Origin of the sequence: Thalassospira sp. (assembly GCF_040218635.1) — a bacterium.
In the GTDB taxonomy this organism is placed as follows: Bacteria; Pseudomonadota; Alphaproteobacteria; order Rhodospirillales; family Thalassospiraceae; genus Thalassospira.
Map to the genome: position 1 here is coordinate 692,060 of NZ_JAVJRB010000012.1, position 230,686 is coordinate 922,745.

The window sequence follows — 230,686 nt, forward strand, 5'->3', positions numbered from 1 at the left end:
AGAAACCGTTGATGCTGCGTTCGCAACGATCGAAGAAGAAGCAAACGGTCTTCTGAAACGTTTCAACGACACCTATTCGAACTAATTTGCTTTTCGCAAATGCGGGGCGGCCCTTGTTGGTCGCCCTGTTTTGCATTTTCCGGACTTGTTTTAAGGTGGCGTAGGCGATGAAACGCGTACAATTTGAACATAGCGCGGTGCCCTATCTTTTTATTGCACCCCAAATTTTGATTATTTCCATATTCTTCCTGTGGCCAGCCGCTCAGGCGCTTTACCAGTCCTTTTTGCTTGAAGATGCATTTGGCATGTCTTCGCAATTTGTCTGGTTCCGCAATTTCGAAGATGTCCTATCAAGCAGTTCCTGGTCGCGATCTGCCATTTTTACCGTTTTATTTTCTGTCCTGGTTTCAGTTCTTTCAATCACGATATCGCTGTTTTTGGCTGTGCGTGCTGATGAAGTGGTCCGGGGGGCAAAATCCTATAAAACGCTTTTGATGTGGGGCTATGCGATTGCACCGCCCGTCGCGGGCCTTTTGGGTAGTATGCTGTTCAATCCTCTGATGGGGGATCTATATTTTGCCTTCAACAGCTTTGGCTTTGAATTCAATCACATTGAAAACGCCAATGACGCATCCTTTGTCGTCATCCTTATTGCGGTTTGGAAACAGGTCAGTGTGAACTTCATCTTCTTCCTGTCCGGGCTTCAGGGTATTCCAAAATCAGTACAGGAAGCCGCAACACTTGATTGCAAAAGTGCTGAACGCCGTTTCTGGACAATTACTTTCCCGTTGTTGGCGCCTACGACCTTCTTCTTGCTGGTCATCAACCTGACATACGCCTTCTTTGAAACGTTTGGCATCATCGATGTCTCGACCAAAGGATCGCCAGGCGGTTCAACCGCGACGCTGGTTTATAAGGTCTATGTTGATGGTTTCCTCGGTGCGGATTTGGGCGGCAGTTCTGCCCAGTCGGTTTTGCTGATGATTATGGTCAGTGTTCTGACCGTGTTCCAGTTCCGTTTCATCGAACGCAAAGTTCATTACTAGGGGGCCGTTATGTATCAGTCGAACTGGCGTATCTTGACCAATCACGCAATTCTGATCCTTGGCGCGCTCTTTATGATCATGCCGGTATGGATTGCGTTCTCGTCTTCTTCTTATACCCCGGAACACATCTTCCAGAATGGCCTGCAATTTTGGCCTGGAGATCATTTCTTCGAGAACTATGGCGCAATTTTATTTGATCCAAGTGCGACCAAAGGCAGGGTCACGGCACTGGAAATGCTGTTTAACAGCATGGTGCTTGGACTTGGGTTTGCTATTGGCAAAGTCATCATTTCGATGATGGCGGCATACGCGATTGTCTATTTCCGCTTCAAACTGGCTGTGCCGCTATTTTGGGTGATTTTCTCGACCCTTTTGCTGCCGCTTGAAGTGCGCATTGTGCCATCCTACGAAGTCGTGGCCGGGCTCGGGTTGCTCAACACCTATACGGGTTTGATTTTGCCGTTAATTGCCTCGGCAACCGGCACTTTCTTCTTCCGGCAGTTTTATCGTTCGGTGCCAGATGAATTACTGGAAGCCGCGCGTCTGGACGGGGCAGGGCCCATTCGGTTCTTCATCGACATCTTGGTGCCGCTGTCCGTCACAATGATTGCTGCGATCTTTATCATCATGTTTGTCGTTGGCTGGAACCAGTATCTATGGCCGCTTTTGATGACCACAGATGATCAGCTTTACACCATCGTGATCGGGATCAAGCAGGTTTATAACTCGCTCTATGAAGGCGGGCAGATACCGCAATTCCCCAAGGCATTCGCATTAACAATCATGGCAACCATTCCGCCGGTTCTCGTCGTGGTCGTTTTCCAGCGCATGTTCGTCAAGGGACTGGTCGAGACAGAGAAATAATCTCGCCCCTTGATCTGTCGAATTGAAAATAACTTGTCCGCATACAGGATACTAAGATGGCAACTGTTACCATTCATCAGGCCGAAAAAACTTACCCGAACGGCTATAAGGCGATCCACGGGATTGACCTTGCAATTGACCACGGGGAATTCACCGTTCTTGTCGGCCCATCGGGCTGTGGAAAATCCACCTTGCTCCGCATGATCGCGGGTCTTGAAGGCATTTCAAGTGGCGAAATCAGCATTGATGACAGGGTCGTCAATAAGGTCGCGCCAGCTGATCGCGATATTGCCATGGTTTTCCAGAACTATGCGCTTTATCCGCATATGAACAACTATAACAATATGGCCTATGGCCTGCGAAACCGGGGGTATAGCAAGTCCGAAATTGACGGCAAGGTGCGTGAAGCTGCGCGTGTCTTACAGCTTGATGATCTGCTTGAACGCAAACCGGGACAACTTTCCGGTGGTCAACGCCAACGTGTCGCGATGGGGCGAGCAATTGTGCGTCAACCAAAGGTCTTCTTGTTTGACGAACCACTTTCAAATCTGGATGCCAAGCTGCGCGTTGATATGCGGCTGGAAATCAAGAACCTTCAGCAGCGCCTTGGCATTACATCAGTTTATGTAACGCACGATCAGGTCGAAGCCATGACATTGGCTGACCGTCTGATTGTCATGAATGGCGGTGTGGCCGAGCAGATCGGAAGTCCGATTGAAATTTACGAAAAACCAGCGACCAAGTTTGTTGCTGGTTTCATCGGATCCCCGGCAATGAACTTCCTGACCGGCAAAGTTGCCGATGATCGAAGCCACGTTACGGTGGGTGATGGCGTCAAGCTTGATCTTGACCATGATGTTGAAGCCGGTCGGACTGTCACGGTGGGTATCCGGCCAGAACATCTGACACTAGTTGACGCAGATGTGGGGCGCATAAAAGCCGGGGTTCGGATGGTGGAATCCTTGGGTGCGGAGACGTTGGCATATCTCGATTTCGGGGCGAATGCCGATAATGTGACGTTGCGCGTTCAGGGGACCCATCAGTTTGCCAAGGATGAAAAGCTGTGTCTTTCAGTTGCGGCCGATAAAATTCACTTATTCGATGTTGATAGCGGCAAACGTATCTAACTGCTTTAATCGAACAGATCACAACACCTCTGACGGGCATATTTCGTCAGAGGTGTTTTTTGTTTTGACGATAGGGTGAATTTACCCTTGTCTCCGACTGTACGAACGGGGTAGTTCGTATCTCACAGATCAAGGAGAATACCGTGCAGGCAGAACTGAAGAAATCCCTTTACGCCGATGCCATAAAAGAACTGGTTAGCATCACCGAAGGGGAAACCAACGTCACCGCTTTGATGGCAACAGTTGCCTGTATCTTGTCCGAAAAGTTTGATTACTACTTCTGGACCGGATTTTATGTTGTTGATCCTGCAAAAGAAAACGAATTGGTTGTCGGCCCGTATCAGGGTACGCTCGGATGCCTTCGTATTCCGTTTGGTCGTGGTGTCTGTGGTGCCGCGGCATCGACGCTTGAAACTCAGCTTGTTGCAGATGTTCATGCCTTTCCGGGGCATATTGCCTGCGACAGCCGCACAAATTCCGAGATCGTCGTTCCAGTGATCAATGGCGATGGACAATTGATTGCTGTGCTTGATATCGATAGTGTCGAGCATGGCTCGTTTGATGAAACGGATCGCGTTTCACTTGAAACTTTAATGCAGCGCATTTTTGCGTAATGATAATTCACAAGCCTTGGTCATTCAGGGCAGCGGACAACACAAACTTTGGAAGATAACCCATGGCTGGTAGTGTCAATAAAGTCATTCTCGTCGGGAACCTCGGGCGCGATCCTGAAATCCGGTTTACTCAGGCTGGCAAAAAGATCGCCAATTTCAGCATTGCGACCTCCGAACAATGGCGCGACCGTCAGTCTGGTGAACGCCGCGAGCGTACAGAATGGCATCGCATCGTCGTCTTTAACGAAGGCCTCGCAGATGTTGTCGAGCGCTTCGTTAAAAAAGGCAGCAAGCTTTATATCGAAGGTGTCCTTCGGACCCGCAAATGGCAGGGCCAGGACGGAAAAGATAACTACACCACCGAGATTGTTCTTGAAGGCTTCAATTCGAACCTGACCATGCTCGATAACCGTGGCGGCGAGGGCGGCGGTGCATCGTCCGGTGGCGGATATGGCGGCGGCAGCAGCGGTCCGGATAACTCTGGTGGCTATGGCGGCGGATCTGATGCCGGCTGGGGCAATGGTGGTTCTTCATCTGGTGGCGGATCGGCTCCGTCTGGTGCCCCCGACCTTGATGACGAGATCCCGTTCTAAGCTCAATAGTAGAACCGATTTTAAAACACCCCGAAACATGATCTGTTTTGGGGTGTTTTCGTTCCGATACTCTATATATGTTTCTATGACAGTACCTTGGCCTCTAACACGCAGTAAACGTTATGACGTCATCTCAGTTCCTGACACTTGAAATCATCACGGCCCGCGCCGAGGACGAGCAAATTGCGCCTGTGAATTTCAAACAGGTCAAGTTGACCAAAAAATATCTGCTTCCGCGCGTCAAAGAACTGCAGGCTGATATGATGCGCTTACGTACTGCGTTTGATCAGTCATATGATGTGGCAACGGTCAGATACGGGAAAACGTATCCAGAAGGTTTCTGTCAGGAAATCACGCTTGGCGTGAAAACAATCATGGAGAAGGAACTTTCTGCGCCAAAAACACCCGGCATGACGGCATTGCGCGACTTTGCCGTTCATGGCGGCTTAGCAAAACGGATCTGGGGGAATTTGCGTAACCAGTATTTCCAGAACGCCTTTCAATTTGGCAGTCTGTATGTCGATGTTGCAAATGACACGGTCAATATTGCCAAGCCGAAAGTCGAAATACTGCCTTTAGCCAAGGCACGCATGTTTCCAATTTCTGATTATGACGGTTATGCCGATCTCGCCGAAAAATATTGGAAAGGGCAGGTCTATCCAAACCGGATTATGCCGGATCTTGCCGTGATGTTTCCACTATTTCTAATCACACCGGATGGTAAAATCGGGTTGCATGCGAATTATCAGACAATCCTGTATCGCAATATGCAGTTTGACTTTACGTTGGCTGAAAAGTTTTTGTTCAAGAACAAACGCAAAGCTTTGGCCTTGCCTGAAACCTATCGCCAGAAACTTGTTACTGAGTATGGGGCAGTGCCCGAGCCAATCAGCGATGACGTACTCAGTCAATATTTTGACAGCGCACGGCAGAGCCAACTGCGCTTCGATGCGACACGCTGTCAAGCTATGCTTGATCGCGCTATCGCATTATAAAGAATAAAGAAAACACTATATAAATTGGATGCAAAATTCGAAAGTGGAAGGCAGGGGTGGCCAATTTGGTTGGTCCGATATTTGGAACCCCGCGCATGGGGCAAAGCTATCACGTACAGGACTGTGCCTATGCCGTTATCAAAAACGATAGCGGCGAAGTCGCCGTTGCGCGTACGCCAAAGGGCAATGTTCTTCTTGGTGGCGGTGTTGAAGCAGGTGAAAGTGAACAGGATGCGTTGCATCGCGAAGCATACGAAGAATCCGGTTATCAGATCCGCATAGTTTCACGGCTTGGTTTTGCCACCCAATATTTAAACAACACTGTAAAAGGTCGCTATCGACTGAAACGTGGAACGTTTTTTGAGTGCGAATTGACCAAACGATTGGGCCCGCCGCTTGAACATGATCATGAATTGATCTGGCTGCCATACGATGAAGCCCTCGAAACGCTGATCCGGCCATTTCATCGTTGGGCGCTGGAGCTTGTACGCTAGATCAACCACAACATTTTTTGAATTTTTTACCCGAACCACAAGGGCAGGGATCGTTTCGCCCTGTTTTGGCGAATTTATCGCTGCTTGGCTCGTTTCTTTTGTCGGTCTTTTCCGCTGTTTTGGCTGTTCCATCCGGAAACACACCATCAACATAGTACCATTTTCCACCGCGCCGCTCGAAGTTTGAGCACTCATGAAGCTGACCTTGCTGGCCGTCTTCGATAAAGCGGGCAATGAATTCAACTTTCCCGCTTTGATCAAGCAATCCGCCCGCAACGCATTCAACAATCTCAAGCCCGCTCCAGCGCGTTTGATCGTGCTCGATGCTTTCAGCGTCAAAGCTGTCATGCTTTTCCTTGGCAAGCGTTGCCAACAGATATGCACCATCACGAACAACAAATGCACTGTAACGAGACCGCATCAGTTTTTCGGCGGTTTCGGCCTTGGCTTTGCCAGTATGGTATTTTCCGCAGCATTCGCCGTAAGTCTGATTTCTGGCGCATGGGCAGGGGGTTGTTGCTTTTAGAACTGGCATTTCGGGTCCTGATTAAGGATGGCTCACGGTACGGGGGATATTAAAGAACGTGTTGCTGAGATACCAGCCTTGGGCATGCGATGGTTTACCTTTTGGTTACCCGTGCACCAGATATATGACCAGAAGTCACTGCTCAGGCGTAAATCGGTCAATTTGCCTTTGTTTAGCCTTATATCGATTTTACCGTGAATTGTTGGCGTTTTGAGTACCTGACTACGTTTGTCGGCTATGGTTTCCAAGATGCTGATGTTTGACGAATAATATAGCTAAAATACTGGTCAGAAGTTCTTGACGGATTTGGTCGGGTTTAGATATATTAATAAATGCGGGTGGGGGCCCATAAGGCACCGCCGGATCAAAGTCCGGCCAATTGGCGGACATGTAAATTGTCGATTTGCTTCATGTAAGGATGAGACACCATGAATGAACTTCTTATTAGCGTCTGCTGTCCTCTTCCATAGGACTCTATGGAATGAAATAGCGACCGGATCAAACAAGATCTCCAGTTATCTTTCCGGTCGTCCGTGTGAATAAATTCACAACCGACAGTGTTTGCGCGTCATCTAACTTCTGACGGAATCCGTATCCAATACAGGTGTCAACGCGTAAACCTCTCAGGAGGACATAAAAATGAGCGCCATTAAATTACCTGCTGTTTCCCAAGAAGAAGGTTTCTCGGGGTATCTCCGCGAAGTTTGGAAATTTCCAATGCTTACCGTGGATGAAGAATACATGCTTTCGCACCGGTATCTTGATCATGATGATACTGAGGCTGCGCATAAGCTTGTCACCAGCCACTTGCGTCTGGTTGCCAAAATTGCATTTGGCTATCGCGGCTATGGTCTGCCGATGGCTGACCTTGTTGCCGAGGGCAATACCGGCCTGATGCGCGCAGTGCAGAAATTTGATCCCGAACGCGGTTTCCGTTTGTCTACCTATGCAATGTGGTGGATCCGTGCTGCGGTAACCGAATACATCCTGCAAAGCTGGTCTATGGTCAAACTTGGCACGATGGCAGCCCAGAAAAAGCTGTTTTTTAGCCTGCGTAAAGCCAAACGCCAGCTTAACATCTATGACAATGGTGAATTGTCGCCAGAAGAAGCCGGTCAGGTTGCCGAAAAGCTTGGTGTAACCAATCGTGAAGCACTTGAAATGAACCGTCGTCTTGCGGCGCGCGATTTCTCGCTGAATACACCAATGCCAAAAGACGAAGGTATGGAATATCTCGATACCCTGTCTTCTGACGCTCCAAGCCCGGAAGCCATCGTTGCGGATGCCGAAGAACGCGTTTTGCATAATGGCATGTTGAAAAATGCTCTTGGCGAATTGCCGGAACGTGAACAGGAAATCATCAAAGCCCGTTTCCTGAGCGATGATCCGATCACGCTTGAGAAACTTGGCGAACGATTTGGTGTAAGCCGCGAACGTGTGCGGCAGCTTGAAGCCCGGGCGTTCAAGAAAATTCAGGAAAGCGTTCTGACGCAACATGCTGTTGCTTAAGTTCTGCGTGAATGATCAAAAATCAGGCGGCATCTTATGGGTGCCGCCTTTTTTGTGATTGTCCGATGGATGGGGCGGATATCTCAGAAAGGCAAAGCCTGTTGCCAAAATGAAGCAGCTTAATTTCCAGACAGGATTGATCGTGATTTCGCAATCACCTCAATTGTTTTGTTCCAAAGCTTGTAGTTCGTAACATCACTGATCTTTACCCACTTTGCATCGGCGGCATCGCCACCAAGGCGGACATCAGGGTTAAGGGCGACGGCAACAAAATCAATCAATGTGTAGTGATATTCGATTTTGCCATCTTTGGCGGGCGAAATTAAATCAACGATATCAACCAAAATCGGGCTGGAAATTTTAACGCCGGTTTCTTCCATAACTTCACGGCACACGGCATCACGAACCGTTTCCCCGATTTCCTGCGCACCGCCTGGAATGCTCCAACTGCCAATATTGGGCTCCTTGCCCCGCTTGATCAGCAAAATGCGATCTTGGTGCCAAACCACTGCACCGACACCAATAATCGGGCGTGGTAAGAAGCTGCGCTCATCAATTTCAGAAATCGTCATCGTCATCTTTCAAATCATCATCCGGATCAGGAAAATCGTGCACGACTTTCCCTGTCATTTCACGGGCACGGATACCAGGAGTTCCCAGAAACTGATCTTCGGATTCTGGATGAAGAGACATCACAAAATCTTTGGCAGGGGCGCTGCCAAGGGCATATTGGCGTGCGGTTTCGTAATCAGGTGCGCGCACCTTGGATGTTTTGACCCCGACTGAGCCATCATCGTCATAAATATATTCGACAATCCAGACCTGCAAAACATCTCCACAACAGTTCAGAAACCGGCATTTGCGGTTTGTTGGTTGCGCCGCAAACTTGAATACTGCTATCACTTCAAGGAACGGGAATTCCCCGGCCAGATGTCGCAGCATAGCCATATTCTTACTTACAAATACTAAATGCCAAAAGCTATTCTTGCGAGTTGGCCTTTGGATGCGGCACTTCAGCACAGGTGATCAATGAACGCCAAGCGCGACGACAAGAATAATACGGACAATCAGGGTTCCGGTCATGCGATACCAAGTCCGGGCTTTTTTGCCCGAATGAGAGCCTATTTCCTAACTGGTGTTCTTGTTAGTGCACCACTTGCGATTACGTTTGGTTTGGCTTGGTGGTTTATCGAGTTTGTCGATAGCAAAGTTATTCCACTGATCCCCGCGCACTACAATCCGGAAAACTATTTGCCTGTTGGGTATGAGGATTACGGTATTCCCGGCTTTGGCCTGTTGGTGATCCTTGTTTTCATTACCATTGTTGGCTGGTTCACCACGAACTTTGCTGGTCGGGCACTGATCAAGCTATATGAACGTATTCTGGGGCGCATTCCGGCCGTTCGCAGCATCTATAGCGCGATCAAGCAAATTCTTGAGACGGTACTGGCCAATCAGTCAAATGCGTTTCGTCAGGCCGTTTTATTGGAATATCCGCGTCGCGGCATGTGGGCGGTTGGTTTTATCACCGGCGAAACCAAGGGTGAAGTACAGCATCTGACAGAAGATACGGTCATCAATATCTTCCTGCCAACAACACCTAACCCGACATCCGGTTTCTTGTTGTTTGTGCCAAAGCGCGATCTTGTCATCCTTGATATGACCGTTGAAGAAGCAATCAAGATGGTCATGTCGGGCGGTATAGTGACCCCACCAGACCGTCGCCCCCTTGATGAGCAGCAAAAGCCAAGGGTGGCGGCAAAGACATATGAAGATGTCGACGTTTTGCGTGAAAAGGAAAACGTGCCCATTCTGGTATCGCGCGATATTCCCGTGCGTGTGGAACCCGGCGAAAAGCCACAGGATGAAAACGGCAAAACACGCGAAGATGCCTAAATAACCGCCTTCACACGGTTTACCGACATACCTTAATCACGAAGAAGGGCGCTTTGGATCAAGGCGCCCTTCTTTTATCTTTATCCGGAACGGAAATATCGAACGGCTTCATCGCGTTCAAACAGATACAGCAACAGACGCAATGCCTCGCCGCGGGTTTTTTGAAGCTCCGGGTCACGATTCACAATCAGGCGCGCATCATCACGAGCAATCGCCAGTAAATCGCCATGCATCTCAAGATTGGCCAAACGGTATTCCTGAAGCCCGCTTTGGCGCGTTCCCAGAACTTCACCAGCCCCGCGCAGTTTCAGGTCTTCTTCTGCAATGATAAAGCCATCCTCGGTCTCGCGCATGATTTTAAGCCGTGCTTTGGATACCTGACCCAGCGGGCTGCCATAAAGCAGCAAACAGGTTGATGCGGCCTCCCCACGGCCAATGCGCCCACGTAACTGATGAAGCTGGGCCAGCCCAAACCGTTCAGAATGTTCGATCACCATAATCGTGGCTTCGGGGACATTAACCCCAACCTCAATTACGGTGGTGGCCACAAGGATCGATGTATCACCATGGGCAAAGCGCTCCATGACTTCATCCTTTTCCTTGCCCTTCATTTTCCCATGGATAAGTCCGACACGACTTTCACCAAACAAATCGACCAGAACACGATAACGTTCTTCTGCGGCCTGAAGATCAAGAATTTCGGAATCTTCCACCAGCGGACAAACCCAATAAATCTTGGTTCCGGTCCGCATGGCGCGACCTATCCCGGAAATAACATCGTCAACTTTATCTATCGGTAGAACCCGCGTATCCACCGGCTTACGTCCCGGCGGTTTTTCATCAAGCCGTGAGACTTCCATGTCGCCAAATGCTGTCAGGGTCAGGGTGCGCGGGATTGGAGTTGCCGTCATAACCAACACATCAACAGCCTGACCTTTACCGGCCAGCATCAGGCGTTGATGCACGCCAAAGCGATGCTGTTCATCAACCACAGCAAAGGCGAGGTCCTTAAACACAACGTCATCCTGAAACAGCGCGTGTGTTCCAACTGCAATCTGGACGTCACCATTTGCGAAGCCTTCAAGAGTTGTTTTGCGCGATTTTCCTTTATCCCGACCAGTCAAGATCGCACAGGTAATGCCGATTTGTTCGAGTAACGGCGAGATCGTTTCAAAATGCTGACGTGCCAGAATTTCCGTTGGCGCCATTAAAGCAGCCTGACGACCGCATTCCACGGCATTGAGCATCGCCATTAAGGCTACAACGGTTTTGCCTGATCCCACGTCACCTTGCAGCAGGCGCAACATGCGGCCTTCGCTGGCCATATCGTCATAAATCTCGGTTAACGAACGTTGTTGCGCACCGGTCATCGCAAAGGGCAGGTGGCTGGCCAATCCTTCACGCAGCTTCCCATCGCCCTTGGTAACCCGACCGCCAAGTTTGCGCATCTTGGCGCGGATCAAGGCGAGTGCGAGCTGGTTCGCCAGCAATTCGTCATAGGCAAGCCGTTTGCGTGCCGGATGATCTGGTGACAGGTCTGCATCATCTTGCGGGTTATGGACAGTATGTAACGCGCTTAGCAGATCTGGCCATTTATGCCGGGCAACCAATGCCGGATCATGCCATTCTGGCAATTCTGGCATTGTTTCCAATGCTGCACGGGTCGCTTTGGTCAGCGTTTTGCCGGTGACACCGGCTGACATTGGGTATACAGGCTCGACCGTCTGGATTTCATCGCGTTCGGCTTCTGTCCCGATGCGGTCGGGATGGGTAATCTGATATTCACCGCGATAATGATCAATCTTGCCCGAAATGATGCGCTTTTCGCCAACAGGCAAAACTTCATTAAGGTACTTTGCCCGCGCATTAAAGAACGCCAGAACAAGCGATCCGCTTTGGGTTTTGCAAATCACACGATACGGTCGGCGGCGGTTGGGCGTGGGATCGTGACGCTCGACCCAGACATCCATGGTCACGACAGACCCATCGATGGTTTCTTCCAACGGCGGAGAAAACCGACGATCAATGATCCCTGATGGTAAATGCCACAGCAAATCAACGACATGCTCGCCAGCAATCAACCGCGCAACAAGCGGCTTTAACCGCGGCCCGATACCGGGAAGGGTGTCAATTTCAGCAAAAAGCGGGAATAGGATTTCCGGGCGCATGTCGGTTTTCGTTGCAACTTTTGATGAGAACGTTAATAGAACAATTGCGTTTACGTCACGGGTATACAACAAAATTATCCTGCTACAACCGTCAAGTCACCAATTGATGCAAAATCGCCTGATCACAGCATGGACCCAGACGGCGTTTTGCCGTACAAACCTTGCCACAGAATAATGTGCGGCAGCCCGGTAACAGGGCGCCCCAAAGAATAAGCCAGGAGATCGATCATGACTGAAAACATTTCGGAACTTGAAATGCGGCGCAAGAAGCTGCTGTTCCGTGGCAGCCATCGCGGGACCAAAGAAAACGATATCCTGATGGGGCGCTTTATGGACAAGCATCTCAACACTTTGACTGAAGACCAGCTTGATGCCTTTGAAGTGCTGATTAACGAAGTCCCGGATGCGGATTTCTTTAAATGGGCGACGGGCAAGGAAGCGGCACCCGCGCAGTACGATACCGACGTATTGCAGATGATTCAGGAATTGAGCAACGCCTGATAATCCATTGAATAAAATCAAAGAAATCATATCGACCAAAGGTCGCAAACGTGTTGGCGGGGTGCCCGAAGGTTCCGACGCCCTGATCCTGCGTGAGCTATTGGATGCGGCGGAAAAGAACGCAACCATTATGCATATTGCGCGCGATGACAAACGCATGTCGCAATTGGCAGAAGCATTGCGCTTTTTTGCCGGCGAAGTCGAAGTTTTGACTCTGCCTGCTTGGGATTGCCTTCCATATGATCGTGTTTCACCGATTTCAGAAGTCACCGCACGCCGTATTGAAACCCTGACTACACTGTCAGAAGGAACTAAACCGGCGGCTGGCTTTGGACGTATCGTGCTAACAACAGCGGCGGCTGCGATGCAGCGTGTTCCGCGTGTTGATGTCATGCGCAAAGGTAAGCTCGCCTTCAAAGCCGGTACAGAATATGACCGCACGGAACTGACCTCATATTTTGAACGCATGGGCTATAATCGGGCTGAACAGGTCATGGAGCCCGGTGACTATGCTGTTCGGGGCGATATCGTTGATATCTTTGCCCCTGGCATGAAAGACCCGGTACGTCTTGATTTCTTTGGTGATGAAATCGAAAGCATCCGCCGATTTGACGTTGAAAGCCAACGCACCGTCGGCAAGGTTAAAGAAATCGCACTTCTTCCGGTGGGCGAAGTGTTTCTTGATCCTGACAGTATTTCGCGTTTCCGCAGCGGATATCGTGAATTATTTGGCGCGGTATCCCAAACCGATCCGCTCTATGAATCGATCTCGAACGGCCTGAAATATGGTGGCATGGAACACTGGATGCCGCTGTTCCATGACGGGCTTGATACGATTTTTGCTTATTTGCCAGAAAGCATTGTCACCCTTGATTATCAGTACAGCGAAGTTATCGAAAATCGTCTTGAGATGATTGACGATTACTATCAGGCACGCCTGAACATCAAGGGCGGCGGGCTTGCCGGTGATAACGTTTATAAGCCGGTTCCTACGGAACGACTTTATCTTGATCATGCCGAATTTGACCGCATGTTGTCGGATCGGACTGTTTTGGAATATTCGCCGTACTACGACGATGAAAACCCCGAACGTGGGATTTTTGATCTTGGCGCACGGGCGGGGCGGGACTTTGGCGATGTACGTGCGCGTGCTGACACCAATCTTTATGACGAACTGCGTGATTTCATCACGGCCCAGCGCGGCAAAGAAAATCAGGTAGTTATCGCGACCTATTCCGATGGTTCACGTGACCGGATCGTGTCGTTGTTACGCGAGCATGGCGTTGGCAAAGTTGTTCCTTGTGGATGCTGGGAAGACGTCATTGATGATCTTAGCCATGAGCATGTTGGCGTAGTCATCCTTGATATCGAACGTGGTTTCCGTCGCAAAGGCCTATGGTTTGTAACCGAACAGGACATCCTTGGCGACCGTATGAGCCGTCCTGGTGGTCGCCGCCGCAAGGCGGATAACTTCCTGCGCGAAGCATCCGAAATTTCCGAAGGCGATCTTGTCGTCCATCTAGAACATGGTATAGGCCGTTATCTTGGCCTGAAAACCGTCACTGCCGGTGGCGCACCGCACGACTGCCTTGAGCTGGAATATGATGGCGGCGACAAACTGTTTGTGCCGGTTGAAAACATCGAAGTGCTGTCACGCTACGGCTCGGACGAGGGCTTATCGATCCTTGATAAGCTGGGCGGTGTTGCATGGCAGGCCCGTAAAGCCAAATTGCGCGAACGCATTCGCGATATGGCTGGCAAGCTGATCAAGGTTGCCGCAGAACGTCATCTGCGCAAAGGCGCTGTTTTGCAGGCACCAGAAGGCAACTATGACGAGTTCTGTGCCGGTTTCCCGTTTGCCGAGACCGAAGATCAGGCGCGTGCGATTAACGATACGCTAGATGACCTTTCCGCTGGCAAGCCAATGGACCGTCTTGTATGTGGTGATGTTGGCTTTGGCAAAACCGAAGTTGCGATGCGTGCGGCTTTTGCCGCGGTGATGTCAGGGAAACAGGTTGCCATCGTTGCACCGACAACTCTTTTGTGCCGACAGCATTATCTGAACTTCAAACAGCGATTTGATGGCCTGCCGGTTCGGGTTGAGCAACTTTCACGTTTGGTCACCGGCAAAAATGCAAAACTGGTGAAGGACAATATCGAAAGCGGGCATGTCGATATCGTTTGCGGCACGCATGCACTTTTGGGCAATGGTGTTCACTTTAAGGACCTTGGTCTTTTGGTCGTGGATGAAGAACAGCATTTCGGGGTTAAGCACAAAGAACGTTTAAAAGAACTGAAATCCGATGTTCACGTCCTGACCCTGACGGCAACACCGATCCCGAGGACCTTGCAGCTTGCGTTGACCGGGGTGAAGGAACTGTCGATCATTGCCACACCGCCGGTCGACCGGTTGGCCGTCCGAACCTATATCACGCCCTATGACCCGGTTGTCGTGCGCGAAGCAATTTTGCGCGAACGCCATCGTGGTGGTCAGATATTTTATGTTTGCCCGCGCGTTAATGAACTGGGCCGGGTGGCCAAGGAACTTGAAAGCCTTGTACCGGAAATCAAGTTTGACGTGGCCCATGGTCAAATGGGTGCCCGCGATCTTGAACAGGTCATGACCGATTTCACGGATCGTAAGTTTGACCTGCTGCTTGCGACAAATATCATTGAATCAGGGATCGACGTTCCAAACGCCAATACCATGATCATCCATCGTGCAGATATGTTTGGGTTGGCGCAGCTTTATCAGCTGCGCGGCCGTATCGGTCGATCCAAGCAGCGTGCCTATGCCTATCTGACATTGCCGAACGGTAAGAAGCTGACCGCAACAGCACTTAAGCGCCTTGAAGTCATGCAAACGCTTGATAACCTTGGTGCCGGGTTCAACCTTGCCAGTCATGATCTTGATATTCGTGGTGCAGGCAATTTGCTTGGCGAAGAACAGTCCGGTCACATCAAGGAAGTCGGGATCGAGCTTTATCAGAAAATGATCGAAGAGGCCGTGGCCGAGGCCAAAGGTGAGATTGACGCGTCTGAAGAAGCAAGCTTCATCCCACAGATCAATATTGGCATGCCGGTTCTGATCCCGGATCGTTATGTCCCTGATCTGGGTGTTCGCCTTGGACTTTATCGCCGAATTTCCGAACTGCGTTCACGCGAAGAAGTTGACCAGTTCGCAGCTGAAATGATCGATCGGTTCGGCAAGCTGCCCAAAGAGGTCGAAAACCTTCTGGATGTCGTCACCATCAAACAATGGTGCCGTGTTGCCAATATTGAAAAGCTTGATGCAGGGCCAAAAGGTGCTTTGATCACGCTGCATAATAACGAATTCCCAAATCCGGGTGGATTGATCGGGTTCATTCAGCAACAGGTCGGCGTCGCGCGCCTGCGACCGGATCACAAGATTGTCTATGCCGCAGGATGGGATGGCCCGACTGATCGTCTTGAAGGCCTTAAACGTCTGATGAAACGGCTGTCCGACATCGCAGTTAACACATAAAGAAAAGGCGGGTAACAAATTGTTATCCCGCCTTTTTTCTTGGTAGATTCAATAGTTAGACTGGCATTTCTTCCTGTCGGGCAAGCCGGATCATCCGTTGTAAAATATCAGGTTCCTGTGCGCCGGAAAGTGCGTGACGGCTGTTGAACAGGAAACATGGAACCCCGGTCACACCCATTTGATGGGCCACGCGGTTTTCTTGGCCGACAAATTCGCGGTCCATATCCCCCGCCAGATATTCCAAAGTTTCCGTACGGTCGCTACCATGGCGCACGGCAATTTCAGCCAATAGCTCATGGTCGCCAATGTCTTGCCCTTCAAGGAAATAGGCAACAAACAGGTCTTCAACCAACGCATTGCCAACAGCCGGACGTTCCGCACAAACCTTGTAGATCAGACGATGAGAATCCGTTGAATCCGGCGTGACTTTGATATCTTCAAATTTGAAATTAATACCAACAGCAGCACCTGCATCTTCAATCGCCTTGTAAACGCGGGTTGCACTGTCAGCCCCGCCAAATTTTGCCGATAGATACAGTTTGCGGTCTATGCCACCACTTGGCATATCCGGGTTCAACAGGAAAGGGCGCCAATTAATGATCAGATTGTCAAGTTTCTCACGCGACAGTGCTTTTTCCAGACGCTTTTTCCCGATATAGCACCATGGGCAAATCGTATCGACAATCGCTTCGATCCGGATGGGTGTCATTGATGTTTCGCTTTGTCCGACCTGCCAGTTCACGACGTTATCCATTCAAGAAAGAGGTGCCTGTTCCAAGCGGTCCGATCCCAAGGTGATCGGCAACCGTTTGTCCGATATCGGCAAAAGTTTCACGCATCCCCAACGGGCCGGGTGCGATTGCCGGACCGAATGCCAAGATCGGCACGAACTCGCGGGTGTGATCATTGCCCCGCCAAGATGGATCACAGCCATGGTCAGCAGTAATGATCACCAGATCACCGGGTTTCAGCACAGCACGAAGTTCCGGGATGCGTTTATCAAATTCTTCAAGTGCGTTTGCATAGCCCGGAACGTCACGACGGTGACCGAATTCCATATCGAAGTCCACCAGGTTGGTGAACACAATGCTGTTATCGGGCGCCTCGACAATTTCGGTCATCATTGCATCAAAAAGCGCCATATTGCCCGATGCCTTGACCTTTTTGGCAATGCCACGATGGGCATAGATGTCTGCGATCTTGCCAACCGAAATCACCTTGCCACCCGTATCACTAAACTGTTCAAGCAGGGTCGGTTTGTGCGGCGGCACTGCGATATCGCGACGATTGGACGTACGTTTGAAATCAGCCGGGCTTTCACCGATGAACGGGCGAGCAATCACACGGCCGATGTTATAGGGCTCGACCAATTTAAATGCGATCTCGCAGACCTCATAAAGACGGTCCAGACCAAAATGCTCTTCATGGGCGGCAATCTGAAACACACTATCGGCCGAGGTATAGCAAATCGGCATTCCGGACTTGATATGTTCCTGCCCGAGTTCAGCAATGATGTTGGTACCCGACGCGTGACAGTTGCCCAATATCCCCGGTAGTTTTGCCTGTTTAATCAGTTCATCTGTCAGTTCAGCCGGGAATGTCGGAACGGTCAGCGGAAAATAACCCCAGTCAAAGTCAACTGGCACACCGGCAATTTCCCAATGGCCACTTGGGGTATCCTTGCCGCGCGACAGTTCCTTGGCATGACCAAAGGCACCAATAATCGCACCACCATGGTCCAGTCCCGGCGGAACGCGGCCCGTCGCATCTTTGGCTGCTTCGCCCAGACCAAGTGCCACCATATTGGGAACATTCAACTCGCCGCTGCGCTGATCGCTGTCGGCAATGCCCTTGGCGCAATGTTCGGCAATATGACCAAGGGTATCTGAACCCTGATCACCGAATTTCGATGCGTCCGGTGCAGAGCCAATTCCAAAACTGTCTGCTACAATGATGATGGCACGTGCCATTGATGTCTTCCTTCAAGCCTGATCTGGCGAATATCTTATCTCGCAGATAGTCAGTTTTTCTAATAGTTGCCAGTCGCAGCAAGTGCATCACCCGGATTGACGCCACAAGTCGCAAGAAGGGCCGTCAAAACGCCACTTGCCCCAAAGCGGAATGTCTCGGGCTTGGCCCACCCATCGCCCATGATGCTATCGGCAATTGCAATATAAAGGGCTGCATCTTCGGTGGTTTTAACCCCGCCAGATGCCTTGAAACCTGCATTAACACCATCTTCATCACGGGCATCACGAATTGCACTTAACATGGCAACAGCCGTTTCCGGTGTCGCGCCGACCGGCACTTTCCCGGTAGATGTTTTCACAAAATTCGCACCATGCTTGATCGCAAGGCGGGCTGCTTCGTAAACCTTGGTCAGGTCATCAAACGCGCCACTTTCAAGAATGACTTTCATCGTCGTCATCGGACCGCAGGCCATCCGTGTGGCATCGACCACTTCAGCCGCAATTGCGCTGTCACCGTCAAGGAACGCTTTGTAAGGGAGAACCAGATCAATTTCGTCCGCACCCTTGGCAACGCAGTCAGCGGTTTCATCCCCGACACGCTGCGCATTGGTTCCGCCTTCGGGGAAATTCACCACCGTGGCGGTTTTAACACCGCATTGCCCCAACGTACGCCAAGATGTTTCGACAAACGGGGCATAGACGCAAACAGCAGCAGTATTTCCGGCAGGGGTTTGGGCACGCTTGCAAAGAGATTCGATGACCTCTGGCGTGTCATCGTCATTCAGACTGGTAAGGTCCAGAACGGAAATGGCACGACGCGCAGTATCAGCGTCGGCCACTGCCTTTTGTTTGGCAGCAGCAATTACGTCAGAAACAGTTTTCGGGTCGAACATCAAGGCATCCTAGCAACGCGCCGTGCGCGGTTATTTTGGTAAACGCCGCGATCTCATATCAATGCATAAGATCGCGGCGAAAGTCGGGTTTAAGACCACATCTGATCTCAAAAATAAAGACGGATCAATCAACAGCCAAGAAGGTACCCAACCTTGTCCCGGCAAGCAATCAATCCGTCCTAAAACACAGTTTCAATCAGAACAGGAAGAACCGGCTCTGAACGCTGGAAAGACAAGTTATTTCGACAACAACAGCTGTCCTTCACGTCCGGCTATCGGCTTGTCACCAGCAACAGAACACAAATATCCCCCCGGCACGATCAAGCGCGTTCCAATTCGGGAATACAGAACGCCATCAACACTGCTTGAAAACACAGTCTTTTCACCGGTTTCGCAATCAAGAACATATCCTAATTCTTGACCTGCTTTGACCTTGGCGCCAGCTTGGGCAGCAAACACAACCATACCGCCATGTGGCGCCATTACACGATCAACACCTGAAAGCGGGGTCGCATCACATTTGGCTTCGGGCAGGGGCCCCGGATCACCCGAAATCAACCCGCGACGTTGCAAAAACTTGAACATATTTGCCGCATCTGGAATGGCGTATTCATCATAAACATCACGGTCACCTCGCAACTCAATGGTGGTGGCAAGGGTCGCCATCGGGATCGGGAATTTGTCGCCATATGCACGGCGGAGTTCGACCCAAGGACGGCTAAACGCCTCGTCAAACGGGTTGTCGCCACTGATTTCGGCGATCAGACTGCATTCTGAGCCGATTTGTGCTGACAGATCAGCTGCATCTGGCCAGTTGTGATCGCTAATGTAAAGATGCATCGGTGCTTCCCAATCACAATGCAGATCCATCACATAATCGGCATCAATTGCAAGTTCCGCCAAGGTAAGGCGAAGGTCCTGCAGATCGGTCAACGGGCTTACGTCCTTGCGATGTTCCACAATGAGGCGACGCAATTCAGAACGGATCAACTTAACGTTTTCGTCCGGGTTCTGCCCAAGTTTTCCGTTAACAGCGTCGATCAACGCATCACTTAGATCGGGGTAGTGACGGTTGAAGTTCTGACCGCTGCGCATCTCAAACCTTCCAAGCGGTTTCATATCGACATATTGCGTAAAGCCAATCGGGTTGGCGAACGGTACAAGGACAATCTCGCCGGTGATTTCACCTTTTTCGTCAGCTTTTTTCAAAAGCGCTTCGAGATGATGCAAGGTGATGACACCGGGAAGCTCATCGGCGTGCAAGGCCGCCTGGAAATAGGCTTTTGGACCTGAACCGGCTTTGCCATAACGGCGGACCGTTAATGTGCGGGATGTGCCCATCTGGGGACGAAGGAGTTCGATGCGTTCTTCTTGCATGGTGGTATCCTGGAAAGTGGTGGCGTGGGGCAAAGAAGCCCGGCTGGATCAAAGCATGTCGCAACAGTTTTGCGGATGCCTATCACCAAGATACCGGGCTGCTTTCGTATTCTAACTCTTATGCGGAGGCGGGTTTGGCAGCCCCTGGCGCTTTGTCTTTACGGCGTTCATTCCGGCGCAAATAACGCTCAACACCCTTAAAGCCAAATGTCAGGGTATAGACGATGATCAAATAGATCACACCGGCCGAAATAAACGCTTCATAGGGCAGGGCCGTGCGTGCGACAATTTTGCGCGCCGCACCGGTCAATTCCATCATGGTGACGGTAGATGCAAGCGAGGTGGCCTTAAGCGTAAAGATCACATCATTGGTGTAAGCAGGCCAGATCATTTGCCACATGCGGGGGAAAACAATGCGGCGATATGTCGTCGATGATGACATGCCGCAAGCACGTGCAGCTTCCAATTCACCACTCGGCACATTCTGAATGCCACCGCGCATGATTTCGGCAACATAGGCAGCCGTGTTCAAAACAAAGGTCAGCAGACAATACCAGTAGGGATTGCGTAAATAGACCCAGCTCCAGTGGTCCTGAATGCCATCAATGTTTGAGACAAGCTGACCAACACCGTAATACATCATGAACAGCTGACCGATCAGCGGTGTTCCACGGAAAACATAGATGAATGCGAACGGGACCGCCTGTATCCAGACTTTTTTGGAAACACGTGCAACCGCAAGCGGGATCGCAAGCAAGGTGCCGAATGTTACGGAAATGACCAGTAATTCAGCCGTAAGCAAAAAACCCTGCCAAAGCCACCCGTCATATTTCCCAAGAACGTATATCAGATCTTCAAACATCTCTTACGCCCTCGCAATTCCGCGGGCAGCCCGCTTTTCAAGATGATTGAAGACAATCAGAGAAACCGTTGTAAATGCAAGGAACATCAACATCGCAACCAGATAGAAGGTAAAGGGTGCTTTTTCTGTTCCGGCACCAATGGCCGCTTTGCGCATGATTTCTTCGACACCAACCACAGAAATAAGGGCGGTGTCCTTGATCAGGACCTGAAACAGGTTGTTAAGCCCCGGAAGGGCAAACCGCCAGAGTTGCGGCAACTTGATACGGATGAAAATCTGGCGTGGGCTCATGCCACATGCGGTCGCAGCTTCGATCTGGCCAATTGGAATGGATTGCATGGCCGCACGGAATACTTCGGATGCGAAAGCACCTTGAACCAATGCCAGTGCGGCAACGCCGGACCAGAATGCCGGGATATCAACACGGGTTTCTTCACCCGATATCAATTCGGCAAGGTTCTGAACGGCGATTGTGCCACCAAAATAGATCAATAAAATAACAAGAAGCTCAGGAATGCCGCGAATAAGAACGGTGTAGCTTTCCCCGATAATGCGCAATGTACGATAACGGGAAAGTTTGGCAGATGCGCCCAACAATCCGATGATAATCATGAATGGCAAGACGGTTAGGCAAAGTTGAACTGTAACCAGTCCCCCTTCAAGCATTTGCCAGCCGCGGCCGTATAAATCGAGCATAATGTCTCCAGCTTTCCTTGATGCTGATCGTTCTTCACGCCCCTAACAAAAGACCGAACAACAATAAGGGTGGGGCGGCAATAATTTGCCGCCCCTGATATATTTCGCAGATCAATTCGGATGCAGATTGATCGCCGGGAAATACTTTTTGTTCAGCTCTGCATAGGAGCCGTTCTCAAGCATTTCGGCCAAAGCCTTGTTGAAGATTTCTTTCAGGTCTTGGTCTTCCTGACGGATACCAATGCCTGCGCCATCGCCAAACCATTCGCTCGGTGCGAACTGGTTGGAAACAAAGCCATAGCCTTTGGCTTCTTCGGACTTCAGCCAATCGTCAAGTGTACCGGAATCAGCAAGGGTTGCATCAACGCGACCAGCTGTCAGGTCAAGCAGTGCTTCGTCCTGCGTACCATACATGCGGATTTCGATGCCCGGGAAGTTATCTTCCAGGAAGTTCGCATGGGTGGTCGAACGCTGAACACCGATGACTTTACCATCAAGTGCACCGTCCATGACTTCGCCGTCTTTAAACGCTTCGATGCTCATGCCGTCTTTACCAACGAAAACAGCAGGGGTGCTGCTGTAATAGTCGGAAAAGTCGATGGAACGTTTGCGTTCTTCCGTGATCGACATCTGCGCAATGATCGCATCATATTTTTTGGCAAGAAGACCCGGGATCATACCATCCCAGTCTTGAGCAACGATTTCGCACTCAATTTTGGCGGTTTCACAAAGTTTGTTTGCAAAATCCACATCAAAACCGATGAGCTTGCCGTTTTCGTCCATCATGTTGAACGGAGGGTAGGCACCCTCGGTCGCGATAACGACTTTTTCCCAAGCAGCATTTGCTGCTGATGCGCTCAGTGCAATGCCAATAGCAGCTGCAGATGCAACCTTAATCCAGTTTTTCATTCAAACTCTCCCTTGTTAATTGGAATGGCGCACAATTCCTTGCTCCCATCCTTGCGACCGTGACCACACAAATCACAGCCTGCCCAAATCAGAAGTCCCGCTGAAGAAATTGCTTCATGCGTTCCGACTTTGGATTCTCAAATACATCAGCCGGATTGCCAAATTCCTCAACCCGTCCCTGATGCAAATACATTACGTGGCTCGATACGCCCTTTGCGAAGCCCATTTCATGTGTGACGACCAACATCGTGCGGCCTTCTTCGGCCAGATCAGTCATGACTTTCAGCACTTCACCCACCAGTTCCGGGTCAAGGGCAGAGGTCGGCTCGTCAAACAATAAAACTTCGGGTTCAATCGCAAGTGCACGCGCAATCGCAGCACGCTGTTGCTGGCCACCAGATACATGGCCCGGATAATAATCACGGCGCTCATACATTCCGACTTTATGAAGCAAGGCATCTGCACGCTCGATTGCTTCTTTTTTCGGAATGCCAAGAACATGAACCGGTGCTTCGATAACGTTTTCCAGAATGGTCAGGTGGCTCCAAAGATTGAAGCTTTGAAAAACCATTGCCAGTTTGGTTCGAATGCGTTGGAGCTGTTTTTTATCTGCGGCATCCTGCGATCCGTCCTTAAGCGTCTTCATGCGAATAAGTTCGCCATGAACGTGGACTTTCCCCGCATTCGGGGTTTCAAGCAGATTGATACACCGCAGAAAAGTACTTTTGCCTGATCCAGAGGAGCCAATAATCGAAATTACGTCGCCTGTATTGGCCGCAAGGTCTATTCCTTTGAGGACTTCATGATCCCCAAAACTTTTGAACATTCCTTCGACCTGAAGGGCGGGTATGTTTTTGCTCATATCGAGTTAAAAATTCCCCTGTTGAGAGTCTCAGTTTTTCGGTTGTCTTAGCACCTGTAATCAGATGCTCCCCCACAAGACACGCTAACGCGCCTCTCATTCCGTCAATAATTGCCCATCCGATGAGAGTATTTCCACTGATTTTTTGCAGTTTTATGAAGAAAACAGCGGTTTCAGACGGTTAATCGTCACAAGCAAGAACTGCATCGCACAAATCGTGCATGAGTAAGGGATTTTACGCAATAAAAAACCACAGTCGATATTCGGGCAATGGTATGACTGCGATCAAATGATCAGGACGATGTTCTATAGATTCCTCATAATCTCGTAGCTGACACCAGATTTTTTCCCAAACCCGATCACAAATAAGAACACCACCGACCCGTTTCATGAGGTCGATGGTGTTTGGTTCGAACCTGCATCCAGATCTGATTATTTGTTGTCACGAACAGATTTTAAGAACCCAAGAACTTCTTCGCGCAATCGTTGGGCCAGCTCACGCATCTCTCGTGATGATGTAAGAAGCGAATTGGCTTCTTCGCTCACCATGTTTGATGCATCCGACACTGCCGAAACGTTTTGGGAAACTTCTTGCGTGCCCGATGCTGCACGTTGAACGCTATCGGCGATCTCGCGTGTTGCAGCTCCTTGCTGTTCGACAGCAGCAGCAATCGCGTTACAAAACTCATTGATGCGTTCGATGGTTGTTGAGATTGATTCAATCTCTGAGACAGAGCGGGCAGAAGACCCCTGAATTCCGTCCACTTGGGTTTGGATGTCTCCGGTCGCTTTGTCGGTCTGGTTGGCAAGTGATTTCACTTCGCCGGCAACAACGGCGAAGCCCTTACCTGCATCGCCAGCACGGGCGGCTTCAATAGTGGCATTAAGTGCCAGCAGGTTTGTTTGACCCGCAATATCCTGAATAAGGCCGACAACTTTGCCAATCCGCTCGGCGGCTTCGGCCAGTTCAGTCACCGTTGCTGTCGTGTTGTTGACCCCATCCACGGCCTCTGTTGCTACGCTAATAGACTGGGTAACCTGTGCACCGATCTCGCGAATGGCTGCAGAAAGTTCCTCGGTCGCGGATGCAACGGCCTGAACGTTTTCCGTCGTAATGTTCGCCGCATTGGATACGGCGGCTGCACGGGCAGTGGACTCTTCAGCGTTTGCCGAAAGCTGGGTTGCGACCGTTTGAGTACGCTCTGCTGCTTCGGCAACTGTTTCGACAATCGAAAGCACGCTTTTTTCGAAATTGTCCGCCATTTGATCTAGCGCGCGTTTTCGTTCTTCTGCGGACCGTTTTGTAGCCTGTTCGTTCTCACGTGCTAGCCTGTCCACTTCTGCGGCATTGTTCTTGAATACCAGTACAGCTGCGGCCATTGCACCAATCTCGTCCTTAAGATCAGTTCCAGGCACTTCGACATTATTTTCGCCTTTGGCAAGGCGGGTCATTGCCGAGGTCATACTCAGTACAGGGCGTGAAACCCAGCTTCGTACCAATATTCCCATCAGGCCCATAATGGCCAACACCGCAACAATCGCAGTAATGATCGCGGTATAGCGGAATTCGCTAAGGGATGCATAAGCAGCGTCACGATCAAGCGCAAAGCCCAGATACCAGTTGACCGACGGCAATCCATCGACCCGGAAGAAAGTAAACAACTGATCGCCGGTACCGTTGACGACACTTTCCATGCCTTCTGCCACGGTTGGCGTGTTTTCCGAGAAGACCTCTGCGATTGGTTTTAGGGTGAAGTCTGCATTGGGGTGAATGATAACGGTGCCCTGATCATTGACCATGAAGGCATAACCGATCCCGCCCAAGTCAATGCTCCGGACCAGATCGCCCAGAATGGTGATGTCGATATCCCCACCGACAACACCAAGCAGCTTGGATCCGTCAAGCACGGGGGTGGTGGCCGTCACAATCAACTGACCGGTCGATGCATCTGTATAAGGTTCAGTCAATGTACTGTCACCGATGGCGACTGCGTCACCATACCATGGGCGTTTGCGTGGATCGTAATCAGGGGGCAGGTCATCTGGCGGATACATTGTCATGACGCCGTCTGCACTGCCGAAATAGGAAAAGATAAAGGACTCAACCAACGCTTCACCGCTGGCAACTTCGCTTACAGCCTCGGGGGAGCTATCGCGTGCAATATTGTTTGCAAGGCTTTCAACCAAAAGCCTGCGACCATCCAGCCAGTTCGATATGCCTGCCGTGGCAAGAGATCCGCTTTCTGTCAGTTTCGACTGAAGCGCACTTTGAATGGAAGTGCGTTGCTGGAAGTCAAAATACAGAATGAAGGCGACAAATGTGGCCACAACGATCAACGCTGCGGCAAGCAAAATACGACTGCCAATATTTAACGACATCCAGTCCCCCAAGCAAAGGTCTAACCAATCAGACAGATTGTAATGTTATTCCACGATTACAAGCGATTATATCATCAGACAAATGATTAGTTGAGTAAATTCGATTATACGTGCTCAGTGGGATACTGCTGAGGTCGTTCAACGAAAGTCGCATAGGGCAAGAGATCAACATCACTATGCAATGTAACGGATTTAGTTATTGATAATAGACCACATTGCCTTCAACCTTGAGGTTCCCCATATGTGTGAACTCCTTTGGGGGCAAAAGTCGTATAAACTACCGTTTAACGGAGGAAATAAAATGAAACGCGCTTTATTTGCAGGGATGGCGGTCGCGTTCGCTTTCGGGAGCACCGCTGCCGTTGCACAGGATCGTGCCGGATGGCCAGACAGTTTCACCGTAGGAACCGCATCGCAGGGCGGCACCTTTTTCGCATACGGTTCGGGCTGGGCAAACCTCGTAGCTGAAGAACTCGGCATTTCGGGCGGCGGTGAAGTCACCGGCGGCCCAATGCAGAACATGGCACTTGTTCACACTGGTGAAGCCGCATTCGGCATGACCACGATGGGTCCGGCGGCTGAATCGCTTGCGGGCACCAACCCGATTGCACCAGGCGTTAAGATGGACAAAGCCTGTGCAATGTTCCCTATGTACCAGACACCTTTCTCGATCACCGCTCTGTCATCTTCCGGGATCAAGTCAGTATCTGAAATTCCAGCAGGTGCAAAAATCGGCTTCGGCCCGGCGGGCTCCACCTCGGACACCTACTTCCCGCGTATGCTTGAAGAACTTGGTGTAAACTTCGAACGCCGCAATGGCGGCTGGTCCGACCTTGGTGGCCAACTTCAGGATGGCCTGCTTGACGTGATCGCGTTCGCCGCTGGCGTTCCGGTTCCTGCTGTCAGCCAGCTTGAAGTTCAGACTGATGTGAACATTATCGAGTTCACCGCTGACGAACAGACCAAGATCATGGATGCCTTCCCGGTATCTGGATTTGACATTGCTGCTGACACCTACACGACACTGACTGCACCGGCACGTTCGGTTTCCATGTGGAACTTTGCAATTGCCAATTGCGACCTTCCGGAAAGCTTCGTTTATGAAGCAACCAACGTTGTGATGTCTGACAATGACCGCATGGTTTCAATCCACCGTGCTGCGCGTTCTACTGTTCCAAGCAACTGGGACAAGAACAAAGTCATGAAATGGCACCCGGGTGCGGCCAAATGGTTCAATGAAAATGGCGGATCCATTCCGGCTGACATGATTTATTAAGTCAGCCTGATCTTTACGCCGAAAGGCGGGCCGCCAGTCGTTGGCGGCCCGCTTTGACTCAATCGCCGCAAAGAAGCTTGCCAAAAACAAACGAACAAGAGTGTGGGGAAACCTAATGACCGAACCGACTAAAATGGAAGACGAACATCTCATCGCCGATGGTGTTGATGATGAACCGGTTGAAAGCAACCGCCGTCTATTTCAGGGGCGGGGGCTGACATTTATTACAATCTCGGCTGCGATCTATGCCGCGTTCCATATGTTGGCCCTTAATGGTGTCTCGCTGTCAGGCATGACAGGTGGGTTTGTCAATTTGGGTTTCCTACCTGATTTCCCACTTGAGACGTGGAATTTCCGTATCGTCCACGTCGCGGGCGCATTAGCACTTGGTTTTCTCTGGTACTCGGCAAGCCAGTTTTCTGACGATACGGGTAATGAAACACCACTGCTTGGCTATCTGTCCTATGTGTTGCTTGTCCCGGCCTTTGTTGCCGTTGGTGCTGCGATCAGTTTCTACTTTGAAATTGATAATGGTGTCATGTGGAACGGGATGGATGCCCGGATTAAATTCAATGAAACGTGGGTATTTGGTGCACCTTTGATGGCTGCGACAGTTGGCGCCATTGTGCTCTCATGGTTCCATAAAACCACCCGTGACAAATATTCTCCACCTGACTTCGTCCTTACTGTGTGTGCACTTGCCGTTGCGATCTATTTGATCACGATCTATGGCACCTTGATGCGTAACTCGACAGGGACGCCGTTCGCTCCGATTGGCATTTCAATTGCTGCGATTTCAGGAACGTTGCTGATCATGGAGCTTACCCGCCGCGTGGCAGGTTTAGCTCTCGTGATCATTGCTTCGATCTTTTTGGTCTATGTCTTTGTTGGTCAATTCCTGCCAGGCTTCCTGCAATCGCCGGCAATCACCTGGCAGCGGTTCTTCAGCCAGGTTTATACCGATGCCGGTATTCTTGGCCCGACGACGGCGGTTTCCTCGACCTACATCATTCTATTCATTATCTTTGCTGCATTCCTGCAGGCATCCAAAGTCGGTGACTATTTCGTCAACTTTGCCTTTTCGGTTGCCGGACGTGCCCGTGGTGGTCCCGCCAAGGTTGCGATTTTTGCATCCGGTTTGATGGGGATGATTAATGGCACCTCGGCCGGGAACGTGGTGGCGACCGGATCGCTTACCATTCCGTTGATGAAAAAGGTTGGTTACCACAAGAAAACCGCAGGTGCGATCGAAGCCGCCGCCTCGACCGGTGGACAGATCATGCCGCCAATCATGGGAGCAGGTGCCTTCATCATGGCGGAAATCACCGGAATTCCTTATACCGATATTGCGATTGCTGCCGTTATTCCGGCCATCCTTTATTTCGTATCGATCTATTTCATGGTTGATTTCGAAGCCGCCAAACTCGGCATGCGCGGGATGAAAGAAGAAGAACTCCCGCGCTTTAATGTCATGGTAAAACAGGTCTATCTGTTCTTACCGATCATTATTCTGATCGTTGCTCTGTTCCTCGGCTATTCCGTTATTCGTGCGGGTACGCTGGCAACAGTGGCAGCTGTGGTGGTTAGTTGGCTGACGCCAAACCGGGTGGGCGTTAAATCGGTTTTGAAGGCCTTTGAACTCGCGGGTGGGATGTCGATCCAGATCATCGCGGTATGTGCCTGTGCGGGCATTATCGTTGGGGTGATTGCTCTTACCGGTGTTGGTGCGCGGTTCTCAAACCTGCTGCTCGGACTGGCTGAAGCATCGCAGCTTCTGGCTCTGGTCTTTGCAATGTTGATTGCCATCCTTCTTGGGATGGGAATGCCGACGACGGCAGCATATGCTGTTGCCGCATCTGTGGTTGCGCCAGGATTGATTGAGCTTGGAATTGAACCACTTACAGCACACTTCTTCGTGTTTTACTTTGCGGTTGTATCGGCGATTACGCCGCCGGTTGCCTTGGCTTCTTATGCTGCTGCGGGAATATCCGGGGCGAACCCGATGGAGACGTCTGTTGCGTCGTTCAAAATCGGGATCGCAGCCTTTATCGTGCCGTTCATGTTCTTCTACAATTCGGCCATTCTTATGGATGGAACCTACTTGCAGATCGGACAGGCCTTTGTGACCGCAGTTGTTGGCGTGTTCTTACTCTCGGCCGGGGTTCAAGGCTGGTTCCTTGGACGGAACGCTGTGTGGTTCCTGCGGATTGCGCTGATCATTGCTGCATTGTTCATGATCTCTGGCGGGTTGGTTACTGATTTGATCGGTGTTGCGATTGCGGTCGCAACGTTGCTTATCCAGCGTTTCATCAATCCGAAACCGGGCACAACATTCCGAACTGGTGGTGCTGACTAAAACCGTCTGAACGTAATTGATTTCAATACGAAAAAGCGCACCAGATATGGTGCGCTTTTTTACTAGTATTTCAAAGTGTTGGCTGATTATTCAGCAACCTTTTTCACAAATTCCGACTTCAACCCCATAGAACCAATCCCCGGAATTTTGCAATCAATGTCATGGTCACCTTCGACAAGCCGAATGCCTTTAACCTTCGTGCCCACCTTGACGACTGAAGACGATCCTTTGACCTTCAAATCCTTGATAACCGTTACCGTGTCACCATCAGAAAGCGGCGTTCCATTGGAATCGCGCACAACATTTTCCGAAGATGTATTAGCAGATAACGACCATTCATGCGCGCATTCAGGACAAATCAATAAGTCGCCGTCTTCGTAAGTGTAGGGAGATTGGCATTTGGGGCAGGCGGGTAATTCGCTCATATCATTGGCCTTTTAGACGGTGTTTCACACGTCAAAGCAGATACAGCATGCGTTTGCCGCAGTCTTTTACGGCTGCGCCAGATTCTTAAATTCTGCACTGTCTGAAGGGAATGGCGGAGAGGGTGGGATTCGAACCCACGGTACCCGTAAAGGCACGACGGTTTTCAAGACCGTTGCATTCAACCGCTCTGCCACCTCTCCGCAAATTGGTCCGAGCATTTCGCTCTGGGCGCTTCAATAAATTGGGTGCGCGGCGCTGTCAATAGGGCAATCGAATATTGCATCGAATGCTGGTTAAATAATGTGATTTCAGTATGGTACTAGCAACCATAAGGTGAGCAACATTCGGATTTATATTGCGTGTTCTATTTTCTTTCAAAAATTGTCGGATATTTGATCAATATCAGCTTGGTGCATGGCATCATCCTGTTTGCACTATTTTGTCTCCTGTTCCTGAAAAGAACACGACGATTTGCCTTGTGCGGATTGGTAGGGGTGACCGCACTTTCGTTACTGGTTACAGTCATTCCCCTAGGTGCGTTCCTGTCACAAACACTGGAAACTCGGTTTGAGCGACCTGATTTGGAGCAAACTGAGTTTGCCGGTGTTGTGACGCTATCGGGCAGCATTGATCCCACCAGCTATTTGAACCGCGGTGAAGTACAGTTTTTAAGTGCGCCTGATCGGGTGTTCACGATGTTACGTTTGGCAAACCAATATCCAACGAAACCGGTCATATTCACTGGTGGAGACGGCTCTTTGTCAGATCGCGGTTTTAGCGAAGGCGCTGTTTTAGAATCTTGGCTGGGCGATTCGAAAATGCGAACGCCCAATATGCATTTCGAGACAAAGGCGCGGAACACATATGAGAATGCCCTAAATAGCCGTGAGATGGTTTATGGAAAATGGCCCGAACTTGCACAAAAGCCTTGGGTTCTAGTGACTTCTGCGGATCATATGCCGCGCGCGGTCGGTGTTTTTCGCCAAGCAGGCTGGAAAGTTATTCCATATCCGGTTGGAAGATTCACATCAGACAGCATCCATTTAGCAAGTCTTAACGTCTCAGGCGGTATCAAATCCCTAGGCCGTGGTCTGCGTGAATGGGTTGGTTTGACCGCCTATTACTGGACTGGCCGATCGAATGAATGGTTTCCCGGACCACAATCCGAGGCGACTGAAAATTAAATATCCTGGATGGGGCTTTTGATGAAACTCTGGAAACTGATGACCGCTGCTTCGGTGCTTGCTGTCCTGACTGTGAACGCACCTGCCTTTGCTCAGACAGACGAAAAACTTCCAGAATTCACCACAGAAGGGTTCGATGAATGGCTGGTCGACTTCAAGAACGAAGCCGCCGCCAAAGGGATTTCGGCACCAACGCTTGAGATCGCCTTCGCCAAAACCCAACCAATCCCCAAAGTTATTGAATATGACCGCAGCCAGCCTGAATTCAAACTGACCTTCGAGCAGTATATTCAGCGCGTTGTGCCGCAATCGCGTATCGATGAGGGACGCAGGAAATATGCGGAAAATCGTGACGTGATTGACGCGGCAGCCAAAAAATACGGCGTTCCGGGACAATATCTGACGGCATTCTGGGGCATAGAGACTGGTTTTGGTCGGTTCACTGGCGGATACTCGGTTGTCGATTCTCTAGCCACATTGGCCTTTGAAGGCCGCCGTGCTGAATATTTCCGTAAAGAATTGATGAACGCCCTGACCATCATTGATGCCGGTCACATTGCTGCCGAAGACATGACCGGATCATGGGCCGGAGCAATGGGGCAGGCGCAGTTTATGCCGTCGACCTTCCTGAATTACGCCCGCGACGGGAACGCTGATGGCAAGATCGACCTTTGGGGTGCAAAGGAAGATGTCTTTGCATCTGCTGCGAACTATCTCTCGTCTGTCGGCTGGAAGACTGATGAGCGTTGGGGCCGCAAAGTTAGTATTCCGCAAGATTTTGATACCAAACTGGAAGGGCGAGACATTCGCAAGCCGATTTCAGAATGGCAGAGTCTTGGTGTTCGCATGCCCAATGGCACGGATCTTCCGAAGGCCGATATGGAAGCATCAATTGTAACCGTAAATGACGGTGAAGGCCCTGCATATATGGTTTATAATAACTTCCACACCATCATGCACTGGAACAGGTCGACATACTTTGCGATTGCTGTGGGCACTTTGGCAAATGCGATTGCTGGTCATAACTAGACTGGTTTCGGTGAAGGGCGTTTGCCCGCACCTCATATGACAGAGCATCTTTAAGCGGGGACACCTTGATGCCAAAACCAAGAAAAAGTGCTTTTGCACATATGCGTAAAAAGGGTCGCCTCGCCATGGGCGTGGTGGCTCTTGGTATGCTTTTGGCTGGTTGTGCTGAAACCCAGCTTGCTGTTCATGGCGTGAAACGCATGGGTGGACAAACCCAGCCAACGCAGATTGGCAATTACAAGATCGGTAATCCGTATGAGATTGCAGGCCAGTGGTATTATCCTGCAGTTGACTATGAATATAATGAAACGGGGATTGCATCTTGGTACGGCCCCAAATTTCATGGAAAGCCAACGGCAAATGGTGAAATTTTTGACCAGTACGAAGTCTCGGCTGCCCATCGTACCTTGCCACTGCCGAGCGTTGTGCGCGTAACGAACCTTGAAAACGGCCGTTCGCTTAAAGTTCGTATTAATGACCGTGGCCCGTTTGCCCACGGACGTATCATCGACATGTCGCGCCGTGCCGCCCAGTTGCTTGGGTTCGAGAAAAAGGGCACTGCAAAAGTCATGGTAGAAGTGGTCGAATCTGAAAGTCGTCAAATGGCTGCGATTGCACAGGGAAAAGCAGCCCCGGCCGTCACTGTCGCCGAACAAAATACAGTTACGGCGGCTCCGCGTGATGTCGTTGAGACCGTACGTCTTGACGATGGTCCAATCACCGATAGCGGTGCCCCAACGACGTCGAAGATTAAATTAACCCCGCCATCAGCACCAACTTCAAGCGTTTCGACAACACCGCTTGAAGGGACAGTCGAAGAAGTCTCCATTGTTGAAGTCGCCCCGGTGCCTCCATCATCGATCTTTGTTCAGGCGGGTGCGTTTTCGATCTATGACAATGCGTTGAACCTTCGCAACCGGCTGTATGATCTTGCCCCAAGCAAGATTGAGTCGATTGACGTAAAAGGAACCACATTTTACCGCGTTCGGCTTGGTCCGTTAAACACAGTCCCCGAAGCGGACATTCTTTTGGAACGTGTTATCGCCACCGGGCAGAACGGTGCAAAGGTTGTTGTTGAATGCGCAGATGGTGGTTCAGCCAAGTCAGGCTGTTGATTATCAAACGCTTGCTGTGCTAACGCTTTGGCGGTTCAGTTACAGCCATACCTTTCTCATGAAGAATTTTGTTTTGTGAGAAAAGTCGCTGAATGTTGCACAATTTTGCCGGATTTGCGACATAAGCAACACTGCAAATACATCGGGCAACCGATGGAAACAGATTCTCATATACAGGGTTTAGGACGCTATGACTTTGATGCCGCCAATTCCGTTCAAAAATAGTCTGAACCGGGTAGTGGCCGGGGCCGCGATACTGGGGTCCGTCATGGCGATGTCTATGACCAGCGCGCAGGCGATAGAAACCAATGCCCGCGAAGCTTATATCATGGATTTCGATACGGGCGCGGTTCTGCTCGACAAGGATGGCAACACGCTGACCGAACCAGCGTCCATGACGAAAATGATGACCGTCCATATGCTATTTAAGCATATCAAGGATGGTAGTGTTTCGATGGACGATACGTTCCACGTCAGTGAGAAAGCCTGGCGTAAGGGCGGATCGAAAATGTTTGTCGAGGTAAACTCCAACGTTTCGGTTTCTGACCTTTTGCATGGGATTATTGTGCAATCAGGTAATGATGCTGCCATTGTTGTAGCCGAGGGCCTTGCAGGTACCGAAGAAGCGTTCGCCGATGAAATGACCGCAGAAGCGCGCAGTATTGGTATGACCAAATCGGTCTTTAAAAACTCGACCGGCTGGCCAGCAGAAGGGCATCTGGTTACCGTTCATGATCTGGCGACACTTGCCCGTGACACCATTCGTAGTTTCCCGGAGCTGTATAAACTCTATTCCGTAAAGGAATTCACCTATAACGGTATTCGGCAGCCTAACCGCAACCCGCTCCTAGGGACGAGTGCCGGTGTTGATGGCCTGAAAACCGGTCACACAGAATCTGCAGGCTACGGACTGACAGCATCTGCCGAACGTGATGGTCGCCGGTTGATTATTGTTGTGAATGGTTTGGGTTCAGTGCGTGAACGTCGCACCGAATCCCAGAAACTTCTTGATTGGGGTTTCCGCGAATTTGATAACTATGACCTGTTTGCCAAGGGCGCGACGGTCAGTGCCGCCAATGTCTGGCTTGGTGCCGAAACCAAGGTTGATCTGGTCGCTGATCAGGATATCCTTCTGACCCTGCCACGCAGCGCCAGCCGCGATATGAAGGTTTCGGTTGTTTACGAAGGGCCAATTCCTGCGCCAATCAGTCAGGGCGATCAAATTGCTACACTAAAAGTCGAAGTTCCCGATCAGGAAGCAAAAGAATTCCCGCTTTATGCCGCACATGATGTCGGGCGCCTTGGCTTTGTAGGGCGCATTGGCGCTGCTATCAAATACCTGCTTTGGGGGGCAAACGGGTGACGGGTAAGCCCGGTTTGTTCATTAGCTTTGAAGGCGGTGAAGGCAGCGGAAAGTCCACCCAAATCCGATGCCTTGAGAAATGGTTTCGGGGTTCTGGACACGACGTCGTTGTGACCCGTGAGCCCGGCGGTTCCCCCGGTGCAGAAGAAATCCGCAACCTTTTACTCACCGGCGACCCCGGTCGCTGGGATGCAGTTACCGAAGCCTTTCTGATGTTTGCATCTCGCCGTGATCATGTTGAACGCACCATTCGTCCAGCACTTGCTGACGGAAAAGTTGTTCTGTGCGACCGGTTTGCGGATTCATCCGTTGCCTATCAGGGATATGGCCACGGCTTGGGTGCCGATTACATCCGCAATCTATGGACTTTGGCCATCGGTGATTTCAAACCGGATCTGACACTTGTTTTTGATCTTCCGGTCGAGACCGGGTTGGAACGGGCAGGGGAACGTTTTGCCAATGTCAGTGCAGCAGAAGACCGGTTTGAGCGTATGGGAACTGACTTCCATCAACGTTTACGGGATGGGTTCCGCGAAATCGCAGCGTCTGATCCAACGCGTTGCCGTGTGATAGACGCAGCGGGTGACATTGATGTCGTAAGCCAACGGGTGATCAAAGCGGTTGAAAACAATCTTGCCGGGCAGGGACGTTAATCCATGGCCCGCGACGAGATTACTGAAGAAGACACACCATTTGCACCACGAAAGAATGATGCTCTTCTTGGCCATGAAGAGGCCGAGAAAACCATTCTTGAAGCCTGGAACAGCAAGCGCATGCATCATGCTTGGCTGCTTTGCGGGCCACGTGGTGTTGGCAAAGCCACCCTTGCTTATCGTATGGCGCGGTTCATTTTATCTGGCGGCGGCGAAAATGGTGGTGCTGGTCTGTTTGGTGATCAATCAGATGGACTTTATGTCGATCCGGAAGATCCGGTTTCGCGCCGCATTGCCGGTGGCGGACATGGTGACCTTAAAGTCGTCGAACGCCTGTATGATGAAAAGAAAAAACGCCTGCAGGGTGAAATCACCGTTGCCAGCGTGCGAACGGTCGGCAATTTCATGTCCAAGACCTCGGCCGAGGGCGGGTGGCGTATTGTAATTGTTGATGCCGCGGACGAGCTTAACCGCAACGCTGCCAACGCCATTCTAAAAGTCCTTGAAGAACCGCCGTCGAACGCAATGATGATCCTTGTTGCTCATCATCCCGGGCGATTGCTTCCGACCATTCGATCACGTTGCCGTCGCCTGAATTTAGGGGCGCTTGAAGACTATCAGGTTGTTGATCTGTTAGGTCGGTATTGTCCTGAAATGGATCTTGGTGAACGAGATGCGCTTTCTGGTCTTGCGGAAGGCAGCATTGGACGCGCATTGCAGCTTCGCGAAGTTGGTGGGTTAGGTCTTTATACTGAACTTGTGAACATTATCGCGGCCTTGCCCGATGCCGACGTCGCCGCACAACACAAGTTCGCCGAACGATTTTCCCCCGCCGATAAAGACGCATCCTTTACCACCATCACCGAACTTCTTCATTGGTGGTTGGCGCGTATGATCCGTTTTGCTGCAACCGGTCAGCCCCCAAGAGAGGTCGTCGACGGTGAATTACCTGCCATGCAACGCATGGCCGCCGCGCAACCGCTTGATCAATGGCTAGAGGTATGGGAAAAGATCAACGAATTGATGGGCGCGACCCGTGGGTTGCATCTGGATCGCAAGCAGGCCTTGCTGAATGCCTTCTTCATGCTTGAAGACACCATGCGAAACTGATATCGCGGCCCAATAACCGAAATTTTGACCATTACGGCCCATTTCGGGCCGTTTTGTTTCACGACTTGCACGAAGGATTTGCCACTATGACCGGGCACAAACAGCCCTATTACATCACGACCCCGATCTATTATGTCAATGACAAGCCCCATATTGGCCATGCCTATACCACGCTTGCCAGCGATGTTCTGGCCCGCTTTAAGCGCCTGGACGGGTATGATGTGATGTTCCTGACGGGTACGGATGAACACGGTCAAAAGGTCGATAAGTCGGCTGCAGCCAAGGGCATCGATCCGCAGTTATTTACCGATCAGGTATCGCAGAATTTCCGCGATCTTGCCGGTCATATGAATTATTCGAATGACGATTTCATTCGGACGACCGAAGAACGTCACAAAAAAGCCTGTCAGGCACTATGGAATACGTTGCTTGAAAGGGGCGAGATTTATCTTGGCTCCTATGACGGCTGGTATTCTGTACGTGACGAAGCGTTCTACGCCGAAAAAGAACTGATCGAAAAAGACGGTGAGAAAATCGCACCAACCGGTGCCCCGGTCGAATGGGTTTCAGAGCCGAGCTATTTCTTCAAACTTTCGGCTTGGGGTGATCGTCTGCTGAAGTTCTATGACGACAATCCTGATTTCATCGCACCACAAGCCCGCCGTAACGAAGTTCTGAGCTTTGTCAAAGGTGGTATGCATGATCTGTCCGTCTCACGCACCAGCTTTAAGTGGGGCGTTCCGGTGCCGGGTGACGAAGATCATGTCATGTATGTCTGGCTTGATGCGTTGACCAATTATTTGACGGCAATTGGTTACCCGGATGCAGATCCTGCGAAACTTGAAAAGTTCTGGCCTGCCGACCTGCACATGGTTGGTAAGGATATTCTGCGATTCCACGCTGTTTATTGGCCTGCATTCCTGCTTGCTGCGGATATCACACCGCCGAAACGCGTATTTGCCCATGGCTGGTGGACCAATGAAGGTCAAAAAATTTCCAAGTCAATTGGCAATGTCATCGATCCTTATGATCTGACAGAAAAATACGGTCTGGATCAAACCCGTTACTTCCTGATGCGTGAAGTGCCGTTTGGCAATGATGGCGATTTTGGCCATCGGGCGATGGTCAATCGCATGAACAGCGAACTTGCCAATGATCTTGGCAATATGTGTCAGCGCGTTTTGTCCATGATCCACAAAAACTGCAACGCTGCAATCCCGACCCCCGGTGCCTTCATCGATGCGGATACGGAAATTCTTGGTAAAGCGCACGGCATGCTTGATACGGTTCGCCCGCTATTTGACGAACAAGCCTTCAACAAGGGGCTAGAAGCGATCTGGAGCCTTGTGGGCGATGCCAACCGCTATGTCGATGAAATGGCGCCTTGGGGACTTAAAAAGACCGATCCGGCCAGAATGGAAACTGTTCTGTATGTTTTGGCCGAAGTCATTCGTCATGTTGGCATCTTGGTTCAACCAATCATGCCTGAGTCAGCAGCCAAGATCCTTGACCTTATTGTCCTTGCTGATGACAAACGCGGGTTCGAATCCCTTGGTCCCGACCATGCATTGGCACCGGGTACTGAAATTCCAAAACCAGAAGGTGTCTTCCCGCGTTATGTAGAGACCGAAGACGAAGGAGATAAGGCATGAATGTCGCACTTGTCGACAGCCACTGCCATCTGGATTACCCGCAGTTCTCCGACGATTTCGCCGGAACCATCGCGCGCGCCCAAAATGCGGGCGTTGGCATGATGGTCAGCATTGGCGTGAAACTGACAACCTTTGATCAGGTACGCGCCATTGCTGAAAAGTCCGATCATATCTATTGCACGATTGGCGTTCATCCGCATGAAGCCGGCGAAGAGGGGCTTTCAAGCCCCGATGCTTTGCTGGCAAAGACATCGGACCCCAAAGTCATAGGCATCGGGGAAAGCGGGCTTGATTATTTCTATGACAATGCTCCGCGCGATGCGCAGCAACAAAGCTTCCGTGCACATATTGCAGCATGCCGCGAAACAGGACTGCCGTTGATTGTCCATACCCGCGATGCCGATGATGACACGATGGATATCCTTGAAGAAGAATATGAAAAGGGGCCCTTTACCGGTGTCATTCATTGCTTCTCAAGCTCTGCCGCGCTGGCGCAACGTGCGCTCAAGATCGGATTTTATATTTCCTGCTCGGGCATTATCACGTTCAATTCGGCCAAGGAAATTCGGGCCGCACTTGAAGATGTGCCACTTGATCGATTACTGGTTGAAACCGATGCGCCGTATTTGGCCCCGGTGCCAAAGCGCGGAAAACCCAATGAACCAAGCTACGTTGCGCACACGGCAGCCAAACTTGCCGAAATCAAGGGTGTCAGCATTGAAGACATCAGCCGCATAACCACGGATAACTTCTTTAATCTGTTTACCAAAGCCGATCGCAAACATCTTCTGGTGCCGGGGGCTGGCGCACAGTGACCAAAGTAACCATTCTTGGCTGCGGATCATCAAATGGCGTGCCATCTGTCGGTCTTGGATGGGGAAAGTGTGATCCGAACAATCCACGAAACCGGCGCACACGTAGCTCAATCCTGATCGAGGAGGCGGGTAAGAAAATACTCGTCGATGTGACGCCGGATTTCCGCGAACAAGCCCTGCGTCACGATATAGACCATCTCGATGCTATTTTGTTTACGCATTCGCATGCCGATCACGTGCACGGTATTGACGATGTGCGCTGGCTCAATGTCGCGATGAGCCAACCGATAGATATCTATGCGTCGGCTGAAACGATCTCGGACATTGATCATCGCTTCAATTATGTTTTCACACCGCTCCCTGACGGGGTTGAGTTCTATTTCAAACCGGTTTTGGTCCCGCACGTGATCACAGGACCGTTCGAGGCAGCAGGGGTTCCAATCACCGTATTCTCACAAGATCACGGTTACGGTGAAACACTCGGCTTCAAAATCGGCAAGTTTGCCTATTCCACAGATGTCGTTGATTTCCCCGAAGCATCCAAACAACATCTTTATGATCTTGATGTATGGGTGGTCGATTGTCTGCGTCACAGACCACACAATACCCATGCGCATTTGCAAAGGGTGTTGGAATGGGTGGAAGAATTCAAACCCAAACAAGTCTACATGACCCATATGAGCATCAAGTTTGATTACGCACAGGCGATGGCCGATACGCCAGATAATGTCGAACCGGCTTATGATGGGCTTATCATCAACGTGAACTAACAGAGACACACGGCTATAACGACGTTTAAACGCGGTGTTATCACAGCGAGGCGTGTCTGTAAGGCGGTTCGATTTAATATCTCAATTAGTTCTATAATATATATTATGACAAATAATAGATAGACGTGATTTCAGCGCGCCACAAACTCTCTATTAAATGTCACATATCAACCAACACCATCTAACGATTGATATCGTTATGTTTTCTCCTGTCGGAATCGATCAAACGCAACGGCAATGACAATGAATGCCCCAACGAATGTTCCTTGCCAGAATGTACTGATGCCCAACAGAATAAGGCTGTTGCGGATCACTTCAATTAGTAGTGCGCCGATCACCGCCCCAAATGCAGTCCCACCACCACCGGCTAAATTTGCTCCGCCAATCACAGCCGCCGCAATCACAGTCAACTCCATCGCTTGCCCCAGATTGGTCGTCACACCGCCAAGCCAACCGACTTCAAGAACGCCTGCGATACCGGCCATCAGGCCAGAAAACATATAGACACTGACTTTTATCCGCGCGACTGGAATACCGGTCAAAACAGCAGCATTTTCATTGCCTCCAATGGCGAACAAATGCTGACCCCAGCGCAGTTGACGGAACGCAAAAGCGGTTATAACCGCGAGGATAATCAAAATGATCAACGGATGCGGCAAACCAAATGTCGCGCCGCCACCAAGCCACAGCAAAAAGTCATGATCCGGCCCAAATTCATAAATCATCTTGTTGTCCGACAACACCATGGCCAGGCTACGCGCAATAGACAGCATGCCAAGCGTGACGACAAACGGTGGCATCTTGGCATATGCGATCAAAACGCCATTTATTGCGCCAACAAGCATTGAAACCGAAAGTGCTGCGAGACACCCTACCCAGAACGGCATTCCCGCAGACATGATGACGCTAACCGTCATCGCAGAAATCACCAAAGTCGAACCAACTGATAAATCAATTCCGCCCGAGGCAATAACAGCCGTCATGCCAAGCGCGATAATTCCGACAAAGGCGAAGTTGCGCGTGACGTTAAAAAGATTGCGTTCCGTGGCAAAGCTGTCCGTGAGGATGGTTAATGCCAGACAGGCAAAAACAGCGGCCATAAATACCCAGAAAATCTGCTGGCTTGTAATTCGCGCAATCAATCCGTGATGTTGTGACCGGTTAATGGCATCAGCAAGAGTTGGATCTGACATGCTCATTGTTCCTTTTTCATTTCCACTCATGCTGTTTCGATTGCCCCGGTAATCAGGCCTGTGATTTCTTCTGGTGAAGAGTCTGACGCCTTTTTGTCGGCCACAAGTTCCCCGCGCCGCAACACAACAACTTTGTGCGCAACTTCAAACACATCGGGCATGCGATGGCTGATTAAAACCACTGCGATGCCATGATCACTTAATTGCCGGATCAGATTAAGAACCTCTGCGACCTGACGAACGGAAATCGCGGCTGTCGGCTCGTCCATCAGAACGATCTTTGCATCGCTCAGAAGTGTCCGAGCAATTGCAACGGCCTGACGTTGCCCACCAGACATTCTATGCACAAGATCACGTGGCCGGGTTTCTGATTTCAGACGTGCAAACAATTCAGCAGACCGTTTGCGCATGAACGCATAATCGACGATTTTTATCGGCCCAATTTTACGCGTTGGTTCACGCCCCAAAAATACGTTCGAAGCGGCCGTCATATTGTTGCAAATCGCAAGGTCCTGATAAACGACCTCTATACCCGCGTTTTGTGCATCCAACGGCTTGTGAAATACCGTTTTTTGATCAGAGATAAAAATATCACCAGAACTTGGTGCGAAATTGCCCGCAATGACTTTGACCAATGTGGATTTCCCTGCCCCATTGTCGCCCATAAGACCGACAACTTCCCCGGGCTCGATCGCCAAAGAAACGTTCCTAAGCGCCTGAATGGCCCCATAGCTTTTGGAAATGTTTTTTAGTTCCAGGACGTTCATTAATCCCCCTCCTCTGCCGCCGCACCAATTTTATCAGGCGACGTGCAGAGTGTTTCCCCATTGTGATTTATGATTTTTGCAGCAAACCCAAAGCGCGTTCAGTGTTCTTTCTGTTGCGATATGCTGCAAATTGTTGATCTGCCAAAACGCCAAGCAGGATAACAGCGCCCATGACAGCAAAGTTCAGCGATGATGGAATGCCCAACAGATTGACAAGATTTTGCAGCTCCTGCAGCAGCACAGCACCAAGAACAATACCAATCACGGATCCTTCGCCGCCACGAAGCGAACATCCGCCCAGTACAGCCGCGGCAATAGCGTATAATTCATAAAAGTTGCCGTGTGATGATGGCTGAACCGACTTGGTGAACATTGCGAAATAGATTGCCGCGATAGACGCCAAAACCGCACATATTACATAAGCCGCGATGGTCACGAACCGGGTGTTTATGCCAGAGAACCTCGCCGCTTCCTCATTCTTGCCGACTGCGCAAAGATGTCTGCCAAAGACGGTATGGTGCAAAACAACCCACATGATTGCAGCAACGATCAGCATCGCAAGAAATGAATGCGGCACACCAAAGCTTCGCCCGATTGTGAGCCATTCCAGCTGTGGATAGCTTGATCCGAACGGGAAACCGGCAGTAGATTCCGCCGTATATCCCCGCGCAATGCCCCGATAAATCAGCAACCCGCATAGCGTCACCACAAAGGGCTGCAGTTTAAACCGGGTTATTAAAACGCCGTGCGCCAAACCGATCGCCACCCCCAACACAATCATTAGCGCGACGGCAAACGGCCATGGAACGCCAAACTTACCGACCATATCGACAAACAGGACGCCAAGCAGGGCAATGACCGATCCAACCGAAAGATCAATGCCGCCCGTCATGATAACAAAACCCTGCCCAATGGCAAAAAGTCCAAACAACCCGATCAGGTTTGCGGTATTTCCAAGGTTAATTGGCGAAAGGAAAAGCGGGTTTCGCATGTAAACGATGATACCCACAACGATAATCAGAACCGCCAAACCGATGTCTTTTTTTTGCATTTTTCAGGCCTCTTCCAGCACCCTGCCGACGGCAAGATTAAGGACGTTACTTTCGGAAAATTTCAGGCGTGGCAATTCCCCGGTGATCACCCCGTCTTTCATTACGACTATCCTGTCAGAGACACCGATTACCTCTTCCATATCACTCGATATCATCATCACCCCTACTCCACGATCCGCCAGAGATCGCATCAAACTGTAAATTTCGGCTTTCGCACCCACATCGATCCCGCGGGTTGGTTCATCGAAAATGATGACTTTCGGATCCATCGAAAGCCACTTTGCCAGAACGACTTTTTGTTGATTTCCGCCTGACATTTCATTGGCCGCGCGGCAAACATCATGTGTCTTGATCGCCAAAGAACTTCGCTGTGCTTCGGCCACCTCGATCTGACGTTTTTGCGAAACCAGCCCGTGCGACGCGAAGGCCGGAAGACTGGCCATCGTAATGTTCTCGACCGTTGGAAAATCCAGAATGAGGCCTGCACGTTTGCGATCTTCCGGAACAAGATAAAGCCCGGCTGCAATCGCATCGGTCGGCGATTTCGCGTTCAGATGCTCACCATCTATCAACACCTCGCCGCCAAGCTTTTGACCAACACCAAAGATGGCCTCGGCCAACTCCGTACGTCCGGCGCCAATCAGTCCGGCGACACCAAGGATTTCTCCCGCCATCAGATCGAAGCTTGCAGGACGATCAGGTTTGCTTTTGATGCAAAAATTTCTAACGGACAGGATTGGTTTGGACGACATTTGTGCAGGCGGTGTGTAAAGCGCCTTAAGATCACGTCCAATCATCATGTGGATCATGGCGTCATGGGTAACGTCTTCGCGCTCGAGCGTTCCGACATTATGGCCATCGCGCAAAACCACTGCGCGGTCGACACATTCCTCAACCTCGCTCAGGCGATGGGAAATATAGACAACTGCAATCCCTTCCGCCTTTAGATCCGCGATCACCTTTAACAGCATGTTGGTTTCAGACAGGGTAAGACTTGACGTCGGTTCGTCCATAATCACCAACCGCGCATTCATCGACAAAGCCTTGGCAATCTCAAGCAACTGGCATTCCGCCAGCGACAACGTCGAAACCGGTGTGTCTGAATGAAACTGTGCGCCCACACGATCAAGGAGCGGTTGCGCCAATTCATTCATGCGTTTTCGATCCGTAAGGCGCAGTGGCCCACGAACCTTTTCACGCCCCAAAAAGATGTTTGCCGCAACATCCATGTTATCGAAAACATTCAGTTCCTGATGAACGAAAGCGATACCTGCTTGTTGTGATTGTTGAACATCAAAGCTGCGATGCTCCTGACCATCCAGGATGATCCGTCCCGAAGTTGGCGCAATCAAGCCGCCTAGAATTTTCATGAGGGTTGATTTACCTGCCCCGTTTTCCCCAAGCAGGCCAACCACTTCACCAGCTTTGATCTGCAAAGACACGTCGTTCAATGCGACGACGCCCGGGTACACCTTGGTGACACCCTCAAGTCTCAGATCAAGCCTCTGCACTGCACTCATTACATTCGGCTCCCCAATGTCTTCGATATCAACAAAAGGTGCGAGTGGGCACGCCCGCAGTCTCATATCCGCACACACCCACTCGCTAGGCAGGGGGAAGAAATTACCCGCCTATTCTTTCCTTAACGATTGCTTCGAATGCATCGACATTGGATTTATCGATCACTTTGGTGGGCACAATAATAAGACCATCACTTGGAACCTGTGACGTATCACCCTCCAGATAATCCGCCATCAGGTGCATGCCTTGATACCCCCACTGATAGGGATCCTGAACGACCGTGCCTGCAAAACTGCCCTCACGCACAGCTCCAAGGGTTACAGGGTCTTCGTCAAAGGCAATAACAGTGACCTGCCCCAATTTTCCGGCTGCCTGCAATGCTTCATAAATTTTAGGCGGGTTGTAGGAATAGAACCCGACCATGCAGTTGATGTCCGGGCTGGCCGCAAGTACGTCATCGACGTTTGAACGCGCGCGGGCAAAGTCAACATCATCGCCGCGAACGTCAACAAGCTCGATCCCTGCCCCTTCGACGGCCTGACGGAAGCCTGCAATACGTTCGATGGCGTTATCCGCACCAAGGAAACCGACGAAACCCATGCATTTGCCGCCGTCCGGCATAGATTGCACCGCAATTTCACCAGCCTGAACACCAGCAGCAACATTCGATGAACCTAGGTATGAAATACGATCGCTTTGCGGCGCATCACTATCTGTGGTGAACAGCGGAACCTGGGCGGCAATGCGGTTGAACGCATCGATCGAGTTCTTCGGATCTGCTGATGAAATCATGATCGCATCGGTCCCGCCCGCAACCAGATCATCCATCAAAGCGTTTTGGAGCGCAGCGGTCCCCTGTGCAGGATAGCGGAACTGCAACTCATATTCCGGCAGTTCAGCCTGCGCAGCTTCAACCCCCGCTTCGGCAAGTTTCCAAAAGTCAGATGCAGCATTAACCACAAAAGCCAGTTGTTGTTTTTCTTGTGCGAATGCGCCGCCTGCCAAAACCATCGACAAACTGAACGCCGCAACTGTTGATGCAATTTTCATTGTTAATCCTCCCGATAAATTGCCAGCACATCTATGTTTATAAATTATCTTCGTGCTGATTAATTAATAATATAATTAATAATAGTGGATCAAGCTCTTTTCACCAAGAAACCCTAAGTTGATGGAACATTTTAGACATTGACCCATTTTTGCTGGGTTTCGCTTGCAAAAATCGCGTCAAGGACGCGCATGGATGCAATGGAATCCTCAATGCCGTATGGCAATGGCATTTGCGTCAGGATTGCTTGGGCAAATTGTTCGGCCTGCTCGGTGTACTGATCGCATGGCGGTATGACCTCGCACCCTGCCATGCTGCCATCGAAGCTTTCGCCGTGATCAACGATCAGGACGGTTTCCTCGCCTTCTGGCGCGTTATAGGGAATCATGACCTCGGCACGGGCTTTCGTTCCGAACACATTTAACGTCTGGTACGGACATAACTGCGTCGATACAACGAAGGACAATTGCCGACCGCTCCCAAAATCCGCAACCACACTCGCAGTGCGATCAGTCTTAAACTGTGGATCACGTTCAATCAGTGCGGTTACCCGCAAAGGTTCTGTTTCGAACAGGAAGCGGCCGGCTGTGATTGGATAACACCCGATATCCATCATCGCACCACCCCCGTTTTCCGGGCGATTGCGGATGTTATTCTTATCATCATTGAAATAACTAAAAGCCGCCTGAATGGCGCGCACCTGCCCTAGCTCACCGCTTCGGACCATTTCGCGAAGACGAAGCCATTGTGGATGGTAGCGAACCATAAAGGCCTCGGTGACCATTACATCTTTTGGGCAACTGCGAAGCCGTTCGGCATCTTGGGCGTTTAGCCCGATAGGTTTTTCACACAGCACATGCTTGCCGGCTTTCGCCGCGGCTATTGTCCAGTCCACGTGCATATCATTTGGTAGCGGGTTATAGATCGCGTCAATTTCCGGATCCGCAATCAACGCCTCATATGAGGCATATGTTTTTTGAATCCCAAGATCCCTAGCCGCCTGCACTGCACGCTCAGCGTTCCGCGATGCAATCCCCAAAACATTCGAAGAAGCCGAGTTCTGGATTGCGGGTATCACTTTCTCCAACCCAATATTTGCTGTCGAAAGAATACCCCAGTTGATTTTTCTTGTTGCCACGCCTGCTGCCTGCTTTGCCATAGGTTGATAAAAATTGAGCCGGATCTGAAAAACAGACCCGGCCCAGCTCTTGATTTCTCGATGTTAGTTGTCCGCGCAGAAACCCGGATCAGATTGATTGCAAACATCAAGACCAGTGAACAGCGGATCATCGACTGATTTGCCGTTGATCAATTCGATCATGACATCGGGGGCACGGTAGCCCATTTCAAACGGACGCTGCCCGACCTGCGCATGGCTGCGCCCATCACGGAAAGCCTGCGTCTGCGGAGGAAGCGTATCACCCGCAATCAAGATCATGTCTTTGGATTTCAGGCGATCCATCACCTGATCGGTGACTTGCGCATAGGCTTGTGGTGCAAACTGGGCCCAGCCGCCAATCAGAATAAAGGCGTCCAAATCTGGATTTGCGGTAAAGGTATCTGCCATCTGCTGATTAGCCAGATCGACCTGATCATTTGTAAATACCGGGCATCCCTCGATTTCCGTCCAACCATTGGTGCTATCAAGGCGCTCAATGCCTTTGGCCCCGGCAATTGTGTCCCGGAAACCGGCAGCACGCGCATTAATATTGTCTGCGGCAACATTCCCCAACTGCAGACACACAGACCCACCAGAAGGCTTTAATGTCATGGCTTCTTCGGCCATTTTGACACCCATCAGGTAGTTATCCGTTCCCAGATAGGTCGTCCGCAAATCACGATCTTTTTCAAGGAAATCAGCATCGATCGTCATCACTGGCACATCCGGATTGATCTGGCGAATGCGGTTTGCCATGGCCGGTGCATTTGAAGGTGAGATCGCAATCGCTGCAACACCACGGGTCAGTAGATCGTCGACGATCTGAACTTCACCGGCCTCGTCCGCACTTGATGCGGGCCCGGTGTACAGGCACTCATATTCCGAGTCCATATTCTCGGACATCCACTTCTGACATCCCAGATTAATCTGTTCGAAAAAAGGGTTATCCAAACCTTTAACCACAATGGCCAATGTCTTCTTATCATTGGCATTTGCAGCGCCAACACCTGTCGCAAGAATCAACGCAGATGTGAGAGTTAATAACATCTTATGTTTCACGTTTCGCTCTCCCTAGTTGGTCTGGCCCGGAGTTGATTACCCCGGATACCAGATTGTCCGAGGATCGTTCGGCTTCCTTTCATAAGACCAGGCGCGCTCGATCATCCCCTCGAAATCGACTTTCGGCCGCCAACCAAGCGCGTGACGCGCCTTTGTGTTGTCCAGCCAGTTGCTATGAAACGGCGTAGGCACTTCAACAATCTCCATCCCCCGCGTCCGCAGGAGATACCCTGCGACCGACGCGTAATCGACTGGCTCATCCATCGCGATATTAAAAAGTTCCTGCTTTGCGCGTGGGTTATCCAGTGCTGCCAACAAGGCCGCGACCAAATCGTCAATATGGACAAAGTTGCGTTTAAGCGACGCACCGGTGCTGTCGCGCATCAACGGAACAAATCCGCCTTGCCCAAGGCGGGCTGCCTTGTCCGCGCTCATCAAGTCACTCCAGATCGGCCCGCCAAATTGGTCCGCGCCAAATGAGAGCGCGTATTTAAAGTCATCTTTTTCCATGATCCAGGGCGCACGCAAAACAGTGCCGTTCAGGCCATACTGGATCTGATATTGCTCGATCATGACTTCCTCGAGCACCTTGGTCAGTGCATAGCACCCGCTGTAAGCTTTTCGCGGCGATCTTTCGGTAATTGGTGCCGGATAGTCCTTGAAAATATGCCCGACACTGCAATCCCCTCCGATCAGGATGAATTGCTCCAACGTCGGCGACTGCCGGGCTTCCTCAAGCAACAGAAACATCCCCTTGATCGCCACATCAATCACCAGATCGGGGCTTTCTTTCACTGCAGCCATGTGAAGTACGTGGGTCACACCGTCCATTGCCGACGCTACGGCTTGCGGATCTGCAAGGGATCCGGTCACGACCTCCACCCGCTCACCCGCCTCAATTCGACGGTTGTGACACAGCGCCACGACCTTGGCGGATGCAAATTGTGGCTTTTCAAGAAATGCCGGCAAGAACGCTTTGCCTACCTTTCCGGTTGTGCCCGTAATCAGAATCTTCATTAATTTTTCTCCCAGTTGAATTAATAATATTTATTAATAATAATGAGTCAAGTAACCTTGCGATAAATGAACCGGATAAATTCATGATTCGGACCAATTAATAATTATTACCTTTCTCCCGCCTGACGGGTTGTCTTGATACGAGCGAAAAGGTATTACCATTGGCGCTTTGGTGACCTACCCCGTGCCAAATCGATCAAGTCGCCGAATTAACGGCAGAATTTGTAAGTCCGTTTCGGGACACCTGATGCAACCGCTCAAGAATAGTGCTTGGCCAAAAGACCAGAGGCAGAACAAGTCAATGTCGGAAAAGAAACACTACGGTGGCAAAAACCGTCCTACGATGATGGATGTGGCGACAATGGCCGGCGTGTCACAAGCGACAGTATCGCTTGTGCTAAACGGTAGCCCTGCCAAACTAACCGAAGCCACCCGACAGCGCGTGATCGATTCTGCCAATGAAGTCGGTTACCAGCTTGTTCGCCGCGAAAGCCAAATGGCGCCAAGCAGTAAAGTGCGCTCTACGATTATCTTCATCGTAGATGAAATCAGCACCGACCCCTGGATGGCCCTCGCCTTCGAAGGCGCGCACAACAAGGCACTGGAATACGGGATTAATGTCTGTCTGGCTGTTAGCCACGGCAATGCCAACATCGAAGCCAGTATCGTTAATCAGATGGCAGATTCGAATGTCATCGGATTTCTCTACGGTACGATCCTGACCCGACTGGTAGAACTGCCACCTGCACTGTCAAAAAAACCAACAGTTCTGGTGAATTGCTATGACAGCACACGGACACTACCGTCGGTTCTGCCAGGTGACCTTGTTGGTGGACGTGCTGCAACAGAACGGCTGATAAGTGCCGGACGCAAACGCGTTGCCATCATTAACGGCCAAAAAGGTGTCGACGCGTCGCGCGACCGCCTTAAAGGATATAAACAAGCACTTGCCAGTAACGATATGCCATTCCACCCGGAACTCGTTCGTCCGGGAAATTGGGAGCCTTCAACAGGCTATTCAATGACGCACGAACTGATGGCACTGGATAATCCGCCGGATGCGATTTTTTGCGCCAATGACTTGATGGCGCTTGGCTGTTTTGATGCCTTGCGCGAACTGGGCCTAAGTGTTCCAGACGACGTCGCTGTGATTGGCTTCGATGACCGGGAAATTGCGCAGCACACCCACCCGTCTCTCACCACGCTGATTTTACCTCACTATGAAATGGGGGAAATTGGTGCGGAACTCCTGATTGACAGTGTGGGCGGACTGCTTGCGACCCAAAACCAGATCAAGGTCGAGTGCGTTTTGGTTGAACGTGATTCTGTTGAGAAATCATCGTAACACATTGAAATTAAGTCCGGCCCCACTCGGACCCAGCCCGGCTTCCTATCTTGTCTGGATTAGCGAACGAGTGCTTCGCTGTTGACATGAATTGCATAGACACTTGTCGTTGCCGTTATCAGCAACTCGTTTCCACGCGCACCACCGAACGTAAGGTTTGAGACCGTTTCCGGAACAAGAATCTTGCCAAGCAACATGCCCGACGGATCAAAACAATGCACCCCGTCCGCAGCAGAGCACCAAATATTGCCGTCGCAATCGACCCGAAACCCGTCTGGAATGCCGTTATCTATCCGTGCGAAATCACGACCGTTCTCAAGCGTGTTATCGTCACGCACGTTGTAAACACGAATAACGGCCGGGATGCTCTTGTCATGGCTGCTTCCTGATTCTGCGATATAAAGCAGCTTTTCATCGTTCGAGAATGCCAGACCGTTTGGTTGACTGAAATCACATGCAACGGAAACGACATTTCCGGTTTCCGGATCAAAGCGAAAAACGTTCCTGTCCACTTGCTCCGGCACGCTCTTGTTGCCTTCGTAGTTTGACAAAATTCCGTATGTCGGATCGGTAAACCAGATTGATCCGTCCGCCTTTACGACAACATCATTTGGCGAGTTCAAACGCTTGCCATCAAACGTATCCACCAATGTTGTAATCTTGCCGTTGTGTTCTGTGCGGGTAACCGATCTGGTGCCATGTTGACACGTGACCAGACGGCCATTCCCGTCAATGGTGTTACCGTTGGCAAACTCCGCATTTTCGCGAAACACATTGACGGTTCCGTCCTGCATCCACCGGAAAATTGTCTGGTTTGGAATATCTGAAAACAAAAGGCACTGGTGCGCAGGAACCCATACTGGTCCTTCCGCCCACAAATGCCCGCCAGAAATCTTGCGTAAGCTTACATTCGCCAACACAAGTTCACGAAATCGACTATCTAAAATCTGATATGGTTCAAACATATCGCGAATACTCTTTATTTTTGTCAGTGGCGCGATTGGTTAAGTGGTGTCTCTTTGCGGCTTGTTCGCTTGCATAATCAAGGCCGTACGACCCCCGCTATGGCAGACTATTTGTACGGGGGCCGTAACCGGCTTGATCAATCGTGATCAGAGCGAATGCAAACAGTGCGTTCAATTACCGCACCAATTGCTGTCTGCCGTAAATCAGCAACATGCCGATGATGACCACCCCAAACACAACCTGACGGAATGTGTCGGACGGGATATCAACACCAAGCTGGGCGAAGTAGCGTTGCGGCTGCACAACCGAAAGCATCGATTGCAAGATCGTGATCAGAATAACCCCGGCAACAGTGCCGACATATTTTCCGCGACCACCCAGAACGTTTGTCCCGCCCAGAATGATTGCTGCAATCGTTGGCAAAAGATACGGATCCCCCATCGCCTGATAGGATCGGTTTGCCCATCCAGCCAGAAGAACACCGGTCATTGCCGCACATGCGCCTGAGGCAATGAAACAGATCAGGATCACTTTGCGCGTATCCACACCACTTAAGAAAACGGCACGCTCCTGAATGCCGACGGCATAGATACGACGACCCAGGACTGACCGGTTGAGCATCAACATGATCAATCCCCCCAGGATGGCCCAAATCAAAAGCGGATTGGGAACACCCGGAATGAGCTGCCCTACGGCCAACTCCCGCATGAAGTCGGTCGCGCGGTCCTGTGGTGCAAAGCCGCCTGTATGATAAACCATCAAACCCTGTGCAACGGCATTCATGCCAAGGGTAAATATCATCGCTGGCGCACGGAGATATGCCACACCTAATCCATTGATCGCCCCGATCACAACACCACACAAAACACCAAATGGAACGGCAAGTGTTACACCCCATTCAGGTCCGAGAAACCCGGTAGCACCTGTCGCCATCATGCCGCCAACACCGATTGTCCAAGGAATGGACAAGTCAATATGGCCCAGAAGAATGACCAACATCACGCCGCTTGCAACAACACCAAGAAAGGACGCGGTGTGAAGTTGCTGCATCAAATATTTCGGTGACAGAAAGGCCGGTTCCGCCATTGCACCGATCAACAGAAGAATAACAATACATGCAAATGCGATGAGCGTTGCCTGATCGAATTGCCTTGCGATTACGCCTTTATTGCTCATTTTTCTGCCTTACCGATATATGTCTAGTCTGTTCTTGATTCTCAGCACGCGCAGCGAGCCAAGGCTTACCGCGACAAGCAATACAGTGCCGACAAAAAGCGGCTGCAAGACAGGGTTGATATCAAACACGATCAAAAGGTCACCGACGGTTCGCATGACGAAAGCACCGAAAATAGATCCGATGGCACTGCCCGCCCCGCCAAACAGAGACGTCCCGCCAATCACAACCGCCCCGATCGAGTTCAGCGTGTATTCATTGGCAATCGACATCTTTGCCGCCCCTGAATAAGTCAGGGCCGTCAGCAGAATGCCACCAATCGCTGCAAGCACGCCGCTCAGCGTATAGGCCAGAAGTTTTGCGCGATTGATGGGGATGCCAGACATATAGGCAGCCTGCTCAGACGATCCGATGGCAAACGAAGCGCGCCCCAGAACCGAACGGCGATAAGGGATCCAGATAAATACAACCACTGCCAACAACAGCAATACAGAATGTGGAACAGCATAAGTTGACCGTGTCATGAAGTCGGCGAACTCGAAATTAACCGATCCACCCGGTTGCGGACGAATGGCAAGAGCTATGCCGAAATAGACCGCACTCATCGCAAGGGTCGCGATAAGCGGCTGCAAGCGACCATAAACGATGATGATACCGTTTATTGAACCACAGATGGCGCCAACGATCAGAACGGCAATAATGCCAGCGGATGTTGTAACCGGCCCACCGACAACTAGCGTCGAGGCCAGACAATTAGAAAGAACAAATGTCGCACCAACGGAAAGATCAAGGCCGCGCGTGATTACGGGCAATGTCTGCGCCATGGCGACCAAAGCCAATAAGGCACCCTTGTTGGCGGCTGTATTGATCATATTTGGCGTCAGACCAGTTGCCTGCTTCCAGCCATATACAAGAAACATCACAGCGAAGATGAGCATTGCGATAAGAATGCCGCGCTGTGCAGATGAAAGCCGCCCAATCAAGGGAATGCGCTTTTTTTGCGAGACCAGATCAACCGGTCCAGATATCTCACTCATAGCGTCACCTCTTGCGGTTTTTCCGTTATTGGAATGGACGAAATTTGTTCAGGAAGATTGAGTGCCGCTGAAACGAGATTTTTCTCGTTGAGTTCGTCCCCCGCAAGAGTTCGGACGATCTTGCCGTCATACATGACGAGAACGCGGTCACAACACCCGATCAGTTCGTCGTAATCTGTTGAATACAAAAGGATTGCGCAGTTCTCACCAGCCAGCTTTTGCAGCAGTTGATAGATTTCCTGCTTGGTACCCACATCAATACCGCGTGTCGGGTCATTCAAAAGAATGATCCTGGGCTTTGTCATGAGCCACTTACCAATCACCACTTTTTGTTGATTGCCCCCCGACAAAGCCCCGACCGGCCCATCAATGCCATCAGCCTTGATCTTGAGAAGATCGATCATCTCATCAATGGCTTTTTCTTCGGCATCGATATCAATCATGCCCAGTTGGTTGACCTTCTCCAAGGCGGCGAAGGACAGATTCTCGCGTACTGTCATCGACAGCATCAGCCCTTCGTGCTTGCGGTCTTCAGGCACAAGTGCAATTCCGATATCATCGGATTTTGCCATCTTTGGGCTGTTTAATTTTACCGGCGCACCATCAATCTCAACCGAACCGGATGCACCAATCAGGGTGCCAAACAGGCCAAGCTGAAGTTGGCGTTGTCCTTGACCGTCCAGACCGCCAAGACCCACAATTTCACCCGGTCGCATATCAAGATTGATGCCATTCAGCTCGCCTCCCCACGAGAAATCTCTTACTTTCAGGATTGGTTCTGCTGTAACCGGCCCGGATTTCTTGGGTGGAAACACGCTGTCATATTCGCGGCCAATCATCATTTCGACAACGGCGCCATCGGATTTTGTACCGGCCTTGAAAGTCTCTACTTTCTTGCCGTTTCGATAAACCGTGCAAGTATCTGCAAGTTCCGCGATTTCGGGCATTCGATGCGAAATATAGATAATCGCCATGCCTTCGTCGCGAAGCCGATGCAGCATCGAAAATACTTTATCAACATCGGCTGCGGTCAACGCCGACGTTGCTTCATCCAAAATCAGAATTTTCGGGTTCCGCGCCAAGGCCTTGGCAATTTCGACCATTTGCCTGCGCGAAAGCGAAAGATTGCTGATGGTATCCATCGGATCAATGTTTTCGCCGCCTACCCGCTCAAGCGCCTCTTCGGCCATTCTGCGTTGGGCGCGATAGTCGATGAAGCCGAATTTGCGCGGTGGGCGCGTGATCCCGATATTATCGGCAACGGTAAGATCAGGCAGCAGCGACAGCTCCTGAAAAATACACGAAACACCAAGATCATTGGCTTCTTGTGGATTGGCAAAACTGACGGTCTTGCCATCAATTTGAATGATTCCAGCATCAGGTTGCACGACCCCGGAAAGTACCTTGATCAAGGTCGACTTGCCTGCGCCGTTTTCACCAAGGAGTGCGTGGATTGATCCACGTCGGGTTTCAAAGCTGACATCTTCAAGCGCCCGGACGCCGCCATAACGCTTGGTAATGCCTGACATCGACAATAAATTATGAGAACTGATCTCTGACACGACAGATTTCCTAACTAGAAAAAATACCGTCGGCTTGACTGGTGCCGACGGTATTTCGACGTTTCTTGCTCTTAGTTGTTTTCGCCTGTCTGAGACGCAATTTCTTCAGCGGTAAAGCCAATGTCACAAGCTTCGAAATTGTTGCCTGCAAAGAAGCTACCCGGCAGTTTTGGGAACATCTCAACGCCTTCTTTGAATGGCGCATAAGAAATTGAAGTTGGCAGTGCAATACCTGAAGGAATGACTTCCCCCTTAAGGGCTGCAATGGCGGTTTTGATCGTCACAGAAGACTGTGCAGGACCGGTGCCGCCAGACTGGCAGCTAAGACCTTCTTTGTTGCACAACTGACGAAACGCGTTTTCAGTTTCACCTGAAATTGGTGCTTTGAACGCACCAGAATCAAGCATTGCAGTCGCAACACCCTGCGAACCACCCTGAACGTAGATCCCGTCAAAAATGCCACCTGCCGCGATGGCATCTGCCGTTACTTTCTGGCCATCTCCCGGTGCCCAGTTCCCGACAACATCAACGACTTCAATGTCGCGTCCTGATGCCTTGATAACTTCCTGGAAGCCATTGTTACGGGCAATATCTACAGGTTGTCCTGCAGGTCCACGCACGTGCAAGAACTTGGCCGGGCCATCACCACTTTGCTCAAGCAGGAACTCGCCAGCTTTTGTGCCAAGTCCCTTTTGATCAACGTTGATGGCGATCTGGTTTGGATCGTCGATGACGTTGTCAAACGACAGTACGACAACATTGGCTTCGTTGGCTTTACGTACCACAGAACCGAATGCCGCAGTGTTATTGGCATTGACGATAATTGCATCAAAACCTTGGTCGATAAAGTTGTTGGCAGCAGCGATCTGCGCGGCGATATCTTCGCCTACAGACACAACCTTGAACTCTTCAATATCGGCGGCCACTTCGGGTTGTGCGGCATATGCTTTTGCGACCGCAATCATTTGGACCCGCCAGTCATTGGCAATAAATCCGTTCACAAGTGCGATCTTGTAGGGCCCTTCGCGTGCAGGCCACTGGAAATAGGCTGTATCATTCGACACAGGTGTGAAGCAGGATGGGTCTGCACCAGGACCGGAAACTGTATTTGGGCCCGCAAACGCAACCTGGGTAGTCATAAACAGTGCCACAGTGGCAGTCGTCATTTTAAGTAGTGTTTTCATGGTATTCCTCCCGTTGGATGCGCTGTTATTCAAATCTTCCTTCGCAGGTCAGCGCCCCTGCAGGCATGTTGCAAGTTCTCTCAGAAAACCAACCACCGGCTGGCTTTCTGAACGTCTCAGTCGATATCTCAAAAGCGCATTGAAAATGACAATGCGCCGATATCCGAGTTGAGTTTTCTTCATCAGGAGGTTTGGTCTTGGACTCCGCGCTCCCCTGACGTCAGCACGCCACGTCTTATTGTTTTTAATTTCCTCACCTTGAAACGGTGGATGTGTGTTCATGCTTGCACAGGCAATCACGAAACCATGACGCAATTTTCATTTGTTCACGTTAAATCGTAAAGAGCGGTTCACGCACAACGCGTACGGTGTTACGCATCCATGTTGCGGGTTCCCGCAAGACAGGAGAAATGCGGATGAATATGATTTAAAGGGTGGAGGAAACAACCATGTCGGATCTTGCTCACTACCTTCGCATATCCAATCTGCTTGCGGGTAACCTTGATATTCATTCAGCGTTAAGCTCGGTCAAAACCGAGATCGACAAGATTATCGAGTTTGACCATCTTGATGTTTGTCTCATCGACACAGACAAGACATGGGCAACGGCCTATGAGGTCGGCGTGCAAACAGCCTGGAGTAAGATGCGTTCTAACGTGTACAAGGCACCGATCCGCGACATCCTTCTGGGCAAAGCTGATCATCTTTTAACCGGCAACGCATTAAAGGACCCGCGTTTCATCTTTCCCGGCGCGGTAAGTGCGCCCATTGTCGATCACGAGTTACGCAGTCGCGTAAGTGTCGGCATGAAGGTCCTTGGCGAAGTCGTCGGGTCATTGAATTGTTCCTCAAAGAAAGAGGACTTTTATGACAACTCCCATGTTGAACAGGTTCGAATCCTCGCAGACATGCTGGCCCCATATTTTTATGCTTTACGGGCAAATGAAAAGGCCAACAAAGAAGCAATAATTCGTGCCGAAATTCTCGCACGCGAAGAAGGTCTGCGACTTGGCGCGCTGAGCCTTACAGATGCCCTTGAAGCTGAACGCCAGCGTATTGGCATGGACCTGCATGATCAAACTTTGGCCGATTTGACACGCATCGCCCGAGACATTCGACCCGGCCTAAGCGAGGCACAATATCTTCGATTGCAGCAGCAGGTCCAAAATATGATTCAGGGACTGCGCGATATCATTGATACCTCTATTCCCTCAATCCTTGATCTGTTCGGCTTTCACCATGCGGTTCAGACGCATCTGGAACGTGCTGTAAGCTATGACAGCACAATGCAGTTCAAGGTTGACGATCATACAGACGGGGCAATTGATTCCTTACCAGAGACAACACGGATCGCGGTTTTTCGTATTTGTCAGGAAGCAATCAATAACGCCGTCATGCATTCCAATGCGGCTCTGGTTTCGGTTTCAGTAACCGAAAGCCCGGATGGCTGTCTGAGTATCCAGATCTCAGACGACGGTCAGTTCCAGCCTCAATCAAGAAAACCTTCTAGTGGATTGGAACATATGAAAACCCGTGCGCGGCTCATCGGTGCGAAATACGACCTTTCGACCACAGACGGCACACAAATAACAATTCAGCTGCATCAAACAACCAGAAAAGAGGGAGACGTTTTCCATGAAAATATTGCTGGTTGAAGATGACAAAATGCACGCCGATTTTCTTATGGAGATCGTCGAAAGTGCCCTGCCAGAGTTCGATGAAATCCTGCTTGCCCAAAACGGCAAAGAAGGAGAAACCCTCGCCCATCGCTATCAGATTTCCGCAATCGTGATGGACCTTCGAATGAAGGAACATAACGGTATTGAAGCTGCCCGAACCATTTGGGCGGAACGTCCCGAAACCCGCATTCTTTTCTGGTCAAACTATTCCGATGAAGCATATTTGCGCGGAATTACGCGGATTGTTCCCGATCAGGCTGCTTATGGTTATGTCCTGAAAACGGCCACACAGGACAAGATGCGATTGGCTTTACGCGCCGTCCTCATTGAAGCGCAGATTGTTGTCGACCGCGAAGTTCACCAAATTCAAGCCCAGCAAATGCGCTCACGTAGTGCTTTGACGGAATTCGAATACGTTATCTTGCTTGATCTTGCACTGGGTCTTCCAGACAAGGCAATCGCGATACGACGGAAACTCTCGCTCCGGACAGTACAGAACCGATTATTGTCACTATATGACAAACTGGATGTGGAATCTCAGGACCAAAACGAAATGGGGATCGTCCTTAATAAACGTACCCGCGCCGTTTCCAGTGCCATTGCACGCAAGGTAATCAATCGCGAAGGTCTAATCACCGCAAATAAGGAACTTGGGGCATGGCTTGCACGCCCACCTGTTTCTCTAGATTGATATATTCTAGGGACCGTCTGGGCATTATGGGACAAATTCGCACTTAACGTTCACGGGGGCTGAAATGAAGACCAAACTGGTCCCTGCACCCGGTCTATTTGTCAGCACACACAATCAACCCGATAAAATCGTTGAGCAGCATAAGATCCTCAGACTGCAACAAAGGTTGGTGATCAACGTTATCAATCCCCGTGGCTTTAAACGTCGCTTCGTAACAACACCAACGCTGATAGAACGCGATGACGTCACAGTCATCAGGCCACCCCATTGACTGACTGATACCCGAAAAATCACGATCTTCGTTCAACTGTTCAACATCAATCCCGATTGAGATGGATGGAACTTTACTTATCGCGGCACATACCAATCCCTTGCTGTGGCTAAGGCTTGCACTGAATATTGTGCCGTTTACGCGAATGAAGGGTCTTCCGCTGCGTTCCCGTAAGACTTCGATCATTGCCGATGGCCCAAATATGTCCATCGACAACTTCTCAAGCAACATCCAGCCATGTAATGAGGATGAATGACGTTGCGATTTCCGGGATTGGTGTGATTGCCATTCCAGCAATGAGTATGTCCAGACAACATTCCCTCCAAACACAGCCTTCGCGGCAGTTTTGGGTGAAATAACATGGTTGGGACAAGTTTTGGTTGAATGGGGCATCATACTTTCATTACATCAATGGAGCGTTCCGTGAACGACGTACGCTGATCCTTATATGGATCCATCAAATAATATCAGTAAATGGTAGGTTGGATATGCGTAGTTTCAAATTTGCAGTTGTCGGGTGTTTGGTACTTCTTGTTGCCGCGTGCCGAACAGTGCCAATCGAAAATGTAACCAAACAGGCTTTTCCCGCTGATGCTGCCAAACTTAGTCTGACGCAGGTCGAAGAAGCCATCATCTCAGCCGCAACGAACCGTGAATGGATTGTCACCCGCCGTGCCGAAGGTCAGCTGTTTGCCACCTACTCACCGCGTAACCATATGGCAAAAGTAGAGATTGATTTCGATAACACCGAATTTTCAATCACCTATGCCGACAGCACGAACTTGAATCACAGTGGGGATTCCATTCACTATAACTATAATCGTTGGGTCAATAACCTGCGTGTCGATATCTTGCGCGATGTGTCGGCCAAAGCGGCCCTCGCCAACTAAGGCTATATGAACGTGTTTGATGCCCGTATTTCACGCTGGGCGTTCTGGGACTCACATAAGGATCACGCGGTTCTTGAGTGCGGAACGTCTGGCGAAAACTCTCAAACCATTCACGCTATGGATAGCGCTGTTCTGGCAAAGGGCATCAAACCCGCACTGCGAAGACGCCTTGATCTCTATGGGCGTGCTGCTGCTGAAATGCTTTCAAGAACCCTTCAAGGCGATGACAATCCACATATTGTATTTGCATCGCGCCATGGGAATTTGGACAGGACACTTAAACTCATACATCAAGTTGCGACCGACGAACTATTGTCTCCAGCCGATTTCGGTATGTCGGTTCATAATGCACTTGTCGGTATTGCCTCGATCAACTGGTCAATTACCGAAAGCCACACAGCGATTTCAGCTGGAAATGACACGCTCATAAGTGCTCTGACAGAAACATTGTGTCAGTTGGGCGATACGGGCGGCCCGGTGATTCTGGTTTATATTGATCTTGTTCTTCCAGAAATCTATCAGGATGTAGAGCTTGCGAACATTCATGGCGTGGCTCTTGGTTTACGGTTTGAGCCAATAACTGACGATGTCACGCGGTCAGATACCTTTTCGTTCAGCACAATGCCCGCACGAGACGCCGCCGTTTCGCCACGCGATCAAGCCCGGTCACTTGCACACTACTTACAGACTGAAAATGCGTATGAATTTAGTTTGATCGGAAAGTCTGGTGCATGGAATTTGATCCGGCATGACTAGAGCGAAACAAACGCAAAGCAATCCCCCCAAAGGGTTAAAGTGGTATTGGCGCCTGTTTGCCACCGGATTTGCATTTACCAGTTTTGGTTTGGGCGGCCTCTTCATGGCGGTAACTATTTTTCCTGTCATGATCGTGATACTGCGCGATCGACAAAAACGCCGCCATTCCGCACAATTTGTCATCTGTCGTGGCTTTAGATTATTTACTTGGCTGCTGGACATTACCGGCGTTGCAGCGGCCCAGACTGAAAACATCACAACGCTAAGGCAGGCAAAGGGTGCCATCATTATTGCCAACCACCCTACTCTGCTTGATGTTGTGATGATTCTGGCCCAGCTGGATCGCTGTCAGTGCGTGGTCAAACATGAACTGTTTCATAATCCGTTCCTTGCCGGTGTGGTCCGGGCTGCAGGCTTCATCCGCAATGATGACAACCCGGAAAACTTGCTAATTCAGGCGAGGGATCATTTGAATTCTGGCGCGTGTATCCTGATTTTCCCGGAAGGAACCCGAACGCCAAGCCGAAAAAAACTGGGAAGACTACAGCGCGGTGTTGCAAACATTGCGATAGAAACAGAAGTCGACTTGATTCCGGTGGTTGTGCACTGTAATCACGATACTCTGAAAAAAGGGGTGCCGTGGTATCGTATTCCGCCCTCAAAAATACTGTATCGGATTGTGGTTGATCAGCCACTTTCACTTGGGGACATATGTGAACCGGATTTGAGCCGTGCAAAACGTGCACGCGCCATCACCCGGCTCATCAAAGACTATTTTGTGGACAGACTAACGCATGACTTCGCTCGAAACCGAACTTAAATCCTTTATTATCGAGACACTTAATCTCGAAGACTTGAATGTTGAAGATATCGATAGTGACGAAGCCCTTTTTGTCGATGGACTGGGGCTCGACTCAATTGATGCGCTGGAACTTGGCGTCGCCATTCAGAAGAAATATGACGTGCGGATTGACGCGAAAAACGAGGAAGTAAAAACCCACTTCGCGTCGGTTCGCAATCTCGCAAAATTCATTCAAACCAATAAATCGGAGGGATAGTCATGCATAGCCGTGAAGACGTATATCAGCAGCTTCATGATTATCTGGTCGATTTGTTCGAGGTTCCAGCCGAAGACATCACGCCTGAGGCACGCCTGTTCGAAGACCTTGACCTTGACAGTATTGATGCCGTTGACCTGATCGTCAAATTCCAGGAAATCACGGGTAAGAAGATTCCGGCGATGGAGTTCCGGTCAGTTCGGACCGTTGATGACGTGGTAGAGAAAATCCATGACCTGGTCAGTTCCTAACCGGATTATCACCGTTGTTCTTGCCCTGCTGGGCATCGCCTACCCGGTTGTTGTATATTTCGGTCTGAGCGTGGTTTCACCGCGTGTCATTCTGAATGCTGCGATCACTGTCGTCTTACTGCGCGCGATCATGTTTTTCAGGGCCCACAAACATGGTGCTGGCGCCATTGCTTGTATCATAGCCCTCATTCTCATGCTCGCCGGATATGCCAGTGATATGCTGGCTTTGCGTTTTTACCCGGTCATCGTCAGCGCTACCTTGGCTTTGGTCTTCACACTATCACTGTTTTCGGCAATGCCGTTGATTGAACGGTTTGCTCGCATTCAAACCCCCGATCTTGACGATTATGGCGTTGCGTATACCCGCACCTTAACCAAGGTCTGGATTGTTTTTTTTGTCATCAATGGCCTGATAGCATTCTGGACCGCGCTTTATGCATCGATTGAAGCATGGACCCTTTATAATGGTCTGATTTCATACGTTTTGGTTGCAGTTTTATTCGTCGGGGAATGGCCGGTTCGGCGTATTCTCAAAGCCCGTCACCAACGTCAGATTAATGATCACGCATGACCGGATTTTTTTACGCCATCAACCACCCGGATCACCAAGATGCAGCGCAATGCATAGACGGTGACCGGTTGGTAACACGCAAAGAACTGTGCAGTGATGGCGCCCTTCTTGCGGCAAATCTGCCATCCCATAAACGGATCGCTGTTCATTGCCAGTCTGCACGCCTTTTTACCATTGCGCTTATGGCGATTTGGCAACGTGGATCTCAGTTCGTCCTGCCGGCAACACCCAAACCAGCCTATCTTGAAGATATCAAAGAACAGTTCGATTTATTCCTTGATGACGTAGAAATCGAAAAGCGCCTCCGAGAAAACAAGCCGTCCAATCTTGATATGCATATTGAATATCCTGCTGCAATCAATTGTATTGCTATGTTTTTCACATCAGGAAGCACAGGGACGCCCAAGCCAATCATCAAGACACTTTCCCAGATCGAGGCTGAGATATCCGTTCAGGACCCATTATGGTCACCCCATATCCCTGAAGGCGCACGGATCATTGGACTGGTTTCGCACCAGCACATCTATGGTTTGATCTTTCGCGTGATATGGCCCGTCATGACCGGGCGGGTATTTACGGCGGACCCGGCACCCTTTTGGGAAATGATGCAGGGCAATCTCAAGGCCGGCGACGTCTTGATAACAAGCCCCGCCCATCTCAAAAACCTGCATCCGAGTCTGATCGATGCACCACAACCATCCCTGATTTTCTCATCTGGCGGGCCGCTTGATTACGATGCTGCACACGCCACCCATCAGATGCTTGGTACCTATCCCATCGAAGTTTACGGCAGCACAGAGACCGGTGGTATTGCCTATCGCCAGCAAACATCCAATCAATCGGACTGGATCCCGCTTCCCGGCGTCGAAACGCATCTAGATGATCAAGGCTGCTTGGCAGTTAAAGCCCCGCATATTGCAGGAGTTGAATGGTATCAACTAGAAGACCGGGCATCTATTGATCAGCAGACTGGACAGTTTCGTTTATTGGGTCGCGCTGACCGGGTCGTGAAAGTTGAAGGAAAAAGGGTCTCGTTAAGTTCTGTAGAACGCCGTTTGGCAACCTCAGAACTGGTCGCGGACGCTATTGTTATGCTCCCCAACGAAGATGACCATCGGCTTGGTGCGATTGTTGTCCTTACCCAAGCTGGTAAAGAACAGCATCGCGAGATCGGTGCTTTTCGTTTGGGGCGCTTGTTGCGTCGGGAAATTGCCAAATTTGAGGATGACGCGGCCTTGCCACAACGCTGGCGCTTCGTTGATGACATCCCAACCGACAGTCAGGGCAAACGCCCGTTGCATCTGTTAAGCGCTGTTTTTGCTAAAAAATCGACAGAACCGGAAGTCCTTGAAACATTCAAGACAGACGATCACGCGCAGCTAAAATTAAAACTGAACGACGATCTGATCTATTTCGCCGGACATTTTCCCGGTATGCCGATATTACCCGGTGTCGCGCAACTGCATTGGGCCGTTTCGTATGCGTCGTCCGTTTTCGGCTTGTCCGAAACGACACGCGAAATTACGCAGCTTAAATTTCGCAAACCGATACACCCCGGAAACATCGTAACTCTGGACATTCGGCTTGATGCTTCCGGCCAACGGGTAAAATTCCAGTACAGCTCGGATCATGAGGGCAATCTAAGTTCTGGTGTTCTGAAATATGATGGTGATGCGGCATGAAATTATGTGCCGTCATCCCAACACACAATCATAGCACCATGCTCGAAAGCGTCGTGAAGCGCATCCGTGAGCATGATATTCCGGTTTTCATAGTCGATGATGGCTCAGACGCACAAACGCAAACGGTTGTGGCCGATCTACACGCACCGAATGATGGTATTTTTTGTCAGCGGCTTGATGACAATGCCGGCAAAGGTGTTGCCGTCATGACGGGTATGGCCGGTGCTGCGCGGCATGGTTTTACCCACGCATTTCAGATTGATGCAGATGGTCAGCATGATCTTGATCGCATCAGTGACATGATTGAAATTGCCACAAAATCACCTGCGGCATTAGTCACCGGACTGCCTGTTTATGATGACAGCATTCCCACCGGCCGCAAAATCGGTCGATGGATTACCCATGTGTGGGTATGGATTGAAACACTATCTCTTCATATCCGCGACAGCATGTGCGGATTTCGTGTCTATCCGATTGGTCCCAGTCTGGATGTTTGGCGACGCCACGGTATCGGTCATCGGATGGATTTCGATACCGAAATCATGGTCCGCCTTTTCTGGCAAGGGGTACCGGTCATTCATGTTCCCACCAATGTCACCTATCCACTGGGCAACACATCAAACTTCCGGATGTGGCGCGATAACGTCCGGATCAGTTGGATGCATACCAGACTGGTCTGTGGAATGCTGGCGCGACTTCCACGATACATCGCCCAAGGTGGACGCTTTGGGCCGCCGACGGACCGAAACAGCAACCATCACTGGTCGGAAATTGACGAGCGCGGCATCTATTGGGGGATGCGTTTCCTTGGGCAGGTCTATCGCTTTGGCGGACGCAAACTGTGCCTTGCCGCGATGTCCCCCATCATCGCCTATTTTTTCCTGACCGGACGTACGGCAAGGGCTGCATCCAAAGATTTCCTTGAACGTGTGGCAAAGCATAATGACAAACCCAGACCTACTTGGCGCGATAGCTTTGCCCACTTCATGCGATTTGGAGAATCCGCACTCGATAAAATAGCCGCCTGGTGTGGCGAGATGAAACTCGATGACCTCGACCTGCCGGATGATGCCGATAGCCTGTTTTCCTACATTCCACGTGATCAGGCAATAATCCTATTTGTATCGCACTTTGGTAACATTGAGCTGGTCCGCGCCATTGCCAGTCGCGACCGTAATTTTCGGGTGAATGTCCTGTTGCATCAAAAAAATGCCGCCCGGTTTGGCCGCGTTTTGCAACAACTTGCGCCCGAAAGCCAAGTTGATTTGATTGAGGTTAGCGAAATCGGCCCCGATACGGCGATTTTGCTGCGTGAAAAGGCCGAACGCGGCGAATGGATTGTGATTGCCGCAGATCGGGTGGCCATCGGTGCCCGGGATAAGTCGGTTTCAGTCCCGTTCATTGGCCAAAACGCGTCATTTCCGCAGGGACCATTCATTCTGGCACATCTTCTTCAGTGTCCGGTTTACATGGTTGCGGCATGGCGTGAAGGACGGCGTTTTAATATTTCGTGGGAAAAGCTGTCGGAACGCATAGACTTGCCGCGCAATGATCGCACTGCCAAGATCACGGAACATGCAAGAACATATGCGAGCTGGCTGGAAAAGCTTGTTGTTCAACAACCATTGCAGTGGTTCAATTTCTACGATTTCTGGGCGGATAAGAAGGATAACAATGAATAACAACCAGAAACATATCGTCTTTGGCGAGGCGCACCTGTCGATCGAGGACGTTGTGGCACTTGCCGAACGGCGTGCCCTGCCCCTGCTGAGCACATCCGATGTCTTTAATGACCGGATACAGGCCGGTGCCGATTTCCTGGATCGGGAGCTTCGCGAGCATGGCCATATCTATGGCGTCACCACGGGCTATGGTGATTCAGTATCCCGTCGTGTTCCGCCGGAGCTGGTTGACGAACTCCCACTGCATCTAAGCCGGTTTCACGGCTGTGGCCTTGGCAATATCCTTAAACCCGATCAAGCGCGCGCGGTTCTGGCCGTCCGGCTTGCATCGCTGTGCACCGGTTATTCCGGCGTTAGCACAGGCCTTCTTAAGCAGCTATCTGCCCTTCTTGAATTTGACATCACACCACGGATTCCCGAAGAAGGCTCTGTTGGTGCCAGTGGTGATCTGACCCCGCTTTCTTACGTTGCAGCAGCACTTATCGGGGAACGCGATGTTGTGTTTAGCAACACGGAAATGCCGGCAATAGATGCCTTGTCAGAAGTCGGTCTGCGCCCCTTACAGCTCCGCCCCAAGGAAGCTTTGGCGATCATGAATGGTACATCCGTCATGACCGCCCTGATGTGTAAGGCTTTTGTGCGCGCCCAATATTTGTGCCAGCTCAGCACACGTATCACATCACTGGCAACTATTGGTTTGCGTGGCAATCCTGCCCATTTTGATACAAGACTGTTCGCGGCCAAACCGCATCCAAAGCAAGCGATCGTAGCCAAACGCATTTCACATGATCTGGCAGCTCTTGGTCCGCATTACCAACCTGCCCGATTGCAGGATCGCTATTCGCTTCGTTGCGCCCCGCACGTTATCGGGGTGTTGGCTGATATGATGCCTACCTTCCGCACCACGCTTGAGATTGAACTCAACAGTGCCAATGACAATCCGCTGATTGATGTTGATGCCGAAGAAATCCTGCATGGCGGGCACTTTTATGGCGGACATGTCGCATTCGTTGCGGATGGTATGAAAACTCTGATCGCCAATCTTGCTGATTTGATGGATCGTCAAATGGCACTTCTGGTCGACACCAAATTCAATCACGGTTTGCCGTCAAACCTGTCGGGCGCGTCACAAGATCGCGCATCAATCAACCATGGCCTGAAAGCTGTGCAAATCGGCGTATCGGCCTGGACGGCCGAGGCGCTTAAAAACACCATGCCAGCAAGCGTATTCTCACGCTCGACCGAATGTCACAATCAGGACAAGGTCAGTATGGGCACCATTGCGGCACGTGATTGTTTGCGGATTTTGGAACTTACCGAACAAGTGGCAGCTGCGTTACTTATCACTGTGCGACAGGCAATTTCGCTGCGCCTGAAATCTGAGGAGCTTGAGGCCAGTCAGCTTGGTCAAGATGTATCATCATTTCTTTCGGCGCTGGAAGCTGACATTCCGTTCATTGACGAAGACCAACCACTTGATACCACCTTGCGCAAACTCGTCGCACGCATTCAGGACCGACATTGGGCGCTTTACGGCGATGAGGAGACATCATGATCAGTGCGTCTGTAAACGAAACTGTACAGTTTTATCATCTCGACCCGATGAATGTGGTCTGGCATGGCAATTATGTGCAGTTCTTTGAAAATGCCCGCTGTGCCTTGCTTGATGAGATTGGCTACAATTACCCACAAATGGATGAGTCCGGCTTTGTATGGCCGATTGTCGATATGCGGGTGAAATACGTTGCACCTTGCCGCTTTGGTCAGAAAATCAACATCGCAGCGACGCTGCGCGAGTTTGAAAACCGACTGAAAATTGACTATCTCGTCACGGATGCGCAAACGGGGCAGAAGCTAACCAAAGGTTTCACCATTCAGGTCGCCGTCGATAAAAGTACGGGCGAAATGCTTTATCGCAGCCCCGACTTTTTCATCGAGAAGATGGAAGCGCTGATATGAACCGCAAGTTACTTGTTCTGATCACAGTGTGTGTTGCCTTTACGTCCTTCCTTGCAGTGCCAAAAACGCTGCAGGCAGAGACTGCCAGACCCACACCGATTGCCAAGAACGAGTATCTGCGCGGTACATTTGAACTCAATCGTCATCTGGACGGCTTTGAAAATCCATTGCTCTCTCGTGGTGAGTTCGTTTTATCACCGCAGCATGGTCTGATCTGGAAAACGACCTTCCCGTTTCCGGGTGTAACTGTGTTCGAAGAAGGCGGGATTTTCACCATCGATCAAAATGGCAACCGCACTGCAATGGCAAAAGGTACGGAAACACGACAGTTCGTCACAATGATTTCGTCCGTATTATCCGGGAACTGGGACCCGTTAGAAAGCCAATTTGACATCACTAAAAAAGACTTAGAAACAACAGGGTGGAACATAACCCTAAGCCCCCACTCAAATAATTTTGTTGGCAATCAGATCGAATTGATTACGGCACAGGGCAACGCGTTTGTGCAAGAAGTGGTGATCACAAAACCATCTTCTGATCACGATATCATTACGTTCGATGGGCAAACTATTGAACCTGTTCCATTGCCCTCTGAGTTCAATGATCTTTTCACAAATGGAACAGCCGAATGATCCGATTAGCGTTCATTTGGACAGTATGCATTCTCATGATGGCAGGCTTTGCTGTCTGGCAACTCACGACCGAACGCACTGAAATGGATGCCGATTTCCTGTCATTGATTGGTCAGGAACAAAACCACCAACAAGATGAAATGAGCGATATCGACGCTGTGCGTACGCTATTGGCTGATAGTGGCAAACAAGCAATCATTATGCTTTCCCACCCTGATGATGAACGCCTCAGCGATATCGCAAGGCAACTTGCGGACACAATCAGTGCGATTGATGGTACCGCAAATGTGATGCTTCCCGGTGATAATGCAGACCGTCTTGATGACTTGCGTGCGCTCTATGGTCCATATGCGAACGGCCTTTTGTCTGATGGTGACCGTGCTGCTCTTAAGGACGGTCACGGAGAAGCACTTTATCAGCGCACCCTGCAAACCCTGTATTCACCGGCCTCTCCCTTTACCAGCGCAACTTTGAAACAGGACCCTTTCCTGTTATTGGCAGAATTTCTTTCGGGTCTGGCCGCGAAGTTGGGCGCCGGAAATGACGTTATCACAATCAACGACCGAAGCTATCTGCCCATGATTGTGTCGCTGAACGCCAACAAACACTCTGACACGGCTGCCAAAAGCTGGGTAGATGGCGTCAATAACGCACTTGCAGAAGCGCTAAAGAGCGATCCAACCCTCCAGACCGCCAAAACAGGCCAGATTTTCTTTGCGGTTAACGAGGCCGCGAATGCCAAAAAAGATGTCCAAACCATCGCCGTGATTGCCACACTTGGCATAGCCATCATGATCGGTTTGACGTTCTTTTCGCCTTTTCCGCTGATTGGCGCCGTTATCGTTGTCGGAAGTGGCCTGATTGCCGGTGCTGCGGCCCTGACCATATTTTTCGACACAATCCATGTGATTGCACTGGTGTTTGGCGCAACAATGATCGGTATTTCAATCGATTACGCCCTACACTATCTGGTGATACCAGCCAATGACACCCCGACTTCATCACGCTTTGGAAAAATACGCAAAGGCCTCGGTCTTGGGCTTTTGACATCTATCATTGGCTTTTCCGCCCTTGCGCTCAGTCCGACAAACTTGCTTGTGCAAATTGCCGTGTATTCAATCGCAGGGCTGATTGCAGCCTATTGTTCGGTCAAATTTTTACTACCTCTTATCCCGCCCACACCAGTTCGCGAAAACTCACCCATCCGAATTACCCACAATTGGCTTATGCGCCTGATGATGGTTCTTGTGCTGCCTCGCAAGATACAACTGTTTGTTGCCATTCTTTTGATTGTCGCTTTGCCAATTTCGGCCTTTCTTAGTCCCGGTCATGATGACGTGCGCACCTTGGGCCAAAGTGATGCGGAACTTCTATCCGATGCACGTATGATATCGGAGACACTTGGCCTTGGCGGAAGCCCTGTCTTCATTCGGGTTGATGGTAAAACAGCCCAACAGCGTCTTGAAACGTCTGAGTCTGTTCGTAAAGCAATTATGCCCTTAATCTCCGCAGGCAAAATTGGGGGCGTCGTTGCGCTATCGGATTTTGTACCGTCGATTGCCCTTCAGAAAGACAACCGACGCCTTATCGGAGACGAACTTTACAAACCCTTTTCAGCGTCCCTTTCTGATGCCTTGCAGACACCAATACAGTTCCCAGACTTGGACGCCCCTTACCTCCTCCCGGATCAAGCAATAAACAGTCTTCCTGAGATCGCGCGTTTTCAGACAACCACATCCAATATCATGCGGTTACGTGATGTTTCAGATGTTGATGCTCTTAATGCCGCCCTCGTCTCATTTGAAAATGCCAGACTAATTTCTCCGACGGCCATCATCAGCACCCAGTTCGCCGAGTACCGTTATTGGACGTATATAGCACTTGGCGTGGTGCTTGCGATTGCGCTGATCCTGGCAATCCTACGCTATGGTCCGGATCGGGGTGTTCGGGTGTTTTCAGCCCCCGCAGGCGCGATCTTGTTCGCGCTGAATGGTGGCTACATTCTGGGTGTACCAATCAGCTTCTTTACAACGATGGCACTGTTTTTAGTCTTTGCAATTGGCGCTGACTATGTCCTGTTTTTGAGCGAAGGCAACGACATAGAACATCTTGAACACACCCGTCTGGCGGTGTTTTTGTCGTTGATCAGCAGCGTTCTGGCATTTGGGTTACTCGCCACCAGTTCCGTCCCACTGGTAAGCGATATCGGAACGATCATTGCGATAGGCTTGGTTGGCGCATGGTTCCTTGCTTTTTGGATGACAGAAACAGTCACTAATACGACGGATACGGGAAACACGAATTGAAACAGGATTGCGACATCGCCGTTATCGGTGCGGGCCCTGCCGGAAGTACCGTGGCCAAGCTTCTGAACGATGCTGGCCTTCGTGTAACATTGCTCGAAGCACAGAAATTCCCGCGATTTGTTATTGGCGAAAGCCTGCTTCCGAACTGTATGAACGTACTTGAACGTGCTGGATTTCTGCCCGCACTGGAAAAAGCAGGTTTTCAGCATAAAAACGGCGCGGTCTTTGAATGTGGCGAACAGTATCGCTCCATCGATTTTCGCCAGAACTTTGAAACCACCGGTTGGGGAACAACCTATCAGGTCAAACGCGCCGAATTCGATCATATCCTTGCCAAGGAAGCCGAACGTTCCGGTGTCGACATCCGCTTTGAACACAAGGTAACGGCGGTACACGCCGCCGACAATGATTGCCAGATCATATATGAAGACGCTGCGGACGAAGAATCCACACTACGTGCCAGTTTCATTGTTGATGCCAGCGGATATGGCCGGGTATTGCCAAGGCTTTTGGGGCTTTCCCGACCGCCGCAAACTATTTCCCGACGCGCGGTCTTTACCCATGTTAAGGATCGCATTGATGATCCGGACTATGACCGCACCAAAATCCTGATCACGGTCCATCCCGATCGCCATGACATCTGGTATTGGTTGATCCCGTTTTCCGATGGCACAGCATCGGTTGGTGTGATTTACCCCGACGGTGACACGACTTTCACCGGCATGAGTGAACAGGATGTCTTTGATCGGCTGATTTCCGAAACACGTCTTGGCCATTTACTTGCCAATGCAGAACAAACCCGCCCACTGCAATCAATTGCCGGATACGGGGCTGAGTCAGAAAAGCTTTGCGGGGATGGCTATGTCTTGCTTGGAAATTCTGCAGGTTTTCTGGATCCCGTGTTCTCATCTGGCGTGACAATTGCGCTGCATTCGGCAGAACTGGCTGCAAATATGCTGATTGCGCGCCACCGGGGGGAAACGGATATTGATTGGGAAGCTGGGTTTTCCAAACCCCTATCTTGCGGGGTTGAAACCTTCCGCTCCTATGTTGATGCTTGGTATGCCGGACGCTTGCAAACAATCATTTTTGGGCAACCCAATGATGATTCCCAACTGAAACGTATGGTCGTTTCCATTCTGGCAGGGTATGCATGGAATATGGAAAACCCGCTGGTTGCCAAAACCGACCGTTATCTAGAGCTGTTGCACGACTTATGCGCTCCCTCATCCTGAAATCAGCTATTGTCATAGTCTGCGCTATCGGGCTCTCTGCGTGTGAGACGATGAACCTTCCGCAGCTGCCGTTATCTGGCGTGCTCGACAAAACCGGACACAAGATCGTTTTGGCTGACGGGATAGAATTCACTTTCCCAACAGAACCTTGGGATGAGAAGGAAACCATAGATGTTGTTCAACAGGTCAAAGCAAGTTGGAACACCGGCAACCAATCGGGTGATGTAAACTTTCAGGGGCGTTTGAACATCACCCCGGAACGGGCCCAAATCGTCCTCATTGACGATCTTGGTCGTCGGGCGGTTGAAATCGACTGGACCGAGCAGGAAATATCAATCCAGAAAGCGAATTGGCTCCCGCAAGACTTTGATGCCAAAAGGCTTCTTGCAGACATTGTCATGACCTACTGGCCGCTTGATATTGTCGAAGACGCCCTGCCCGATAACATGTCGATACATGATGGTTTTGGGGAACGGACAGTTCGCCTGAACGACAGTGGGCGGAAATACGTGACCATAGAACGCCCGATAAAGGACGTCTGGCACGGTCAGGCAACGCTTGTGAACTTGCAGTTCAACTATCGCATCAATATCAATTCGATACGAACCGGGTCCTAACGTATGGCCAAGCACCCACTTTACCTGTCATCGCTTGGCATCGTCTCGTCATTGGGAACCGGTATCACCGAAACCAAGGCAACACTTACCGGTAAGAAAAATGCCGACATGATCAAGTGCAGCGGTTTTCTCCCCGACCGGGAAACCGTTCTGGGTACGGTTACAGGTAACCTTGAAAAATTGCCCGATCTTTTGTCCGAATTTGACACCCGCAATAACCGCCTCCTTTGGGCTACGGCCAGCCAGATCGCAGACGACATTGACGAGCTGATTGCCAAGTTTGGTAAGGATCGGATCGGTGTCCTGATTGGAACCAGCACGGCAGGGATTGAGGAAGGTACAGCGCACTATCAGCAACGCGTTGAAAACGGCAAATTCCCTGAAAGTTTCCGTTATGGGCATCAGGAAATTGGCTCACCTTCAGAATTTCTGAAAACCGCTTTTGACTTGCGTGGCCCGGCCTACTCTATTTCCACGGCCTGCTCATCAAGTGCCAAGGCATTTGCATCTGGCTTACGCCTATTGAAGGCCGATATGTGTGATGCGGTTCTTGTCGGTGGTGTTGATAGTTTGTGTCGTCTTACGGTTGGCGGCTTTGACGCCTTGCAATCCTTGTCTGACGGTATTTGCAATCCCATGAGCAAGAACCGCAATGGTATCAATATCGGCGAAGGTGCAGCTCTTTTCATCCTACGCAAGGATGCGGGTGAAATCGAATTGCTCGGTGTTGGTGAAAGCTCCGATGCTCATCATCCCAATGCGCCACATCCCGAAGGCTTAGGTGCCGCGCGGGCCATGCAAGCCGCACTTGCACGTTCCGGGATCACGCCTGCTGACATTGACTATATAAATCTGCATGGCACGGCCACACCACTCAATGACATTATGGAAGCCAAAGCGGTGCACGCGGTTCTGGGGCCAGATGTTCCGGCAAGCTCAACCAAACCCCTAACCGGTCATAGTCTGGGTGCTGCGGGTGCGATCGAGGCCGCGATCCTCTGGTTGTCACTGTCTGACAGCGAAATCGGCGCACCACTTCCTGTTCATCACTGGGACGGCGAAAAGGATGACGAACTTCCCCCGATCAACCTGATCACGTCAAATCAGTCATTGGCGTCGCGTGGCCGTCTTGCCATGATGAGCAACTCGTTTGCATTTGGCGGCAGCAATGTCTCCGTCATCCTTGGCAAAGGATGGACAACTCCGTGACCAGTATGAACAAGCCTCAATCTAATCAAGTCCCGCCGGTCAAAGAACTTGTCATACATGGCGCTCCCATGTTGCTGATTGATCGCGCAGTATCTGCCGATGAAAGCACCATGACCGCGGAACTCGACATTACCGCAAACAGTATGTTCTGCGTTCCGGGCAAGGGCGTTCCGAGTTATGTCGGTATCGAATATATCGCACAGACCGTTGCGGCCTATAGCGGATGGCGCGCGAGGCAGGCCACCCAGGATACAAAGCCACGGATTGGCTACCTCTTGGGATCACGCAAGGTAACCATGTTGCGGGACTTCTTTCCGATTGGCAGCAGACTTACAATGCATATCACCAACGTCTTTGAAGATGGCGAAATGGGCGCCTTTGACGGAGAAGTCCGTTTGGGCGAGGAAATGCTTGTCGACGCACGTATCAATGTATATCAGCCCAAGGAGAATGAAACGGCTTCAACGCCGCCTGTGGGCAACAACCAAGAAACATCAGACCAATGAAGAAAACCATATTGATAACCGGTGCCAGCAAAGGCATTGGTGCCGCAACAGCACGACGTCTTGCCAAGGACGGTTTTGATATTGTTATTCATTACAATTCTGATCACACGGGCGCCCAGGAAGTTGCAAATGATGCAATAAAGCTTGGGGTTCAGGCCCGGCTGGTGCAATTCGATATTGCGGACCGGGAAGCGGCGCGTGAAGTTCTGACGCAAGACATCGTAGAACACGGTGCGCCCTATGGTGTCATTTTGAATGCCGGGATCACCCGTGACGGCCCCTTTCCGGCCCTTGAAGATGACGACTGGGACAGCGTTCTGCACACCAACCTTGACGGGTTCTATAACGTTATCAAACCGCTTCTGATGCCAATCATACAACGCCGCAAAGGCGGACGCATCATCGCCCTGACATCCATTGCGGGCATTGCGGGCAACCGTGGTCAGGTAAACTATGCCGCGTCCAAGGCCGGGATCATTGGTGCCGTAAAGTCACTTGCCCTTGAACTTGCCAAGCGCAAAATCACGGTTAATGCCGTCGCACCTGGGGTCATCGAAACCCAGATGACTGGTGACCTACCAGAAGACGAAGTAAAGTCCATGATCCCGATGCGCCGATATGGCACGCCTGAAGAAGTTGCAGGCACAATTTCCTTTTTGTGCAGCGATGATGCTTCTTACATCACCCGTCAGGTCATTAGTGTGAATGGGGGCATGCTATGACGCGACGTGTTGTCGTTACAGGCATGTCGGGCATCACAGCCCTTGGCAATGACTGGCAAACCATCAAGACACGCATGCAGGCCGGTGAAACCGGAATTGTCCGCATGTCTGAATGGGATGGTAAATATGATCTGCGCACCCGGCTTGCTGCCCCGGTACAGAATTTTTCCCTGAAAGGCCGGTTTAACCGCAAGCAATTGCGCAGCATGGGCCGTGTGGCCCAGATGGCGGTTGCGGCAACTGATGATGCGCTTGAGATGGCTGGCCTGCACGACGACACTGCGATGTTCGAAGGTGGCCGTCTTGGCATCGCATATGGATCGTCGTTTGGCAGCACGCCACCGGTTCTTGGCTTTACCCGCCTGATGGAACATGGTGACAGCAACGCAATTACCGCCACCAGTTATATTCAGATGATGAGCCACACCGCTGCCGTCAATATCGGTGTCCTCTATGGCATATCAGGGCGGATCATTCCAACGTCAACGGCCTGCACATCCGGCAGCATGGGCATCGGATATGCGTACGAGGCAATCAAATTTGGTAAACAGGATGTCATGATTGCCGGTGGTGCAGAAGAACTCTGTCCCACGATGGTTGCCGTGTTTGACACGCTTTTCGCCACCAGTGTCAGTAATGATACGCCGGACGCCACACCACGCCCGTATGACGCCAACCGCGATGGTCTGGTCATCGGTGAAGGTGCAGGTACTTTGATCCTTGAGGATTACGAACACGCGAAAGCCCGCGGTGCGAAAATGTATGGTGAAATTGTCGGCTTTGCGACCAATTCGGATGGCGCGCATGTGACACAACCCGCCGCCGATAAAATGGGCCGTGCCCTCCAACAATCCCTTGATGATGCAGGGCTTTCATCAAGTGACATCGACATTGTCAACGGACATGGCACAGCCACGGATCACGGCGACCTTGCCGAAAGCAAAGCAACCCGCACCGTATTCGACCGCGCAGTTCCAATCCACACGCTTAAAGGCCACTTTGGACATAGTCTTGGCGCATGCGGCGCCGTCGAAGCATGGCTTGGACTGGAAATGATGCAAGAGGGCCGCTTTGTCCCCACAGCAAACCTCAAGAACGTGGACCCTGAATGTGCCGATCTTGACTACATTATGGGATCAGAACGGGTCATGACTGCCGAACACATGATGAGCAATAATTTTGCCTTCGGCGGCATAAATACATCCCTGATATTTAAGCGCATATAAGTTCACAATATAGGGTTTTCTCCAAACGAAGCCCGCGAGTTAAGGAGCTTCGCTAAGCTAATTTAAAGCTTACAGAGAACACGCAGCCACTATGCTCTTTGGGGCGATCAAGCTTGATCTTGGTATCGTGACGCGCGGCGATTTCCTTGACGATGGAAAGACCAAGTCCGCAGCCCTCTTCCTGTCCTGTCTCTGCGATACGGTAGAACCGTTTAAAGACATCCTTGTGATGTTCAACGGGAATTCCAGGGCCGTTGTCTTCGACCGTTAACTTGACGCGATTACCGGATTTCTCCCGATCAAGGCGCACAGTCACCGAACTTCCATCCGGGCAATATGTCAACGCGTTGTGAACAAGGTTTTTAAGAAGCTCTTCAATCAGGGTCGCATCCCCCATGATCAAGGTCGGTTCTGTAATCCCTTCATAACCAAGGTCGATACCGCGCTCGATTGCCACCGGGACTTTTGATCCGGTGACCGCACGCGTGATTTCACACAGATCAATTGGGTCAAACGGCCGTCCTGCAAGGCCTTCAGGTGCTGCCCGTGCAGATGCCAGTAATTGATTGGCAAGATGGGATGTTTGCCGCGTCGAAGATGCAATTGTCTCCATAATACGATGGATTTTCTTGGGGTCTTCTTCGCGTTGGCCAAGTTCGGCTTGTGTTCTCAATGCTGCCAACGGCGTCCGCAATTGATGTGCGGCATCAGCTGTAAACCGTTGCATGGTCTTAAGGCTATTTTCCAGCCGCTGAAACAATTGATTGATCGCACCGACAAGATGGCGAACCTCAATCGGAACATCATGCAAAACTGGTCGAAGATCCGTCGGAGATCGGCGATTTAAGGCCTCTTCCAGTCGCGTAAGTGGTTTTAACCCCTGGCCGATCCCAAACCAGACAATCATCGCGGCAATCACAATCAGTACAATCTGACGTGCCGCCGCACTTGCCAGAATATCTTCGCTTAGACTGGTGCGGGTTCCCATGGTTTCGGCAACAAGCACTTGAAAACGGGTGGCCTTGCGAACACTTGCGACATACCGCGACAAAGCACCAATGCGCACCGTTTCGCCGTTATAAACAGCATCATAAAACACCGGATCCTCGCGTAGCGGAAGTAACCGGTCTGGAACCGGTGGCAGGTCTTCATACCCTGTGATGAATTCACCCTGTATCGTGCTGACCTGATAGAAAACCCGGTCTTCGGCAGAACTGGTCAGCATCTCAAGCGCGACATAGGGCACATCAACTTCGATCTTGCCACCAATCAGAACAACACGGTCGGCAATGGCGAGTGCAGAACTTAAAAGAGCACGGTCAAACGCCTGATTTGTCGAACGAATTGCGTTAGTTCTGACTTCAAGCAACATCAAGGAGCTGACCACCAAAAGCGGGATCAGCAACCAGATGACAAGCCTGCGCCTCAGGGATCCGTTACGCCATTTCATGTTTTTTTCAACAAATAACCAAGGCCACGGACAGTCTGAATTTTAACATCTGCCAACTCAACGCGTTTGCGCAGACGGCTGATGTAAAGCTCGACTGCATTGGCACTGATATCATCCTCAAACCCGGCAAGCTGATCTGAAATCTGTTCTTTGCTGAGAACGTGACCAAGCCTCAGAAGCAAAATTTCAAGGATGTTAAGTTCGCGGCGGGGAATTTCGACATCATCACCATCGATGGTCACCCGTCGCGCAACGGTATCGAATGTCAGTTTTCCGCATTTAATCTGGGTGTTGTGCGTTCCGGCATTGCGCCGCATCAGCGCCCTCACCCGTGCTTCCAGCTCCACCAGTTCAAACGGTTTGGCAAGATAATCATCCGCACCAAGATCAAGCCCCTTTACCCGATCTTCAATATCCCCGCGTGCGGTCAGGATCAGCACAGCACTTTCCGCCCCGCGATGGCGCAAACGGCGCAAAATCTCAAGCCCGTCAAGTTTCGGAAGGTTCAGATCAAGCACAACCAACCCATATTCCTGCGTGCGCAAAATATCATCGGCCTCTTCCCCATCGGCGATCACGTCGACAGCATAACCGGACTGCCGAAGAGATCTGGCAATCCCGTCAGCCAATGCGGCATGATCTTCAACGACAAGGACTCTCATTGTTTGTGCTTCTCTTCCCTGATAAACCGATGAAGGCTTTTTAGGTTTGGACTTTCCAGGCCACGACCATGTTTAGCAAATTATATCGACAACCGCCGTTCATGATAGCAAGTCATTGACGGGGTGCTTGTGAAACAGAGTATTCCACCATGATCTTGGGCCGCATCTGTATTCGTTTATGTGCCATCGTGCTTACGATGCAAGCAACTTCTGCCATCGCAGAAGTCTTTACCTATGCCCCATTGCGCACAACACAGGCAGCTGACCCGGAACAATCCCTGCTTTCAAGCACGACCCCAAAAGCTGTTATTTATGGCTCTGCCGATATTGGTGCCTTTACCACGGTGATAGAAGCCTTTCAGCAAGAAAACCCATTCATCGGTGTCGAGTATCATCAGCTCCAGACGCTTGAAATGTATGACATGACCTTGGTTCAGCGTCAAAATGGCGAACCCAATGCAGATCTGATTATCAGCTCGTCGATGGACCTGCAGATGAAACTTGCCAATGACGGCTATGCGATACCGCATGAAAGTGCAGAAACCCGAGCTCTTCCACATTGGGCCCGTTGGCGCAATGAAGCATTTGCCGTCACACAAGAACCGGCCGTGATTGCCTATAACCGCGAATTTTTCCGCGAGAATGATCTTGAACCGCCCCGGACCCGCGATGATTTCATCCGTCTTTTGAACGATCACGATGATCTTCTAAGCGAAAAGGTCACAACCTATGACATTGAACGAAGTGGCGTCGGCTTTCTGTTCCTTGCACGTGATGAACGCTTTTTTCCCGGCATTTGGGACTTTGTCCGAACCCTTGGTCAATCCAAGGTCAAACTTTATTCCAACACTTCCCCAATGCTTGAAAAGATCGCCGATGGTCAGGTCGTACTTGGGTACAATCTTCTAGGGTCTTATGCCGAAACCTTTAGCCAGCGGAACCAAAACCTTGGCGTGATCCTGCCAGACGACTTTATCGTGGTTTATTCGCGAATTGCCATCATCCCGCGTGATGCGAGAAACCCGAATTTAGGCGCGCGTTTTCTTGACTTCATCCTGTCCGTCAAAGGGCAAACCGTTCTGCAAAACGATGGCAACTTCAACCCGGTGCGAACTGACGTTCCACCAAGTTCGTTTTCGTCGCTGATCTTTGACCGTTACGGCGAACGTGTACGTTCATTCCCGGTTGGGCCCGGCTTGCTGGTTTACCTTGATCAGGCCAAACGCCAGCGGTTTATTCGCCGGTGGCAGGATGCCTTACTCAACCGTCGCTAAGCCACCCTGCCCTGATTTACCCAGCTTTATGAAGTCTTTGCGCTGTCGGGAACAGGGCGGCGTTCTGGCCCGGTATAGTTCCAGATCATTCGCCGTGGAATCGGCCCCTTGTTTCGACCACCTTGCTGTGTTTGTTCCCACGCATGGGCCAGGATCCCGACCGATCGCGACACACAAAACAATCCACGCGCCAATTCCGGGGCAAAACCAAGCTCGGCATAGATTACTGCCGTTGCACCATCAATATTCATAGGAATGCGTTTACCCTTGCGCGATAGAATCTCTTCTTCAACCGCACTGGCAATTACCCCGAATTGACCACTGACCTGACCATTTGCTGCCGCCTGTTTGACAAGCGCCAACAGTCTTGGGGCACGCGGGTCAATGGGATGAAATCTGTGACCAAATCCCGGGATATGTTTGCCATGTTCAGCAATCTGGTGATCCAGTCCGGATGCAACCGCTTCGCCAAGTGATGCGCCAGATTTCATACGAGACGCGATGTCATGATAAAGCCCGACCGCCTGTTCGCCTGCACCACCATGAACATCGCCCAACACATTCACCGCACTTGCCATGGCATTGTTTAATCCAACGCCACAGGTCGCTGCCATACGTGCAATTGCAATGCTTGGGGCCTGTGGTCCGTGATCAATCGCTGCCACAAGGGCTGCTTCAAGAAGCTTTGCCTGTTCAGGTGATGGCAGATCGCCGCGTGTCATCAACCAAATCATGGTTGGAAAACTAATGTTTCCAATCAGGTCTTCGATCGCATAGCCGCCATAGTGGATTTTACCCGGCTCCATATCGATGATGGCGGTTTGCCACCAGTCACTGACTTCGTTTTCAATATCGGTTGCGGTTTTGTCGCTCACAACACGCCCTCCTGCGAAAGAATTTCGATCTCGCTCTTTGAAAAACCAAGAGATGTAAGAATGTCGTTATTGTCCTGACCAAGTTCTGGCGGTGGTGCGTCCACCGATGGCGCCTTGCCATCCATCTTGATCCCGGTACGCAACACGCGGATATCGCAATCTGCACCCGGTACATTTTCAAAAGATGCCATCATCCCGCGATCGGCAATCTGCGGCAGTGCCAAGGCCTGTGGCACTGTCAAAACAGCCCCGGCAGGAACTCCGACGGCATTAAACTTTTCCACCCAATGATCCGTCATGTTGGTGCGCAAAACATCTTCGAGAAGGCCTGTCAGAACCGTACGGTTTTCCAGTCGTTCCTTGCGCGAAGTAAAACGGACATCAGAAATCAGATGGTCAAGATCCAGCACCAGACACAGGGCCTCGAACTGTTCTTGTTTGTTGGCCGCAATATTGATCTGCCCATCACCGGTTCGAAACGCCCCTGATGGGGACGAGGTAAAGTTGTCATTGCCATTAGCTGTTGGCTCTTTGCCTGCCACCAGATAATTCGAAACAACCCAACCCATTGTCGCAATCACGGATTCCAGCATGGAAATATCGATGAAGCTGCCTTTGCCGTCATTGTTGCCAACTGCACGCCCGGCCAAGGCGGAGCTAATGGCAAATGCGGCTGTCATCCCACCAATTGTATCCGCCATGGGATACCCGACACGGTACGTGCCGGTATCTTCTTCGCCGGTGATGGTCATGATCCCCGACAGGCCCTGAACAATCTGATCATAGGCAGGCAGCTTTTTCATCGGGCCGGTTTGACCGAAACCGGAAATCGCACAGTAAACAAGTCCCGGATTAACCTTGGAAAGAACGTCATATCCCAACTCAAGCCGGTCCATAACGCCGGGGCGGAAATTCTCGACCAGAACATCTGCGCGCTCGACAAGCTTTTTAAGGATTTTCTTGCCGCGCGGATCTTTCAGATTAAGCGTCACCGACCGCTTACCTGCATTCTGCGCCATAAATGAAATCCCCATCAGCTTTTCATTCAATTCCATATCCGCGCCAAGCTGACGGGCAAGGTCACCACGCCCCGGTGCTTCGACCTTGATGACCTCTGCCCCCAAATGCGCAAGCTGATGGCAACAAAATGGCCCGGCCAGAACATTTGTCAGGTCCAAAACTGTAATCCCGGAAAGTGATTGTGGTCCGTTCATGAAAAATCCTTAAATTCTGTCTAGTAGAATTATGTTCTATTATATAGAATATTGGATAATCACGAAACGCCAACCACACCCATACGGGGCATTACCCCAGCACCGGAAGTCCATTTTTCATGCCAGAACAAAATGTTAGCGCCGTTGAACGGGCCTTGAAAATTCTTGATGTTTTCACGGATCAGGACCCTGACCTGTCCCTAAAAGAACTGGCAGAACGCACCGGCATGTATAAAAGCACCATTTCAAGACTGGCGGGAACTCTGGAGTCTTGCGGTTTTCTGATGCTGTCCGGTCGTGGACGATATCGACTTGGTCCTGCCCTGTGGCGCTTGGGATCCATTTATCGGCGGTCTTATCGCATGGATGATATTGTCCGCCCCTATCTGTCCATACTGGTCAAGGAAAGCGGTGAAACAGCATCGTTTTACGTCCCCGAGGGGTCCAACCGTCTGTGCCTGTTTCGCGAAAATTCACCCAGCAGTCTTCGCCATCATCTCGAAGAAGGTGCCATATTGCCCTGTGATCGCGGTGCTGCGGGCCATGTCATTCGTGCCTGGGGGAATGGTGTCGATGACCGTGCAATAGAAGTCCTCGGTGACAGGTTTGCCCAAAGCGAAGGGGAACGCGATCCTGATATCTCTGCAGTTGCAGTCCCTGTCCTTGATCGCCAGAACCATCTTTTAGGCGTTTTAACTTTATCCGGGCCAAGCAGCCGGTTCACCAAAGATAAGCGCGACAACCTGTTGGTATCATTGCAAAGACATGCCACGGATTGCGGCAAACAACTATCCGCATAATCCGCCATATTCTGTCACCTGTGCCCACATTTCATATATCATGTGAACTTTTTTCACCCAATTGCGCGCAATGACAGGTTGATGACAGGTTCTGCTGCTAACGTCTTCGCACTGCCGATCCGGGAGTTCAAAAGAACCCCTTGGAATAAACAAAAAGAATATCGGCAAGGGAGGTCATCATCAAATCCGCAGACACAGAGCACAAATGCATCTGAAACGCGGGGATTGGGTTCTTCCTTGCTGAAGTTTTGTTCCTAACGATCGGCCGGCCACCAAACGGGTGGCTGGGGAAAATGCTTTAGTGTCTGGAGGAGACCCTGATGAACAAGCTGACGATGTTCTCACGTCGCGGATTTATTGCTGCAGCAACTGTTGTTGCTGTTTCGACTGCTGCATTTGGCGCAATGGATGCCAAAGCTGCAGAAATGGATGAACTTCACTTCGTCATTCCGGGCGGCGCTGGCGGCGGCTGGGACGGTACGGCACGTGGTACCGGCGAAGCCCTGACCAAATCCGGTCTGGTTGGCACTGCATCTTACGAAAACATGTCTGGCGGCGGCGGCGGTAAAGCCATTGCTTACATGATCGAAGCAGCTGACCGTCTTGATAAGACCCTTATGGTCAACTCGACCCCGATCATCGTTCGTTCGCTGACCGGTGTCTTCCCGCAGTCCTTCCGTGACCTGACCCCGATTGCAGCAGTTGTTGCTGAATATGCAGCTTTTGCCGTTGCAGCAGACAGCCCATACCAGTCCTTTACCGAAGTTGTTGATGCCGTCAAAGCAGACCCAAGCTCGGTTAAGTTCGGTGGTGGTTCTGTTCGCGGTGGTATGGACCATATCGTAGCTGCCTATGCAGTTCAGAAAGGCGGCGGCGACGCCAAACAGGTTAAATACATTCCGTATGATGCTGGCGGCAAAGCAATTGCTGGTCTTCTCTCGGGTGAAACCGAAGTTCTTTCCACGGGTCTTGGCGAACTTCTTGAATTGGCCAAAGCTGGTCAGATCCGCATCCTTGCAGTGACCTCGGTCGAACGCGTTGAAGCAGCACCGGATGTTCCGTCGCTTGGTGAACTTGGCATCGATGCCGAGTTTGTTAACTGGCGCGGTTACTTTGGCTCCCCGTCTCTGTCTGATGACAAAGCGGATGCCTATGCAGCTGTTCTCAAAGACGTTCAGGCAACTGAAGCATGGGAAACCGTTCGTAAGCGTAACGGCTGGGAAAAAATCTACAAAGGTCGCGCAGAATTTTCCTCCTTCATGGAAAATCAGGAAAAGGTCGTTGGCGATCTGATGCGTGATCTCGGCTTCCTGAAATAAGCCTTTAAAACACAAGTAAAAAAGATCTCCGAAGGAAACCACGCCATGTCCATCAATCGCGACAAATTCGGCGCACTGCTATTTCTATGTCTTGCGCTGATTTATGGCTTCTACGTAAGTGACATTCCGCTGCTGTTTGGTGACGAGGATGCCCCGTTTAACGCCAGAACCCTCCCTAATGCCCTTGCCTGGATACTGGGCGTGGTTTCCTTCATCCAATTGGTAATGCCGGCCAATCAAGAGGCCGGCAGCCTTTCCAACGCCTTTCGCGGACTGAAATGGGGACGCGTTGTCGTCCTTGCCATTCTGATGGTGTTTTACGGTCTGACGATCCGCCAACTTGGTTTTCCGATTTCAACATCGCTGTTCTTGATGGGCGGCTTTTATACCCTTGGCGAACGGCGTCCTCATGTTCTGATTTTGACGGCTATTCTGGTCACGCTCGCATTCTGGGGATTGCTTTATGCGATGGGCATTTACCTGACCCCGGGTGATTTCTTCTACTATCTTGGTTGGATCTCAAACGATGCTTGATGGAATTTTTGCAGGTCTTTCGACCGCTGTTATGCCGATCAACCTTTTGATGGTTGCCGTTGGCTGTTTCGCAGGCACCTTTATCGGGATGCTTCCCGGTCTTGGCCCAATCACCGCCATTGCCCTTATGATCCCGATCACCTACGGGTTTGATCCGTCAACCGGTCTGATCTTGATGGCCGGTGTGTATTACGGGGCAATCTTTGGTGGCTCCACCTCATCCATTCTGATTAATGCACCGGGTGTTGCCGGCACAGTGGCAACAGCTTTTGACGGCTATCCGATGGCGCAAAAAGGCCAAGCCGGTAAGGCATTGGCGATTGCTGCCTATTCGTCCTTTTCGGGCGGAACGATTGCCGCGATCTTCCTGTTGGTCGCAGCCCCGGTATTGGCATCTGTGTCGCTTTCGTTCCAGTCGGGTGATTATTTTGCCCTGATGGTTCTGGGTTTGACGGCGGTATCTGCGTTTGCAGGCAAAGGTCAGGTTCTCAAAGCAATCACCATGACCCTGTTTGGGATCATGCTTTCAACCATCGGGACCGATCCGGCTGCCGGTGTCGCACGCTTTACCTTTGGCAGTGTCGATCTTATTGACGGCATCAGTTTCCTGTTGCTTGCCATGTCGACCTTTGCCCTGTCCGAGGCACTTCTATCGATCCTGCGCCCAACCAAAGATACGCGCAGTGCTGAAGAAAAGGCGCTTAAAAGCCTTGGCTCGATGAAACTGACCAAGGAAGAAGTAAAGATTATGGTGCCTGTCATCGGTCGCTCGTCGATCCTTGGCTTCTTTACCGGTGTTCTTCCGGGTGCCGGTGCGACCATTGCGTCATTCCTTGCCTATGGCATGGAACGTAATCTGGCTTCGGCCAAAGAAAAACTGAAATTCGGCAAAGGATCAATCCGTGGTCTGTGCGCACCTGAAACCGCAAATAACGCGGCATGTTCTGGTTCGTTCGTACCGCTCCTAACCCTTGGTATTCCAGGGTCTGGAACGACGGCTGTGATGATGGGTGCGCTGATTTCTTATGGCGTTCAGCCCGGTCCGCGTCTGTTTGTTGAACAGCCTGCCGTTTTCTGGTCAGTGATTATTTCGATGTATATCGGCAATGTGGTGCTTCTGGTTCTGAACCTGCCGCTTATCCCGTATATCTCGCGTTTGCTCGCCCTGCCCCAGCAACTGCTGGTGCCGTTCGTTCTGTTCTTCTCGTTGGTTGGTGTTTATCTGGTGACCTTTAACACCATGGACATCCACATGATGGTGCTTGCTGCGGCGATCGCAATCGGCCTGCGACTTCTGAACTATCCGATGGCGCCGATGCTGCTTGGCTTCATTCTTGGCAAAATGATGGAAGAAAACCTGCGCCGTGCACTGGCGATTAGTGACGGGTCGCTGTCGTTCCTTTGGGAACGCCCGATTACGCTGGTTATTCTGATCATCAGTGCTGTTTTCCTTGCTGCACCGCTTATTGGCAATCTTCGTGAGTGGAAGCGCAGCCGGAAAACCGTTCCGAATGACGGCGAACTTTAAGACCACACGCTAAAAGGCGCGAAGGATACTGGTAGATGCGTTTTCTTGATAATCTGTCGATTGGTCCCAAAACACTTTTGGTTCCGGTCTTCCTTATGATCGTCATTATCGCGATGGGGATTGCAACAGTTGCAACCCTTCAAAGCGAGAAAGACACGCTCACCAGCCTTCGCGTCGAAGCATATGAACGGCGATCCGATGCGCTGACACTTAGCAACGCGCTGAACGAAGCGCACGGATCGTTGTTTCGAATTCTCACTTGGGATTCCAATGGCATTAATGCCGCTGTGGTTCCCGAGTTACGGGAAACCGTTAGCAAGCTCTCAGCCGAACTGGCACCAATGGCTGAACGGCTTTCGGCTGTTGGCGGTGATGCTTTCACGGAAAATTACGCAAAATACATGGAACAGGTTGACCAGTTCCTTGTTGAAAGCGAAATGAACATCTATGGCGCACTGGAAGTCATCGCAAAAGCAGATGAAACGTTCCAAGCCCTTCAGGTGCCGCTAAACGAAATCCTTGTCCAATCTCATGACGTTGCCACCACCTCATTTGCAGCCGCCTACTCACAGGCCGAGGCACTGCAACGTGTCTTCGTTATCGTCGCCATTCTGGTGGTTGTTATTGCGGGAATTTTTTCAATTTTCGTGTCACGCCGCATTTCACGACCGATGACCACGATCGCCAAACTGATCGAACAAATCTCCAATGGTGATCTTGATGTCAATATTGCGGGTGGACAGCGTGGCGATGAAATCGGAACTGTTGCCCGCTCGGTCACCGTGCTGCGCGATCAGTCCAAAGAAGCCGAATTGCTGCGTCAGGAACGTGAGCGTATCCGTGCTGTTGAAAGCCAACGTCAACAAAACCTGATCGAAGCAACCAATCATTTCCAGCGTTCCGTTCAGGAAGCCTTGTCCGGATTTGACCGTGAATTTGGATCACTCAATGGCTCGGCCAGCGACATGGAACAAATCGCCACCCATGCAAGTGCACGCTCTGCCGATGCCAACCAGCATTCCGAACAGGTTCTTCACCATATCGAAGCAGTGTCCCATACAACCGCAAGCCTGTCCGAAGCCATTGCCGAAATCGGTCAGCAGGCCCAGAACTCCGCCGAAGTTGCCGGTCGTGCGCGCTCTGAAAGTGAAAATTCCCGCGCGCTGTTTGAACAATTGACCAACGCCACCCAACGGATTGGCGACATTGTCGGCCTGATCGAAGAAATTGCCAGTCAAACCAATCTGCTTGCGCTCAACGCCACCATCGAAGCAGCCCGTGCAGGCGATGCAGGCAAAGGATTTGCAGTCGTCGCTGGCGAGGTTAAAAACCTTGCATCCCAAACCGCACGCGCGACCGAAGACATTGCAAACCAGGTCGAAGAAATTCGCGGCCTGACCGATAACGTGGTCTCAGCCCTTCATAGCGTTGCTGATGTCATTGGCGAGGTCGATCAATCCGCTGCGGCGATTGCAGCAGCCGTTGAAGAACAACAGGCATCAACAGCTGGTATTTCCGAAAGTATTCAGGATGCCAATGGCGGCATGCGCACAGTTGCCGAGGCCGTCGGTGCCCTTGATAATGAAACCGCACGCGTTCATAACGGGTCGGAAAACGTCACGCGCGCGACCAGCACGCTGAACACCGAAGCATCCCGCCTGCGCGACGCGATTGACGGTTTCCTCGAACAGATCAACAAAAACAAGGCTAGCGCGTAATGAGTGAAATACCGGACGGTCCATCCAAAGACAGTTGGATCAATCGGTTTTCCAGTGTTTTGACACCGCGCTTTTTCAAAAATCTGTCCATCGCCCTTGGGATTGGTCTTGTGGGTGGCCTGATCGCTCATTCTATCAATATGCCACTGGCTTGGATGATGGGGCCAATGTTGGCCACCTTCGTCGCAAGCTTGCTGCGTGTGCCGATGGGGGTTCCGATGCAGTTTCGGTCCGTCATTCTGGGCGTGATCGGTGTGTTCCTTGGCGCATCCTTTACCCCGGACACACTTGAACAGGCCGCGCGCTGGCCGATCAGCATGATTGCCGTTCTGCTATATGTCCCGATCATCACCCTGTTTATCACCTGGTTTTATACCAAGATCGCCCGCCTTGATCCGGCAACCGCCCTGTTTTCCGCTACCCCAGGTGGCCTAACGCCGATGGTGGTTCTTGGTGCGGCCGCAGGTGGCAATGAACAGGAAATCGCCCTGACACAAGGTTTGCGGGTTTTGTTGCTTGTGATGTCGGCTCCCTTGATCGTCCTTCTGATGACCGGGGTTGTCGCAAGTGGACATGGCGATAGCCAAGCCGTGCAAATGACGCTTAACGAAGGCCTGCTTACAGCCGTTTGTGCCGTCATTACCGTTTTGGTGTTTCGCAAGCTTCGCATTCCGGCCGCCTATATGACGGGTGCAATGGCCGCCAGCATGGTTTTGCATGTGACCGGAACCGTCGAAGGAAACCTGCCTGACTGGTTGCTTGCCGGAAGTCTCTTGATCCTTGGATCTGCAATTGGCAGCAGATTCTCCGGGTTGAAGCTTGCTGTCTTGGCGCGACTTGCCGGTTATTCGATTGTTGCCACGGTTGTTGTTCTTGCCTTTACCGGTGGCGTGGCATGGTTTGTTTCGCAGTGGCTTGATCTTGATTTTATTGCTGTGCTGCTGGCATTCGCACCGGGTGGCGTTGCGGAGATGTCTTTGATTGCGCTTGCCCTGAATGTCGAGCCAAGCTTTGTTGCATTCCACCATATTGTGCGCATTTTCGAAATCGTGCTGCTGGCGCCGATTATGGCCAAGTGGTTCCAGCGTCATATGCAACGCAAATCAGGCACAACAATCTAGGGTCCAGACGTCAGTTTAACGCCCTGCCGTGCCAGTATTTTCAGAAGAGCCAATTTCGATGGACTGCCCACAAGGGCGCTAAAGCGACCGACTGTTTTAGTCGCGCTTCTCAACGATGACGTCATGATCAAGAACCGGTGCAACATCGATATCGCTGGCATCCATCATGCCGGATACGCGCTGCAAGGCCGCAATCAGGAACGTTTGTTCCCATTCTTCCAGACCGTTGAAATTATCGGAAAAACGGTCATGTAGCGCCATTGGCGCACGGTCAAGAATGGTCCGTCCGTGATCCGTCAGGCGGACAAACACTTTACGCTTGTCGCTATCCCCTCGTTCACGGGTCACAATTTCCATCGCCTGAAGTTTATCAACCAACGAAGTTGTTGATGCTTGCGCAAGATTGACCTTGGCAGCAATCTGCCCGACCGTCATTTCACCGAATTCTTCCAGAGACTGCAAAACCAGAAGCTGCGAGGTTTTTAACCCGGTGATTTTACCAAGTTTTTTGGCGTGGATATCGCTCGCACGTAGAATACGGCGAATAGAAATCAACGCTTCATGCAATTTATCCATTATGACGTTCCGGGCATCAATTATTGTTCTGTTGCAACTGACCTTTTAGCTCCAGAACCGGTAATCCGCAACGGTTTAAGCACAATATCCTTCGATGTACGATATTTTATTTCATCGATTTTCGTTATTTTAATGAAAGAATATTTCCTGTGGTGGGGTATATTAGTATCGACGGTCGATAAATTATTCTTTCTATATATTTCAGTTACTTAGCAGCTTTTATAGGAAATTAATAGTCAGGGGGTTGATCAATTTACATCGTTATTCTATACATCTCTCGCGACATGAATGATCGCATATCGAAATAATAGAGCAGGCAGACCGATGAAAATTGCCAACACAAACGGCAATACCGGCCACAAAGCCAACCTGATTATCCGAAAACCCAAGGCCACTGATGGCGCGGCAGTCAACAATCTGATCGCCGAGTGCAAGCCTTTGGACGAAAATTCAATGTATTGCAACTTGCTGCAGTGCTCGCACTTTGCGGACACATGCGCGATTGCGGAACTGGATGGCGAAGCTGTTGGCTTTGTGTCCGGTTACATCGTACCAAACACGCCTGAACAGCTTTTCATCTGGCAGGTTGCCGTTTCCCCGAAAGCCCGTGGCCTTCGGCTTGCGAAACGCCTGATCCTTGACATTCTGGATCGCTCGGCATGCCATAACGTGAATCAGCTGAACACGACGATTACGTCGACGAATGCCCCGTCGCAGGGTGTATTCCGTTCCGTCGCACGTGAACTTGGCGCTGACGTTAAACGCAAAGTTCAGTTCGAACGTGAAACGCACTTCGAAGGTGCCGCTGCCAGTGAAATTCTATGGCAGATCGGTCCGTTCGAGCGCGAAGACGTCGAACGCGTCGCGGCCTGATCCGACCGAACCAATTTTCACCACCTTGATGCACAAAACGGCGTTGTCCGTCGATGGAACATCCGGTCCGCCGGAACGTTTGTCATGACAGGTGGACTTGACTTTTCCCAATCTGAAAGAGGGAACTATGACTGTATTTGATCGCCTTGAATCGGAAGTTCAGAGCTACGCACGCTCCTTCCCCGTCACCTTTGATAATGCCGAAGGTGCATGGCTCACCGACCTTGATGGCAACCGTTATCTTGATTTCCTTGCTGGTGCTGGCAGCCTTAACTATGGCCACAACCATCCGGTCTTGCAGGAAAAGCTGATTGATTACATCAAATCAAACGGCATTACCCATGGTCTGGACATGCATACCAAGGCCAAGGAAGCCTTCCTGACAGCGCTTGAAACCAAAATATTCAAGCCGCGTGACATGGAATATAAAGTGCAGTTCACCGGCCCGACCGGCACCAACGCTGTCGAAGCCGCCCTGAAACTTGCGCGCCGTGTCAAAGGCCGTGAAACCATCATTTCGTTCACCAACGGCTTCCATGGTTGCACGCTTGGTTCGCTTGCCATTACCGGTAACGAGCACCATCGTGGTGCCGCTGGCGTATCGCTTGATAATGCTGTTGCGGTTCCGTTTGATGGCTATATGGGCGATGGCGCAGATACCACCGAGTATCTTGATCGCGTTCTTTCGGACAACTCCAGCGGTATTGCTCTTCCGGCGGCGGTGATTGTTGAAACCCTTCAGGGTGAAGGTGGTCTGAACGCTGCTGATTTCGGCTGGTTAAAAAACCTTGAGAAAGTCTGCCGCAAACACGACATCCTGCTGATTGTCGATGACATTCAGGCTGGTTGTGGTCGTACCGGCACGTTCTTCAGCTTCGAACCCGCCGGCATTAAGCCGGACATGATCACGCTGTCGAAGTCGCTGTCGGCCTACGGTCTTCCGCTTGCAGTCGTTCTGATCAAGCCGGAATTCGATGTGTGGCATCCGGGTGAACATAACGGCACCTTCCGTGGCAACAACCACGCGTTCGTAACTGCCGCGACCGCCCTTGATCATTTCTGGTCAGATGACAAATTTGCAGCCGATGTGCGTGACAAGGCCGAATTCCTTGGCAACCGCCTCGAAGAAATCGCCGAACGTTATGGCGATGGTAAACTGTATCGCAAGGGCCGCGGCCTGATGCAGGGTATTTGCTTTGAAAGTGGCGAACTGGCATCGAAAGTCACCAAGGAATGCTTCAAGCATAACCTGGTCATTGAAACCAGTGGTCCGGAAGATGAAGTTGTCAAATGCCTTGTGCCTTTGATCATCTCCAAGCAGGATCTGGCACATGGTCTGGACATTCTTGAACTGGCAACGGCAAAAGCCATGGGCAAAGAAGTTGTTCCTGCCAAAGCCGCCGCAGAGTAAATGAGTTAGGGCGATGTCATTGGGCATCGCCCTGCCCCACAGCTTAAATAATTCAAAGAGTTAAAGATGATTGTTCGCACACTGAAAGAATGTGAAGCATCCGGTCGCCGTGTTGTTTCGGATAACTGGGAAAGCACGCGCCTGTCACTGGCTGATGATGGCATGGGGTTCTCGTTCCATGTCACGACCATCTATGCCGGGACCGAGACTGAAATTTGCTACGCAAACCATTTCGAGACGGTCTATTGCATTTCAGGCAATGGCGAAGTCGAAACCATTGCTGATGGCAAAAAATACAAGATCGTACCGGGTACGGTTTACATCCTTGATAAGCATGACCGCCATTATCTGCGCGGCGGCACCGAGGATATGGTTGTGGCCTGTGCCTTTAACCCGCCGCTTAATGGTCGCGAAGTCCATGATGAAAACGGGGTTTACCCGCTCGGCGGCGATGCACTCGCCAGCTAATGCTCTTATTTGGGGCGGCCGATCACGACCGCCCCAAAATTGAAAAAACAATGGTTTTCAAAGAATCGCCCCCCAAAGGAGGCAACATGCTTTCAGTCGAGAAAAAATCAGACGCTGGGCATAGCGTTCATAAGATCGGTGGTACGTCGATGACGCAGGTTAATGCGGTCATGGATAACATTCTGGTCGGCAATCGTAGCGAAGAAGAACTGTATAACCGGGTCTTTGTCGTTTCAGCGTATGGCGGTTTTACTGACGTTCTGCTGGAAAACAAGAAAACCGGTGAAGCAGGCGTCTATCAGCTTTATGCCGGATCGGAAACCGATTGGGCCTGGGGCGATGCTCTGACCAAGGTTTCCGAAAAAATGTGTGCAATCAACGAAGAAATCTTTGGGGATGCACCGGAACTTAAATTGGCCAACGCCTTTGTTCAGGAACGCATTGAAGGCACGCGCAGCTGCTTGATGGATCTCCATCGCCTGTGCAGCTTTGGGCATTTCAAACTTGAAAAGCACCTTCTGACGGTACGTGAAATGCTTTCGGCCATTGGCGAAGCGCATAGCGCACATAACACCATGTTGCTGCTGCGTGCCAAGGGCGTGAATGCCGTGTTTGCCGACCTTTCAGGTTGGCGCGAACCAGAAGCATCAACCCTTGATGGCCGTATTGAAAAGGTTTTTGAGGATATCGACCTTTCCAGTCAGCTTGCCATTGCCACGGGCTATGCCCAGTGCAGCGAAGGCTTGATGAGCATCTATGGCCGTGGCTACAGTGAAGTGACCTTCTCGCGCATTGCTTGCCTGACACAGGCGCGTGAAGCAATCATTCACAAGGAATTCCACCTTTCCAGTGCCGATCCGCGCATTGTCGGCGAAGATGCCGTGCGTCCGATTGGCCGGACCAGCTATGACGTGGCTGATCAGTTGTCAAACATGGGGATGGAAGCCATCCACCCGCGTGCAGCCAAAGGTCTTCGGCAGAACGACATTCCGCTGCGCATTGCCAATACTTTTGAGCCGGAACATCCCGGTACGGTTATTGACGATCATTGGGACCCTGAAAACAGCCGCGTTGAAATTGTGACCGGTGTTCCGACCGCGTTTGAGATTGAAGTTTTCAATCAGGACATGGTTGGCGTTCCGGGCAGCGAAGAATCAATTCTGAGCGTGCTTAAGCGGTATAAGGTTCCGACGGTTACCAAGAACCTGAATGCCAATACGATCACGCATTATGTGGTTGCACCGCTCAAGCAAATCCGTCGCTGCGTTGACGAGATCGAGGCCAAGCACCCCGAAGCAACCGTTCAGACCCGCAAGGTCGCAATTGTCTCGGTTATTGGTGCGAATATCGATCAGCCGGGCCTGTTTGCCCGTGCTGTCACGACGCTTGATGATGCTGGCGTTGAACTGGTGGCGTCGCACTATCCAAGCCGCCGTGTGGATCTGCAATTTGTTGTTGCCGAAGGTGACTTTGACAAAGCAATCATTGCCCTGCACCGCGGACTGGTTGAAGGCAAAAAAGAAGAAAGCGCAACATCGAAGAAAACCAGCGATGTTAGCGCTAACAAACAGGAAAAGCTTAAGGCGGCATAAGCCAAAGGCATCCGAACATCACAGCAAAACCCGCAAGTGCTTTAATAGCCTTGCGGGTTTTGTTTTGCCGTGATCAGGCCCTTGTCAGCGATGATGCACCGCGATAGGACTAAAAGAAGAACTTGAAACCCACAGAACAGGACCGCGCCCATGAGCACGCATAACAGCAAAGCCATCAACGACCTTCTTGACGTCATGGCAAAGCTGCGTGATCCGGATGGGGGATGCCCTTGGGATTTGGAACAGAACTTTTCCACCATAGCGCCTTACACCATTGAAGAAGCTTATGAAGTTGCCGATGCGATTGCCGATGGGGATATGCATGAACTTCAAGGTGAGTTAGGCGATCTGTTGCTGCAGGTTGTTTTTCACGCCCAGATGGCCAAAGAAGCCGGGCATTTCGAGTTTGAAGATGTCGCCAACAGCATCGTTTCAAAAATGATCAGCCGCCACCCCCATGTTTTTGGCGATGGGGATGCCACCACTACGGATGGCGTCAATCAGACATGGGAAAAGATCAAGGCCGCAGAACGTGCGCAAAAGGCCGAAACCAAAGGCCATGAACGCCACAGCGCACTTGATGGTGTTGCAAGTGCCCTGCCCGCATTGATGCGCGCAGAAAAACTGACCAAACGTGCCGCACGAGTTGGCTTTGATTGGCCGAGTACCGATGAAGTCTTTGACAAACTTCACGAAGAAATCGACGAACTAAAGGCTGAAATGACCGAAAATCCCGTTCCAGCGCGCCTTCAGGATGAATTGGGGGATATGTTGTTTGTGATGGCGAACCTTGCCCGCAAGATCGGTGTCGATCCTGAAGTCGCCCTGCGCGGTGCCAACCACAAATTCACCAAGCGGTTTCATTTCATCGAAGACGAACTGGCACGCGACAACCGCACAGCCGCACAATCCGATCTGAAAGAAATGGATGACCTGTGGAACTTGGCAAAAAAGGTGGAACGCGGCCAAGCTTGATCGCGGGGCCCTGTCGCCAGACAAATTCCAGTATCGATGAGGTTATTGCGCTTTAGGAAAACAACGGCAACAAGATTTCGTTGATCTCGGCCCAAAGTTCTTCCGAACTTGCACACAAAAGCCCCGGGGCCGTCGCATTTGCATTGTATTCGTTATTTTTATCCGTGGTGATATAGCGGGCATAGCCACCCGACTCACGGACAAGCAAAGTACCCGGCGCATGATCCCATGGTTTTAGCGTACGGTAAGCACAAAAATCATATGCCCCGCGTGCGAGTTCTTCATACTCCGCTCCACAGCAGGAATAATGCGTGACATCGGCAAAGAAATCGAGGTGGCCGTAATGCTTGCGGATACGGTCACGGGCATAGGAAATCAGGAACCCTTTGGCATCACTTGCCTTGGTGATGTTTGATCGAACGGAAACCTTCTTGTCCTGATAACGGGTACCTGCCCCTTTTTCGGCCACGGTAGCCGATCCTTCAATCGGATCAACAATCCACGCAGCAACAGTTTCACCGCCGGAATACAGACCGACCATGCAGCGAAATGGTTGGCGGTGATGGGCAAAATTCTTTGTCCCATCAACCGGATCAATAATCCAGAACGGGTCATCCCCGGCAAAGATACGATCCTGAAGCGCCGGATCAGCATGGGCTGCTTCTTCACCAAGCGCACGACTGCCGGGCAGAAGATCGGTCAATCGTTTGGTCAGAACACGTTCTGCTTCGGTATCGGCAATCGTTACCAGATCAAGCGCATGGGTTTTGATGTCGATATCTGCTTCATCAAGCTGACCGAAGCGCGGGGCGATTTCTTCAGCCGAGACCTCCCGGATAATTCCGGTAACCTTGTCTATATCGACTTTCATCGCCACGCTTCGTCTCCCATTGGGTATGTGTATTTACGATATCAGCTGTATCTCAAGCCCGGATTTAGCACACCAGTCTTCAAAACGTCCAAGCCGTGTGGTGTCGACACGGACCTGAATTGAAATGCCATCTGGTCCTTCGTTACGCTGTAAAACTTCGCCCTGCTCATACAAACGGGCCAAGGATTTACCATCCGAGTAAGGTACGCACAGCTCGAAAACCGGCATATCTACGGTCAGGCGATCTTCAATCAGCTCAAGCAATGCATCACAATTTCGGCCCTTCATGGCTGAAATTGCAATGGTATTGTCATGACGGGCTGACGACTCAAGCATGGCTTGCAGGTCTTCACCTTCAAGCAAATCAATCTTGTTCAGCGCCTCGACCAGTTCTTCACCGTCAATGGCCTTTTGCAATCCAAGCGCCTTAAGCACTTCAAGAACATCAAGCTTTTGCGCTTCGGTTTCGAGTGACGAAGCGTCGCGCACATGAACAATCAGATCGGCTTCAAGAACTTCTTCAAGGGTCGCCCGGAAGGCCGCGACAAGGTCATGTGGCAGATCCGAAACAAACCCCACCGTATCAGACAGGATAACTTTCCGCCCGCCGGGCAGGAGCAACCCACGCATTGTCGGATCAAGGGTGGCAAACAGCATGTCCTCGGCAAAGACGTCGGACAGGGTTAGCTGATTGAACAACGTTGATTTCCCGGCGTTGGTATAACCAACCAAAGCCACAATCGGATAAGGCACACGACGCCGTGCTTCGCGATGAAGCTCACGCGTTCGTTTGACTTCTTCAAGTTCACGACGCAGCTTTGCCAGCTTGTCGCCAATCAAACGTCGGTCAATCTCGATCTGACGTTCACCTGGCCCCGCAAGGAAGCCACGCCCGCCACGCTGACGTTCAAGGTGGGTCCATGTTCGGACAAGACGGGACCGCTGATAGCTCAGCAAGGCAAGCTGCACCTGCAAGCGACCTTCTCGGGTCCGCGCACGGTCTGCAAAAATCTCAAGAATCAAACCGGTACGGTCAATAACCTTGCACTTCCACTCTTTCTCCAGATTACGTTGCTGGATCGGGGTAAGTTGGCCATTGATCATGACGATATCGGCTTCTTCGGCCTTGATCTGCAGACCAAGCCGTTCCGTTACGCCTTTACCAAACAAGGTAGAAGGACGCACTTTTGCAATGGGCACGATATCCGCGCCCACCACTTCAAATTCTAACGCGCCAGTTAAACTGACGGCTTCATCCAAACGTGATGAAGCATCGCGCCAGGACGCCGTCTGGTCCGCACGTTTTAGTTCCGGATGGAAAACCAGGACCCGGGGGGCGTCAGGCGTATCGCCTCCCCCCGAAGTCAGAGACTCGTCAGCTATTTTCTTCTTCCGTCGCTGGCTGGCTCGGATCAAACAGTTTAATCGGTGTCGTCGGCATTACCGTCGAAATCGCGTGTTTGTACACGAGCTGGGTGTGAGCATCGCGCCGCAGCAAAACAGAGAAATTGTCAAACCAGGTGATGATGCCCTGCAATTTGACTCCGTTGACCAGAAACACGGTAACCGGCGTTTTGTTTTTACGGCAATAATTCAGGAATACGTCCTGAACATTTTGTGATTTTTCCGCCATTGGTTAGACCTAGCCTTCTTTTATGAGCGTTTTTTTAGTTTCGGGCGGCCAAGGAAAATGTGAAACCGTCGACCTTGGGTCTATTACAGTTCCGTCCCCATTTTTAGTGACCTGTTTGAACTATAAGACTTTCGAGAAGCTTTTTACAACCCCTACAAGCGCCTCGCAATCACCGAAATGCCAATCAGGGCTAAGAGTCGCAGAATTCTGCCCGTCACTATGACCGGTAATTTCATTGCCGATCAAAATTGCAGTCGCCCCGACATTGCGCGCACATTGAATATCAACCACGCTATCGCCGACAAACCACAGATTCTCATATTGCGGCGCCGAAGAGTCGCCCATAGCCATATGCACTGGATCGGGTGCCGGCTTGTCATTGGCAGCATCTGTTGCACCAATAATTTTGCCAAAAAATTCCGTCCAACCAAGATGTTCGGCTTCTTTCCGCAAGAAATCACCGTTTTTATTGCTGACCACCCCGATATAGGTCCCGTTGTCACGCAGTGCACATAAAAGATCATAGGCACCGGCAAGTGGTGTCAGTGTTTCCAGATGAATGGACTGGAAATGGGCATAGAAGCTGTCTTTGGCTGCGTGCCACTTATCTTCGCCAAACAAAACCGGGAAACTGTCGCGCAACGAACGCGCCACGCGCTGCTTGGTTTCATCAAGTGTCCAGGGTTCTTTGCCGAACTCGGCAAAGGTCATGTTCAAAGCAGCCTGAATGGTTCCCCAACTATCGACAAGGGTATTATCCCAATCGAAAATGACGGCCTTTGGCGGATGGGGCAATTGATCAGACATAAAATCTTCCGGTTGTTTTGGCGCTTTTTATTTGTATGAGGATATTTAACGTCCTCTGTTGATTAGAAATATTCCAACCGGACAGCAAACATTTTCTCGACCTTTTTGATCTGATTGGACCCGGCAAAGACGACAATACGGTCATTCGCCTCAATCACGGTGTTTGCACGTGGCATAACCACCTCGCCATCCCGCAAGATCGCGCCAAACACGACACTGGTTGGCATCGCGATATCTTTAATCGCCTTGCCAACAATCGGGGCTGTTTCAAGTGCCTCTGCCTCAAGTACCTCACCGAAACCTTCTGAAAGGCTGTGAACCGCACGGATACGCCCGCGGCGCACGTGGTGCAGAATGGTCGATACTGTCGTCATGCGCGGGCTGATGACAACGTCGATGCCAAGTTCCGACACCAACGAGTTATAGGTGCTTTTATTAATCAGGGTCAGTGCCCTTGGGCAGCCATATCGCTTGGCAAGCAAGGATGACAGAATATTGGTTTCATCATCATTGGTAAGCGCCACAACGGCTTCGGCATTGCCGACATTGGCTTCTTCGAGCAATTCCGGGTCCAGAACGTCGCCATGCAGAACCACACTTTTCTTCGGCAGTTTCTGGGCGACATAACGTGCGCGTTCTGCATCTGCCTCGACCAGTCGTGTCGTGACACCGGGGAAGTTCTTATTGATTTCTTCGGCAAGGAACAAGGCAATGTTCCCGCCACCAAAGATGACGATCCGGCGGGCTTCCGGGTCTTCGTGACCGAATGCCGACATTGCCCGGTCGACCTGATCACTTGATACGGCAAGATAGACCAGATCACCTGCCAACATCTGATCATCGCCCTTGGGATAGACCGGCTTGTCGTTACGGATCATGCCAAGGATCGAAATATTCAAATCCGGGAACAACTGATGAAGCTGACGCAGCGGGGTATTGATCACCGGGCAATCTTCGCTGCAGCGCAGGCCAAGGATTTTAACCTTGTCATCGGCAAACGGGATCATATCAAACGCACCGGGTGCCTGCAGACGGCGGGCAACCGCGCGGGCGACTTCCATTTCCGGGGAAATCACCACATCAATCGGAAGCTTTTCCCGACCAAACAGGCTTGCCCATTCCGGCTGCAGATAGGTCTGGCTCCGGATACGGGCAATCTTGGTCGGCACGTTAAACAGCGAATGAGCAACCTGACAGGCAGTCATGTTGACTTCATCGGCAAAGGTCACCGCAATCAGCATGTCGGCTTCTTCGGCACCGGCCTGTTGCAAAATGTCGGGGTGAGAGCCAAACCCGATGATGCCTTTGACTTCAAGCGTATCTGAAATCTTGCGCACCAGTTCTTCGGATTGGTCGATCACGGTAACATCATTGTTTTCCGCAGCCAGATATTTGGCAATGTGGAACCCCACCTGCCCTGCGCCGCAAATGATGACCTTCATCTTATCTACTCCCGTTCACAACAGTCCGTGATGGTTTTGGGTCTATTGACCGCTGACCCCAAGGCTTTTTAGCTTGCGATGCAATGCTGATCGTTCCATTCCGACGAAAGTCGCCGTCTTGGAAATATTCCCGCCAAACCGATCAATCTGGGTCTGCAGATATTCTTTTTCAAACAGCTCGCGCGCTTCGCGAAGCGGCAATGCCATGATTTCACTGGTTTTGTCAAAGCTTAGCGACGTTGGCACATCGGAAAACAGTTCTGACGGCAACATCTTGCCGCTGATCAGATCAACTTTCTCTTCATCCGGCGCCATGATCATCAGTCTTTCCATGACATTGCGCAACTGCCGGACATTGCCCGGCCAATCATAGGCATGCAATGTTGCCATGGCTTCTGGTGAAAGCTTTCGTTTTGGAAGGCCGGTTGCCTCAGCATAGCGTTCAAGAAACCGTTCGGCCAATTCAGGTATATCATCGCGGCGCTGCTGCAATGAGGGAACCTCAAGCGGGACAACATTTAGCCGGTAATACAAATCCTGCCGGAAGGTTTGTTCTGCGATACGTTGTTCAAGATCACGCGCCGTTGTTGCGATAACACGTACATCAACGCTAACCGGAATTGCCCCGCCAACCCGTTCAAAAGTTTGGTCTTGCAAGACGCGAACAATTTTACCCTGCGTTTCCAATGGCATATCGGCCACTTCATCAAGCAGAAGTGTACCACCATGAGCCAGCTCCAGCACACCTGTGCGTGCTTCACGATCAACATTAGCAACCGCGCCGAACAGCGATTCTTCCATGGTTTCTGGCGAAATATTCGCGCAATTCAGCACAACAAACGGTGCTTCTGATCGGGCTGATTTCCTGTGAATAAGCCGCGCGACCACTTCTTTTCCCGATCCAGCTGGTCCGTGGATCAAAACCCGGCTTCCGGTACGGGCAACACGTTCTGCGGACTGGCGAAGATTATTCACCAGCGATGACTTGCCGACAAGTTCGGTATCGCCCCCGGTAAGCAACGTCAGCTCACGGTTTTCACGGCGCAGTCGGGCATCGTCAATCGCACGTTCAACAACCATCAACAACCGGTCGGTATTGAACGGCTTTTCAATGAAGTCATAGGCACCGATCCGCGATGCTTCGAGTGCGGTTTCGATGTTACCGTGACCGGAAATCATGACCACAGGCACTTCGCTATGCTCGCGTTTGATCAGCTTAAGCGTTTCAATGCCGTCATGGTCGCTTTCATCCATCCAGATATCAAGAACCACAAGGCTTGGCCGACGTGCAGAAACCTCGGACAGAGCTTCCTGGCTCGATCCGGCCTGCCGGGTTGTGTAGCCTTCGTCTTCCAGAATACCGGAAATCAACGCTCGGATGTCTTTTTCGTCGTCGACAATCAGAATGTCGTGCGCCATGTCGTGACCAAATCAATCTTTGTTCTTGTTACGATTTCGACAATTGAACTAATTGCCTGAGGAATATACGTCCGGCGATTTGCCTTCAAGATCGGCTTCAACCACCTGCGGGAACGATAACGTAATCGTCGCCCCGCTTTCAACGCCGTCAGAGAGTATCAGCTCTCCTCCATGGTCTTCCATGATTTTCTTAACGATCGCCAGACCAAGACCGGTGCCCTTAGAACGTGTGGTGATATAAGGCTCTGTCAAGCGTTCGCGATGCTCGGCCGGAAGCCCTTTTCCGTTGTCAGACACCGCGACAAACAGATGTTGATTGTTTGGTGACACCGTAATTGAAACTTCGATCTTCCCGCGGGGCAATTCACCATCTTCTGGTTTATCGCGGGCCTCGATTGCTTCGGCAGCATTTTTAAGGGTGTTGATCAGACACTGGTTTACCTGATGGGCATCGCAGGAAATTTGCATTTCCTCAATTCCGGTCTGGTCAAAGTCATAGGTGATGTTGCTATGCGCCTGTTTTTGCAAGAAAACCGCACTTTTCACCAGATCACTGATGTTTTCCGACCGCATTTTCGGAGACGGCATGCGTGCAAAACTTGAAAACTCATCCACCATCCGACCGATATCGGATACCTGCCGGATAATGGTGTCGGTGCAGGTTTTGAAGACTTCCTCATCGTCGTCATTAATTTGTTTGAGGAAACGGCGCTTAAGGCGTTCGGCTGACAGTTGAATAGGTGTCAGCGGGTTTTTGATTTCATGGGCAATACGTCGCGCAACATCGGCCCATGCCGCCATGCGCTGCGCCGTTTGCAGTTCCGTCACATCATCAAATGTCACGACATAGCCAAACACAGTGCCATCATCAGCCCATTCTGCGGTCACGCGGGCCAATAGAGTCACATTCACACCTTCACGGCGAATTTCGACTTGTCGCGGCTTACTGCGGTCTCCATCCCGGCCAAAATCTTCGAACAGTGTGGCGAATTCGGGAATGACGTCCGTCAGTTTCTGGCCGATATGGTTTTCAAGATCAACCGCCAAAAGGTCAGACGCACTTCGGTTTGGCAGATCAATCTTACGATCAGGATCAAGACCAATCACGCCCGCTGTAACCCCGCCAAGAATAGCTTCGGTGAAGCGCCGCCGTTCATCATTCAGACGGTTGGCCGCAATCAATTCATTGTGCTGTGTTTCAAGCTGTGCGGTCATCCGGTTAAAGGCACGGCTCAGGGCTTCAAGCTCATCGCCCTGCCCGTCCAGCGGCACACGGAACGACAGATCACCGTCCCTGACACGTTCGGCACCCGTGATCAATTGCGACACGGGCTGTACCAAACGTGTTGCCACCATAAGACCCATCGTTACTGCTGCCAGCAACAACACCACAGAGATCAGAACAAAGATCATGACAAACGTAATCACGATCCCTGAACGTTCCCCTTCAAGGCTTTCATAGGCGTCAACAGCACGCCTGGCCTTATCAATACGGTCAAGAACGTTGGGGTCAACAAAGCGCCCCACCAGCAAAAATGCGTTGATGAAGGTCGGGATCTTGGCCAATGCGCGAATGCGGTTATCGGCAGAGCCGATCATGAGAACCACATCTTTTTCGCGCGCCTCGTCAAAGACTTCCGGCGGGATAGAAGACTGATCCGTCATATAGGAAAAACTGTATTCGGACTGCGCTATGACCTGCCCTGAACCGTCGATCATCATGACTTCCGGCAACCCGCGGGCAAGAGCCTGATCAGTCAGAAGATCTGAGATGCGATCCGTACTGGTCGAAAAATTGACCCCAAATCTTTGCAAGTCACTTGTGGTCGCAAGAACGTCTGCGCGGATCAGTTCCTGATGCTCTTTCAAATAAGCATCAGCAATGACCATACTTTCTTCAACTGCTGTTCTGATGCGGTCACTAAACCAGCCCTGAATACCAAAATGCAGGAACAACGCCGAGAATACTGCAACGAAGATGGCCGGCGTCACCGCAACCAGTGAAAACATCAAAACCATACGGGTGTGGAGCTTTGCCCCGGCAACCCCGCGTCGGCGTTCGACCCAGATTTGAACAAGCTTACGCGCAACCAGTGTGGCCAGCAGCAACACCAGCACAAGATCGGCATTCAGCAACAGCAAAATCAAGCGTGGATCAGGACGAAACGGTGCCGTCCCGGTCATCGCAAGATAGGTTGCCGTGACCGATATCAGGGCTGCTGCGACCAAGCCAAACGCGAAACGACGCGATTGACCCAACCTTGCCACAAACCGTACAAAGCCCGACCGCAAGAAACGGTTGGAGATCGAACGGTCGGTATTATTCATTTTGTGCCCCTGACGACTTCAAGCCCAAGATCACGGATTTTCTTGCGCAGGGTATTCCGGTTCAGGCCCAGAACTTCTGCTGCCTTGACCTGATTTCCCCGCGTTGCTTCAAGTGTCACATTCAAAAGCGGACGTTCCATTTCACGCAGGATACGGTCATACAGCCCATTGGACGGCAAATCTTCTTCATGGGCGTCAAAATACTCACGTACATGACGTTCAATCGATTCTGACAAGGATTGCGGCTCCGCACTTGGTGCTGCTTCGTTGATGTTGTTCTCGGAAAACTCGGTTTCGATCACATCAACGCCAATGACGTCATGCGAGTAAAGCGCTGTCAGACGGCGCACCATATTTTCAAGTTCACGGATATTGCCCGGCCAACGGTGCGCCTTAAGGCGTGCCATTGCTTCTGATGACAGGTTCTTACGCGGAAGCCCTTCCTGGCTGGCCAGCATCAGGAAATGGTTCACCAGTTCCGGAATATCTTCCAGACGTTCGCGCAGTGACGGCAAACGGATCGGAACAACATTCAGACGATAGAACAAATCTTCGCGGAACGTACCTTCGCGGATGAGTTTGCGTAAATCGCGGTGCGTTGCCGCCACAATGCGGACATTCACCCGGATGGGTGTGCGACCACCAACACGGGTATATTCACCTTCCTGCAAAACACGTAACAAACGGGTCTGCGCTTCAAGCGGCATATCGCCAATTTCATCAAGGAAAAGTGTTCCGCCTTCTGCCTGTTCAAACCGGCCGACTTTGCGTTCATTCGCACCGGTAAAGGCACCTTTTTCGTGGCCGAACAGCTCGCTTTCGATCAGTTCACGCGGGATTGCGGCCATATTGATCGCAACAAACGGCCCATGACGGCGCCCGCCATATTCGTGCAATGCGCGTGCGACCAGTTCTTTACCCGTTCCACTTTCACCTGTGACCATCACGGTAAGGTCCGTGTTCATCAGACGTGCCAGCGCGCGGTAGATTTCCTGCATCGCAGCCGAACGGCCTATCAAAGGCAGGCGATCATCACCCTCTTCATCGGCAGCTTTTCCGACCTGACTTTCCTGTGGTGTTTCAAGTGCACGATCAACAATACCCATTAACTCATTAAGGTCAAAAGGCTTTGGCAGATACTCGAACGCACCGCGCTGTGCGGCTTTAACCGCAGTCATCAGGGTGTTTTGCGCACTCATGACAATCACGCGAAGGTCGGGGCGCAATTTACGAATACGCGGCACCATATCAAGACCGTTCTCGTCCGGCATCATGACATCGGTAATAACCAGATCACCGTCCCCGTCGGCGATCCAGTCCCAAAGTGTACGACCATGGCCCGTACTACGGACCTCGTGTCCTTGGCGCGACAAAGCCTGCGTCAATACCGTGCGGATTGCACGGTCATCGTCGGCGACCAGAATTCTGGCAGGGCGCGTGCTCATGCGGTTTCTTCCCTGTTATTGATTATTATGGGTTCGCTCGCCCCCTCGGCCAGCGCACGATTGTAAATCGGCAGCATGATCTGAAATTCTGCACCGCCCCCCGGTACATCTTTCACTTCAATCACACCACCATGGTCATTAATGATCTTGGCCACCAGTGCCAGACCAAGGCCCGACCCGGTCGGCTTGGTCGTGACAAACGGATCAAACAGGCTTTCACGCATATCTTGTGAAATACCCGGACCATTGTCAGAAACAGAAACAACAAGCGGCAAATGCACACGCGCATCGCGCCCAGCAACTGCCAAACGGACACCATGTTGATACCGGGTGGAAATAATGATTTTTCCATCTTTCGGATCAACCGCCTCGCCCGCATTCTTCACCAGATTGAGGAAGACCTGAATAAGTTGATCCCGATTGCCAAAGACCGGCGGCAAAGATGGATCATAGATTTCTTCAAACACCAGGTTCTTACCAAAGCCGTTTTCAGCCAAACGCCGGACATGCTCAAGCACGGTGTGAATGTTCACCGCACCACGTTCCAACGGCTTGTCCGAGAAAATCTCCATCCGGTCAACAAGCTCGACAATCCGATCCGCTTCATCGCAAATCAGACGCGTGAGGACCCGGTCATCTTCGTTACTGGTTTGCTCAAGCAATTGCGCAGCACCACGGATACCCGACAGAGGGTTTTTGATCTCATGGGCAAGGATCGCGGCCATTGCACTTACAGAACGTGCAGAATTACGGCTCAGAAGCTGATTATCGATTTTCTGGGCGATCGAACGCGGCTCAAATGTCAGAACGGCACAATCGGTTTCATCTGGCATCGAACCAACTGTCAAATTGACCGTATGCTTGCCAATCTTGGGGCTTTCGATCAGCAGATTATGATCCGCAACAAGTGTTGCTTCATCAATTGCCTGCCTGATTAAGGAAAATACAGGGCTGTCAGCCGGAATAAAATCCGTCAGGTCGCTGCGACACAGAACGCTGGCACTCGTATTGAACAGCTGTTCGGTCGCCTGATTGACGAACCGGATTTTCCCATCCCGATTGGCAACGACGACTGCACTTGCAATCGCGTTAAGCACACCGGTTGGATCAACCCCGTTGCCTTTTCCAAATCCCAGTCTCATTCAATTCTTCCCCAACGATTTTTTCAATCGCCATTTTATTGTTATAAAACGATCAGGCAGCTTTCTGATCAAATTTGATTTCGTGTTCGACCAACGGTTCGTAGAAGGACCGAATTTGGTCTTTGACCGCTGACGGGTCATCCAAAACGTTGATAACACGTCGAAATTCTGTCGCGTTGCGTAAGCTGTTGCAATACCACGCAAGGTGTTTCCGCGCGATGCGCACACCCTGTCGGCCATGATGCTCAATCATTGCATCATAGTGGCGCAAGATCGTTTCCAACTGAATGGCAAGTGACGGTGCAGGCAGTTTTTCGCCTGTTTTAAGGAAGTGCGATACCTGCGTCAGAAACCAAGGTTTTCCATAAGCACCACGGCCAACCATGACACCGTCCGAGCCTGAACGTTGCAGCAAGTCCTGCGCATCTTCTTCGCTGGTGACATCACCATTGCCAATAACCGGGATTGAAACCGCGTTTTTAACCAAAGAAATGGCATCCCAGTCGGCATCGCCTTTGTAAAACTGGCAGCGCGTGCGGCCATGAATGGTCAGCATCGCGATACCCAGATCTTCTGCGATCTTGGCCAATGTCGGCGCATTGCGGTTATCATCGTCCCAGCCAAGACGCATTTTAAGGGTAACCGGTACCGATACCGCATCAACGGTGGCTTTGATGATATCCGCGGCAAGCTTTTCGTCGCGCATCAATGCCGAGCCAGCATAGCCTTTTGTAACCTTTTTGGCCGGGCAGCCCATATTGATATCAATGATCATGGCCCCACGGGCTTCGTTCATTTTTGCCGCTTCGGCCATTTCTTCTGGCTCAGTCCCGGCAAGCTGAACGGAAAGCGGGCTTTCGGCTGCGCAATCGCCATGCATCTTGCGCACTTCTTTACTATGCTGCTGGATGCGGGTCATGGCATCTGACGCAATCATTTCAGACACGACAAGATGCCCACCAAACTGGCGGACTTGTTGCCGAAATGGAAGGTCAGTCACACCTGACATAGGTGCCAGAATGACATTTTCTGGCACATGCACAGAACCAATCTGCAATGACATGAAGTATTTCCGATTGCCTAAAACTTGGGCAGATTAATAAAACTGGCAACGAGTTGCAACAACTCTAAGCGTATTGATGAAAATATCGTGGTACTCAACCCGGCGAAAGACCTTGAATATGCTGAAATTTGACTATGATGCGTGTGATCATTCTGCATATTGGCGGGATACCGCAGCGCACACTGACCATCAATTATGCATCATGTATTCCATCGATCAGGTGTTTGCGCACTTTTCTGGCAAAATGAACGCTGCCAATCCGCCGGTTACCCGATCAGATACCCGCTGACCAAACGAACGCCGGGAAAGGCCAAGGTCAGAAGCAACCAAGCCCCAAGGACAAATCGCACCGCCATGCGGCCACGTAGTGTTGATTTCTCATGAATGAAAATCAGGGTGCAGATGGTTGCAAAACCCAATAGGGTCAACAGCATCTTATGGTCAATTTCCCAAAGACTGCTGCCTTCGACATAACGAAGTGCAAATCCCGAAACAATGCCGATGGTCAGAACCCATGCGGACCATTTCAAAAAACCGACCAGCATGTATTCACTGTCGCGTAACGGCGGCAGACGGCGGCTCCAACGGGTCGGTTTGCGATGTTTAAGCGCATGTTCCTGCACGACATAGGCCATCGCCGCAATTGCCGCGAGCGTCACAAGCGCATAAGTGATCAATGAGCTGCCGATATGTGCCCACAGCCAACCTGAATACAGAGCTGGTCCTTCAACTGTCGGCGGTGTCTGGTTGCCAAACACGCGAAAAACGCCGGCCAGCACCGCAAACAGCAACAGATATCCGCCAATGTAACCGGCAAGTCGCCAAACCTGATGCGGCCCCTTGCAGATCACCAAGCCACCAAAGATCAGGATCACGGTAAGTTCTGACCAGTGAAGGGCGGCAGAAAATCCGCGCGACTGAACTTCTTCGCCCGTCAGGCCAAGCAACACCATCGTTCCGACTGCCGCCAGACAAATTGATCCATATAGCCACACATCACGCTTTGGCTCTTCGCGCATGATCTGCGCCGTAAGCGGCAACAACGCCAGTATGTGTATATATGCAGCAATCATGCGATGGTCCGTTTCCGTATTTCAGGCCACAAAGACCTGATATTCCAAATGCCGACTTGGCAAAGTCTTCGCAGAAAGATAGCCTGCGGCGCAATTCAGACAAGCCATGGCATCATGTTTATGACCAAAAAAATCGGGGTTGTCATCGTTGCTGCAGGCAGCGGTAGCAGATTTGGCGACCCAACACCAAAACAATATCACGTGCTTGGCGGTAAAAGCCTGCTTGCGCGTTGCATTGAATGCTTTGCCCGGCACACATCACCCGACCTTGTTCAGGTGGTCTATAATCCAGCACATCTGGATTTGTACGACAAAGCCATTTGCGACCTTTCCCAGGCGTCGGATCTGCCGGCCGCGATTGCCGGCGGTGAAACCCGACAGCAATCTGTGCTTAATGGTTTGCGTGGCCTTGCCCTGCACCATCCCGATATTGTCCTGATTCATGATGCCGCACGTCCCGGGATATCTGACGATGTCATTGAACGGGTTATCAGTGCACTTGAAACACATCGTGGCGCCATCCCGACTCTGCCCGTTGCCGACACCATAAAACAAACCGATCAGGGAAATGTCATTTCACGCACCATCCCGCGCGAAAGCCTGCACCGGGCCCAAACCCCACAGGGTTTTAATTTTACAACCATCCTTGAAGCTCATCAGAAGTTCGAAGGTCAGGAACTTACCGATGATGCCGCCTTGCTTGAAATGCTGGGCATTGACGTGGTGTGTGTCGAAGGCACGGTAAATAACGATAAAATCACCCGACGCGACGATTTCGACCGTGCGCAAGATTGGGTTAAAAGCACGAACAAGGAAGTTTACCAGATGCAGCAAGAAGAATACCGTGCCGGAACAGGCTTTGACGTTCACCGCTTTGCCCCCGGCGATCATTGTATTCTTTGTGGCATCAAGGTGCCCCACACTGCCCGACTTGACGGGCATTCCGATGCCGATGTCGGCCTTCACACCCTAACCGATGCCATTCTGGGCGCCATTGGCGCGGGTGACATTGGTCAGCATTTCCCGCCAAGTGACATGCAGTGGAAAGGTGCGTCCTCTGATATCTTCCTGAAGCATGCTGTTGATCTGGTGCGCAAACGTGGGGGCCGGATCGTGAATGCGGATATCACCCTGATTTGTGAATACCCCAAAATCGGCCCGCATACACAAGCGATGCGCACAAAAGTCGCCGAGATTCTTGAGATTGAAGTCGATCGGGTGAATGTCAAAGCCACCACTACCGAACGTTTGGGCTTTACCGGACGCGAAGAAGGCATTGCGGCGCAGGCTGCTGTCAGTGTGGCTTTGCCGATCAGCTAGTCAAGCTTTCTGGGCTTTCCAAGCGTGCGGTTAAAACAAAGGGCAGGATATCATCCTGCCCTTGTGCATTTCATCATGATCGATTGTGCCAAAATCTTAAGAAGCGGGTGATCCGCCCTCTTCTTCTGGCAATTGGTGCTTCATCAAGACGGGCACCTGCGCCATACCAAACACCATGGTAATGGGCATTATGCCCCATACCTTGAATGCGACCCATGTATCGGTCGGGAAGTTACGCCAGACAATCTCATTGACGATGGCAAGGAAGACAAAGAAGAACGCCCAGCGCCAGGTCAAAATGCGCCAACCTTCATCGGTCGCCTTAAAGGCGCTTTCCAGAACGAGCTTGAGAAACAGCTTTCGCGCCATCAAACCGCCAAACAGGATTGCTGCAAACAGCAAATTGACAATCGTCGGCTTGATTTTGATGAAAAGCTCATCATCAAGATAAAGCGTCAAACCGCCAAACACGATGACAAACACGCCACCAATCAACGGCATAACCGGAATGGTCCGCGCAATCATGTATGACGTAGTCAACGCAATGACCGTTGCCGCAACAAAGACGGCCGTTGCAGTCATAAGGTTGGTCGTAGCATTGGCCGCAAAGAACAGGATCAACGGCCCCATCTCCAAGGCCATTTTGGTAAGCTGGTTCATGAAATCTCTTTATCCACTGGATTAAATTTGCGCCATCCTAGGGGGCAAGCCGCGTTGATGCAATCACATCAGCCGTGATTTTGATCCCAATTGCTTTTGCAGCCATGAAACATAATCGTGATTGCCCCGTCCCAACGGGATTTCAAGGACACAGGGCACTTCATAAGGATGATGTTGCTCAACCCATTGGGCCAATGCCGGGGCGGTTGCCTGTGATGTTTTAAGAATGACGATCAACTCGTTTTCTTCTTCAACATCTCCGTCCCATTCATAAATCGCAGTCATCTGCGGCAAGACATTTGCGCATGCTGCAAGCTTTTCACGAATTGCACCAGCTGCGATCACACGTGCAGTTTCCATATCTGGAACAGTGACATACAAAAACGACATTTGGCTGGCGTGAAACGCATCGGGTGTCATTGCGATTGCTCCATGATTGATTATCCGTCACACTGTTCCCCATCCAGTGTTTATGATGCCAATCATACCATAACGGTGCGAGGAGTACCGATGACGGGGAAAAAACATTCGAAACCCACAGATGTCCAGCTTGAATGGCTACAACGTGGCCTAAGCCAGCCGGGTGGGAAATTGCCGCTATTTGACGGCAATGGCAAACAAATCAGCGAAAAAACGGTCAGAAGCTGTATTGATCACGGCTGGGCGGCCCCGTGGTTTGACAATCCGGTCAAACCCGACTGGCTGATTTGCAAGCTAACCGATGAAGGCCGTCTTGTTGTGACCGACCTTTCCAAAAAAGGCTCTTAACTTTTTGCGTTTACGCCAAAAGAACAAACGCATCATCCCAAATTGATCCAGTCGGCAGTTTCCCGGGTATCAAACATTGTGTCTGTTACCACGAACTGTGTTTGACCATGTTCAAATTGATGCGAAACACCATTGCTGCGATTGCCGTTGTTTGCATGGCGGCACCATCGGATACCTTGGCATCGGACGAAGATCCATGGGCTATTTGGAAGCAGATTGGCGTGCACGCCTTGATGCGCCATGCAACGGCTCCGGGAACCGGTGACCCGTCAAACTTCACCATCAATGATTGCAGCACACAGAGAAATCTAGATGATACAGGCCGACGTCAGGCACGCGAAACTGGCAAGCAAATACGTCAACACGGAATTCCGATTGATACAGTTCTTAGCAGCCAGTGGTGCCGGTGCATGGAAACAGCAACGCTGCTTGCACTTGGGCCCGTTACCGAAGAACCCGTACTGAATTCATTTTTCCGCGATCGCAGCACCGAAAACCAGCAAAACGAACAACTGATTGCACGTCTTAAGGGACTTCCCGAAGACAGCAAGGCGTTACTGATCACCCATCAGGTCAACATCACAAAGTTAACGGGTATCTATCCCAGATCCGGTGAAATCATCCTGATCCGACTTGATGAAAACGGAAACGTCGAAACGCTTGGCCGCATCATGCCAATGGCAAAATAACCGTTGAATTGAATTGGGAATTTTAAAAGGGAAATAATTGGTCGGAGCGAGAGGATTCGAACCTCCGACCCCCTGCACCCCATGCAGGTGCGCTACCAGGCTGCGCCACGCTCCGACCGTATAGATGCGCTCTTTGGCGCGGCTCGATAAATAGCGGCGCCACGCCAAAGACGCAAATGATTTTTACGGATTTTTTTTGACGTCCCGCAGGCTCGCCTGAAGGATACCTTGCAGCTCCTGCAATTCACCCAACACGCTCAGCAAAGCAGCTTTATCAACGGTTGAACCGTTAACGTCATCGGCAGAACTGGTGTTTGCGACCGATGCAGCGGCTCCCTGCTCACCCTCATGTGCTGTTACAGAGATTTCCGAGGGCAACTTGCCCTTGTTCTGATCAAGAAGCTTCTGAACCCCTTTGATCGTGAAACCCTGATCGTGCAGCAATGAACGGATATCGCCGAGAAAGTCGATGTCTTCGGGCCGGTAGTAGCGACGACCACCCGCCCGTTTCAATGGCTGGATCTGTGGAAACTTGGATTCCCAGAACCTTAGCACGTGCTGCTGAAGACCAAGCTCCTTTGCAGCCTCGCTAATTGTGCGAAAAGCAGAGTCAGACTTTGCTGTACGGCGAGAAGTTCCCGCCACAGCCCCCAAGTTCGTTTTCATGAGTTCTTTTCTTAAGCGTTAATGCGGGCTTTCAGAACCTGTGACGGTCGGAAGACGAGCACCTTACGCGGAAGTATAGGCACTTCTTCACCTGTTTTCGGGTTCCGTCCGATGCGCTGTCCTTTTTGACGCACGGAGAAGCTTCCAAACGAGGAAATCTTTACCACTTCGTCTTTGATCAGCGCAGTCGAAATTTCATCAAGAACAGTTTCCAGTAGCTGTGCGGATTCATTCCGCGACAAACCTACTTCTTGGTAAACGGCTTCAGCGAGATCCGCACGGGTAATCGTTGTTTCCGACATAACAGGCCGCCTCCTTATTTCGGGACTTTATACACAAGGCTATATCTGGTGGCTAAATCAGTCAATATCAACAGGATACACTGCTTTGAGGCGGAATGTTGTGATTTTTACGGATTAAGTGTGTTTTTCCGCACAATGGCGGCAACTCGACACACCCGAATTTACCAACGAACGAGCGAAGCACCCCAGGTAAATCCGCCGCCCATGGCTTCAAGAATCACAATATCTCCGCGCTTTACGCGCCCGTCATGAACGGCCTCGGCCAATGCCAGCGGAATAGACGCCGCCGATGTATTGGCGTGACGATCAACCGTCACAACAACTTTATCCGGCGAAATACCGAACTTCTTGGCCGTGCTATCAAGGATACGACGGTTGGCCTGATGCGGCACAAGCCAATCAATATCTTCTGGCTCAAGCCCGGTATCGGCAAGAACTTCGCGAATCACGCTTGCCAAATTGGTCACGGCATGTCGGAAGACTTCCTTGCCTTCCATACGCAGATGACCAACGGTCTGGGTAGTCGACGGGCCGCCATCAACATAGAGAAGTTCATATTTGCTGCCATCCGAATGCAGTCGGCTGGCAAGAATGCCTTGATCTTCGACAGTGCCGTTGCCTTCTGCAGCTTGGACAACAACTGCCCCTGCACCATCGCCAAACAGCACGCAGGTCCGACGATCTTCCCAATCTAGAATGCGCGAGAATGTTTCAGCCCCAATGACCAAGGCGGTTTTGGCCTGACCATTGCGGATATACATATCTGCAGTTGTCAAACCATAAATAAATCCAGAACACACAGCCTGCACATCAAAGGCAAAACCCTTAACGCCAAGACGGTTCTGAACCTTGGTCGCTGTTGCCGGGAAGGTATTATCCGGTGTCGCCGTTGCGACAATGATCAAGTCAATGTCGTCTGCGCTAACACCAGCATGTTCCATCGCCTTTTTCGCGGCTTCACATGCAAGGTCACTGGTGGTTTCACCTTCGGCAGCAATATGACGCTGACGAATGCCGGTACGCGCGACGATCCATTCATCAGACGTATCAACGCGCGCGGTCAGATCATCATTGGTTACAACATTTGCAGGAAGATATGAGCCGCAACCAATAATGCGAGAACGAACTGTCATGATTTGGGGACCGCCAGCTTTCTAATGTTTTGGTGAGTTTATCAGTTGGTTTGACCAACCGGAACCGCATCTTCCTGTATGGCGGCAACCTTGTTGGTTATCGCCTGTTCAAAAGCTGCAAGTTCGTTTTTGATGCTGTCATTCAGGTTATTCACGATCAAATCGTGGCAAACCCCGATGGCATTAGAAAAACCAAGCGCATCGGTACCGCCGTGGCTTTTCACCGCGATACCGTTAAGGCCCAGCAGCATCGCACCGTTATAGCGGCGCGGATCCATGCGATCACGGAAACGCTGCAGCGAACGACGGGCAAGAAGATAGCCAACCTTGGCAAAGAACGAACTTTTGAAAGTTTCGCGCAGGAAATGCACCAGAAGACGTGCTGTGCCCTCTGCGGTCTTAAGCGCAACGTTGCCTGTGAAACCATCGGTAACGATGACATCAACCGTACCCTTGGCAAGATCATCACCTTCGACAAAGCCCGCAAAGCGGATCGGAAGATCAATGTCGCGCAGGATCGCGCCAGCCTTCTTGACAGACTCGTTACCTTTAAGCTCTTCGATGCCGACATTGAGCAAACCAACAGACGGTTTTTCAAGGCCGAACAAAATACGGCTGAAAACTTCACCCATCAGCGCAAACTGAACCAGATTGTTTTCATCGCACTCGATATTCGCACCAAGATCGAGCATTACGGTCTCGCCGCGCTGAGTCGGCATATAGGTCGCGATTGCCGGACGGTCGATACCGCGCACGGTTTTCAGCACGAACTTGGCCATCGCCATCAATGCACCGGTATTACCCGCTGACACGACACCTTGCGCATCACCTTCCTTAACGGCGTTGATGGCAAGACGCATGCTGGAATCACGACGCTGACGCAAAGCAACGGAAGGTTTGTCTTCCATCGAGACTTCCTGCGTCGCGTGGCGAACCTCGCTAACTGTTTCCAATGCGGGATATTTAGCCAGCAACGGCTTAAGCCGTGCTTCATCACCAAACATCAGAAACTTGAGATGGGGGAGCCTTTTGAGCGCGATTTCAGCACCCGCTACGACCATCTCTGGCGCGTGGTCTCCTCCCATCGCGTCAAGTGATATGCAAACCTGTTCAGGCAACGTATTCTCTTATGGTTGTTCTAAAATTTCTGAACCGGATATCCGGCAGGTCAGCCATTGGGCTGATGACTGTCATCTATTCGCCGGAACGCCCGTAATTACCGGAAATCTCGCTCAGTTACAAGGTAAAGCCGAGGTCGGTAATCTTACCGCCCATCGGGAATACACTGTCATCTTACGTTGGAAAAGTGAAATGCCGGTAAAAACCGGCATATCCAAAGATCCTAATCGTCAAACCCAAGAAGCTTTTGGCGATTATTTTTTCTTTTCAAGTTGCTCTTTCAAACCGGCAAGCTGCGCGAAGGGATTAGGACGTTCTTCCTCAGCTTCCTCTTCGGCCATAACCAATTTCGGCAATTCTGCACCTTCTTGGCGCGGATACGGGTCCATCGCAACGGCCAGAAACTGCGCGACGACTTCGCCGACATCAATCTTGTTATCGACCAGCGGTTCTGGCTGATTCAGCAACGCCATCAGTTCTTCTTCCGACAGGTTTTCAAGATCATCCGGATTGGACGGAAGATCATCTTCTGACACATGCGGGGAAAACAGAACATCGACCGTGTCTTCGACGGCTTCCGGAACCGGCGCAAGTGTCGTTACGCAGTTTTGCGTGATCTGCGCACTCATTGGGCCATGAACGGTGACTTCGCCATTCGATGAGATCTTGATGGTCAGTTCTGCTTTAAGACTGTCGATGGATACCAGTTCAAAACGTTTGGCCAGTGCCGCACGTTCCTTTTCACTGGCTTCAATCGTGAGCCTTTCTTTCCGACTTACCTGTTCGTCGGTTTTGACAATACGGGAAAATTCGGGGGTAAATTTTTTAGACATCAGGTCGTTCTTTCTACTGCGGGGCTGTAACGGCAACTGCGGGAACATCGGGAAAATGCACCGCGCCGTTCTGCAATTCTAAAATAGCTTGTTTATCAAGGGATGCCAGTGCGTCATTCACATACCCGACCATCGCCATCAATTGTTCATCCGTAACGTCGGTATCTGCAAAAAGGTTCCGGTCCAATGCGGCGGCAAGTTCTAATGCGCCAGATTGAACGCCCTCTTCATATGCAACGATACGTCCGTGATAGGATTCTGACATTTTGCGGATCCGCTTAAGGATTCCGACATCGCCAATGCCCATTTCACGCATATTCTGGTCAAGATCGGCAAACATCACATCAAAGATATGTTGCGCCAGATCACGGTCCCCATCGTCGGTTTTAAGTCGACGGAACAAGACGAACGCATGGACCAGAATAAGGTCAAAACGCCCTTCTATTGTATCAGGAACACCAAGCTTTGCATAAAAGTCAGGTTGGCGTGCCTGCGTTACCATTGCAGTGTAAAGCTCGAACGCAGCGGTTTGCTTGCGGTCTTTTTTCTTAAGCCATCCAAACAACAGTAACACTCCTTCGTTGACATTCCCGCCATGGCAAGCAGAATGCCGTAAATCTTCTCGGGGCGGCTCTGCCCCAGACATTGCCCGGCAATATCATGCGCCTAGCGCAGAAACTCAAGGCAATTCCGGTTTGGTTTCAACAAGAGGGTCGCTCTGGTGAGCTTCATACACAATAAAATTACCCGCATTCCCCTGATCCTGCTCGCAGGATTGGCTGTTGCTTACGTCTCGGCATGCAGTCCCCGGATCGCCTCACGCGGCAACGCGCCGGAACCAGAAATGCTCGAACAGATCACAATCGGAGAATCGACCAAGGGCGATGTCACCGACATTCTTGGATCGCCTTCAACGGTTGCGGCCTTTGATGAGAATGTCTGGCTTTATATTTCCAAGACAACCGAAACAGTCGCATTCTTCGAACCGGAAACCGTCGAACAGAAAGTTGTTCTCATCAGTTTTGATGCGGCAAACCGGGTCGAAATCCTGAGCGAATATGACCTTGAAGATGGTAAGCCGGTTATTCCAACTGATCGCGTGACACCGACTGCGGGCCGCGAAATGACTATTTTACAACAGTTGTTTGGCAACCTTGGACGATTTAGCGAAGGCAAATAATCCTGCCAACAATCGCTGATCGCCAGATCAGAATTTTATCGAAAATGGTCGAACCCGCCCGGTGCGAGTTCGGCCTTTTTTCCATCCGCGCTAATCAGTTCAACCTGCCCTGCCCGATCTGTTACCGAACCAATGACCGTAACCTGATCACCCAGTGCCTTGATGTCATCAGGCGCACCGGCAATCAGCAATTCATAATCATCCCCGCCGCCAAGAATTTGGCCCCATCGGCTTTGATCGTTTTCTAGAACGGCTTTTGCTGCGGGGGACAAGGCAATTGCGTCCTGGTGGATTGTCATGCCGACATTTGACGCATCGCAGATTTTTCGACAATCCCCGGCCAAGCCATCCGACAGGTCCATGACAGCGAACCTGCATTCGAGGTCCATACATGCCTGACTGATTGCCATGCGCGGCTGTGGCACCCAATAGCGATCCTTCAAAAACGCCTGCGAGGCATCATCGATGTCGGGCAGTTCACCCATCAGCACGGACAAACCCAGCGCCGAATCGCCCAGCGTACCGGTGACGGCCAAAAGGTCCCCAGGGCGCGCCTGATCACGGCGAAGCGCCCTTCCCGCCGGAACATAGCCAAACGCCGTCAGACTAAAGAATGTCGGGCCTGGCGTACCAACCGTATCGCCCCCCAACAATGAAACCGAGAATGCAGCGCAATCATCACCAAAACTTTTGGCGAAACCGGCGATCCAGTCTTCGGTAAGATCCCGGTTAAAACCCACCGTCAAAACCACGCCGCCCGGGATCGCCCCCATGGCTGCAAGATCAGACATATTCACGCGCAGGACTTTTTGCGCGATCAGGCCCGGACCATCAATGCTGCGAAAATGGACGTCGGCCACCAATGCGTCTGTCGTTACAACGACTTCACATCCAGGTGGCGGAGAAAACACCGCCGCATCATCCTTAAGCGACAATGCGGCCGGGTCTCGCCGTGCGATGGGCGCAAAATGGCGCGCGATCAGATCGAATTCTCCTAATCGCGCTGCCATATCAGTTTTGTCCGGCTTCACCTGCACGCAGGTTTTTACCAATGCGATCAAGAACCGCATTCACCAGTTTTGGTTCTTTTTCATCAAAGAACGAATGCGCGGCGTCAACATATTCGGTGATAACAACGCGCATCGGGACATCTTCACGTGCCATAAGCTCGTAAGTACCCGCACGCAGGATGCTGCGCAGAACGGTTTCAAGACGCTTGGTGGTCCAACCTTTTTCAAGGGCACCATTAATCAAGGCGTCAATATCAACCATCCGTGCGGTGACACCCTGAACAAGATCGGCAAAGAAACCACGATCCGGATCAATCAGGTCTTCATTCGTCAGGTCAAGATCACGACCACCCTCGCCATCAAGGCGGAAGTCTGAATATTCGCGCACGATGTCACTTGCTGAAAGCTGGGACAGCTCAGCCTGATAAAGTGCCTGAATAGCGGCAAAACGCGCTGCGCTACGCTGCTGTGCGGCTGATGCCTTTGGTTTATCGGTCATTACTTGTGATGTATTCCAAAATGGTTTTGAACTTCTATCTGACGCAGAACAGCGTTGGCAGCTTCGCCACCTTTGTTCTTTTCATCCGCCTTGGCCCGTGCCAGTGCCTGTGCCTCGTTCTCGACAGTCAAAATGCCGTTGCCAATCGCAAGATTGTAATCAAGGCAAAGCTGCATCAGCGCACGGTTGGCTTCTTCGCAGATGTGATCATAGTGTGTCGTCTCGCCGCGGATAACGCAACCAAGCGCAAGATATCCATCATAGCGCGGCCCGGTCGCCAATTCTTCCATGGACTGTACCGCATAACGAATGGCAATCGGCACTTCAAAAGCACCAGACACCGAAATACGATCCCACGTTGCGCCACCGGCTTCTAGAGTCGAAGCAGCTCCTTTGACAAGGTCTTCGACGATATGCGTGTAATATGGCGCATCCACAATCAAAATGTGGGGGGCGTTACTCATGGTTTTATTCCTCCGAGACGACAAGCGGACGCTGATCAACCAGATTTAGGCCGAAGCCGTCAAGTCCTACAATGTGGCGTTTGGTATTTGAAAGCAGAATCATGTCGCGAATGCCAAGATCATGCAAGATTTGTGCACCAACACCATAATCACGCAAATCAGCATCGTCGGTTGCTTTGGCAATTTCCTGACGCAGGGATTCGCCATCGCCACCATTCAATTCAATCAGTTTGGCGATTGATGATGAAAGAGTATTGGGGCGTGGTTCGCGGATCAAAACCACAACACCACGTCCCTCTTCACCGATCTGGCGCATTGCTGCGGCCAATTGACCATGATGACCGGTCTGGGTATCGCCAAGAACATCTTCGAGCACATTAAGCGCGTGAACGCGTGTAAGCACCGGCGCATTATCGCTGATGTCACCTTTGACCAATGCGATATGTTCCGCATAGGTGATGTTGTTGACATAAAGATGCATGTCAAACTCGCCACCATTGATGCTTTTGATCTTGGTGGTTGCCTTCCGCTGCACGACTTTTTCGTGTTTGCGACGATAGCGGATCAAGTCAGCAATCTGGGCGATTTTCAGATTATGCTTTTGGGCGAACTCGACAAGTTCCGGCAATCGGGCCATTTCACCCGACTCACTCATGATTTCGCAAATCACACCAGATGCATTCAATCCGGCAAGACGGGCAATATCAACCGATGCTTCGGTATGGCCGGCACGGACAAGAACCCCGCCCGGACGGGCACGCAACGGGAATACATGCCCCGGCGTCACGATGTCATGGCGTCCGGCATTGGGATCAATTGCAACCGCAACCGTTCGTGCACGGTCCGGTGCAGAAATCCCCGTCGTCACGCCGGTTTTGGCTTCAATCGATACGGTGAAGGCCGTTTCATGGCGTGTGCCGTTATGGGCACTCATCATGGTCAGGCCAAGCTCATCACACCGTTCTGATTCAAGGGTCAGGCAGATCAGGCCTCGGCCATGGGTTGCCATGAAATTGATTGCATCGGGTGTCGCCATTTGTGCAGGGATCACCAGATCGCCTTCATTTTCACGATCCTCGTCATCGACCAGAATAAACATCCGGCCGTTGCGGGCTTCTTCAATGACTTCTTCAATCGGTGAAAGATAGCGGTGCGGCATCGTTGATCAATCCTTACCCAGCATACGCGCGACATAGCGTGCAAGCATGTCGATTTCGAAGTTAATCCGGTCTCCCGGCTGTTTCGAACCCAACGTGGTGTGTGTCTGTGTATGTGGTATCAGATTGATACCGAAAGTGTTTTCGTCAACCTCATTGACCGTCAAAGATACCCCTTCAAGGGTGACCGAGCCTTTTGAGGCGATATATTTTGCAAAATCGTGGGGCACCTCAAAGCTCAGGCGCAATGAATCGCCTTCGGGCACACGTTTGGTCAGGGTAGCAACCCCGTCAACATGGCCGGAAACAATATGTCCGCCAAGCTCATCCCCGACACGGGTTGCCTGTTCAAGATTGACTTTGGAACCGGCGGCAAGATCACCAAGTGTGGTTCGATCAAGGCTTTCGGCAGATGCTTCAATCGCAAACCAGTCATCACCGGTTTCAATTACGGTCATACACGCACCGTTACACGCAATTGACGCGCCCAAAACGATTTTGGATGTGTCAAAGGATGTTGTGAATTCAAACCGGGTATCGCCGGTTTTCTTGACGCTGCGTACCGTTGCAATGTCGGTGATGATGCCAGTAAACATGCACTTAATCCGTTTTATTATCGTATGTTACCGCGATATCTTCGTCCATCTCACGAACCGAGACACGGTCAAAGCGCGGCATATCTGAAAGTCGTCCAAGGCCCAGCGACGCGATCATTGCCTGTCCGTCGCCGCCAATCATTAACGGAGCAACAAAATGAACAATCCGCCCCACCAGCCCTGCCGAAACCAATGCAGCGGCCAACCTGCCACCACTTTCGACCAGAACCCGGGTCAATCCCGCATCGCTTAGCTTTCGCATGACGTCATGTAGGTCTAAATGGCCGTTCGCGCATCCAGCAGAGATCACTTTTATCGAAGTTTTTTCAAATTTTTCCGATAGTTCGGAGAAATTTTGCTCAGACGTCACAAGCCAGGTCGGAACAGTATCGGATGTTTGAACTAACTGAGCCGACAGTGGTACATCCCCTGCTCGATCAAGTATCACGCGCACGGGTGACTGATGCCCCCGTCCCGCCAACCGGCATGTAAGCGTCGGATCATCCGCAAGAACTGTCTTGGCCCCAACAAGAATTGCATCATGGATGGCACGTAAACGATGGCCCTCTTGCCGTGCAGCTTCCCCGGTGATCCATTGGCTTTCGCCAGATGCCGTTGCCGAGCGCGCGTCAAGGGTTGATGCCAGTTTCAGCGTTACAAACGGACGGCCCTGTTCGACCTTTGACAGGAACCCTTCATTCACCTTGCGGGCTATATCAGCGAACAAGCCAACATCCACCTGAATACCAGCGTCCATAAGCATCGTATGACCGCGACCAGACACACGTGGGTCCGGATCGGTCAGCGCACTGACAACGCGTTTTACACCGGCCTCAATCAAGCCAGATGCGCAAGGAGGCGATTTGCCAAAATGACTACAAGGTTCAAGCGTAACATAGGCGGTTGCACCACGGGCCAGATCACCGGCCATATCAAGGGCAACACGTTCGGCATGCGGGCGACCACCGGGTTGGGTATGGCCCCGCCCGACAATGGAACCATCAGAAGATACAAGGACGCAGCCAACCGACGGGTTCGGCCAAACATTTCCCAAACCGCGTTTTGACAGGCTCAATGCGACCCGCATGAAATGCCGGTCGTCTTCTGTAAACGCGGGGGCTGTCATTACTCTGCGTCCGCCTCTTCTTCCCCATCATTCATTTTTTCGACGAATTGTTCAAAATCGCGGGCTTCGCGGAAATTCTTGTACACCGAAGCGTAACGCACATAGGCAACCTGATCGAGGGCGTTAAGCGCCTCCATCACCATTTCACCAATGGTATCGGTTGTGATGTCGCTTTCACCGCTGCTTTCGAGACGGCGCTGAATGCCGTTCAAGGCCTTTTCAACCCGCTCATCTTCAATCGGGCGCTTACGGCAGGCAAGAAAGATCGACCGCGCCAACTTGTCACGGTCGAACAATTCGCGTTGCCCGTCTGTTTTGACAACCATCAACTCACGAAGCTGGACACGTTCAAACGTCGTGAAACGTGATCCGCAGGCAGGACAGAACCGACGCCGACGAATAGCATGATGCTCTTCGGTCGGACGGGAATCCTTTACCTGAGTGTCAGTATGTCCGCAAAACGGGCAACGCATTATGTTTACTCAGCTCTTGGCGATCAGGAATAGATCGGGAAGCGTTTGCACAGATCTTCGACCTTGGCGCGAACGGCAGCCTCAACCTCGGCATTGCCTTCCGGGCTGTCGACCATCGCATCAAGAACATCACTGATCAGCTCGCCGATCTGTTTGAATTCTTCAACGCCAAAGCCGCGGGTCGTGCCAGCTGGTGTGCCCAAACGAACGCCCGAGGTAACGGTCGGCTTTTCAGTATCAAACGGGATGCCGTTCTTGTTGCAGGTGATACCTGCACGCTCAAGAGCCACTTCTGCGGTGTTGCCTTTAAGTCCCTTCGGACGCAGATCAACCAGCATCAAGTGCGTATCGGTACCACCCGTAACAATATCAAAGCCGCGTTTAACCAGAACTTCGGCCAGCGCCTTGGCATTATCAACAACCTGCTGCGCATACCCTTTGAATTCCGGGCGGAGTGCTTCGCCAAAGGCAACAGCCTTGGCAGCGATCACATGCATCAACGGGCCGCCCTGGAGGCCAGGGAATACTGCGGAGTTGATCTTTTTGCCGATATCAAGATTGTTCGACAGGATCATACCGCCACGTGGACCACGAAGGGTCTTGTGCGTGGTGGTGGTGACAACGTCTGCATAAGGAAGCGGGCTCGGATGAACGCCACCGGCAACCAGACCGGCAAAGTGCGCCATATCAACCATCAAAAGTGCGCCGACTTTATCTGCAATTTCACGGAAACGCTTGAAATCGATCTGACGCGGGATGGCAGAACCACCTGCAATGATAAGGGCCGGTTTATGTTCAACGGCAAGCGCTTCAACCTGATCATAATCAAGGGTCAGATCGTCTTCGCGAACACCGTACTGAATGGCGTTGAACCATTTGCCTGACAGTGCCGGACGTGCACCATGGGTAAGGTGACCACCAGCATCAAGCGACATGCCCAAAATGGTATCGCCCGGCTTGCAAAGAGCAAGCATAACCGCGCCATTTGCCTGTGCACCGGAATGCGGCTGAACGTTAACAAACTCACATCCAAAGAGCTCCTTGGCGCGTTCGATCGCCAAGGCTTCCGCAACGTCAACAAACTCGCAACCACCATAATAACGACGCGAAGGATAGCCTTCGGCATATTTGTTGGTCAGAACAGTGCCCTGTGCTTCAATAACTGCTTTGGAAACAATGTTTTCCGATGCAATCATTTCGATCTGATTTTGCTGACGGTCCAGTTCATCGGTGACAGATTTGAACAGTACCGGATCGGCGTCGGACAAGCTGGTGGTGAAAAAGCCTTTGAACGACATGCGGGGCCTCTTTTGATGCAATGTGACGGGTCGGATATAACGAGGAAGACAAACCCGTACTGGTTAATGCCAGATGGCGATGAATTCAGTAAACTTTAGGACATTTTCGCAACACGACCTTCATGACGACCGCCTTCGAACTCGGTCGAAATGAATGCGTCAACGCAATCAAGTGCCGTCGCATCGCCAAGAAGGCGTGCGCCAAGGCACAGAACATTTGCATTATTATGCATACGGCAAAGCTCTGCAGAAAGACGGTCATGAACCAATGCTGCGCGGACTTCCGGAAAACGGTTTGCCGCAATGCTCATACCAATACCTGAACCGCACACCAGAATGCCGGCTTCTGCTTTGCCTTCGACAATCGTTTTGGCAACAGCTTGGGCATAGTCCGGATAATCAACTGATGCAGGCCCGTTGGTGCCAAGATCAAAGACCTCAATACCACGTTTTTCCAGTGCGGTGATAATGGCGGATTTCAGTTCCACGCCGCCATGGTCGGCAGCAATGGCAAGGGTCTTGACGGTCATGTGCGCGCCTTCATTCAAAATCTGATCAGAAAATTGAGCGCTTTGTAGCATATAGGAGCGCCCCTGCCAACGCGCTAGCGCGACCAAATTGCCAAGTTTTACGAAAGCCAGATATGCCGATTGTTGTATTAGGGAAAGATTCCAAAATGACGGACCTTTTACGAAACACGCACTGGTTTCAACGCAAAAACCCTACCAACACAAAGTAGTGATAAAAGCGAAATATCACACAATCAACGATTTAATCAGCAAGGAAATACTAACCACAGCATTTAGTGAATTCGATTGTTACGCTGTGGAATATGCGCAAATTATTATTTTGGTCGATCAAAACGACAAATTATACACTTGTATTGTTATTATTTTTGATCATTTGCCCTTGTTCTTTTCTGTTGTTTGACTATCTCGCAAGAGTAGTGCATTAAGTTTAATGTAAATTTTCACATAAAGGGTTACTTCAATCATGGCCGAAACCGATAACAGCGTTCTTGACCGCGACGAACTCTTGCAAATGACCGTCGATATTGTCTCTGCCTATGTCAGCAATAATGCTCTTGCTGCTGCGCAGATTCCTGAACTGATTTCTACTGTTTTCTCTTCGCTTGATGAAATTCGCGAAGACGACAAAGAACCGGAACAGGAACCGCTGAAACCGGCCGTGCCCATCCGCAAATCTGTTGGCGATGATTACATCATCTGCCTTGAAGACGGCAAAAAGCTTAAAATGCTTAAACGTCACCTGCGCACGACCTACAATCTTACACCTGAAGAATACCGTGCAAAATGGGGCCTGCCGTCCGATTATCCGATGGTTGCACCGAACTATGCGAAACAACGTTCACAGTTCGCCAAAAAAATTGGTCTTGGCCGCAAGGCAAAGTAACCACCCTACCCGCCGTCATTATGCCAGGTTCGAAATTAAAGCGTCGTTCTGTAGATCAGAACGACGCTTTTTTGTCGGGGTCGCATAAAAAAAGCCCGGCACATGGCCGGGCTTTCTCCAAATCAGATGATTTGATTAGTTTGCGTAATCGTAGGAACCGTTGTCCCACTCATAGAATACATAACCCGGTGCAGCAACGTCACCTTTGGCATCAAACGCGATTGAGCCAAGAACGGTATCGAATGAATCACCGCTGTGCAGTGCTTCGATAACCGCTTCTGAATCGGTGGTGCCAGCTTTGGCCGCAGCCTGCGCCCAAGCCTGGATCGCACCGTAGGTGTACAGGGTGTAACCTTCTGGCTTGTAGTTCTGAGCTTCGAAATACTTGACGAGTTCAGCGTTGCGCGGATCTTTTTCAAGAGCCGGACCAGCAGTAAAGAGCGTACCCTTACCTGCATCGCCAGTGATCGACCAATATTCGAGGGAGTTCAGCGCATCACCCGAAATCGCAAGGGTGTCCATGCCCTGAGCACGCATCTGACGAACAATCAGACCAAGTTCGGTATGGTAACCACCATAATACAGAACTTCGATGCCTTCAGATTTCAGCTTGGTCACCAGTGCCGAGTAATCTTTCTCAGCCGGGGTGATTGCTTCGTAAAGTGCTTCGGTAACGCCAGCAGCATTCAGGTTTTTCTTGGTCTCGTCAGCAAGACCTTTGGAATATGCCTGTTTGTCATGAACGATAGCAATTTTCTTGCTGCCGTAGTTTTCTGCCAGGTATTTACCAGCAACTTCACCCTGCTGATCATCACGACCGCAAACACGGAACACATTGTCCATGTCACGTTCGGTCAATTGCGGGTTGGTTGAAGCTGGGGAGATCTGAACGATGCCTTCTTCGAAGTAAACTTCAGAAGCCGGGATCGAAGAACCCGAGCAGAAGTGACCAGCTACGAGAGCAACATTTTTGCTAACCAGCTGGTTGGCAACTGCAACAGCCTGTTTCGGATCGCAAGCGTCATCACCGATCTCGAGAACAACTTTTTCGCCATTCACGCCGCCAGCTGCATTGAGGTCAGCAACCGCTTTCTCTGCACCCTTGGTCATCTGTTCACCGAACGCAGCATACGGACCAGTCATCGGACCAACGGTCGCGATAACGATGTCAGCTTTGGCTACACCCATTGAAAGAACAAGCGCGGAAGCAGTGGCAAGAAGGCCGAGCTTGGTTTTCGACATTAGAGAAGTCTCCCTGTTCCAAAGGTTGGATCCATCACCATGACAAATCCATCTTTTCGGACCTAAAACCGGCTCGTGTTATTCGCCGATTACCGATGTTAGATCCCACGTACTTTAACACCCCAGAATTAGTGTGCAATAGTACAAACCAGTATGTTGCCATGTATTTAGCAACGATGTGGTGACGCAGAACGTCACCACATAAATCAACGTGTGTCTGCACCTTCACGTGCGCGATACCCGAACGGTCCGACACGTTCATACAGCCACGGATATTGCGACAGCATCTTATTGACCTGCGTCAGACGAAACGCCGCAAAAGTGATGGCAAACAAAACAACCGTGTCAAAGACATAGCCAGAAAGCGAAAGAAGCTCACCTTCAAACAGGGCATAGACCATGAAGCGGTCAACGCAGCCCAACAGCAATGCATAAGGCACAATTTGATAGGTCGGCCGCCATGTATTGGCGATGGCCTGCCCGGTCATAAAACCACAGAAACCCATCAAAATGACGGTCATTCCGATCGTGACACCAACGCTGGTACCAGTAATCGCTTCCATGTCGGGTCTCCTAGTGGCCGCCTTCGAGGTAAGCTGCGCGCACTTCCGGATTTGCCAGAAGTTCCGCACCCGTACCCGAGAGCGTAATGTTGCCATTGACCATCACATAACCACGATGAGCAAGCTTGAGTGCATGGAATGCATTCTGCTCGACAAGGAACACAGTTACCTTGTTTTCATGGTTGATTTTTTTGACGGTCTCGAAAATCTGCTTCACCACAAGCGGTGCCAGGCCAAGTGACGGCTCATCAAGCAGAAGAAGACGTGGACGCCCCATCAGGGAACGGCCAATTGCCAACATCTGCTGTTCACCGCCCGACATTGTACCGGCACGCTGGTTGATGCGTTCCTTCAAGCGCGGGAACAATTCAAACACCATTTCAAGATCCGAACTAAAATGTTTCGGGTCCTGGGTGATTGCCCCCATCTGAAGGTTCTCAAAAACCGACATGCGCGGGAAAATGCGGCGGCCTTCAGGCGATTGCTGAATGCCAAGCTGACAGATCTCATGCATCGGCATGCGACTGATATCCTGACCTTCAAACAAAATACGCCCTTTGCTGGCCTGCGGCGATCCGCAACAGGTCATCAGCAGCGTGGTCTTCCCGGCACCATTGGCGCCGATCAGCGTTACAATTTCACCTTCATTGACTTCCATATCAATGCCCTTGAGGGCCTCGATATTGCCATAGAAGGTATGTACACCTTCGATCTTAAGCATGGACATATCGACGAACTCCCTCAGTGCGCATTCGGATCAAGATGAAGGTCGGCAGCAACTTCCGGCGGAAGCTCGTCATCCTCTTCTTCGCCAAGATAGGCGCGGATAACGGCCGGATCATTCTTGACGGCGTCGGGATTGCCATCGGCAATCTTTTTACCGTAATCAAGCACGATCACATGGTCGGAAATCTGCATGACAACACTCATGTCATGTTCGATCAGAAGGCAGCCAACGCCCTGATCATCACGGATGCTCTGCAACAGGATGTTCAGTTCCGCCGACTCACGCGGGTTAAGGCCCGCTGCCGGTTCATCCAGACACAGAAGTGACGGATCAGTACACATTGCACGCGCGATTTCCAGACGACGCTGGGAACCATATGGCAGGTTTCCGGCATTCCAGTCAGCCTGATCGTACAGACCAACCTTGTTCAGCCAGAATTTCGCCGTTTCGATCGCTTCCTTTTCCGCCTTGGCATAACGGCCAAGGTTAAACAGCCCCGCCAAAGAGAAGGCAGATGCTTCCATCAGGCGGTTATGCTGGGCAACGATCAGGTTTTCCAGAACAGTCATCCCGGTGAACAGGCGAATGTTCTGGAATGTACGTGCAACGCCCTTGTTGCGTGGAATGCGGAACCCTTCGGTTCGTTCCAGCAGACGCGGACCGTCATCGGCGTGAAGGGTCAAGCGCCCTTCGGTTGGGACATAAAACCCGGTCAGGCAGTTAAACACAGTGGTTTTCCCTGCCCCGTTCGGGCCGATGATTGCCGTGATTTCACGTTTATTGGCCATGAAGGACAAATCATCAATCGCAACCAGACCGCCAAAGCGCATGGTCAGGTGTTCGACTTCAAGCAGTTTGTTGTCGGTCATTTCAGTTCTCCGGCAACTTTTTCTTTCTGGCTCATATTGAGCAGAATGGTCGGGTCACGGAAGGACAGCAGACCGCGCGGACGCCATAGCATGATGGCAACAATACCTGCACCAAAGATCAACATGCGATATTCGGCAAGTTCACGGAACATTTCCGGGAAACCAATCATCACGATTGCGGCCAAAACCACACCGATCTGACTTCCCATGCCGCCCAGAACCACAATCGCAAGAATCACAGCTGATTCAAGGAAGGTGAAACTTTCCGGGCTGATAAAGCCCTGACGGGTGGCAAAGAACGCACCGGCAAAACCACCGAACATTGCACCGATTGCAAATGCAGACAGCTTGGTGTTGGTCGGGTTGATCCCCAGCGAACGGCAGGCGATTTCATCTTCACGCAGCGCTTCCCATGCACGACCGATCGGAAGTTTGCGCAGACGCATGGTGACAAAGTTGGTCACAAGTGCCAGCACAAGGATCAGATAATACAGGAAGATCAAACGGTGCATGGATGAGTAATCCATACCAAACAGCTCATTGAAACCAATTGAGCCATCCGGTACGCGACGCGAGAAGTCAGCCATGCCAAAGAAGCTTGGACGTTCAATCGATGAAATACCGTCCGGACCACCGGTCAAATCATACCAGTTGATCAAAACAACGCGGATGATCTCACCAAAGCCCAACGTCACAATGGCCAGATAATCGCCGCGCAATCGCAGAACAGGGAAGCCGAGAATAATGCCAAAGCTGGCTGCAAAGATACCGGCAAGCGGCAGGCACAGCCAGAAGCTCAGATCAAAGTTCTGCGACAACAGGGCATAGGAATAGGCCCCTACTGCGTAAAACGCGACATAGCCCAGATCAAGAAGACCCGCCAGACCGACAACGATGTTAAGCCCCCAGCCCAGCATGATGTAAATCATTACAAGGGTGGCAAGGTCGATCGCAGAGCGGTCTTCACCAAAGATGAACGGGAAGATGATGAAGAAGATGATCCCGATCAAACCAATTTTCTTGGTGTTTGAACGGTAAACCAGCTGAATCTTGGATGAAAGCTTGGCACTTTCATCAACTTCAACGGCTGTTCTGTCTTTCATCGAGAAATAAGCTGCGGCAAAGATGATCGCCAGAAACGCGATTGAGACGATCACGCTCACGACACTTGAAAACGCCATATCAAGAAAGACTGGCGATGCCCAGCGGTCATCCATGTCACGGAAACGCACGAACATTTCAAAGACCGAAACAGCAGCCAATGTGATCAGAGCAGCCTGCCCCAATCGGGAAATGTTTTCGCGGCGGAAAATCAGACCAAGACGCCCAACAACCGTAGAACCGATTGCCAGTAGAACAAGATCCCAACGTACAGCCAGTTCCAGACCAGTCGGACGGTCAACCGTCTCAACGCCCAGGATCATGACCGACATCATCAGTGCGATAACTGCAAAGAACGCGAGTTCTTTTACAACTTCCGAACCGTTGGTACGAGATGAAGCAAATGCTGATGCCATTAGACTTTCTCGACCTCCGGCTTACCAAGCAGACCCCATGGGCGGAAGATCAACACAAGAACCAGAATGCCGAAAGTGGCGACATCCTTATATTCAATCGTGAGATAGCCCGACCAGAATGCTTCGATCAAACCAATCAGCAAGCCACCAAGCATCGCACCTGGCAGCGAACCGATACCACCAAGAACGGCGGCGGTGAACGCCTTCACACCGGCAAGGAAGCCGATATAGAAGTCAATCACACCATAATACAGTGTGACCATCATACCTGCGACCGATGCAAGGGCAGCGCCCATGACAAAGGTGGTCGAAATTGTGCGGTCGACATTGACGCCCAGAAGGCCTGCCATTGTCCGATCCTGTTCACAAGCGCGCTGCGCACGACCAAGCGAGGTTTTGGCAATCAAAAGCGAGAACACAACCATCAGCACCAGCGTCAGAACGATAATCACGATCTGCATATAGCTGAGCTGTACGTCGAAATTCCCATCTTGCATAAGAGTAATACCGCCCTCAACAAGCGGCTGCATCGGCTTCACGCGTGCACCCTGCGAAATTTGCACAAAGTTCTGCAGGAAGATGGACATGCCGATGGCAGAAATCAGCGCTGCCAAACGGAATGATCCGCGCAGTGGCCGGTAAGCGACCCGTTCAACGCCCCAACCATAAATCGAGGTCAGAACCATTGAAACGAACAGCATTAAAAGAAGTGTAAGCGGAAGAATTCCGCTGATCCCGGCTGCCTGACAGATCAGGAAGGTGATCAGGGAATGGAACGCACCGAGCATATAAATCTCGCCATGCGCAAAGTTGATCATGCCGATAATGCCATACACCATCGTGTAACCGATGGCGATCAAACCATAGATGGCTCCCAGCGTCAGACCATTGATCAATTGTTGTAGGAAATAAGCCCAATCCATTGCACAACCTTAGATTTGGCACAGACAAACAAGGTCTTCGCCAGCTCGGCAGAAGGCATCAAGCTACATATATATGTATTGATTGGGTAAGTCATAGCCCCCCAATTGCCCCCTTGCAAACCCGCGAATCCTCCGTCTTTTTGTTATCGGGTAAAACCCGTTGTTAACCTTCGGAATCGACCATTCTCTTTGTGGTACTTACTTCCAAAAGCGCGATTAGAGCGTAAACCTTAGACACATGTATTCAAAGGCTGCAAGTGGCTTTAGATTTTTAGTGAAAATCACCAAATCATGTTTTGAAATTGGAATAAAACACTGATCGATGAAGTCACCCGCTCTTTATATTGTATACATTATCCTTTATTCAGAACGTATTCAAGTTTTTGTGCAGCGACCCGCTTTAGCTGTTCCGGATTCCGGCTTACCGGTCCTGCCACTGTCACTTCAACACCAGTCTTACCGTCAATTGCCGTGCACCTTAGATAAGTGCCAACTTGACGAAGTTCAAAGTAAATCTCGGTTGGTGTGATATGTCGCGTAGCCATTGCTGCACTATGTTCCCTGGAAAAATAAAGCACACCTATTTTGCGCCCATTTTCAAACAACGCAATACCTAACGAAAACGGGCCCGGCAAACCGGACCCGTCTGATTACTGTATCGACAAGATGATCTACTTCTCACCATCGAGCATTTTAACGATTGCCGAGAAGTCCATCCCGCCATTTCCACTGTTGGAATACAGCGCATAAAGGCTTTCGGCCAACGCCCCCATCGGGGTTGTCGCCCCGGATGCAGCCGATGCCTGCTGGGCCAATTTCAAATCCTTAAGCATCATATCCACCGCAAATCCCGGCTGATAATCGCGGTTGGCTGGCGATGTTGGCACGGGACCGGGGACCGGGCAATAACTGGTAAGAGACCAGCACTGCCCAGACGCCTTGGATGAAATCTCAAACAGCTTTTGCGCATCAAGACCAAGACGCTTGGCCAACATAAAGGCCTCGGAGACCGCAATCATGCTGACACCCAGCACCATGTTATTACAGATCTTGGCCGCCTGCCCTGCACCGCTATCACCAGCATGAATAATATTGCTGCCCATCGCATCAAGGATCGGCTCTGCGCTGGCGAAATCGGCTTCTGAACCACCAACCATAAAGGTAAGTGTTCCTGCTGCTGCCCCCGCAGTCCCACCAGAAATCGGCGCATCCACCGCACCAAGGCCAGCGGCCCGTGCCAAATCAGCTGCCTTGCGGGCCGCATCCACCTCGATGGTCGAGCTATCAATCAGAACCGTACCCGGTTTTGCATTGGCAATAATGCCCTCAGGCCCATCATAAACAGACAATACATGCTTACCGGCCGGAAGAACCGTTACGACGAACTCAACATTCGATGCTGCATCCGCAACCGATGATGCTTTGCTTGCACCGGCTTCCATCGCCTTTGCCACAGCATCGGCCGAAAGGTCAAACACCTTGACCGCATGCCCGGCCTTCACAATATTGGCCGCCATCGGCCCGCCCATATTGCCCAGACCGATAAAACCGATATTCGCCATTTGAAGTCTCCTCTGATATCCCGCTTAAGGGTTTCTATTTCTGTTTATTTTTAATTCGTTACAGCCCGTTTCTGGCCTGATGAATTCTAAAGACCAAGTTCTTTGTCCGCCGGAAGCAATTCGAAATATTCGGCGACTTCGCGCGGATCGACCTGCCCGATATCGCCATGCTGCCATTTCGGTGCGTGGTCCTTATCAATGATCACAGCCCGTACACCTTCAAATAGGTCAGGCTTGCACACCATGCGCTGGGACAGACGGAATTCCATATTCAGTACATCGGCAAGAGACATTTCACGCCCCTGCCGGATTTGTTCGAAACTGACACAAAGGGCATTGGGCGACTTGCCGATCAGAATATCGCGCGTTTGCGACCCAAAACCGTCATCACCTTCGCGCTCAAGTGCGTCAAATATTGCGACAACACTATCACCCGCAAATGCGCGATCGATCTCATCACGGATCGTTGCAAGCGGCGCGTCATCGAACGCCGTGGAATACTGATCAAGGATGGCTTTAACCACCGTTTCGGCATCCTGATCAAAAGACGCATCGGCCAAGGCCGCTTTAAAAGCATCGAGATCATCGCTTTTGACCCCATGGGTCGCAAGCCCGGCATAAAGACAATCTGCTGCCTTTATCCGCGCACCGGTCAAACCAAGATACATGCCGATTTTGCCGGGACAGCGTGGCAGGAAATAACCGCCACCGACATCGGGAAAGAACCCGATTCCGGTTTCAGGCATGGCAAACACGGTGCGTTCGGTCACAACCTTGAACCGGCCATGGATTGAAACACCCACACCACCGCCCATGGTAATCCCGTCCATCAACGCGATATAGGGTTTCGGATATTTGGCGATGTAATGATTAAGGTGATACTCGCGCCGGTAAAACGCATCGAGCATCTCATCATCATCGACCTTGCGCGCATCATAAAGCCCGCGGATATCCCCACCCGCACAAAATGCCTTTTCACCGGCACCTTCGACGGTGACGATCTTGATCGAAGGATCGGTTTCCCATGATGTGAGCTGCAACATCATCATATCGACCATATCCAGATCAAGTGCGTTTAAGGCGCGTGGCCGGTTTAAAACGATCCGCCCGACACCACCTTGCTGAGAAAACAAGACGGGTGTTTCGTTGCCGGCATCACTTGCGTTGGTTTGATCGCTGCTCATAACTTTAGTCTTTCAGCGCTGCACGCGCGATAATCAGGCGCATGATTTCGTTAGTACCCTCAAGAATCTGGTGAACACGCAGATCACGCAACAACCGTTCAATCGGATATTCCCGAATATAGCCATATCCACCATGAAGCTGCAGCGCCTCGTTACAGACATTAAAGCCAGTATCGGTCGCAAACCGTTTGGCCATGGCGCAAAACTGGGTGGCATCATCGGATTTATGATCCAGTTTCCATGCCCCTTTATGGAGCATCAATCGGGCAGCTTCGAGTTCGGTCACCATATCGGCGAATTTGAACTGCAATGCCTGAAACTGATCAAGGCTTTTGCCAAACTGTTTTCGCACCTTCATATGATCACGTGCATGTTCCATTGCCGCACGTGCGCCCCCGATGGAACAGGCCGCAATGTTCAGCCGTCCACCATCAAGGCCCATCATGGCGAATTTAAACCCTTCGCCTTCTGCACCCAATCTGTTGGCGACAGAAACCTTACAGTTGCTAAAGATAACGGCCGAAGTCGGCTGACTGTTCCAACCCATTTTTTCTTCAAGCTTGCCAAATGAAAGCCCCTCGGCGTCCTTCGGCACAATGAATGTCGAAATCCCACCGGGGCTGTCATCTCCGGTGCGGGCCATCACAACATAAATATCACTGCGCGACCCACCGGAAATAAAGGCCTTTTCACCATTCAGGACATAGTGATCGCCATCCAGCACAGCGCGGGTACGAAGGGAACCGGCATCAGACCCTGCCCCCGGCTCGGTCAGGCAATAGCTGGCGAAATGTTCCATGGTCACAAGCTTTGGCAGGAAGTTGGCACGCTGATCGTCTGATCCAAACGTATCAATCATCCAGCATGCCATATTATGGATCGAGATATAGGCAGCCGTGGATGGACAGGCGGCGGCAAGTTCTTCGAAAATCACCGCCGCATCAAGGCGCCCCAATCCGGTCCCGCCAAATTCTTCGCCTGTATAGATGGCTGCGAACCCCAGTTCAGCTGCCTTCCGCAAAGTTTCTTCGGGAAAGATGTGCTTTGCATCCCATTCCCCGGCATGCGGTGCCATTTCGTTCTGGGCAAAATCGCGCGCAGCTTGGGCAAATGCCTGCTGATCTTCAGACAGGTTAAATTCCATTGGATCGCCGCCTCTGATGTTTATCTATTTTCCCTTTACGTAAACGTGAAAACACCTCCTTGTCAATTCATTCGGTATAACAGTACCGAATTATGACAATATTCCAGAATCACACCATTTACGCGAGACGACATATCTATTTTCGCCAAATGTTTCTTGCTGTCCCCCCACGCCTGCGCTTACCTTTTCCGCGTCAGGAATAATCATAAATCAGGGAAACAGACATCATGTCGTCCACCAAACCGGAAACCATTGTCCTACATGCCGGTTACCGCGCCGATCCCACAACCGGATCCGTTGCCGTACCGCTTTATCAAACCACCAGTTATCAGTTCCGCGACACCCAGCACGCGGCCGATCTGTTTGCGCTTAAGGAACTTGGCAACATCTATACCCGCCTGATGAACCCGACCAATGATGTGCTTGAACAGCGCGTCGCTGCCCTTGATGGTGGTGCCGCAGCAGTTGCACTTGGTTCAGGACAAGCAGCATCGACCTTTGCAATCCTGAATATCGCGCAGGCAGGCGATAATATTGTCAGCTCGACCGACCTTTACGGCGGTACATGGAACCTGTTTGCCAATACCTTTAAACAAATGGGGATCGAGGTCCGCTTTGCCGATCCATCAGACCCGGAAAACTTCCGCCGTCTGAGCGATGACAAAACCCGGGCCTTTTATGCTGAAACGCTGCCCAATCCGAAATTGCAGGTTTTCCCGATCCGTGAAGTTGCCAATATTGGCGATGATCTTGGCATTCCATTGATCGTTGATAACACCGCAGCCCCTGTCATCTGCAAGCCGATCGAACACGGTGCCAGCATTGTCATGTATTCAACCACCAAGTTCATCGCCGGCCACGGAACCTCTGTCGGCGGGATCGTGATTGATTCCGGCAAATTTGACTGGGAAAAGCATGCCAAACGCTTCCCGCTTTTGAATGAACCGGACCCAAGCTATCACGGTGCTGTCTGGACGCAGGCTGTAAAACCAATCGGTCCTGTTGCCTATGCGATCAAGCTTCGTTGCACGATCCTGCGTGATATTGGTGCGGCCGCCTCGCCGTTTAATTCGTTCCAGACCATTCAAGGCATGGAAACCCTGCCGCTGCGGATGGAACGCCATTGCGAGAATGCCAATAAAGTTGCTGATTTCTTGGCCGCCCACCCCAAAGTCACCAAAGTCATCCACCCAAGCAAGCAAGATGGCGAAAGCCGCCGTCGTGCAGACACCTATCTTAAAGGTGGTTACGGATCACTGATGGGCTTTGAACTGGCAGGCGGCAAAGACGCGGGTGAAACATTCATCAATGCGCTGGAGCTGTTTTATCACGTTGCCAATATCGGTGATACGCGATCCCTTGCCATCCATCCGGCAACCACGACCCATAGTCAGCTTTCCGAAGCAGACCGTCTGTCATCGGGCGTCACCGATGGGTATGTCCGACTGTCAATCGGGATTGAACATATCGACGACATTCTGGCGGACCTGACACAGGCACTTGATAAAGCCTGATCACTCAGCGCCTTTCTGATTTTCATATAACCGGTGGGACCGATGTCCCGCCGGTTTTTTATTGACGGCAGTCCTCAAACCGACATAAAAATTTCCGGCAAAACATGCATAACATGCAAAACAGGCAATGTAATATGTCGAGCGTCACCACACGACAGGATGAAATCCTGAAACAATTGCGAAGCCACGGCACGGTTCACATCCACGACCTCGCCGCCCTTTTCCATGCATCGCTTGATACAATCCGGCGTGATCTGCGTCAGATGGAAGATGATGGTCATTTGCGCCGTATCCATGGGGGGGCTGTGCTGCCCAACAAGGCATCGGAAACATACGAAGAACGTGCTCGTGAACTTCAGCCTGAACGCATTTCAATTGCCCAAAAAACCGCGCGTGACCTTATCCCCGATGATGCCATCATGTTCTTTGACAGCGGCACCACCATTTGTGAAGTTGCCCGACAGCTTAAACCGTCCTTTCGTGGCACGGTCATTACAGTCAATCCAATGATTGCAGTCGTGCTTGCCAATCATCCCAATGCTAACGTCATCATGCTGGGCGGGTCGATACTCAAAAACGACATGGCGGTCTGTGGCCCAACCACAATTGATGAAATCCGCAAATATAATGCCGATATTCTTCTTTTAGGCACATGCGCGCTGCATCCCGAAACCGGCCTTTCAACCAGCAACCCGCAAGAACGCGCATCAAAGGCCGCGATGATCGTACAATCAGCTGAAATCATTGCGGTGACCACAGCGGATAAACTTGAAACCAGCCTGCCCTATCGGGTGTGTGACATTGACGCCATTTCACACCTTGTCACCGGACGGAAACTTTCGGCGGGCTATCTTGCCAATTATTCCGAACGCGGGATCAATATCATTCTGGCGTAGACCACACGCTGCGGAGCATCTTTTACATGCAAACCTATTCCATTGCCCACAACCGGGTCCGCGCCATCTTTTTCCTGCATGGCGCAGCCTTTTCAAGCTGGGTACCTCATATCCCGCTGGTGCAAGAACGGCTTGAGCTTGGTCATAATGATCTAGGCGGCATTTTACTGGCTGCGGCGATCGGTGTTCTGGCCGTCATGCCAATTGCCGGACGACTTTCTGATCGGTTTGGCAGCGAACGCGTGGTGCGCTATTCGGGGCTGGTCTATTTCATAGCGGTGGGCTTACCTGCCTTCATGCCGAGTTATCTCAGCATTTCGATTGCGATGTTTGCCCTTGGCTTTTCTGGCGCCTTCCTTGATGTCGCCATGAACGCCAATGGTCTGAATGTGGAACGCGCCAAGGGGCGCAGCATCATGTCAGGCCTTCACGGGTTCTGGAGTCTCGGTGGCTTTGCCGGGGCCGGGTTTGCCGCCCTGTGGTTTGCCCTGCCGATCGGCATTGAATATCACCTGCCCACTGTCTTGGCCTTGTTCCTTGTTTTGCACATCATCGCCCAGGCAGGTTTGTTGCCCGATGGCACCGCAAACAAAGCTGCAGCTGAAGGAAAACCTGATCCCCAATCACTGCACTCCCAGCCGAAAGCCAAAGAACGTTCGATGTTCCTTGTTCTCTTGCCGTTCGGTGTTTGCGCCTTTATCGGTCAATTCGGCGAAGGTGTTATCACTGATTGGGCCACGGTCTTTATGAATAGCGAACTATCATCAGGCGCAACCATGGCCGCAGTTGGGTTTGCCATCTATTCTTGTGCAATGGCGGTTACCCGGCTTTCGGGTGACGCGCTTGTTACCAAATTTGGTCGTGCGCCGGTCTTGCTGACAAGTTCCGTTTTGGCATCCGTCGGGACATTTATCATCGCCCTTGCCCCGCATTACATCATCGCATGGATTGGCTGTGGAATTGCCGGAATGGGGCTGGCTGTTATCTTGCCGTTATTGCTGTCTGCCGCCTCCAAAGCCACCGGCAAAGCTGGCGGAAGTGTTGTATCGATCATAGCAGCGACCGGGTATTCTGCCATCATGGCCGGGCCACCAATCATTGGTGCAATTGGTGAGATTACCGGCCTCGTCACGGCCTTTGCCCTGACGGCCAGTTTTCTTGGCATGATCATCCCGGTTTATCTGTTAACCATGCGTCAGCGCTTACAAATTGCTGGCAATGGTTGATCGCAGGCGCAAACTATCCCATAAATTGCTTTGCCCACCCTGCACGCGATGCAGCCTCACAAAACAGAGAACAGATCATGGCCAATAAATTCACCTATGGCACATTTCCCGATACCCGCCAGCGCCGCAACCGCATGTCCGATTGGTCACGACGCATGGTCGCGGAAACCCGTTTAACTGCCCATGATCTGATTTTGCCAGTCTTTGTCATTGATGGCACCAATCAGCGCACCCCGATCCCGTCCATGCCCGGTGTCGAACGCCAGTCGGTTGACGTTTTGGTCGAAACTGCCAAACATGCTGAAAAACTTGGCATCCCGGCCCTTGCGCTGTTTCCCTATATCGAGGCCAACCTCAAAACCAAGGATGCGCGCGAAGCATATAACCCAGACAACATTGTCTGCCGCGCGACCAAGGCGATCAAGGATGCTTGCCCAAATATTGGGGTCATTACCGATGTCGCGCTTGATCCGTTCAATTCAGATGGTCAGGACGGCATTGTTGTGGATGGTCAGATCCTTAATGATGAAACCACCGAAGCATTGGTGCGTCAGGCGCTGGTACAAGCCAAGGCTGGCTGTGACGTGGTTGCGCCATCAGACATGATGGATGGCCGCATCGGCGCGATCCGCAAAGCGCTGGAAGGTGAAAGCCTTAAGAACGTGCAGATCATGTCTTATTCGGCGAAATATGCATCATCCTTTTACGGTCCGTTCCGCGATGCGATTGGATCAGCCAGTGCGCTGGGCAAAGCGGATAAGAAAACCTATCAGCTTGACCCGGCCAACAGCGATGAAGCGATGCGTGAAGTCGCCTATGACCTTGAAGAAGGTGCCGATTCCGTCATTGTAAAACCGGGCTTGCCTTATCTTGACGTGCTGTATCGCGTCCGACAGGAATTCGGCGTTCCGGTCTTTGCCTATCAGGTGTCTGGTGAATACGCGATGCTACGCGCTGCGGGCGCGAATGGCTGGCTCGATTATCTTGGCTGCGCGATTGAAACCCTGTCTTGCTTCAAGCGTGCAGGCGCATCTGGTGTTTTGACCTATAGCGCCATTGAAGTTGCCGAAGCCATCGAAGGCTGATCTGCACTTTAACGACCAAAATCAACGCATGAAAAAGGGCCTCGAAATGAGGCCCTTTCGCTATTCTCGTGACGATGTTGAACCGACGAACGTTCAGGCACCACAGCTTGCGATTTGGCCTGCCCCGGCACGTTCGTCATCGGCAATGCCGTGACCAATCGCGCGCGCACAGAAATGTGGACGCAGACCTGAACGCGAAAACACATCTTCAATGTCCTGGCCATCAAGGAAACCACCCTGATGCACCAGAAGGGTCTTGATCCCCGACGCCAGCCCGCCAAGCACATCGGTGTGAACCGTATCGCCAACCATCAACACCCGGTTGCGATCCACATCCGGGTGGCGACGCAGGACTTCTTCAAACACGTGATGGTACGGTTTACCGACACATTGCGGCATCACCCCGCAGGCATCCGCAGCCAAATGCGCAAAATATCCTGATTCAACAGACAGGAATTCACCCATCGGCGCACAGATATCGGGATTACCGACAAGAATCGGGCGTGGGTTATCGATCAGACTTTGTTGCAGCATTTCCTGCTGCTGATCTGACCAGTTTTCCGAATCAATCAGAAGAAAACCACCAACCGCGTCATATAATCCGCGATCAGCCACCAATGGCTCCACACGATCAGGCAGAACATGGAACGGCCAATCAGCTGGCGCCATTGCCCCCCAATGTGTGATGTCGGCATGCTCCTTCATCAAAGGTGCGACAAATTGCTGACTGCTGATCAGGTTGTCATTGTCGAAATCAAACCCGCGCTTGCGATGCCGGGCAAGGATTGCATCGGCTGAACTTGATGCATCGTTGGTAACGACCGCAATCTTTTTCCCAATGCTCTGCAGTGTTGCAATGGTCTTGACCGCACCGGGAATTGCGGTCGGGCCACTATTAAGCACACCAAATGCATCAAACACGATCAGATCAAACTGATCGGCAATCGCCAGAAGATTATCGACATAGTCCGTTTTCGTCGGAACAGCATCCGCGGCAACACTGGGCAGGCGCGGTGCATAGTGCAGATATGCTTCAATTGCCTGCGTAAAACTAAGTCGCGGCCGATTGATGCTCATGGTCGATTCTCCTGATTATGCTCTTTGCATCGCAAATTACGGCGTATTCAAACCGATAATGGTGCGAATTACACCCCAATTTATTCCCCGAACAAGAATTGCGGAAAATCAACCGAAAGGTGTCACGCAATTTCATTAGCCATGCATCATTCGCATAGCAATAAAAGATGCAAAATCTATATCCCATGACAGAATTAAAGCCAATTCATTGCAATTTGGTGACTTTCTGCGCTTTCCAAGCCGCTGCCATGCAAAAAATGCATTGGAACAATACAGTAATCATCCGTAGATTGCCCTCACGAAATGAATGGGACGTATCGACTGGCAAATGCGCTGAGAAGCAGGCGATCATTCGATACATTGAAAACGAACCGACACGTCAAACCAGTTAACTATTCCGTTTGCGGAATACCTTCGGTGAGAACATGCCGGTTATCTGAATAGACGCCGATGAATCGGCCGGTTTGAAATAGGTGATGAAATGATCGTAACTAAAATCTTTGCTTTCCTTCGTGCTCTTCGCGTTCAGTACCAGACCCAGGTTGCGCTGCGTAAACTTGATCCGCGCGAACTTGCAGACATTGGTCTGAACTACGACATGATCGACGATGTAGCACACCGTGTTGCTTTCGGTCGCTAAGCCAAGGCCATAGCGTCTTAAGAAAAACCCCGGCAGTTCTGCCGGGGTTTTTCTTTGTCTGCATTTTCGAGTTTGCTGGCGACATCCCTTCGCCCGTACCAGCTGGCGATTATTTGGTGAAAAGCGCCTTATAGTCTTTACGCAGAATATTCTTTTGCACCTTGCCCATGGCATTGCGCGGCAGTTCATTCAAAAAGAACACCCGCTTTGGCACTTTGAAATTTGCCAACTGGGATTTGATCGATCCGATCACTTCATCTTCTGACAGCGCGTCTTTCTGTTCCGGCACAATCACGGCAACGACCGCCTCGCCAAAATCCGGGTGCTGGACGCCGATCACGGCACTTTCCACAACGCCATCCATCTTATCGATCAGTGTTTCGATTTCTTTCGGGTAGATGTTAAACCCGCCAGAAATCACCAAATCTTTGGCACGTCCAACGATATGGACATATCCCTTGGCATCGATCTTGGCGATATCGCCGGTAATGAAGAAACCATCGCTACGGAATTCTTCTGCGGTTTTTTCCGGCATTTGCCAATATCCGGCAAAAACGTTCGGTCCGCGCGCTTCCAGCACACCGATCTCGTCCGCGCCAAGAACATTGCCCTCTTCGTCACATACCCGCACATCAACATCTGGCAAGGCCGGACCAACGGTATGAACAATGCGCTCATCATCAAGCGGATTGGATGTCGCCATGCCCATTTCGGTCATGCCATAGCGTTCCAGCAATGTCTTGCCGGTCCGTTGCACAAACGCGGTAAATGTTTCGGGCAACAAAGGGGCCGAGCCTGAGATAAACAACCGCATGTTAGCGCTAACATCGGCAGTAAAGTCATCGCCTGACAGCAAGCGGACATAAAAGGTCGGAACCCCCATCATGACCGTGCTCCGCGGCAATAACGCCATCACCTGATCACGATCAAATTTCGGCAGGAAGAACATCTTTGAACCCGACAGCATCACACAATGACAGGCAATGAACAGGCCATGCGTATGGAAAATCGGCAAGGCATGCAGCAATGTGTCATTGCGCTCAAACCCCCACAGCTTTTCAAGAGTTGATGCGTTAGACCACAGGTTCATCTGGGTCATCATCGCCCCCTTGGGCTTACCTGTTGTCCCTGACGTGTAAAGGATTGCGGCAAGATCATCATCAGCACAGGCAATAGCTGGAAAGTCTTCGGCCTGTGACGCCATTTCATCCATCAGGCTACCATCGGCTTCCATGCCAAGAGTCAAAACGTGTTTGACACCCTGCGCATCGGCAATGGCTTTCACTTCTTCTGCACGATGGGGCTGGCAGACAAATATGATCGGTGACGCATTGCCCATGAAATAGGCCAGCTCACCCGCCTGATATGCGGTGTTAAGCGGCAAATAGACAAGGCCGGCACGGATACAGCCAAGATAAAGGAATAATGCTTCGGGAGATTTATCGACCTGAACAGCAACCCGGTCGCCTTTTTTCGCACCAAGTGCGCTCAGAAGCCCGGCGATTTTGGCCGAACAAGTATCTGCATCGCCGTAACTGTATGTTTTGCCGGTTGGCGTTTCGATCAGAACAGAAGACAGGTCTGCTGGAAACCGGCTGCGGATACGCATGAAAAGGCTGTTGGTCACTGTGCTGTTTCCCCGATGAATTGTCTTTTGACCGGCAGCTCTCCCCACCGGTCTGTGTTGCGGGCAACATAGTGCAATCAACCCTTATCGGTAAACAAGTACCTTTTTACCGGGATCATTAATTTTGGGGAAGATTGGCGGGCACATCCGCACCCGCCAAAGAATATTACCCTAGGCAACGTATGGGAATTCCCCATCAACGAACGGGAATGCTTCGCCAACCGTTACCTGAACATCCGGGTGGAACCCGTTGAAATGGGTTGCAAGCGCGTTGCTATAAGCACCGATATGACCAAATTCGATCCAGTCGCCTTCGCGAATGTCGGCCGGCAGATTAACCGTTGCTGGCAGCACATCCATATTGTCACAAGTCGGGCCATAGATTGTGAATTCAAGCGTTTCATGCTGATCAAATTCACCACCAATTCGCATCGGACGTACGGGATAGCGCAACTGACCGGTGACTGTTTCCGACAGACTGCCATAGACACCATCATTGATAAACAAGGTGTCTTCTTTGCGCAGATGAACCTGGGTGATCAACGACACACCGCTTGATACCAATGCCCTGCCCGGTTCGCACATAAAGGTGGTTTCAGGCATATCAAGCCAACGGATGCAGTCCTTGATCTCGTCCATGATTTCTTCAAGTGCGGGACCACGCTGGTTCATATATTGGCCGGGAAAACCGCCGCCAACATCGATGTGTTTGACCTTCACACCAGAGAAATCGACAACTTGGCGGATCAATTCAATTGCGATGCGATAACCGTTTGCCGTCGTACATTGCGAACCGACATGGAAGCACAGCCCGGCCTCATAGCCGAACGCCTCAACCTTTTTCAGCAACTCTGCCGCCACCATCGGCCGCGCACCGAACTTGGCCGACAGGTTATAGGTTGCCCCTGCTGGCGGGGTTGCTAGGCGGACATGAATAACGAGTTTCTTGTCGCCTTCGGTTTCTTCGCGAATTTTATCAAGTTCTTCTTCGGTATCAATTACATAGTGATCAATACCAAACACCCGGTGGGCGTTACGAATGGCATCGCGGCTTTTGACCGGATGCATGTAATAGGCCTTCATGCCCGGGAACTGACGACGCACCAACGATATTTCTTCTGGTGATGCGGTATCAAAGTGCCTGACACCGCCTTCATGAAGGTATCGCATGATTTCCGGATGCGGATTACATTTCACCGCATACAGGACGTCACCGGGGAACATTTCGACAAAGCGCTGCGCTGTTTCTCGAAGAATATTTGGTCTGAGGCAATAGACCGGATAGGAAGGTTTGAGTTCCTTCACAACATCGAACGTCGTATCGAAATGACGTGGCATAAATACTCCATCGTTTTCAAACATCAGGCGCCCAGACACGTACCGCCGCCGGGCTGGCCTTTCAGCTTTCTCAGGGTATCAGCCCTTTACCAACCTGTCATGCCCCTTGACGCCAATTGATCTTGATATTGTGGACTCCTCCCGATAAATTGGTAAACCAATACCAAATAACCAATATCATGTGCTCCACGCTCATTTGCGCACCCGCACACCAACATACAGGGAGCCTAAAATGCCCATCGATCCGATCCTTGATCCGACCACCTTGGCCGCAGAACTTTCCGGCTTTCATCTGATCAATGGAAAACTTGTCGCCCCGAAAAACGGCAAAACCTTTGACGTTCTTAATCCCGCCACCGGAAAAGTCATTGGCCAGGCCGCAGATGGCGATGCCGAGGATGTTGGAATTGCGGTTGCGGCGGCAAAGGCCGCGCAAAAGGATTGGGCCGAACGCCCTGCCCGCGAACGCGGTAAACTTGTTGCCGAATGTGGTCGTGTGTTAACCGCCCATACCGAAGAACTTGGTCGGTTGGTTGCCCTTGAATCGGGTAAAGCCCTTCGCACCGAAAGCCGGGTCGAGGCATCCGTTCTGGCAGATATGTTTGTCTTCTTTGGCGGTCTTGCATCCGAGCTTAAAGGCGAAACCGTTCCGTTCAATCCGAACATGATGACATTAACCACCCGCGAAGCCGTGGGTGTTGTCGGCGCGATCATTCCATGGAACGTGCCAATGATGTTGATGGCGATCAAGGTCGCCCCGGCACTGGTCGCCGGCAACGCGGTGGTTGTGAAATCGGCCGAAGACACCCCGCTTGCAGTCTTGCGCGTGTGTCAGATCATGCAGGAAATCCTTCCGGCCGGTGTATTTAACATCATTTCCGGATTTGGCCCCACCTGTGGTGGTCCGTTGGTCGAACATAAAGATGTTAAAAAGGTTTCCTTCACCGGATCCGTCGAAACCGGTCGCACCGTTTACCGTGCCGCGGCAGAAAAGCTTATTCCGGTTACCCTCGAACTTGGTGGCAAGTCACCAATGATCGTTATGGATGATGCCGATCTGGACAAGGCAATTGCCGGTGCCGTTGGTGGCATGCGCTTTACCCGCCAAGGACAAAGCTGCACGGCGTCATCGCGTATTCTGGTTCACGAAAAGCTTCATGATGCCTTCGTTACCCGCCTGATTGACAAGGTGAATGCCCTTAAGATGGGGGATCCGCTTGATGAAAAAACCGACATCGGCACCATCATCAACCGCAAACAGTTCGACAAGGTTTGTGGCTATATCGATATCGGTGAAAAAGAAGGTGCGACCAAGAACGAACTTAGCGCCCTTCCAACTGACAGCAATCTGGCCGATGGTCTGTTTGTCCGCCCGGTGGTCTTCACCAATGTTAATCCTGATGCCCGGATTGCGCGTGAAGAAATCTTTGGCCCGGTGGCCTGTGTCTTCAAGTTCAAAACCTTTGAAGAGGCACTTGAACTTGCCAATGACAGCGACTTTGGCTTGGCTGCGACGGTTTGGACGACAGACCTTAAAACCGCACTGCAGGCGACCAAACGTCTTGAAGCAGGCTTTGTTCAGGTCAACCAGAACCTTGTCGTTCAGCCTAACCTGTCCTATGGCGGGATCAAGCTTTCCGGCCTTGGCAAAGAAGCATCGCTTGAAAGCATGTTAGAGCATTACACCTACAAGAAGACCGTTATCCTGAATATGGAATAACGCCAAGCATCCCCACGCCAGGCGTTACTTGAACCGGGTTGCGCGAAACGCAACCCGGTTTTTCTTTTCCGGACCTTGACCTTCGCGCCTTAATCCGCAAAGCTGCCTTTCGAAATCCTATCCGTAATCCAGAAAGTACATGGCTATGTCTGCATATACTGACATCCTCGCATCGCATTCCCGACCGACGCTTCGTGCCGGTGCGATGGCCATGATTATGGGGATTTCCGCCCTGCGAATGTGATCCCTGTCATCCGAGGATGACAGGTCCGGTTAAATACCGTTTCTCACCAACACATGATATTATTGCCATCACATCACACAGATGATGGCCGCAGGAGCATGGAAATTATGGCTGTTTCCTATCACGACATTGTACGCGCATCCGGTTTGTTAGAAGGCATCGTCGCCAAGACACCTTTGGTAAAATCGCTAACACTTTCAAATATTTGTCAGGCTGAAGTTTATCTTAAACTTGAGAACCAGCAATATACGGCATCCTTTAAGGAACGCGGCGCTTACGTCAAACTGGCAAGTCTGACGCCGCAAGAACGCGAAAAAGGTGTGATTGCCGTTTCGGCAGGCAACCATGCGCAAGGTGTTGCATATAATGCCAAGCGCCTTGGCATTCCGGCCACCATCGTCATGCCGAAAAACACCCCCTACACCAAGGTCCATCACACGCGCTCACACGGTGCCGAAGTCGTTCTGACAGGAAATGTTTTTGCCGAAAGCCTTGAGGCTGCCGGACGTATTCAGCAAGAACGCGGTCTTACCTTTGTTCATCCATTTGATGACCCGCATATCATTGCCGGCCAAGGGACCGTCGGGCTCGAAATCCTTAATGAAAATGTCGATATCGATACCATTGTTGTGCCGATTGGCGGTGGTGGTCTGGCCTCTGGTGTGGCCACTGCAATCAAGTCACGCCGCCCCGACATTGAAATCATCGGCGTTGAAACCAAGCTTTACCCCAGTATGTATGAAGGCATTCGCGGCGATGAATTCACCGGTGGCGGCGTAACCATCGCCGAAGGCATTGCGGTTAAACAGCCCGGCGGGTTGACGCTTGAGATTTGCAAGGAAAAGCTTGATGACGTTCTTCTGGTTGAAGAAAGTTCAATCGAACGATCCATCCAGATGCTGATTGAAATCGAAAAAAGCGTTGTTGAAGGTGCCGGTGCCGCCCCACTTGCCGCCCTGCTTGATCACCCCGAACGTTTCAAGGGCAAGAAAGTTTGTCTGATTGTCAGTGGTGGCAATATTGATACACGTCTTTTGGCACAGGTCCTGATGCGTGGCATGGCCCGTCAGGGTCGGCTGGTGCGTGTCCGTATTGAGATCCCCGATGTGCCAGGCGCATTGGCCACCATCAGTACATTGATCGGTGAAGAAGAAGCCAACATCATCGAAGTTTATCATCAACGCCATTTCTATGACGTTCCGGCCAAACAGACCGATGTTGATATGGTTCTTGAGGTGCGCGACACCGTTCATGGGCAAGAGGTTATCGCCCGCCTGATCAAAGAAGGATTCGGCGGCCGCCTACTGGGCAACACATCGCTCGATTGACCCTGGCCTACAAACAAAAAAACGGGCCGCTGGCATGACCGCCGCGGCCCGTTTTGTATTTATTGCTGATTTACCGTGTCGCGAAAGCGGTTTAGCCTTCAAGCGCGCGGTAACGACCACCGTAGTATAGAAGCGGCGCCCCCGTTTGCCCCATCAGCAGTTCCTGTACGTGACCGACAATGATGCTGTGGTCACCGCCTTCATGAACGGCATGACGCTTACAGGTAAAGGCCGCCAGACAGCCCTTTAGGCGCGGCATGCCCAAACTGTCATTTTCATACCCGATATCATCCCATTCGGTTTGCCCGGGTGCAGAAAACAGCTCCGATATGTTTTTTTGATCCTGATGCAAAATATTAATGCAGAACACCGTGCATTCACCGGCAAATAGAGCATGCGTTGCCGCGCGCGCATCAACCGAGAACAAAACCAGAGCCGGATCAAGCGATACCGAGGCAAAACTATTGATGGTGATACCCGCTTTAGAACCGTCTTTTGCACGTGTCGTCACAACAGCAACACCAGTTGTAAACTGACCAAGACAGTCCCGAAAATCGCGCGGAGAGAATGACATATTGAAGAATGCTCTTACTAACTAAACATATTTAAGTGTGCCCCCGTATAAAGGCATGGGGAAAATGGCGTCTAAACCACGCGCTGTCAAACCTATCTCGCAGCAGATTTAAACGTGATGTTAATAAGATTAAAAGTTAATAGAGCAATGTGGACGGGGCATGCGTGTCATTTGAGTACAAAAATGGCTCGACATAATAGAACGTATCGTGACTTGATCCGGTATCGATATCGGCGTAGCGGGGAAAAATAGTGTTTCTGATTATCGGTTATATCATTGTACTCGGCTCGGTGCTGGGCGGCTATTTACCCCACGGGGCATTTAGCATCCTCGTTCAGCCGTATGAAATACTTATTATTTTCGGCGCTGCGTTTGGTGCGTTTTTGACAGCCAATCCGCTCAGCGTTGTCAAACGGTCGTTCTCCTACACCTTGCGTGCTATGAAAGGCCCTAAGAAAAAAGCAGCCTATCTTGAGCTTCTGCTTTGCCTTTACGCGATTTTCCGCCTGGCAAAATCAAAGGGTGATCTCGCCCTTGAAAGCCACGTTGAAAACCCAGAGGGATCGAGCCTTTTTAACAACTTCCCGGTCTTGATGAAGGATCACCATGCGGTTGAGTTCATGTGTGATTATCTTCGCCTTCTGACACTTGGCACCACCAATCCATATGAACTTGAAGCCGTGATTGATCAGGAACTAGAAGCCCATCACGAGGACGAGCACGCTGTTTCCGATGCGGTTCAGACCGTCGGCGACGGACTTCCGGCACTTGGCATTGTTGCTGCTGTTCTGGGTGTGATTGTGACCATGAGCTCCGTGACAGAACCGCCGGAAATTCTCGGTGGCCTGATCGCGGCCGCACTGGTCGGGACATTCCTTGGTATTCTCGGCGCGTATGGGTTTGTCGCACCGACCGCATCCATCATCAAGAAGACCGTTGATGCAGATGCCAAATATTATAGCTGCATCAAGGCTGCGCTCATCGGGCATATGCAAGGATATGCGCCGCAAGTTTCCGTTGAATTTGCGCGTAAAACCCTTCCACATGACCTGCGACCGAGCTTCAAGGAACTCGATGAAGCCTTACAAGATGCGCCAACAGCTTGATTTCTGACTGAAATACTTCCGGCTTAGGGAAAAGCACGACGTATGCCTGATATCGTCATAAAGAAAATCAAAAAAGGTGGGCATGGCCACCACGGAGGCGCATGGAAAGTTGCCTATGCTGACTTCGTGACGGCAATGATGGCGTTTTTCCTGCTGCTATGGCTGCTTTCAAGCGCGACAGAGGAACAGCTTCAAGGGGTATCGATGTATTTCACCCCTGAAACCATTTCACAAAACGATTCAGGATCCGGTGGATTGCTTGGCGGCACAAGCCTTGCCGAAGAAGGCTCACTGCGTTCTGAATTCGGCTCGCCGACGGTTAGCATGGACATCCCGCCCGTCCAGTCACCCGATGAACGCGAAGCCATTCGTGTTGCCCAGATGGAAGAACAGGAATTCAACGAAGCCAAAGAACAGCTTCTTAAGGCCATCGAAAGCAGCGAAGAACTTCAGGGCCTGGAAAAGAACATCCGGGTCGAAGAAAACGACGACGGTCTTCGTATTCAGATTCTGGACGAAGATGGTACGGCAATGTTCCCGAGTGGTAGTTCAGGCATGGCCGAACACACCAGATTGTTGCTTGAAAAAGTCGCCAGTGTTGTTGAAAAAATGCCGCAAGATATTTCAATCGAAGGCCATACCGATGCGGTACCGTTTAGCCGCAATGATGGCTATTCAAACTGGGAATTGTCCGCAGACCGCGCTCTTGCGACCCGTCGCGTGCTCGAAGAACTGGGGCTTAACACCGGACGGTTTGCCAAGGTCGCTGGGCTTTCCGATACAGACCCCCTTCTGCCAGAAGCCCCTGAAAATGAAAGCAACCGACGCATCAGCATTACACTGCTGCGCGGCACCGGTGAGCGATCTGAACTTGGGACTGCACCACAAAATGGCGAAGCCGGGCCCGCAAACGCATCGCCTGCCGCTGCGCCAGAGCAACCTGCTGCACCAAGCAATACGCAGCGTCGTCCATCCTTCTCTGTCCCTTCACAGCCCTAAGCGCATTCGCATTTGACAAAATTGAGTGCCCTTTTATGCCAATGGCCTTTAAACTGTCATGAATAACACCTAATCTCATAGAATAGAGATGGTCGGATGTGATCAGGACTGAGAATACCAGATGACAGTTAATCAGCGGCGCCTAACGCAGCATTATTTTATGACCGCACCAATGCCGTGCCCCTATTTGCCCGGCCGGTTTGAACGCAAGCTGGTGACAGAGCTTCGTGGTCCCGAAGCCAATAACGTCCATGACCTTTTGTCACGTTCAGGTTTTCGCCGCAGTCATTCCATCGCCTATTTGCCCGCCTGCAGTGATTGCAATGCCTGCATTCCTGTACGTGTTCGCTGCAACGAATTTGAAAGCAGTCGTTCCTTTCGCCGCATTCAAGGCAAAAACAACGACCTTACCCGCACAGTTCTGCCGCCCGTAGCCACACAGGAACAATACCAACTGTTTAGCGTCTATCAGGATGCCCGACATGGTAGTGGCGATATGGCGCGTATGGATGCACGTGATTACCGCGCCATGATCGAAGACAGCACGATTGATACGTCGATCTTTGAATATCGTCGTTCTGACGGCAGCCTGATCGCGGTTGCGCTGGTTGATAACCTGGCAGACGGGCTTTCAGCGGTTTACAGCTTCTTCGACCCTGCCGAACACCGACGCGGCCTTGGCACTTATGTCATCCTTGATCTGATTGATGAGGCAAATCTGCTTGATCTGCCGCATATCTATCTTGGCTACTGGATCGGTGATTGCCGTAAAATGTCTTATAAAATGCGGTTTCAGCCTCTTGAAGGTTTCCGCAACGGGCAGTGGATATCGATGAAAGACGTCAAAACCGACGCGACATCAAGCAACGTCAGCGACTAGCGTTCCACACTTTTCGCCCAAACCAATCATATTAGACTAAAGTCCAAGCAAACAACTCGATCCCCGGTTGCCTGCTTTCAAAGACGCATATAAGCTGCGGTACAAAGTCGATTAACCGGCTTTGACATATAAATCATGAGCTTGCATCTTTGGGAGGCTGTAACTAATGAAACGTCGCCAATTTCTTTCTGGCGCTGCCGTAGCAGGTGCGACTGCTGCTGCCGTATCCACCTTCGCCAAACCGGCGATTGCACAGGACGTCCGTGAATGGCGTCTGGTCACGACCTGGCCGAAAAACTTCCCGGGTCTTGGTACCGGTGCGAACCTTCTTGCCGAATATATCACCAAGGCATCTGATGGCCGTTTGAAAGTCACCGTGTTTGGTGCTGGCGAAATCGTTCCGGCATTCGAAGCCATTGACGCTGTCGGTAACGGCACTGTCGAGATGGGCCACGGCGCGCCTTACTACTGGAAAGGCAAAGTTGACGCGACCCAGTATATCGCAGCAATGCCGTTTGGTCTGAATGCTCAGGAACAGAATGCCTGGTTCCAGTGGGGCGGCGGTCAGGAACTGGCAGACAAAGTTTATGCCGAACTGAACTGTAAATTCTTCCCGTCAGGCAACACCGGCACCCAGATGGGCGGTTGGTTCAACAAGGAAATGAACACCCTTGCTGATTATCAGGGCCTGAAAATGCGTATTCCGGGCCTTGGCGGCGAAGTCGTCAAAGCTGCTGGCGCAAACGTTGTGAACCTTCCGGGCGGCGAAATCCCGCCGGCACTGCAGTCGGGCGCAATTGATGCGACCGAGTGGGTTGGCCCTTACAACGATCTGGCATTTGGCCTCTATAAATCGGCTAAATACTACTACTATCCGGGTTGGCACGAGCCAGCGACCGTTCTCGATAACTTCATCAACCTTGATGCATGGAATGCACTTCCGGATGATCTGAAGGCAATCGTTGAACAGGCTAACCGCGCTGTTAACCAGATGGTACTGTCTGAATTCACCGCACGTAACAACCAGGCGCTTGATACCCTGCGTAACAAGCACAATGTCGATGTTCGTCCGTTCTCTGACGACATTCTGACCGGTCTTGGTAAACTCTCAGGTGAAGTTCTGCGTGATCTGGTTGCTTCCAACCCGCTGTCGCAAGAAGTCTTTGAGAGCCTTATCGCATTCCGTACCCAGTCGATCGCTTGGTCGAAATTCTCGGAATCCGCTTTCGCTCAGGCACGTATCCTGCCGTTCAAATACTAAGTTCTCCGTCTTATCGGAAAACGACAAAGGGCTGGCATTTGTTTGCCAGCCCTTTTTATTTGCGCCAAACGCAACAAAGCCCCCCATAGGGGAACCCCCAACCCACCCTGCCCGATGCGTGCCTCGTAAGCCTCATATCTATCCGGCACCGAATGAAAAAGGCACCCAATCGGGTGCCTTTTTCATTGAAGTTTGTGTTGTGGCGTTTGCCTAGAACAGAACACTCGGCAACCAGGTGGCCAACCATGGGAAGGCTGCCACAAGGCAAAGCCCCAGCATCTGGATCGCAACGAACGGAATGATACCGCGATAGATATCAAACGTTCTGATCGAAGGCGGTGCTACACCACGCAGATAAAACAGCGCAAAGCCAAAGGGCGGTGTCAAGAAGCTGGTCTGCAGGTTGATCGCAATCATGATGCCAAGCCAAACCGGATCAATGTCCATCTTGAGCAAGATCGGACCGACAATCGGCACCACGACAAACACGATCTCGATAAAGTCGAGGAAGAAGCCCATGAAGAACATCAAAAGCATCACAACCAGCATCGCGCTGAACACGCCACCCGGAAGGTTGTGCAGCAGGTCTTCAACCAGCTGATCGCCACCAAGACCGCGGAACACCAGCGAGAATACCGAAGCCCCCAGCAGAATGACAAACACCATCGCACTGACCTGAACGGTCTGACGGACGACATGGCGCAGAACCGCCATATCAAGGCGTTTGTAGAACGCTGCGAGAACAATCGCGCCAACCGACCCGAAGGCCGCAGATTCCGTCGGTGTTGCAATCCCGGTCAGGATCGACCCCAGAACCGCAACAATCAAAAGAGCCGGTGGCAAAAGTGCACGCAGCACCTCACCCCAAAGCCCTTTGGGGCGCTTGCCTACGACAAGGGCCGGCGCAGAAGTCGGGTCAATGAGCGACTTGATGATGATCCAGCCGATATACAAACACACCAGCATGATGCCCGGAATGAAGGCCCCTGCGAACAGGTCCATCACCGAGATCGGCTCTGGTGCCCAGTTGCCGATCGAACGCTGTGCTTCGGCATAGGCACCCTGCAGGATATCCCCCAACAGAACCAGAACGATCGATGGCGGAATGATTTGCCCCAACGTCCCCGACGCACAGATGATGCCCGTGGACAGTTTCGGATCATAACCGGCTTTCTGCATCGCAGGCAGGCTAAGCAGGCCCATGGTCACAACCGTCGCACCAACAATCCCGGTGGATGCTGCCAGCAACATACCGACAATCACCACGGAAATACCAAGGCCACCCCGCATGGTGCCAAACAGCATGCCCATGGTGGTCAGAAGCTTTTCCGCGATGCGGGCACGTTCGAGCATCACGCCCATAAAGACAAACAGCGGAATGGCAACATACAGCTCATTGGTCATCACACCGAAATAGCGCGATGGCAAAGAGCCCAGAAGCGGCATATCGAACGAACCCATCGCATTGCCGATAAGCGCAAAAGCAAGACCGGTGCCCGCAAGCGAGAAGGCAACCGGAAAACCAAGAATAAGCACGCCGCAAGCTACGGCGAACATTACCAGGCTAAGAACTTCACCCGTCATTAAACGCCCTCGTGCTCTTCTTCATGGATTTCAAATTCTTTATGACCGGCAAGCACCAGAACGCTGCGCGCTGCCAGGGACATCCCTTGCAGCAGCATCAAAACGCAAAACACCAAAATCACAGATTTATACAGGAACAAACCCGGAAGACCGCCCGTCTCGTGCGACCCTTCAAGACGGTGCCAGCTGGTCACAACATACGGGTAGCTATACATCAAGATCATGATCACCACCGGCATCAGCAAAAACAGCGACCCGAACAGATCAACCCATGCCTTGTAGCGTGCAGATGCCGGACGGTAGATCACGTCAACGCGCACATGCCCCCCATGTAAAAGCGTATAACCTGCCCCGACCATGAACATGATGCCGTAAAGCCACATATAGCTTTCCTGCATCGAAACCCAGCCGACCGCAAAGCCGTAACGCAATGTGGCAACCAAAAACGTGATCACCACCATCGGGATCACAAGCCAGGCTACCCCGCGACCTATCCAGTCATTCAGACTGTCTATCGCGTGGACGAAATTTCCCAGAAATCTCACGATTCACTCCCAAGCCCTTATTAATCTCACAGGAATATTGCAAGCTTCCTGCTAATCAGGTTGCGAAGTTACATTTTAACCACCCAAAACGCTATATCTTTTGGCACGCAATTCGCCCATTTCTGCGGAAATTTGCAGCATATGATGTGGCAAGCGACAAATTTGACCAAACATGCTGATAAAAAAGCCGGATGGTGAAATACCATCCGGCTTTTTGACTTTGAATAATGCATAACGCCGTTATTCGAACTTGTTTGACCTCGGGAAGCCATTTGGTGGCATCCGCCCTGCTCCGGCACGCTTGCCAATCCATTCCGTAAGATCGGTAACGGTGCGGGTCCGGCCTTCGCTGCCACCCATCGCCCAACTTAGGCCCTCTTCGGCACTAAACAGGATCAGGTCCGAAAGACCACCTTGACGGTATTTCTGCAATATCACACCACGGCCACGGGTCATTTCAGGAACTTCGGCCACCGGATAGATCAGAAGTTTTCGATTGTCCCCAAGCACAGCCACATGATCGTTTTCAACCGGCATGAAGATTTTGGCAACCTCGCCCGTGCCAAGGTTAAGAACCTGTTTGCCGTTCTTTGTCTGGGCAATCACGTCTTTTTCAGCAACCTGGAAGCCACGGCCACCGGAACTTGCAACCAACAGGTTCCGGCCATCCTTGTGAATGACCATCGAAACAATGTCATGTTCCTGGGGCAGATCAATCGACAGACGGATTGGTTCCCCATTGCCACGACCACCGGGCAATTTATCGCATGACATGGTGTAGCAGCGCCCTGCCGTCGACAGGATCAGAAGTTTGTCGGTGGTGAAGGCCTTCAAGGCAAAGCGATGTTCATCACCGTCTTTGAATTTCAGATCACTGACATCGGCAACATGGCCCTTAAGTGCACGGATCCAGCCCATTTTCGAACAGACAACCGTAATCGGTTCGCGTTCAATCAGGGCTTCAAGCGGCACTTCGATTTCTTCGGGCTCATCGCCGATTTCAGTCCGGCGCTTGCCAAGTGCGGTTTTCTTGCCAAAGTTTTGACGCATAACCTCGACTTCGTTGCGAATTCTTTCCCAACGCATCGTTTCGCTGCCAAGAAGGGCTTCAAGGCCTTCTTTTTCTGCGGTCAGTTTGGCGTGCTCGTTCTTGATTTCCATCTCTTCGAGCTTACGCAAAGAGCGCAAACGCATATTGAGGATCGCATCGGCCTGCACTTCGGTCAGGTCAAACGCCTTCATCAGGGCGTTTTTCGGCTCATCCTCAAACCGGATGATGCGGATCACTTCATCAAGGTTAAGATAGGCAACAAGATAACCTTCCAACACTTCAAGACGGTGATTGATCTTGGCCAGTCGATGGTTGGAACGACGGATCAAAACTTCCTGACGATGCGCCAGAAACGCACGCAGAACTTCGCGCAAATTCATCACGCGTGGCGTGTTATCGCCATCAAGAACGTTCATGTTCAAACCGAACCTGATTTCAAGTTCGGTGTTTTTGAACAGCATTTCCATCAGATGTTCAGGTTCAACCGCCCGGGTGCGCGGTTCAAGAACAAGGCGAATGATATCAGTTGATTCATCGCGCACATCGTTCAGAAGCGGCAATTTCTTGAGCATCATCAGATCGGCGATACGCTCAACCAGCTTGGCCTTTTGCACCTGATAGGGAACCTCTGTAACCACAATCTGATACAGACCATGGCTCAGTTTTTCGACTTCCCACTTTGCCCGCAGGCGGAAAGATCCACGCCCCGTCGCATAAGCTTCAAGAATGTTTTCAGGTGGCTCGACCAAAACCCCGCCGGTCGGAAAATCTGGTCCCGGCACACAGCGCACAAGTTCGGCAATTGATGTATCTGGCTTATCAATCAGCTTGATCAAGCCTGCACAAAGTTCACCTGCATTATGGGGCGGGATATTGGTCGCCATACCAACCGCGATACCGGAAGCGCCATTGGCCAGAAGGTTCGGGAAGGCCGCCGGCATGACAACCGGTTCCTGTTCCTCGCCATCATAGGTCGAGCGGAAATCAACAGCATCTTCGTCCAGACCATCCATCAACGCCGCGGCAACCGCGGTCATGCGGGCTTCGGTGTAACGCATGGCTGCTGCATTATCGCCATCAATGTTACCGAAATTGCCCTGCCCGTCGACAAGTGGATAACGCACGGCAAAATCCTGCGCCAAACGCACAAGCGCGTCATAGACCGACTGATCACCATGCGGGTGATATTTACCAATCACGTCACCGACAACACGCGCGCATTTCTTAAACCCGTGTTCCGGGTTCAGTTTAAGCTGGCGCATGGCATAGAGAAGACGACGATGCACTGGCTTTAAGCCATCGCGCACATCAGGCAGAGAACGCGACATAATTGTCGACATCGCATAGGCGAGATACCGTTCGCTTAGCGCGTCTGCAAGGCGGGTTTCCCTGATTTGACCGGCACTGGCCGGATCGGAAGTCTTTGTGCTCATGAACGATTTTTCTTGTTGCTTGGCAGAATGGACAGGTGCAAGTCCATTCGTGTTCCGAATGTCTTACGTTATTGGCAACATACTACGCTGGGCATGGGCGCGGTCAACATATGCCGATCAATTTGATCAATTTATTTTTCATCATCGGCGTTTAAACGCCAGACATGACTGACAAGACGGTCGCGGGCGGCAACCGGCTTGATGCCTTTTGCCTCAAAAATATCGCGGTGAATGAAAAACCCGGTCAATTTCAACCCATCACGTAACTGCTCGCCAAAACCGACACTTTTACGCAACTGTGATGCCCGACCCGATGCCAGCAACGCCGGCAAAGTCAAAAGACGGTCGCGATAGGCATTGCCCGCAGCCTCACTAACGGCACGACCGCTTTTGGGCGAGACATAAGCCAGATCAGTCACTTCATTCGTCGCGGCACACCGATCAAGTGCCAATCCATACCCCAATTCTTCAAGAAGACCGACTTCCCAACGGATATAGGATGGCAACCATTGCTCAGCTTTAAGGGCGCCAAGTAATGCAATTGTACCGTGATACAAATCAGGGTGGGCTTCACGTTCAGGAAGGGTTGCATCCAACATGGCACAAGCCGAACTCATCGCCATCAAGGGGCCGGGTTGCAGCAAAATATCCGCGGCATGCGCCCCGGTCAGTTCGCAGCGGAATTGTCCAAGATGTTCGGCAAGCCTTGCAGACCACCCTACCCGCACTTCGTTGCCCGGTTCCAATGTGCCACGCATGGATTTGCTGGTGGCACCGCGCACCATGCCCGAATGTCGGCCGTAATCGCGGGTCAGAACAGACAGGCGGACCGAATTTTCACCCAGCTTGCGTGTCGAAAGAACAATGCCATCATCACGCCAGTCCATACATGCCCCTTAGAAAAATCCGCTGGGCACAATCAGACGGGTAACAAGGAAAAACATCCCAAGAAGGCAGGAACCAAGACAGATCAGCGCGACAGCAAATACTGCCTTACGGGTCCATGAACGTTTTTCGTCATCATCAATGGCATGATCAATCGGGTCGGTAGAATGGTGGGTCATCCGTTGGGACCTCCGCCCGTTATCCGCCAAAACAGACCCAGCAAAAAGACGCTGAGCGCAAAAAGAAGCGCAAGCAGATTAAGGGGTTTTTGCAAGAAAGACTTGTCACGTTCCGCTGATGGACGGGCAGACCGGTTACGGAAAGGACGTCTGGCAACACGGGCAACAATCATTGCGGCAGCAGCGCCGACAACGATCAAGACGATACCCCAAACAGATCCGATTTCCATTACTTATCCAGCTATTGATGGTCCATCAGCGTGACGCATAGATTTAAGCGTTGGGATCCAGTCCCCACATGGCAAAGCGATTGGGATCATCGCCCCAATTTTCGCGCACTTTGACGAACAAGAACAAATGGACCCGACGTTCAAATATAGATTCAAGTTCCTTACGCGCATCGCTGCCAAGTGACTTGATACGCTTGCCACCCTTGCCAAGAATGATGGCTTTTTGGCCTTCACGTTCGACAAAAATGGTTTGTTCAAGCTTGACCGAGCCGTCTTTGCGCTCTTCCCAAAGCTCGGTTTCGACCGTTGCCGAGTAAGGCAATTCCTGCTGCAACTGATAATACAGCTTTTCGCGGGTGATCTCGGCGGCCAACAGACGAAGCGGCATATCCGAAACATCGTCTTCAGGGAACATCCACGGGCCATCAGGCATTTTGGCTGCAAGGAAGTTGACCAAATCCTGCGTACCGGCACCTTTTTTGGCCGAAATCATGAAGACGTCGGTAAAGACTTCATTGGCAAACAGGTCCTGCGACAGACGCAGGAGCTTTTCCTTATCGGCAACCTTATCAACCTTGTTCAGCGCAAGGATCGCCTTGCGGTGCTGGTCTTTAAGCTGCTTGATAATTGCCTGGTCTTCTTCGGTAACACCGGTGCCTGCATCAATGACAAGCACAACCAGATCGGCATCATCAGCACCGTTCCATGCGGCCTTGACCATCGCCCGATCCAGTCGGCGTTTTGGCGCAAAGATACCCGGTGTATCGATGAAAACAATCTGCGCATCTTCGGTCATGACAATGCCACGCACACGCGTACGCGTCGTCTGAACCTTTGGCGAGACGATCGATACTTTCGTTCCGACAAGCTGGTTCAGCAATGTAGATTTCCCCGCATTCGGGGCACCGACAAGTGCGACGAAGCCGCAACGTTGCTGATAAGGTAATCTTTCTTCGTTCACCGGAGTGGGAACATCATTCATCACTTAGTTTATCCAACATCAATTGGGCGGCCAGTTGTTCCGCCTCGCGTTTAGATTTTCCTTCGGCACTGACGCGTTCACCATCGCTGGTGGTCAGTTCGATGGTAAACATCGGCGCATGCGCCGGGCCTTCACGGCCGACCATTTCGTATTTCGGTAACGGTTTACCCCGCCCTTGCAGCCATTCCTGCAATTGCGTTTTTGCATCTTGTGGCGGCTTGTTAGCCTCATCGAGAAGCGGCGTCCACAGCTTTTCGATAAAGCTTCGCGCTGGCTCAAGTCCACCATCAAGATAGAGTGCTGCAATCACGGCTTCCATGCAATCAGATAAAATTGCCGGATTTGTGTCCGCACCAGCCGCACGTTCACCTTTGGCCATCTGAATGTGATCGCCAAGATTAATCTGAACGGCAACCCGCGCAAGGGTTTCACGACGGACAAGTGCGACAAAACGTTTTGCCATTGCCCCTTCGCGTTCCCGGCCAAATCGGGTGTAAAGCATCTCGGCAACGACCAGACCCAACACGCGATCGCCCAGAAATTCAAGGCGCTCGTTGCCACCACTCAACGCATCTTTGCCTTTTGCGGCACTTCGATGCGTCAGCGCAATGCGCAGCAAATCGGGGTCTGAAAAACCGTGATCAATTTCAACGATCACCGGTATGCCGTCACTCATCAGTTAACCCCCTGAAACAGACGATCATACCGGATGCTGCCAAAATCATAGACCGGCTGCGAACTGTCCTTGGAATAGAACAGGAATTCAGCGCGACCGACAAGATTTTCAACCGGAACAAACCGGAAGCGCGCCGGGAAAGCGCGGCTATCGGCCGAATTATCGCGGTTATCACCCATCATGAAGTAGTGACCTTCGGGAACTGTGAATGCTTCGGTATTGTCACTTGGTCCCTGATCGCCAAACAGCTCAAGAATACGGTGAACCTTACCATTCGGAAGCGTTTCGATATATTGCGGCACGGCGGCGGAACGGCCACTTCCATCGGTCAGGATGTAATCTTCGATCCGTTCGCGTTCGATCTGTTTGTTATTGATGTAAAGACGGCCATCGGTCACCTGAACAGTATCCCCGGGAAGACCAATCACACGTTTGATGTAATCTTGCGAGGTATCTGCAGGCAGCTTGAACACAACCACATCGCCACGGTCCGGTTCAGATTCAAAAACCCGGCCCGGAAAAATCGGCAGGCTGAACGGCAGGCTGTGCTTCGAATAGCCATAGGAAAATTTCGAAACAAACAGATAATCGCCCACCAACAAGGTCGGGATCATCGATCCAGACGGAATATTGAACGGTTCATAGGCAAATGTCCGAACCATAAGTGCAATAACAATGGCCCAGAAAACGGTTTTCAAGGTGTCGAGCAAACCACCCGCTTTCTTTTTCTGCACAAACTTTTCCATTCCGTGTTTAACCAATCACTTTATCTGTCAATCAGCCGAAATCACCACGACAGCATTTGCCAGTGGGTATTCGTCCGTCAGGGTCACATACACGGATGGGGTTTTCCCATCCGGGGTTAATTCTTCAAGTCTTTTAAGCGCGCCTTCAATCAAAACCATATCTGGTTTGCCGCTGGCTTGATGTACCACACCCATCGTGTTGTGATAAACACCCCGCCGGAACCCGGTTCCAAGTGCCTTTGAACAGGCTTCTTTGGCGGCAAACGCCATCGCCAGTGACGATGCCGTTCTATGCGGTTTCCGGGTCGCACGCGCGATCTCGACATCGGTAAAGACGCGCTTCATAAAACGCTCGCCATGGCGCTCCAAAGCAGCTTCAATCCGACGGATATCACATAAGTCCGTGCCAATCCCAATGATCATTTAGCACCATCTGTTTGCGCACGTGCTTCGTCCATCAAGCGACGCATTTCAACAATTGCGGCTTCAAGTCCGATAAACACCGCCTCGCCGATCAAAAAGTGCCCGATATTCAGTTCGGCGACTTCCGGAATGGCGGCAATCGGTTTGACCGTTTCAAAATTCAGACCATGACCGGCATGAATTTCAAGTCCGATCCCTGCCCCGTATTTCACAGCCGTGCGAATACGTTCAAGTTCACGGTCCCGGTCTTCTTGCGTCTTAGCATCACAATACGCACCGGTATGAATTTCGACCACAGGTGCACCAAGGCGTTTGGCACCATCAAGCTGTTCCTTTGACGCCTCGATAAACAGAGATACACGAATGCCCGCATTCCCAAGATCAGACACAAAGCGTTGTAAATGATTATGGCCACCGACCACGTCAAGTCCGCCCTCGGTCGTGCGTTCTTCGCGTTTTTCCGGGACAAGACATACGGCATGCGGCTTTGTTTCAAGCGCAATCTTCAACATCTCGTCCGTGGCTGCCATTTCGAAATTCAATGGTAAATCAATATCTTTGCGCAGTCTTTTCATATCCGCATCAAGGATATGGCGGCGATCTTCGCGCAAATGTGCTGTGATGCCATCCGCACCAGCAAGTTTTGCCAATGCCGCCGCACGCACCGGATCAGGCAAATCCCCGCCGCGGGCATTACGGATGGTCGCAACATGGTCAATATTGACCCCAAGCCGAAGTTTCGAACTCATTGGGTTTCATCCTGCTTTCTGGTGGCACTCTTTGCAGCACTGCCGATCTTTTCTTTGGCACTTTCAAGCATCGGGCCCAGACCGTGCCGTTCTGTTTTCTTCATCCGGCGTAAAATACGATTATGGCGATAGATAACGACCGCCCGATAAACCGGGAAATAAAACAGCATCCAGATCACGATTGTCGTCGGCACACAGCCCACTAGCATTGGCCAGATGATATCAACCATACTGTGCCAAAGTTGCACCAGCGTCGTATGATCAGCAACATCCCAGCGGCCAAAAATCACCCCGCCACCGATATAGTTTACGCCAAGAACAACAAAGTCCCACAGAACCGCCATATCGAAATGCACGGCCACGGCAGTATCATCAACACCAAGTATCCAGTTGCCACAGGTATAGAGCCACAACCAGATAAACGGGAACGTCCACGGATTACCGACAACAGTGCCAAGCAGCGATGCGACCATATTGCTGCGGATCAGCAAACCGATCAGTGCTGAAAGGACAAAATGGAACCCGATAAACGGCGTAAATGAAACAGCCGCCCCGACGGCAAAACCCGAAGCAATGCTATAGGGTGTTCCGGGCAAACGCGCGACACGATGGGCAAAATATTGAGATGAACGACGCCAGCCGCCGCGCGGCCAGACCACGCTGCGAACTCTTTCAAATGATGATGGTTTGATACGGCGCCGAAACATGCAAGTCAGTTCTGGAAAAAATCAGGTAACGCGATAAAAACACGAGGCTTATGCGTAAGTGCTGACCGCGCACTTGGCAAGGCTTTTACGTCGATATCACCTAAAAGATGAATGGGGTTACGATCTATCATTACCCACGCGCACGTTCGACTGTATTGACCACAGGTGTCGCGCGCAACGCGGCAATGATATTGGTCAGATGTTTGACATCGACAACATCAACATCAATCAGCATTTCAAAGAAGTCTGCGGTCCGGTTGGTAAAGCGCAGATTGGTAATGTTACCGTGGTTTTTGGCAATAACACTGGTGATTGAACTCAATGCTCCCTGCTCATGGCCGACGGTCAAGCTAAGTCGACCGACAAAGTGCTCCGGCTCACCATCATTATCCCAACCAACATCAAGCCAGCGTTCAGGTTGCTCGGTAAAGGTCTCTAGCGTATCGCAATCAATTGTATGGATTGTCACACCTTTGCCCGTTGTCACAATCCCGACAATCCGGTCCCCCGGCAGCGGATGGCAACAACCCGCATAATGCACGGCCATGCCCGGAATAAGCCCTTTAAGCGGGATCGCATGATCATGTTTGCGTTCCCGTGCCTTATCAATCGGCACGATCTTGCGGCCCGCATCCTTATCCTTGGTTCCGGGAAAGACCGCGTGAACCACTTCACGCCCGGTATGGTGCCCTGCCCCAACCGATGTCAGAACGGCATCAACCGATGGCAGTTTGAAGATTTTCAGAACGCCATCAATTGCCTTGTCGGAATAATCATACCCTTCCTGACGAAACGCTTTTTGCAGGATCGCCTTGCCAAGATCCCGATACTGATCTTCTTGCTGCTGACGGATAAAGCGGCGGATACCCGCACGCGCCTTACCCGTAACAACAAACCTCTCCCACGTCGGATTCGGTGTTTGCGCCTTGGACGTTACAATTTCGATCTGGTCGCCATTGTTAAGCACGGTCCGCAACGGCACCATCGCCCCGTTGACCTTTGCCCCAACACAGGTATCCCCGATATGGGTGTGGATCATATAGGCAAAATCAACGGGCGTAGCGCGGGCTGGAAGCGCAATAACATCGCCCTTCGGGCTAAAGCAGAATACCTGATCCTGGAACATGGCCAGTTTGGTATGTTCCAGAAATTCTTCGGGCTCGGACGCATGTTCAAGAATATCAAGCAAATCACGCAGCCAACGGTACTGAACGCCTTCTTTTTGCTCCCCGCTTGGCTTGTCTTCCTTATAGGCCCAGTGTGCCGCCACGCCGTTTTCATTAACCTCATGCATATGCCGGGTTCGGATCTGCACTTCGATCCGATGATTTTCCGGCCCCAGCACGGTCGTATGAATGGAACGGTAGCCGTTTGGTTTTGGTGTTGAGATGTAATCTTTAAACCGACCCGGAACGACTTTGTAATTGGCATGCATATAGCCAAGAACTTCGTAACATTGCGGCATATCTTCGACCAAAACGCGAAAAGCCATAATGTCCGAAAGCTCACCAAAGGTGATGTTCTTGCGCTGCATCTTCTGCCAAATCGAATATGGGCGCTTTTCACGGCCATAAATATCGATTTTAAGCCCCTGGCGCGAAATGACATCGGTAAGCTCGCTCACAATGCGGCTTACGACATTGTCATCCTTCTCACGCAGGAATTCGAGGCGGGCAAGAATGGATTCGCGGGCTTCGGGGTTGATATGCTGGAAGGCAAGGTCTTCAAGCTCTTCCTTGATGTCATGCATACCGATGCGTTCGGCAAGCGGTGCATAAATCTCCAACGTCTCAGCTGCGATCCGAACGCGCTTCTCTGGCTTGGAGATATAATGCAGGGTCCGCATGTTATGCAGACGATCGGCCAACTTGACCAACAGAACACGGATGTCTTCGGACATCGCCAAAAGAAGCTTGCGGAAGTTCTCGGCCTGTTTGGAATCAGCTGATTTCAGTTCAATCTGGGTCAGCTTGGTCACACCATCGACCAGCTTCATGATGTTGGTGCCAAAAAGCTTGGTGATCTCTTCTGGCGTTGCATCGGTGTCTTCGATGGTGTCGTGCAGCAAAGCTGTGATGATCGTATCGCAGTCGAGCTTGTAATTGGTCAGAATGCCCGCGACTTCGATCGGATGGGAAAAATACGGATCGCCCGACGCGCGCTTTTGCGAACCGTGTTTTTGGGTAGCATAAACATATGCCCGGTTCAGCGTGGTTTCGCACGCATCAGGGTCATAGGCCTTTACCCGTTCAACAAGTTCGTATTGGCGCATCATTCAGGGGCGTCTCCGCAAATTCCGTCAAGGGTATCGAGTGAACCCCTTCATAAGATAGTACGATTTAGACAAAAAAAAGCCACGGAAGATAATACCGTGGCTTTTCTTTTGAATTGGGATCAGATCAAAATCAATCTGTCCTTATTCTTCTTCCGACGGAGCAACAACGCCAACTGATGCGTCTTGAACTGCTTCTGCAACCAGTTTCGGACCGAAATCATCTTCTGATTCTTCCGGATCATCGGATTCAACATGCCGCTGCAGACCCGAAACCAAACCATTGCGCAATTCGTCGAAATCAACTTTCACTTCAGCGATTTCACGCAGCGCAACAACAGGGTTCTTATCGTTGTCACGATCAATGGTCAGTTCAGCGCCAGCCGAAATGTTGCGTGCACGCTGAGCAGCAACCATGACCAGCTCAAAGCGGTTAGGGATCTTGTCAACGCAATCTTCGACGGTAACGCGCGCCATAAATGTCTCCAGAAATACTTTTGGGGTGTCCAGACCGAGCTTTATAGCGCCGGATCATTTGTGTTGCAACAGCGAAACCTCACTTTGCAAAAGGTTTTCACTGCTGTTTTCAGCTTTCCGCCTGCTTTCGAATTTGCTGATCTGCCGGAAGATCAGAAATCAGGTCTTCAACTGTGCGCCCCAAAACGGGATGAACCCAGCCGACTGCGACGTCACGCAAAGGCAACAAGACAAAGGCACGCTCTGCCATACGTGGATGGGGCACCTGAATGCCATCATCCTCACGCAGCAATTCCCGACCATAGGCAATCAGATCAAGATCAATGACACGCGCGGCATTGCGTTCACGCCGCACACGGCCAAATTCAGCTTCGACCTCATGCAACCGTTCCAGCAAATCGTGGGCTGAAAGGCTGGTTGAAACCCGTGCGACACCATTGACATACCAGGGCTGATCGGAAACCGGCACAGGTGCCGTTTCATAAAACGATGACACAAGATCGATCGAAATGTCGCCATCTTGGGCCAAACGTTGCAATGCGGCCTTCAATGTTTGGGCTGGCGCACCATATTCCTCTGTAGGCAGGTTGGCACCAAACGCAATCAAAATGACATCATTTGACGATGTACTGGTGGTCGATGGTGACGGTTTACTCACAAAGCAGACTTTCAGTTCGAAGGATACAGGCCGTTTGACGATGAGCCACATGTATCAAGCAGCAGGAAAGAGCGCATATCTAAGGAAGCCATGATACTCTGTCCACGATATTTTCGCCTTTCTTTGTCCTTCTAGCCACGGTAAAGATTGAGGGTTCCGTATTTTTGGAACGGCATAATTAAATTTGATGTTTGAGGAATTTTAAAATGATTTTTTACCCGCAGGAACGCATCGGGCTGTTCATTGACGGCTCCAACCTGTATGCGGCCGCACGCGCACTTGGTTTTGACATTGATTACAAACGCCTTTTGGAACTGTTCTCGCAAAAAGGCCAGTTGATCCGCGCATTCTACTACACGGCCCTCATCGAAGATCAGGAATATTCCCCTATTCGCCCGCTGGTCGATTGGCTTGATTACAACGGCTATACCATGGTCACAAAACCGACCAAGGAATTCACCGATGCCACCGGTCGCCGCAAGATCAAGGGCAACATGGATATCGAGTTGGCAATTGACGTCATGGAAATGGCGCAACACCTTGATCATGTTGTTATTTTCTCAGGAGACGGGGATTTCCGCCGTCTGGTAGATGCCATCCAGCGTAAAGGTGTTCGGGTGACGGTGGTTTCCACCGTTAAATCAAACCCGCCGATGGTTGCGGATGAATTACGTCGTCAGGCCGATCACTTTATCGAGCTTACGGACCTTGAAGGCACCATCGCACGTAAAGTCCAGCAGCGTCGTGATGATGACCATCCTGATATCGATGATCATCCCGAACATCCTGAACTTGATGAATTCGATTACACCTGATTGAACACTGCCCCCGCCCCATCCTGATCACGACCGGTTACGGCCCGCACCGTAACCGGCAAAATGTCAGACATGCCATGAACGCCTATCAGCAACCCGATCTTGATTGTCAGCTTTGCCCGCGACTTGCCGAATTTCGGCGGGCCAATCAGGAAAAATTCCCACACTTTCACAACGGGCCGGTGCGTCCATTTGGACCACTTGATGCACGGCTGCTGATTGTCGGGCTTGCACCGGGTCTAAAGGGGGCAAATGCCACGGGCCGCCCCTTCACCGGCGATTATGCTGGCGATCTTTTGTACGATACGCTTAAGAAATTCGGCTTTGCCAAAGGCACTTATGCCAAGCACCCGGATGACGGGTTGGAGCTGCTTGATTGTCGCATTACCAATGCAGTCAAATGTGTTCCGCCGGAAAACAAGCCAACCGGTCCAGAAGCCAATGCCTGTCGGCCGTTTCTGATCAGTGAATTTGATGCGATGAAAAACCTGTCGGCGATTTTGTGCCTTGGTCAGGTTGCCCATCAAGCCATGCTGCGCACCTATGGGCTTAAGCTTTCATCGCTTAAATTTGGCCATCGCGCGTCACATAAAATGGAAAATGGCATCACATTGTTTGATAGCTATCACTGTTCGCGCTACAACACCCAGACCTATCGCCTGACGCCAGAGATGTTTGAAAACGTCTTTGCCGACATCCGCGCACATCTGGACGGTTAATTTGCCCGATACACCCCCTATGAACGACTTGCTCGACCGACCGCCACTTCGTCTGCCGATAGACGTCCTGCGTGACGTGTTTGGCTATGACAGCTTTCGCGGTCAACAGGCTGAAATCATTGATCATGTGATTGCAGGCAATGATGCACTTGTTCTGATGCCAACGGGTGGCGGCAAGTCATTATGTTATCAGGTCCCTGCCCTGTGCCGACCCGGAACGGCTGTTGTCGTATCACCACTGATCGCTCTGATGAAAGATCAGGTCGACGCGCTTAATCAGCTTGGTGTTAAAGCAGCCTTTATCAATTCGACGCTGGCGCCAGATGCAGCACGCGAAATCGAAGCCCGTGCAATTGATGGCGATATCGACCTTTTATATGTCGCACCGGAACGATTTGCGACCGATCGGTTCTTAAACCTTTTGGACCGGATCAGCATTTCACTGTTTGCGATTGATGAAGCCCACTGCGTTTCACAATGGGGGCATGATTTCCGCCCGGAATATCGCCGTCTCGATTTGCTTCCAACGCGCTTTGCCCATGTCCCGCGGATTGCTTTGACCGCAACGGCCGATACGCCGACGCGCAAGGATATTGCAGAAAATCTGCACCTGACCGATGCGCAATGTTTCATCACCGGGTTTGACCGACCAAACATTACCTACCGCATTGAAACAAAGGGTAATTCCAAGCAACGCCTTCTATCGTTCTTAAACCGCGAACATGAAGAAGATGCCGGGATTGTCTATTGCCTGTCGCGCCGCAAGACCGAAGATGTCGCCCAATGGCTGACCGAAAACGGTCGCCCGGCGCTTCCCTATCACGCTGGACTGCCACAGGAAACGCGCCAACGGCATCAGGACCGGTTCCTTCGCGAAGATGGCATGATCATTTGCGCGACTGTTGCCTTTGGCATGGGGATCGACAAACCCAATGTCCGGTTTGTTGCCCATCTTAATCTGCCCAAAAGCATGGAAGCCTATTATCAGGAAACCGGCCGTGCCGGTCGTGATGGCCTTCCGGCCAATGCGTGGATGAATTACGATCTGTCTGACATTGTATCCATCCGGGGCATGGTGGTTGGATCCGACGCACCAGAAGCACAAAAGCGCATTGAATCGCAAAAACTTGATGCTTTGGTCGGGCTTGCCGAAACCACCAAATGCCGCCGACAGGTCATTCTTTCCTACTTCGGTGAAAACGATCATAAACCGTGTGGCAATTGCGACACCTGCCTTGAGCCGGTTGAGACCTGGGATGCAACCGATGCATCGCGCAAAGCCCTGTCTGCGGTTTATCGTACCGGGCAGCGATTTGGTCCGGCCCACGTAATCGAAGTTCTGATGGGCCGCAAGACCGAGAAAATCCGACAGAACGGCCATGACAGCCTGACCGTTTATGCGATCGGTAAAGATATCGCCCAACCACAATGGCGATCCGTCTTCCGGCAGCTTTTGGCGATGGGGTATTTGCAGGTCAATGTCGAAGGGCATGGCGGGGTTTACCTGACCGAAGAAGCCCGACCGGTTCTGCGCGGCGAAAAAGTCGTTGAAATGCGCAAAGATCCGGGCGAAAGCAAACGCGCGATGACACGCCGCCTACGCGATTTCGACACCGAATTTGAAAATGAAGAAGACCGCGACTTGTGGGAACGTTTACGCACCATGCGCCGTGAACTCGCCACAAGCCAAAACGTCCCGCCTTATGTGATCTTTAGCGACCGTACTCTTTGGGAAATGGTGCGTTTTAAACCCCGCACCCTCCAGGACATGGCATCCATCAATGGTGTCGGGGTCAAAAAACTTGATCAATATGGCTTGGTATTTCTTGATGTCATGGACGGGCGACGCTAACGCCCTGCCCGACCATACCCATCTGATCTTCAGGAACTGTGGTTACCCGCCTGAAAGTTCCGCGCGTATTGCGGCAATGACTTCATCATCACCGGGCTTTACCCGCGTATCAAAACTTGTGACCAGATTGCCGTTTCGTCCGATCAGATATTTGTGGAAGTTCCAGTTCGGTGCATTATCTGCACCAAGCTCTTGCACTGCCCACTTAAAGAACGGATGAGCATCTGCGCCGGTAACCTCGGTTTTTGATGTCATAGGGAAATCGACATCAAAATTCACCTCGCAAAATTCCTGAATGGCAGCATCATCAGCATATTCCTGCCCGCCAAAATCCCCCGACGGTACGCCAAGCACCACAAGACCCTTGTCCTGATGATCTTCCCACAGTTTTTGCAGGCCGGTATATTGCGGTGTGTAGCCGCACATTGACGCGGTATTGACCAGCAGGATCACTTTACCCTGATAGTCGGAAAGTTGTAGTTCTCCGCCAACAATTGACGGGAATGAAAAGTCATACGCGCTTTGCGTATCACCCGATGCCATTGCACCCCTCCAGAAAAAAGTAACGACACTCATTGACAGCAGACATAATACAATGAATTGCCTACCTTTTTCAATTTTTGGCTGAGCTTTACCCATATCGTTCCTCCGTCCAGGGATCGGCATTGTTATGATAACCGCGTTCTTCCCAGAAACCGGGCTGATCATCTTTGGCAAAAGTAATCTCGCGTACCCATTTGGCACTTTTCCAAAAATACAGTTTCGGGATCACCACACGTACAGGGCCACCATGTTCTTCGGATAATGGTTCACCATTCCAGTGATGGGCAATCAACACGCCCTCATCCACGAACTGATCAATCCGTACATTTGTCGTATAGCCATCATGTGCTGTGAACAAAACATGTTTGGCGTCGGACTTTGGCCTTACCATTTCTGCCAATGTTAGCGCTGTCACACCTTGCCATTCATTGTCATAGCGCGACCAGCTGGTAACGCAATGGATGTCGTTAACTGCCACAACATTTGCCAGATCAAGCAAATCCATGAAATTCAACACCAGTGGAGTTTCCACCAGCCCGTTGATCTGGAGCTTGAAATCATCAGCACTGATATGCGGTGTAATGCCAAGATCAAGAACCGGCCAGTCTTTGACAAGTCGCTGCCCCGGCGGCAGGCGATTTTCGCGTGCCTGATCCGTCGCACCTGTTAAAAGACGACCGTCAGCCGCCCATTTGCGTTTCGCTTCAATCAGCTTGTCTTTGATCTTGCCTGAAAAACTTTGCGTCACGGATTTCTCCTTCTTACCAAGCTGATACGAAAAATGGCGCCGACATGTTCACCATGACGACGCCATTAAATCATTAAATCACCTGACAAATGCAATTCACATGCACGCGATCAGCTAAATTCATATTTTTGGAAACTAGCCAAAATCACGCATGAGACGGGCCTTATCACGTTGCCAGTCACGTTCTTTGACCGCTTCGCGCTTGTCTGCCTTTTTCTTACCTTCGGCAATGGCCATTTCAAGTTTCGCAATACCGCGTTCATTGAAATACAATTTGACCGGAACAAGGGTGAAACCCTTTTTGTTCAGCGCATCATGCATTCTGGTAATTTCGCGCTTACGCAACAGCAACTTACGCGGACGGCGTTCTTCGTGACCGAACGGCATTTTACTTTGATATTCAGGAATATAAGCATTGATCAGCCACACTTCGCCATTCTTGGCTTCGGCGTAGGATTCCTGAATATTGCCTTTGCCATCACGCAACGACTTAACTTCGGTGCCACGCAAAGCGATCCCTGCTTCGAAAGTTTCCGTCAGGAAAAAGTCAAAACGGGCTCGCCGATTTTGCGCGACGACCTTGTTGTTATCTATTTCTTTTTTAGGTGCCATAGGTCGCTTGTTATCGCTTAATGGCCGAGAAGACCAGCGTTCTTAAGTGCTGCTTCGACCTTGCGTTTGGATTCTTCTTCGATCTCGACCATCGGCAGGCGCATATGGCTGCCGCAAAGGCCAAGAAGCTCAGCTGCGTATTTTACCGGACCCGGGCTTGATTCACAGAACATCGCCTTGTGAACCGGCATCAGTCGATAGTTCAACTCCTGAACCTTGGCAATGCTCCCGGCCGCCCATGCAGCATGCAAATCAGCGCACAGTTTCGGTGCAATATTCGAAGTCACAGAAATGCAGCCATGACCACCCTGTGCAAGAAACGGAACAATTGTCCCGTCTTCACCTGAAAGCTGACAGAAATCAGCACCCGCAGCCAGATGGGTCAATGCCGGACGTTCAAGATCGCTGGTCGCGTCTTTGACACCAACAATGCGCGGCAATTTTGCCAGCTGCGCCATGGTATTGACATTCATATCGACAATCGAACGGCCCGGAATATTGTAGATGATAATCGGGATATCGGTCGCATCGTGAATGGCTTTGTAATGCGCATAAAGACCCTTTTGGGTCGGCTTGTTGTAATAAGGTGTCACAACAAGTGCTGCATCCGCACCGGCATTCTGCGCATGACGGGTCAAAGATACGGCTTCTGCGGTCGAATTTGACCCCGTACCGGCAATCACAGGACCGCGGCCCTTGGCCACTTCCAGTGCCAGTTCAACCACACGATGGTGTTCGGCATGGCTCAGTGTTGGTGATTCACCGGTGGTTCCGACAGGCACAACACCTGTCGTGCCCTGTTTAAGTTGCCAATCGACAAAAGACTGGAACGCCTTTTCATCAATCGCGCCATCTTGCGTGAACGGCGTGATCAAAGCTGTGATTGAACCCTTAAACATAGAGATCTCCAAATGAAGGATGGTTTGAAAGCGGTCGCGAAAATAGCGGCTGTTGGTGATTCCCGCAAGCACTGTATACATTAATCGAAACGAACAGTGATCGGGGTTGCAATTTCCCATCAGGACTGTTTGGCTTTTATCGATTTCGCTGCCATAATGCGCGGGTCTAGAGTGCATTTTTGATGCCGTCAGGCTAAGGGGACAATTATATGGCGCAAGCGTCTTTCCGCAAGGTTTCGGTCTGCGCATTGGCACTGGGCTTTTCGATACTGATGCCACATGGCAATCAGGTGCAGGCCGCCGCAAATGAAGACAACGTTCTTCAAATGCAGCCGCCTTCGCCAACCTATTCTGCTGTCAGCCGTGCAAGATTGAATGCATTTCTTGAAGCTGTTGAAGATGGGAAAACCGAAAGCTTCACGAAACTTCTGCCCAATTTTGATGATCCCCTTCTGCAAAAAGCTGCTGAATGGATGCTGCTGGCATCCCCGAATTCGGGTCGCAGCTTTAAAGAAATTACCACCTTTATCGACGCCCATCCCAAATGGCCCAGTCAGGCGCTGCTACGTCAGCGCGCCGAAGAAGCCATGACCGATGCGGTGCCGGATGAAGAAATCCTTGCATGGTTCAAACGCTCTGCCCCGGTTACGGCCGATGGTGCGACCCGTCAGGTCAAAGCCCTTTTGGGTGCGGGTCAAGAATCCGCTGCCATTGCATTGGTACGGTCAAGCTGGATCAACGAGAATTTCGGCAATGGTCAAGAACGCCGGTTCCTCAGCCGTTATGGCAAATATATTGATCAGGAAACCCACCAACAGCGTCTGGATCGTTTGTTATGGGAAGGTCGTCTGAGCACGGCATCGCGCACCATGAAATATGTCAGCGACGATTATCGTTTGCTGGCAGAAGCCCGTGCTTCGTTGCGCGCAATGGAGGGGGGTGTCGATGCTGTACTTAACCGTGTTCCGGAAAAATATCGCAATGATCCCGGTCTGATTTATGAACGCGTGCGTTGGCGCCGTATCAAGGATCGCGATCAAGAAGCCCGTGATCTTTTGTTATCGCAGGCCAATGATCTGGCTTACATTTCGATCCGACCACAATACTGGTGGCTTGAAAAGGCCATTCTTGCCCGGCGCGCCTTGCAAAAAGGCCATATTACCGATGCCTACCGTTTGGTCGCCAATCATGGTCAAACCGATGCAGGCGATATTGCCGAGGCCGAATGGTATGCCGGTTGGATTGCACTTGAATTTTTGGGCGATGCCGAAATTGCCCTGACGCATTTCCAGAACCTTTATGATGTTGTGCAATATCCCATAAGCTTGTCACGCGGCGCCTATTGGGCGGGTCGTGCGAATGCGGCCATTGGTGATGAAAAACGCGCGAAAGAATGGTTTGAACTTGCAGCCCAGCATGCCCACACCTTCTATGGGCAACTGGCAATTGATGCGCTTGGTGCCAAGCCGACCTATTCGGTGGAACAACCGGTTCCAACAGCAGAACAACGTGCTGCCTTTGAAGATCAGGAATTAACCCAAGTCGTTCGTAAACTTGGTGAGATGGGTCTTGGCAACATCATCCGTCCTTTCATCATGGCGCTGGTCTATGAGCATGATGAGCCGGAATATCTTGCGATGGCGACTGATCTTGCCCGCGAATATGGCCGTACTGACCTTGGGATCATTGCCGCAAAACGCAGCATCCGAACCGGTAGTGGGTATCTTGATGCCGCCTACCCGATCCATGAACAGGTTCCGCTTGGTCGGGCACCTGACCCTGCCCTTGTTCATGCGATCATGCGTCAGGAAAGCCTGTTCAACCCGTTGGCCGTATCGTCGGCCGGTGCGCGGGGCCTGATGCAATTGATGCCGGCAACGGCACAACGCATGGCACAGTCGCTGGACTTGGAATATGACACCGACCGCCTGACATCGGATCCATCATTTAACATTGCCGTTGGCCGCGCCTATCTTGAACGGTTGCTTGATCGTTGGAACGGTCAGGAGGTCCTGACCATCGCCAGCTATAACGCCGGTCCAACCCGCGTTCGCCAGTGGATCAATGAATATGGTGATCCGCGCGATCCGGAGGTCGACCTTGTCGACTGGATCGAAATGATCCCCTACAGCGAGACCCGAAATTACGTTCAGCGCGTGATGGAGGGAACCTATGTCTATCGCCGGCGTTTTGCCCGCGACGAGATTGCAATGGGTCAGAACGATACGCCTGCGACAGACTAAAACTGTCCTGTGCTGATTTGCGCTTTTGGCCAGATTGCCCATATTCGATCCATACTGCTTGTCAGAAAAGGTCCGTAATATGTCCGATAATGCACTATCTTCCTGCCGCGCTTTTGTTTTCGATGCGTATGGCACTTTGTTTGACGTTGGCTCTGCGGTTGCAAAACTGCGTGATAGCGTCGGCGACGAAGCAGAACGGCTGTCCGCGACATGGCGGCAAAAGCAACTTGAATATACCTGGCTGCGCAGCCTGATGGGCGAGTTCGCCGATTTCTGGACCGTAACGGGCGATGCGCTTGATTACGCCCTGGACCAAACGGGCAAAAAAGATCCGGTTCTGCGGGCCAAACTGATGGAAACCTATCTATCCCTTGATACTTTTCCAGAAGTTGTTGAAACGCTGAACACCTTAAAAGCACAGGGGCACAAGCTTGCCATCCTGTCGAATGGTGCCCGGCACATGCTGATTTCCGCGGCCAAATCATCGGGAATTTTGACCCTGTTTGACCAGATCATTTGCGTTGATGAACTGAAAACCTACAAACCTCATCCCGATGTATATCAACTGGCTGTCGACAAGCTTGAACTTGAGCCTGCCGAAATTTCATTCCAGTCATCAAATGGCTGGGACATTGCCGGTGCAGGTCATTTTGGGTTCAGAACCGCCTGGATCAACCGGACCAAACAACCCAAAGAACGTCTTTCGCATGAAGCCGATGTCATTCTGGGCAGCCTTGATGAATTGCTGCCGCTGCTCTCAGCGCCCAAGACGGCATAAGTAACGGAACACGTCACAAACATACGACCAAACGTCAAAAAGGCAGGCCCATCTGGAGCCTGCCTTTTTGTATGTGTGTATCCGTTTGCATCCAATGACCGGACCCGTCATCGCCACAGACCGAAAATCATCTTTTGATGATTACTTGTTTTCTTTCTTCACGTTCGAAGCAACGACCTGCCCTGCCTGAATGACGGTCAAGCCGCCTTCTTCAGCCACGCCTTCGATGCGACGGCAATGCCCTTCGATATGGGCGCCCGGCTCGATCGAGAGGCTCTCGTGAAGAATGTCCCCAATCATTCGGGCGGTTTCAGCCAGTGAAACATCGCGTGCCCGGACCTGACCGATGACAGCACCGCAAATGCGGATTTTGTCGGCGATAATCTCGCCGCGGACTTCCCCGCTTTGACCGATTGTCAGGTTTCGGGTGCGAATGTCACCGTTAACCGTCCCATCGACCTGAACGTCCGACTCAGAAATCAGATCACCCGTTACACGAAGATCTGCATTGATGACCGAAAGGCCGCCTTTTTTATCAGCAGCCGAATGGCCGTTTCTAGTTGTTGTTTGTGTCGTCTTGCTCGTTTTTGAAAACATAACGTCCCGCCTCAATGAACTTTAGGGGATTGACCGGCTTATCATTGACCAACACCTCGTAATGAACGTGGCTGCCCGTGCTTCGTCCAGTCGTTCCCATTAACGCTATCTGGTCTTGGTAACGCACTTCATCGCCCTTCTTAACGAGGACCTTAAATAAATGGCCAAAACGGGTTCGAACACCGTTCCCATGGTCAATTTCGACCATCTTCCCGTATTTGCCACTCCATCCTGCATGCACCACTTTACCGGGTGCAGTTGCCAGAATTGGTGTCTTGATCGGCCCGGCGAGATCAACACCGGAATGAAAAGCCCAGCGACCATTGATCGGGTCTTTTCGTTTGCCGAACGAACTTGATAAGTAGTAAGACGCAGCTGGCTGACCAAGCGGCGTCTTTTTCAATCTGTCATGCAGACTGGCAAGAAGATCCATACGATCACTGAGCGCCACGGCGACACTTAAAAATTCTTCATCCTGCGGGTGTTCTGGCTCAAAGGCCACAAACGGTCCACCAACCCCGGGTTCTTGCGGTTTCATTGGCGGCAGAACAAAGGTTCCTGGCTGCAGGCCGGTCATTTCCAGAACGTTTTCAAGTTCAAGAATGGTGCTGTCTGCCGTTTCGGCGACACGCTGCATGGCCTGTTGCTGCACGGTATGTAGATCCGCAATGCGTTGGCGCGCATCGCTTAGCTCACCCTGTAGCTTTTTCGACCGTTGTAATGCCTGATCGCGTTCGCGCATGACACGCGACATGACGGTTTCAACGGTTTCAAGTTCATCGCGCAAAGCAAGATTACGGTTCGTGATCCCGTCAATTTGCCCTTGAAGCGCATTCATCTGGTTATCCATCGACGTCCGAAGAGACGAAATATGGACTTTTTCTTTCTCGCTACTCTCGAGTTTCGAGGTGTAATCCTGTACCCGCGCTTGAAGCTGCAGGTTCTTTTCCGCCATCGACAAAAGATTACGATGGGTATCTTCCATCTGAGACGTAATTTCCCCGAAACGTCTTTGACTTTCGGTCACACGTGCAATCAGACGGTTATAGGACAGCTCGCTGCGGAAAAGCTGCTCTTCGCGCACCGCAAGACGTTGATCCAGATACCAGCTATAGCCAGTAACCCCGACCGACCACGTAATCGCGGCGGCCCCGAACGAAGCCAACGTAAGCTGCGCATATTTTCCAAGACGAAGTTGGTAAACGGAATCATTGGACCGGACAAGGACCTGCCGGTCCGGAAACCACTTATTCACCAAGCGACGCATGCCTTCAAACGCCGACATATTCAGTGTTTAACCCCTAGTTGCTCGTAACTACGCCCGGATTGCCCGGTTACGCAGAGTTTCTTTTTCGGCCCCGCCTGCGACTTATACGTCTTTTTCTTTACGCTACCTGTAAGTCGGGCCTCAAGCAAGCATGTTAACACATTCTTAATTGCAAAATTTTCACCGCCCCTGGTCTTTGCCATGCTACCAATGCCCATCTTCCATAGCTAACATGTAAATCTTAAATGTCTTTTTCCCGTTTCATGATCACCTGTAGCGCCACATGGTTTTATAGTGGCAAAAGTCCCAAGGCCCCCGGCACAGCCGGTTCATTGGCCGCCCTACCCTTTGGTTGGTTGATTTGGGCAATTGGCGGGAACAGTGCACTCATCATCGCCAGCATTGTTATTTTTGGCATCGGCGTATGGGCGGCACATCAATATAGTCATTTACTTGGCATTCATGATGCGGGCGAAATCGTCATTGATGAAGTGGTCGGCCAATGGATGTGCTTGATGGTCATTCCGCTTGGGGCGGGATGGATCGACATCATCTGGCTGTTGGCGGCATTTATCGCGTTTCGATTTTTTGACATTCTAAAGCCATGGCCGATACGCTGGGTGGACCGCCGGGTTGGTGGTGGCTTTGGCATCATGTTTGATGATGTTTTGGCTGGTGTATTTGCCATGATTGTCTTGGCAGTTCTGGTTCACCTGATTGGCGGATAAACCAATGCAGATTGAAAATGACATCCTGATAGCTGCAAGCGATCTGATCGCCAAATGCACTTCAAACGGTGAAATGATCGCCACAGCCGAATCCTGTACGGGCGGCCTGATCACCGGCAGCCTGACCGGAGTTGATGGCAGTTCATCCGTGGTTGATTGTGGTTTCGTCACTTATTCAAACGAAGCCAAACATCAGCTGATCGGCGTGGGCAATGATCTGCTGGAAAAATTCGGGGCGGTTTCCGAACCAGTTGCACGGGCCATGTGTGAAGGTGCCTTGGAACGTTCGCCCAACGCGACCATCGCGATTTCTGTGACCGGCATTGCCGGTCCGGGTGGTGGCAGCCCCAATAAACCGGTTGGACTGGTTCATTTTGGCTGTGCAGGCAAAGATCGCACGACAATCACGTATCACGAAGTCTTTCCCGGTGATCGTCATGCGGTGCGCAAGGCAACGGTGCTTAAGGCCTTTGACCTCATCGCACAGATGATTGACCGCGCGTAACCTTGTGCACGACATTTCGGTCATGCCCCGCAGGTTATTCGATTTCAGGTTTTGAAAATTCAGCTCTCGGAAGTCGGTGAAACAGGTTCGCCGTAAACTTCATGTGCGCGGGTTTCAAACGCGCCGACCATCAATTTGACGGCCTCGTTAAACACGACACCAATCATTTTCTGCAGCAAGGCTGAGCGGAACTCAAAATCAACAAAGAAGTCGAGCCACGTGCCACCGTCTTCGTCCTCTTCAAACACCCAGTGATTATTAAGATATTTGAACGGACCCTGCAGATATTCCACGTCAACACGGTGCGGGCGCGTCAATGTGACTTGGGACGTGTATTTCTCGCGGAACATCTTAAAGCCAATCACCAGATCGGCCTTAAGAACATCACCTTCGCGTTTGCGCACACGCGATGCGACACACCACGGGAGAAACTCGGAATAGGAATCGATATCCGCGACGAGTTCAAAGAGCTGTTCCGGCGTATAGGGCAGTTTCCTGCGCTCTGCATGCGTCGGCACTCGGTATCTCCCCTTATCGTCGCGTCTATCGTTTCAGGCTGATCAGACCGCGGCTGCTTCGCGTGCTGCGGCCTTTGCTTTGGCTTCATCAGCAGCGGCCAACTTTTTCTCGCGGGCTTCACGCAACTGTTCGAAGTCACGGTCAGCATGGTAGCTTGAACGGGTCAGCGGCGTTGCCGACACCATCAAGAACCCCTTACCGCGTGCCATGGATGCATATTCATCAAACTCGTCCGGTGTGACAAAACGATCAACCGGTTCGTGCTTGAGAGTCGGCTGCAAATATTGACCGATGGTAAGGAAATCAACATCGGCAACACGCAGATCATCCATGACCTGTGAAAGCTCTTTGCGTTCTTCACCCAAACCAACCATCAGGCCGGATTTGGTAAAGATCGTCGGATCAATTTGCTTTACCCGATCCAAAACGCGCAGTGACTGGTAATATCGTGCCCCCGGACGAATGTGGGTGTAAAGACGCGGAACGGTTTCCAGATTGTGGTTGAACACGTCAGGACGGGCCTTGGCGACGATTTCAACCGCACCCGGTTTGTCCCGGAAATCCGGCGTCAGAATTTCAATGGTGGTTTCAGGTGCCTTGTGACGGATTGCTTCGATCACGCGGGCAAAATGCGTGGCGCCACCATCTGCCAAGTCATCACGGTCAACCGATGTGATCACAACATGCTTAAGCTGCATATCGGCAACAGCCATTGCCAAATTTTGCGGCTCGAACGGGTCAAGCGCGTTTGGCATACCCGTTTTCACGTTACAGAACGAACATGCACGTGTGCAGGTATCGCCCATAATCATGAAGGATGCGTGTTTCTTCTGCCAGCATTCACCGATATTCGGGCATGCTGCTTCTTCGCAAACAGTATGCAGGTTCAGGCCACGCGCAAGTTCGCGGGTTTCCTGATACCCCTTGGAGGTTGGCGCTTTCACACGAATCCAGGACGGCTTGCGCCCGGATGGACGATCAGGCCGTTTTTGCTTTTCCGGGTGACGAAGTGCTTTGGCTTCGTTTTGCGCCGTCGACATAGAGTGACCTCCGAAGGATTTGACGGGCGGCAATGTGCCGCCACGCCACGTATTTGTCAAACCGACATTCGTCAAATTTCGTCATAGCGGGCATGCTTACCCGATAAAACACGATATTTTAGAAGTGGATCGCACGACCATAGGCGTCAAGGACCGACTCATGCATCATTTCTGACAACGTAGGATGCGGGAAGACCGTATGCATCAGATCTTCTTCCGTCGTCTCAAGCCCCATCGCAACAACAAAGCCTTGAATAAGCTCTGTCACTTCGGTGCCAACCATATGAGCGCCAAGCAATTCGCCAGTCTTGGCATCAAACACAGTTTTCACAAGGCCTTCGGCCTCGCCCAATGCAACGGCCTTGCCATTGCCAATGAACGGGAACTTGCCGACCTTGACGTCATAGCCCGCATCTTTGGCCTTGGCTTCGGTCAGACCAACACTGGCGACCTGCGGATGACAATAGGTGCAACCCGGAATCTTGCGCGGATCAAGCGGATGGACGTTTTTGACACCTGCAATTTTCTCGATGCAGATAACGCCTTCGTGTTCGGCCTTATGCGCAAGCATCGGCGGACCGGCAACATCGCCAATGGCGTAAATGTTCGGTTCTGCCGTACGGGAAAATTCATCCGCACCGATCACGTTGCGATCAACTTTGACCTTGGTGGTTTCAAGACCAAGATTTTCGGTATTCCCAATGACGCCAACAGCAGAGATCACGCGATCAACGGTGATTTCCTGTTTCTTGCCGTCTTTGGTTTCAACCGTGACAACGACATTGTCCGCATTGCGCTTAAGATTGGCGACCTTTGCTTCGGTCAGGATTTTCATCCCGTCCTTGGTCATCATCTTCTGTGCAAGGGCGGCAACTTCCTTGTCTTCTACCGGCATGATCTGCGACATGATTTCGACCACAGTCACATCAGCACCCATGGTGTGATAGAAACTGGCAAACTCGATGCCGATGGCACCGGAGCCAACAACAACAATGCTTTTTGGCATTTTGTCTGGCGTCATCGCCTTTTTGTAATCCCAAACCACTTTGCCATCAGCTTCAAGGCCCGGCAGCGAACGTGCCCGTGCGCCGGTTGCGATGATGTAATGCTTTGCGGTGTAGGTACCTGCGTCCTTACCGGTGACCACAATCTTTTTCGGGCCATCGAATTTGGCTTCGCCGGTGATCACGGTGACCTTGTTCTTTTTCAGAAGATGGCCAACACCACCGGAAAGCTGTTTGGAAACACCACGCGAACGTTGAATAACGGCATCGATGTCAAAGGACGGGTTATCGCATGACAGGCCATATTCCTTGGCATGGTTCATGTTGCGATAAACTTCGGCCGAACGCAGCAGCGCCTTGGTCGGGATACAGCCCCAGTTCAGGCAAATGCCACCAACATGTTCACGTTCAACAACAGCCGTTTTCAGGCCAAGCTGGGCAGAACGGATTGCGGTTACATAACCACCCGGACCTGCACCAATCACGATTACGTCGAAATTGCTATCCGCCATCGTAGGATCTCCTTCGCCTGCCCGTTATCGGTCGCAGGTCTTGAAATTCAAATGCTTGCGGGGGCCATTTAAAGCCCCCGCGCAACCTGGGACCCCTAGAGCAACATGCTCAGTGGATCTTCAATCAGCTTTTTGAATTCAGCCATGAACTCAGCACCAACTGCGCCATCGACCGCACGGTGGTCAACAGACAGGGTACAACTCATGACAGTTGCAATGGCAAGTGCACCGTCTTTAACGACCGGGCGCTGTTCGCCTGCACCAACGGCAAGGATGCAACCTTGCGGCGGGTTAATGATGGCCGAAAATTCCTTGATGCCGAACATGCCAAGGTTGGAAACTGAGAATGTCCCGCCCTGATAGTCAGAAGGCATCAATTTGCCATCACGGGCTTTGCCAGCAAGTGCTTTCATCTCGCTAGAGATTTCAGCAAGACCTTTGGAACCCGCATCACGGACAACCGGCGTGATCAGACCACCCTCAATGGCAACGGCCACCGAGATGTCCTGTTTCTTGCACTGCAAGGTCGCCTTATCCGTCCAGATCGAGTTCGCAGCAGGAACCCGTTTAAGCGCCAACGAAACCGCCCGGATGACAAAGTCATTGACCGAGATTTTGACACCGTCGCCAGCTTTTTCATTCAGCTGTTTACGGGTGGCAAGAAGGTTGTCGAGCTGGCAATCCACCGTCAGATAGAAATGCGGGACCTGCTGTTTGGATTCCGTCAAACGACGTGCGATGGTTTTGCGCATGCCGCTGTTCGGGATTTCTTCGTATTCCGGAAGACCGGTCAAATCCGGGTTCCAGCCAGATGCGGCTGGTGCAGACGCCGCGGCAGGAGCCGAAGGAGCCGCTTTTTCTTCCGAAGCACTTGCTGCCGGTTTGGCCGTCATTGCTGCTTCGACATCACGCTTGACGATACGACCACGCGGGCCGGAACCGCTTACTGCGGCAAGATCAACGCCTTCGTTTGCAGCAATGCGACGGGCAAGCGGGCTTGCCTTGACACGTTCGCCACCGGAAACCGGTGCGGCCGGTGCTGGCTTGTCACCTCCAGAAGCCGATTTTTCAGCTACCGCAGGTGCTTTTTCCTCTTTGGCGTCGTCCTTGGCCGGCGCGTTTTCACCGCCGCCCGTGCTTGCCGCCGAGGTGTCCGCACCTTCAAGCGCACTCGCGTCTTCGTCTTCTTCAAGCAGAAGTGCGATGACTTCGTTTACAGCAACACCCTCGCTGCCTTCGGCAACAAGGATTTTACCGATTTTGCCTTCGTCGACGGCTTCGACTTCCATCGTGGCTTTATCGGTTTCAATTTCTGCGATGACATCGCCCGATTCAACGGTATCACCTTCCTTGACGTGCCATTTTGCCAAGGTGCCTTCAGTCATGGTCGGCGACAGAGCCGGCATCAATATTTTTACAGGCATGAACACATTCTCCCGGTAACGGGGCGGTACGCTTTCAAAGCGCACCTGCCCCTGTCCGTATCACTTAGCGATAGCAAACGGCCTTGGCCGCATCGACGATATGCTGTTCTTGCGGAAGTGCGAGCACTTCAAGATTTGCAGCATAAGGCATCGGAACATCTTCGCCGCTCACACGCGCCACCGGCGCATCGAGATAATCAAAGGCATGTTCCATGACCACCGATGCGATTTCCGAACCGATACCGGCGAAGTGCCAACCTTCTTCACAAGTGACAAGACGATTGGTCTTCATCACAGAGCGAATAATGGTGTTTGTATCAAGCGGACGGATCGTACGCAGGTTGATAACCTCGGCCGAGATGCCCTGCTCTGCCAGTTGCTCGGCAGCTTTCAGTGCTTTGCCAACCATGATCGAGAAAGCAACGATGGTCACATCGGTCCCTTCGCGTTCGATCTTGGCCTGACCAATCGGCAAAACGAAATCTTCGTCGTCAGGAACTTCAAAGCTCTGACCATACAAAAGTTCGTTTTCAAGGAAGACAACCGGGTTCGGATCGCGGATTGCAGCCTTAAGAAGACCTTTGGCGTCTGCAGCCGAATACGGTGAGACAACCTTGAGCCCCGGGCAATGTGCATACCAGGATGCATAGCACTGCGAGTGCTGTGCACCGACGCGCGATGCCGCACCGTTCGGACCACGGAAAACAATCGGGCACCCAAGCTGCCCACCAGACATATAAAGCGTCTTGGCGGCAGAGTTGATGATGTGATCAATCGCCTGCATGGCAAAGTTAAACGTCATGAATTCGACGATCGGCTTCAAACCCATGAAGGCAGCACCGGTTGCCATGCCGGTGAAACCGATTTCAGTAATCGGCGTATCAACGACGCGGCGTTCACCAAACTCATCCAGCAGACCCTGGGTGACTTTGTAAGCCCCCTGATACTGTGCAACTTCTTCGCCCATGACATAGACGTTTTCATCGCCACGCATTTCTTCGGCCATTGCATCACGCAGGGCTTCACGAACGGTCTGGGTTTTAAAGCTGGTGTAGGTCTTTTCGTCCATGGTCGCGTTAATCACGCTCATGGCACGTGGTTCGGTCTCGGAACGCTCAATCGTGCCGCTGGCAGCAACCGGTGCGGCACGTGCCGTGGTTGGTGCCGGTGCTTCGGAAGCTGCAGGTGCCGGAGCATCCTCAGCCGCCGGGGCACTTGCAGGTGCGGACGATGATGCAGAAACATTATCCAACGCTGATGCGTCCTCGTCTTCTTCGAGGATGTAAGCGATGACTGCATTCACGGCGACGTTTTCAGTACCTTCAGCGATAACGATCTTGCCAACAGTACCTTCATCGACAGCTTCGACTTCCATCGTTGCTTTGTCGGTTTCGATTTCTGCAAGGACGTCACCGGATGCGACTGTGTCGCCTTCCTTGACGACCCATTTGGCAAGCGTGCCTTCGGTCATGGTCGGCGACAGGGCCGGCATCAAAACTTCAATCGGCATTGTTCCCTCTCTCCCGGGAAAATTCGGTCAAAAGCGGTTCGCGAAATATCGCGATCACGCGTCGATCAGAATGTCGGTGAACAGTTCAGAAACATCCGGTTCCGGGCTGTTCTGCGCGAACTCGGCCGCTTTTGCGACTTCGGATTTTACTTCCTTGTCGATATCTTTAAGGCCAGCTTCATCGATGATGTTGCCATCAATCAGGAGCTTTTTGACCATATCGATCGGGTCGTGTTCCTTCCGCATCTTGTCGAGTTCATCTTTGGTCCGATATTTCGCAGGGTCGGACATCGAATGACCACGATAGCGATACGTTTTCAGTTCAAGGATGTAAGGCCCCTTGCCCGCACGGCAATGCTCAACAGCACGTTCGCCTGCTTCTTTGACAGCCAGAACATCCATGCCATCAACCTGCTCACCGGGAATGCCATACGCCACACCGCGTTGATAAAGATCAGGACTGGACGAATGTCGTTGGGTCGAGGTGCCCATGGCATACTGGTTGTTCTCGATGCAATAGATCACCGGAAGCTGCCAGAGAGCGGCCATGTTGAAGGCTTCATATACCTGACCCTGGTTGACAGCGCCGTCACCAAGATATGTCAGGCAAACGCGATTTTCACCGCGATATTTGTAATTGAAGGCAATCCCGGTTCCCAACGGAACCTGACCACCAACGATGCCGTGTCCACCATAGAAATTCTTTTCCTTGGAGAACATATGCATCGATCCGCCTTTACCGCGGGAATAACCGCCTTCGCGACCCGTCAGTTCGGCCATAACGCCACCGGCATCCATGCCACATGCAAGCATATGGCCGTGATCACGGTAACTGGTGATGACACCATCATCGCCGGTAATAGCAGCTTGCATACCAACAACGACAGCTTCCTGCCCGATATAAAGGTGACAGAAGCCACCGATAAGACCCATGCCGTAAAGCTGACCGGCTTTTTCTTCAAAGCGGCGAATCAGCAGCATTTCACGGTAATATTTGAGGAGATCGTCACTGCTCGCCTGATTGTCGGCGCGCGTAGTGGCGCGTTTGCGTTTTGTGGTCGCCATGTTTCCTCCCGGTGGATGGCTATCGCATAAGCATCATGTATAGAGTGCTTAATTCGGTACTGGACCACCGAAATGACTACCTAAAACGGCCGCATAGGGCAAGCAATCAAAGTCCGAGTAAACTATTGTTTTGCAACGCACAATCACAAATAAACCATATAATGGTTAAAATGCAAAATTCCGCAGATATGCATAGATGCAGAGTTTTCAGCCACTTGAGAGAATGCTTTGAATTTCGTTCATTCCTGTATGTCACAAATGCTATGCTTTCATGACGATAATACCGCATAGCCGTTGTCGGCCGATTTCAACCCAAAGAACGCATTCGTTATCAACGCCCTCAACTAATGACGGCGCAAAACGCGATTTAAACCAGAAGTCAGTTCAAACAACGACTTACCCAACAGCGTTCATTGCTGAACAATTTTCACAACTGTAAATTTTATCACAAGATACCCTCCCCTTACCCTTTTCAGGGGAATTTACCGAAAACCTTGTGATGGGCGACAATCCGGATTCTCTGCGTGCGAACATCGATCTGTTCGACACATCAAAACAAGGTCATCATCTTAGCTGGGATCAAATGACACTGTGGAATGTTTTGTCGCGGTCAACAACGACCGCCGAACTGTGCAAACAGATGCTATTGGCTCGCCGCAACGATGGTTGCCATATCCTGATAACCATCGCGATGAAAAAGGATCACGTCGTCTGGATGAGCCGCATTGAGCATTGCACGCGCACGTTCATCTAGCAGGTCGGGGTCAAGATGGCTGGCACGCAAGGACAGGACGTGTTGTTCAAGGTTCTTACGGCTCTCTGTGGTGTCCTCAAGGACCTTGGCGATCTCGGTCACCCGGTCCTGCATCGACCAATAGGCCAGCAAGCCACGCTCACCTTCCACGCTGTGGAAGATGAAATAAGCCATCACTGTAAATGCGATTACCGGCGCAACAGCCTGTTTCAGGCGGCGAAAGACCGGCGAGTTTGACGACATTTACCCTGTCCCATGTGCGTTCAAGCAGATTTGCTGACGCAATTAATCATTCCGGGTTGTCAACATGAAAACAACATACGTGATTTCCATTGCTTTTCAGGTAGATACCATCAAGCAAAGCCAAAAACCCGGCAACATTACCAGCCAAGTAGCGCACAGATCGGTAAAAATAGAGTTAAACCACCAGCGCAAAGCGCATGATTTACGCTCAAAAGGCTAACTCTGATCGCGCCTTTTATAAGCAATTGCTGCAGATGACTTCGTGGTTGCCGAATCAAAACGGGCCCTGCCGGAATTAACCAGCAAGGCCCGAAAGACGACACGACACACTGCGGAACAGATCGTCGCGAAATCAGATTATTTCAGGATCGCACGACCCGGATAATACGCACCAGCGTCAAGCATCTCTTCGATGCGGATCAGCTGGTTGTATTTGGCCAGACGATCAGAACGCGACAGTGAACCGGTTTTGATCTGACCGCAGTTGGTGGCAACCGCAAGATCGGCAATGGTCGAATCTTCGGTTTCACCGGAACGGTGTGACATCACGGCAGTATAACCGGCGCGATGTGCCATCTCGACTGCTTCAAGGGTCTCGGACAGCGTGCCGATCTGATTGACCTTGACCAGGATCGAGTTCGCAACACCCTTTTTGATACCTTCAGCAAGGCGTTTCGGGTTGGTGACAAACAGGTCATCGCCAACCAGCTGGGTCGTGGAACCGATGGCGGCCGTCAATTCTGCCCAACCGTCCCAGTCGTCTTCAGCCATACCGTCTTCGATCGAGAAGATCGGATATTTGCCAACAAGATCGGCCCAGTATTTCACCATGCCACCGGCATCAAGGGTCTTGCCCTCACCTGCCAGAACATATTTACCGTCCTTGTAGAATTCGGTTGATGCGGCATCAAGCGCCAGAACAACGTCTTCTTCCGGGCGGTAACCAGCAGCCTCAATGGACTTCATGACATAGCTGATAGCAGCTTCGGTTGATGCGATGTTCGGGGCAAAGCCACCTTCATCACCGACCGAGGTGCTCAGACCATCTGCCGACAACGCCTTTTTGAGGTTGTGGAAGATTTCTGCACCCATACGGATTGCGTCCGATCCGGTTTCTGCCGAAACAGGCACAACCATGAATTCCTGAACATCAATGGCGTTATCAGCATGCTCGCCGCCATTGATAATGTTCATCATCGGAACCGGAAGCGTACGTGCGAACGAGCCACCAACGTAACGGTACAGCGGAAGACCTGCGGCTTCAGCAGCAGCCTTGGCAACCGCAAGAGAAACACCAAGGATTGCATTTGCACCAAGGCGGGCCTTGTTCGATGTGCCATCAAGATCGATCATGATGGTATCGACAGCAACCTGGTCTTCGGCATCCATGCCAGCCAGGGCTTCGAAAATCTCACCATTGACCGAGGCAACAGCCTTGGTCACACCTTTGCCAAGATAACGGTCTTCCTTGTCGCGCAGCTCAACAGCTTCGTGCGCACCGGTAGATGCGCCTGACGGAACGGCAGCACGACCAAAGGCGCCATTTTCCAAGGTTACATCAACTTCGACCGTCGGGTTACCACGGCTGTCAAGGATTTCGCGGCCGCGAATATCGATAATAGCGGTCATGACAGAAACGTTCTCCTCACTGGTAGGGATCATGCCTTTTGTCAGGCATGCGGGTTACAGCAAAAAAGAATGCCGCCAATCACTGACTGGCGGCATTTGATTATTATTCGTCGAACATATCCAGACGGACCGGATTGGCTTTCGCCACTTTATCCAGCTCCATCAGGACCGAAAGAACTTCGGGTAACTTGTTCAACGGAATTTGGTTCGGGCCATCACTGATGGCCGTTGCCGGGTTATCGTGGGTTTCGATAAACAGTGCTGCGATACCAACCGATACGGCTGCACGGGCCAGAACAGGCGCAAATTCGCGCTGACCACCTGATGAGGTGCCCTGTCCGCCCGGCTGTTGAACCGAATGGGTTGCATCAAAGACAACTGGATAGCCCTGACGGGCCATGGTGGGAAGTCCGCGGAAGTCTGTAACAAGCGTGTTGTAGCCAAAGCTGGTTCCACGGTCACAGAGCATAATATTGTCATTACCGGTTGCTGCCAGATTGTCAGCAACATTGGCCATGTCCCAAGGAGCCAGGAACTGCCCCTTTTTCACATTGACCACACGTCCGGTTTTGCCCGCCGCCTGCAACAAATCCGCCTGACGGCACAGGAATGCCGGGATCTGCAGGATATCGGCAACTTCGGCTACAGCAGCACACTGATCAGGCAAATGCACGTCGGTCACAATCGGCAGACCGGTCTTTGCTTTGACTTCAGCCAGAATATCAAGACCTTCGACCAGACCAACACCGCGCTTCGATGTCGTGCTGGTGCGGTTGGCTTTGTCAAACGAGCTTTTGTAAACCAGACCAATGCCGAGCCCTTCGGAAAGTTCTTTCAGGGCAGCAGCCATTTCAAGTGCATGCTGACGGCTTTCGATCGCACACGGCCCTGCCAATACGGCAAAAGGCCTGTCATTGGCGATTTCGATATTGCCGACTTTGACGGTTTTAATTTTGGTCATTTTAATGACTTTCACTCAGGCATTCGGGCACACAAGCAGCATAAGCAGCCAGTCGATTACACCAGACGGCTGCGTTCTTTTGCCGCCTTGATGTAAGACACGAACAGCGGATGCGGATCAAGCGGACGCGAACGCAATTCCGGGTGGAACTGAACGCCGATGAACCACGGATGGTTCGGATACTCGACGATTTCCGGCAAACGACCATCCGGAGACAGGCCCGAGAATTTAAGCCCTTTTTCTTCAAGCTGCGCCATGAAGTTTACGTTAACTTCGTAACGATGGCGGTGACGCTCAAGAACTGTCTCATTGCCATAGATGTCACGCGCACGCGTTCCGTCAACCAGCTTGCACTCATAATTGCCCAGGCGCATGGTGCCACCAAGATCGTCTTCACCCGAACGACGTTCAACCGAACCGCCATCCTTGGCCCATTCCGTCATCAGACCAACAAGCGGTGTCTTGGTCGGACCAAATTCGGAAGAAGATGCATCTTTAAGCCCCGCAAGGTTACGTGCTGCTTCAAGAACAGCCATCTGCATGCCAAAGCAAATACCGAAATACGGAACCTTGTTTTCACGGGCATAGCGTGCCGCGGCAATCTTGCCTTCTGCGCCACGTTCGCCAAATCCGCCCGGAACCATGATCGCATCAAGCTTGGACAGGATTTCATTGACGTTGCCTTCTTTTTCAAGCGCGTCAGATGCAATCCATTCCAGTTTAACACGGACCTTGTTGGCGATCCCGCCATGGGTCAGTGCTTCGGTCAGCGATTTATAAGCATCGGGAAGCTGGATGTATTTGCCAACGATACCGATGGTAACTTCACCTTCCGGATTACGGATGGTAGAGCAGATTTCTTCCCACGGACCCAAATCCGGATCCTGTGCCTGCAGGCCGAAGTGATGAAGAACTTCGTTGTCCAGACCATACTGATGATAGCTGATCGGTACCTGATAGATGTTATCAACATCATAAGCCGGAATAACAGCCGCTTCGCGGACGTTACAGAAACGCGCAATCTTGCGGCGTTCATTGATCGGAATTTCACGATCGCAACGGCACAACAGAATGTCTGGCTGAATACCAACACTTTGCAGTTCTTTGACAGAATGCTGGGTCGGTTTGGTTTTAAGCTCACCGGCGGATGAAATGTAAGGCACCAATGTCAGATGCATAAACAGCGTCCGACCATCGCCAAGGTCATTGCCCATCTGGCGGATGGCTTCAAGGAACGGCAGGCTTTCGATATCGCCAACCGTGCCGCCGATTTCGACAAGAACAAAATCCTCGGTCGCATCGGACTGAACAAATTCTTTAATCGCATCGGTGATGTGCGGAATAACCTGAACGGTCCCGCCCAGGTAATCCCCGCGGCGTTCACGCGCAATCACGTTAGAATAAATACGACCTGTCGTCACGTTGTCAGAACGGCGTGAAGACACACCGGTGAAACGTTCATAGTGACCAAGGTCAAGGTCGGTTTCCGCACCGTCTTCGGTGACATAGCATTCGCCATGCTGATACGGGCTCATGGTGCCCGGATCGACGTTAATATACGGATCAAGCTTGCGCAGACGAACGGTAAAGCCGCGTGCCTGTAACGAAGCACCCAAAGCAGCAGACGCCAGGCCTTTGCCCAACGAAGAAACAACGCCACCGGTGATAAAGATATAACGAGTCATTTCTTTGCCTCATTTCAAAGCACAAAGCCTCGGTTCAATGCCATTTAGTGCATCACGAACCGGGAAATACAACAATCAAAAATTGAGGCGGCTCGTTTGCCGCCTCTGGTCATCGGTTATTTTGTTTAGCGGGTCGGAGCCGCGGGCCCAGTATCCTCAGCGGGTTCTGTAACCGCCGGGGCTGAAGCCGGAGCCTGATCCAAGATGGAAGTTGGCTTGGTGTGACTGTTCGACTGCAGCGCAAGAATGATGCTGGTGATCATAAATGCACCGGCCAGAATCGCAGTGGTACGGGTCAGCAGGTTTGCAGCGCCGCGTGAACTCATCACGCCGAAGCCACCGCCGCCGCCTCCGCCACTATTACCGCCGATACCAAGCCCACCGCCCTCGCTGCGCTGTACGAGAATGACGGCGATCAAGCCAAGCGCGAGAAGAAGGTGGATTACCAGAATGACTGTTTGCATGGTGTCGAAACTCTTGTCCTAATCTTCCGATCCGAACGCAATTCGCCCCGGACCGGGCATAAATTTGATGCGTATTTAACGCGTTTTATGGCTGTTGGCTAGGCGCAAGTTTCAATAATTTTCCAAAAATCATCAACCTTGAGGCTGGCCCCGCCGACAAGCGCACCATCAACATCGGCAACAGCAAGCAATTCTGCCGCGTTCGACGGTTTGACCGAACCACCATAAAGAATCCGGAATTCGTCACCGTCTTCAAAACGTTCAACAAGTTCAGCACGGATGGCTGCATGAACTTCGGCAACTTCCGCAACACTTGCCGTACGGCCCGTGCCAATTGCCCAGACCGGTTCATAGGCAATCACGGTGTTCTTTGCGCTTGCCCCATCCGGAACCGAAACAGCCACCTGCCCGTTCACCACCGGAAGCGTCGCACCAAGATCACGTTCCTGTTCGGTTTCGCCAACACAAACAACCGCAATCAACCCGGCATCATGGGCGGCAATCGCCTTCTGACGGATAACGGTCGAGCTTTCATCATGATCTGCACGACGTTCGGAATGACCAACCAAAACGTAACCGGCCCCGATATCCGCCAACATTGCCGCTGCAACATCACCGGTATGTGCGCCAGACGTCTCAGCGTGGCAATCTTGACCACCCACCCCAACTGCGCTGTTTTGAGCTGCATTAACAACATCTGAAAGCAACGTTGCAGGCGGACAAACCAGCACATCACAGCCAAGCGATCCTTTTTCCGCTGCCTTTGCGACAAGGGCGGATACCAATTCAAGACCGTCTGCACGCAAACAGTTCATTTTCCAGTTTCCGGCAATCAGGGGACGGCGTTGGGTCATTGAAGGATACCTCGTGCTGGTCAGGTTCAGATATTTTTTCCTTTATAACAATACCATAACCAAAGATGAATGCCGGTTACGAATTGTTACAAGATCAGGTTCGATGCGGGTTTTAGCACGCCAGAACCCTTGGGCCAAGTACCGGAAATCACGCGCTTTGGCATTTCGCGCAACCTTGTGATGATCTTCGATGCAATCGGCTGTTGCCGCTGTTACCACTCGCCATTAAGATGCGTCGCAATTTCGTCGGGCTTTATTGGCTTCAGGCGATCATAATTAAAAGCTGTCGATACATTATATCGACACCAAACCACGAATTGTTAGGCTTATCATATGCTTGCTGGCATTCGCACATTTTCGAAATCAATCTTTGCCAAAATCATCTTTGGCGTGATTGCACTGAGCTTCGTGATCTGGGGCCTGAACGCGTCGATGCTGAACCTTGGCACGTCACGCGAAGTTGCCGAAATCGGCAGCCAAAAAGTTACCCCGGTCGAACTGGACCGCGCTTTTCAGCGCAGCGTGCAGAATATGCGAAATGTATTCGGTCCCAACTTCAACCAGCAGCAGGCCGTGCAGATGGGCCTTCTGAACAATACGGTGCAGTCGCTCGTATCTCAGAAAGTTCTGCGTGAAGATGCCAAGAATATGGGCATCGGCATCAGCGACGACAAAGTCCGCGACACGATCTTTGCGTCTGACAATTTCAAGGACTCGACCACCGGCCAGTTCAGCCGTGATCGCTTCCTTCAGTCGCTTTATCAGGCGGGCTACACCGAACAGGAATTCATCGAAGGCGTCCGTGGTGACATGATGAGCCAGCAGATTGTTGGCAGCCTGACCGGTACGGCAAGCGTTCCTGATTTGATGGCAAAGCAGATTGTTGCCTATCGTAATGAACAGCGCAGTGGTTCGTTCTTTACCCTGAATGATGCAGAATTTGAAAACATTGCCCTGGCTGATGATGCGACCCTTCGTAAATATCACGAAGATAACGCACCGCAGTTCACCGCACCGGAAAGCCGCGACGTAACGCTGGCGACCTTAAGTGCGGCTGATCTGATCAACACGGTCACTGTCACCGAAGAAGAAATCGCTGAATCCTATAAACAGCGTGAAGCAGAATTCCAGACCCCGGAAAAACGCAGTGTTGAGCAAATCCTGTTTGCACCGGGGGCTGAGCAGTCCGCACACGAAGCTTACAAAAAACTTCAAGAAGGTGCTGATTTCATGGCCGTTTCCAAGGAAGCAGGCATGGATGAATCGATGGTCAAACTTGGTGAATTCACCGCAAACGACATTCTGCCCGATCTGAGCGAGGCGACCTTTGCCCTGCCAGAAGGCGGCGTATCCGAGCCGGTTGAAACCGCACTTGGTTGGCATATCCTGCGCGTTCCTTCGATCACCGAGGGATCGACGCAAACCCTTGAAGAAGTCCGCGATGTTATTGTCGATGGCCTGAAACAGTTCAAAGCAGAAGACGCCATCTACGATCTTGCGGCAAACTTTGACGAAGAACTTGGTGCAGGCACCCCGATCGAAGAGGCAGCCCGCGATGTTGGTGCAAAGACCTATAAGCTCAGCGGCATTGTTCGCGGCGAAGGTCTGGCAGGCGAAACCGTTGATGGTGCGGATGAAATCAACGCAAAGATTTTCGAGCTGGAAAACGGCGAGGAAAGCTTCCTTGAAGAAACCGCAACAGGGACCCGTTTTGTGGTTCGCGTTGAAAACGTGACCCCGTCGGCCCTGCGCCCGTTCGAAGATGTGCGTGAAGATGTCATTGCATTATGGACAGCTGACGAGCGTCAGAAACAGATGCTTGCCAAGGCCGAAGAACTTGCAGGCAACATCAACACCACGGGTGCAGATATCAACACCCTTGCCGATCAGGACAATGCCACCGTTCAAACAACTGGCATGACCAAGCGTACGGGTCAGGGCCTTGGCGATGATGTGAACCCGTCGGTTGCTGCTGCCCTTTTCACCCTTGAAAACGGCAAAGCCAAAGCAGTCCAGACCGGTGACAGCGTTATTGTCGTCAAGCTTGACGATATCAAAGCTGCCAACATCGAAACCGCAGATGCAACCCCGGTAACGGACGAGCTGAAATCGGCCATCGATGAAGACATCCTTGCGCAGTATCTTGATTACCTGAACGAGGAAATCTCGGTCACTGTAAACAACTCCGTGATTACAGAGCTTTATGCCCCCGTCGCGGCAAACTGATACCAAATCAAAGGGCGACCGGATCAACCGGTCGCCCTTTTTCTTTTTATAGATACCTGCTTACAAGACCAACAATCGGACACCCTCATGGAAATCAAACCGGATTTCACCAGCTTCAAGCAAAATTACGATAACGGCATTTCACAGGTTTTGTGGACGTCCCTGACCGCTGATCTTGATACGCCGGTCTCGGCCTTTCTTAAAATCGCCGAAGGCATGCCCAACACCTATTTGCTTGAATCTGTTGAAGGTGGTGCTGTCCGGGGGCGTTATTCGTTCCTTGGTTTGAAACCTGATCTGATCTGGCGGTGTTTTGGCAACAAGGCCGAACTCAACCGTCGCGCCTTGGCCGATGCAGATGCCTTTGCACCCGAACAAGACGTGCCGCTCGAAAGCCTGAAAAAGCTGATTGCTGAAAGCTACATTGCCCTTCCCGACAATCTGCCACCAATGAGTGCCGGTCTTGTCGGTTATATGGGCTATGACACAGTTCGCCTGATGGAAAAGCTACCTGACAGCAACGCCGACGAACTTGGCGTGCCCGATGGCATCTTCATCCGCCCGACTGTCACCGCAAGCTTTGATACCATTGAAGACACCGTCACCGTCGTCGCCCCGGTCCGCCCGGAAGATGGCATCAATGCCGATGCGGCCTATGATCTGGCCTGTGCGCGGTTGAATGACGTTGTTCAACAGTTCCAGCGCAATCTGTTTATCGACCGCCGGTCAAAATCCATTCCCGACACCCTGCCCGACCCTAAGGTCAGTGTCGATGAGGCCGGATATTACGACATGGTCGAAAAGGCCAAGGATTACATCCGTGCAGGCGACATTTTCCAGGTGGTGCTGTCACAGCGATATACCCTGCCATATCAGCTCCCGCCTTTTGCCTTTTACCGTGCGCTGCGCCGGATCAACCCGTCACCTTTCATGTTCTATCTTGATATTGGCGGCTTTCAGGTTGTCGGTGCCAGCCCGGAAATTCTGGTCCGCCTGCGTGACGGCGAAGTCACCATTCGCCCGATTGCCGGTACCCGCCGTCGCGGCCATACCCCAGAAGACGACAAGGTCATGGCCCAGGACCTTCTGGATGATCCAAAGGAACGCTCAGAACATCTGATGTTGCTTGATCTTGGGCGCAATGATGTCGGCCGGGTTTCCAAACCCGGTACTGTCCGCGTCACGGATAGTGAAAAAATCGAATATTATTCCCACGTCATGCATATCGTTTCGAACGTGGTCGGTCAGATTGACGAAAAATATGACGCGATGGACGCGCTAAAGGCCGGCTTCCCGGCCGGAACCGTTTCGGGTGCCCCAAAAGTCCGTGCAATGGAAATCATTGATGAACTCGAATCGGTGCGTCGCGGTATCTATGCCGGATGTATCGGTTATATCTCGGCCGACGGATCAATGGATACCTGCATTGCGCTCCGCACCGCCGTGATCAAGGATGAGAAAATCCATATTCAGGCCGGTGCAGGTATTGTCGTCGACAGCAAACCGGAACTTGAACACAAGGAATGCCGCAACAAGGCAGGTGCCCTAATGGCCGCCGCCCGAGAAGCGCATCGGTTCGCCTAACCCCCGTTTGATCACCACAAACGAAAGGGCTGCAAATCCTGTGCAGCCCTTCTTTTTCTCAAACTCTTGTTCTCAAACTCTTTGCTGGGGTCAGCCCGTCGCGTGCATTGATGCGCGGCGTAAGACATCTGTAATCGGCACCAGAACAAAGCCCTTTGCCAGAATTTCAGGTATCCATTTATGTAACGCCGCAAGGGTCAAATCACGCGGATGGCCAATCGCGATGGCAAAGCCTTGTTTGGCTGCCACCCGTTCCGTTCGGCTCAGCATATCAGCGATCTTTTCCGCATCATCGGCATCATCGATAAAGATATCACGCGTGATCGCTGGAACGCCAAGCTGGTTGGCGGTCGAATACCCGACCGAGGCGGCACTGGTGCGCGAATCAAGGAACATCAGGCCCCGTGATTTCATAACTTCCATCACAATCCGCATGCGTTCAGGGTCGGATGTGAATTTGCTGCCCATATGATTGTTCACCCCGACATAGCCATCAAACCGATCCAGCATCCAGGTCATCTCGTTCAGGATCGTTTGCCGATCATAAGATGACAACAAGGCATGCGGCCCCGGATCAACAGATGCCGATGACGGTTCCATTGGCATATGCAGCATGACTTCGTGGCCAGCTGCGCGTGCAGCATTGACTTGTGGCTGCAAATCGCGGGCATAGGGCAGATAGGCAATGGTAATCGGACCGGGAAGTTTTAACGTGCGGGCCGTGCGCGGCTGATCAAGACCGGCATCATCAATCACGATCGCAATAACCGGCTTATTGCCTGTATCGGGTGTCAGGGCAGCAAACTTGCGCCATGGCACGTTCTGATCCACAGGCGATATGTTGCCCGGTGAAACATTCACGCCCGCGTCCCTGTCACTACCGCTATCTCCCGGCAAGATATCACTGCCCGTCACCGGTGGCTTGGACTGCGGCGTTGTAATCTTGTCGGTCGACCCTTGCGCCCCATCCGCTTGTTTGTCGCTGTTTCTGCCAACGAGATATCCCGTACGCCCGCGCTCAGGTGCATTTTCAGAAAGCTGATAATCCTTGCGCAGCATCGGGGTTGGTTCAGGTTCGGCCAAGGAATAATCGGGTGCGATTTGATCCGCCGACCGGCCAAATTCATCGGAGGCCCGATCAAGTTCAAGCATGCTGCCAACCGCAATGATGGCAGAAAGCGTGCCCGCGACAAAAGCGCCGCCCAGCATAAGGCGACCAATACCGCCCGATTTCTTGTTTGGGGCAGTCTTTTTACGGTTGGATTTCTTGGGTGCCGCTTTTTTGCGTTTAGCGGTCGTTGCCCGGCGTGCCACGCTGTGGTCTCCAGTCTCGTTTGGCTGGGGTGCTCGTGGTGCTGCGCTTTTTAAATGCAGCCCCTTCCCATATGGTGATTATATACCGATCTGGTCGGCGTTGTTTTGATGTTTTTAAATCGTTTCTGGTTAGCACCCGGTTAAGAGATCGTTATCGCCGCACCCATAACAACTTCCTGCCGATACGGCCCTGCTTCCGCTTGACGTAGCGGCAGGTGCGTTTATTCTCTGCCGATCTTAATGTGCATAGGCCCATCTTCCGATGTATCTCCTCATCGATAATTACGACAGCTTCACATTCAATTTGTGGCATTACTTGCGTGAACTCGGCCCCGAGGTTGAAGTTCGTCGTAATGATGAGATCACAGTCGAACAGGCATTGGCACTTAACCCGCAAGGTATTGTCATTTCGCCCGGCCCCTGTGACCCGGAACGTGCCGGTATTTGTCTTGATCTGATCAAGGCGGCCGCAGGCAAGGTCAAGCTTCTCGGGGTTTGTCTGGGGCATCAATCCATTGGTCAGGCATTTGGCGGCAAGGTCATTCGTGCCCCGCACTGCATGCATGGTAAAACCGATGCGATGAAACATTCCGGCGCAAGCGTTTTTACCGGCCTGCCCAGCCCGTTTGAAGCAACACGCTATCATTCATTGGTGATTGAACGCGAAACATTGCCCGACAGCCTTGAAATCACGGCCGAAAGCGAAGATGGTCTGATTATGGGCGTGCGCCATAAAATCCATCAAATTCATGGCGTTCAGTTCCATCCCGAAAGCATCGCGTCGGAACATGGCCACGCACTATTAAAGAATTTTATCGACTATACCGGCGCGTAAACCCGCACCGGACTGCAAACCGAGGAACCCCGCATGTCGACTGAAAACGATCTCAAGGCAATTTTGGCCAAAGTCGCAGATGGTGAAAAACTGACCGAAAACATGGCTGAACAGGCCTTTAATGTTCTGATGTCTGGTCAGGCGACGCCATCCCAGATGGGGGCATTCCTGATGGGGTTGCGTCTTCGCGGGGAAACAGTTGACGAGATCACCGGTGCCGCACGTGTCATGCGCGAAAAGGCAACCGGCATTATTGCCCCTGAAAACGCGGTTGATACCTGTGGTACGGGCGGTGATGGCAGCGGAACGTTCAACATCTCCACCGGGGCGGCCATCGTTGCCGCGGCAGCCGGGGCCACCGTTGCCAAACATGGTAACCGGGCGGCTTCGTCAAAATCGGGGTCTGCGGATGTTTTGATGGCGCTTGGTGTTAATCTGGATGCGGATATGAAGCTTCTGGAAAAGGCCCTTCGCGATATCAATCTGTGCTTTATGATGGCCACCCGCCACCATTCCGCCATGCGCCACGTTATGCCGACCCGTGTTGAAATGGGCACACGTACGATCTTTAACCTGCTTGGGCCGCTTGCCAATCCGGCGAAAACCAAACGTCAGGTTTTGGGTGTTTTTGCCAAGGAATGGGTTGAACCGATTGCCAATGTTCTGAACCGTCTTGGATCGGTTCATGCGTGGGTGGTTCATGGCCATAGCGGCCTTGATGAAATATCGACCACCGGACCAACATTGGTTGCCGAGGTCAAAGACGGTGCCGTCACAACATTCGAGATCACACCAAGTGATTTTGGGTTTGAAACCGCAACGCTCGATGACCTTCAGGGGGGTGATGCAGATATGAACGCCAAGGCCATTCTTGATCTGCTTGCGGCAAAGAAAAGCGCTTATCGTGATATCGTTCTGATGAATGCCGGTGCCGCCCTTGTCGTGACCGGTATCGCCAATGATCTTGCCGATGGCATCGCCAAAGCAGCAGAAGCAATCGATACAGGCAAGGCCGCAGAAACGCTGCAGGGTCTTGTGACGATTACCAACGAAGGAAACGCAGCGTGAGCGACGTACTCCAGAAAATCTGTGATGATAAACGTGACCATGTCGCAGCCTGCAAGGCGCGCACGTCACTTGCCACCCTGGAAGAAAAAGCCAAGGCACAATCCGCGCCGCGCGGTTTTATCAATGCCCTTGAAACCAGTGTTGCCGATGGGCGTTATGGGTTGATTGCCGAAATCAAAAAGGCATCCCCGTCCAAGGGCCTAATTCGTCCGGATTTCAATCCGCCGGAACTGGCAAAGGCCTATCAGGCTGGCGGGGCAAGCTGCCTTTCGGTTCTGACCGATGTGCCGTATTTTCAGGGTGATGACAGCTATCTTGTCGCAGCCCGTGCCGCGGTCACTCTTCCAGCCCTGCGCAAGGATTTCATGATTGATCCTTATCAGGTGACCGAAGCACGCGCATTGGGCGCTGATTGCATTTTGCTGATTATGGCCGCCCTTGAAGACGCACAGGCAGCCGAACTTGAATCTGCGGCCCACGCACTTGGCATGGATGTCCTGATCGAAGTTCATAACGCGCCGGAACTCGAACGCGCATTGAAATTGAAATCACGTCTGATCGGGGTGAATAACCGCAACCTCAAGACAATGGAAATTTCCCTGACCACCACCGAAGAACTGGCCGGCATGGTTGATAAGGACCGTTTGCTTGTTGCCGAAAGTGGCCTGTTCACGCCCGATGACTTGACCCGCATGGCAAAAGTTGGCGCACAATGCTTTTTGATTGGCGAAAGCCTGATGCGTCAGGACGACGTCACCGCCGCGACCCGTAATCTTCTTGGCCTTGCGGCCTGATTGGCATCAGACAGAGTAATGGCAGACAAGCTTTCGCATATTGACGCTGGCGGTAACGCCGTCATGGTCGATATCTCGGCCAAGGCCGATACAACACGCATTGCCGTTGCCAAGGCCCGTGTTTTGATGTCCGGTGAAACAGCGACACTGATTGCAAAGCGCGGCCATAAAAAGGGCGATGTTCTTGGCATTGCCCAGCTTGCCGGAATTATGGGGGCGAAAAAGACCCCCGATCTGATCCCGTTATGTCACCCCCTGCCCCTGACATCGGTGACAGTTGATCTTGAACTGGTCGATGGCGTGAATGCGGTTGATATCACCGCAACCTGCAAAACCACCGGCAAAACCGGGGTCGAGATGGAGGCACTCACAGCGGCCTCTGTTGCAGCATTGACCGTATTTGATATGTGCAAGGCCGTTGATAAAAGTATGAGGATTACCGATCTGCGCGTGACACGCAAAGAAGGCGGCAAGTCGGGGACCTTTGTCGCGGACTGATCCTGCCTTCCCTGACCTGGCGATTATTCACCTTTTTTGAATAATCAGGATGATTGATCAGTTTTTCTGAAAGGTCATATTGACATGCTTGACCTGCGAAAAGAACTAAAGTAGAACATTTATGTATCCTTTTTGTTCTTGTTACAGGTTCGGGAAATATCATGCTGACGCGCAAGCAATATGAGTTGCTGGTCTATATTGACAATTACCTTCGCGCTCACGGTATCTCGCCTTCTTTCGATGAAATGAAAGAAGCCCTGGCCCTGAAATCAAAATCAGGCATTCACCGTCTTATTACCGGGCTTGAAGAACGTGGCTTTATCCGCCGCCTCGCCCACCGTGCCCGCGCACTTGAAGTCATCCGCCTGCCTGAAAACAGTGATGATGACGTGCCGGAAAAACCAAACAATGTGACATCCATTGCCAGTGCCCGCAAAGCACCGCATCGGCCAACCACCGTGCCAACTGCCTTTTCAGACGCCAATGAAGCAATCTCTTTGCCGCTTTATGGTCGAATTGCAGCAGGTACACCGATTGAAGCCCTGCGTGATCAAAGCACAATGGTTCAGGTGCCTGCGGCCCTGCTTGGTGCGGGTGATCACTATGCATTGGAAGTATCCGGTGATTCCATGATCGATGCCGGAATTCTTGATGGCGACACGGTTCTGATCCAACGCTGTGAACAGGCCCATGATGGCACCATCGTCGTTGCCCTTGTTGACGACAGTGAAGCTACTCTGAAGCGCCTGAAACGTGGTCGTGGGGAAGTGATGCTTGAACCGGCAAATGCACGCTATGAAACGCGCTCGCTGTCACCTGATCGTGTTCGCATTCAGGGGCGTTTGGTTGGGCTGCTGCGCCAATACTGATACTGATACGAACACCGGTTCAGATACCAAGATCAAAACAAATCAAAGACCAATCGCCCGGTGCCACATGCCCGGGCGATTTTTCGTTGTGCTGGCGTGTGATTAACGCCCGGCCTTACCGCCAATCACAATCCAGGGCCAGCCACCTGCATCGGAACGGACGGTCTGGAAGAAAGAACTATCTTCTTTCAGGCCCCCCACCCTAAGGGCAACGCCGCCCTGCCACCATAAAACGTCATCATCAATCAAGACTTTGGCACCAGACGTTTCGCACAATTTTGTCGGCAGATCTGCCTGCAAATTGGCGACGATATCGGCATTGCGGCAAGCGTAGAACGGGTTATCAAGTTGGCTAGCAATGACGATCGTCTTTGCATCGTTTCCCTGCCCGACACTCAAAAAACATGGGTCATCTTTACAGGCCAACACCTGATCGTCCATTTCTTCGGGGCGAATGCCAAAACGGCCCATCCAGATTGATTTTTGAAAGCCGCTCAACCCGTTTGAGACATGCAAGGTTCCGGTATGATCATCAAACACGGCCCAACTTTCCCGGTCCCCTGCAACCAACATATCTGCATTTTGGTGATTAAGCTGAATGAGCATCACAGCGATCAGAACAGGAACGATTGGCACCATTGCCCATCTGTCCCGCCAGATAAGGCACCATGCGATAACGCATAAAAGCCCCCCGACCGCGATCCCATCCAGTCCAGACACATACCAAAGCCCCCAGTCCTGATCGGCAATCAACGACGCGGTTTTCAACAAAACCGTCAAGCCCGGTGCCATTGCGACAAGAGATAACCCCGCAAGACCAAATGGCATCAGGGCAAGTGATGCAACAATCAGTGGCATGACCCAAAATGCCATGACAGGTATGGCAACCAGATTGGCGATGATCCCCAACATGGAAATCCGCCCGAAATGAAAGCCAATGATCGGTGCTGTCACCGCCGTTACGATCAAGCCCGTGATCAGTAACCCGCCAAGGTAAAACATCGCCCGTTCATACCAAGGACGCATCCCTTGTCGATCAAGCCATGTTCGACCGGGCCCATCATAAAACGCCACCAACGCCCCGACGGCGGCAAAAGACAGCTGAAAGCTTGCCCCCAAAACAGCATCCGGGCGCAGCAACAAAACAACAATGGCCGCGACCCCGACCAGACGCAGCGATATTGCGCGTCGATCCAAAAGCAATGCCACCCAGACCACAAGCAACATCACAAATGCCCGCTGGGTTGGAATGGTCGCACCTGAAAGGCCAAGGTAAATGAGGCCCGCAAACATCGCGGCCATCGCCGACCATTTCTTGATCGGATATTTCAAAGCAATAGTCGGTATTGCCGCCAAGCCAAACCGGATCAGGAAAAACACCGTTCCACATAGCAACCCCATATGCAGGCCGGAAATTGCCAAAAGATGCGCAAGACCCGATTTGCGCAAATCCTCTGCGATCTCGAATTCAACTTCTCCGCGCTCACCAATAATCAGTGCCTTGGCAATACCGGCCTCTGGCGTGCTGATATGATCACTGATCGTGGCAGACACAGACTGACGCAGCGCTTTAATAACTTGCCATATATCGTTGATGTAAATATATTTATCACCACGCTGAACATCAAACTGGCGACCAAAGACAAAACCGGTTGCCCCGATACCGCTAAAATACAGATTGCGGGCAAAATCAGGATCACCGGGCACAGATGGCGGCTTAAGCGGAAAGAGACGTGCCTTGACCGTCACCCGATCACCGATGGCCAAATCGCTGTCACCCAGAAAACTGAGCCGGATATTCCAATCAATCTGATCGTCTTCTAATCCGGTGATCGCACTTGGCTGCAGTGTTGCACGAATACGCTTACCCCGTGGTTCAAGTCCGATAATCGTGCCGGAGATTTCAGTTGAATAAAGCGTTTTGACCGGAATGTTTTTCGGGCCCAATTCAGTATGAATGGCCCCGGACAGGACCCCCGCCATCATGCTTGCGGCCAACTGCAACGCGAATGCCAGCATCGCAACCCGACGCGAAATCCAAAACCCGCAGATCAAAAGAATCAAAGCAGGGGCAGCTTGACTGACCGATACACGCGCAGGAAGCAAAAAGAACAGCGCACAGCCCAACCCAAAGAAGAGGACTGATGACAAGAACCACTTATTTCTTTGGCTTGTAACAACAAATGTCACTTGCGAGAAAACACTCGTAAGCATTTGTTTTTTATAAATTTCACTGAAAACTGTACGACGAATGTCCAATAGCCCGCCCGTCACTTAGTTTCTATCTAACATCGGCTGTGGTGCAACAGCGTGTCATTTGTGCTATAGCCTGCACGCCAAAAGTCATTACGACAAGCGACAACATCCAAATAACGGATAGATTGAATGACGGTTGTTACCCGTTTTGCCCCGTCTCCGACCGGGTTTTTGCATATCGGCGGCGCACGCACCGCCCTTTATAACTGGCTTTATGCCAAACATACTGGCGGCAAGTTTCTGCTGCGCATCGAAGATACTGATCGCGAACGTTCAACGCCTGAGGCTGTCGAGGCCATTTTTGACGGGTTGAACTGGCTTGGCCTGACCGCTGACGAAGAACCGACTTTCCAGTTCGCCCGTCGCGACCGCCATGCCGAGGTTGCCCAACAGCTGCTTGATGCTGGCAAGGCCTATTATTGCTATTGCTCGCAAGAAGAACTTCAGACCATGCGCGAAAAAGCCCGCGCAGAGGGTCGCCCGATGAAATATGACGGCACATGGCGTGATCGCGATGCCGCCGAAGCCCCCGAAGGGGTTAAGCCTGTTGTGCGCCTAAAAGCGCCACAGGAAGGTGACGGCGTGATCAATGATCAGGTTCAGGGCGAAGTCCGCGTTGGCAACGAACAGCTTGACGATTACGTCATTCTGCGTGGCGACGGCACCCCGACCTATATGCTGTCGGTTGTTGTCGATGACCATGACATGGGCGTTACCAACGTTATTCGCGGTGATGACCACCTGACCAATGCGTTTCGTCAAAAGGCACTTTATGACGCAATGGGTTGGGACGTCCCGACCTTTGCCCATATTCCATTGATCCATGGTCCGGACGGCGCAAAGCTGTCCAAACGCCATGGGGCGCTGGGGGTTGATTCCTATCGCGACGAGATGGGTTTCCTTCCAGAAGCCGTGAACAACTATCTGCTGCGCTTGGGCTGGGGTCATGGCGATGATGAAATCATCTCTCAGGATCAGGCAATTGAATGGTTTGACATCAAGGATGTCGGCAAAGGTGCGGCACGTTTTGACTTTGCAAAGCTGACAAACCTGAACGGCATCTATATGCGTCAGGCTGATGATAAAAGGCTTGTAGACGAGATTTCCCAACGGGTTGCGGCCCTGATTGGAAGCGATGCAATTGATGCAGCGCAAAAAGAAATCTTGATCAATGGCATGGCAGGCCTTAAAGAAAGGGCCAAGACACTTATCGAGCTCGCCGAATCTTCGGCTTTCTATGTTACCGATGGCGTAACGTCCGTTAACGAGAAAGCTCAGTCCCTGATTGATAGCGCACCTGAAGGTCTGTTCGCAGAACTGGCCAACAGTCTCGAAGCGCTTGATAGCTGGACCGAAGAGAACGTTGACGCAAGTGTTCGTGCGACTGCCGAGAAACTTGATCTGAAACTCGGAAAAGTTGCGCAGCCCTTGCGGGCGGTGCTTACCGGCTCCAATTCTTCACCAGGCATCTTCGAAGTAATGATCGTGCTTGGCAAAGACCAAACGCTGAAACGCATTCGACATTTCGATGCATAACAACAGCGAATAATGAAAAGCTAATAGTCTGTTTGCGCTTGATGCGCCGCAGCATTATGCTGCACCCAACTTGAAACCGTGTTCGTTCAAACAGGGAAGGAAAAATAAGTCATGGCTCAGAATTCCAAGACCTCCCACACCTTTACATTGACCGACAATGCCACTGGCAAGTCGATCGAGATGCCGGTGCTTGAAGGTAGCGTAGGCCCGTCTGTCATCGACATTCGCAAGCTTTATGCTGAAACTGGATTCTTCACATATGATCCGGGCTTTACGTCGACCGGCTCCTGCCAGTCCGAGCTGACCTATATTGATGGCGATGTGGGCATCCTGCGTCACCGTGGTTATGCTATTGACGATCTTGCAGAAAGTTCAGACTTCCTCGAAGTTTGCTACCTGCTGATTTACGGCGAGCTGCCAAATGCAGCTGATAAAGCCAAATTTGAAAACGACATTACTCTGCACACCATGGTTCATGAGCAGATGCGCAATTTCTATAACGGTTTCCGCCGTGACGCGCATCCGATGGCCATCATGTGCGGTGTCGTTGGTGCAATGTCCGCTTTCTATCATGACAGCACAGACATCAACGATCCGCAGCAGCGCCTGATTTCGGCTTATCGCCTGATCGCCAAAATGCCGACCATCGCTGCTATGGCATACAAATATTCGATCGGTCAGCCGTTCCGCTATCCAAACAACAAACTCGGTTATGCAGAAAACTTCCTGCAGATGATGTTTGGCAACCCGTGCGAAGATTATGTTGTCAATCCGGTTCTGGCCAAGGCAATGGACCGCATCTTGATCCTGCATGCTGACCACGAACAGAACGCATCGACCTCTACCGTTCGTCTTGCCGGTTCTTCGGGTGCAAATCCGTTTGCGTGTATTGCTGCTGGTATCGCATCCCTTTGGGGTCCGGCACATGGTGGCGCAAACGAAGCCGTTCTGAACATGCTCAATGAAATCGGCGATGTGAAAAACATTCCGGAATTCGTTGCAAAAGCAAAAGACAAGAACGATCCGTTCCGTCTGATGGGCTTTGGTCATCGCGTTTACAAAAACTACGATCCGCGCGCCAAAGTGATGCAGGAAACCTGCCACGAAGTTCTTAAAGAACTGAATGTCAGCGATCCCCTGCTTGACGTTGCGCAGGAACTTGAACGCATTGCACGTGAAGACGAGTACTTCATCGAGAAGAAACTCTATCCGAACGTCGATTTCTATTCGGGCATCATCTTCAAGGCGATGGGCATCCCGGTCAGCATGTTTACCGTGCTGTTCGCCGTTGCACGTACCGTCGGCTGGATCGCCCAGTGGAAAGAAATGATCGAAGATCCGTCGCAGAAAATCGGCCGTCCGCGTCAGCTGTTTACCGGCGTCGCAGAACGTTCATTCGTTCCGGTCGACAAACGTTAATTTGTCACGCGGCACTAAACGATCTGAATAAAAAGAAAGGCCCGGAATTTTCCGGGCCTTTCTCGTATCTGAATTCTGAAGCAGTAACCTGTTACCAGCTGCCGGTATTTTCCATGCTTGCCCATGGTTCGGCAGATGGAAGGTTGGCACCCTTTTGCAGGAACTCGATGGAGATCCCGTCAGGTGAACGCACGAATGCCATGCGTCCATCACGCGGCGGACGATTGATGGTGACACCGGCATCCATCAGCTTCTGACAGGTCGCATAGATATTATCGACTTCATATGCCAGGTGGCCAAAGTTACGGCCACCGTCATAGCTTTCCGGATCCCAGTTATAGGTCAGTTCAAGTTCCGGCGCCTTGGTCGATTTGGCACTTTCAACATCTTCTGCTGGTGCAAGATAAATCAGGGTAAAGCGGCCCTGCTCGCTCTCGATGCGGCGTGTTTCTGACATGCCAAGCAAGTCGCAATAGAATTTCAGCGACTCATCAACGTTTTCGACACGAACCATCGTGTGCAGATAGCGCATAACACTGTCTCCGTCATGAATTGATCAATGAGCTGAAACTAAATGCATTCCGGACTTAACACCACCCGTTGACGGTTATTTTTTGGTGATGATCTTTAAAATTTGTTCAGCGGCTTTTTCACTTGGTGCACGATCACCAAAGCCAAGCATTGTACATGCTTCGTCAAACCCGGCTTCCTGCTCAGCCCGTGCAGGTTCATCGCCAAGCAATCCATCAAGAACCGGGATAATATTTTTTGCCTGACAGTTTTCCTGCAAGAATTCCGGGATCAGTTTTCGTCCCAGAACCAGATTAACAATCGTGACCGTATCAATCTTGATCAGACGTTTGGCAATCCAGCCTGTCACGGCATTGACCTGATAGGCAATCACGTGCGGGACACCTGCGATTGCAAGTTCCAGCGATACAGTCCCCGATGCGGCCAAGGCACAGTTCGCTGCCGCAAAGGCATCGTGACGTTCCTGATCCGTAGCAACCACGATAGGATCCAACGGCCAGTCTTTCATTGCTGTAGCTACCGTATCAGCAACTTTACTCACAGTCGGGACAACAATGCGGGCATCGGGATATTTTGCCGCAAGGGCGTCAATCACCTGACGAAACACCGGCAACAAGCGTTTGACTTCTGAGTTTCGGCTTCCGGGCAATACCGCCAGAAGCTTTTTATCGTCGCCCAGGCCATGTTGGGCACGAAACCTTTGTCCGTCCCCGTCATTGCGTTCTTCGACGGCTGAGTGGCCAATAAAGGTGGTTGGAAGGCCTTCTTTTTCGAAATATGGCGGCTCAAACGGCAACAACGCCAGAAGGTGATCCAGAAAACCGGCGATTTTCTTTGCCCGCCCTTCACGCCATGCCCAAACGGATGGCGCGACGTAATGGATCAGAGGGATCCCCTTCCCTTTAAGCTTCTTGCCAACCCGAAAGCTGAAATCAGGCGCATCAATCGTAACGACGGCATCTGGTTTTTGCTTCTTTGCAAAATCAGCGGTTTGGGAAATGCGCTTTAACAAATGCGGGATGTGGGGAATGACTTCGGTCAGGCCCATCACCGACATTTCGTTCATCGGAAACAGGCTTTTTAGGCCTTCACGCTCCATGCGCGGGCCGCCAACACCGATGAACTGCGCGTTAGGTTCCTGTACCTTAATCGCCGCCATCAGGCGTCCGCCAAGCTGATCTCCCGATGCTTCGCCGGCAACCAGCATGATTTTCGGGCCATCAGGCACGTTTTCAGACGTCATGACAGGCGGCCTTCGTCCTGATCAGGCAACCCGACCAAAAACATGCCAAGCGCATCAGACCGGGCTATAACAGCCTTACGGTCAATGATCATTGTACCCCCGGCCAATAAAGCGATACCGCGCAAACCGGCTTTGTGGGCTTCTTCGATGGTTGTTAAACCAATCGCAGGCAAATCAAGACGCTTGTCTTGCTGCGGTTTGGAGGATTTGACCAAAACACCGCCAACGCCGTCTCGGCGATAAAGGGCCGAACGGCGGACCATTTCATCGGTCCCTTCAATCGCCTCAAGTGCAAGAACAAGTCCTTGCTGAACGACACAGCCCTGCCCGACATCGGCTTGACCGAGGATCCTCGCCACACGAAGACCGTGCTTGGCATCGCTCATTGCTTGATCGTCGGGTGTGATGGCCCCCAAAACGCCTTCGGTTACGGTCAGGTCGGTCAGGATATCGTGCGCGCCGACAAGCCGAAACCCTTCGCGTTCAAGCTCTTGGCCAACCAGACGCAGCAAACCGTCATCGCCAAGGGCTTTCATGCCAACCTTCATCAGAAGTTTGGCTGCCCGCCAATCTGGACGCATGGCGGAAAAACTTGGCCGGGCGACTTTGCCTGCCAGTACCACGTCCTGACATGCGTTTGCCTTCATGGCATCAAGGATTTTGGCCGCAGCACCCAGTCGCAAGACAATGTGCGGATATTGGTCAAGTTCTGCATCGTTGGCATGGCCATCAAGCTTTACAACGAAAACAGTCCGCCCCGCCATCTGCGCAGCAGACGCCAAGCGGGCGGGAAGTTGGCCACCCCCAGCAATAATCCCCAATTTAGGCTGCGGATTATCCTGCGGAGCTGTCATATCTTGGCGTACATACGGAACGCATGCTTTCCGCTTTGAGGAAATTGATAATTTCCATGACCGGTCCGACGTCTTCGAAATCTTTGGCGACTTCTGCAACGCGTTCGGCAAGGGTTCCTTCCTGTGCGAATAAAAGGCGATACGCCTTACGCAGGGAATGAATGGTTTCGCGATCAAAACCACGACGTTTCAGACCAACAATGTTCAACCCGGACAGATATGCGCGGTTGCCAATGACTGAACCGTACGGGATCACATCACTTTCCACACCGGTCATGCCGCCAATCATGGCGTGCTTGCCGATACGCACGAACTGATGAACGGCCGACAACCCGCCAACAATCGCGAAATCCTCGACCAGAACGTGCCCAGCCAAAGTGCCATTATTGACCAGAATACAATGGTTTCCGACATGACAATCATGGCCGACATGGGCCCCGGTCATCAAAAGGCAATCATCGCCAATGGTTGTTTCCATCCCGCCACCTTCAGTGCCGGGATTAAGGGTGGCACCTTCGCGGATCTTGGTACGTTTACCAACAATCAAACGGCTTTCTTCGCCCTTGAATTTCAGATCCTGTGGCGCATGGCCAACAGAGGCAAAGGGATAAACTTCGCATTCGTCGCCAAGCGTCGTGTGGCCCGCAACAGCAACATGGCTGTGCAGTTTCACACGATCACCCAAGACAACGTTCGGCCCTACAACGCTGTAGGGGCCGATTTCGACATCCTGACCAATCTGCGCGCCATCTTCGACAACGGCGGTTGGATGCACTTTTGACATTATCAGTTATCCCGGATCATCGCGGCAATCGTGGCTTCGGCAACAACCTGGCCGTCCACTTTGACTTGGCTTTCAAACTTCCAGACCGGTCCGCGGCTTTGCTTTTTGACCACATGGATATGCATGACATCACCCGGGACGACCGGTTTACGGAAACGGGCATTATCAATGCTCATGAAGTAAACCAGTTTACCTTCGGCGTCGCCACCCAAGGTGTGCACAACCAAAATCGCGGCAGTCTGCGCCATACTTTCAATGATCAGAACGCCCGGCATGATTGGCTGCTGCGGGAAATGGCCGGTAAATTGCGGCTCATTCATCGTAACATTTTTGATGCCGGTCGCAGATTCACCCGTCGCAATATCAACGACTTTGTCGATCAACAAAAACGGATAACGATGCGGAATCATTTCGAGAATGCGCTGAATATCAACACTTACCAGTTCGGTCATGTGTATAGCCCTTATTTCTTTTTTCGTATCAGACGGGACAAGGCCACCGTCTGTTTATGATATTCCATAACCGGCACAGCAGGGCTTCCGCCCACAGTTTGCCCCGGTCCAATATTTTTCATCACACCTGACTGGGCTGCGACTTTGGCGCCGTCACCAATCTCCAGATGCCCTGTAACCCCCACTTGTCCAGCAAGAACGACAAAATTACCAAGTTTGGTAGATCCGGAAATCCCGACTTGCGAGACAATAACACAGCCCATGCCAAGTTCGACGTTATGGCCGATTTGCACCAGATTGTCGATACGGCAACCATTGCCAATAACGGTATCTGGCCCTGCCCCACGGTCAATTGTGCTGTTTGACCCGACTTCAACATCGTTGCCAATAACAACACGACCAAGCTGCGGGACCTTTGCATGTCCCTGCGGGCCCATGGCAAACCCAAATCCATCCTGCCCGATACGCGCCCCCGGATAGATCAGGCACAGATTGCCAATCAGACTATGGCTGATTGATGCGTTGGCACCGACCTTACAGCCTGCACCGATCACAACGCCTTCACCAATAACCGCGTTCGACGCAATGATCGTTCCATCACCAATTTCACAATTGGCACCGATCACAGCACCAGCATCAACCTGGACACCCTTGCCAAGTTTCGCACTTGGATCGATTGATGCATGCTCAGAAACAGCCCCATTTCCCGTTTCAAACGGGTAAAAGGCCGTCGCTGCCTTGGCATATGCGCGATAAGGGTCATCTGTGGTGAAAAGAACCATGCCACCCGGCGCGCGGTCTGCAAATTCAGGGCGGACGAAACACGCACCTGCCTTGCTGTTGATAAAGGCATCAATATATTTGCGATTGTCAAAAAAGCTCAGGATCGTGCCATCTGCATTCTGCAATGGCGATACATCTTCAAAAACCCGCGTTTCATCGGGCGCATTTTGCAAATCAGCACCCGTCATCTTCGCAATTTCTGCGACGCTGAACGGTCCTTTCCGCTTAAAGAAACGCGTATCGGCCATTAGGCGCCTTCCTTGAATTCAACCTTGACCGTCGGAATTTTCTTGTTGATCCGGTCGAAAACTTCCTTGGTGACGTTCATAGCATTGGCAAAAATGATCACCTGTGCCTGATGAAGGACCAGCGTTGCCCGACGTTCTTCTGCAAGCTGCGCAATCACTTCATTAAGCGATTTGGTGAACTCGGCTTGTACTTCGGCAAGTGCCTGATCCAGAACACGGCTACGACCCTGGGCAAACTTTTGGAATTCAGCAACTTTTTGCTGAAATTCCTTTTGTTTTTCCTGAAACACGTCTGCTGCCAGCAAAGTACGTTGCTGCGCGAGTTTCTTTTCCTCTTCGCGCAAGCCTTGCTGTCTGGTTTCAATATCCTGTTGATATGCGACCTGACGTTCGCGGATCTGTTTTTTGGCATCCTGCATTGCGGATGCTTCACGCATAATTCCGGCATAATCAACGATCATGACGGATGCCACAGTTTCCGGATCCGGGGCATCTTGGGCATAGGCCTGCGGCATCACTGCGACACCACAGACTAATGCAGAAGCAACGATCAACTTGCGTATAGACTTCATCATACTCATTTAGAATCTGGTTCCGAAGTTTAGTCGGAACACTTCCTCTTTATCGTGATCTTCTTTCAAGATGGCCTGCGACAGGTCAACACCAATCGGGCCAAACGGAGACTCCCAACCTACGCCAACACCGACAGAGCTACGTATAGATCCGGTGTCATAGATTTCACCTGCACGGGCACCGTCGACACCTTGTGACGAACCAAAGTCACTGAATACACGTCCCGTCAAAGCAAACTCTGATGGCAACCCAAGCGGGAAGTCCATTTGTACAGAGCCGGTATAGAACGTTTTGCCACCCAACGCATCGCCAGTTGCGATATCACGCGGACCAACACCAGCAGCTTCAAAACCACGAAGGTTCGAACCGCCAACCAGGAACCGTTGGGAGATACGGGTATCCTCGCCGATCCCAAAGATATAACCCGTCGTACCGCGTGTCGAAAGGACCCACTCATGTTCGCGGTCCAGCGGATAATAATAACCGCCTTCAACCCGAGTACTCAAATAACTCTCGTCGCCGCCTAAACCTGCCAAATCATTCGATAAGCGGGTAAAATACCCCTCGGTTGGTGAAATGGAACTATCCCGCTTGTCATAGGTAAGCGTATGACCGATAGCTGATTCAACAAACTCTGTCTCCTCAGCCAACAAAAGGCGTGACGCATCGTCCTCATCAATATTCGAATAACTGTTCTTCTCAAGCGTGTAGCGCAAGGAATGCGATAGTTCTTCGCTATACTTGAACCCGGCGCGCAGACGACCACCAGTCTGTTCTTCATCATAAGAACTTTCATCCTGATTGTCTTCTTCACGACGATACAAATCATACCCTGCGGCGATTTCACGGTCCAGGAAGTATGGCTCGGTAAAGGACAGATCAATCTGTTGATCTGAAGCCCCAAGCGTGAAGTTCAATCGAAGATCCTGGCCTTTGCCAAGCAGGTTACGTTCACGGATACCAAGTTGACCAAAGGCACCGTCATCTGTTCCGTAGCCAGCACCGATTGAAAACTCACCCGTGGATTTTTCTTCAACGTCAACTTCAATAACGGTTTGGTCCGGCGATTGCCCTGGCAGCGTTTTAACGTCGACTGACTTAAAGAAGTTCAAGTTTTCAATACGCTGCTTGGATCGCTTCATCTTGGAGCTGCTAAAGGCATCCCCTTCAACCAAACGGAACTCACGACGGATCACATCATCAAGTGTCCGGACGTTGCCCACGACATTGATACGTTCAACATAAACCTTTGGCCCTTCGGCAATCGTGAAGGTCAAATCAATCGTACTTGCATCACGATTACGCTGCACATTCGGTCGAATATCGATAAACGCGTACCCTTGATCGCCAACGCTGGTGGTCAAGGCTTCAACGGAATCATCCACCAAATTTGCGTTATACCATTCACCCGTTTCGATTTCGATCAAAGGCATCAAGGCATCCGGATCAATCTTGTCGATCTGAGAAACAACCTTGATATCGCCAAACTGATAGCGTTTTCCTTCACTTACGGTGTAGGTGATGAAAAAGTCAGACCGATCCGGCGTTAATTCAGCAACGGACGAAAGCACCTGGAAATCTGCATACCCAGCGGCAAGATAAAACCGGCGCAGAAGTTCGCGGTCAAATGTGACGCGATCCGGATCGTAATTGTCATCTGACGTCAGGATCTTCCACCAAGCACTTTCGGTGGTGCGAACAACTTCTGACAGTTCGCCGTCATCAAAGGCCTTATTCCCAACGAAATTGATCTTGCGGATGCCGGTCGCTTCACCCTCATCAATCTCAAAAACAAGATCGACACGGTTTTGTTCAAGCTGGATAACTTTGGGATCAACGGTGGCGGCAAAACGACCGCTCCGGCGATAAAGCTCAAGCACGCGTTGAACGTCTGCCTGAACTTTCGTTCTGGTATAAACAACGCGCGGACGAAGCTGCAGCTCGGTGCTCAGCGCATCGTCCTTCAAACGTTGGTTACCCTCAAACGCAATACGGTTGATGATCGGGTTTTCGACGACATTGACCTGCAATACGCCTTGATTGAAGGAAAAGGACACGTCGGCAAACAAACCGGTGGAAAACAATGCCTTGAGGGATTCGTTGACCTTTTGCGCGTCGTAAGTATCGCCCGGTGCCACCGTCAGATATGCGTTGACGGTGCCACTTTCAATGCGGTTATTGCCTTCGACCCGTATGTCACGGATCAGCCCGGAACTCTGTTGGGCATATGCTGCCACTGGAACAATCGTTGGCGCAATTCCGCCAAGCAAGGCTGCAAGAACTGCAACCGCTTTTACCTTACGCAGCAAGTTAACCCCCCTGTTGCTGTCTCGCATTAGCCAGCAAGTCCTTTGAGGAAACTAAAGACACCCATTTGCGTCAAATCGTTCCACGTTGCAAAAATTATTAAGCTGAATACCAAACCCGCGCCAATACGGAAACCATATTCTTGTGCTTTTGCCCCCAATGGCTTACCGCGAACTGCCTCAACCGCGTAAAACACAAGATGGCCACCATCAAGAACCGGAACAGGCATCAGATTGATCAAGCCCAAGCTGATGGACAAATAGCCCATGAAGAACAATAACGGCCCCAATCCGCCTTCCGCAACTTGTCCCGACATTTGCGCAATCCGGATCGGACCACCCAACTCGGAACTATCTCGGTCGCCACTGATCATTTCGCCAATTGCCGAGAAAGTCTGACTGGTCAGCATGTAGGATGTTTCAAACGCCCGCCTTACGGAGTCAACCACACCATCACGGCTGGTTTCAAATGCGCCGGCTGTTATGCCAAGGCGCCCAAATGTTTGAGTGCTACCGCCCTCTTCGGCCTCAACGGCCTCAGGCGTGACTGAAAGCGCAAGAGTGTCACCTTCACGCAAAACGGATAGTGCCAGCATTTCCGCCGGATGTGCACGAACGATTTCAGAAAGTTCAGAGAACCATTCGACGGTTTGGCCATCAATCCCGGTGATGCGGTCATCGGTCATAAGACCAGCAGCAGCAGCCGGGCTGTTTTCAAGCACCTCGCCAACAACCGGCAATGCGCGCTGTTGACCGACGGCTGCGAACAAGACGGTAAAAACCACAATGGCAAAAATGAAGTTTGCAAGTGGACCCGCAAAGACAATCGCCGCTCGCGCGCCAACCCCTTTGTGATGGAATGCGTATTTTGCTTCTTCCGCGTCGACGTCATCACGGTGCCCGGCACTGGCGGGGTTCATGTCGCCAAACATCTTCACATAGCCGCCAAGCGGGATCAGGCTAACTTTCCAGCGGGTGCCTTTTTTATCCTGCCAGCCAAACAGTTCAGGTCCAAAACCAATTGAAAATGCTTCGACTTTGACGCCGTTTTTGATCGCAACCCAATAGTGTCCATATTCATGAACGAATACGAGAACAGACAGCACAAAAAGAAAGGCAAGTAAGGTTTCCATCAAGACGTCCCTTATCCGGTCAGACCGGAGATTTTAACTCAAACCGCTGCAATCATCGCAGCTGTTTCACGGCGTACCCGCGCATCTGTTTCAAATACCTGATCCAGATTCGTCAGCTTCTCACTGCCGACCTTACCCATAACCTCTTCGACAATCCCGGCAATATCAAGGAAGCCGATTTTATCTTTCAAAAAGGCGTCGACAGCGACTTCATTCGCACCGTTCAGGACAGTAGGCAGTGTCCCACCTTCCTGCAAGGCTTCTCGTGCCAACCGAAGTGCCGGGAAGCGTTTTGTATCTGGACTCTCGAAGTTCAAGCTTCCGATCGTGGCAAAATCAAGACGCTTCACATCAACCCTGATCCGATCCGGCCATGAAAGTGCATATGCAATGGGGGTTCGCATATCGGGCGAGCCGAGCTGCGCCAGCACAGAACCATCGGAATACTCAACCATGCTGTGCACGACTGATTGTGGGTGAACAACAATTTCAATGCGGTCTTCGGATACAGGAAACAAATGCCAAGCTTCGATAAGCTCAAGGCCTTTATTCATCATCGTCGCCGAATCGATTGAGATTTTTGCGCCCATTTCCCAATTCGGGTGAGCCAATGCCTGTACACGGGTCACAGACATCATATCTGCCAACGACCATTCCCGAAATGGGCCGCCGGAAGCCGTTAGCAATATCCGGTCAACCCGGTCTTCTGCCCGATCTTCGAGAACCTGAAAAATAGCACTATGTTCGGAATCAACCGGGATAAGGGTCGCATTATGCTTCACGACTTCGGCCGTCATCAGCGCACCGGCACACACCAACGTTTCTTTATTGGCAAGCCCGACACGTGCACCACGGCGAATGGCCGCCAATGTCGGCTTTAAACCCGCGGCCCCGACAATTGCCGCGATGACGATATCAGACGGGCGTTCAGCCGCCTCAATCAACGCACTTTCACCCGCACCGACTTCAATGTCCGTGCCTGCCAACGCGTCGCGAAGCTGGTTGAAATACGCAGGATCACCGATTACGGCGCATTTCGCACCGACATCTTTGGCAATAGCCGCCAACGCGTCGACATTGCTATGTGCCGTAACGGCGTCAACGCTGTATTTGTCAGCGTGGGTTTTAAGAATATCGACCGTACTGGTCCCAATCGACCCGGTAACACCAAAAACACTGACCGATTTCTTCAAAGTCATTCAACACCTGTGTGCAAACGGTCGGTTACATGACCGCCTTATCGCAGAGCCAGCCCAGCGAAACAGATCATAACAAATGCAATCGGAAACACCGACAACATCCCGTCAGCGCGATCAAGTAATCCGCCATGCCCCGGGATCAGGTTGCTGCTGTCTTTAACCTTGAAATGACGTTTAAGCGCGGATTCACCAAGATCACCGATCTGGGCTACGATTGCCAAAGCCATACTCACAACAACAATCGTCCAGTTTATAGCATCGGCACTGAAATAAGTCACAAGTCCGCCGATCAGGCCAGCGCAGGCCATCCCGCCAACCAGCCCTGCCCAGGTTTTCTTGGGGCTGAAACGTGGTGCAAGTTTGGGTCCGCCAATCGCCTTGCCAAAGGCATAGCCACCTGTGTCAGTCGCCCAAACAAGGAAGAACAACCACATAATGATCAATAGACCATCACCATCCTGATTGCGAAGCCACAAGGCCGTCAATGCCGCCAGCGAGACATAAAGCACCCCGAAGCCTGCAAGCAGCCAGTTTCGTCCTGAGCGCGCTGCCGCAATGATCACGCTAATGGCAATCGGCATGACAATATATTCTTCCTGCCCGGTCACTTGCATCAGCATGGCAACGCCAAGTGCGACAGCCGCAACAACAGAAACACCGTTATAGTGCCCTGCTGCGCACATTCGCGACCATTCCCACATCATTCCAGCGGAAAACAAAAACAGAAGAATATCGAAATAGGGTGAACCGAACCAGACCGCTGCTATTGCGACAGGTGTCATAACCAGCGCAGAAAGAACGCGCGGCATCAGTCCGGAATTGTTATCTTTTTGACGTTCGGCTTCAGATGACTGCACCAAAACGCCGCTCCCGTCCGGCAAAGTTGTCAATGGCTTTTTCCAGATGGCTACGATCAAAATCAGGCCACAGAACATCCTCAAAGACGAACTCGGTATAGGCCGACTGCCACAGCAAGAAGTTGCTAATCCGTTGTTCTCCACTGGTTCTGATCAAAAGATCAGGATCAGGAATACCCACGGTCGACAAATTCTGTTCGATCAAATCTTCCGTCACCGCGTCTGCTGAAAGTTCACCAGATGCCACCTTTTTCGCAATTTCGCGCATGGCATCGGTGATTTCGGCGCGCGCCCCGTAACTCAGCGCAATCGTCAGATTAAGACGGGTATTTTCAGACGTTTGTTGTTCGGCCTTGCTCAAAAGTTCGCGGATGTCATCGGCGAACCGCGAACGGTCGCCAATAATCCGGATCTTTATGCCGTTTTTATGCAAATTGGCCAGCTCACGCTTTAAGAACAACCGTAAAAGCCCCATCAAATCATTGACTTCGCTTTCCGGACGCTTCCAGTTTTCCGTCGAAAACCCATAAAGCGTGAGATATTCGATACCAAGTTCAACAGATGCTTCGATCGTACGGCGCACAGCCTCAACGCCCGCACGATGTCCCATCGTACGCGGGCGTCCACGACCACGTGCCCAGCGCCCGTTGCCATCCATGATGATGGCAACGTGACGCGGAACAGTTAGCGGTTCTGAGGGGTGAGATTGAGAAGAAAGCACAGCCATAATCAGACTTGCATGATTTCCTGTTCTTTATGCGACAGCGACTCGTCGATCTCGCCGATGACCTTATCGGTCAGCTTCTGGATCTCTTTTTCTTCGTCATGCATTTCGTCTTTCGAAATGTCGCTGTCTTTTTCCCATTTCTTCAACTGGTCCATGCCATCGCGGCGGACGTTGCGCACGGAAATTTTAGCCTGTTCGGCATATTTGCCAGCGACTTTCGACAGTTCTGCGCGACGTTCTTCGTTCAATGCCGGAATCGGCACGCGAACAAGGGTTCCATCAGCCGCCGGGTTCAGACCAAGACCCGCATCGCGGATGGCCTTTTCAACCGACTTGACCATGGTTTTATCCCAGACCTGAACCGAAAGCATACGTGCCTCAGGAACACTAACTGATGCCACCTGGTTAAGCGGGGTCGGAACGCCATAAGCTTCAACCATGACCGGCTCAAGAAGGCTCACACTGGCGCGACCGGTACGCAGACCGGTAAATTCCTTGTGCAACACTTCTACAGCCCCTTCCATACGGCGGGACAGGTCCTTTTTTAGGCCAGCAACGTCAGACACGGTCAGTCTCCATTCGAAATAATCGTAAACGTCCCCTTCGCAGAGACAACGTCTGCAAAGGCACCCGGATTATGCAAAGAAAACACAATAACCGGAATATCATTTTCGCGTGCCAAAGAAATAGCCGATGCATCCATAACACGCAAATCTTTGGACAAAACATCCATATAAGTCAGGGAATCATAACGTTTCGCCGTCGGGTCGGTTTTCGGATCGGCCGTATAAACGCCGTCAACCTGAGTCCCCTTAAGCAACGCATCACAGCCCATTTCAACCGCACGCAAAGCAGCTGCCGTATCCGTGGTAAAGAACGGATTGCCCGTCCCCGCCGCAAAGATCACAACGCGACCTTTTTCCATGTGGCGTACAGCACGACGGCGAATATAGGGTTCGCAAACAGAAGACATCGGGATGGCAGACTGCACACGGGTTTGAATCCCGTGACGCTCAAGCGCGTTTTGAACCGCGAGCGCATTCATAATGGTCGCCAACATCCCCATATAGTCGGCTGTGGCGCGTTCCATCCCCTGGGATGCACCTTTGACGCCACGGAAGATGTTCCCGCCGCCAATCACCATGCAAACTTCGGCACCCATGTCATGAACGACTTTGATTTCGCTGGCAATCCGGTCAACCGTTTCAGGATCAATACCATATTGCTGTTTTCCCAAAAGCCCCTCACCCGAGAGCTTAAGAAGGACGCGGCGAAATTTCAGTTGGTCGTTTTCTGCCATGTCTTAATGCCTCTTAAATGCCGATGTAGCGCATTGCCCAAACACGGGAAATGCAAAATTCAGATATAAAAAGACCGGCGAGTAACAGGGCGGACTTGCACTGCCGACCTCGCCGGTCTGGATCATACACGAAATGGTGATCAAAGCACCATTCCGAACAGATGTTTATTTGCTCAGCTGCTCAGCAACTTCTGCCGCAAAGTCTTTTTCTTCTTTCTCGATGCCTTCACCGAGTTCGAAGCGTACAAAACCTTTAAGGGTGATCGGCTTGCCAGCTTCTTTGGCAGTATTTTCGATCACGGTTTTGACTTTGTTTTCACCGTCAATAACGAAGGTCTGTTCAACCAGAACAACCTGCTCGTAATATTTACGGATACGGCCTTCGATCATTTTTTCAATGATCTCAATCGGGCGGCCGGATTCTTTGGCCTGATCGGTCAGAACAGCTTTTTCACGCTCGACCAATTCCGGATCGAGATCATCAACCGTTGCCGAAGCCGGGTTGGTTGCTGCAATGTGCATTGCGATCTGTTTGCCAAGACCGTCAAGAACAGCAGCGTCTGCTTCGGATTCCAGAGCCACCAGAACGCCGATTTTACCGAGATCGGTCGCAACAGCGGAGTGGATGTAAGAAGCAACAACACCTTTTTCGACCGACAAACCGGTCGAACGACGCAGGGACATATTTTCGCCGATTTTGGCGATCATGTGCGTGACCTGTTCTTCGACGTTACGTGACGTATCCGGGAAAGCCGCAGCTTTAAGAGCATCGACGTCGCCGTTTACAGCAACAGCCTGAACTGCAATTTCACGAACGAATTTCTGGAAGTCTTCATTACGCGAAACGAAATCGGTTTCAGCGTTCAGCTCGACAACGGCACCTTTGGTGCCGTTAACAGCAACAGCAACCAGACCTTCAGCAGCAACACGGCCTGCTTTCTTGGCAGCATTTGCCAGACCTTTGGTACGCAGCCAGTCAACAGCTGCATCAACATTACCATCGGTTTCAGACAGCGCCTTTTTGCAATCCATCATGCCAGCGCCGGTGGTTTCGCGAAGCTCTTTCACGAGAGCAGCGGTAATAGCCATTTTTTAAGCCCCTATTACGCAATCAGTTAACACCTAAGAAAACGGCGGCATGCTAGCCGCCGTTTAATCGGGTACAAAATGAAAGTTATGCGGAAGCTGCTTCTGCAGCTGCTTCTTCAGTCGCGCTCGCTTCAGCCGGAACTTCTTCCGCTTCACCGAGATCCGCGCCAGATGCGGTCATTTCTTCCTGGATACCATCCAGAACAGAACCAACGAACAGATCACAATACAGCTGAATCGAACGGATTGCGTCGTCATTGCCCGGGATCGGGTACTGAACGTCAGCAGGATCCGAGTTGGAGTCGAGAATCGCAACAACCGGGATCTTCAGGTTCTTGGCTTCGTGAACTGCAAGTGCTTCTTTGTTGGTGTCAACCACAACAATAATGTCCGGCAGACCACCCATGTCCTTAATACCGCCAAGCGCACGCTCAAGTTTGTCGCGCGAACGGGTCAGGTTCAGGATTTCTTTTTTGGTCAGACCTTCAGCACCATTGGTCAGGAGTTCTTCCTGCTCTTTGAGGCGTTTGATCGAGTTCGAAACAGTGTTCCAGTTGGTCAGCATGCCGCCGAGCCAGCGATGGTTCACGTAGTACTGGCCGCAACGTTTTGCAGCTTCTGCAACGATCGGCGAAGCCTGACGTTTGGTACCAACGAAAAGAACACGACCACCCGAAGCAGTTACGTCGCGAACGGCCTGCATCGCACGATGCAGCATCGGGACGGTTTCCTGCAAGTTCAGGATGTGGATGTCGTTACGTGCACCAAAGATGAACTGCTTCATCTTCGGGTTCCAACGGCGAGTGTGGTGACCAAAGTGGACACCAGCTTCCATGAGCTGGCGCATGGTAAAGGTTGGCAAAGCCATGATAATTCCTACCTTTTTCCGGTTAATACCTCCGCGAAAGGGAATTTCATGCCTCATGCATGAAACACCGGATGGACGAGTTGCCATATGACGGCAGTCGCCGCTCTTCCGCGTGCGATGTTCGGGGCGGTTTTTAATCCCGTCCCGCAAAGAATGCAAGCCCTAAAGTACCTACAAATGCGCGGTTTGTGAACCTTTGGCCTTCACAAACCTGCCAAGCAGATGAAATCATCAGATTTCTTCGGCAAATTCCACACCGGGAATGGCGCCAATCGCCCCGATTAGGGATGGGCCGACTTTGTAGTTATCTTCAAGTTCGATTTCAGCCATTCGACCGTCATCACATACAGATGACAGCGTTACAAGCCCCCGTCCCTTGCCCGCACTTTCAAGCAACTGGCGGATTTCCGCCACCGGATCGGGTTTATTCAGCCGAATACGAATACCTTCGGCGGCACCAGTAACGGCTTGTTCAAGGTCTTCAACCCGCTGACCTTGAATACGCAGCTGCCCTTCGCGCATTTCAGCCGCAACAACCAACAGAACCGGGCGGCCCGCATTGATGATTTCTTTATACGCCGCCCAGGCTTCGGCCCAAAAGGCAACTTCAAAGCTTCCCGTCGGGTCAGAAAACATCACAAAGGCAAACTTTGATCCGTTCTTTTTGGAAATCATTTCACGCGCATTGATCAATGTTCCGGCAAGACGAATTGCACCTTTGTTTTGTGCCCGCATACGGGCCGGCAGTTCTTTGATCGGGGCAATCCCGATGCGCTGGATGCTTTTGCCAAAGGTATCAAGGGGATGGGCCGAAAGATAAAAACCGATTGCCGAAAATTCCTCGGTCAGTTTTTCCATCGGCACCCAGTCACGGTCTTCCGGCAAACGGATCTTGTCTTTGCCAAAACCGCTGCTTTCGCCAAACATCGAAATCTGATCGTCGTTGCGTGCCTGCATTTCGCGCTGGGCAACGCCAATGACCTTATCGACATTTTCAAACATGACTTTGCGGTTCGAGGTCAAACAATCAAGTCCCCCTGCCCGCACAAGATTTTCCAGAAGCCGTTTATTGACCGCACGGCTATCGATACGGGATGCAAAATCCGTAATATCGCGAAACGGTCCGTTTGCTTCGCGTTCCGCCACCAGACTTTCCATTGCCGCATCGCCAACATTGCGGATCGCAGCCAAGGCATAGCGAATTTTGCCAACACCGTCGTGGTTTTCAACCGAGAATGTCACTTGCGAGTTGTTAATGCAGGGCGGCAGTATTTCGATCTCAAGCCGTTCGACCTCCTGCTTGAACACCGCAAGTTTTTCGGTGTTGTGCATATCAAGCGTCATCAAGGCGGCCATGAATTCGACCGGATAGTTGGCCTTCAGAAACGCCGTTTGATACGCCACCAGCGCATAGGCCGCCGCGTGCGATTTGTTAAAGCCGTAGGATGCGAACTTTGCAACCTGATCAAAGATGTCAGATGCCTGTCCGCGCTCCACACCGTTCTTTGCAGAACCGTCAACAAACAGCCCACGCTGCTTTTCCATCTCCTCGGCGATTTTCTTACCCATGGCACGACGCAGCAAATCTGCACCGCCGAGTGAATAGCCGGCCATGATCTGGGCCAGCTCCATGACCTGTTCCTGATAGATCATGATGCCATAGGTTTCTTCGAGGATCGGCTGCAGCATCGGATGCATGTAATCAGGTTCTTCCTGACCATGCTTACGCGCGATGTAATGCGGAATATTATCCATCGGGCCCGGACGATACAGCGCCACGACAGCGATAATATCTTCTAACGTATCGGGTTTCAGACCGCGCAGCACATCCTGCATCCCTTGGGATTCAAGCTGAAACACGCCGACAGTTTCAGCAGCCGACAACAGCTTGAAGGATGGCCTGTCATCAAGTTCAATCGCACTAATATCAAAGTCTTGCGGCACGTCTTTGCGCTGACGCATCAACTTGATGGCCTCGATAATCACCGTCAGCGTTTTAAGACCAAGGAAGTCAAACTTCACCAGTCCGGCATTCTCAACATATTTCATGTTGAACTGCGTGACCGGCATATCCGAACGCGGATCGCGATAGATCGGGACCAGCTCATCGAGATCACGGTCCCCGATCACCACACCGGCCGCATGGGTCGACGAGTTACGATATAGACCTTCGATCTGCATGGCGATCGACAGCAAACGGTCAATATCGGGATCTTCGCGCGCAATTCGGCGCAGGTCCGGTTCCATGTCGATCGCTTCTTTAAGCGGGATCGGTTTGGCCGGATCGCCCGGAATCATTTTACAGATTTTATCGACATAGCCATACGGGATGCTGAGAACACGGCCAACATCACGCACAGCGGCCTTTGCCTGTAGCTTACCGAATGTGATGATCTGTGCAACCCGGTCGTGACCGTATTTTTTCTGCACATATTCAATCACTTCACCGCGCCGGTCCTGACAGAAATCGACGTCAAAGTCAGGCATGGACACACGTTCCGGATTAAGGAAACGTTCGAACAGAAGCGAGAACCGCAACGGATCAAGGTCGGTAATCAAAAGCGCATAGGCAACAAGCGACCCCGCACCGGAACCACGGCCCGGACCGACCGGAATTTCATGATCCTTTGCCCATTGGATGAAATCCGCAACGATCAGGAAGTAACCCGGAAAACCCATCTGGTTGATGATGCCAAGTTCATAATCAAGCCGTTCCCGATACGGTTTGGCCGTCTCTTCCTTATCGGCATCAGACATGTCTTCGGTATAGACATACTTTTCCAGACGATGTTTTAGCCCTTCTTCCGACATGTGGCGAAGTTCGTCCACCTCGGTTCGGCCTTCGCCACAATCAAAGGGCGGCAGGATCGGGTCAATTTTCTCGACATGCCAAGAGCAGCGTTTGGCAATTGCGATTGTGTTGTCGCAGGCTTCGGGAATGTCTGCGAACAGATCGCGCATTTCAGAAGACGTCTTAAACCGATGGTCCGGTGTCAGTTTCCAGCGTTCATCCTGACCAACAACCGCCCCCTGTCCGATACAGATGAAAACATCATGAGCTTCATACATATCAACGGACGGGAAATAGCAGTTATTGGTCGCCACCAGCGGCACATTATGATCATAGGCAAGCTTGATCAGCCCCGGTTCCACCTGATCTTCAAGTTCTGCCCCGTGACGCTGCAATTCAATATAAAGCCGGTCACCAAAAATGTCTTTTAACTCGGCTAGGCAGCCTTCTGCCTTATCAAGCTGCTCTTCGGCGAGTAACCGCGCAAGCGGCCCTGTCGGACCACCTGTCAGGCAAATGACATGATCGGCATAGGTGCGGATATGTTCATAAAGCGCCTTTGGCTCACTCCCGGCTTCGGACGTCATGTGTGCGCGCGAAACAATTTTCAGAAGATTGAAGTAACCTTCCTTGTTTTGCGCAATCAGGACAAGGCGATCGGGCATCGGTTCCCGGGCAATTTTGCCCACAGCCGGTTTGTCTCCAAACCGTTCAACCCCCATCTGAACGCCAAGGATCGGTTGAATGCCATCGCCACTCAGTGCGCCTGCAAAATCAAGTGCACCAAACATGTTGTCGGTATCGGTCATCGCAACGGCGGGTTGGCCGTCAGCTGCGCAAAGCTTGGCAAGCTCCTTCGTCGTGATGGCACCTTCGGCAAGCGAATAGTTGGTGTGAACACGAAGATGGACGAAACCGTTTTCCATCGTTGGTAACCTTCTGATTTTTCAATAAAACGCAGATAACGCACCGTTTCGCCCTATGGCGAAGCGGTGCGTGTTATCAGCTTAATGAATTTTGATCGCTTAGGAAAGTTCAGCCGGATCAAGTTCGATCAAATGACCATCACGCAAGGTCACGACACGATCCATCTGACGGGCAAGTTCCGGGTTATGGGTCGCAATTAACGACGCCAAACCGGTTTCACGCACCAAGGTCATCAACATGCCAAACACGGTGGCGGCCGTTTGCGGATCAAGATTCCCGGTTGGTTCATCGGCAAACAGAACATCAGGCACATTGGCCAGGGCACGCGCAATCGCAACACGTTGCTGTTCGCCGCCCGACAACCGTGCAGGACGATGTTCTGCACGATTTTCAAGCCCCAGACAGCGCAGCAATTCAAGACCGCGCTCCTGGGCTTCTGATCGTTTCAGCCCATTGATCATTTGCGGCATGACGACATTTTCAATGGCTGAAAATTCCGGCAGCAAATGATGGTACTGATAGACAAACCCGATGTGGTTGCGGCGCATTTCGGTTCGCGCGAGATCAGATAAATCTGTACTGCGCTTTCCCCCGATGGATACAAGCCCGCCATCGGGTTTTTCAAGCAAGCCTGCGATCTGAAGAAGTGTCGACTTACCCGCACCGGACGGACCAACAAGGGCAACAATTTCACCCTGATGGATTTCAAGATCGACCGATTTCAGAATTTCAAGCTGATCCGGGCCCTGATTGAAAATACGGTCGATTTTCTCAAGACGCAGAACAACATTACGCGAACGCTGCTTGGCTGTGGTTTTGATCAGATCACTCATAACGAAGAGCCTCCACCGGATCGAGCCGCGAGGCACGCCAAGCCGGATAAACCGTGGCAAGGAACGACAGGGTCAATGACATGACACACACCAGAACCACTTCACCGATATCCATGTCGGCTGGAAGTTGCGACAGGAAATAAATCTCGGCATTGAACAGATCCGTTCCCGTAAGACTTTGGATCGCTTGGCGGATATTTTCGATATTCAGGCAGAACAAAACGCCAATTGCCACACCGCTGACTGTCCCCAGCACCCCGATGGAGGCACCGGCAAGGAAGAACACCTTCATGATCGATCGGCGGGTCGCCCCCATGGTGCGCAGGATCGCAATATCACGCCCCTTGTCTTTCACCAGCATGACCATGCCCGAAATGATGTTAAAGGCGGCCACAAGAATGATCAGGGTCAGGATCAGGAACATGACATTCCGTTCGACCTGAAGCGCATTAAAGAACCCGGCATTTGATTGCTGCCAATTGACAAGGCGCAACCGTTCACCAGAAAGTGTCGTCAGTAATGCATCCATGGTGTCATCAAGCGATGAAATATCATCAAGCATGACTTCAAAATGCGTAATCTGTTCGGGCAGACGGAAATAAACCTGAGCGGCACTCAGCGGCATAAAGATAAATCCGCTGTCATATTCATACATGCCGATATCAAACAGCCCGGCAACCGTATAGGCCCGCACACGCGGTACGGCGCCAAATGCGGTGACATTGCCCTTTGGCGAAATCAGATTGACCGTATCCCCCACACCCACACCAAGCTTCATGGCAAGGCGCGCACCCATGATCACCGTATCGTCGCCCTTATAATCGTCAAGCGATCCAAAAACGATGTTATCGGCAATTGTTTTGCGTTTTTTGACATCTTCCGGGCGCATCCCGCGCACAATCGCACCAGATGCACGACCATTCTTCGATGCCATAACCTGACCTTCGACCACCGGGACGGTCATCATGACATTGCCGGTTTCCGCAATCTGCTTTTCGATGGCCGCGTAATCGCCAATCCCGCCATTCCCCTGCGCATAAATGGAAATGTGCCCGTTCAGGCCCAAAATGCGACCAAGCAACTCAGCACGGAAACCATTCATCACAGACATGACAATAATCAGCGTTGCAACGCCAAGCATGATGCCAAGCAACGAAAAGATGGCAATGACCGAAACAAAGCCTTCCTGCCGACGTGGACGCAGGTAGCGGAAGGCCACCATACGTTCGAACGGACTGAACATGGGCAATCTATCCTTGTGGAATTTGGTCAGGGCACGGTTCCATGCACATTAGCACATAACAGAACCGTAAATCACAACGGGGCAGCCTGTGCTGCCCCGTTTAAATGCGTTCTTATCAGGCGCTGATCTGGTTCAGTGCTGCTTCGAAAGTAACTTCTGTTTTTTCGCCGGTTTTGCGGTTTTTAAGTTCAACCACTCCGTTCTTCAGGCCCTTAGGACCAATAATAATCTGCCATGGCAGACCAATCAGATCCATATCGGCAAACTTGCCACCAGCACGAATGTCCCGATCATCATACAGAACTTCGATGCCTGCATTGGTAATCTTGCCATAGGCATCTTCACACGCACTATCACAGGCATCATCCCCGGTACGCAGGTTGATCAGGCCAACCTTGTACGGTGCGACGGATTCCGGCCAGATGATACCGTTTTCGTCATGCGATGCCTCGATCAGTGCGCCGACAAGGCGCGAAACGCCAATGCCGTACGACCCCATCTGAACCGGCACTTCGGTGCCATCCGGGCCAAGAACGGTTGCGCCCATCGGTTCGGAATACTTCGCACCAAAGTGGAAGATATGACCGACTTCAATGCCACGGGTCGAAACAAGATCATCCCCTGAAATCGGGCTGTTGGCAGGATCATGTTTTTCTTCGGTTGCAGCATAGTCAACCAAAGTACCCTGCACCCAGTTTTCAAGGCCGGTGCGATCATTCAAATCAACGCCCTTGCCTGTCAGGTCTTTATCAAGCCACTTCTTGTCACAGAAAACTTCGCTTTCGCCGGTTTCGGCCAGAACGATGAACTCGTGGCTAAGGTCGCCGCCAATCGGGCCGGTATCGGCCACCATCGGGATCGCCTTCACACCCAGACGGGCGAAGGTCCGGCAATAAGCCAGGAAAATCTTGTTATAGGTGTGACGCGCGCTTTCGTAATCGATATCGAACGAATAAGCATCTTTCATATAGAATTCGCGACCCCGCATCACGCCAAAGCGCGGGCGGATCTCGTCACGGAATTTCCACTGAATGTGATACAGTAACTGCGGAAGCTGCTTATAAGAACGCACATCCTTGCGGAAGATATCGGTGATGGCTTCTTCGTTGGTCGGGCCAAACAGCATCTTGCGATCATGACGATCCGTGATGCGCAGCATCTCAAGACCATAATCATCATAACGACCACTTTCCTGCCACAGCTCGGCGGGCTGAATGGTCGGCATCAGAAGCTCGTTAAAGCCGATCTTGTCTTGTTCTTCGCGAACGATCTGTTCGATCTTTTTAAGAACACTATGGCCAAGTGGCAGCCATGAATAGATCCCTGCGGTGAGCTGGCGCACCATACCGGCGCGCAGCATCAAACGGTGAGAAGCGATCTGTGCTTCTGACGGGGTTTCCTTCAGGGTCGGCAGAAAGAACTGGGAAAGACGCATCAATGCCTCGTGATGATCAAATCTGAATGGTTGGGCGTTTAATATAGCTTGCCCGGAAAATGCGACAGCACAGCCCGAAACGCAAGCCGGAACTTGCGTTATATCATCACGGCTTGGTTAGTTTCCAATGATGGCGAAACTACGATGGTCTTAACATACAGCTTATAGCTCACCGAAAGCCCGCCTCACGGCAGGCCGCAATCAGGTCATCATTGACCGCATCATTGCCGATTGGTTGGTCGTTGAAGTAAACCCGGCCATTGCGATACGTGATCTTGCCAATACTTTGCTCCCCGCTCATACCATCGGGTGCATCGATGCCGGAATACTCAAAGAAATCCAGGGTCACAGGAAATTCGATCTCTTTGGGAAGTGATCTTAGAATGTTGCTTCCGCCATTCAAGTCCGCTGGTGCAACCGCATTTCCACGGACATCTACCCCGGGCTTATAGGCAACGTCTTCATCAGGTACATGACGAACCAGTGCCTTACAGGCCGAACGCGATACCGTGATCTTTGGTTGGGTGTCTTCAGCCCCATTCGATGGTGCAGCATCAGCCCCGCCCGTCGCACCATCCACTTGTGATGATGGAAACGGGGATTCGGCCTGTGCACTTGCATTGGAAGCCGGAATCCCAATCAACAGAATTGCGGAAGCAGCCCCTAATAGTCTGATTTTAATACTTGAAAATCGATTCAAAATAGGTTCGACCAATGCAATCTTATTCATCTTGTAGTTTCACCCTATTTGTGTGCGCCGCAGCATCGTTTCATTTGTGAAGTTTCGTCAAAACATCTTGCATAAAAATGAAACATGTGGCTTTTTAGTCCTCCGTTAACGGCGCAAGATCGTTGCGGTAGGCGTATCGCAGCCGCTCAAAAAATTGCGGGAGGCTTTGTTGCCAATAAGCATACAAGAAGCAGGCGCGACGTCGAAATAAAACCTGTGCTACGTGCCCAGGTCTTAGGAGGAAGTATAAAAAGATTACGGGAAAAACAGCTATAAAAATAGCATCTTAGCAAGATCCTTGTGATCTTGCTTTTTTTTTGGCCAAACGCCTTCTCGCATCAATTTGTGCAGATAAAAATGAAAAAAACCCCGCAGCATTTTGCGGGGTTTTGTTTTTGCCAAGATCGATGTGATCTTTCTATTGTGGTGGGCGAATTTCAATCATGCCACTGGTAATGACAAACCACGCCACCACCCATAAAATGCCTGAAATCGCACTTGTCGCCAGAACCTTTTTCCACATATGCGCTTGCTGCGGCGCGCCACTGTCATGGCCGGGTTCGACATTCTCGGTGCGCTTGACCCCTACTGGCAAAACCATAAATAGAACCAGCCACCAAATAACGATGTAAACCAGAAGTCCCGAAAACCAAGTCATGTAATTCTCTTTTCGATGGTGGAGGCGTTCTATTCATTGGCGCGGGTCGCTTACACGGCGATCATGTTGCCGGGCAATCAGACCTGTTCAAGTTCAACAAGTGTGCCGTTGAAATCCTTGGGATGGAGAAACAAGACAGGTTTTCCGTGTGCACCGATCTTGGGTTCACCATCCCCCAAAACCCGTGCACCACTTTCCAAAAGCTTATCGCGCGCAGACATGATGTCGTCGACTTCGTAGCAAACATGATGAATGCCACCAGAGGTGTTCTTTTCCAGAAAGCCCTTGATCGGTGAATTTTCACCCAATGGATACAGCAATTCGATCTTTGTGTTGGGCAATTCGACAAACACAACCGTGACACCGTGATCTGGTTCATCTTGCGGTTCGGAAACCTTGGCACCCAGCACATCGCGATATTGCGCGATGCCTGCTTCTAGATCCGGTACGGCAATGGCGACATGGTTCAGCCGTCCAATCATGGTCTTACTCCTGCAAATATGATCTGCCCGATCACGTCTAACTTAGGCCAGGGCCCGAACCAAGTTCAATTGCCCATTTCGTCGCATAACGCAGTAAGACCGCAGCCCCGGAATGGGGGGTGATTTTCAATTGTATGAGGATTAAAAATCACCCCTGTTCGTTCACACGAACCAGATGGACTTCGATCAAGGGACGTTTGCCAAGGCGCTGACGCACAGGACGGCGCAACGCCTGGCGCACAGCCAAAATCACTGCTGCATCATCAAGAACTTCATCATCGTTCAGTTGATCAACGCGATTGCTGATTTCGGCGGCAAAATGATTAAGTCGGATATCGTCATCCGGTTCATCATACAGGCTTGGTGCGGTGATCATTGGATCATTGACCATCTCGCCAAACTGATTAAGCACGATGGTGACAAACATCACACCGTTCCAGACAATGCGGTTACGGTTGCGGAACGTATTCGCATCCCGTTTAAGCAACCGCCCGCCATCAAGGGCAAGAACGCCAGCTTCGGCGATACCGATCACATGGGCATCGCCCGGTGACAGGCGAATAACCGTCCCATCGTGGGGAATAACCTGCTCAGGGATCTGACATTCAGCCCCCAAGGCCGCCTGTTCACATAAATGGCGGGTTTCGCCGTGAACTGGCACCAGAATTTTCGGGCGGGTCAGTTGATACATCCGCGTCAGGTCTTCACGTCCCGGATGGCCCGATACATGGATCGGTTCATCGCGGGCGGTAATGACCTTGATGCCGCGACGGATCAAAAGGTTCTGGACATAGCCAATTGCCTTTTCATTGCCCGGAATTTCCCGCGACGAAAAGACAACCGTATCCCCGGCATCAAGTTGAACCGTCGGGTGGTCCCCCTTGGCAATGCGCGACAATGCCGCACGCGGTTCGCCCTGTGATCCGGTACAAATCAAAAGCACCTGATCCTTGGGAACTTCCATGGCCACTTCGGCACTCAGAAGGTTGGGATATTCCGTCAGATAGCCAACTTCGCGGGCAACTTCGGTAACACGATCAAGCGAACGGCCGGCCAAACCAACACAGCGCCCGTTTTCATGGGCGGCTTCGATCACGGATTGAACGCGTGCAACGTTGGTGGCAAAGCAGGCAACTGCAATACGTCCTTGCGGATGCTCGGCAAACAAGGTGGACAGGTTTTTGGCGACTTCGCTTTCCGATCCGGTTTTGCCTTCGGAAAACACGTTGGTCGAATCACAGACCAAGGCAATGACACCTTCATCGCCCAGGGCTTCAAGCTTTTTGACATCCGATGCCTCGCCAATCTGCGGGTCGGGGTCGAATTTCCAGTCACCGGTATGAACAATCAATCCTTTTGGCGTACGAATGGCCAATGCATTCGGCTCAAGGATCGAGTGCGTCATAGTGACGAATTCAATGTCAAAGCATCCCAGCGTAAACCGCCCGCCCAGTTCGATCACGTGGATCGGCACCTGATCGGCAAAATCGGTTTCTGACAGTTTGGCTTTTAGAAATTCTGCGGCAAACGGCGTCGCATAGATCGGG

At 51.5% G+C, this 230,686-nt stretch carries 222 protein-coding genes and 2 tRNA genes (2 of these 224 cut by a window edge); 88 read left to right on the plus strand and 136 right to left on the minus strand.

Annotated elements, in window-relative coordinates; genetic code table 11:
* The 8 genes from RIC05_RS17145 to RIC05_RS17180 all read left to right on the plus strand — a co-directional run.
* Nucleotides 1-85, plus strand: partial view of an extracellular solute-binding protein gene (locus RIC05_RS17145; protein WP_350045828.1) — the 3' end only. The gene continues 1,214 nt to the left of window position 1, outside the view; 85 of the gene's 1,299 nt are visible here — the last part of the coding sequence; the start codon falls outside the window, past its left edge; the stop codon is at nucleotides 83-85.
* 82 nt (nucleotides 86-167) lie between these two features.
* A complete protein-coding gene (locus tag RIC05_RS17150) occupies nucleotides 168-1,046 on the plus strand; it encodes an ABC transporter permease (RefSeq protein WP_350045829.1) in 879 nt (292 codons plus the stop codon).
* A 9-nt stretch (nucleotides 1,047-1,055) separates the two neighbouring features.
* A complete protein-coding gene (ugpE, locus tag RIC05_RS17155) occupies nucleotides 1,056-1,910 on the plus strand; it encodes a sn-glycerol-3-phosphate ABC transporter permease UgpE (protein ID WP_350045830.1) in 855 nt (284 codons plus the stop codon).
* A 56-nt stretch (nucleotides 1,911-1,966) separates the two neighbouring features.
* Nucleotides 1,967-3,037, plus strand: a complete 1,071-nt coding sequence (locus RIC05_RS17160; RefSeq protein WP_350045831.1) for a sn-glycerol-3-phosphate import ATP-binding protein UgpC — start codon at nucleotides 1,967-1,969, stop codon at nucleotides 3,035-3,037.
* Between the two features lie 143 nt (nucleotides 3,038-3,180).
* Nucleotides 3,181-3,651, plus strand: coding sequence for a free L-methionine (R)-S-oxide reductase MsrC (gene msrC / locus RIC05_RS17165; protein ID WP_350045832.1), 471 nt, complete (start codon nucleotides 3,181-3,183; stop codon nucleotides 3,649-3,651).
* A 62-nt stretch (nucleotides 3,652-3,713) separates the two neighbouring features.
* On the plus strand, nucleotides 3,714-4,244 hold the full coding sequence (gene ssb, locus RIC05_RS17170; RefSeq protein ID WP_350040671.1) for a single-stranded DNA-binding protein: 531 nt from the start codon (nucleotides 3,714-3,716) through the stop codon (nucleotides 4,242-4,244).
* 191 nt (nucleotides 4,245-4,435) lie between these two features.
* Nucleotides 4,436-5,239, plus strand: coding sequence for a hypothetical protein (locus RIC05_RS17175; protein ID WP_350045833.1), 804 nt, complete (start codon nucleotides 4,436-4,438; stop codon nucleotides 5,237-5,239).
* Between the two features lie 56 nt (nucleotides 5,240-5,295).
* Nucleotides 5,296-5,733, plus strand: a complete 438-nt coding sequence (locus tag RIC05_RS17180) for an NUDIX hydrolase (protein ID WP_350040669.1) — start codon at nucleotides 5,296-5,298, stop codon at nucleotides 5,731-5,733.
* A 1-nt stretch (nucleotide 5,734) separates the two neighbouring features.
* Here the strand turns inward: RIC05_RS17180 and RIC05_RS17185 are convergent, their stop codons facing one another.
* A complete protein-coding gene (locus RIC05_RS17185; protein ID WP_350045834.1) occupies nucleotides 5,735-6,268 on the minus strand; it encodes a YchJ family protein in 534 nt (177 codons plus the stop codon).
* Between the two features lie 630 nt (nucleotides 6,269-6,898).
* Between RIC05_RS17185 and rpoH the strand changes: the two genes are divergently transcribed.
* Entirely contained in the window at nucleotides 6,899-7,768 is an 870-nt protein-coding gene (rpoH, locus tag RIC05_RS17190) for an RNA polymerase sigma factor RpoH (RefSeq protein ID WP_350040667.1), read from the plus strand.
* Between the two features lie 119 nt (nucleotides 7,769-7,887).
* Here rpoH and RIC05_RS17195 read toward each other — a convergent pair whose 3' ends face one another.
* Complete coding sequence (locus RIC05_RS17195) at nucleotides 7,888-8,346, minus strand: NUDIX hydrolase (protein WP_350059767.1); 459 nt, start codon at nucleotides 8,344-8,346, stop codon at nucleotides 7,888-7,890.
* A complete protein-coding gene (locus RIC05_RS17200) occupies nucleotides 8,327-8,710 on the minus strand; it encodes a hypothetical protein (protein ID WP_350045836.1) in 384 nt (127 codons plus the stop codon). The genes RIC05_RS17195 and RIC05_RS17200 overlap by 20 nt, the downstream gene beginning before the upstream one ends.
* An 87-nt stretch (nucleotides 8,711-8,797) precedes the next feature.
* Here RIC05_RS17200 and RIC05_RS17205 point away from each other — a divergent pair, with 87 nt between their 5' ends.
* Nucleotides 8,798-9,664, plus strand: a complete 867-nt coding sequence (locus tag RIC05_RS17205; RefSeq protein ID WP_350045837.1) for a DUF502 domain-containing protein — start codon at nucleotides 8,798-8,800, stop codon at nucleotides 9,662-9,664.
* Between the two features lie 80 nt (nucleotides 9,665-9,744).
* Here RIC05_RS17205 and recG read toward each other — a convergent pair whose 3' ends face one another.
* Nucleotides 9,745-11,832: an ATP-dependent DNA helicase RecG gene (recG, locus tag RIC05_RS17210; RefSeq protein WP_350046144.1), complete on the minus strand. Its 2,088-nt coding sequence runs from the start codon at nucleotides 11,830-11,832 to the stop codon at nucleotides 9,745-9,747.
* 228 nt (nucleotides 11,833-12,060) lie between these two features.
* Between recG and RIC05_RS17215 the strand changes: the two genes are divergently transcribed.
* A complete protein-coding gene (locus RIC05_RS17215) occupies nucleotides 12,061-12,333 on the plus strand; it encodes an FAD assembly factor SdhE (RefSeq protein WP_350045838.1) in 273 nt (90 codons plus the stop codon).
* Nucleotides 12,334-12,340: 7 nt separating this feature from the next.
* Nucleotides 12,341-15,838, plus strand: a complete 3,498-nt coding sequence (gene mfd, locus RIC05_RS17220; protein WP_350045839.1) for a transcription-repair coupling factor — start codon at nucleotides 12,341-12,343, stop codon at nucleotides 15,836-15,838.
* 55 nt (nucleotides 15,839-15,893) lie between these two features.
* Here the strand turns inward: mfd and RIC05_RS17225 are convergent, their stop codons facing one another.
* The 9 genes from RIC05_RS17225 to RIC05_RS17265 form a co-directional block, all read right to left on the minus strand.
* Nucleotides 15,894-16,592, minus strand: coding sequence for a DsbA family oxidoreductase (locus tag RIC05_RS17225; RefSeq protein ID WP_350045840.1), 699 nt, complete (start codon nucleotides 16,590-16,592; stop codon nucleotides 15,894-15,896).
* Nucleotides 16,585-17,808 (minus strand): phosphopentomutase, encoded by a 1,224-nt coding sequence (locus RIC05_RS17230; RefSeq protein WP_350045841.1) that lies wholly within the window; start codon nucleotides 17,806-17,808, stop codon nucleotides 16,585-16,587. The genes RIC05_RS17225 and RIC05_RS17230 overlap by 8 nt, the downstream gene beginning before the upstream one ends.
* A gap of 59 nt (nucleotides 17,809-17,867) precedes the next feature.
* Nucleotides 17,868-18,701 carry a deoxyribose-phosphate aldolase gene (deoC, locus tag RIC05_RS17235; protein ID WP_350045842.1) on the minus strand — a complete coding sequence of 278 codons (834 nt, stop codon included), beginning with the start codon at nucleotides 18,699-18,701 and terminating at the stop codon, nucleotides 17,868-17,870.
* A 237-nt stretch (nucleotides 18,702-18,938) separates the two neighbouring features.
* Nucleotides 18,939-20,078: a succinylglutamate desuccinylase/aspartoacylase family protein gene (locus RIC05_RS17240; RefSeq protein WP_350045843.1), complete on the minus strand. Its 1,140-nt coding sequence runs from the start codon at nucleotides 20,076-20,078 to the stop codon at nucleotides 18,939-18,941.
* Nucleotides 20,079-20,196: 118 nt separating this feature from the next.
* Nucleotides 20,197-20,940 (minus strand): ABC transporter permease, encoded by a 744-nt coding sequence (locus RIC05_RS17245; RefSeq protein WP_350045844.1) that lies wholly within the window; start codon nucleotides 20,938-20,940, stop codon nucleotides 20,197-20,199.
* 3 nt (nucleotides 20,941-20,943) lie between these two features.
* On the minus strand, nucleotides 20,944-21,636 hold the full coding sequence (locus RIC05_RS17250) for an ABC transporter permease (RefSeq protein ID WP_350045845.1): 693 nt from the start codon (nucleotides 21,634-21,636) through the stop codon (nucleotides 20,944-20,946).
* 111 nt (nucleotides 21,637-21,747) lie between these two features.
* Nucleotides 21,748-22,545, minus strand: coding sequence for a transporter substrate-binding domain-containing protein (locus tag RIC05_RS17255; RefSeq protein ID WP_350040655.1), 798 nt, complete (start codon nucleotides 22,543-22,545; stop codon nucleotides 21,748-21,750).
* 88 nt (nucleotides 22,546-22,633) lie between these two features.
* Nucleotides 22,634-23,407 (minus strand): ABC transporter ATP-binding protein, encoded by a 774-nt coding sequence (locus RIC05_RS17260; RefSeq protein ID WP_502989556.1) that lies wholly within the window; start codon nucleotides 23,405-23,407, stop codon nucleotides 22,634-22,636.
* A 432-nt stretch (nucleotides 23,408-23,839) separates the two neighbouring features.
* Complete coding sequence (locus RIC05_RS17265) at nucleotides 23,840-25,786, minus strand: methyl-accepting chemotaxis protein (RefSeq protein WP_350045846.1); 1,947 nt, start codon at nucleotides 25,784-25,786, stop codon at nucleotides 23,840-23,842.
* Between the two features lie 301 nt (nucleotides 25,787-26,087).
* On the opposite strand from RIC05_RS17265, the gene RIC05_RS17270 reads away from it, so the two are divergent.
* Both RIC05_RS17270 and RIC05_RS17275 read left to right on the plus strand, forming a co-directional pair.
* Complete coding sequence (locus tag RIC05_RS17270; RefSeq protein ID WP_350040653.1) at nucleotides 26,088-27,062, plus strand: TAXI family TRAP transporter solute-binding subunit; 975 nt, start codon at nucleotides 26,088-26,090, stop codon at nucleotides 27,060-27,062.
* A 115-nt stretch (nucleotides 27,063-27,177) separates the two neighbouring features.
* Nucleotides 27,178-29,418 carry a TRAP transporter permease gene (locus RIC05_RS17275; RefSeq protein ID WP_350045847.1) on the plus strand — a complete coding sequence of 747 codons (2,241 nt, stop codon included), beginning with the start codon at nucleotides 27,178-27,180 and terminating at the stop codon, nucleotides 29,416-29,418.
* An 86-nt stretch (nucleotides 29,419-29,504) separates the two neighbouring features.
* Here RIC05_RS17275 and RIC05_RS17280 read toward each other — a convergent pair whose 3' ends face one another.
* Together RIC05_RS17280 and RIC05_RS17285 are read right to left on the minus strand one after the other, a co-directional pair.
* The gene (locus RIC05_RS17280; protein ID WP_350040651.1) at nucleotides 29,505-29,843 is read right to left on the minus strand and encodes a zinc ribbon domain-containing protein YjdM; all 339 of its coding nucleotides are present in this window, start codon (nucleotides 29,841-29,843) and stop codon (nucleotides 29,505-29,507) included.
* A gap of 111 nt (nucleotides 29,844-29,954) precedes the next feature.
* A tRNA-Ser gene (locus RIC05_RS17285) sits at nucleotides 29,955-30,044 on the minus strand.
* A 159-nt stretch (nucleotides 30,045-30,203) separates the two neighbouring features.
* Here RIC05_RS17285 and RIC05_RS17290 point away from each other — a divergent pair.
* From RIC05_RS17290 to RIC05_RS17330, 9 genes are all read left to right on the plus strand, one after another.
* Nucleotides 30,204-31,028 (plus strand): YdcF family protein, encoded by an 825-nt coding sequence (locus RIC05_RS17290; RefSeq protein ID WP_350045848.1) that lies wholly within the window; start codon nucleotides 30,204-30,206, stop codon nucleotides 31,026-31,028.
* A 21-nt stretch (nucleotides 31,029-31,049) separates the two neighbouring features.
* Entirely contained in the window at nucleotides 31,050-32,057 is a 1,008-nt protein-coding gene (locus RIC05_RS17295; protein WP_350045849.1) for a lytic murein transglycosylase, read from the plus strand.
* 68 nt (nucleotides 32,058-32,125) lie between these two features.
* Nucleotides 32,126-33,172, plus strand: coding sequence for a septal ring lytic transglycosylase RlpA family protein (locus tag RIC05_RS17300; protein ID WP_350045850.1), 1,047 nt, complete (start codon nucleotides 32,126-32,128; stop codon nucleotides 33,170-33,172).
* Nucleotides 33,173-33,452: 280 nt separating this feature from the next.
* Complete coding sequence (locus RIC05_RS17305) at nucleotides 33,453-34,535, plus strand: D-alanyl-D-alanine carboxypeptidase family protein (RefSeq protein ID WP_350059768.1); 1,083 nt, start codon at nucleotides 33,453-33,455, stop codon at nucleotides 34,533-34,535.
* Nucleotides 34,532-35,188 (plus strand): dTMP kinase, encoded by a 657-nt coding sequence (gene tmk, locus RIC05_RS17310; protein ID WP_350045852.1) that lies wholly within the window; start codon nucleotides 34,532-34,534, stop codon nucleotides 35,186-35,188. The genes RIC05_RS17305 and tmk overlap by 4 nt, the downstream gene beginning before the upstream one ends.
* 3 nt (nucleotides 35,189-35,191) lie before the next feature.
* A complete protein-coding gene (locus tag RIC05_RS17315) occupies nucleotides 35,192-36,298 on the plus strand; it encodes a DNA polymerase III subunit delta' (RefSeq protein WP_350045853.1) in 1,107 nt (368 codons plus the stop codon).
* Nucleotides 36,299-36,384: 86 nt separating this feature from the next.
* Entirely contained in the window at nucleotides 36,385-37,950 is a 1,566-nt protein-coding gene (gene metG / locus RIC05_RS17320) for a methionine--tRNA ligase (protein ID WP_350045854.1), read from the plus strand.
* The gene (locus RIC05_RS17325) at nucleotides 37,947-38,765 is read left to right on the plus strand and encodes a TatD family hydrolase (RefSeq protein WP_350045855.1); all 819 of its coding nucleotides are present in this window, start codon (nucleotides 37,947-37,949) and stop codon (nucleotides 38,763-38,765) included. Before metG ends, RIC05_RS17325 begins: the two co-directional genes overlap by 4 nt.
* Nucleotides 38,762-39,535 carry an MBL fold metallo-hydrolase gene (locus RIC05_RS17330; RefSeq protein WP_350045856.1) on the plus strand — a complete coding sequence of 258 codons (774 nt, stop codon included), beginning with the start codon at nucleotides 38,762-38,764 and terminating at the stop codon, nucleotides 39,533-39,535. The genes RIC05_RS17325 and RIC05_RS17330 overlap by 4 nt, the downstream gene beginning before the upstream one ends.
* 197 nt (nucleotides 39,536-39,732) lie before the next feature.
* On the opposite strand, the gene RIC05_RS17335 is transcribed toward RIC05_RS17330, so the two are convergent.
* From RIC05_RS17335 to RIC05_RS17370, 8 genes are all read right to left on the minus strand, one after another.
* Nucleotides 39,733-40,728, minus strand: coding sequence for an ABC transporter permease (locus tag RIC05_RS17335; protein ID WP_206186362.1), 996 nt, complete (start codon nucleotides 40,726-40,728; stop codon nucleotides 39,733-39,735).
* A gap of 26 nt (nucleotides 40,729-40,754) precedes the next feature.
* Nucleotides 40,755-41,495, minus strand: a complete 741-nt coding sequence (locus tag RIC05_RS17340; RefSeq protein WP_350045857.1) for an ATP-binding cassette domain-containing protein — start codon at nucleotides 41,493-41,495, stop codon at nucleotides 40,755-40,757.
* Nucleotides 41,496-41,562: 67 nt separating this feature from the next.
* The gene (locus tag RIC05_RS17345) at nucleotides 41,563-42,546 is read right to left on the minus strand and encodes an ABC transporter permease (RefSeq protein ID WP_350045858.1); all 984 of its coding nucleotides are present in this window, start codon (nucleotides 42,544-42,546) and stop codon (nucleotides 41,563-41,565) included.
* Nucleotides 42,547-42,549: 3 nt separating this feature from the next.
* Nucleotides 42,550-44,067, minus strand: a complete 1,518-nt coding sequence (locus RIC05_RS17350; RefSeq protein ID WP_350045859.1) for a sugar ABC transporter ATP-binding protein — start codon at nucleotides 44,065-44,067, stop codon at nucleotides 42,550-42,552.
* Between the two features lie 103 nt (nucleotides 44,068-44,170).
* Entirely contained in the window at nucleotides 44,171-45,118 is a 948-nt protein-coding gene (locus tag RIC05_RS17355; RefSeq protein WP_350044445.1) for a sugar-binding protein, read from the minus strand.
* Nucleotides 45,119-45,249: 131 nt separating this feature from the next.
* Nucleotides 45,250-46,275, minus strand: a complete 1,026-nt coding sequence (locus RIC05_RS17360) for a Gfo/Idh/MocA family protein (RefSeq protein ID WP_350045860.1) — start codon at nucleotides 46,273-46,275, stop codon at nucleotides 45,250-45,252.
* A gap of 63 nt (nucleotides 46,276-46,338) precedes the next feature.
* Complete coding sequence (locus RIC05_RS17365; protein ID WP_350045861.1) at nucleotides 46,339-47,322, minus strand: substrate-binding domain-containing protein; 984 nt, start codon at nucleotides 47,320-47,322, stop codon at nucleotides 46,339-46,341.
* Nucleotides 47,323-47,370: 48 nt separating this feature from the next.
* Nucleotides 47,371-48,351: an NAD-dependent epimerase/dehydratase family protein gene (locus RIC05_RS17370; protein ID WP_350045862.1), complete on the minus strand. Its 981-nt coding sequence runs from the start codon at nucleotides 48,349-48,351 to the stop codon at nucleotides 47,371-47,373.
* A 301-nt stretch (nucleotides 48,352-48,652) separates the two neighbouring features.
* On the opposite strand from RIC05_RS17370, the gene RIC05_RS17375 reads away from it, so the two are divergent.
* A complete protein-coding gene (locus tag RIC05_RS17375) occupies nucleotides 48,653-49,696 on the plus strand; it encodes a LacI family DNA-binding transcriptional regulator (protein WP_350045863.1) in 1,044 nt (347 codons plus the stop codon).
* A 59-nt stretch (nucleotides 49,697-49,755) separates the two neighbouring features.
* Here the strand turns inward: RIC05_RS17375 and RIC05_RS17380 are convergent, their stop codons facing one another.
* The 5 genes from RIC05_RS17380 to RIC05_RS17400 form a co-directional block, all read right to left on the minus strand.
* Nucleotides 49,756-50,661, minus strand: a complete 906-nt coding sequence (locus RIC05_RS17380) for an SMP-30/gluconolactonase/LRE family protein (protein ID WP_350045864.1) — start codon at nucleotides 50,659-50,661, stop codon at nucleotides 49,756-49,758.
* Between the two features lie 175 nt (nucleotides 50,662-50,836).
* Nucleotides 50,837-51,838 (minus strand): ABC transporter permease, encoded by a 1,002-nt coding sequence (locus tag RIC05_RS17385; protein WP_350045865.1) that lies wholly within the window; start codon nucleotides 51,836-51,838, stop codon nucleotides 50,837-50,839.
* Nucleotides 51,839-51,847: 9 nt separating this feature from the next.
* Nucleotides 51,848-52,873: an ABC transporter permease gene (locus tag RIC05_RS17390; RefSeq protein ID WP_350045866.1), complete on the minus strand. Its 1,026-nt coding sequence runs from the start codon at nucleotides 52,871-52,873 to the stop codon at nucleotides 51,848-51,850.
* Nucleotides 52,870-54,435 (minus strand): sugar ABC transporter ATP-binding protein, encoded by a 1,566-nt coding sequence (locus RIC05_RS17395; RefSeq protein WP_350045867.1) that lies wholly within the window; start codon nucleotides 54,433-54,435, stop codon nucleotides 52,870-52,872. Before RIC05_RS17395 ends, RIC05_RS17390 begins: the two co-directional genes overlap by 4 nt.
* A 71-nt stretch (nucleotides 54,436-54,506) precedes the next feature.
* Complete coding sequence (locus tag RIC05_RS17400; protein ID WP_350045868.1) at nucleotides 54,507-55,619, minus strand: substrate-binding domain-containing protein; 1,113 nt, start codon at nucleotides 55,617-55,619, stop codon at nucleotides 54,507-54,509.
* A gap of 449 nt (nucleotides 55,620-56,068) precedes the next feature.
* On the opposite strand from RIC05_RS17400, the gene RIC05_RS17405 reads away from it, so the two are divergent.
* The gene (locus RIC05_RS17405; protein WP_350045869.1) at nucleotides 56,069-57,274 is read left to right on the plus strand and encodes a sensor histidine kinase; all 1,206 of its coding nucleotides are present in this window, start codon (nucleotides 56,069-56,071) and stop codon (nucleotides 57,272-57,274) included.
* On the plus strand, nucleotides 57,255-57,989 hold the full coding sequence (locus RIC05_RS17410; RefSeq protein ID WP_350045870.1) for a response regulator: 735 nt from the start codon (nucleotides 57,255-57,257) through the stop codon (nucleotides 57,987-57,989). The genes RIC05_RS17405 and RIC05_RS17410 overlap by 20 nt, the downstream gene beginning before the upstream one ends.
* 94 nt (nucleotides 57,990-58,083) lie before the next feature.
* Here the strand turns inward: RIC05_RS17410 and RIC05_RS17415 are convergent, their stop codons facing one another.
* The gene (locus RIC05_RS17415) at nucleotides 58,084-58,470 is read right to left on the minus strand and encodes a 4'-phosphopantetheinyl transferase family protein (protein WP_350045871.1); all 387 of its coding nucleotides are present in this window, start codon (nucleotides 58,468-58,470) and stop codon (nucleotides 58,084-58,086) included.
* 278 nt (nucleotides 58,471-58,748) lie between these two features.
* On the opposite strand from RIC05_RS17415, the gene RIC05_RS17420 reads away from it, so the two are divergent.
* Genes RIC05_RS17420 through RIC05_RS17505 form a run of 18 tightly spaced genes read left to right on the plus strand, consistent with a single transcriptional unit; the run spans nucleotide 58,749 to nucleotide 75,562 of the window.
* Entirely contained in the window at nucleotides 58,749-59,150 is a 402-nt protein-coding gene (locus tag RIC05_RS17420) for a hypothetical protein (RefSeq protein ID WP_350040700.1), read from the plus strand.
* Between the two features lie 12 nt (nucleotides 59,151-59,162).
* On the plus strand, nucleotides 59,163-59,906 hold the full coding sequence (locus RIC05_RS17425) for a beta-ketoacyl synthase chain length factor (RefSeq protein WP_350045872.1): 744 nt from the start codon (nucleotides 59,163-59,165) through the stop codon (nucleotides 59,904-59,906).
* Nucleotides 59,899-60,726: a lysophospholipid acyltransferase family protein gene (locus RIC05_RS17430; protein WP_350045873.1), complete on the plus strand. Its 828-nt coding sequence runs from the start codon at nucleotides 59,899-59,901 to the stop codon at nucleotides 60,724-60,726. Before RIC05_RS17425 ends, RIC05_RS17430 begins: the two co-directional genes overlap by 8 nt.
* Entirely contained in the window at nucleotides 60,701-60,964 is a 264-nt protein-coding gene (locus RIC05_RS17435) for a phosphopantetheine-binding protein (RefSeq protein ID WP_350045874.1), read from the plus strand. Before RIC05_RS17430 ends, RIC05_RS17435 begins: the two co-directional genes overlap by 26 nt.
* A 2-nt stretch (nucleotides 60,965-60,966) precedes the next feature.
* Complete coding sequence (locus RIC05_RS17440; protein WP_350040704.1) at nucleotides 60,967-61,215, plus strand: acyl carrier protein; 249 nt, start codon at nucleotides 60,967-60,969, stop codon at nucleotides 61,213-61,215.
* Nucleotides 61,196-61,786: a COG4648 family protein gene (locus RIC05_RS17445; RefSeq protein ID WP_350045875.1), complete on the plus strand. Its 591-nt coding sequence runs from the start codon at nucleotides 61,196-61,198 to the stop codon at nucleotides 61,784-61,786. The genes RIC05_RS17440 and RIC05_RS17445 overlap by 20 nt, the downstream gene beginning before the upstream one ends.
* The gene (locus tag RIC05_RS17450) at nucleotides 61,783-63,468 is read left to right on the plus strand and encodes an ApeI family dehydratase (RefSeq protein WP_350045876.1); all 1,686 of its coding nucleotides are present in this window, start codon (nucleotides 61,783-61,785) and stop codon (nucleotides 63,466-63,468) included. Before RIC05_RS17445 ends, RIC05_RS17450 begins: the two co-directional genes overlap by 4 nt.
* The gene (locus tag RIC05_RS17455; RefSeq protein ID WP_350045877.1) at nucleotides 63,465-65,150 is read left to right on the plus strand and encodes a glycosyltransferase family 2 protein; all 1,686 of its coding nucleotides are present in this window, start codon (nucleotides 63,465-63,467) and stop codon (nucleotides 65,148-65,150) included. Before RIC05_RS17450 ends, RIC05_RS17455 begins: the two co-directional genes overlap by 4 nt.
* On the plus strand, nucleotides 65,143-66,705 hold the full coding sequence (locus RIC05_RS17460) for an HAL/PAL/TAL family ammonia-lyase (RefSeq protein ID WP_350045878.1): 1,563 nt from the start codon (nucleotides 65,143-65,145) through the stop codon (nucleotides 66,703-66,705). The genes RIC05_RS17455 and RIC05_RS17460 overlap by 8 nt, the downstream gene beginning before the upstream one ends.
* Nucleotides 66,702-67,109 (plus strand): acyl-CoA thioesterase, encoded by a 408-nt coding sequence (locus RIC05_RS17465; RefSeq protein ID WP_350040709.1) that lies wholly within the window; start codon nucleotides 66,702-66,704, stop codon nucleotides 67,107-67,109. Before RIC05_RS17460 ends, RIC05_RS17465 begins: the two co-directional genes overlap by 4 nt.
* Entirely contained in the window at nucleotides 67,106-67,741 is a 636-nt protein-coding gene (locus RIC05_RS17470; RefSeq protein ID WP_350045879.1) for a LolA family protein, read from the plus strand. Before RIC05_RS17465 ends, RIC05_RS17470 begins: the two co-directional genes overlap by 4 nt.
* A 35-nt stretch (nucleotides 67,742-67,776) precedes the next feature.
* Entirely contained in the window at nucleotides 67,777-70,047 is a 2,271-nt protein-coding gene (locus RIC05_RS17475) for an MMPL family transporter (RefSeq protein ID WP_350045880.1), read from the plus strand.
* Nucleotides 70,044-71,282, plus strand: coding sequence for an NAD(P)/FAD-dependent oxidoreductase (locus tag RIC05_RS17480; RefSeq protein WP_350045881.1), 1,239 nt, complete (start codon nucleotides 70,044-70,046; stop codon nucleotides 71,280-71,282). Before RIC05_RS17475 ends, RIC05_RS17480 begins: the two co-directional genes overlap by 4 nt.
* Nucleotides 71,283-71,332: 50 nt before the next feature.
* Nucleotides 71,333-71,899 carry a DUF3261 domain-containing protein gene (locus tag RIC05_RS17485; RefSeq protein ID WP_350045882.1) on the plus strand — a complete coding sequence of 189 codons (567 nt, stop codon included), beginning with the start codon at nucleotides 71,333-71,335 and terminating at the stop codon, nucleotides 71,897-71,899.
* A gap of 3 nt (nucleotides 71,900-71,902) precedes the next feature.
* Nucleotides 71,903-73,108, plus strand: coding sequence for a beta-ketoacyl-[acyl-carrier-protein] synthase family protein (locus tag RIC05_RS17490; RefSeq protein WP_350045883.1), 1,206 nt, complete (start codon nucleotides 71,903-71,905; stop codon nucleotides 73,106-73,108).
* A gap of 5 nt (nucleotides 73,109-73,113) precedes the next feature.
* Nucleotides 73,114-73,614 carry a hotdog family protein gene (locus tag RIC05_RS17495; protein ID WP_502989560.1) on the plus strand — a complete coding sequence of 167 codons (501 nt, stop codon included), beginning with the start codon at nucleotides 73,114-73,116 and terminating at the stop codon, nucleotides 73,612-73,614.
* A complete protein-coding gene (gene fabG, locus RIC05_RS17500; protein ID WP_350045885.1) occupies nucleotides 73,611-74,336 on the plus strand; it encodes a 3-oxoacyl-ACP reductase FabG in 726 nt (241 codons plus the stop codon). The genes RIC05_RS17495 and fabG overlap by 4 nt, the downstream gene beginning before the upstream one ends.
* Nucleotides 74,333-75,562 carry a beta-ketoacyl-ACP synthase gene (locus tag RIC05_RS17505; RefSeq protein ID WP_350045886.1) on the plus strand — a complete coding sequence of 410 codons (1,230 nt, stop codon included), beginning with the start codon at nucleotides 74,333-74,335 and terminating at the stop codon, nucleotides 75,560-75,562. Before fabG ends, RIC05_RS17505 begins: the two co-directional genes overlap by 4 nt.
* A gap of 52 nt (nucleotides 75,563-75,614) precedes the next feature.
* On the opposite strand, the gene RIC05_RS17510 is transcribed toward RIC05_RS17505, so the two are convergent.
* A complete protein-coding gene (locus RIC05_RS17510; protein ID WP_350045887.1) occupies nucleotides 75,615-77,012 on the minus strand; it encodes a sensor histidine kinase in 1,398 nt (465 codons plus the stop codon).
* Nucleotides 77,009-77,674: a response regulator gene (locus tag RIC05_RS17515; RefSeq protein WP_350045888.1), complete on the minus strand. Its 666-nt coding sequence runs from the start codon at nucleotides 77,672-77,674 to the stop codon at nucleotides 77,009-77,011. Before RIC05_RS17515 ends, RIC05_RS17510 begins: the two co-directional genes overlap by 4 nt.
* A gap of 149 nt (nucleotides 77,675-77,823) precedes the next feature.
* Between RIC05_RS17515 and RIC05_RS17520 the strand changes: the two genes are divergently transcribed.
* Nucleotides 77,824-78,948 carry an ABC transporter substrate-binding protein gene (locus tag RIC05_RS17520; protein WP_350041344.1) on the plus strand — a complete coding sequence of 375 codons (1,125 nt, stop codon included), beginning with the start codon at nucleotides 77,824-77,826 and terminating at the stop codon, nucleotides 78,946-78,948.
* A 26-nt stretch (nucleotides 78,949-78,974) separates the two neighbouring features.
* Here the strand turns inward: RIC05_RS17520 and RIC05_RS17525 are convergent, their stop codons facing one another.
* Together RIC05_RS17525 and RIC05_RS17530 are read right to left on the minus strand one after the other, a co-directional pair.
* Entirely contained in the window at nucleotides 78,975-79,823 is an 849-nt protein-coding gene (locus tag RIC05_RS17525) for a citryl-CoA lyase (RefSeq protein ID WP_350045889.1), read from the minus strand.
* Nucleotides 79,820-81,037, minus strand: a complete 1,218-nt coding sequence (locus RIC05_RS17530) for a CaiB/BaiF CoA transferase family protein (protein ID WP_350045890.1) — start codon at nucleotides 81,035-81,037, stop codon at nucleotides 79,820-79,822. The genes RIC05_RS17525 and RIC05_RS17530 overlap by 4 nt, the downstream gene beginning before the upstream one ends.
* A gap of 119 nt (nucleotides 81,038-81,156) precedes the next feature.
* Between RIC05_RS17530 and RIC05_RS17535 the strand changes: the two genes are divergently transcribed.
* The 6 genes from RIC05_RS17535 to RIC05_RS17560 all read left to right on the plus strand — a co-directional run bounded on the left by RIC05_RS17535 (nucleotide 81,157) and on the right by RIC05_RS17560 (nucleotide 88,057).
* The gene (locus RIC05_RS17535) at nucleotides 81,157-81,837 is read left to right on the plus strand and encodes an IclR family transcriptional regulator (RefSeq protein ID WP_350045891.1); all 681 of its coding nucleotides are present in this window, start codon (nucleotides 81,157-81,159) and stop codon (nucleotides 81,835-81,837) included.
* Between the two features lie 320 nt (nucleotides 81,838-82,157).
* Complete coding sequence (locus tag RIC05_RS17540; RefSeq protein ID WP_350041340.1) at nucleotides 82,158-83,156, plus strand: tripartite tricarboxylate transporter substrate binding protein; 999 nt, start codon at nucleotides 82,158-82,160, stop codon at nucleotides 83,154-83,156.
* Between the two features lie 45 nt (nucleotides 83,157-83,201).
* Nucleotides 83,202-83,690: a tripartite tricarboxylate transporter TctB family protein gene (locus RIC05_RS17545; protein ID WP_350045892.1), complete on the plus strand. Its 489-nt coding sequence runs from the start codon at nucleotides 83,202-83,204 to the stop codon at nucleotides 83,688-83,690.
* Entirely contained in the window at nucleotides 83,683-85,218 is a 1,536-nt protein-coding gene (locus tag RIC05_RS17550) for a tripartite tricarboxylate transporter permease (protein WP_350045893.1), read from the plus strand. The genes RIC05_RS17545 and RIC05_RS17550 overlap by 8 nt, the downstream gene beginning before the upstream one ends.
* Nucleotides 85,219-85,253: 35 nt before the next feature.
* On the plus strand, nucleotides 85,254-86,936 hold the full coding sequence (locus RIC05_RS17555; protein WP_350045894.1) for a methyl-accepting chemotaxis protein: 1,683 nt from the start codon (nucleotides 85,254-85,256) through the stop codon (nucleotides 86,934-86,936).
* The gene (locus RIC05_RS17560; RefSeq protein ID WP_350045895.1) at nucleotides 86,936-88,057 is read left to right on the plus strand and encodes an AbrB family transcriptional regulator; all 1,122 of its coding nucleotides are present in this window, start codon (nucleotides 86,936-86,938) and stop codon (nucleotides 88,055-88,057) included. The genes RIC05_RS17555 and RIC05_RS17560 overlap by 1 nt, the downstream gene beginning before the upstream one ends.
* A gap of 96 nt (nucleotides 88,058-88,153) precedes the next feature.
* Here the strand turns inward: RIC05_RS17560 and RIC05_RS17565 are convergent, their stop codons facing one another.
* Nucleotides 88,154-88,633: a MarR family winged helix-turn-helix transcriptional regulator gene (locus RIC05_RS17565; protein ID WP_350041335.1), complete on the minus strand. Its 480-nt coding sequence runs from the start codon at nucleotides 88,631-88,633 to the stop codon at nucleotides 88,154-88,156.
* A 324-nt stretch (nucleotides 88,634-88,957) separates the two neighbouring features.
* Between RIC05_RS17565 and ectA the strand changes: the two genes are divergently transcribed.
* From ectA to mazG, 5 genes are all read left to right on the plus strand, one after another.
* The gene (gene ectA, locus RIC05_RS17570) at nucleotides 88,958-89,506 is read left to right on the plus strand and encodes a diaminobutyrate acetyltransferase (RefSeq protein WP_350041334.1); all 549 of its coding nucleotides are present in this window, start codon (nucleotides 88,958-88,960) and stop codon (nucleotides 89,504-89,506) included.
* 127 nt (nucleotides 89,507-89,633) lie between these two features.
* Entirely contained in the window at nucleotides 89,634-90,917 is a 1,284-nt protein-coding gene (gene ectB / locus RIC05_RS17575) for a diaminobutyrate--2-oxoglutarate transaminase (protein ID WP_350041333.1), read from the plus strand.
* 66 nt (nucleotides 90,918-90,983) lie between these two features.
* Entirely contained in the window at nucleotides 90,984-91,385 is a 402-nt protein-coding gene (locus RIC05_RS17580) for an ectoine synthase (protein ID WP_350041332.1), read from the plus strand.
* Between the two features lie 86 nt (nucleotides 91,386-91,471).
* On the plus strand, nucleotides 91,472-92,977 hold the full coding sequence (locus RIC05_RS17585) for an aspartate kinase (protein ID WP_350045896.1): 1,506 nt from the start codon (nucleotides 91,472-91,474) through the stop codon (nucleotides 92,975-92,977).
* 150 nt (nucleotides 92,978-93,127) lie between these two features.
* Entirely contained in the window at nucleotides 93,128-93,952 is an 825-nt protein-coding gene (mazG, locus tag RIC05_RS17590; RefSeq protein ID WP_350045897.1) for a nucleoside triphosphate pyrophosphohydrolase, read from the plus strand.
* Between the two features lie 52 nt (nucleotides 93,953-94,004).
* Here the strand turns inward: mazG and RIC05_RS17595 are convergent, their stop codons facing one another.
* The 11 genes from RIC05_RS17595 to RIC05_RS17645 form a co-directional block, all read right to left on the minus strand.
* A complete protein-coding gene (locus RIC05_RS17595) occupies nucleotides 94,005-94,823 on the minus strand; it encodes an inositol monophosphatase family protein (protein ID WP_350046145.1) in 819 nt (272 codons plus the stop codon).
* Between the two features lie 33 nt (nucleotides 94,824-94,856).
* On the minus strand, nucleotides 94,857-96,191 hold the full coding sequence (gene hflX, locus RIC05_RS17600) for a GTPase HflX (protein WP_502989561.1): 1,335 nt from the start codon (nucleotides 96,189-96,191) through the stop codon (nucleotides 94,857-94,859).
* Nucleotides 96,192-96,198: 7 nt separating this feature from the next.
* On the minus strand, nucleotides 96,199-96,456 hold the full coding sequence (gene hfq, locus RIC05_RS17605; RefSeq protein WP_008891082.1) for an RNA chaperone Hfq: 258 nt from the start codon (nucleotides 96,454-96,456) through the stop codon (nucleotides 96,199-96,201).
* 120 nt (nucleotides 96,457-96,576) lie between these two features.
* Nucleotides 96,577-97,263, minus strand: a complete 687-nt coding sequence (locus RIC05_RS17610; RefSeq protein WP_350045899.1) for an HAD family hydrolase — start codon at nucleotides 97,261-97,263, stop codon at nucleotides 96,577-96,579.
* A 62-nt stretch (nucleotides 97,264-97,325) separates the two neighbouring features.
* Nucleotides 97,326-98,705 (minus strand): Trk system potassium transporter TrkA, encoded by a 1,380-nt coding sequence (gene trkA, locus RIC05_RS17615; RefSeq protein ID WP_350040602.1) that lies wholly within the window; start codon nucleotides 98,703-98,705, stop codon nucleotides 97,326-97,328.
* Nucleotides 98,706-98,747: 42 nt separating this feature from the next.
* Nucleotides 98,748-100,124, minus strand: a complete 1,377-nt coding sequence (gene ntrX, locus RIC05_RS17620; RefSeq protein ID WP_350040603.1) for a nitrogen assimilation response regulator NtrX — start codon at nucleotides 100,122-100,124, stop codon at nucleotides 98,748-98,750.
* A 48-nt stretch (nucleotides 100,125-100,172) separates the two neighbouring features.
* A complete protein-coding gene (locus RIC05_RS17625; RefSeq protein WP_350040604.1) occupies nucleotides 100,173-102,452 on the minus strand; it encodes a sensor histidine kinase NtrY-like in 2,280 nt (759 codons plus the stop codon).
* Nucleotides 102,449-103,897 (minus strand): nitrogen regulation protein NR(I), encoded by a 1,449-nt coding sequence (gene ntrC / locus RIC05_RS17630; RefSeq protein WP_350045900.1) that lies wholly within the window; start codon nucleotides 103,895-103,897, stop codon nucleotides 102,449-102,451. The genes RIC05_RS17625 and ntrC overlap by 4 nt, the downstream gene beginning before the upstream one ends.
* Nucleotides 103,894-105,039, minus strand: a complete 1,146-nt coding sequence (locus tag RIC05_RS17635) for a two-component system sensor histidine kinase NtrB (RefSeq protein WP_350040606.1) — start codon at nucleotides 105,037-105,039, stop codon at nucleotides 103,894-103,896. Before RIC05_RS17635 ends, ntrC begins: the two co-directional genes overlap by 4 nt.
* A 52-nt stretch (nucleotides 105,040-105,091) precedes the next feature.
* Nucleotides 105,092-106,102, minus strand: a complete 1,011-nt coding sequence (gene dusB, locus RIC05_RS17640) for a tRNA dihydrouridine synthase DusB (protein ID WP_350045901.1) — start codon at nucleotides 106,100-106,102, stop codon at nucleotides 105,092-105,094.
* Between the two features lie 266 nt (nucleotides 106,103-106,368).
* Nucleotides 106,369-107,175 carry a cytochrome C assembly family protein gene (locus RIC05_RS17645; RefSeq protein ID WP_350045902.1) on the minus strand — a complete coding sequence of 269 codons (807 nt, stop codon included), beginning with the start codon at nucleotides 107,173-107,175 and terminating at the stop codon, nucleotides 106,369-106,371.
* A 120-nt stretch (nucleotides 107,176-107,295) separates the two neighbouring features.
* Between RIC05_RS17645 and RIC05_RS17650 the strand changes: the two genes are divergently transcribed.
* Nucleotides 107,296-108,495, plus strand: coding sequence for a bifunctional 2-C-methyl-D-erythritol 4-phosphate cytidylyltransferase/2-C-methyl-D-erythritol 2,4-cyclodiphosphate synthase (locus RIC05_RS17650; RefSeq protein ID WP_350045903.1), 1,200 nt, complete (start codon nucleotides 107,296-107,298; stop codon nucleotides 108,493-108,495).
* Between the two features lie 96 nt (nucleotides 108,496-108,591).
* Here RIC05_RS17650 and RIC05_RS17655 read toward each other — a convergent pair whose 3' ends face one another.
* Nucleotides 108,592-109,155: a septation protein A gene (locus RIC05_RS17655; protein WP_350045904.1), complete on the minus strand. Its 564-nt coding sequence runs from the start codon at nucleotides 109,153-109,155 to the stop codon at nucleotides 108,592-108,594.
* A 63-nt stretch (nucleotides 109,156-109,218) separates the two neighbouring features.
* Nucleotides 109,219-109,575 carry a divalent-cation tolerance protein CutA gene (gene cutA, locus RIC05_RS17660; protein WP_350045905.1) on the minus strand — a complete coding sequence of 119 codons (357 nt, stop codon included), beginning with the start codon at nucleotides 109,573-109,575 and terminating at the stop codon, nucleotides 109,219-109,221.
* A 90-nt stretch (nucleotides 109,576-109,665) separates the two neighbouring features.
* On the opposite strand from cutA, the gene RIC05_RS17665 reads away from it, so the two are divergent.
* Both RIC05_RS17665 and RIC05_RS17670 read left to right on the plus strand, forming a co-directional pair.
* Nucleotides 109,666-109,923, plus strand: a complete 258-nt coding sequence (locus RIC05_RS17665) for a hypothetical protein (protein ID WP_350040612.1) — start codon at nucleotides 109,666-109,668, stop codon at nucleotides 109,921-109,923.
* 107 nt (nucleotides 109,924-110,030) lie between these two features.
* Nucleotides 110,031-110,612, plus strand: a complete 582-nt coding sequence (locus RIC05_RS17670) for a histidine phosphatase family protein (protein ID WP_350045906.1) — start codon at nucleotides 110,031-110,033, stop codon at nucleotides 110,610-110,612.
* A 38-nt stretch (nucleotides 110,613-110,650) separates the two neighbouring features.
* Here RIC05_RS17670 and RIC05_RS17675 read toward each other — a convergent pair.
* The 7 genes from RIC05_RS17675 to RIC05_RS17705 all read right to left on the minus strand — a co-directional run bounded on the left by RIC05_RS17675 (nucleotide 110,651) and on the right by RIC05_RS17705 (nucleotide 115,239).
* A tRNA-Pro gene (locus tag RIC05_RS17675) sits at nucleotides 110,651-110,727 on the minus strand.
* Between the two features lie 68 nt (nucleotides 110,728-110,795).
* On the minus strand, nucleotides 110,796-111,278 hold the full coding sequence (locus RIC05_RS17680; RefSeq protein ID WP_350045907.1) for a MerR family transcriptional regulator: 483 nt from the start codon (nucleotides 111,276-111,278) through the stop codon (nucleotides 110,796-110,798).
* An 11-nt stretch (nucleotides 111,279-111,289) separates the two neighbouring features.
* Complete coding sequence (locus RIC05_RS17685) at nucleotides 111,290-111,580, minus strand: integration host factor subunit alpha (RefSeq protein WP_033069712.1); 291 nt, start codon at nucleotides 111,578-111,580, stop codon at nucleotides 111,290-111,292.
* Between the two features lie 161 nt (nucleotides 111,581-111,741).
* On the minus strand, nucleotides 111,742-112,713 hold the full coding sequence (locus RIC05_RS17690; RefSeq protein ID WP_350045908.1) for a beta-ketoacyl-ACP synthase III: 972 nt from the start codon (nucleotides 112,711-112,713) through the stop codon (nucleotides 111,742-111,744).
* Nucleotides 112,714-112,754: 41 nt separating this feature from the next.
* A complete protein-coding gene (gene plsX, locus RIC05_RS17695; protein ID WP_350040616.1) occupies nucleotides 112,755-113,831 on the minus strand; it encodes a phosphate acyltransferase PlsX in 1,077 nt (358 codons plus the stop codon).
* 255 nt (nucleotides 113,832-114,086) lie between these two features.
* Entirely contained in the window at nucleotides 114,087-114,665 is a 579-nt protein-coding gene (locus tag RIC05_RS17700) for a YceD family protein (protein WP_350045909.1), read from the minus strand.
* 13 nt (nucleotides 114,666-114,678) lie between these two features.
* A complete protein-coding gene (locus tag RIC05_RS17705) occupies nucleotides 114,679-115,239 on the minus strand; it encodes a ubiquinol-cytochrome C chaperone family protein (protein ID WP_350045910.1) in 561 nt (186 codons plus the stop codon).
* Between the two features lie 147 nt (nucleotides 115,240-115,386).
* Between RIC05_RS17705 and RIC05_RS17710 the strand changes: the two genes are divergently transcribed.
* The gene (locus RIC05_RS17710) at nucleotides 115,387-115,845 is read left to right on the plus strand and encodes an outer membrane protein assembly factor BamE (protein WP_350045911.1); all 459 of its coding nucleotides are present in this window, start codon (nucleotides 115,387-115,389) and stop codon (nucleotides 115,843-115,845) included.
* 35 nt (nucleotides 115,846-115,880) lie between these two features.
* Here RIC05_RS17710 and thiL read toward each other — a convergent pair whose 3' ends face one another.
* The 9 genes from thiL to rpiB all read right to left on the minus strand — a co-directional run bounded on the left by thiL (nucleotide 115,881) and on the right by rpiB (nucleotide 122,998).
* A complete protein-coding gene (gene thiL / locus RIC05_RS17715; RefSeq protein ID WP_350045912.1) occupies nucleotides 115,881-116,855 on the minus strand; it encodes a thiamine-phosphate kinase in 975 nt (324 codons plus the stop codon).
* Nucleotide 116,856: 1 nt separating this feature from the next.
* On the minus strand, nucleotides 116,857-117,354 hold the full coding sequence (gene nusB, locus RIC05_RS17720; protein WP_350040621.1) for a transcription antitermination factor NusB: 498 nt from the start codon (nucleotides 117,352-117,354) through the stop codon (nucleotides 116,857-116,859).
* A complete protein-coding gene (gene ribH / locus RIC05_RS17725; RefSeq protein ID WP_350045913.1) occupies nucleotides 117,354-117,818 on the minus strand; it encodes a 6,7-dimethyl-8-ribityllumazine synthase in 465 nt (154 codons plus the stop codon). Before ribH ends, nusB begins: the two co-directional genes overlap by 1 nt.
* A 4-nt stretch (nucleotides 117,819-117,822) precedes the next feature.
* Nucleotides 117,823-118,977 (minus strand): 3,4-dihydroxy-2-butanone-4-phosphate synthase, encoded by a 1,155-nt coding sequence (ribB, locus tag RIC05_RS17730; protein ID WP_350045914.1) that lies wholly within the window; start codon nucleotides 118,975-118,977, stop codon nucleotides 117,823-117,825.
* Between the two features lie 6 nt (nucleotides 118,978-118,983).
* Nucleotides 118,984-119,571, minus strand: coding sequence for a riboflavin synthase (locus RIC05_RS17735; protein WP_350045915.1), 588 nt, complete (start codon nucleotides 119,569-119,571; stop codon nucleotides 118,984-118,986).
* A gap of 4 nt (nucleotides 119,572-119,575) precedes the next feature.
* Complete coding sequence (gene ribD, locus RIC05_RS17740; RefSeq protein WP_350045916.1) at nucleotides 119,576-120,697, minus strand: bifunctional diaminohydroxyphosphoribosylaminopyrimidine deaminase/5-amino-6-(5-phosphoribosylamino)uracil reductase RibD; 1,122 nt, start codon at nucleotides 120,695-120,697, stop codon at nucleotides 119,576-119,578.
* Complete coding sequence (nrdR, locus tag RIC05_RS17745; protein WP_350045917.1) at nucleotides 120,697-121,170, minus strand: transcriptional regulator NrdR; 474 nt, start codon at nucleotides 121,168-121,170, stop codon at nucleotides 120,697-120,699. The genes ribD and nrdR overlap by 1 nt, the downstream gene beginning before the upstream one ends.
* A gap of 23 nt (nucleotides 121,171-121,193) precedes the next feature.
* Nucleotides 121,194-122,468, minus strand: coding sequence for a serine hydroxymethyltransferase (gene glyA / locus RIC05_RS17750; RefSeq protein WP_350040627.1), 1,275 nt, complete (start codon nucleotides 122,466-122,468; stop codon nucleotides 121,194-121,196).
* A gap of 95 nt (nucleotides 122,469-122,563) precedes the next feature.
* A complete protein-coding gene (gene rpiB, locus RIC05_RS17755; RefSeq protein WP_350045918.1) occupies nucleotides 122,564-122,998 on the minus strand; it encodes a ribose 5-phosphate isomerase B in 435 nt (144 codons plus the stop codon).
* A gap of 463 nt (nucleotides 122,999-123,461) precedes the next feature.
* On the opposite strand from rpiB, the gene RIC05_RS17760 reads away from it, so the two are divergent.
* On the plus strand, nucleotides 123,462-123,881 hold the full coding sequence (locus RIC05_RS17760; protein ID WP_350040629.1) for a Ros/MucR family transcriptional regulator: 420 nt from the start codon (nucleotides 123,462-123,464) through the stop codon (nucleotides 123,879-123,881).
* Between the two features lie 135 nt (nucleotides 123,882-124,016).
* Here the strand turns inward: RIC05_RS17760 and RIC05_RS17765 are convergent, their stop codons facing one another.
* From RIC05_RS17765 to RIC05_RS17805, 10 genes are all read right to left on the minus strand, one after another.
* Nucleotides 124,017-125,123, minus strand: coding sequence for a branched-chain amino acid ABC transporter substrate-binding protein (locus tag RIC05_RS17765; protein ID WP_350040630.1), 1,107 nt, complete (start codon nucleotides 125,121-125,123; stop codon nucleotides 124,017-124,019).
* 206 nt (nucleotides 125,124-125,329) lie between these two features.
* On the minus strand, nucleotides 125,330-125,686 hold the full coding sequence (locus tag RIC05_RS17770; RefSeq protein WP_350040631.1) for a DUF6867 family protein: 357 nt from the start codon (nucleotides 125,684-125,686) through the stop codon (nucleotides 125,330-125,332).
* Between the two features lie 10 nt (nucleotides 125,687-125,696).
* Nucleotides 125,697-126,407 carry an ABC transporter ATP-binding protein gene (locus tag RIC05_RS17775; protein WP_350040635.1) on the minus strand — a complete coding sequence of 237 codons (711 nt, stop codon included), beginning with the start codon at nucleotides 126,405-126,407 and terminating at the stop codon, nucleotides 125,697-125,699.
* 20 nt (nucleotides 126,408-126,427) lie between these two features.
* Nucleotides 126,428-127,282: an ABC transporter ATP-binding protein gene (locus RIC05_RS17780; protein ID WP_350040632.1), complete on the minus strand. Its 855-nt coding sequence runs from the start codon at nucleotides 127,280-127,282 to the stop codon at nucleotides 126,428-126,430.
* The gene (gene livM, locus RIC05_RS17785; protein ID WP_350045919.1) at nucleotides 127,279-128,799 is read right to left on the minus strand and encodes a high-affinity branched-chain amino acid ABC transporter permease LivM; all 1,521 of its coding nucleotides are present in this window, start codon (nucleotides 128,797-128,799) and stop codon (nucleotides 127,279-127,281) included. The genes RIC05_RS17780 and livM overlap by 4 nt, the downstream gene beginning before the upstream one ends.
* Entirely contained in the window at nucleotides 128,799-129,722 is a 924-nt protein-coding gene (locus RIC05_RS17790) for an ABC transporter permease subunit (RefSeq protein WP_350040634.1), read from the minus strand. The genes livM and RIC05_RS17790 overlap by 1 nt, the downstream gene beginning before the upstream one ends.
* A gap of 353 nt (nucleotides 129,723-130,075) precedes the next feature.
* Nucleotides 130,076-130,267, minus strand: a complete 192-nt coding sequence (locus tag RIC05_RS20720; RefSeq protein ID WP_430475442.1) for a DUF6898 family protein — start codon at nucleotides 130,265-130,267, stop codon at nucleotides 130,076-130,078.
* A 126-nt stretch (nucleotides 130,268-130,393) separates the two neighbouring features.
* Nucleotides 130,394-131,284 carry a 3-hydroxyisobutyrate dehydrogenase gene (gene mmsB, locus RIC05_RS17795; RefSeq protein ID WP_350045920.1) on the minus strand — a complete coding sequence of 297 codons (891 nt, stop codon included), beginning with the start codon at nucleotides 131,282-131,284 and terminating at the stop codon, nucleotides 130,394-130,396.
* 86 nt (nucleotides 131,285-131,370) lie between these two features.
* Nucleotides 131,371-132,468 (minus strand): enoyl-CoA hydratase/isomerase family protein, encoded by a 1,098-nt coding sequence (locus RIC05_RS17800; RefSeq protein WP_350045921.1) that lies wholly within the window; start codon nucleotides 132,466-132,468, stop codon nucleotides 131,371-131,373.
* A gap of 4 nt (nucleotides 132,469-132,472) precedes the next feature.
* A complete protein-coding gene (locus tag RIC05_RS17805; RefSeq protein ID WP_350045922.1) occupies nucleotides 132,473-133,612 on the minus strand; it encodes an acyl-CoA dehydrogenase family protein in 1,140 nt (379 codons plus the stop codon).
* Between the two features lie 227 nt (nucleotides 133,613-133,839).
* On the opposite strand from RIC05_RS17805, the gene RIC05_RS17810 reads away from it, so the two are divergent.
* The 4 genes from RIC05_RS17810 (at nucleotide 133,840) to hemB (ending at nucleotide 138,333) form a co-directional block, all read left to right on the plus strand.
* Nucleotides 133,840-135,126: an O-acetylhomoserine aminocarboxypropyltransferase/cysteine synthase family protein gene (locus RIC05_RS17810; protein ID WP_350045923.1), complete on the plus strand. Its 1,287-nt coding sequence runs from the start codon at nucleotides 133,840-133,842 to the stop codon at nucleotides 135,124-135,126.
* Nucleotides 135,127-135,260: 134 nt separating this feature from the next.
* Nucleotides 135,261-136,022 carry a DeoR/GlpR family DNA-binding transcription regulator gene (locus tag RIC05_RS17815; RefSeq protein ID WP_350045924.1) on the plus strand — a complete coding sequence of 254 codons (762 nt, stop codon included), beginning with the start codon at nucleotides 135,261-135,263 and terminating at the stop codon, nucleotides 136,020-136,022.
* Between the two features lie 26 nt (nucleotides 136,023-136,048).
* Nucleotides 136,049-137,248 carry an MFS transporter gene (locus RIC05_RS17820; RefSeq protein WP_350045925.1) on the plus strand — a complete coding sequence of 400 codons (1,200 nt, stop codon included), beginning with the start codon at nucleotides 136,049-136,051 and terminating at the stop codon, nucleotides 137,246-137,248.
* A 77-nt stretch (nucleotides 137,249-137,325) separates the two neighbouring features.
* Nucleotides 137,326-138,333: a porphobilinogen synthase gene (gene hemB, locus RIC05_RS17825; RefSeq protein ID WP_350045926.1), complete on the plus strand. Its 1,008-nt coding sequence runs from the start codon at nucleotides 137,326-137,328 to the stop codon at nucleotides 138,331-138,333.
* A gap of 93 nt (nucleotides 138,334-138,426) precedes the next feature.
* Here hemB and RIC05_RS17830 read toward each other — a convergent pair whose 3' ends face one another.
* Complete coding sequence (locus tag RIC05_RS17830) at nucleotides 138,427-139,410, minus strand: HAD-IIA family hydrolase (RefSeq protein ID WP_350045927.1); 984 nt, start codon at nucleotides 139,408-139,410, stop codon at nucleotides 138,427-138,429.
* 481 nt (nucleotides 139,411-139,891) lie between these two features.
* On the opposite strand from RIC05_RS17830, the gene RIC05_RS17835 reads away from it, so the two are divergent.
* Complete coding sequence (locus tag RIC05_RS17835; protein WP_350041910.1) at nucleotides 139,892-140,050, plus strand: DUF1127 domain-containing protein; 159 nt, start codon at nucleotides 139,892-139,894, stop codon at nucleotides 140,048-140,050.
* A gap of 109 nt (nucleotides 140,051-140,159) precedes the next feature.
* Here RIC05_RS17835 and RIC05_RS17840 read toward each other — a convergent pair whose 3' ends face one another.
* Both RIC05_RS17840 and RIC05_RS17845 read right to left on the minus strand, forming a co-directional pair.
* The gene (locus RIC05_RS17840; RefSeq protein ID WP_350045928.1) at nucleotides 140,160-141,677 is read right to left on the minus strand and encodes a malonate--CoA ligase; all 1,518 of its coding nucleotides are present in this window, start codon (nucleotides 141,675-141,677) and stop codon (nucleotides 140,160-140,162) included.
* 171 nt (nucleotides 141,678-141,848) lie between these two features.
* The gene (locus RIC05_RS17845; protein WP_350045929.1) at nucleotides 141,849-143,015 is read right to left on the minus strand and encodes a type III PLP-dependent enzyme; all 1,167 of its coding nucleotides are present in this window, start codon (nucleotides 143,013-143,015) and stop codon (nucleotides 141,849-141,851) included.
* Between the two features lie 232 nt (nucleotides 143,016-143,247).
* On the opposite strand from RIC05_RS17845, the gene RIC05_RS17850 reads away from it, so the two are divergent.
* Both RIC05_RS17850 and RIC05_RS17855 read left to right on the plus strand, forming a co-directional pair.
* Nucleotides 143,248-144,735, plus strand: coding sequence for an aldehyde dehydrogenase family protein (locus RIC05_RS17850; RefSeq protein WP_350045930.1), 1,488 nt, complete (start codon nucleotides 143,248-143,250; stop codon nucleotides 144,733-144,735).
* 351 nt (nucleotides 144,736-145,086) lie between these two features.
* The gene (locus RIC05_RS17855) at nucleotides 145,087-146,307 is read left to right on the plus strand and encodes a threonine ammonia-lyase (RefSeq protein ID WP_350041914.1); all 1,221 of its coding nucleotides are present in this window, start codon (nucleotides 145,087-145,089) and stop codon (nucleotides 146,305-146,307) included.
* Between the two features lie 91 nt (nucleotides 146,308-146,398).
* On the opposite strand, the gene RIC05_RS17860 is transcribed toward RIC05_RS17855, so the two are convergent.
* Nucleotides 146,399-146,881 carry a flavin reductase family protein gene (locus tag RIC05_RS17860; RefSeq protein WP_350041915.1) on the minus strand — a complete coding sequence of 161 codons (483 nt, stop codon included), beginning with the start codon at nucleotides 146,879-146,881 and terminating at the stop codon, nucleotides 146,399-146,401.
* 251 nt (nucleotides 146,882-147,132) lie between these two features.
* Here RIC05_RS17860 and motA point away from each other — a divergent pair, with 251 nt between their 5' ends.
* The 4 genes from motA to RIC05_RS17880 all read left to right on the plus strand — a co-directional run bounded on the left by motA (nucleotide 147,133) and on the right by RIC05_RS17880 (nucleotide 151,127).
* The gene (motA, locus tag RIC05_RS17865; protein ID WP_350041916.1) at nucleotides 147,133-147,987 is read left to right on the plus strand and encodes a flagellar motor stator protein MotA; all 855 of its coding nucleotides are present in this window, start codon (nucleotides 147,133-147,135) and stop codon (nucleotides 147,985-147,987) included.
* Nucleotides 147,988-148,029: 42 nt separating this feature from the next.
* Nucleotides 148,030-148,986: a flagellar motor protein MotB gene (locus RIC05_RS17870; RefSeq protein WP_350045931.1), complete on the plus strand. Its 957-nt coding sequence runs from the start codon at nucleotides 148,030-148,032 to the stop codon at nucleotides 148,984-148,986.
* Nucleotides 148,987-149,107: 121 nt separating this feature from the next.
* Nucleotides 149,108-149,866 (plus strand): arginyltransferase, encoded by a 759-nt coding sequence (locus RIC05_RS17875; protein WP_350045932.1) that lies wholly within the window; start codon nucleotides 149,108-149,110, stop codon nucleotides 149,864-149,866.
* A gap of 166 nt (nucleotides 149,867-150,032) precedes the next feature.
* A complete protein-coding gene (locus RIC05_RS17880) occupies nucleotides 150,033-151,127 on the plus strand; it encodes a TRAP transporter substrate-binding protein (RefSeq protein WP_350041919.1) in 1,095 nt (364 codons plus the stop codon).
* 210 nt (nucleotides 151,128-151,337) lie between these two features.
* Here RIC05_RS17880 and RIC05_RS17885 read toward each other — a convergent pair whose 3' ends face one another.
* The 15 genes from RIC05_RS17885 to folK form a co-directional block, all read right to left on the minus strand.
* A complete protein-coding gene (locus RIC05_RS17885) occupies nucleotides 151,338-152,711 on the minus strand; it encodes a TRAP transporter large permease (RefSeq protein ID WP_350045933.1) in 1,374 nt (457 codons plus the stop codon).
* A complete protein-coding gene (locus RIC05_RS17890; RefSeq protein WP_350041921.1) occupies nucleotides 152,711-153,256 on the minus strand; it encodes a TRAP transporter small permease subunit in 546 nt (181 codons plus the stop codon). The genes RIC05_RS17885 and RIC05_RS17890 overlap by 1 nt, the downstream gene beginning before the upstream one ends.
* A gap of 240 nt (nucleotides 153,257-153,496) precedes the next feature.
* A complete protein-coding gene (gene parC / locus RIC05_RS17895) occupies nucleotides 153,497-155,740 on the minus strand; it encodes a DNA topoisomerase IV subunit A (RefSeq protein ID WP_350045934.1) in 2,244 nt (747 codons plus the stop codon).
* A 131-nt stretch (nucleotides 155,741-155,871) separates the two neighbouring features.
* A complete protein-coding gene (gene recO, locus RIC05_RS17900; protein ID WP_350045935.1) occupies nucleotides 155,872-156,627 on the minus strand; it encodes a DNA repair protein RecO in 756 nt (251 codons plus the stop codon).
* 9 nt (nucleotides 156,628-156,636) lie between these two features.
* Entirely contained in the window at nucleotides 156,637-156,804 is a 168-nt protein-coding gene (locus RIC05_RS17905; protein ID WP_350045936.1) for a hypothetical protein, read from the minus strand.
* Nucleotides 156,801-157,034: a hypothetical protein gene (locus tag RIC05_RS17910; protein WP_350041925.1), complete on the minus strand. Its 234-nt coding sequence runs from the start codon at nucleotides 157,032-157,034 to the stop codon at nucleotides 156,801-156,803. The genes RIC05_RS17905 and RIC05_RS17910 overlap by 4 nt, the downstream gene beginning before the upstream one ends.
* Before the next feature lie 43 nt (nucleotides 157,035-157,077).
* On the minus strand, nucleotides 157,078-158,016 hold the full coding sequence (gene era / locus RIC05_RS17915) for a GTPase Era (protein ID WP_350045937.1): 939 nt from the start codon (nucleotides 158,014-158,016) through the stop codon (nucleotides 157,078-157,080).
* On the minus strand, nucleotides 158,009-158,692 hold the full coding sequence (gene rnc / locus RIC05_RS17920) for a ribonuclease III (protein ID WP_350045938.1): 684 nt from the start codon (nucleotides 158,690-158,692) through the stop codon (nucleotides 158,009-158,011). Before rnc ends, era begins: the two co-directional genes overlap by 8 nt.
* Entirely contained in the window at nucleotides 158,692-159,438 is a 747-nt protein-coding gene (gene lepB, locus RIC05_RS17925; protein WP_350045939.1) for a signal peptidase I, read from the minus strand. The genes rnc and lepB overlap by 1 nt, the downstream gene beginning before the upstream one ends.
* Nucleotides 159,439-159,465: 27 nt before the next feature.
* Complete coding sequence (gene acpS, locus RIC05_RS17930) at nucleotides 159,466-159,861, minus strand: holo-ACP synthase (protein WP_350041929.1); 396 nt, start codon at nucleotides 159,859-159,861, stop codon at nucleotides 159,466-159,468.
* On the minus strand, nucleotides 159,858-160,610 hold the full coding sequence (locus tag RIC05_RS17935) for a pyridoxine 5'-phosphate synthase (protein ID WP_350045940.1): 753 nt from the start codon (nucleotides 160,608-160,610) through the stop codon (nucleotides 159,858-159,860). Before RIC05_RS17935 ends, acpS begins: the two co-directional genes overlap by 4 nt.
* The gene (locus RIC05_RS17940; protein WP_350041931.1) at nucleotides 160,607-161,269 is read right to left on the minus strand and encodes a DUF2062 domain-containing protein; all 663 of its coding nucleotides are present in this window, start codon (nucleotides 161,267-161,269) and stop codon (nucleotides 160,607-160,609) included. The genes RIC05_RS17935 and RIC05_RS17940 overlap by 4 nt, the downstream gene beginning before the upstream one ends.
* A 178-nt stretch (nucleotides 161,270-161,447) precedes the next feature.
* Nucleotides 161,448-163,592, minus strand: coding sequence for a RelA/SpoT family protein (locus tag RIC05_RS17945; protein WP_350045941.1), 2,145 nt, complete (start codon nucleotides 163,590-163,592; stop codon nucleotides 161,448-161,450).
* Nucleotides 163,593-163,733: 141 nt separating this feature from the next.
* On the minus strand, nucleotides 163,734-164,066 hold the full coding sequence (gene rpoZ / locus RIC05_RS17950) for a DNA-directed RNA polymerase subunit omega (protein WP_350041933.1): 333 nt from the start codon (nucleotides 164,064-164,066) through the stop codon (nucleotides 163,734-163,736).
* 109 nt (nucleotides 164,067-164,175) lie between these two features.
* Nucleotides 164,176-164,724: a 2-amino-4-hydroxy-6-hydroxymethyldihydropteridine diphosphokinase gene (gene folK / locus RIC05_RS17955; RefSeq protein ID WP_350045942.1), complete on the minus strand. Its 549-nt coding sequence runs from the start codon at nucleotides 164,722-164,724 to the stop codon at nucleotides 164,176-164,178.
* Between the two features lie 206 nt (nucleotides 164,725-164,930).
* On the opposite strand from folK, the gene RIC05_RS17960 reads away from it, so the two are divergent.
* The 3 genes from RIC05_RS17960 to recQ all read left to right on the plus strand — a co-directional run bounded on the left by RIC05_RS17960 (nucleotide 164,931) and on the right by recQ (nucleotide 168,110).
* The gene (locus RIC05_RS17960) at nucleotides 164,931-165,539 is read left to right on the plus strand and encodes a LabA-like NYN domain-containing protein (protein WP_350041935.1); all 609 of its coding nucleotides are present in this window, start codon (nucleotides 164,931-164,933) and stop codon (nucleotides 165,537-165,539) included.
* 77 nt (nucleotides 165,540-165,616) lie between these two features.
* Nucleotides 165,617-166,258: a uracil-DNA glycosylase gene (locus tag RIC05_RS17965; RefSeq protein ID WP_350045943.1), complete on the plus strand. Its 642-nt coding sequence runs from the start codon at nucleotides 165,617-165,619 to the stop codon at nucleotides 166,256-166,258.
* Between the two features lie 19 nt (nucleotides 166,259-166,277).
* On the plus strand, nucleotides 166,278-168,110 hold the full coding sequence (recQ, locus tag RIC05_RS17970; RefSeq protein ID WP_350045944.1) for a DNA helicase RecQ: 1,833 nt from the start codon (nucleotides 166,278-166,280) through the stop codon (nucleotides 168,108-168,110).
* A gap of 42 nt (nucleotides 168,111-168,152) precedes the next feature.
* On the opposite strand, the gene RIC05_RS17975 is transcribed toward recQ, so the two are convergent.
* From RIC05_RS17975 to dapA, 4 genes are all read right to left on the minus strand, one after another.
* On the minus strand, nucleotides 168,153-168,653 hold the full coding sequence (locus RIC05_RS17975) for a glutathione peroxidase (RefSeq protein WP_350045945.1): 501 nt from the start codon (nucleotides 168,651-168,653) through the stop codon (nucleotides 168,153-168,155).
* 88 nt (nucleotides 168,654-168,741) lie between these two features.
* Nucleotides 168,742-169,401 (minus strand): sulfite oxidase-like oxidoreductase, encoded by a 660-nt coding sequence (locus RIC05_RS17980; protein WP_350045946.1) that lies wholly within the window; start codon nucleotides 169,399-169,401, stop codon nucleotides 168,742-168,744.
* Nucleotides 169,402-169,536: 135 nt separating this feature from the next.
* Nucleotides 169,537-170,013, minus strand: coding sequence for an SsrA-binding protein SmpB (gene smpB / locus RIC05_RS17985; RefSeq protein ID WP_350041893.1), 477 nt, complete (start codon nucleotides 170,011-170,013; stop codon nucleotides 169,537-169,539).
* 17 nt (nucleotides 170,014-170,030) lie between these two features.
* Nucleotides 170,031-170,912 carry a 4-hydroxy-tetrahydrodipicolinate synthase gene (gene dapA / locus RIC05_RS17990; RefSeq protein ID WP_350045947.1) on the minus strand — a complete coding sequence of 294 codons (882 nt, stop codon included), beginning with the start codon at nucleotides 170,910-170,912 and terminating at the stop codon, nucleotides 170,031-170,033.
* A 209-nt stretch (nucleotides 170,913-171,121) separates the two neighbouring features.
* Between dapA and RIC05_RS17995 the strand changes: the two genes are divergently transcribed.
* Both RIC05_RS17995 and RIC05_RS18000 read left to right on the plus strand, forming a co-directional pair.
* Nucleotides 171,122-173,155 carry a lytic transglycosylase domain-containing protein gene (locus RIC05_RS17995; RefSeq protein ID WP_350045948.1) on the plus strand — a complete coding sequence of 678 codons (2,034 nt, stop codon included), beginning with the start codon at nucleotides 171,122-171,124 and terminating at the stop codon, nucleotides 173,153-173,155.
* 79 nt (nucleotides 173,156-173,234) lie between these two features.
* Complete coding sequence (locus tag RIC05_RS18000) at nucleotides 173,235-173,933, plus strand: haloacid dehalogenase type II (RefSeq protein WP_350045949.1); 699 nt, start codon at nucleotides 173,235-173,237, stop codon at nucleotides 173,931-173,933.
* 141 nt (nucleotides 173,934-174,074) lie between these two features.
* Here the strand turns inward: RIC05_RS18000 and RIC05_RS18005 are convergent, their stop codons facing one another.
* Both RIC05_RS18005 and RIC05_RS18010 read right to left on the minus strand, forming a co-directional pair.
* The gene (locus tag RIC05_RS18005; RefSeq protein WP_350041897.1) at nucleotides 174,075-174,530 is read right to left on the minus strand and encodes a bactofilin family protein; all 456 of its coding nucleotides are present in this window, start codon (nucleotides 174,528-174,530) and stop codon (nucleotides 174,075-174,077) included.
* Complete coding sequence (locus RIC05_RS18010; RefSeq protein WP_350041898.1) at nucleotides 174,490-175,815, minus strand: peptidoglycan DD-metalloendopeptidase family protein; 1,326 nt, start codon at nucleotides 175,813-175,815, stop codon at nucleotides 174,490-174,492. The genes RIC05_RS18005 and RIC05_RS18010 overlap by 41 nt, the downstream gene beginning before the upstream one ends.
* 227 nt (nucleotides 175,816-176,042) lie before the next feature.
* Between RIC05_RS18010 and RIC05_RS18015 the strand changes: the two genes are divergently transcribed.
* Both RIC05_RS18015 and RIC05_RS18020 read left to right on the plus strand, forming a co-directional pair.
* A complete protein-coding gene (locus tag RIC05_RS18015) occupies nucleotides 176,043-176,525 on the plus strand; it encodes a phosphatidylglycerophosphatase A family protein (RefSeq protein WP_350045950.1) in 483 nt (160 codons plus the stop codon).
* Nucleotides 176,526-176,529: 4 nt separating this feature from the next.
* Nucleotides 176,530-177,030: a CinA family protein gene (locus tag RIC05_RS18020; protein WP_350045951.1), complete on the plus strand. Its 501-nt coding sequence runs from the start codon at nucleotides 176,530-176,532 to the stop codon at nucleotides 177,028-177,030.
* A gap of 59 nt (nucleotides 177,031-177,089) precedes the next feature.
* Here RIC05_RS18020 and RIC05_RS18025 read toward each other — a convergent pair whose 3' ends face one another.
* The 12 genes from RIC05_RS18025 to tpiA all read right to left on the minus strand — a co-directional run bounded on the left by RIC05_RS18025 (nucleotide 177,090) and on the right by tpiA (nucleotide 190,694).
* The gene (locus RIC05_RS18025) at nucleotides 177,090-177,548 is read right to left on the minus strand and encodes a type II toxin-antitoxin system RatA family toxin (RefSeq protein WP_350041901.1); all 459 of its coding nucleotides are present in this window, start codon (nucleotides 177,546-177,548) and stop codon (nucleotides 177,090-177,092) included.
* Between the two features lie 42 nt (nucleotides 177,549-177,590).
* Nucleotides 177,591-178,589, minus strand: coding sequence for a lipoyl synthase (lipA, locus tag RIC05_RS18030; protein ID WP_350045952.1), 999 nt, complete (start codon nucleotides 178,587-178,589; stop codon nucleotides 177,591-177,593).
* A gap of 118 nt (nucleotides 178,590-178,707) precedes the next feature.
* On the minus strand, nucleotides 178,708-180,105 hold the full coding sequence (gene lpdA, locus RIC05_RS18035; protein ID WP_350045953.1) for a dihydrolipoyl dehydrogenase: 1,398 nt from the start codon (nucleotides 180,103-180,105) through the stop codon (nucleotides 178,708-178,710).
* A 95-nt stretch (nucleotides 180,106-180,200) separates the two neighbouring features.
* Nucleotides 180,201-181,529 (minus strand): pyruvate dehydrogenase complex dihydrolipoamide acetyltransferase, encoded by a 1,329-nt coding sequence (locus tag RIC05_RS18040; RefSeq protein ID WP_350045954.1) that lies wholly within the window; start codon nucleotides 181,527-181,529, stop codon nucleotides 180,201-180,203.
* A 64-nt stretch (nucleotides 181,530-181,593) separates the two neighbouring features.
* Nucleotides 181,594-183,039 carry a pyruvate dehydrogenase complex E1 component subunit beta gene (locus tag RIC05_RS18045; RefSeq protein WP_350045955.1) on the minus strand — a complete coding sequence of 482 codons (1,446 nt, stop codon included), beginning with the start codon at nucleotides 183,037-183,039 and terminating at the stop codon, nucleotides 181,594-181,596.
* Nucleotides 183,040-183,093: 54 nt separating this feature from the next.
* The gene (gene pdhA / locus RIC05_RS18050) at nucleotides 183,094-184,104 is read right to left on the minus strand and encodes a pyruvate dehydrogenase (acetyl-transferring) E1 component subunit alpha (protein WP_350044513.1); all 1,011 of its coding nucleotides are present in this window, start codon (nucleotides 184,102-184,104) and stop codon (nucleotides 183,094-183,096) included.
* Between the two features lie 643 nt (nucleotides 184,105-184,747).
* A complete protein-coding gene (locus tag RIC05_RS18055) occupies nucleotides 184,748-185,101 on the minus strand; it encodes an FtsB family cell division protein (protein ID WP_350045956.1) in 354 nt (117 codons plus the stop codon).
* 357 nt (nucleotides 185,102-185,458) lie between these two features.
* On the minus strand, nucleotides 185,459-186,730 hold the full coding sequence (gene eno / locus RIC05_RS18060) for a phosphopyruvate hydratase (protein ID WP_350044511.1): 1,272 nt from the start codon (nucleotides 186,728-186,730) through the stop codon (nucleotides 185,459-185,461).
* A gap of 103 nt (nucleotides 186,731-186,833) precedes the next feature.
* Nucleotides 186,834-187,691: a 3-deoxy-8-phosphooctulonate synthase gene (kdsA, locus tag RIC05_RS18065; protein ID WP_350044510.1), complete on the minus strand. Its 858-nt coding sequence runs from the start codon at nucleotides 187,689-187,691 to the stop codon at nucleotides 186,834-186,836.
* A gap of 56 nt (nucleotides 187,692-187,747) precedes the next feature.
* A complete protein-coding gene (pyrG, locus tag RIC05_RS18070; RefSeq protein ID WP_350045957.1) occupies nucleotides 187,748-189,376 on the minus strand; it encodes a CTP synthase in 1,629 nt (542 codons plus the stop codon).
* A 125-nt stretch (nucleotides 189,377-189,501) separates the two neighbouring features.
* A complete protein-coding gene (secG, locus tag RIC05_RS18075; protein ID WP_350045958.1) occupies nucleotides 189,502-189,840 on the minus strand; it encodes a preprotein translocase subunit SecG in 339 nt (112 codons plus the stop codon).
* 98 nt (nucleotides 189,841-189,938) lie between these two features.
* On the minus strand, nucleotides 189,939-190,694 hold the full coding sequence (gene tpiA, locus RIC05_RS18080) for a triose-phosphate isomerase (protein ID WP_350045959.1): 756 nt from the start codon (nucleotides 190,692-190,694) through the stop codon (nucleotides 189,939-189,941).
* 333 nt (nucleotides 190,695-191,027) lie between these two features.
* On the opposite strand from tpiA, the gene RIC05_RS18085 reads away from it, so the two are divergent.
* Both RIC05_RS18085 and trpE read left to right on the plus strand, forming a co-directional pair.
* On the plus strand, nucleotides 191,028-192,920 hold the full coding sequence (locus RIC05_RS18085) for a SurA N-terminal domain-containing protein (RefSeq protein WP_350045960.1): 1,893 nt from the start codon (nucleotides 191,028-191,030) through the stop codon (nucleotides 192,918-192,920).
* A gap of 87 nt (nucleotides 192,921-193,007) precedes the next feature.
* Complete coding sequence (gene trpE / locus RIC05_RS18090) at nucleotides 193,008-194,504, plus strand: anthranilate synthase component I (RefSeq protein WP_350045961.1); 1,497 nt, start codon at nucleotides 193,008-193,010, stop codon at nucleotides 194,502-194,504.
* Nucleotides 194,505-194,594: 90 nt separating this feature from the next.
* Here the strand turns inward: trpE and RIC05_RS18095 are convergent, their stop codons facing one another.
* The gene (locus tag RIC05_RS18095) at nucleotides 194,595-195,818 is read right to left on the minus strand and encodes a divergent polysaccharide deacetylase family protein (RefSeq protein WP_350045962.1); all 1,224 of its coding nucleotides are present in this window, start codon (nucleotides 195,816-195,818) and stop codon (nucleotides 194,595-194,597) included.
* A gap of 262 nt (nucleotides 195,819-196,080) precedes the next feature.
* On the opposite strand from RIC05_RS18095, the gene RIC05_RS18100 reads away from it, so the two are divergent.
* The 5 genes from RIC05_RS18100 to lexA all read left to right on the plus strand — a co-directional run bounded on the left by RIC05_RS18100 (nucleotide 196,081) and on the right by lexA (nucleotide 199,882).
* The gene (locus RIC05_RS18100) at nucleotides 196,081-196,653 is read left to right on the plus strand and encodes an anthranilate synthase component II (RefSeq protein WP_350045963.1); all 573 of its coding nucleotides are present in this window, start codon (nucleotides 196,081-196,083) and stop codon (nucleotides 196,651-196,653) included.
* 33 nt (nucleotides 196,654-196,686) lie between these two features.
* On the plus strand, nucleotides 196,687-197,721 hold the full coding sequence (gene trpD, locus RIC05_RS18105; protein WP_350045964.1) for an anthranilate phosphoribosyltransferase: 1,035 nt from the start codon (nucleotides 196,687-196,689) through the stop codon (nucleotides 197,719-197,721).
* The gene (trpC, locus tag RIC05_RS18110) at nucleotides 197,718-198,515 is read left to right on the plus strand and encodes an indole-3-glycerol phosphate synthase TrpC (protein ID WP_350045965.1); all 798 of its coding nucleotides are present in this window, start codon (nucleotides 197,718-197,720) and stop codon (nucleotides 198,513-198,515) included. The genes trpD and trpC overlap by 4 nt, the downstream gene beginning before the upstream one ends.
* Before the next feature lie 18 nt (nucleotides 198,516-198,533).
* Complete coding sequence (gene moaC, locus RIC05_RS18115; protein WP_350045966.1) at nucleotides 198,534-199,013, plus strand: cyclic pyranopterin monophosphate synthase MoaC; 480 nt, start codon at nucleotides 198,534-198,536, stop codon at nucleotides 199,011-199,013.
* Nucleotides 199,014-199,174: 161 nt separating this feature from the next.
* On the plus strand, nucleotides 199,175-199,882 hold the full coding sequence (gene lexA / locus RIC05_RS18120; RefSeq protein ID WP_350045967.1) for a transcriptional repressor LexA: 708 nt from the start codon (nucleotides 199,175-199,177) through the stop codon (nucleotides 199,880-199,882).
* A gap of 102 nt (nucleotides 199,883-199,984) precedes the next feature.
* Here lexA and RIC05_RS18125 read toward each other — a convergent pair whose 3' ends face one another.
* Nucleotides 199,985-202,033, minus strand: coding sequence for a ComEC/Rec2 family competence protein (locus tag RIC05_RS18125; RefSeq protein ID WP_350045968.1), 2,049 nt, complete (start codon nucleotides 202,031-202,033; stop codon nucleotides 199,985-199,987).
* A gap of 234 nt (nucleotides 202,034-202,267) precedes the next feature.
* On the opposite strand from RIC05_RS18125, the gene gltX reads away from it, so the two are divergent.
* Both gltX and RIC05_RS18135 read left to right on the plus strand, forming a co-directional pair.
* Nucleotides 202,268-203,674: a glutamate--tRNA ligase gene (gene gltX / locus RIC05_RS18130; protein ID WP_350045969.1), complete on the plus strand. Its 1,407-nt coding sequence runs from the start codon at nucleotides 202,268-202,270 to the stop codon at nucleotides 203,672-203,674.
* Nucleotides 203,675-203,785: 111 nt separating this feature from the next.
* Nucleotides 203,786-205,093, plus strand: a complete 1,308-nt coding sequence (locus RIC05_RS18135) for a citrate synthase (protein WP_350045970.1) — start codon at nucleotides 203,786-203,788, stop codon at nucleotides 205,091-205,093.
* A gap of 91 nt (nucleotides 205,094-205,184) precedes the next feature.
* On the opposite strand, the gene RIC05_RS18140 is transcribed toward RIC05_RS18135, so the two are convergent.
* From RIC05_RS18140 to RIC05_RS18255, 24 genes are all read right to left on the minus strand, one after another.
* Entirely contained in the window at nucleotides 205,185-205,625 is a 441-nt protein-coding gene (locus tag RIC05_RS18140) for a VOC family protein (RefSeq protein WP_350043939.1), read from the minus strand.
* 75 nt (nucleotides 205,626-205,700) lie between these two features.
* A complete protein-coding gene (gene lpxB, locus RIC05_RS18145) occupies nucleotides 205,701-206,867 on the minus strand; it encodes a lipid-A-disaccharide synthase (RefSeq protein ID WP_350045971.1) in 1,167 nt (388 codons plus the stop codon).
* Nucleotides 206,864-207,721: an LpxI family protein gene (locus RIC05_RS18150; protein ID WP_350045972.1), complete on the minus strand. Its 858-nt coding sequence runs from the start codon at nucleotides 207,719-207,721 to the stop codon at nucleotides 206,864-206,866. The genes lpxB and RIC05_RS18150 overlap by 4 nt, the downstream gene beginning before the upstream one ends.
* Nucleotides 207,702-208,505, minus strand: coding sequence for an acyl-ACP--UDP-N-acetylglucosamine O-acyltransferase (lpxA, locus tag RIC05_RS18155; protein ID WP_350043936.1), 804 nt, complete (start codon nucleotides 208,503-208,505; stop codon nucleotides 207,702-207,704). The genes RIC05_RS18150 and lpxA overlap by 20 nt, the downstream gene beginning before the upstream one ends.
* Nucleotides 208,506-208,507: 2 nt before the next feature.
* Nucleotides 208,508-208,957, minus strand: coding sequence for a 3-hydroxyacyl-ACP dehydratase FabZ (gene fabZ / locus RIC05_RS18160; RefSeq protein WP_350043935.1), 450 nt, complete (start codon nucleotides 208,955-208,957; stop codon nucleotides 208,508-208,510).
* Nucleotides 208,958-208,968: 11 nt separating this feature from the next.
* Entirely contained in the window at nucleotides 208,969-209,988 is a 1,020-nt protein-coding gene (gene lpxD, locus RIC05_RS18165; protein ID WP_350045973.1) for a UDP-3-O-(3-hydroxymyristoyl)glucosamine N-acyltransferase, read from the minus strand.
* On the minus strand, nucleotides 209,988-210,569 hold the full coding sequence (locus RIC05_RS18170) for an OmpH/Skp family outer membrane protein (protein WP_350045974.1): 582 nt from the start codon (nucleotides 210,567-210,569) through the stop codon (nucleotides 209,988-209,990). The genes lpxD and RIC05_RS18170 overlap by 1 nt, the downstream gene beginning before the upstream one ends.
* Entirely contained in the window at nucleotides 210,570-212,870 is a 2,301-nt protein-coding gene (gene bamA / locus RIC05_RS18175; RefSeq protein ID WP_502989557.1) for an outer membrane protein assembly factor BamA, read from the minus strand.
* A 26-nt stretch (nucleotides 212,871-212,896) separates the two neighbouring features.
* A complete protein-coding gene (rseP, locus tag RIC05_RS18180; protein ID WP_350045976.1) occupies nucleotides 212,897-214,000 on the minus strand; it encodes an RIP metalloprotease RseP in 1,104 nt (367 codons plus the stop codon).
* A gap of 38 nt (nucleotides 214,001-214,038) precedes the next feature.
* Nucleotides 214,039-215,199 carry a 1-deoxy-D-xylulose-5-phosphate reductoisomerase gene (locus tag RIC05_RS18185; protein ID WP_350045977.1) on the minus strand — a complete coding sequence of 387 codons (1,161 nt, stop codon included), beginning with the start codon at nucleotides 215,197-215,199 and terminating at the stop codon, nucleotides 214,039-214,041.
* 38 nt (nucleotides 215,200-215,237) lie between these two features.
* Nucleotides 215,238-216,056, minus strand: a complete 819-nt coding sequence (locus RIC05_RS18190) for a phosphatidate cytidylyltransferase (protein WP_350044217.1) — start codon at nucleotides 216,054-216,056, stop codon at nucleotides 215,238-215,240.
* Entirely contained in the window at nucleotides 216,043-216,783 is a 741-nt protein-coding gene (locus RIC05_RS18195; RefSeq protein WP_350045978.1) for an isoprenyl transferase, read from the minus strand. The genes RIC05_RS18190 and RIC05_RS18195 overlap by 14 nt, the downstream gene beginning before the upstream one ends.
* 2 nt (nucleotides 216,784-216,785) lie before the next feature.
* On the minus strand, nucleotides 216,786-217,349 hold the full coding sequence (gene frr / locus RIC05_RS18200; RefSeq protein WP_350044215.1) for a ribosome recycling factor: 564 nt from the start codon (nucleotides 217,347-217,349) through the stop codon (nucleotides 216,786-216,788).
* 2 nt (nucleotides 217,350-217,351) lie between these two features.
* Nucleotides 217,352-218,083: a UMP kinase gene (pyrH, locus tag RIC05_RS18205; protein ID WP_350045979.1), complete on the minus strand. Its 732-nt coding sequence runs from the start codon at nucleotides 218,081-218,083 to the stop codon at nucleotides 217,352-217,354.
* Between the two features lie 165 nt (nucleotides 218,084-218,248).
* Entirely contained in the window at nucleotides 218,249-219,172 is a 924-nt protein-coding gene (gene tsf / locus RIC05_RS18210) for a translation elongation factor Ts (protein WP_350044213.1), read from the minus strand.
* A gap of 85 nt (nucleotides 219,173-219,257) precedes the next feature.
* Nucleotides 219,258-220,040 carry a 30S ribosomal protein S2 gene (gene rpsB / locus RIC05_RS18215; RefSeq protein ID WP_350044212.1) on the minus strand — a complete coding sequence of 261 codons (783 nt, stop codon included), beginning with the start codon at nucleotides 220,038-220,040 and terminating at the stop codon, nucleotides 219,258-219,260.
* 231 nt (nucleotides 220,041-220,271) lie between these two features.
* Nucleotides 220,272-223,757: a DNA polymerase III subunit alpha gene (dnaE, locus tag RIC05_RS18220; protein WP_350045980.1), complete on the minus strand. Its 3,486-nt coding sequence runs from the start codon at nucleotides 223,755-223,757 to the stop codon at nucleotides 220,272-220,274.
* Nucleotides 223,758-223,856: 99 nt separating this feature from the next.
* Nucleotides 223,857-224,591: an ABC transporter ATP-binding protein gene (locus RIC05_RS18225; protein WP_350045981.1), complete on the minus strand. Its 735-nt coding sequence runs from the start codon at nucleotides 224,589-224,591 to the stop codon at nucleotides 223,857-223,859.
* The gene (locus RIC05_RS18230; RefSeq protein WP_350045982.1) at nucleotides 224,584-225,834 is read right to left on the minus strand and encodes a lipoprotein-releasing ABC transporter permease subunit; all 1,251 of its coding nucleotides are present in this window, start codon (nucleotides 225,832-225,834) and stop codon (nucleotides 224,584-224,586) included. Before RIC05_RS18230 ends, RIC05_RS18225 begins: the two co-directional genes overlap by 8 nt.
* Before the next feature lie 115 nt (nucleotides 225,835-225,949).
* A complete protein-coding gene (gene proS / locus RIC05_RS18235) occupies nucleotides 225,950-227,269 on the minus strand; it encodes a proline--tRNA ligase (protein ID WP_350045983.1) in 1,320 nt (439 codons plus the stop codon).
* Between the two features lie 169 nt (nucleotides 227,270-227,438).
* The gene (locus tag RIC05_RS18240; protein WP_350045984.1) at nucleotides 227,439-227,912 is read right to left on the minus strand and encodes a hypothetical protein; all 474 of its coding nucleotides are present in this window, start codon (nucleotides 227,910-227,912) and stop codon (nucleotides 227,439-227,441) included.
* 505 nt (nucleotides 227,913-228,417) lie between these two features.
* Nucleotides 228,418-228,657: a DUF1467 family protein gene (locus RIC05_RS18245; RefSeq protein ID WP_350044206.1), complete on the minus strand. Its 240-nt coding sequence runs from the start codon at nucleotides 228,655-228,657 to the stop codon at nucleotides 228,418-228,420.
* 77 nt (nucleotides 228,658-228,734) lie between these two features.
* On the minus strand, nucleotides 228,735-229,139 hold the full coding sequence (gene mce, locus RIC05_RS18250; RefSeq protein WP_350045985.1) for a methylmalonyl-CoA epimerase: 405 nt from the start codon (nucleotides 229,137-229,139) through the stop codon (nucleotides 228,735-228,737).
* 148 nt (nucleotides 229,140-229,287) lie between these two features.
* Nucleotides 229,288-230,686 carry the 3' portion of a ribonuclease J gene (locus tag RIC05_RS18255; RefSeq protein ID WP_350044204.1) on the minus strand. Its footprint extends 278 nt past the window's final position, so 1,399 of the gene's 1,677 nt are visible here — the last part of the coding sequence; its start codon lies beyond the right edge, outside the window; its stop codon occupies nucleotides 229,288-229,290.

Excerpts from the sequence above, each read along its gene's own strand:
- RIC05_RS17150 (WP_350045829.1), top strand. The coding sequence starts at position 168 with ATGAAACGCGTACAATTTGAACATAGCGCGGTGCCCTATCTTTTTATT.
- ugpE (WP_350045830.1), top strand. The coding sequence starts at position 1,056 with ATGTATCAGTCGAACTGGCGTATCTTGACCAATCACGCAATTCTGATC.
- RIC05_RS17160 (WP_350045831.1), top strand. The coding sequence starts at position 1,967 with ATGGCAACTGTTACCATTCATCAGGCCGAAAAAACTTACCCGAACGGC.
- ssb (WP_350040671.1), top strand. The coding sequence starts at position 3,714 with ATGGCTGGTAGTGTCAATAAAGTCATTCTCGTCGGGAACCTCGGGCGC.
- RIC05_RS17185 (WP_350045834.1), bottom strand. The coding sequence starts at position 6,268 with ATGCCAGTTCTAAAAGCAACAACCCCCTGCCCATGCGCCAGAAATCAG.
- rpoH (WP_350040667.1), top strand. The coding sequence starts at position 6,899 with ATGAGCGCCATTAAATTACCTGCTGTTTCCCAAGAAGAAGGTTTCTCG.
- RIC05_RS17195 (WP_350059767.1), bottom strand. The coding sequence starts at position 8,346 with ATGACGATGACGATTTCTGAAATTGATGAGCGCAGCTTCTTACCACGC.
- RIC05_RS17200 (WP_350045836.1), bottom strand. The coding sequence starts at position 8,710 with ATGCTGCGACATCTGGCCGGGGAATTCCCGTTCCTTGAAGTGATAGCA.
- RIC05_RS17205 (WP_350045837.1), top strand. The coding sequence starts at position 8,798 with ATGAACGCCAAGCGCGACGACAAGAATAATACGGACAATCAGGGTTCC.
- recG (WP_350046144.1), bottom strand. The coding sequence starts at position 11,832 with ATGCGCCCGGAAATCCTATTCCCGCTTTTTGCTGAAATTGACACCCTT.
- RIC05_RS17215 (WP_350045838.1), top strand. The coding sequence starts at position 12,061 with ATGACTGAAAACATTTCGGAACTTGAAATGCGGCGCAAGAAGCTGCTG.
- RIC05_RS17225 (WP_350045840.1), bottom strand. The coding sequence starts at position 16,592 with ATGGATAACGTCGTGAACTGGCAGGTCGGACAAAGCGAAACATCAATG.
- RIC05_RS17230 (WP_350045841.1), bottom strand. The coding sequence starts at position 17,808 with ATGGCACGTGCCATCATCATTGTAGCAGACAGTTTTGGAATTGGCTCT.
- deoC (WP_350045842.1), bottom strand. The coding sequence starts at position 18,701 with ATGTTCGACCCGAAAACTGTTTCTGACGTAATTGCTGCTGCCAAACAA.
- RIC05_RS17240 (WP_350045843.1), bottom strand. The coding sequence starts at position 20,078 with ATGCAAGAAGAACGCATCGAACTCCTTCGTCCCCAGATGGGCACATCC.
- RIC05_RS17245 (WP_350045844.1), bottom strand. The coding sequence starts at position 20,940 with ATGTTTGAAGATCTGATATACGTTCTTGGGAAATATGACGGGTGGCTT.
- RIC05_RS17250 (WP_350045845.1), bottom strand. The coding sequence starts at position 21,636 with ATGCTCGATTTATACGGCCGCGGCTGGCAAATGCTTGAAGGGGGACTG.
- RIC05_RS17255 (WP_350040655.1), bottom strand. The coding sequence starts at position 22,545 with ATGAAAAACTGGATTAAGGTTGCATCTGCAGCTGCTATTGGCATTGCA.
- RIC05_RS17260 (WP_502989556.1), bottom strand. The coding sequence starts at position 23,407 with ATGAGCAAAAACATACCCGCCCTTCAGGTCGAAGGAATGTTCAAAAGT.
- RIC05_RS17265 (WP_350045846.1), bottom strand. The coding sequence starts at position 25,786 with ATGTCGTTAAATATTGGCAGTCGTATTTTGCTTGCCGCAGCGTTGATC.
- RIC05_RS17270 (WP_350040653.1), top strand. The coding sequence starts at position 26,088 with ATGAAACGCGCTTTATTTGCAGGGATGGCGGTCGCGTTCGCTTTCGGG.
- RIC05_RS17275 (WP_350045847.1), top strand. The coding sequence starts at position 27,178 with ATGACCGAACCGACTAAAATGGAAGACGAACATCTCATCGCCGATGGT.
- RIC05_RS17280 (WP_350040651.1), bottom strand. The coding sequence starts at position 29,843 with ATGAGCGAATTACCCGCCTGCCCCAAATGCCAATCTCCCTACACTTAC.
- RIC05_RS17295 (WP_350045849.1), top strand. The coding sequence starts at position 31,050 with ATGAAACTCTGGAAACTGATGACCGCTGCTTCGGTGCTTGCTGTCCTG.
- RIC05_RS17300 (WP_350045850.1), top strand. The coding sequence starts at position 32,126 with ATGCCAAAACCAAGAAAAAGTGCTTTTGCACATATGCGTAAAAAGGGT.
- RIC05_RS17305 (WP_350059768.1), top strand. The coding sequence starts at position 33,453 with ATGACCAGCGCGCAGGCGATAGAAACCAATGCCCGCGAAGCTTATATC.
- RIC05_RS17315 (WP_350045853.1), top strand. The coding sequence starts at position 35,192 with ATGGCCCGCGACGAGATTACTGAAGAAGACACACCATTTGCACCACGA.
- metG (WP_350045854.1), top strand. The coding sequence starts at position 36,385 with ATGACCGGGCACAAACAGCCCTATTACATCACGACCCCGATCTATTAT.
- RIC05_RS17325 (WP_350045855.1), top strand. The coding sequence starts at position 37,947 with ATGAATGTCGCACTTGTCGACAGCCACTGCCATCTGGATTACCCGCAG.
- RIC05_RS17335 (WP_206186362.1), bottom strand. The coding sequence starts at position 40,728 with ATGTCAGATCCAACTCTTGCTGATGCCATTAACCGGTCACAACATCAC.
- RIC05_RS17340 (WP_350045857.1), bottom strand. The coding sequence starts at position 41,495 with ATGAACGTCCTGGAACTAAAAAACATTTCCAAAAGCTATGGGGCCATT.
- RIC05_RS17345 (WP_350045858.1), bottom strand. The coding sequence starts at position 42,546 with ATGCAAAAAAAAGACATCGGTTTGGCGGTTCTGATTATCGTTGTGGGT.
- RIC05_RS17350 (WP_350045859.1), bottom strand. The coding sequence starts at position 44,067 with ATGAGTGCAGTGCAGAGGCTTGATCTGAGACTTGAGGGTGTCACCAAG.
- RIC05_RS17355 (WP_350044445.1), bottom strand. The coding sequence starts at position 45,118 with ATGAAAATTGCATCAACAGTTGCGGCGTTCAGTTTGTCGATGGTTTTG.
- RIC05_RS17360 (WP_350045860.1), bottom strand. The coding sequence starts at position 46,275 with ATGGCAAAGCAGGCAGCAGGCGTGGCAACAAGAAAAATCAACTGGGGT.
- RIC05_RS17365 (WP_350045861.1), bottom strand. The coding sequence starts at position 47,322 with ATGTTATTAACTCTCACATCTGCGTTGATTCTTGCGACAGGTGTTGGC.
- RIC05_RS17370 (WP_350045862.1), bottom strand. The coding sequence starts at position 48,351 with ATGAAGATTCTGATTACGGGCACAACCGGAAAGGTAGGCAAAGCGTTC.
- RIC05_RS17375 (WP_350045863.1), top strand. The coding sequence starts at position 48,653 with ATGTCGGAAAAGAAACACTACGGTGGCAAAAACCGTCCTACGATGATG.
- RIC05_RS17380 (WP_350045864.1), bottom strand. The coding sequence starts at position 50,661 with ATGTTTGAACCATATCAGATTTTAGATAGTCGATTTCGTGAACTTGTG.
- RIC05_RS17385 (WP_350045865.1), bottom strand. The coding sequence starts at position 51,838 with ATGAGCAATAAAGGCGTAATCGCAAGGCAATTCGATCAGGCAACGCTC.
- RIC05_RS17390 (WP_350045866.1), bottom strand. The coding sequence starts at position 52,873 with ATGAGTGAGATATCTGGACCGGTTGATCTGGTCTCGCAAAAAAAGCGC.
- RIC05_RS17400 (WP_350045868.1), bottom strand. The coding sequence starts at position 55,619 with ATGAAAACACTACTTAAAATGACGACTGCCACTGTGGCACTGTTTATG.
- RIC05_RS17405 (WP_350045869.1), top strand. The coding sequence starts at position 56,069 with ATGTCGGATCTTGCTCACTACCTTCGCATATCCAATCTGCTTGCGGGT.
- RIC05_RS17410 (WP_350045870.1), top strand. The coding sequence starts at position 57,255 with ATGAAAATATTGCTGGTTGAAGATGACAAAATGCACGCCGATTTTCTT.
- RIC05_RS17415 (WP_350045871.1), bottom strand. The coding sequence starts at position 58,470 with ATGGACATATTTGGGCCATCGGCAATGATCGAAGTCTTACGGGAACGC.
- RIC05_RS17420 (WP_350040700.1), top strand. The coding sequence starts at position 58,749 with ATGCGTAGTTTCAAATTTGCAGTTGTCGGGTGTTTGGTACTTCTTGTT.
- RIC05_RS17430 (WP_350045873.1), top strand. The coding sequence starts at position 59,899 with ATGACTAGAGCGAAACAAACGCAAAGCAATCCCCCCAAAGGGTTAAAG.
- RIC05_RS17435 (WP_350045874.1), top strand. The coding sequence starts at position 60,701 with ATGACTTCGCTCGAAACCGAACTTAAATCCTTTATTATCGAGACACTT.
- RIC05_RS17440 (WP_350040704.1), top strand. The coding sequence starts at position 60,967 with ATGCATAGCCGTGAAGACGTATATCAGCAGCTTCATGATTATCTGGTC.
- RIC05_RS17445 (WP_350045875.1), top strand. The coding sequence starts at position 61,196 with ATGACCTGGTCAGTTCCTAACCGGATTATCACCGTTGTTCTTGCCCTG.
- RIC05_RS17450 (WP_350045876.1), top strand. The coding sequence starts at position 61,783 with ATGACCGGATTTTTTTACGCCATCAACCACCCGGATCACCAAGATGCA.
- RIC05_RS17455 (WP_350045877.1), top strand. The coding sequence starts at position 63,465 with ATGAAATTATGTGCCGTCATCCCAACACACAATCATAGCACCATGCTC.
- RIC05_RS17460 (WP_350045878.1), top strand. The coding sequence starts at position 65,143 with ATGAATAACAACCAGAAACATATCGTCTTTGGCGAGGCGCACCTGTCG.
- RIC05_RS17465 (WP_350040709.1), top strand. The coding sequence starts at position 66,702 with ATGATCAGTGCGTCTGTAAACGAAACTGTACAGTTTTATCATCTCGAC.
- RIC05_RS17470 (WP_350045879.1), top strand. The coding sequence starts at position 67,106 with ATGAACCGCAAGTTACTTGTTCTGATCACAGTGTGTGTTGCCTTTACG.
- RIC05_RS17475 (WP_350045880.1), top strand. The coding sequence starts at position 67,777 with ATGATGGCAGGCTTTGCTGTCTGGCAACTCACGACCGAACGCACTGAA.
- RIC05_RS17485 (WP_350045882.1), top strand. The coding sequence starts at position 71,333 with ATGAACCTTCCGCAGCTGCCGTTATCTGGCGTGCTCGACAAAACCGGA.
- RIC05_RS17490 (WP_350045883.1), top strand. The coding sequence starts at position 71,903 with ATGGCCAAGCACCCACTTTACCTGTCATCGCTTGGCATCGTCTCGTCA.
- RIC05_RS17495 (WP_502989560.1), top strand. The coding sequence starts at position 73,114 with ATGAACAAGCCTCAATCTAATCAAGTCCCGCCGGTCAAAGAACTTGTC.
- fabG (WP_350045885.1), top strand. The coding sequence starts at position 73,611 with ATGAAGAAAACCATATTGATAACCGGTGCCAGCAAAGGCATTGGTGCC.
- RIC05_RS17505 (WP_350045886.1), top strand. The coding sequence starts at position 74,333 with ATGACGCGACGTGTTGTCGTTACAGGCATGTCGGGCATCACAGCCCTT.
- RIC05_RS17510 (WP_350045887.1), bottom strand. The coding sequence starts at position 77,012 with ATGAAATGGCGTAACGGATCCCTGAGGCGCAGGCTTGTCATCTGGTTG.
- RIC05_RS17515 (WP_350045888.1), bottom strand. The coding sequence starts at position 77,674 with ATGAGAGTCCTTGTCGTTGAAGATCATGCCGCATTGGCTGACGGGATT.
- RIC05_RS17520 (WP_350041344.1), top strand. The coding sequence starts at position 77,824 with ATGATCTTGGGCCGCATCTGTATTCGTTTATGTGCCATCGTGCTTACG.
- RIC05_RS17530 (WP_350045890.1), bottom strand. The coding sequence starts at position 81,037 with ATGAACGGACCACAATCACTTTCCGGGATTACAGTTTTGGACCTGACA.
- RIC05_RS17535 (WP_350045891.1), top strand. The coding sequence starts at position 81,157 with ATGCCAGAACAAAATGTTAGCGCCGTTGAACGGGCCTTGAAAATTCTT.
- RIC05_RS17540 (WP_350041340.1), top strand. The coding sequence starts at position 82,158 with ATGAACAAGCTGACGATGTTCTCACGTCGCGGATTTATTGCTGCAGCA.
- RIC05_RS17545 (WP_350045892.1), top strand. The coding sequence starts at position 83,202 with ATGTCCATCAATCGCGACAAATTCGGCGCACTGCTATTTCTATGTCTT.
- RIC05_RS17550 (WP_350045893.1), top strand. The coding sequence starts at position 83,683 with ATGCTTGATGGAATTTTTGCAGGTCTTTCGACCGCTGTTATGCCGATC.
- RIC05_RS17555 (WP_350045894.1), top strand. The coding sequence starts at position 85,254 with ATGCGTTTTCTTGATAATCTGTCGATTGGTCCCAAAACACTTTTGGTT.
- RIC05_RS17560 (WP_350045895.1), top strand. The coding sequence starts at position 86,936 with ATGAGTGAAATACCGGACGGTCCATCCAAAGACAGTTGGATCAATCGG.
- RIC05_RS17565 (WP_350041335.1), bottom strand. The coding sequence starts at position 88,633 with ATGGATAAATTGCATGAAGCGTTGATTTCTATTCGCCGTATTCTACGT.
- ectA (WP_350041334.1), top strand. The coding sequence starts at position 88,958 with ATGAAAATTGCCAACACAAACGGCAATACCGGCCACAAAGCCAACCTG.
- ectB (WP_350041333.1), top strand. The coding sequence starts at position 89,634 with ATGACTGTATTTGATCGCCTTGAATCGGAAGTTCAGAGCTACGCACGC.
- RIC05_RS17580 (WP_350041332.1), top strand. The coding sequence starts at position 90,984 with ATGATTGTTCGCACACTGAAAGAATGTGAAGCATCCGGTCGCCGTGTT.
- RIC05_RS17585 (WP_350045896.1), top strand. The coding sequence starts at position 91,472 with ATGCTTTCAGTCGAGAAAAAATCAGACGCTGGGCATAGCGTTCATAAG.
- mazG (WP_350045897.1), top strand. The coding sequence starts at position 93,128 with ATGAGCACGCATAACAGCAAAGCCATCAACGACCTTCTTGACGTCATG.
- RIC05_RS17595 (WP_350046145.1), bottom strand. The coding sequence starts at position 94,823 with ATGAAAGTCGATATAGACAAGGTTACCGGAATTATCCGGGAGGTCTCG.
- hfq (WP_008891082.1), bottom strand. The coding sequence starts at position 96,456 with ATGGCGGAAAAATCACAAAATGTTCAGGACGTATTCCTGAATTATTGC.
- RIC05_RS17610 (WP_350045899.1), bottom strand. The coding sequence starts at position 97,263 with ATGTCTGATCAATTGCCCCATCCGCCAAAGGCCGTCATTTTCGATTGG.
- trkA (WP_350040602.1), bottom strand. The coding sequence starts at position 98,705 with ATGAAGGTCATCATTTGCGGCGCAGGGCAGGTGGGGTTCCACATTGCC.
- ntrX (WP_350040603.1), bottom strand. The coding sequence starts at position 100,124 with ATGGCGCACGACATTCTGATTGTCGACGACGAAAAAGACATCCGAGCG.
- RIC05_RS17625 (WP_350040604.1), bottom strand. The coding sequence starts at position 102,452 with ATGAATAATACCGACCGTTCGATCTCCAACCGTTTCTTGCGGTCGGGC.
- ntrC (WP_350045900.1), bottom strand. The coding sequence starts at position 103,897 with ATGAGCACGCGCCCTGCCAGAATTCTGGTCGCCGACGATGACCGTGCA.
- RIC05_RS17635 (WP_350040606.1), bottom strand. The coding sequence starts at position 105,039 with ATGAGACTGGGATTTGGAAAAGGCAACGGGGTTGATCCAACCGGTGTG.
- dusB (WP_350045901.1), bottom strand. The coding sequence starts at position 106,102 with ATGTCATTGCAGATTGGTTCTGTGCATGTGCCAGAAAATGTCATTCTG.
- RIC05_RS17645 (WP_350045902.1), bottom strand. The coding sequence starts at position 107,175 with ATGATTGCTGCATATATACACATACTGGCGTTGTTGCCGCTTACGGCG.
- RIC05_RS17650 (WP_350045903.1), top strand. The coding sequence starts at position 107,296 with ATGACCAAAAAAATCGGGGTTGTCATCGTTGCTGCAGGCAGCGGTAGC.
- RIC05_RS17655 (WP_350045904.1), bottom strand. The coding sequence starts at position 109,155 with ATGAACCAGCTTACCAAAATGGCCTTGGAGATGGGGCCGTTGATCCTG.
- cutA (WP_350045905.1), bottom strand. The coding sequence starts at position 109,575 with ATGACACCCGATGCGTTTCACGCCAGCCAAATGTCGTTTTTGTATGTC.
- RIC05_RS17665 (WP_350040612.1), top strand. The coding sequence starts at position 109,666 with ATGACGGGGAAAAAACATTCGAAACCCACAGATGTCCAGCTTGAATGG.
- RIC05_RS17670 (WP_350045906.1), top strand. The coding sequence starts at position 110,031 with ATGTTCAAATTGATGCGAAACACCATTGCTGCGATTGCCGTTGTTTGC.
- RIC05_RS17680 (WP_350045907.1), bottom strand. The coding sequence starts at position 111,278 with ATGAAAACGAACTTGGGGGCTGTGGCGGGAACTTCTCGCCGTACAGCA.
- RIC05_RS17685 (WP_033069712.1), bottom strand. The coding sequence starts at position 111,580 with ATGTCGGAAACAACGATTACCCGTGCGGATCTCGCTGAAGCCGTTTAC.
- RIC05_RS17690 (WP_350045908.1), bottom strand. The coding sequence starts at position 112,713 with ATGACAGTTCGTTCTCGCATTATTGGTTGCGGCTCATATCTTCCTGCA.
- RIC05_RS17700 (WP_350045909.1), bottom strand. The coding sequence starts at position 114,665 with ATGTCTAAAAAATTTACCCCCGAATTTTCCCGTATTGTCAAAACCGAC.
- thiL (WP_350045912.1), bottom strand. The coding sequence starts at position 116,855 with ATGGCAGCGCGATTAGGAGAATTCGATCTGATCGCGCGCCATTTTGCG.
- nusB (WP_350040621.1), bottom strand. The coding sequence starts at position 117,354 with ATGACCGATAAACCAAAGGCATCAGCCGCACAGCAGCGTAGCGCAGCG.
- ribH (WP_350045913.1), bottom strand. The coding sequence starts at position 117,818 with ATGAGTAACGCCCCCCACATTTTGATTGTGGATGCGCCATATTACACG.
- ribB (WP_350045914.1), bottom strand. The coding sequence starts at position 118,977 with ATGCCGCACCGCTATCTTTCACCGATTGAAGAAGTCATTGAAGAAGCC.
- RIC05_RS17735 (WP_350045915.1), bottom strand. The coding sequence starts at position 119,571 with ATGTTTACTGGCATCATCACCGACATTGCAACGGTACGCAGCGTCAAG.
- ribD (WP_350045916.1), bottom strand. The coding sequence starts at position 120,697 with ATGACAGCCCCCGCGTTTACAGAAGACGACCGGCATTTCATGCGGGTC.
- nrdR (WP_350045917.1), bottom strand. The coding sequence starts at position 121,170 with ATGCGTTGCCCGTTTTGCGGACATACTGACACTCAGGTAAAGGATTCC.
- glyA (WP_350040627.1), bottom strand. The coding sequence starts at position 122,468 with ATGTCGTTCAAAGGCTTTTTCACCACCAGCTTGTCCGACGCCGATCCG.
- rpiB (WP_350045918.1), bottom strand. The coding sequence starts at position 122,998 with ATGACCGTCAAGACCCTTGCCATTGCTGCCGACCATGGCGGCGTGGAA.
- RIC05_RS17760 (WP_350040629.1), top strand. The coding sequence starts at position 123,462 with ATGGCCGAAACCGATAACAGCGTTCTTGACCGCGACGAACTCTTGCAA.
- RIC05_RS17765 (WP_350040630.1), bottom strand. The coding sequence starts at position 125,123 with ATGTCGAAAACCAAGCTCGGCCTTCTTGCCACTGCTTCCGCGCTTGTT.
- RIC05_RS17770 (WP_350040631.1), bottom strand. The coding sequence starts at position 125,686 with ATGGAAGCGATTACTGGTACCAGCGTTGGTGTCACGATCGGAATGACC.
- RIC05_RS17775 (WP_350040635.1), bottom strand. The coding sequence starts at position 126,407 with ATGCTTAAGATCGAAGGTGTACATACCTTCTATGGCAATATCGAGGCC.
- RIC05_RS17780 (WP_350040632.1), bottom strand. The coding sequence starts at position 127,282 with ATGACCGACAACAAACTGCTTGAAGTCGAACACCTGACCATGCGCTTT.
- livM (WP_350045919.1), bottom strand. The coding sequence starts at position 128,799 with ATGGCATCAGCATTTGCTTCATCTCGTACCAACGGTTCGGAAGTTGTA.
- RIC05_RS17790 (WP_350040634.1), bottom strand. The coding sequence starts at position 129,722 with ATGGATTGGGCTTATTTCCTACAACAATTGATCAATGGTCTGACGCTG.
- RIC05_RS20720 (WP_430475442.1), bottom strand. The coding sequence starts at position 130,267 with ATGGCTACGCGACATATCACACCAACCGAGATTTACTTTGAACTTCGT.
- mmsB (WP_350045920.1), bottom strand. The coding sequence starts at position 131,284 with ATGGCGAATATCGGTTTTATCGGTCTGGGCAATATGGGCGGGCCGATG.
- RIC05_RS17800 (WP_350045921.1), bottom strand. The coding sequence starts at position 132,468 with ATGAGCAGCGATCAAACCAACGCAAGTGATGCCGGCAACGAAACACCC.
- RIC05_RS17805 (WP_350045922.1), bottom strand. The coding sequence starts at position 133,612 with ATGGAATTTAACCTGTCTGAAGATCAGCAGGCATTTGCCCAAGCTGCG.
- RIC05_RS17810 (WP_350045923.1), top strand. The coding sequence starts at position 133,840 with ATGTCGTCCACCAAACCGGAAACCATTGTCCTACATGCCGGTTACCGC.
- RIC05_RS17815 (WP_350045924.1), top strand. The coding sequence starts at position 135,261 with ATGTCGAGCGTCACCACACGACAGGATGAAATCCTGAAACAATTGCGA.
- RIC05_RS17820 (WP_350045925.1), top strand. The coding sequence starts at position 136,049 with ATGCAAACCTATTCCATTGCCCACAACCGGGTCCGCGCCATCTTTTTC.
- hemB (WP_350045926.1), top strand. The coding sequence starts at position 137,326 with ATGGCCAATAAATTCACCTATGGCACATTTCCCGATACCCGCCAGCGC.
- RIC05_RS17830 (WP_350045927.1), bottom strand. The coding sequence starts at position 139,410 with ATGAGCATCAATCGGCCGCGACTTAGTTTTACGCAGGCAATTGAAGCA.
- RIC05_RS17835 (WP_350041910.1), top strand. The coding sequence starts at position 139,892 with ATGATCGTAACTAAAATCTTTGCTTTCCTTCGTGCTCTTCGCGTTCAG.
- RIC05_RS17845 (WP_350045929.1), bottom strand. The coding sequence starts at position 143,015 with ATGCCACGTCATTTCGATACGACGTTCGATGTTGTGAAGGAACTCAAA.
- RIC05_RS17850 (WP_350045930.1), top strand. The coding sequence starts at position 143,248 with ATGCCCATCGATCCGATCCTTGATCCGACCACCTTGGCCGCAGAACTT.
- RIC05_RS17855 (WP_350041914.1), top strand. The coding sequence starts at position 145,087 with ATGGCTGTTTCCTATCACGACATTGTACGCGCATCCGGTTTGTTAGAA.
- RIC05_RS17860 (WP_350041915.1), bottom strand. The coding sequence starts at position 146,881 with ATGTCATTCTCTCCGCGCGATTTTCGGGACTGTCTTGGTCAGTTTACA.
- RIC05_RS17870 (WP_350045931.1), top strand. The coding sequence starts at position 148,030 with ATGCCTGATATCGTCATAAAGAAAATCAAAAAAGGTGGGCATGGCCAC.
- RIC05_RS17875 (WP_350045932.1), top strand. The coding sequence starts at position 149,108 with ATGACAGTTAATCAGCGGCGCCTAACGCAGCATTATTTTATGACCGCA.
- RIC05_RS17880 (WP_350041919.1), top strand. The coding sequence starts at position 150,033 with ATGAAACGTCGCCAATTTCTTTCTGGCGCTGCCGTAGCAGGTGCGACT.
- RIC05_RS17885 (WP_350045933.1), bottom strand. The coding sequence starts at position 152,711 with ATGACGGGTGAAGTTCTTAGCCTGGTAATGTTCGCCGTAGCTTGCGGC.
- parC (WP_350045934.1), bottom strand. The coding sequence starts at position 155,740 with ATGAGCACAAAGACTTCCGATCCGGCCAGTGCCGGTCAAATCAGGGAA.
- recO (WP_350045935.1), bottom strand. The coding sequence starts at position 156,627 with ATGGACTGGCGTGATGATGGCATTGTTCTTTCGACACGCAAGCTGGGT.
- RIC05_RS17905 (WP_350045936.1), bottom strand. The coding sequence starts at position 156,804 with ATGACCCACCATTCTACCGACCCGATTGATCATGCCATTGATGATGAC.
- RIC05_RS17910 (WP_350041925.1), bottom strand. The coding sequence starts at position 157,034 with ATGGAAATCGGATCTGTTTGGGGTATCGTCTTGATCGTTGTCGGCGCT.
- era (WP_350045937.1), bottom strand. The coding sequence starts at position 158,016 with ATGAATGATGTTCCCACTCCGGTGAACGAAGAAAGATTACCTTATCAG.
- rnc (WP_350045938.1), bottom strand. The coding sequence starts at position 158,692 with ATGAGTGACGGCATACCGGTGATCGTTGAAATTGATCACGGTTTTTCA.
- lepB (WP_350045939.1), bottom strand. The coding sequence starts at position 159,438 with ATGGAAAAGTTTGTGCAGAAAAAGAAAGCGGGTGGTTTGCTCGACACC.
- acpS (WP_350041929.1), bottom strand. The coding sequence starts at position 159,861 with ATGATCATTGGGATTGGCACGGACTTATGTGATATCCGTCGGATTGAA.
- RIC05_RS17935 (WP_350045940.1), bottom strand. The coding sequence starts at position 160,610 with ATGAGTTCGAAACTTCGGCTTGGGGTCAATATTGACCATGTTGCGACC.
- RIC05_RS17945 (WP_350045941.1), bottom strand. The coding sequence starts at position 163,592 with ATGATGCGCCAATACGAACTTGTTGAACGGGTAAAGGCCTATGACCCT.
- rpoZ (WP_350041933.1), bottom strand. The coding sequence starts at position 164,066 with ATGGCGCGCGTTACCGTCGAAGATTGCGTTGACAAGATCCCTAACCGC.
- RIC05_RS17960 (WP_350041935.1), top strand. The coding sequence starts at position 164,931 with ATGATTTTTTACCCGCAGGAACGCATCGGGCTGTTCATTGACGGCTCC.
- RIC05_RS17965 (WP_350045943.1), top strand. The coding sequence starts at position 165,617 with ATGAACGCCTATCAGCAACCCGATCTTGATTGTCAGCTTTGCCCGCGA.
- recQ (WP_350045944.1), top strand. The coding sequence starts at position 166,278 with ATGAACGACTTGCTCGACCGACCGCCACTTCGTCTGCCGATAGACGTC.
- RIC05_RS17975 (WP_350045945.1), bottom strand. The coding sequence starts at position 168,653 with ATGGCATCGGGTGATACGCAAAGCGCGTATGACTTTTCATTCCCGTCA.
- smpB (WP_350041893.1), bottom strand. The coding sequence starts at position 170,013 with ATGGCACCTAAAAAAGAAATAGATAACAACAAGGTCGTCGCGCAAAAT.
- dapA (WP_350045947.1), bottom strand. The coding sequence starts at position 170,912 with ATGTTTAAGGGTTCAATCACAGCTTTGATCACGCCGTTCACGCAAGAT.
- RIC05_RS17995 (WP_350045948.1), top strand. The coding sequence starts at position 171,122 with ATGGCGCAAGCGTCTTTCCGCAAGGTTTCGGTCTGCGCATTGGCACTG.
- RIC05_RS18000 (WP_350045949.1), top strand. The coding sequence starts at position 173,235 with ATGTCCGATAATGCACTATCTTCCTGCCGCGCTTTTGTTTTCGATGCG.
- RIC05_RS18005 (WP_350041897.1), bottom strand. The coding sequence starts at position 174,530 with ATGTTTTCAAAAACGAGCAAGACGACACAAACAACAACTAGAAACGGC.
- RIC05_RS18010 (WP_350041898.1), bottom strand. The coding sequence starts at position 175,815 with ATGTCGGCGTTTGAAGGCATGCGTCGCTTGGTGAATAAGTGGTTTCCG.
- RIC05_RS18015 (WP_350045950.1), top strand. The coding sequence starts at position 176,043 with ATGTCTTTTTCCCGTTTCATGATCACCTGTAGCGCCACATGGTTTTAT.
- RIC05_RS18020 (WP_350045951.1), top strand. The coding sequence starts at position 176,530 with ATGCAGATTGAAAATGACATCCTGATAGCTGCAAGCGATCTGATCGCC.
- lipA (WP_350045952.1), bottom strand. The coding sequence starts at position 178,589 with ATGTCGACGGCGCAAAACGAAGCCAAAGCACTTCGTCACCCGGAAAAG.
- lpdA (WP_350045953.1), bottom strand. The coding sequence starts at position 180,105 with ATGGCGGATAGCAATTTCGACGTAATCGTGATTGGTGCAGGTCCGGGT.
- RIC05_RS18040 (WP_350045954.1), bottom strand. The coding sequence starts at position 181,529 with ATGCCTGTAAAAATATTGATGCCGGCTCTGTCGCCGACCATGACTGAA.
- RIC05_RS18045 (WP_350045955.1), bottom strand. The coding sequence starts at position 183,039 with ATGCCGATTGAAGTTTTGATGCCGGCCCTGTCGCCGACCATGACCGAA.
- pdhA (WP_350044513.1), bottom strand. The coding sequence starts at position 184,104 with ATGGCGACCACAAAACGCAAACGCGCCACTACGCGCGCCGACAATCAG.
- RIC05_RS18055 (WP_350045956.1), bottom strand. The coding sequence starts at position 185,101 with ATGTCGTCAAACTCGCCGGTCTTTCGCCGCCTGAAACAGGCTGTTGCG.
- eno (WP_350044511.1), bottom strand. The coding sequence starts at position 186,730 with ATGACCGCTATTATCGATATTCGCGGCCGCGAAATCCTTGACAGCCGT.
- kdsA (WP_350044510.1), bottom strand. The coding sequence starts at position 187,691 with ATGACCAAAATTAAAACCGTCAAAGTCGGCAATATCGAAATCGCCAAT.
- pyrG (WP_350045957.1), bottom strand. The coding sequence starts at position 189,376 with ATGACTCGTTATATCTTTATCACCGGTGGCGTTGTTTCTTCGTTGGGC.
- secG (WP_350045958.1), bottom strand. The coding sequence starts at position 189,840 with ATGCAAACAGTCATTCTGGTAATCCACCTTCTTCTCGCGCTTGGCTTG.
- tpiA (WP_350045959.1), bottom strand. The coding sequence starts at position 190,694 with ATGACCCAACGCCGTCCCCTGATTGCCGGAAACTGGAAAATGAACTGT.
- RIC05_RS18085 (WP_350045960.1), top strand. The coding sequence starts at position 191,028 with ATGCTTGCTGGCATTCGCACATTTTCGAAATCAATCTTTGCCAAAATC.
- trpE (WP_350045961.1), top strand. The coding sequence starts at position 193,008 with ATGGAAATCAAACCGGATTTCACCAGCTTCAAGCAAAATTACGATAAC.
- RIC05_RS18100 (WP_350045963.1), top strand. The coding sequence starts at position 196,081 with ATGTATCTCCTCATCGATAATTACGACAGCTTCACATTCAATTTGTGG.
- trpD (WP_350045964.1), top strand. The coding sequence starts at position 196,687 with ATGTCGACTGAAAACGATCTCAAGGCAATTTTGGCCAAAGTCGCAGAT.
- moaC (WP_350045966.1), top strand. The coding sequence starts at position 198,534 with ATGGCAGACAAGCTTTCGCATATTGACGCTGGCGGTAACGCCGTCATG.
- lexA (WP_350045967.1), top strand. The coding sequence starts at position 199,175 with ATGCTGACGCGCAAGCAATATGAGTTGCTGGTCTATATTGACAATTAC.
- gltX (WP_350045969.1), top strand. The coding sequence starts at position 202,268 with ATGACGGTTGTTACCCGTTTTGCCCCGTCTCCGACCGGGTTTTTGCAT.
- RIC05_RS18135 (WP_350045970.1), top strand. The coding sequence starts at position 203,786 with ATGGCTCAGAATTCCAAGACCTCCCACACCTTTACATTGACCGACAAT.
- RIC05_RS18140 (WP_350043939.1), bottom strand. The coding sequence starts at position 205,625 with ATGCGCTATCTGCACACGATGGTTCGTGTCGAAAACGTTGATGAGTCG.
- lpxB (WP_350045971.1), bottom strand. The coding sequence starts at position 206,867 with ATGACGTCTGAAAACGTGCCTGATGGCCCGAAAATCATGCTGGTTGCC.
- RIC05_RS18150 (WP_350045972.1), bottom strand. The coding sequence starts at position 207,721 with ATGACAGCTCCGCAGGATAATCCGCAGCCTAAATTGGGGATTATTGCT.
- lpxA (WP_350043936.1), bottom strand. The coding sequence starts at position 208,505 with ATGTCAAAAGTGCATCCAACCGCCGTTGTCGAAGATGGCGCGCAGATT.
- fabZ (WP_350043935.1), bottom strand. The coding sequence starts at position 208,957 with ATGACCGAACTGGTAAGTGTTGATATTCAGCGCATTCTCGAAATGATT.
- lpxD (WP_350045973.1), bottom strand. The coding sequence starts at position 209,988 with ATGGCCGATACGCGTTTCTTTAAGCGGAAAGGACCGTTCAGCGTCGCA.
- RIC05_RS18170 (WP_350045974.1), bottom strand. The coding sequence starts at position 210,569 with ATGAGTATGATGAAGTCTATACGCAAGTTGATCGTTGCTTCTGCATTA.
- rseP (WP_350045976.1), bottom strand. The coding sequence starts at position 214,000 with ATGGAAACCTTACTTGCCTTTCTTTTTGTGCTGTCTGTTCTCGTATTC.
- RIC05_RS18185 (WP_350045977.1), bottom strand. The coding sequence starts at position 215,199 with ATGACTTTGAAGAAATCGGTCAGTGTTTTTGGTGTTACCGGGTCGATT.
- RIC05_RS18195 (WP_350045978.1), bottom strand. The coding sequence starts at position 216,783 with ATGGCTGTGCTTTCTTCTCAATCTCACCCCTCAGAACCGCTAACTGTT.
- pyrH (WP_350045979.1), bottom strand. The coding sequence starts at position 218,083 with ATGGCAGAAAACGACCAACTGAAATTTCGCCGCGTCCTTCTTAAGCTC.
- tsf (WP_350044213.1), bottom strand. The coding sequence starts at position 219,172 with ATGGCTATTACCGCTGCTCTCGTGAAAGAGCTTCGCGAAACCACCGGC.
- rpsB (WP_350044212.1), bottom strand. The coding sequence starts at position 220,040 with ATGGCTTTGCCAACCTTTACCATGCGCCAGCTCATGGAAGCTGGTGTC.
- dnaE (WP_350045980.1), bottom strand. The coding sequence starts at position 223,757 with ATGGAAAACGGTTTCGTCCATCTTCGTGTTCACACCAACTATTCGCTT.
- RIC05_RS18225 (WP_350045981.1), bottom strand. The coding sequence starts at position 224,591 with ATGAGTGATCTGATCAAAACCACAGCCAAGCAGCGTTCGCGTAATGTT.
- RIC05_RS18230 (WP_350045982.1), bottom strand. The coding sequence starts at position 225,834 with ATGTTCAGTCCGTTCGAACGTATGGTGGCCTTCCGCTACCTGCGTCCA.
- proS (WP_350045983.1), bottom strand. The coding sequence starts at position 227,269 with ATGCGTCTTTCCCAGTTCTTTCTGCCGACCCTGAAGGAAACCCCGTCA.
- RIC05_RS18245 (WP_350044206.1), bottom strand. The coding sequence starts at position 228,657 with ATGACTTGGTTTTCGGGACTTCTGGTTTACATCGTTATTTGGTGGCTG.
- mce (WP_350045985.1), bottom strand. The coding sequence starts at position 229,139 with ATGATTGGACGGCTGAACCATGTCGCCATTGCCGTACCGGATCTAGAA.